Origin of the sequence: Marivita sp. S2033 (assembly GCF_046592965.1) — a bacterium.
In the GTDB taxonomy this organism is placed as follows: domain Bacteria; phylum Pseudomonadota; class Alphaproteobacteria; order Rhodobacterales; family Rhodobacteraceae; genus Marivita.
In genome coordinates, this window is sequence record NZ_JBISBV010000002.1 from 114546 (window position 1) to 335250 (window position 220705).

The window sequence follows — 220705 nt, forward strand, 5'->3', positions numbered from 1 at the left end:
TATGAATATTCGGATTGCTGGATCGAAGACGCTCGTCTTGTCGCGTTGAACGCACGCGATGCGCAGGATCGCGGGGCCACCATTCTGACCCGCACCAAAGTCGTCAGCGCGCATCAGTCGGATGGCGTTTGGCATGTCCTTCTGGAGGACGCGGTCAGGGGCAAAACGTCCACCATTCGCGCCCGCATGATCGTCAACGCCGGTGGGCCTTGGGTTGAGGATGTGCTGCACAACCGGGTGCACGCCGAGAGTGCCGACGGTGTTCGTCTGGTGCGCGGCAGTCATATCGTGACGCGGCGTCTGTTCGAGCATGACAAGTGCTACTTCTTTCAGGGCACCGATGGCCGGATCATGTTTGCTATCCCGTATGAAACGGATTTCACGCTGATCGGCACGACAGATCGCGAGCATGACGATCCGGACACTCCTCCGGTCTGCACCGATGCAGAGCGCGACTACATGATCTCATTTGTGAACGGATATCTGAAATCACCTATCGGGATCGACGATATCGTGTGGACCTATTCCGGCGTTCGCCCGCTATACGATGACGATGCGTCGTCAGCGACCGCAGCGACGCGGGACTACACGCTGAAAGTCAACCGCAGCGAGGGTGCTCCGGTTCTGAACATTTTTGGCGGAAAGATCACGACTTATCGGCGTCTTGCCGAGCATGCGATGGAAAAAATCGACGTCGAACTTGGCAACACCACTTCCCCCTGGACCGCCGAAGCTGCGTTGCCGGGTGGAGATTTCGCCGTAGACGGGGTTGACGGGCTGATCGAGGGCTTGACGCGGGATTATCCGTTTTTGGGGCAAAAATGGGCCCAGCGTCTGATCCGCGCCTATGGCACGGATGCGCGCCTGATCCTTGGGGATGCGCGAGACGCCTCTGATTTGGGGCGGGACTTTGGTGCAACCCTCAGCTCGGCCGAAGTCGATTGGCTTATGGAACGCGAATTTGCTCAGACCGCGGATGATGTGCTGTGGCGCCGCTCGAAACTCGGGCTGCGACTTTCGCAAGATGAGGCGGCAACTCTGGAGACCTACATGACACACCGCAGAGGCGCGACCGCGTCTGCCGCGCAATGACGCCGCGAAGGAGAGCTTGCAGTGACACTGACACTTGACGGCGTAACCCATATCGTGAATGGCCAGACGCATATCCATCCCACGGATTTGACGCTTGAGAACGGCACGATGAACGTGCTCCTGGGGCCGACATCCTCCGGCAAGACATCCCTGATGCGTTTGATGGCCGGTCTGGACCAGCCCACCAAGGGTCGCATTATCTGGGAGGGCAACGACGTCACTGGCCAGCGCGTGCAAGACCGGAAGGTGGCAATGGTGTACCAGCAATTCATCAACTACCCCTCGATGAGCGTTTACGACAATATCGCGTCACCGATGAAGCTGATGGGTCTGGACACATCTGAAATCGACAGGCGCGTGCGCGAAACCGCAGACCTGATGCAGTTGTCCCCCATGCTGGATCGCAAGCCGCTTGAACTTTCCGGCGGGCAGCAACAACGCTGCGCGCTGGCGCGTGCATTGGTGAAGAATGCCGGGCTGGTCCTGCTGGATGAACCGCTGGCCAACCTCGACTACAAGTTGCGCGAGGAGCTGCGCGCCGAAATCCCGCGGATATTCGAGGAATCCGGCTCCATATTTGTCTATGCAACCACCGAACCCGAGGAGGCGCTCTTGCTGGGCGGGAACTGCGCGACATTGTGGGAAGGGCGCGTGACCCAGTTTGGCCCGACCGCACAGGTTTACCGTCAGCCGCGCGACGCGACAACGGCGCGGGTGTTTTCCGATCCGCCGATGAACTTTCTGGCCTTTGAAAAGTCGGGCGACGTTTTGCGGCATCCCGGTGGTGATATTCCTGCCGGTGCTTTTGCCGCCGGTTTGCCGGACGGGCGGTATCTGGCCGGCTTTCGACCCAGCCATCTGACGCTGGAAGCGGGACCGGATGCGATCCGGTTCGACACCACGTTGAACGTGACAGAAATCACCGGTTCCGAGACGTTCATTCACCTCGATCACGGCAAGGAACGCTGGGTCGGCCTTATTCACGGCGTCCGCGATCTGAAATCCGGGCAAGCCTTGCCTGTCTATCTTGATGCCAGCCGGGTCTATATCTTCGCGGAAGATGGCGCGCTTGTTGCTGGCGCTCCTTACGCGGAGGCTGCGTAATGGCCAAAATCACGCTTGATAACCTTGCCCATTCCTATTCGCCGAACCCGAAGTCGGAGGATGATTTCGCGCTCAAGGAATTGAACCACGACTGGGCCGATGGTGAGGCTTACGCGCTCCTCGGCGCCTCGGGGTGCGGAAAATCCACATTGCTGAACATCATATCCGGGCTTTTGATCCCATCGCAGGGGCGTGTCTTGTTTGACGACAAGGATGTCACGACCGCCCCGACAGCAGACCGGAATATCGCGCAGGTTTTCCAGTTTCCAGTTGTTTACGACACGATGACAGTGCGCGAGAACCTCGCGTTTCCGCTCAAGAACCGGGGTATGGACAAAGCGGAAATCACCCGGCTTGTCCAAAAGGTCGGCGCGATGATCGGGATGGAGACGGAACTGGATCGCAAGGCGCGTGGCCTGACGGCGGATGCCAAACAGAAGATTTCACTCGGGCGTGGTATGGTGCGTGAAGACGTCAATGCCCTGCTGTTTGATGAACCGCTGACGGTGATCGACCCGCATATGAAATGGGAGCTGCGCACGCAGTTGAAGAAGCTGCATCAGGATTTTGGCCACACGATGATCTATGTGACCCATGACCAGACCGAGGCGCTGACCTTTGCCGACAAGGTGGTGGTCATGCATGACGGACGGGTCGTTCAGATCGGCACGCCGCAGGAATTGTTTGAACGCCCGGCGCACACGTTTGTCGGCTACTTCATCGGATCGCCGGGCATGAACCTGTTTGATGCGCAGATCGACGGTGCGAAAGCTCGGGTCGGGCAAACGCATGTTGACCTCGGGGCCGCTTATGCGGCGCATGGAAAGACGCAAATCGGCGTTCGTCCGGAATTCATTCGCATGAACGTCGGCGGCGACGGGCTTCCCGCGACGATCCGCAGGATCGAGGATGTCGGCCGCCACCGTATCGTGCGCCTTGATGTCGATGGTCGCGCTATAAGCGCCATTGCAAACGAGGATGACGCAATCTCCTCAGACACTGACCGCATCACGTTCGATCCCGCCGGGATCAACGTTTACGCCGACGACTGGCGGATTGAACCCAGCGAAAGGGTCGCGCAATGAACAAGACCGTCAATCAAAAAGCATGGTTCCTGATCCTGCCCGTCATGGTGCTGGTGGCATTCTCGGCTGTCATTCCGCTGATGACCGTGGTGAACTATTCGGTGCAGGACACATTTGGCCAAAACCAGTTCTTTTGGGCCGGGCTCGACTGGTTCAAGGACATGCTCCATTCAAGCCGGATGTGGGATGCGCTGGGGCGTCAGTTGATGTTCTCGGCCATCATTCTGGCAATCGAAGTTCCGCTTGGCATTTTTGTAGCGCTGAACATGCCCAAAAGCGGCTTTTGGTCGTCCTTCTGCCTCGTGCTGATGTCGTTGCCGCTCTTGATCCCATGGAACGTGGTCGGCACGATCTGGCAAATCTTCGGACGCGTGGATATCGGCTTGCTTGGCTACACGCTTGATGCGATCGGCATTGATTACAACTACACCCAGGATACGATCGACGCGTGGGTGACGGTCATTGTGATGGATGTCTGGCACTGGACGTCCCTCGTCGCGCTGCTGGCCTTTGCCGGTCTTCGCTCCATCCCCGACGCCTATTACCAGGCGGCCAAGATCGATCAGGCCAGCCGTTGGGCCGTGTTCCGCTATATCGAGCTTCCCAAGATGGCGGGCGTGCTGATGATCGCGATCCTGCTGCGGTTCATGGACAGCTTCATGATCTACACCGAACCCTTCGTTGTCACCGGCGGCGGGCCCGGCAATGCAACTACCTTCCTGTCCATCGACCTCGTCAAAATGGCCCTTGGCCAGTTCGATCTTGGCCCGGCTGCGGCGTTCAGCCTGATGTACTTCCTGGTGATCATGGCAATCTCGTGGGTCTTCTACACCGTGATGACGACGATCGACAAAAGAGAGGGCAAGTAAATGAGCGACGCAGCAATCCCCGAAGTTGTCATCGACAAACGCGAGATGGTCGTCGAGCGCCCCCGCAAGGCAACGCGCCGGTTCCGACCGTCCGGTTCGGCGGTGGTCATGGGACTGTATATCCTGTTCCTCATGCTGCCGATCTACTGGCTGCTGAACATGAGCCTGAAAACGAATAACGAGATCCTCGGCACGTTTTCACTGTGGCCGCGTTCGTTCACTCTGGCGAATTACGCCAAGATCCTGACCGATCCCAGTTGGTATATGGGCTACGTCAATTCGCTGATCTATGTCGTCTTGAACACAGCCATCAGCCTTGCGGTGGCGCTGCCTGCGGCCTACGCGTTCAGCCGCTACAGGTTCATGGGCGACAAGCACCTGTTCTTCTGGTTGCTGACCAACCGCATGGCCCCGCCGGCTGTGTTCGCCTTGCCGTTCTTTCAACTCTATTCCAGCATCGGTCTCTTTGACACCCATATCGCGGTTGCCTTGGCGCATTGTCTGTTCAACGTCCCACTGGCGGTCTGGATACTCGAAGGCTTCATGCGCGGCGTGCCCAAGGAGATCGACGAGACAGCCTATATCGACGGCTATTCGTTCCCGAAGTTCTTTATCAAGATCTTTACCCCGCTGATCGCGTCTGGGATCGGTGTGGCCGCGTTTTTCTGCTTCATGTTTTCGTGGGTCGAATTGCTGTTGTCACGTACGCTGACCTCGGTCGATGCAAAACCGATCGCCGCGACGATGACGCGGACTGTGGGCGCGGCAGGGGTCGATTGGGGTGTGCTTGCGGCTGCGGGCGTGCTGACGATCGTTCCGGGAGCGTTGGTGATTTACTTCGTGCGCAATTACATCGCCAAAGGCTTTGCCTTGGGACGGGTGTGATGAGCCGGTTGATTTCGAAAGGAACACATGATGCTTGACTGGATGGCATGGACATGGCCGACGGCGGCCTTTTTCGCAAGTATCGCGGCGCTGTTGATCGTCTTTACGGTCCTGGCCGTCAAATACCCCGAAACTCCGCGCACCGGTGTCTTGCGGATTGAAACGACGCGCGGCGACAGGTTGTTCATCACCCTGCTCGGATCGGCCTTTATCAATCTCGCATGGTTGGGTCTGGGCTTTGGCCCGCAACCTTATGCGCTTCTCATTTGTCTTGCTTACGCCGCTGCGGTGTTCCGCTGGGTGTAGGCAGGCCAGATCACGTCCGCAGCTTTGCGGAGAAACGAACCGTTCTATTCCAAGGGAGGAAATCTGATGAACGTTTTAATGAAATCCACAACGGCACTGGGGCTAAGTCTCGGACTGCTCGCGGGTCCGGCATTCGCAGATATGGATGCCGCGATGAAGTTCCTCGATGAGGAGATTGACGGGGTCACAACCCTGTCTCGCGAAGACCAGGAAGCCGAGATGCAATGGTTTATCGACGCGGCCGAGCCTTATGCCGGCATGTCGATCAACGTCGTCTCCGAAACGATCACGACGCATGAATACGAAAGCCAGGTGCTCGCTCCGGCGTTTACGGCGATCACGGGTATTCAGGTCACGCATGACCTGATCGGCGAAGGCGACGTTGTCGAGAAATTGCAGACGCAAATGCAATCGGGCGAGAACATCTATGACGCCTATGTCAACGACAGTGATCTGATCGGAACGCATTTCCGCTATCAGCAAGTTCGAAACCTGACCGACTGGATGTCTGGTGAAGGGGCAGATGTGACGTCTCCGACGCTTGATCTGGAAGATTTTATCGGCCTTCAGTTCACCACCGGACCCGACGGCAAACTCTATCAGCTGCCCGACCAGCAGTTCGCAAACCTCTACTGGTTCCGGTATGATTGGTTCACAGATCCGGAAATCATGGCCGATTTCAAGGAAGCCTACGGGTATGATCTGGGCGTTCCGGTCAACTGGTCCGCGTATCAGGATATCGCGGAATTTTTCACTGGCCGCGTAATCGATGGCGTCGAAGTCTACGGCAACATGGATTACGGCAAGAAAGACCCGTCGCTTGGCTGGCGCTACACCGACGCATGGATGTCCATGGCCGGTATGGGCGACGTGGGTGAGCCAAACGGCCTGCCGGTCGATGAATGGGGCATTCGTGTCAACGAAAACTCCCAGCCTGTCGGCGCATGTGTGAGCCGTGGCGGCGCCACGAACTCGCCCGCTGCGGTCTATGCTGTGGACAGTGCGATCAAGTGGTTGCAGGAATACTCGCCCCCCTCGGCGATGGGCATGACCTTCTCGGAGGCCGGGCCGGTTCCTGCACAGGGCAATATCGCGCAGCAAATGTTCATGTACACGACGTTCGTCGCACCGCTGGTTGCGTCCGATGCCGTGATGAACGAAGACGGCACGCCGAAATGGCGCCTCGCTCCCAGCCCGCATGGTGCGTATTGGGAGGAGGGGATGAAGGTTGGCTATCAGGACGTGGGATCGTGGACGTTGATGAAATCGACGCCCGAAGATCGTGCTCAGGCAGCGTGGCTTTATGCCCAGTTCGTGACGTCCAAGACAGTCGACGTGAAGAAATCGGATGTCGGTCTGACCTTCATTCGCGAGTCGACCGTCAACTCCGATCACTTCACGGAACGTGCGCCGAACCTTGGCGGATTGGTGGAATTCTACCGCTCGCCTGCACGGACACAGTGGTCACCCACCGGCACAAACGTTCCGGACTACCCCAAGCTGGCTCAGCTCTGGTGGCAGAACATTGGCGACGCCATGTCGGGCGCGAAATCCTCGCAAGAGGCTCTCGACCAGTTGTGCGCTGACATGGAAAGCGTGATGGAGCGACTCGAGCGCGCTGGCATCCAGGGTGATCTGGGTCCGGTCCTCAACGAAGAGCGTGAAGCGTCCTACTGGCTGGAGCAGCCCGGTGCGCCGAAGCCTGCTTTGGACACCACCGACGAAGAGCCACAGACGGTGAACTACGACGAGCTTGTTTCGTCCTGGACGAGATAAGACTTGCACGCGACTGGAGCGCGGAATGGTGCGCTCCAGTCTCCTCAATTCTGCGATCTCTCCGACGCGTCAAAGCAGGCGGCCAAAGTCACGCGGGCGTCCAGTTCAGATTGCGGGTTTGGGAGGAGGCAAAAAAACCCGCAATCTGAGGCTCCTGAAGTGCTGCCAAGCACAATCATGAGTTTAGGGATGCGGGAGCAATGGTGTGAGTGAGAAAAGCGTGAGAAATGAATTCACGCGGTCTGAACATTGCCTAACCCGGATGTTTCAAAGCGATGCCGCAAACCGGAGGGACACGGAATTTCCCCTCTCTGGCAATGGCTTGCGCCTCTTGCATGGGTTTTGGCTGCGTGTCGTCATGCAAGGGCAAGAATCCTGTTGTCGCGCCATTTCCTGACAGGAAATTAAGCGCAATCATCCTGGTTGCGGTCGCCGCGGCGGCACTTGTACCGATAACCCGCGCGCCTGAACCTGACAGAACGCCGATGGAGGGCAGGCCGGGTCGCATGGTGCCTTGATCGGAAACCGCGCACGCATTTGGAACCTCTGGGCCGAGGGTTGCAGTCTCGTCCGGTGCAATGGCGACGGACGCGCTGCCGCTATATGGGGCGGGTGTGTCGGTGGTCTGAACATAGCCCGCGACGCGAAAGACAGATGGGGCGGTGCCGATCCCGTTCAGGCAACCGTAGCCGCGCACCGGCGACAAGCCGCGCGTTTCCAAAGGACGCGGCGGTTTGGGGCGCTTCAGGTCAACAAGTACGCTCTGCTGCCCGCCGGTGCCGAGTTGCGTTGGATCGTCATCGCGTTGCACCCAGATGTCGAGGTGCTGGCCTTCGCGCAGCGGGTCCTGGGCGGTGTCAACGGATATCGTCCACAGCCCCGATGGTGCGCGCCGGTCCTGTTCGTTGTTGGCGGTCGTCGGAATCAGAGCCAACATGACGCGCCAGCGATTGCCTTGATGTCTGTCGACAGACAGTTGGCCGATGTTCTTTCCCATCATCTCAAGCTCGCCAAACCGCCTCGGGTCGCCCCCTGCAAGGTCGGCATCGGGCGATATATCCATCGTGCCGCCGGTCTCAAGCGTCAGGTTGTGCGGCGGGGTGACAGTGACGCTCCAGCCGCGCGGATCAAGATGAAGCGGCAGCCAGATCTCAAGATAGCTTGATGTGCGGTCGTCCGGTTTGATCTGCCAGCCAAAATTGTAAACGCCGTCAGTGGCATCGTCCGGAGACAAACGCGCGTGCATGTCATTGGCGAAGTTGTTGCCGGTTGGCATGACAATTTCCGTCAAAGGTTGCCTTTCGCGGCGCGATGTCAAAATCGCCTCTACCGCACGTTCAAAGCTGGATTGACCGTCATGCCGATTGGCACTCCATCCATAGCTGAAATTGAGGACCAGCGGAATTTCCTCTCCGTCATAGGCATCTGCGATCATCCGGGCGCGTTGGAAAATGTACTCGATGGCGCTGAGCATCATCATTTCCTTGCCAAAGCCGGACGTGTCCCAAGCGATTGTGTTGGGCAGTTGCACGGCGATGATCTGGGCGTCGTCTGGCAAATCGTGCGCGCTGACAGTGCGATCATTTCCGGCAGCCAGACCCATGATATGCGCGCCGTGGGTGGCGTGGTGCATCAGGACGGTGTCAAGTTCCGGCAGATGTCGGTCAATCGCGCCGGCTTCGAAATAGGCCCGGCGTTCCTGTGATCCGTGACGGGCGCGAAGATCGTCGATCTGCCCGTTGGTGATCTCACGCCCCATCGGAACGGCGGCGCGTGTGTCGGCGCGGGCGCCTTGCATCCAGCATACGTTGATCCGCGTTGCGCCTTGGCTGTCGCAAAACGCGCGGTGCATGAACGGAATGCCGTCATCGATCACGCCAATAATCGCGCGCGGTTTGGCACTCGGGCGCCGCCATCCGGCAGGCGGTTGATCGGGGGTGTACGTCGTCGCCCAGGTTGCGGGTTCTATCGGCATATTGAGCCGATAGCGCGGCGCATCGAGCGTATCGAGCAGCCGCGCAAGACGGGCATCCTCGTTTGCACTTTCGGTAGGACCAGACTTGTCCCACATGACGAATGGCGTCACGTCAGGGCTCGAACTCCAGAGCGGTGGAATGCGGATTTTGAGGTTGGCGGTATCGTGAAGGGTGCCGCGCCCTTCCATAAGCGCGGTGAAATGCGTCGACGGACCGTGCTTGATGGCGGGAAATGCGTAAGGACGGCCCAAGTCCTCAGAGAAAACCCAGCGCTCGTAGGGGCCGGTGTATTTCTCGATCCGTTCATTGCTGCTGCGCTGTGGAAACATGATCAAACCTTCTGTGCTTCGTCGCTGGCGTGCTCCCACAGCCATTTGAAGGTCGGGGTCGACGGAAGATGGTGGGTCTCGCCGGTGGGCGCCAGTCCGCGTGCGGTCGCGATTGTGGGGTCGCGGAAGTCTTCATCGAAGAAGTCGTGACTGGCCGGGGCGTAGTCCATCGCGGTGATGTCTTTGATGAGTCCGCAGCGGTTCAAGACGATTGTCCCCACGATCCGGCCCAGCGTCGCGCCGGCCCAGCTGTCGATCGGGTAGTGGACCCCGGCGACCGTGCGGTTGACCGCGATCCGCTCGGCCAATGCGCGCATCACGTCGATGCGCTCGTCACCGTCTGACAGGCAGTTCCAGTCCTTCAACAAGGCTTCGAGGACGGTCAGCACGGCGTAGCTTTCGGTCGCGTGGGCCGACGGAAAGCTGCCGTGACCGGGCGTCGGGATCATCGGCATGAGGCGGGCGTCGATCTGGTCCGGCCGACGCACCGCAAGATGACTTTTGACGATCATCGCCGCGTGTGCCGCCGCGACTTGGGTCGCGGTGATCAATTCGAACGTCTTGGCGTTCTGAGCGCTATGCAAACCCAGTATCATCGCGAAATACGCAGTCGGAAAGCCAAGCTGCGAGGTGATCTCTGCGGTGCGCTCTGCCCGCAAAGTGGCGTAATCGGCGACATAGCTGCATTGTTCCCGCAAAAGGCTTTGGTCGGGACGGTGCAGGATCAGACACGACTTGCCGTCAAATGACAGGCCGACCTTGGCCGCCTCGCTTTCGGTGGCGTCATGCGGCTGAGCCGACACTCCGGCCAGAAATTCGCTGACATAGAGCGATCCGCGCACCCATGTTGCCAATCCAGACAGATTGGCGGGATTGGAAAACGGCAATTCCTGATCAGTGGGGCTCGCCCCCGCTTCTGTCAGATGGCGCAGACCCTCCGCGACCGATTGCAGACCCAGCGTTGTTGCCGCATCATAACCACCGGGGTCCTGTCTCCCCAGAAATCCGCCCAGGCCGGTGAAGTTGGTGCCGCCGCCGAAACCGCCGAAGCCCCCAAACCCACCAAACCCTCCAAATCCGCCGAAGCCACCATATTGCGCCATGTTGAATCATCCTTTTGCAAAATACGTTATGGAACCCCTGCGGCTGCCAATGCGGTCATGACCAGCTTGCCGGTCTTGCTATCGGCAGAGGGATGCGTGTTGCGATAATCGTCGAGGCAGAAATCGGGAAACCGGCGTTGCAGATCGTCGGCGGTCTGGCGCGCTTCGGCGCCGCGATCCAGCGCGTGAAGCGCGGCAATCCGCGAGCGGAGCGTCGAGATATGCCGGTCATTCACCTCCAGAGAGCGATCGGCCAGTTCCAGCGCCTTTTCGTATTCGCCACCTGCCAGATAAGCCGAGCTTGCAAGGCTGTCGAAATAATACGCGAAGGGATCAATGGGAGACAGGTCGCGCGCCATTTTGGTGGCGCGAATGGCAGATTGGCCCTCGTCACGAAAAGCGAGCAGCGACCCCCGCAAAAGCCATGCGAGGCTTTCGCTGGGATTGATATCTTGCGCGGCAGCATAGCGTTTCTCGGCGAGATCCATGTTTTTCAGGATATTGCCGTTCACAAACCCGTCGATTGTCAGCCCGAAACTTGATTGCGGATCAAGATCCAGCGCACGTGCCGTGCAATCAAGCGCCCGCTGCGTGTCACCCGCGCGATCCGTGCTGTAATTCTTGAAGATGCTCAAAACATACCACTTGCCAAGCCATGACAGCACGTTCGGATTGTCGGGCGCACGCGACGCGGCCTCATCGAGCAATTGCCGTGCGCGCAGGAAGTCGCCAAGCCTCGGGTGGTGCATCGCGGTGGCACCGGCGATCAGCAGGCGGTGGTCGGGAAGGTCCGGCAATGGCGTCTGACGCCCCACATGCAACGCGGTTTCGGCAATCGAGCGGCCAACCGATTGCACGACGTTCACCAGCCAGTCCGCAGCGTCCTGTGCAAAATGTGCGGCGCCACAAGACAGATGGCGGTTCCACAGCAGCGTGCCGGTGTGAACGTCAATGAAATCGACATCGGCGACCAGCAGGTCACCATGCCGCCGCATCGCGCCGGTCATCAGAAAATCAACATCGAGCGTTTTGCGCACATTCACAAGATCGACAAATCGCTGCGACATGGCGCGGCCTGACAGGTGCGAAATCACGGATAACAGGCTGGAGCGCGACATCATCCGGCAGGTTTCCTCGGCAATCCAGTCACCGGCGATGGCAAGATCCCTGTCGCCCGCTGGGACAGCCAGAGGCAGAGCGCAAACGCGAGGCCGGATGCGGGCCGGCCCGGTCTTTTTCGAAATGGTACACAGAGCCTTCACCGTGTCAGGTCGCGCCCGCACCCCGTCGCGCCACGCGACAAACGCCGGTTCCCGGACATTCAGATCATCGAGAAATGGCCCGTCGGCAGGCCCGCCGATCACCTTGATCCGTGCCATGTCGATCTCGATTTCCTTGTTCGACACGGTCAGGATTTTGTCGAAATTGTCACCGATCCGCTTGCGCAGATCCGAAAGCGCGCGTCGCAGATTCTGATGCCCGCTTTCGTAATCTGCCAGGCCCCATAGGGTTTCCTGAAGAAAGCTTCGCGAACGGCGGTTCAGCGGCGCAGTCACGAGGAGCGCAAACAAGGCGCGGTGCTTTGCTCCGGTAATGTCGCCCGCGCGCGGGTCGGTGTGGCGCAGTACGCAAGAACCGAATAGCGAAATTTCGAGCTCTGCGGCCAAGATGTGGTTCTCCCTTTACGTTACGTTATGCTAAACGCCGCGGTCATGGGAACCAAGTCTTTCACACTGATTTCACGCTCTTGCGTTGCGAGGCTTTGCTAGGCTGGTCGCGCAATGATCCAGGACACCCCGTTTATGCCGGAAAAGCACGCGCCTTTTGAGATTGACGATGCGGTGGATTTTTACCGGCAGTGGCCGGTTTTACGAGACCGCGCAATCGGCCTGACCCAATCGCGCGATCCCGCCGACGCAGAGTTGCTGCGATGGATGATAAAGGTCATTGATATGATCGGACCCAGCGATCTTCGTCACGACAGCTAAAGGGGCAAGCGGTTCAGGTGACCGATTTGCGGACCATGTGCCAGTAAATGTTCTCGATCTCGTCCAGCGAAAGACGCCCTCCGCTGCGATACCACGTGTTGACGCCGGTCAGCATGGCGATGATGGCAAGCGCGGTGATTTTGATGTCGGCAATGTCGAAAGCGCCAGTGTTGCGACCGTTCTCCAAGATCGTTTCCAATTCGCGCTCGTATTGCCGGCGCAAGTCTTCGATGGCGGAAAAGTTGTCCGGTGTCAGATTGCGCAGCTCCATATACGAGATGAACACCGCCTCCGGACGTTCCAGATGAAAGCGGATATGAAACCGTGTGAACGCTTCAAGCTGCAATTGCGGCGTTGCACTTTGCGGCAAGGCGGCATGGGCGGTCAACAGATCGTCCATATGTCCCTTGAGCAGATCGAACAGCAGCGATTGCTTGTCGGTCGTATAGTTGTAAAGCGCGCCCGCCTGTACGCCGACCAGCCTGGCGATCTGGCGCATCGACACCGCGGCATAGCCATGACGGGCAAACAGCGTCAGCGCCGCGCTTTGAACGCGGGGGCCGGTGATGTCCGAGTGAGATCCCGTCGTGCGTGCCATGCCCGTCAGGTTAACTGAACGATTGTTCAGATCAAGCCCGTGGTTGCACGTGCGCTGTCGCTGCGGCATGACAGTGCCAAAGAAGGAGCGGGACGATGTGGCGTGCGTGGATCCTTTTAATGATGAGCCTGACGGCCTGCGCCGAGTTTCCGCAGGTCGATGCAGCGCTGAGCGCTGACGCCGCCAGGCTTGAAACGCCGAAACTGCTGCCATTCGAGCAACTTTTGACCGCCGAAGAACCGCGCCTGACGGAAACCGATGACGAAGAGCTTCGCGCGCGTGCCGAAGGCTTGCGAAACCGCGCTGACGGTTTGCGGCGACCGGTGATCGAGCCGGACACGCGCGACCGTATGGAGACCGGTGTCACGCCCCCCTGACACGCCCCGTTGCAGCATCCCCCACAAGGCGCTATTGCGGGCCAAAATTTGCCTGTTTCTGAAAGGATGCCCCATGACCGAACCCTTGCGCCTTGGAATTGCAGGATTGGGCACCGTGGGCGCCGGGGTCGTCAAGATCGTGCGCCAGAAGGCGGCGCTGCTTGAAGCCCGGAGCGGTCGGCCGATTGCGATTTCGGCGGTATGCGCGCGCAGCCGAGTCAAGGATCGCGGTGTGCCGCTTGACAGCTACGATTGGGAGGACGATCCCGTCACTCTGGCGCAGCGCGACGATGTGGATGTTTTTGTTGAACTTATGGGCGGCAGCGATGGTCCGGCGAAGGCCGCGACCGAAGCGGCGCTTCGGGCTGGGAAGGACGTCGTTTCTGCCAACAAAGCGCTGTTGGCGCATCACGGTCAGGCGCTGGCCGAAGCGGCAGAAGCATCTGGCGCAGTGTTGCGTTTCGAAGCTGCGGTTGCCGGCGGGATACCAGTGGTCAAGGCATTGACCGAAGCTCTTGCGGGCAATGACATCGAACGTGTCATGGGGGTGATGAACGGCACCTGCAACTACATCCTGACGCGCATGGAATCCGCCGGTCTGAGCTATGACGAGGCGTTCGCAGAGGCGGACGGGCTTGGGTTTCTCGAAGCCGATCCCGAACTGGATGTCGGTGGCATCGACGCGGGCCACAAGCTGGCGCTTTTGGCGTCGATTGCGTTTGGAACTCAGGTGGCGTTCGATGCGGTAGAGCTTGAAGGTATCGGCCGCGTCAGCATCGAGGACATTCGTCAGGCCGCTGACATGGGCTATAAGGTCAAGCTCTTGGGTGTGTGCCAGATGACGGGGCGCGGCCTTGAGCAACGCATGTCGCCCTGCCTCGTCCCGGCGACATCGCCACTGGGTCAGCTGGACGGTGGTACGAATATGGTCGTGATCGAAGGCGATCAGGTTGGCCAGATCGTCCTGCGCGGCGCCGGTGCCGGCGAGGGTCCGACGGCAAGCGCGGTCATGGGCGATGTTCTCGACATTGCGCGCGGCACGCGGGTCACGACCTTCGGACAACCTTCCAGCACTCTGGTCAAAGCCTCTCCTGCCCAAACTGCAACTTCAGCGCCCTATTATCTGCGGCTCTTGTTGCTCGACAAACCCGGCGCGCTCGCGAAGGTGGCGGCTGTGCTGGGTGAGGCGGGTGTGTCGATCAACCGGATGCGCCAGCGCAGCCATGATCTCGACACCGCGCCGGTGCTGATCGTGACCCACAAGACCACGCGCGCGGCGCTTGACACGGCGCTTGCATCGATGGTGGGCACCGGCGTTGTCGAGGGCGAGCCCGTGGCCCTTCGGATCGAGAAGGTCTGAGCGCGATAGCGCAATCACGCTTGTCAGCCAATACCGCCGCGCTTAACACGGATACAGTTCAACAAAATCCCGTCTGGAGAATTTTATGCCCACTCGCTCCGATTTCAATGACCGCATGCTGTCCCTCGGTCTGGCGCGCGTGGCCGAGCAAGCCGCGATTGCGACTGTCGATCTAATCGGGCGCGGTGACGAGAAAGCCGCCGATCAGGCGGCCGTCAACGCCATGCGAGAACAGCTCAACCTGCTTGATATCAAGGGTGTGGTGGTGATCGGTGAGGGCGAACGGGATGAAGCGCCGATGCTGTTCATCGGTGAGGAAGTGGGCAACGGCAACGGTCCCGGCGTCGATATCGCGCTTGATCCGCTCGAAGGCACGACGCTGACGGCCAAGGACATGCCCAACGCGCTGACCGTGATTGCGATGGGGCCGCGCGGCTCCATGCTGCACGCGCCGGACGTGTATATGGACAAGCTGGCGATCGGGCCGGGCTTTGCCGAGAACGTCGTGACGCTCGACATGACCCCGAAAGAGCGGGTCGAGGCGCTTGCGAAGGCCAAGGATTGCCGTCCGCGCGATATTACGGTCTGCGTGCTCGAACGCCCCCGCCATGAAGACATGATCGCCGAGATTCGCTCGACGGGCGCGTCGATCCGGTTGATCACGGATGGCGATGTGGCCGGCGTGATGCACTGCGCCGAACCGGCGCAAACCGGGATCGACATGTATATGGGAACGGGTGGCGCACCCGAAGGTGTGCTGGCGGCGGCCGCGTTGAAATGCATGGGCGGGCAGATTTTCGGCCGCCTGCTGTTTCGCGACGACGATGAGAAAGGCCGTGCGGCCAAGGCCGGGATCACCGATCTGGACAAGATTTACAACCGTGACGAAATGGTCACGCAGGATGTCATCTTCGCCGCTACCGGCGTCACGAGTGGATCGCTGCTGCCCGGTATCAAGCGCGAGGTCGGGTTTTACACCACCGAAACGCTGCTGATGCGGTCCAAAACCGGGTCTGTCCGGCGTATGACCTACCGCAATCCGCGCCACGCGTGAGGGTTTCGTGACGGGCTATCTGGGTGTTGACCGGTCCCTGACCGGACGCAAATGGATCGGGCCCACGGCAGAGGTGACGCGCCAGTCCGAAGCTCTGGCGCAAGACACCGGTTTGCCGCTCGCCCTCTGTCAGACATTGGCGCGCCTCGGCGTCTCGTCTGATGACGCGCCCAGCTATCTCGAACCCACGTTGCGCGCGTTGCTGCCTGATCCGCGCGGCTTGCGCGATATGCAGCGCGCCGCAGAGCGCTTGGTGCATGCCGTCAGAAACCGAGAGCGGATCGCGATTTTCGCGGATTATGACGTGGATGGCGGCGCGTCTGCCGCGTTGCTGATCGACTGGCTGCGCCAGCTTGACCGGCGCGCAACGCTCTACGTTCCCGACCGGATCGACGAAGGCTACGGCCCGAACGTCCCCGCGATGCAGGCGCTTGCCAAAGACCATGATCTTGTCATCTGCGTGGATTGCGGAACCCTGTCGCACGATCCGATCGCGGCGGCGCAAGGCGCGGATGTCGTTGTGCTTGATCATCACCTGGGCGGCGAAACCCTGCCGGATGCCTATGCGGTGGTGAACCCAAACCGGCAGGATGAAGACGGTGCGCTGGGCCATCTTTGCGCCGCCGGTGTGGTGTTTCTGGCACTTGTCGAAGCGGGACGGCAGATGCGCGAGGCCGGAAAAACCGGGCCAGACCTGATGCCGCTGCTCGATCTGGTGGCGCTTGCTACGGTGGCTGACGTTGCACCCTTGCGCGGCGTCAACCGGGCGCTGGTGCGGCAGGGCTTGAAAATCATGGCCGGGCGGGCGCGACCGGGCCTGGTTGCGCTTTGCGATGTCGGGCGGCTCGACACGGCTCCCAAATGCTACCATCTTGGTTTTGTTCTTGGCCCTCGTGTCAATGCGGGCGGGCGGATTGGCAAGGCCGATCTGGGCGCACGGCTTTTATCGACCACCGATGTGCATGAGGCAAAGGCGATGGCCGACCGGCTCGATGCTCTCAATTCGGAGCGGCGCGAGATCGAGGAATCCGTGCGCGCGCAGGCGTTGGAGCAGGCCGAGGCGCGTGGGCTGGATGCACCATTGGTCTGGGCCGCCGGAGAGGGGTGGCATCCGGGCGTTGTCGGCATCGTGGCGTCTCGGCTCAAGGAATTGTCGAACCGGCCCTCCATCGTCATCGGGTTTGACGGCGAGGACGGCAAGGGATCGGGCCGTTCGGTCACCGGCATCGACCTTGGTGCCGCAATCCAGCGGCTTGCGGCGGACGGTCTCTTGCTCAAAGGCGGCGGGCACAAGATGGCCGCAGGCCTGTCACTCTCGCGCGACCAATTGGAACCGGCGATGGCCCGGTTGGCGGAGCTGCTTGCCAAGCAGGGGGCCGATCGGTTGGGCGCGTCGGATCTGCGCCTCGACGGCCCCTTGATGCCCGGCGCCGCGACGCCGGAGCTGATCGAACAGCTTGAGGCAGCAGGTCCGTTCGGAGCAGGCGCCGCCGCGCCGAGATTTGTATTTCCCGACGTTCGGATCACGTTCGCCAAACGAGTCGGCAGTTCGCATCTCAAGATAAGTTTCGGCGATGGCATGGGTGCCCGGATCGACGCAATCTGCTTCGGCGCTTTCGACGGAGACCTTGGAGCCGCGCTCGAACACCACGGCGGCGCGCGATTCCATCTGGCGGGCCGATTGGAGATCAACGAGTGGGGCGGCCGGCGCTCCGTGCAATTGCGGCTCGAAGATGCGGCACCTGCCAGCGGGTAATCGCTTCTAAGGCTTTGATTGAGCGTAAATATTTTGGTAATTTAGCTCCTGTGGCGGCCAATTCAAAAAACCACGCATCAACATGAATTTCTGCTTGCAAGGCTGCGCGCCTTTGCCTAGATACACCGCACGCTACACCAGTGGCCCGTTCGTCTATCGGTTAGGACGCCAGGTTTTCAACCTGGAAAGAGGGGTTCGATTCCCCTACGGGCTGCCACTTTTCCCCAACATCACTTGCAAACCGGACTGCCGCCCGACATATCGCGCGGGTGAGTGATCTGTTTGATATGGGCGAAACGCCGGATACTGCGCCGCGTCCCTTGGCGGACAGGCTGAGGCCGCGCAAGTTGTCTGAGGTGATCGGACAGGCGCAGGTGATCGGGCCGGATGCGCCTTTGAGCGCAATGCTCGAATCGGGAAGCCTCGGGTCGGTGATCTTCTGGGGGCCGCCGGGTGTCGGCAAGACGACCATCGCGCGGCTGTTGGCCGATGAAACGAACCTTCATTTCATCCAGATCAGTGCGATCTTTTCCGGTGTACCCGAGTTGCGCAAGGTGTTCGAAGCGGCCAAGCACCGGCGCAAGAACGGGCAGGGCACGTTGCTGTTCGTCGATGAAATTCACCGGTTCAACAAGGCGCAACAGGACGGTTTCCTGCCGCACATGGAGGATGGCACGATCCTTCTCGTGGGGGCGACCACAGAGAACCCGTCATTCGAGTTGAACGCGGCGTTGCTGAGCCGGGCGCAGGTTCTCGTGCTGGAGCGATTGGGACTCGCCGACCTGGAACGCCTGGCGCAGCGGGCCGAGGTGGAACTCGGTCGGACGCTGCCGCTGGACGGCGCGGCGCGGGAAAACCTGTTGGAAATGGCTGATGGCGACGGGCGCGCATTGCTCAACCTGATCGAGCAGGTGATGGCGTGGAAGGTCGAGGGCAAGCTGGACAGCGCCGCGCTCGGCCAGCGGCTGATGAAGCGCGCGGCCCAGTATGACAAGTCGGGCGACGCGCATTTCAACCTGATCTCGGCGCTGCACAAATCGGTGCGCGGCTCCGATCCGGACGCCGCGCTTTACTGGTTTGCTCGGATGCTGGATGCCGGCGAAGACCCTCGGTATCTCGCCCGGCGGATCACCCGCATGGCGGTCGAGGATATCGGCTTGGCCGATCCGCAGGCGCAGGCGGTTTGCCTTCAGGGATGGGAGACCTTCGAGCGGCTGGGCAGCCCCGAGGGTGAACTGGCGATCGCGCAGGCGCTTGTTTACATCGCGCTCGCGCCGAAATCCAACGGCGTATACGCGGCTTACAAGGCAGCGCGGCGGGCAGCCAAAAAAACTGGTTCGCTGATGCCGCCGAAACACATACTCAACGCCCCAACCAAGCTGATGAAGGACGAAGGCTACGGCGCGGGTTATGCCTATGACCATGACGCCGAGGATGGGTTCTCGGGCCAGGATTATTTCCCTGAAGACATGGGCCGCACGGAATTCTACACGCCGGTGGAGCGTGGGTTCGAGCGCGATCTCAAGAAACGGCTGGAGTATTTCGCGCGGCTGCGGGCAAAGCGGCAAACTTGACTCTGCCGCCCGCGCGCGCGACAGACCGCGCATGATGACGTCCCTGTTTCTAGTGGCCCTTGGTGGCGCAATTGGCGCAAGCCTTCGGTTCGCAACCGGGGTCGGAGTTTTGCGCGCTTTCGCACAGGGCGATTTGCCTCTGGCGACCCTGACGGTGAATGTGGTCGGATCGTTCTTGATGGGTGTTTTCGTCGTAGCTGCGGCACAGCGCGGGTTCAACAACCTGTCGCCTTTCATAATGACCGGAGTGCTGGGCGGGTTCACCACGTTTTCGGCGTTTTCGCTGGAGACCATGACGTTGATCGAACGTGGCAATGTGGGATTGGCGATGGTGTATATCGGGCTGTCAGTGGGTCTGTCGGTCGGCGCATTGGCAATCGGCCTGATGGCCGCAAGGAGTGTATTTGCATGAGCCGAGTTCAGACCATCACCATCGGACCGGGGGACGCCGATCAGCGCATCGACCGCTGGCTCAAGCGGTTGTTTCCGCATCTTGCGCAAGGTCGGATCGAGAAGATGTGCCGCAAGGGTGAATTGCGCGTCGACGGAGGACGCGTCAAGGCCAATGCGCGGTTGGCGACAGGGCAGGAGGTGCGCATCCCGCCGCTGCCGGAGCCGGGAGAGGTCGCGTCCGCGCCCAAACCTGCGGTGTCGGACAAAGACGCCGAGATGATGAAATCGCTGGTGCTTTACCGGGATGAGCACATCATCGCGTTGAACAAACCGCCGGGTTTGCCGACCCAAGGCGGCAGCAAGCAGACGCGCCATGTCGACGGGCTGTCCGAGGCGCTGACATTCGGTTTTGACGAAAAGCCGCGACTGGTGCACCGGCTCGACAAGGATACATCCGGGGTGCTGTTGTTGGCGCGCACCCGCAAGATCGCCGGTGCTCTGACAGAGGCGTTTCGGGCACGCGAGACGCGCAAGATTTACTGGGGCGCCGTCGCCGGGGTGCCGTTTCCGCAGATGGGAACGATCAAGTTCGGGCTGGTCAAGGCGCCGGGTCATGGTGCTGGCGGTGAGAACGAGAAGATGCGCTGCCTGCATCCGGATAAGGTGGCCAAGACCGAAGGCGCGAAACACGCGACAACGGATTACGCGGTGCTGACATCGCTTGCCAAGCGCGCGGCCTGGGTCGCGATGGTGCCCGTCACCGGTCGCACGCACCAGTTGCGCGCACATATGGCCGAGTTGGGGCATCCGATCATCGGGGACGGCAAATACGGCGGGTCCGGCCAGGAGAACCTTGGCGATGGATGGGGCGCGATGCTGGGCGGAGCGATGAGCCGCAAGCTGCATTTACATGCACGCTCGATCTCGCTGACCCATCCGGTCACGGGCGCGCGACTCACCATCACGGCACCTTTGCCGGAACATATGCAGCGGACATGGGATTTTGTGCAATGGGATGTGCGCGACGTGCCGGCAGATCCCTTCGAGGACATGGAATGAGTGACTGGGCACCCAAGAGGTTCTGGAAGGAGACTGCGACCACCGCAACCGACAGCGGGTTCGGTATCTTGCTGGACGGTCGTCCCGTGCGCACGCCGGCGAAGGCGATGTTAGACGTTCCGAGCAAAGCGCTGGCAGACCGGATTGCGGCGGAGTTCGACGCGCAGGACGGCGCGATTAATCCGATGTCGATGCCCTTTACCCGCACTGCTAATTCGGCGATCGACAAGGTGATGGTGCAGCACGCGGACGTGGCCGATATGCTGGCCGAATATGGTGACAGCGATCTGTTGTGCTACCGCGCTGATGCGCCCGATGAACTGGTCGCGCGTCAGGCGGAGCATTGGGATCCGCTGCTTGACTGGGCGGCGCAAAACCTCAACGCGCCGCTGGAGCCTCGAATTGGGGTGATTCATCGTCCGCAGGATCCAAGATCGTTGGCAAACCTGCGGTCGCGTGTCCACGAGATGTCGGCCTTCGAGTTGGCGGCGTTTCACGATTTGGTGTCTTTGAGCGGGTCACTTGTTATCGGGTTTGCCGTAAAGCGTGGCGAGCGTCCGGTTCAAGACCTCTGGGCGATATCGCGCCTTGACGAGATTTGGCAGGAAGAACAGTGGGGCGCCGATGAAGAAGCGCGCGAAATGGCCGAAATCAAAAAAGCCGCGTTTTTTCACGCTGATGCGTTTATGCGCTTGATTAACGAGCAATCGACGCCTTGACGTATGGGAAGCCGGGCGAGTCTAAATAAAAAAAGGGCTATTCTGCTTGACCTCATCGTCTGAATGCTTCCAAAATCACGGTCATTGACAGCAGGGAACTTTGTGCTGTCTTAGAATGGGCATGAAATCGCTCATACCAAAACGCGCTCTAAGGCGCGGATAAACAGGAAGAGGTAAACATGAAAAAGATTGCAATTCTTGGCGCGATGGCTGTCGCTGGCGCTTCGGCTGGGGTCGCATCTGCGGCCACGCTGGACGATGTGAAGGCGCGCGGCAAGTTGAACTGTGGCGTCACCACGGGCTTGGTTGGTTTCGCTGCGCCGAACGCCAACGGCGAGTGGGAAGGCTTCGATGTGGATTACTGCCGCGCCGTCGCTGCCGCCGTGCTGGGCGATCCGACGGCGGTCGAGTTCGTTCCGCTTACCGGCAAGACGCGGTTTACCGCGCTGGCCTCGGGCGAGATTGATCTGCTGGCGCGCAACACAACCTGGACGTTCTCACGCGATGTCGACCTGAAGTTCGATTTTGTCGGTGTGAACTATTATGATGGTCAGGGCTTCATGGTCCCCAAGGAACTGGGCGTGTCTTCGGCCAAGGAACTGGACGGCGCGACCGTTTGCATCCAGACCGGCACGACGACCGAACTGAACCTTGCCGATTATTTCCGCAAGAACAACATCAGCTACGAGCCGGTGCCGATCGAAACCAATGGCGAAGCACAGCCGCTCTATCTTGAGGGTGCATGCGACGTTTATACGACGGACGCGTCGGGCCTTGCCGCCACACGCGCGGCGTTCGAAAATCCCGGTGATCACGTTGTTCTGCCCGAGATCATCTCGAAAGAGCCGCTTGGCCCGCTTGTGCGCCACGGCGACAACGACTGGGGCGACATCGCGCGCTGGACGCTCAACGCGCTGATCGCGGCGGAAGAGTACGGCGTGACGTCGGCGAATGTTGCGGAGCTTTCGGCAGCACCCGGCAATAGCCCGGAAATCAACCGTCTTCTTGGCACCGAAGGGTCGCTGGGCGAGATGCTTGGCCTTGATGCAGATTGGGCCAAGCGCGCAATCATGGTCAGCGGCAACTACGGTGAGGTGTTTGAGAAGAACATCGGTGAGAACACCCCGATCGGTCTGGCGCGTGGTCTCAACGCACAGTGGACCGACGGTGGCCTGATGTATTCGCCGCCCTTCCGTTAAGATCTGAAATCGAAAAAGGGCGCGGAGGACACCGCGCCCTTTTTTCCCGAAAGGAACTATAAACCGGGCACGACACCAGAGCGGGCAAACCGCCAGTCGGAATTTCCGGAAAAACAGGGATAAAAACATGTCCACGCTTTCAGACCCGCAATCGCGGTCTTTTACGTTGTCCATGCTGATCAACGACAAGCGATACCGGTCCTACACGTTCCAATTCGTCGCGCTTGTCTTGCTCATTCTGGCGATGGCCTATCTCGGTTCGAACCTTGTTGAAAACCTGAGAACAGCCGGATTGAACATCTCGTACGAGTTCCTGGGCGAACCGGCGGGATACGATATCAACCAAACATTAATTTCCTATACCAGCCAATCCTCACACTGGCGCGCGTCGATGGTCGGTGTTCTCAACACGCTTCTGGTCGCGTTCCTTGGCTGCATCATGGCGACGATCATCGGCGTCGCGGTCGGTGTTCTGCGCCTCAGCAACAACTGGCTCGTGCGGCAGTTGATGTCGGTCTATGTCGAAATCTTCCGCAACGTGCCCGTGCTGATCTGGATTCTCATCATCATGGCGATTTTCGTCGCCGTGTTGCCGCAACCCCGCGACTTCCGAGGCGACGATGCAGACGCGTCGATGGTTTGGGACATGTTCGCGTTTACCGGTCGCGGTTTCTACTCGCCCAAACCTATTTTCGGGGCCGGGTCCAGCGTTGTCATAGCGGTGTTCGTGGCGTCCCTCATAGGTATCTTCGCGTATCGGCGCTACACGACCAAGATGCTGTATGAACAGGGCAAACTGCTCCCGGTTCTGTGGCCGTCACTGGCACTGTTCTTTGTGCCTGTGACAATTGCATTCTTCATCATGGGTCAACCCATCGCTCTGGAATATCCCGCGCTGCGCGGGTTCAACTTTCAGGGCGGAATATTCATGCGCAACTCTCTGATCTCTTTGTGGTTTGCGCTGTCGATCTACACCGCCGCGTTCATTGCCGAGAACGTCCGTGCAGGTATTCTGGCCGTCAGCAAAGGGCAAACCGAAGCGGCGGCGTCATTGGGTTTGCGGCCCAGACGGATCATGAACCTCGTGGTTCTACCGCAAGCGCTCCGGGTCATCATTCCGCCGTTGATCTCGCAATATCTCAACCTCACCAAAAACAGCTCTCTCGCGATCGCGGTCGGCTATATGGACCTTACGGGAACGCTGGGAGGTATCACGCTCAATCAGACCGGTCGCGCGATTGAAAGCGTCTTGTTGCTGATGCTGTTCTACTTGCTCATCTCGCTGGGAATTTCGGCGATCATGAACGTGTACAACAACGCCGTGAAACTGAGGGAGCGCTGATATGGGCCGTCCAAAGGAGCGCACATCATGAGTGACACACATGCACAAACTGTCGCCTATGTCCGCGATACGATGTTGCCGGAACAGGCGCCACCGACCTCGGAAACCGGCGTCGTCAAGTGGATGCGAGAGAACCTGTTTTCGGGCTGGTTCAATACGGTCCTGACCCTTGTTTCACTTTTCTTCATCTACCAGATCGTCACCGGGGCGTGGCCCTGGTTTGCCAATGGCATCTGGAGCACCAGTTCGCTGGCCGAATGTCGCGACATGCTTCAGGGCGAGACGGGCGCGTGTTTTTCGGTGCTGACCGAGCGCTGGAACCAGTTGTTGTTCGGGTTCAAATATCCGCCCGATGGCTATTGGCGCCCGACATTGGCGTTTGTCCTCCTGGTCGTATCGCTCGCGCCGGTTCTTTATCCCAAAGCACCGCGCAAGCTTCTTGTCTTGACGCTTCTCTACCCGTTTGTGGCGTTCTGGCTGATCTGGGGTGGAACGATCCTGACGCCCATCATCGCCTTGATCGGATTCATCGCCGGTTACTTCGCGTTCAAGCGGTTCGAGTACCAAAGCTTCGCAATGGGGATGCTGGCAGGCGTTTTGGCAACTGTCGTGGTTTGGTGGATTGGCGGATTGCTCGCTTCGTCCATGCCGGGGTTTCTGGCGCTCGAGGCTGTGCCATCGCGCGATCTCGGCGGTTTCATGTTGAACCTGATCCTCGGAACAGTCTGCGTGTCGCTTTCGCTTCCGATCGGCATCTTGCTGGCGCTGGGTCGGCAATCGTCGATGCCGATCATCAAGTGGATCTGCATTCTCTTCATCGAGTTCATTCGTGGCGTGCCGCTCATTACGCTGCTGTTCGTGGCGAACGTGGTTCTGGCGTATTTTCTGCCTCCGGGCACCGCCTTTGATCTGATCCTGCGGGTCATCATCATGATCACCATGTTCGCATCTGCCTACATCGCCGAGGTGATCCGCGGTGGTCTTGCGGCCCTGCCGCGCGGTCAATACGAAGCGGCCGACAGCCTTGGCCTTGATTACGCGCAGGCGACCCGTTTGATCATCATGCCGCAAGCGTTGAAGATTTCGATTCCTGGAATCGTCAACGTGGCCGTGGGGCTGTTCAAGGACACCACTCTGGTGTCCGTGATCTCGATGTTCGATCTTGTCGGCATGATCCGCGGGCCGATCCTCGCCTCGACGGAATGGAACGGCGTCTATTGGGAACTGTGGGGCTTCGCCGTCCTGTTGTTCTTTGTCGTCTGCTTCAGCATCTCGAAATATTCGCAGTGGTTGGAGCGTCAGCTCGCCACCGATCACCGTTAAGGAGGCCTGATTATGGCTGAAACTGCACAACACGCCGTCTCGGACGAGGTGGCGATCCAAATCCAGAACATGAACAAGTGGTACGGGTCGTTTCACGTCTTGCGCGACATCGACCTGACGGTGTTTCGCGGCGAACGGATCGTCATCGCGGGGCCGTCCGGGTCGGGGAAATCGACGCTGATCCGGTGCATCAATGCGCTTGAGGAACACCAGCAAGGCTCGATCACCGTTGATGGCACTCTGCTGTCCTCGGACGTCAAGAACATCGACAAAATCCGTTCCGAAGTCGGCATGGTGTTCCAGCACTTCAACCTGTTCCCGCATCTGACCATTCTGGAGAACTGCACCCTCGCGCCAATTTGGGTCCGCAAGATCCCCAAGCGCGAGGCCGAAGAAACGGCGATGCACTTCCTGGAAAAGGTCAAGATTCCGGAACAGGCCGACAAATACCCCGGCCAGCTGTCGGGCGGCCAGCAGCAGCGCGTCGCAATCGCGCGGTCGCTGTGCATGAAGCCGCGCATCATGCTGTTTGACGAGCCGACCTCGGCGCTTGATCCCGAGATGATCAAGGAAGTTCTCGACACGATGGTCAGCCTTGCCGAGGACGGGATGACCATGCTTTGCGTCACGCATGAAATGGGATTTGCCCGTCAGGTCGCGCACCGCGTGATCTTTATGGATGCCGGCCAGATCGTCGAGCAGAACGAACCCGAGGCGTTCTTCAACAATCCGCAGAACGAGCGGACCAAGCTTTTCCTGAGCCAGATTCTCGGGCATTGACCCAAAGTGCCGGGTGTCACGCGCCCGGCACGCCCTCATCCATGATGTCGCGTGGCACCGCGAATCCTGCACAGGATCCGGTGCCAGAAACCAGTGCGGACCAGCACTCGATGTCAAACGTCATCAACGTGGTCGCGCATGTGGGGTATGCGGCAAAGCGCGGATGATCGGGCCGGCTCTTCACAAGACGATGCGCACACTCCGCAATGCCGTGATTGTGCCCGAGCACCAGCACGGTCTCCAGTTCGGCCGTTTTCAGAACCGCGATCATCTCTTCCGCCTCGGCCAGATACAGCGCGCGTTCAAAGCGGGCCGGGCAGTCGGGCAATGAGAGCAGATCGAGTGTCTGACGGGTTCGGGTTGCGGTCGAGCACAAGACCTCGTCCGGTCCCCAGCCTTGATCCTCCAGCCAGGCACCCATCACTCGGGCGCTCTTGATGCCGCGCGGATTGAGCGTCCTTGCGTGATCATCACCAGTGCCAGACCAGTCTGATTTGGCGTGACGCATGAGGATCAAACGTTTCACGGCAGGTCCACCCCGGATTGTGAGCGTCTTGCGTTAGCGAAAAGACACTTGGATGAAAATTTCGATCGCCGCGCGCATGTCACCGCGACGGGCGGATCAGCGATCCTGCGCCGTGTTCCGTAAACAGCTCAAGCAGGCATGCGTTCGACACCCGACCATCAAGGATAACGACCGCGCGCACCCCATCGGCGATTGCCTTGAGAGCGGTTTCGGTTTTGGGGATCATGCCACCGGCGATCGTGCCGTCAGCAATCATCGCGGTGACATCCGCCGGCGTCATGGCGGTTACAACTTTGCCGGAATTGTCCTTGACGCCGCTCACATCCGTAAGCAGCAACAGACGATCCGCCTTGAGCGCGCCTGCAATGGCACCCGCAGCGGTGTCTCCGTTGACATTGAATGTCTCGTTCGGTTGCGTCCCGGTCCCCACCGGGGCGACGACGGGAATGATCCCCGCGTCAAACAGATCGCGCAGCACCTGGGGATTCATCTCGACCGGATTGCCGACGAACCCCAATTCGGGATCATCGACCTCGCACACCATCAAATCATCGTCTTTGCCCGACAGGCCAACGGCCCGCCCGCCCTCATCCATAATCGCTTGCACGATGCGCTTGTTCACAAGCCCGGTCAGCACCATCTCGACGACCTGAACCGTTGCCTTGTCGGTCACACGTTTGCCCCGCACGAACTCGGACTGGATGCCAAGACGCGCCAGCATCTCGTTGATCATCGGGCCGCCGCCATGCACGACAACCGGGTTGATCCCGACCTGCCGCATCAACACGATATCGCGCGCGAATTCCGCCATCGCCACATCGTCGCCCATCGCGTTGCCGCCGAATTTGACCACCACAACCGCCCCTGCATACCGCTGCATATAGGGCAACGCTTCGGACAATGTGCGGGCGGTGGCGATCCAGTCTTGGTTCATATCTCGGGATTTCATCTGTGCTGCTTCCTCGCCAGAGCGCGGTCTGACCGTTGCCATGTGTGCGACACCAGGGTGAGCGAGGCAAGCCGTTTTGCAAAATTCCCGTCAGACGAGACCGGCGATGATGCTGCGCAAGGTGGCGATCCCGTCACCTTTTTCGCTGCTCGTCAGCACCAGTTCGGGATAGGCGGCCGGATGTTTGGAAAGCTTGTCGCGCACCTGCGCAAGCAGGCTGTCATATTGCGCTGGTTTGATCTTGTCCGCCTTGGTCAGGACGACCTGAAAGGTCACCGCACTTTTATCAAGCAGTGTCATGATGTCTTCATCAACCGCTTTTATGCCGTGCCGGCTGTCAACCAACACAAAGGCACGCCGCAGACTGGCCCGCCCTGACAGATATTGTTTGAGCAGCGCCTGCCATTTTTCAACCACGTCAACCGGCGCGTTGGCATATCCATAGCCGGGCAGGTCAACGAGGTAACGCTCGTCCCCGAGTGTGAAAAAGTTGATCTCTTGCGTCCGGCCCGGCGTATTGGACGCCCGCGCCAGTGCCTTGCGTCCGGTGATCGCGTTGATAAGCGACGATTTTCCAACGTTCGAGCGACCGGCAAAGCAAACTTCGATCCGATCATCAGCCGGCAGCCCGGACATCGCGACCACCCCTTTGAGGAAATCGACCTCTCCGGCGAATAGCTTGCGGCCCTGTTCGCGCATTGCATCGTCGGGCTCTTCGGCCAAGGGGAAGGGCAGGCGCATTTCAGACATGGGAGACCTCATCACCGATGGAAACCAGGCCACCTTCGATCACTTCGGCCCTGACCGAAAAGTCCCGGTGACCCAAACTTTCAAGCGCGCCAAGCACATCGGCGTCGCGCACCCCCGTTTCGGGATTGCTATGGGTCGATTTGCACCGCTCCGTGCGTTCGAGAACGCGCATTCGGGCATGGCCGAGTTGGACCTCGTGCCCTTCCCATGCAAATTCGTCCCATGCGTCAATGCCGTCGATCCAGATATTGCCGCGCCAGCGCTGTCTCGACAGCGGCTTGCCGATCACATGTTCCACAGCGCTATGAGAGCCATGATTACACAGCGTGACGCTGGGAAATTCGCTGTCGGTGAAAGCCGGGCCCTGCGCGCGAACGATCCGTGCCGGGGTCAACGCGTCGTCGGTAGAAAGGGTTTTGACCCACTCCAGAAAGCGTCCTTGATCCTTGTCTGGATCGAATGTCAGGTCAGGCTTGTTTGGATGGCACAACGTCACCTGGCCCGTTGCCACGTCATAAGACGCGGTGATGGCCATCAATGCCGGAATTTTGGCAACCCGGCAGAAATTTCCACAGCTTGCCCATTCCATGCCATCGACCGTCGACCGTTCGTGTGCGACGGCCCAAAGTCGGTCGAACGGCATGGCTTTGCCTGCCTCAAGCATCACCTCTTGCAGCGACTCCCGACCATGACTTTTGATCGGGTGCCGCCATATTTCGGTGATATGCGCGGTCATTTCTTACCGGTTTTCGCGCGCGGCTTGACGCTGGATTTGATGTTACCAAAGACATCCGGCTTATATCCTTGCGAGCGCATGATGAGGTACTGCTGGGTAAACGTGATCGTGTTGTTCGCGATCCAGTAGACCACCAGACCACTGGCAAACCCCCCCAGCATGAACATGAAGACCCACGGCATCCAGGCAAAGATCATCGCTTGCGTCGGATCGGTGGGGGCCGGGTTCAATTTCTGCTGCAGCCACATCGAAATGCCAAGAAGCAGCGGAAGAATACCGATGAAGATCAACGCCAAGATGGTTCCCGCCTCCGGCGCCGGCCAGGGGAACAGACCGAAAAAGTTGAAAATCGACGTCGGATCGGGCGATGACAGATCCTGAAACGGCCCCAGCCACGGCGCATGGCGCAATTCCAGAGTGACGAAAATAACCTTGTAGAGCGAAAAGAAGATCGGGATCTGCATCAGGATCGGCAAACAACCCGAGGCCGGGTTCACCTTTTCCTTTTTATACATCTCCATCATTTCCTGCTGCAGCTTTTGACGGTCGTCGCCAGCGCGCTCCTTGATTTTCTCCATCTCCGGCTGAAGCTCTTTCATCTTCGCCATGGAGACATAAGACTTGTACGCCAGCGGAAACAGCAAGGCCTTGATGATGAGTGTGAGGGCGATGATCGACCAGCCCATGTTTCCGATCAATTGGTTGAGGTGATGCAGCAACCAGAAAATCGGCTTGGTCAGGAAAAAGAACCATCCCCAGTCGATGCTGTCGATAAACCGGTCAACGCCGCTCTCCTGGTAGTCGCGGATGGTTTCCCATTCCTTGGCACCGGCAAACAACTGGGTTTGGACCTGTTGTGTCTGGCCCGGTGCGATGGTCAACGTCGATTGCACCACTTCGGTCTGATAGATATTGCTGGCCTGGTTGTACTTGGCAACCTGTCGGTATGGCGTGTTGGTTTGCGGGATGACGGTGGTCATCCAGTAGTGATCGGTAAACCCAATCCATCCGTTTTCGGAAACCTGCGTCACCTCGGCGCGTGCACCCTGTGACGGGACGACGGCGAAATCCGTCATGTCGTCGTAGTCGATTTCCGACAATGTGCCGTCCGCCATCGCGACGACACCTTCGTGAAGAATGAAAAAGTTTTTCAAGTCCTGTGGCTCACCATGCCGCGCGATCAGCCCGTAAGGTGCAGCAGAAAGCGTGTTTTCGGTCGTGTTTTCAATGGATTGCGTGATGTTGAACATGTACTCATCATCAACTTCAATCTGGCGCCGATACGTGATCCCCGACGGACTCTCCCAACGCAATGTGACGGGGCTGTCGGGCGACAGCGTTTCGCCGCTTTCCAGTGTCCACGGCGTCATCACACTCGGCACATCATCCACGCCGAGACCGCCGCCAGGAGCCCAGCCGAAAACGGCATAGTAGGGCGCTTCGGATCCAACAGGGTTGAGAAGATGAACGATGTCTGAATTTTTATCCGTGGTGAGCCGGTAATTTTTCAGTGACAGATCGTCGATCCGGCCCCCGGCGAGGGAAATGGAGCCGATCAGGCTTTCTGTCTCAATGGGAACGCGCGGTGCATCGGCAATTTCCGGCGGCGCGGATTGCGTTGTGGCGGCGGTGCCGTCTTGCGCAGCCTCAGGGGTGGCCGCGATCGTTGGTGATGCGGTGTCCGAAGCAGGCGGCAAAGCGTTTTCCGGATCGACGGCGGTTTCCGGCGGCGGGAACAATACAAACCACCCCAGAATGATCGCAAAGCTAAGCGCTGTTGCGATAAGTAGATTCTTGTTCTGATCGTCCATCGGAGACCGCCATCTGTGTTTTCGGATTATCGCAGCGTTCAACAGGCCTCGTGCATGAAGGTCAAGCAGATTCACCGCGCAGACTGTGCTGCAGGGCAATTGTCGCGTGTTGCCGGTTGCGTTGATGTCGGCGCAAAGACGAAACCTCAGGGTTTACTTGACCCGTCGGAGCGTTGTGCCCGCGTTCACGTCGGATGCGGTTTGTGTGTCCTGCAACCACTCATTGCAGGTCTTGAGCGACATAGGCTTCGCAAACAGAAATCCTTGCGCATATGTGCAACCCAGCTCGCGAAGTACTCCGTGTTCGCCCAACGTTTCCACACCTTCGGCAAGCGCATCAAGGCCCAAGCGCTCTGTCATCCCGAGAATGGCGCTCAACATGCGCTTGGTCTCTATCCGCTTGTCGACACCTGCTACCAGGCTTCGATCAATTTTCAAACGGTTCAGCGGTAGACGCTGCAATGTCGTGATTGAGGAATGGCCAGTCCCAAAGTCATCCAGATCAAGACGGCATCCAAAATCGGCGAGGGCTTTCAGATTGTGCCATGCGATATCGTCGTTCTGGTTGGTGAGCGTGGTCTCGGCGATGTCGAGGACGAGCCTGTTTGATGTCAGACCAAACTGATCAAGGCTTCGCGAGATCCGCTCGCACAGCTCTGGATTGCGCAATTCTTCCGTGGAAACGTTGATGCTGACGGTCGGCACGTCAAACCCGGCCCGGTCCCACGATTGCAGTGCGTTCAATCCTTGTGCCAGCATGATGTCACCCAGCCGGTCCATCTGGCCGATCTCTTTCAGAATTCCGAGAAACTCGCCTGGCTGGAGCACTCCGCGCGTCGTGTGTTCCCACCGTGCCAAAGCCTCCATACCCGTTACAGCGCCGGAACGCAGACTGATTTGAGGTTGGAAATGGGCTTGTAGCTCTCCATTTTCCAATGCAGCGGTCAATTCGTCGCGCAGCGCATGCCTCGATTGGAACTGGCGCGACAGTTTTTCGGACCAGATGCGTATTGTCGATGCGCCGTTCAACATCGCTTCGTCCAGAGCCGACGAACCGGAGTCCAGCCACGTTTCCGCGCTCACGCCGCGTCTGAAACTCAGCGAGGACGCGATACCAACCGCTGTCGAAACGTAGCGTGTCGTGCCCACCACCGACAACGGTTCCTCGACAGCCTCGCGCACGCGCTTGCCGATATCCAGAAGGTTGTCGAGTTTGAGGCGAAAGCCTGGCGCAATCAACAGAACAAGCCGATCATCCCCTGCCTGTAACACGAAATCTGACTCTCGAAGAACCGACTCCAGCCGACGTTTCAGGATCTGGCGCGCCTCGTCGGTGGCGCTGAATCCCAAGCTGTGGGAAATGTCGTCAAGCCCGGTGAGACCGAGATGAAAACAGGCGGTCGTCTGGCCGCTGCGTTGCGCCCTGTTCAAGAAATCCTGGGCAATTTCTTCGAGTTTAGGCAATTCTGCCGGGATCGCAGCGCCGTTGCCATACAGCTTCCCAAAGCCGCCGGTCAAAGCGTACACGAGCGGGGTCAGCAGGGCGCAGAATACCAAAAGCACTTCGCCTCCGCCCCAATAGGCGACGAGACAGAGCGCCGGCAGAAACGCCAGCATGTGCGCGCCGCGCAGCGAACGCTGGAGTGCCTGCTTAATTCCGGAAAAATTCAACGATACCCGTGCCATGACCCTGCCCTGAATAACTCTTCAGGAACATCGCATCGTCAGGGTGATCAAACGTTTAACGCAGTCTGGGAATATCTCTTGGATTTTCTTCAATCTCAACAGACTTGGTAAAAAGCGACTTGAAATCAAAGAGATCGCTGTCCAGAAGGTGAGAGGGGCGGGCGTTCGTCAGGGCGCGAAACATCACCTGCCGCCGACCCGGGCTGTTCTTTTCCCAACCATCGAGAATCGCCTTCACCTGCTGCCGTTGCAACCCGTCCTGACTGCCACAAAGGTCGCACGGAATAATCGGATACCTCATGGCCGTGGCGAATTTCTCGCAATCGGCCTCGGCGACATGCGCCAACGGGCGATAGACGAAGAGGTCGCCGTCTTCATTGACCAGTTTGGGCGGCATGGTCGCCAATCGGCCGCCATGGAACAGGTTCATGAAAAAGGTTTCCAGGATGTCGTCGCGATGATGGCCAAGAACGACCGCTGAGCAACCTTCCTCGCGCGCGATCCGGTAAAGGTTGCCGCGCCGCAAACGTGAGCACAGCGCACAAAACGTGCGCCCGGCTGGCACTTTATCAACAACGATCGAATACGTATTCTGGTATTCGATACGGTGGGGAACGCCCATCTTTTCAAGGAACTGCGGCAATACGGTTGCCGGAAAGCCGGGCTGACCCTGATCCAGATTGCAGGCGAGAAGCTCGACCGGCAACAACCCGCGCCACTTCAATTCATGCAACACCGCCAGCAGGGTATAGCTGTCTTTTCCACCCGATAAACACACCAACCATTTTGGCGTTTCGGCCGCGTCACGCTCGATCATCCCATAGTGCTCGATCGCCTCGCGCGCGTTTTGGACGATGCGCTTGCGCAGCTTCTTGAACTCGGTCGTCTTTGGCGCACCGTAGAACAGGGGGTGAATATCGTCAGCGTCATCCAGCATGAACGCGGATCTACGGCGGAATTTCGGGTGCGGCAAGCCCCTTCAGCGCGGTCGCGGCTTTGCCCGCAAGGTCGGATCTGCTTGCGTCGGATCTTCGGGCCAGGGATGTTTCGGATACGCCGCGCGCATGTCTTTTCGCACATCTGCATATGACCCGGCCCAGAAGCCGGGCAAATCCATCGTCGTCTGCACCGGGCGTCGTGCGGGCGACAAAAGCGTGACGCGAAGCGCTGTGTTGCCGACCTTTGGATGTGTGGTTTGGCCGAAAAGTTCCTGTAAGCGCAGCGTGATTTCGGGGTGCTCACCTGAATAATCAATCGCGATTTCGCGCCCCAGCGGTGTCGTGAAGCGGGCAGGGACCATCTGGTCAAGTCGTTGCATCGCAGACCAGTCAAGCATCGCGCGCAGTGGCGGCAAAAGGTCGAATTTCTTCCAGTCCGACTGGCTGCGCACACCGCCGAGATGCGGCAAAAGCCAGGTTTCGAGTGTCTGCATCAGCGCATCGTCGGACATATCCGGCAGATCCAGACCGGCATCGCGCGCAATTGCGATACGCGCCAGAAAGCGCCGCGCAGCGTCGGTTTTGGCAGGTTCAAGGCCAAGATCACGCACCCCGCCGAGCATCGCATGGGCAAGCGCGTCTGGTGGAGCATCCTTCCAAATCCGGTCATCGAGCGCAATCGCGCCCAGTTTTTCCTGCTGACGCGCAACCACACGCCGTTCCCGTCTGGACCACTCACACAGGCTGATCCAGTTGATTTGGTCTGCAAACAGGTCGCGCAATGCGCTTTCGGCGATCTGGACTGCCTGTCTGATGCGCGCCTCTCGCGGGTTGCCATCGAGATCGGTCGCCACGATCAATCGCGCACTGGCCAATGCATCCGCGTCGTCCATCAGCGCGCCTTTGCCACCCGATAGCTGGTAGCGCGGGGCATCGCCGGAACGCCGTAGCCCGATGCGATCCGGATAGGCGAGCGCGGCCATTTCCGCGGGTCCGAGGTCTTGTTTCTGCGGCTCTGGCGCAGCACGGCGCAGACGCTTGGCCTCTGTCGCGATGCGCTCCAGCGCAGCGCGGTTCAGCGTCTCTCGCCGCGTTTGGGCAAAGCGTTTCGGGTCGCGAAGCGCGTCAAGCCGCAGGTTGAGATCGACGCCCCCGCCCTGAACCGGATCTCTCTCGGCGATGAGGGCCGCGACAGGAGCGGCAGCCGCGCCCGCGACACTCACCATATGTGCGAGCCGGGGGTGCAGCGGTAAGCCTGCCAATACCCGCCCGTGCGGGGTAATGTGGTTCGCAGGATCAAGCGCGCCCAGCATGCGCAACAGTGCCTGAGCCTCTGCAAAGGCCCCCTCGGGAGGAGCCGTCAGAAGCGGCAGCGCGTCTGGCTGAGCGCCCCATAATGCCAATTCAAGCGCCAGACCGGAGAGGTCGGCCGCTTCTATTTCGGCTGGCGGGAATGCCTGCAGCGCGCCATCTTCGCCCTTGCTCCACAGTTTGTACGCCACGCCTCTGCCCACCCGTCCGGCGCGACCGGCACGTTGCGTGGCTTCGGCTTTCGTGACCTTTTCGGTCACCAACCGCGACATGCCCGAGCCGGGGTCAAACCGCGACCGCCGCGCGCGCCCGCCGTCGACGACGATGCGGATGTCCTCGATTGTCAGTGACGTTTCGGCTATGGATGTCGCAAGCACAACCTTTCGCCCCCGCGCCTCCGGAGCGATCGCATTTTGCTGTGCCTTGAACGGCATCGCACCGAACAATGGGCGAATGTGGCTGCCGGAGGGCAAACGCCCCTCCAATGCAGAATGAACGCGCCGGATTTCTCCCTCTCCGGGCAGAAACGCAAGGATGCCTCCACTGTTTTCATGCGCGGCTTTTGCGATCAGGTCCGCCATCGCCGCCTCGAAATGTGTGCCTTTGGGAAGCGGTTTGTCGAGCCAGCGCGGCTCGACCGGAAAGCTGCGCCCTTGCGAGGTCACGACGGGTGCATCCATCAAGTCGGCAACGGGTTCCGCATCCAGTGTTGCCGACATGACCAGCAGGATCAGATCGTCGCGCAGCGCGCCCGCCACCTCGAGGCAAAGAGCAAGGCCGAGATCGCCATTGAGGGAGCGCTCGTGGAACTCGTCGAAAATCACCGCGCCGATGCCCTTCAGTTCAGGGTCCGACTGGATCATCCGGGTCAGTATGCCTTCGGTCACCACTTCGATGCAGGTGGCGCCTGATGCCTTCGCCTCACCTCGCACCCGATAACCTATGGTCTGGCCGACGGGTTCGCCCAAGGTTCTAGCCATCCGTTCCGCCGCTGCGCGCGCAGCAAGGCGACGCGGTTCGAGCATCAGGATTTTGTGCGGTGTCAGCCCCGCTTCCCGCATGGCAAGGGGCACACGGGTTGTCTTGCCGGCTCCGGGCGGGGCTTGCAAAACGGCCCGACCCTGCGCGCGCAAATGAGCCACAAGGTCAGGCAGGACGTCATCAATGGGAAGGCGGATCATGGCGTGTTCTAATCCGGGTTGGTCCGGCCCGGCAAGGCGATCAGGTGTCTTCGGCCGGGAACGCCTTCAGGCACGCGGTCGCTCCGCGTTCCGCGGCGCGTGCGAGGCCGGGCAGATCCTTGGCAAGCTGGGCGTCGCGCAACATCAGAGTGGTGCGGTCGATCGCGACACGTCGCGTGACGGGATAGGTTTCGCGGTCCCAGCAGGGGACAAATCGGTCCTCGTCAATCCGGCAACTGGTGAAGACGCGGCGGGTGCGGAATTCGGTCACGTGATCGAACCCGCGCGAGAGTGTTTTGGCAATCTCGGCACGTTCCTTCAGCGCCGCGCGATACGGTGCTGCGGCATCGTTGATGCAGCGCTCCTGCGGAGTAGCGCAGGCGGCCAGAAGAAGCAGACAAAAGGGGATGATGCGCAGCATGGCCAGAGGGTAGCCCGGCGTAAGGGTTCGGGCAATGGCAGAGTGGGCGCTTTGATCCGCTGCGCGGGCACTGTCTGAATGCCGGAGATCGGAAAGTCTTTGTTCGGGGGATGAAAGATGTGTGAGCGAAATTATCTATAAGGCATCGCAAACCAGGGAGATGCTTTATGAGATGCCCGATTGATGGCTCCGAACTTGTGATCACTGACCGCTCGGGGGTTGAGATCGACTATTGTCCGCAATGTCGCGGTGTCTGGCTGGACCGCGGGGAACTGGACAAGATCATCGACCGCAGTGCCGCGCACATGCCGCCCCCACCGCCGCGCTCCACACATCCCGAGCCGGAGCGCGGATTTGACGAGAGCCGTTACCGCGACGATGAGCGCTACCGCAAAAAGAAAAAGCGGGGCGGGTTTCTTGAGGAACTGTTCGACTTTTAGACGCTCAAGCGATAGGACGACTGAATTCCTGCGAAAGATGGGGCGTCTGAAATGCGCATTGTCATGGCGATGATCGGTTTGCTCGCGCTTTCGGGCTGCGGTGTGCCGCTCGTACCGCTTATCTAACGCGGTTTCGTCGGGTGGGCAGATCAGCCTTCCCGACGACTGAACCGTCACCGCTTCTTGCGCCGCTTCACATTTCCACCATGTTGACCCGGACGCCCTGCGGTCGAGCGCCCGGATGACTTGACCGCCGCTTCCGACGCCTTGGCGACAGCCTGTTGGCGCGCCAGCGGATCGTCTGCAATCGCGAGATCGACCGCCTCCAGCCGTTTCACCTCGTCGCGCAGACGCGCGGCCTCTTCGAACTCGAGGTTCTCGGCAGCTTTGCGCATATCCGTGCGCAGCCCATCGAGAACCGCCTGCAAATTCGCTCCCGCCAATCGTTTGTCGACCTTGGCGGTGACGCGGCTCATGTCCACGTCGCCTTTGTAAAGACCTTGCAGGATGTCATCGACGTTCTTCTTGATCGTCGCAGGCGTGATGCCGTGTTCCTCGTTATAGGCGATCTGCTTGGCGCGACGGCGATCGGTTTCACCCAAAGCGCGCTCCATGGAGCCGGTGATGCGGTCGGCATACATGATCACGCGGCCCTCGGCGTTGCGTGCAGCGCGGCCGATGGTCTGGATCAGCGATGTTTCCGAGCGCAGGAAACCTTCCTTGTCAGCGTCCAGAATGGCCACCAGCCCGCATTCGGGAATGTCGAGACCCTCGCGGAGAAGGTTGATCCCGATCAGCACGTCAAACGCGCCGAGGCGCAGGTCGCGCAGGATCTCGATCCGTTCGATGGTGTCGATGTCAGAGTGCATGTAACGCACCTTGATCCCCTGTTCGTGCAGGTATTCGGTCAGATCCTCGGCCATGCGCTTGGTCAGGGTGGTGACAAGCGTGCGGAACCCGTCGGCGGTGACGCGGCGCACCTCGTCAAGCAGATCATCGACCTGCATTTCGACGGGTCGGATTTCGACCATGGGATCAATGAGGCCGGTGGGGCGGATCACCTGTTCGGTGAACACGCCTCCGGTCTGTTCGATCTCCCATTTGCCGGGCGTGGCTGAAACGAACACCGATTGCGGGCGCATGGCATCCCATTCCTCGAACTTGAGGGGGCGGTTGTCCATGCATGAGGGCAGGCGGAAGCCGTGTTCGGCGAGCGTGAACTTGCGTCGGTAGTCGCCTTTGTACATGCCGCCGATCTGCGGCACGCTGACGTGGGATTCATCGGCGAACACGATCGCGTTGTCGGGAATGAATTCGAACAGCGTGGGGGGCGGTTCGCCCGGCGCACGACCCGTCAGGTAACGGGAATAGTTCTCGATCCCGTTGCAGACGCCAGTGGCCTCCAGCATCTCCAGATCGAAATTGGTGCGCTGCTCGAGGCGCTGCGCCTCCAGCAGTTTGCCTTCTCCCACAAGCTGATCAAGCCGAACGCGCAGTTCCTTTTTAATCGCGATGATGGCTTGCTGCATCGTCGGTTTCGGCGTGACATAGTGCGAATTGGCGTAGAGGCGGATACGCTCGAACGTGTCGGTTTTTTCACCCGTCAGCGGGTCGAATTCGGTGATGCTCTCCAGTTCCTCGCCAAAGAAGGACAGCCGCCATGCGCGGTCCTCAAGGTGAGCGGGAAAGATCTCGAGGCTGTCGCCGCGCACGCGGAATGTTCCGCGCTGAAACGCCTGATCGTTGCGCTTGTATTGCTGCGCCACCAGATCGGCCATCACCTTGCGCTGGTTGTAGTCCTTGCCGACATGCAGATCCTGTGTCATCGCACCGTAGGTTTCGACCGAGCCAATACCGTAGATGCACGACACCGACGCCACGATGATCACATCGTCGCGTTCGAGCAGCGCGCGGGTGGCCGAGTGGCGCATCCGGTCGATCTGTTCGTTGATCTGGGATTCCTTTTCGATGTAGGTGTCCGATCGGGCAACATAGGCCTCTGGCTGGTAATAGTCGTAAAAGCTGACGAAATATTCCACCGCGTTGTCGGGGAAGAAGCTTTTGAATTCACCGTAAAGCTGCGCCGCCAGTGTCTTGTTCGGCGCCAGAATGATCGCAGGGCGCTGGGTTTCCTCGATCACCCTGGCCATTGTAAACGTCTTGCCGGTGCCGGTTGCGCCCAACAGAACCTGATCCCGTTCGCCCTCGTTCACACCGGTGGTCAATTCCTTGATGGCGGTGGGCTGATCACCGGCCGCGTCGAAATCCGTTTGCATGCGAAAGCGTATGCCGCCCTCGAGCTTTTCACGGGTACGCACGTCGGGCGCGGGCGAGTGGAGAAGTTGGATGTCGGCCATGGGTCACCAATTGATGTGGGCAAGCGCCGGGCTCGGGCAGGCAGACCGGCAAGACAGACAAAATGGTGTGCCCATGCGCAAATTGCAACTCGTGGGCAAACCCTGCGACAATTCAAAGCCCGGCAACGTCTTGCACTGGCCGCGCGGATTTCGCATATCTGGGTCGAAATTTGTTCAGGTGACCGTCATGCGCGCACGTCTTTATCAACCTTCCCGAACCGCCATGTCGTCGGGCACGGCGAAAACCAGACATTGGGTGCTGGAGTTTGCCCCTGACAGCGCCCGCGAGATTGATCCGCTGATGGGCTGGACCTCATCGAGCGACACGCAAAGCCAGGTGCGGCTCAGGTTCGATACGTTGGACGCGGCGAAAGCCTATGTCAAAGAGAACGGCATCGACGTCATTCACTTTGCGCCGAACAAGCGCAAGCCCAACATCCGTCCGCGCGGCTATGCCGAGAATTTCGCGAATGATCGGAAAGGGTCGTGGACCCACTGAGTGGCAGGCTACGTCTTCAAACGGATTGTCCACCTGAACGCCGACGCGGTTTCACTGATCGAACGACATGCCGAAATGATGCGTGCCGCAACGCCCGCCGAAAGTTGTCACGTGCTGGAAATTGACGAGATGATCGCGCCGGACATTCAAGTGTATGGCCTCGAAAGCCAGAGTGGAAATCTTTTGGCCATCGGCGCCCTCAAGACGTTGACCCCCGAGCATGGAGAAGTGAAGTCGATACACACAAGCTCCCACGCGCGACAACAAGGAGTGGGCGACGCACTCCTCGCCAATCTTTTGAAGCAGGCAAGGGTGGAGGGTTTTCGGCGTCTCAGCCTGGAGACAGGCTCTGATGCGCAGTTTTCAGCGGCGCGCAGATTGTTTGCGCGCCACGGATTTCAAAGCTGTCCGCCTTTCGGACCTTATGTCGAAGATCCGCAAAGCGTCTTTATGACAGTGGATATTTGAGCGGCCAAGCTCATTCAGCAGATTTGACGAAGGTTCCGCAGGCAATCCGGTCTCCGGCTGCACCCGATGGCTGACTGACATAGTCGTCACCCTCAGAATGCACGATAAATGCAGCGCCGTCGCCGTCAAAGATCATGCTTTCAAGGTCCACATGAGGATTGAAGAAAGCGGCATTCACCACACCATCGTCGCCAACCACCACATTCGGCAGATCACCCGGATGAGGCCCACCCTCGACACCGATCCCGTGCTGGGCGCCGCCGGCAATATGTCCACCGGCGGAAGAGAAGTCTTCGGCGGAGCAGTCACCTGTTTCGTGCAGGTGCACCCCATGATCGCCACTCGGCACACCATTCAGCGCAATGACGACAAGAGCCGTGCCAGACGGTTGGCTGGTGATCGAAACCGTACCAAGAGAGGCACCGTCGCGGTCCATCACATCAGCGGCAGCGATCTCCTGCGCGACAACCGGCATCGCCGGCAGAAGTGCGATTGCGGCAGCAAGAAAAGGGCGGGTCATGGCAGAACTCCTTCATATTGGGTTGCTGCTCAATCAACGCAGCGCCGACACACTCTGTTCCAATCACCCTTTGACGACGGCTTTCGCCTGTCGTAATCGAAACATCAGCGGTCCCTTAGCTCAACTGGATAGAGCAGCTGACTTCTAATCAGCAGGTTGAGGGTTCGAGTCCTTCAGGGATCGCCACTTCGGAAAACCAGTCATCGGTATCACAAGGTCGGCTGCAAGCTCACGTGGGGTTAATCTCGCCACTTTGCGCTGTGTCAAAGTGGGAGTGGGGAATCGTGGTAGATCGCGGGCATGAAGAACCTGTGCGCCGTTATTTCCCGATTGATGTTGGTGATCTGCCTGACCGTTTACGGCCCATCCACGATGGCTGGAACCGGCAGCGACGGCGTCTCATTTATGGAAATCTGCGCCGATGGCGTCTTGCAGACTATCGCGGTAGATGCCAGCGGTGCGCCTGTCGAGCCGTCAGCCTATTGCCAGGAATGCCTGAGTTGTTGCGAGGTTGCCGGTGTCGCGCTGGATGGCGCGCACGGGTCGGTTCTCGTGTCGGTGCTTCACGACATGCCACTTGGGGATGACACGCACCTGGCGCTTCACCTTCGAAACCCCGATCTCGGCCCCATGCCGCGCGGACCTCCGGTAGGTCATCTCTCCCAGCTGACCTTGCCGGACCCAGTCTTGACCATTTTTGCAATCACTGGTCATTGTCCGCACCGCGAGGGGCGCCCTGCTTCAAAGGACGTCACCGCATGACTGCCCTCCACAACATTCTGAAATACATGTCGATCGTGGCGGCGATGCTCCTGTTCGGGCTTCCGGCGGCGGCGCAGTCCGTTCTGTCAGAGCTTTTGCCGGACGTATCGGCGGGTGACCTGGTTGAAGGCGCCGACGCCTTCGGTGCGATCCACGACGACTTGCCGGCGGTGCAGGTGCTCCAGAACGGCGAGCGGATCGGATGGGCGTTCGTGACATCCGATTTCGTGTCGACCACCGGTTACTCGGGCAAACCCATCCACACGATGGTCGCGGTTGATGATGATGCCCAGGTGACGGGCGTCGAATTGGTCAAGCACTCGGAGCCGATCGTGCTGATCGGAATTCCCGATTCCAAGATCAAGGCGCTGGTGGCCAATTATCGCGGGCTTGATCTGGTGGCCGAGGCGGAATCGGGCGGCACATCGCATGACCTTGATATCATTTCGGGCGCGACCGTGACGATCATGGTGATTGACGATTCGATCATTCGCGCAGGGCTGAAGGTTGCGCGCCAGTTGGGCCTCGGCGGGCTTGCCGTGGAACAGGAAGGCACCGGCCCGCGCTACGAGATCGACCCGGATGCCGAAGCCGCGCAGGACTGGATGACGCTCGAAGGCGATGGCACGCTGCGCCGGTTGTCGCTTGATGTTGGACAGGTCAACGCCGCCTTTGCTGCGATGGATGATCCGCGTGCCACTAGACGCGCGCTGACCGAAGCGCCGGAAACCACATTCATTGAAATGCAGGCCGCATTGGTATCGCATCCGGCGATCGGCCAAGCGCTCTTGGGTGAAGCGGAAGCGGCGAACCTTCAAAGCTGGCTGGACGAGGGTGATCACGCGGTTGCCATCTTCGGTCGTGGCATTTACTCCTTCAAAGGCTCAGGCTATGTCCGCGGCGGGATCTTTGACCGGATCGTACTGATTCAAGACGATATTTCCGTGCGCTTCCGCGACCGGATGCACAAGCGCATCAACAGCATCGCCGCAGACGGAGCGCCCGAGTTCAACGAGGCGGATCTGTTCAAAATCCCGGCCGATAGCGGTTTCGATCCAAGCGAGCCGTTCAGAATTCAGCTTTTGGTGCAACGCGAAGTGGGCGCGATCGAGAAGATCTTCACGACCTTCGATCTGGGCTATGTCCTGCCGGAGAACTACCTGCAACTCGTCGCCGCTCCCGAGGGTTCGGATGTCTCGGCGGCCGTTCAAGAGGTGACAACGCAGTCCGAAAGCTCTGCCCATCAGGCGCTCTGGAAGCGGATCTGGAGGGACAAGGAGGTCGAAATCGCGGTTTTGGCCGTCATGCTGACCGTGTTGACGGGCGTATTCTTCTTCCAGAGCTTCGCGGTCCGCAACGAACGCTGGTTCTTCTGGTTCCGCATTTCCTTCCTGACCGTGACGCTGGTTTACCTTGGATGGTACGCCAATGCACAATTGTCGGTGGTCAATCTGATGGCGCTGTTCGGCTCTTTGGTGTCCGGCTTCAGCTGGCAGGCATTCCTGCTCGACCCGATGACGTTCATCCTGTGGTTCGCGGTTGCCGCTGCGCTGCTGTTCTGGGGGCGGGGCGCCTATTGTGGCTGGCTGTGCCCGTTCGGCGCGTTGCAAGAATTGCTGAACCGGATTGCCAAGGCGCTGCACATTCCCCAGTGGACACTTCCGTGGGGGCTGCATGAACGGTTGTGGCCGCTGAAGTACATGATCTTCCTGGGGCTTTTCGGCGTGTCTTTGGCGAGCATCGAACAGGCCGAGCGTCTGGCCGAGGTCGAGCCGTTCAAGACCGCGATCATCCTGAACTTCGTGCGGGCCTGGCCGTTCGTGGCCTATGCCGCCGCGCTGCTCATCGCCGGGCTGTTCGTGGAGCGGTTCTTCTGCCGCTACCTTTGCCCTCTCGGAGCGGCGCTGGCGATCCCGGCGCGGTTGCGGATGTTTGACTGGCTGAAGCGCTATCACGAGTGCGGCAATCCGTGCCAGACCTGCTCCAACCAATGCCCGGTTCAGGCGATCCATCCAACCGGTGAGATCAACCCGAACGAATGTATCGACTGTCTGCACTGTCAGGTGCTCTACCAGTCCGAAACCACCTGCCCGGTGGTGATCAAGAAGTTGCGGCGGCGCGCCAAGGTTGGCGCAGCTCCCGACCTGTCCCGGAATATCGCGGGGCATCCGAACCAACCGAAAACCCAAACAGCAACTTGAAAGGAAAAAAGATGTCTGAGGGTAAGAAACTGCCGATTTCACGGCGCGGCCTGCTGGGCGCAACCGCCGGAGGCGCGGCACTTGCAGGCGCATTCGGCACCCGCGCGATGCTCACCGGCACCGCAGCCGTCGGTGCGGCCACTCTGGCCAGCACCACAAGCGCGCGTGCCGCCACGGATGCCCAAGTGGGTCCCGGCCAGCTTGACGAATATTACGGCTTCTGGTCCTCGGGCCAGTGCGGCGAGATGCGCATTCTCGGCGTGCCGTCGATGCGCGAGCTGATGCGTATTCCGGTGTTCAACATCTGCTCGGCCACCGGCTGGGGCATCACCAACGAATCCAAGAAAATCCTGACCGAAGGCCTGCTGCCGGAGACCAAGGAATATCTGGCTGCCAACGGTCACGAGTTCCCGCCCAACGGCGACCTGCACCACCCGCACATGTCCTTCACCGAAGGCACATATGACGGCCGTTACCTGTTCATGAACGACAAGGCCAACACCCGCGTCGCCCGCGTGCGCTGCGATGTGATGAAGTGCGACAAGATTATCGAGATCCCCAACGCCAAGGCGATCCACGGTCTGCGTCCGCAGAAATGGCCGCGCACCAACTATGTGTTCGCCAATGGCGAGGACGAGGTGCCGATGGTCAATGACGGCCAGATCCTCGACGAGCCAGAGAAGTACGTGAACTTCTACACTGCCATAAATGCCGACGAAATGACCGTGGCGTGGCAGGTGATGGTGTCGGGCAACCTCGACAACACCGATTGCGATTACGATGGCAAATACGCGTTCTCGACCTCGTATAACTCGGAAATGGGCATGACCCTGCCCGAGATGACAGAGGCCGATATGGACCATGTCGTTGTCTTCAACATTGCCGAGATCGAAAAAGGCATCGAGGCCGGCGACTATCAGGAGCTGAACGGCGTCAAGGTTCTGGATGGGCGCAAAGGGCAGAACAAGAAGTACACCCGCTACATCCCGATCCCCAACAACCCGCACGGCTGCAACATGGCGCCTGACAAGATCCACCTGTGCATCGCGGGCAAGCTGTCGCCCACGGTTTCCGTGATCGACGTGCGCAAGCTCGACGCGGTGTTCAACGAAGATGCCGATCCGCGCAGCGTTGTCGTGGCCGAACCCGAACTGGGTCTTGGGCCGCTCCACACCGCATTCGACGGCAAGGGCAACGCCTATACCACGCTGTTCCTTGACAGTCAGGTGGTGAAGTGGAACCTCGAGAAAGCCATCCAGCTTTACAACGGCGAAGATGTCGATCCGATCATCACCAAGCAGGACGTGCATTACCAGCCGGGTCACAACTCCACCGTGATGGGCGAAACGCTCGAGGCGACGGACAAGTACTATCTGACGATGAACAAGTTCTCCAAGGACCGGTTCCTCAATGTCGGTCCGCTCAAGCCCGAGAACGAGCAGCTGTTCGCAATCGACGGTGACAACCTGACACTGATCCATGACGGCCCGACCTTCGCCGAGCCGCATGATTCCATCATCGTGGATCCGTCCAAGGTGAACCCGAAATCGGTTTGGGATCGCAACGATCCGATGTGGGCGGATGCGCGCGCGCAAGCCGAGGCAGATGGTGTCGATCTTGACGACTATCAGGACACGATCATCCGCGATGGCAACAAGGTGCGGGTCTACATGTCCTCGCAGGCGCCCAACTTCGCGATTGAAAAGTTCACCGTGACGCAAGGCGACGAAGTGACAGTCTATGTCACCAACCTCGATGACATCGACGATCTCACCCACGGCTTCACGATGGGCAACCACGGTGTCGCGATGGAGATCTCGCCGCAGCAGACCGCGTCTGTCACCTTCGTTGCGGCCAAGCCGGGCGTCTACTGGTACTATTGCCAGTGGTTCTGCCACGCGCTCCACATGGAGATGCGCGGTCGGATGTTCGTCGAGCCGAAAGCGAGCTAAGCCATGATGCGTTCCCTGATCCTGACGGTATCACTCCTGATCGCGCTGCCCCTCTGGGCGGACGAGATTGCTGTGCCGCCGGGGCAGGGAACGCTGGCCAAGGCCATCGCCGGGGCGACCTCCGGCGATGTGCTGACCCTTGATGCGGGGCGCTATGACGGTGCCATCACGATCGACCGACCCCTTACACTGAGCGGACAGGACGGGACCGTCATTGATGGGTTGGGCGACGGAACCGTCGTGACCATCGACGCGCCGGATGTGACCGTGAAGAACCTGACCGTGACCGGATCCGGGCTGAACAGCCAAAATCTGGACGCCGGCATCAAGATCCTCAAGAAAGCCGATCGCGCGGTGATCGAGAACAACCGTCTGCTGGGCAATCTGCACGGCGTTGATGTGCATGGCGGGCTCGATGCACAGGTGCGTGGCAATACCATTGAAGGCACCCGCAATCCGCGCATGAACGATCGGGGCAACGGCATTTATGTCTGGAATTCCCCCGGCACGCTGATCGAGGGAAACTCGGTGCGTTGGGGCCGCGACGGGATATTCTCCAACACGTCGCGGACCGGTACCTATCGCAACAACCTGTTCCGCGATCTGCGCTTTGCGGTGCACTATATGTACACCAATGATTCCGAGGTGTCGGGCAACGTGTCCATCGGCAATCACCTTGGCTATGCGATCATGTTTTCCAACAACGTGGTCGTGAAAGACAATCTCAGCCTCTCCGATCTGAGCCACGGCGTCATGCTGAACTACGCCAATAACGCCGATGTGTCCGGCAATCTGGTGCGCGGCGGGGCCAACCGGTGTACATTCATCTATAACGCACACAAGAACCTGATCTTCAACAACCGCTTTGAGGGCTGCGAAATCGGCATTCACTTTACCGCAGGGTCCGAACGCAACGTCCTGACCGGCAACGCGTTTCTCGGAAACCGGACGCAGGTGAAATATGTCGGCACCCGCGATGTGGAATGGAGCTTTGAGGGGCGCGGCAATTACTGGTCGGACCATCCGGGATTCGATCTGGGCGGCGATGGCATCGCCGACAGCGCCTTTCGCCCCAACGATTTGATGGACCACATCCTGTGGTCCCAACCGGCCGCTGCGCTGCTGACCGGCGCGCCTGTCGTGCAACTGATCCGCTGGGCGCAATCCAGCTTTCCGGCAACCCTGCCGGGAGGCGTGGTTGACAGCGCCCCCCTGATGGAAGCGCCGCAAATCGCGGTGCCAGACGAATACACCGAGATGGAGGCCGAGGCGGTCGCCAATCGGGACGAAAGTGAACTCGATGACTTCGACATTAACGATCTCTCATCTCACTAAGACCTATGACGGGGTGAACGCCCTGTCTGATGTCTCTTTGAGCGTCGAACCCGGCGAGCGCGTCGCGCTGCTTGGCCATAATGGCGCGGGCAAATCGACCTTGATGAAGGTGATCCTCGGTTTGATCCAGCCCAATGGCGGTGAGGTGACGGTTTGCGGCGCCAAGCCGGGGCAGGCGGCGGCGCGCGCGAAAGTGGCTTACCTGCCGGAAAACGCGACGTTTCATTCCGCCGTCACGGGCCTTGAGCAGATCACCTATTACATGCGCCTGCGCAATCTGGATGCATCGGGCGCGATGGAGCTCTTGGATCGTGTCGGCCTGTCGGCGGCGGCAAAGCGGCGGATCGGCACGTATTCAAAGGGCATGCGGCAGCGCGTCGGATTGGCGCAAGCGCTGATCGGCCATCCTAGCCTCTTGGTGCTCGATGAACCGACCAGCGGCCTTGATCCGGTATCGCGGCGCGATTTTTACGAACTTCTGGACGGGCTGGCAGCCGAAGGCGCCGCGATCCTGCTCTCAAGCCATGCCCTGACCGAAGTGGAGGCGCGAACCGACCGTTTGCTGATCCTGTCGGGCGGGCGCATGGTGGCCGAAGGCACGCTCTCCGATCTTCGTCGTGAAGCGGCGCTGCCTGTCTCTATGCACATCACCGCGCTCAACGGATACAGCGCGGATATCATGGATGCGCTGCCAAACGCGATCCGTGTGGGTGACGCGCTGCACATCTCGTGCAACCAGGATGACAAGCTCGCGACGTTGGCCGAGATCTCCGCGCTCAGAGGCAAGGTGGCCGATCTCGAGGTCATCCCGCCCAGCCTCGAAGACATCTACAGCCATTTCAGCCGGAGGGACGGCCAATGATCGGGCGCATTCTTGCCACGGCGGCAACCGAAATTCATATCGCGCGGCGGAACCGCTGGGTGCTGATCGCGGTGGTGCTGATGGTACTCTTCTCGCTGGTCCTGTCCGCCGCCGGATCGGCGCCGACAGGAGCGCTGGGCGCGGATCGCCTCTCGGTCATCGCGGCCTCGCTGACGTCGCTCTCGGTCTATCTGGTGCCGTTGGTTGCGCTCCTGATGTCGTTTGACGCGATCGCGGGCGAAGTGGAGCGGGGCACATTGCCCTTGCTTCTGACCTATCCAGTTGCCCGCTGGGAGGTCCTTGCCGGAAAGTTGCTGGCGCACACCTCCATCCTCGTAGTCGCGATTGTTGCCGGCTACGGTGCCGCGGCGGCCGTGGCGATAACATTTGATCCCGAAGCGGTCTCCGGGCTCGGCGCGCTCTGGCGGCTGACCTGGACGTCGACTCTTCTGGGCGCGACCTTCATCGGCATCGGCTATGCGCTGTCGTCGCGCGCCAAGCGCGTGTCGGGCGCGGCAGGTCTGGCCATCGGGCTTTGGCTGGGGCTGGTGGTGCTGTATGATCTGGGCCTGTTGGCGGCAGTCGTTGCCGATGACGGCGGCTACTTCACCCGCCGGGTGTTTCCGGCCGCGCTTCTGGTCAATCCGGCGGACGCGTTCCGCCTGTTCAACCTGACCGCCGCTCAGGCCACCGCAGCCGCCTCGGGCGTCGGCGGTGCCGCCAACGCCATCCCGCAATGGCAATCCTTGGCCTCGGTCGTGATCTGGCCGGTGCTTGCACTCGGGCTGGCAGCGCTCAGTTTTCGAAAGGTGGATCCATGAGAGTTTTACCGGTCTGTGTCGCCCTTCTGGCGCTGGTCGCCTGCAAGGAAGAGGTCGCGCAGGACACCTCTGCGGTGCCGCTCTCTGCCGATGCGGTGGGGCATTATTGCCAGATGGACCTGTTGGAGCATGACGGCCCCAAGGCGCAGGCGCATCTGGCCGGATTGCCCGGTGCTCCGCTGTTCTTCAGCCAGGTGCGCGATGTGGTCGCCTATATGCGGATGCCCGAGCAGAGCCACGAGATCCTGACCGTCTGGGTCAGCGACATGGGAGCGCCAGAGGCCAGCTGGGAAGCGCCGGGCAAGACCAACTGGATCGACGCGACCACTGCCTCTTATGTCGTCGGCGGGACTCTGGTCGGCGGTATGGGCGCACCGGAACTCGTGCCGTTTTCCGACCCGACCAAGGCCGAGACGTTTGCCAAGGAAAACGGCGGTGAGGTCATGCAACTGGCCGAGATCCCCGACAGCGCCGTACTCGCGCCTGTCGATCTGACAGGCGAGGCCCCCGATTCAGAGTTCGAACAACGTTTGCGCGCACTGTCGCGCACGTCCGGAGGATAACACCATGACCAATCGCCGCCGTTTCCTGGCCATCAGCGCTGCTGCCGTCGCCCTACCGGCCTTTGCGCGGGCCGAGCCTGTTTATACCTGGCAAGGCGTTGCACTTGGTGCGCGGGCCACGCTGCGCCTGGCCCATCCGGACGCTAAGGCCATCGCGCTGCGTGCCGCAGCCGAAATTTCGCGGTTGGAGGATATCTTCAGCCTCTACCGTGCCGACAGTGCCCTGTCGCGGCTGAACCGCGACGGCAACTTGCAGAGCCCGCCGTTCGAATTGCTCGAATGTCTGTCGCTCGCGGGCAGGGTTCACGGCGCAAGTACGGGACGGTTCGATGTGACCGTTCAACCCTTGTGGGCGCGCTATGCCGAGGCTTCGGCCAGTGGCACCGCGCCAGACGCAGCAGCTCTTGTTGAAGCGCGCAATTTGGTCGGTTGGGAGAAGGTCTCGCTTGACCCGGCGGCGATCACGCTGAAATCCGGTATGGCCCTCACGTTGAACGGGATCGCGCAAGGCTACATCGCGGATCGTATCGCTTTGATGCTAAGCGCCGAGGGGCTGAACGATATCCTAATCGACACAGGTGAATTCCGTGCCATCGGCGGGCACCCCGAGGGCAGACCGTGGCCGGTCAAGCTTGCCGGAGGCGGGCAGGTGCCGCTGACTGCGCGTGCCCTGGCCACCTCTGCACCGCTTGGCACCACGTTCGATCGCGGCGGGCAGATGGGACATATCCTCGATCCGCGCACCGGTGAGCCGAGCCACGCCAAATGGCGCGAAATCACCGTCTCGGCAGACTCTGCGGCGCTCGCCGATGCGCTCTCGACCGCGGCATGCCTGTTCACGTCGCGCGCAGAGATCGAAAGCTGTCTGGCGCAATTTCGGGATGTGAGGCTGGAGAGCCTGAAATCCGCCTGAAGTCGCTAAGCGCCCGTCTGTTGCGGGCGCGGGGCGTCGAATGTGGCCCGGCTGAGGATGCGGCTGTCTTGATCGACGGTCAGGCGAAACGCCCGACCGTCATAGAAAAACGTCAATCGCCAACGTCCGGCATCCTCATCGACACCGGTTTCACTGCGCGATGTCATCGCGCCGGATTGCATGAGCCCCTGAACGTCAGCAGCCTGGATACCGAATCCCTCCGCGATAATCTCGGCCTCGACGACAAAGCCGTCTTCTCCGATCTGAACCGCTGTCACGACTTGGACGTCCAGTAGCCATTGGCCGCAGCGACGGTCGCAAAATGCGTGGCGACGACCTGACTGACGGAAATCAGCGAATCCGCGTCTTCGGCATATTCCGGGCGCATCCGCTCGCGCGCTTCGGCGTCGGGCTGTGTTATTTTGATCGTCATGCGCGACAGTTTGACGGCAAGCTCATATCCCTCTTGGGGCGTTTGCGTGATGAGTGTGGGAAGCCAGGTTGTCATGATCTGTGTCCTTTCGGGGTTCAGAGTGAAAAGAGTGGTATCACGCAATCGCGGGGAGCGAGATATCGGCGAGCGTAGAGCCATCGAGGTGGTCCAGAAAAGCCATTTCGGCGCCGCGCAGGCGCGATTTCAAGCGGCAACGCCCGTCCAGCGAGCAGTCGTTCGCCCCGGATGCGAAACATTCGACAAGCGGCTGGTCCTGTTCCAACAGGCGCACAACGTCGCCCAGCCTTATGTCGTGTGGCGCACGGGCCAGAACCGCTCCGCCGCCACTGCCACGGCGGGTCTCGACGATTCCGCCCTTTGCCAGACGCTGCATGATCTTGCTAAGGTGGTTGCGCGACAGATCGAATTCCGTCGCCATTTCGGCGGTCGAGTGGGCGCGCTCAGGCGCACTGGCCATGCGCATCAACATGCGAAGCCCGTAATCGGTGAAAGAAGTCAGACGCACGCGGTGTTCCGTTTGGTAAGACTGGCAAGGCAGCCGAATAAGTATTTACAATACCAATTAACAGGTTTACCCAGTGTTGCAAAGAAAATGTTTCAGGACGTGAAAGATGGCCGAGACAGCAAATTCCACGCTTCGGATCTCTTCCGCCCGCCCGCAGATAACGCGCACCATCATGGAGCGCACCGGGCTGGATCAGGATGTCCTGACCGATCTGGTTCACAGCTTTTACGGCCGCATCCGATCTGACCCGGTGCTCGGCCCGATTTTCGACAGCCGCATCAGTGACTGGCCGCCCCATCTCGAACGCATGGTGTCGTTCTGGTCCTCGGTTGCTCTGATGACCGGGCAATATCACGGCGCGCCGGTGCCCAAGCACGCGAATCTGCCAATAACATGGGCGCATTTCGAGCGCTGGCTGGACCTGTTTCGCGACACCGCGCACGAGGTCTGCACGCCGCAAGGCGCCGCGCATGTGATAGAGCGTGCAGAGCGTATCGCCCGGTCTTTGAACATGGCAGTGGAAGACACGGCCCGGCGGGATGACAACGCCATTCCCAGTTTGAGGTAACGCGCAATGACCAATCAGGACGACACCGGGCGCTACGCTTCATCGCCCTGCATGGCAGGCGAGGTTGCGCCGGATTATTTCGATCCACTGGCGGTTGATCCGGCGCAGGCGCGCGATGTGGCGCGCTGGCGACGGTCCGAGCGGGCCCGCTTGCGCGACGCGCGCCAGTCCTTGAGCGTGTCGGAGCGTGCCGCAGTGGGCACGGCACTTTGCGCCCATCTGCGCGAGCTGTTGGCAGACCGGTTCGGCGGCGCAATTGGCAAGGTCTTCTCCGCCTACTGGCCGATCAAGGGAGAGCCGGACCTGCGGCCCCTGATGGCAGAGCTGCACGCCGCCGGTGTCACCGTTTGCCTGCCGATCGTCGAACAGAAATCCGCGCCACTGGTATTTCGCCGCTGGACGCCCGACACCAGGATGGTGCGCGGTGACTGGAACATTCCCGTTCCTCCACCCGAGGCCGAACGGCTGGTGCCCGACATCACGCTGGCGCCGTTGATGGGCTGGGATGCCAATGGCTACCGGCTTGGTTATGGCGGGGGCTATTTCGACCGCACGCTGGCAGCACTCGCGCCGCGCCCGTTCACAATCGGGATCGGCTTTCAATCGGCGCAGTTGGCAACCATCTATCCGCAACCCCATGACATTCCGCTCGACGTCATTCTGACCGAAGCGGGACAACAACAGATAAGTTTACAAAGATGAGCAGCACCGCAGAACTGATGCGCGCCTGGCGCGGCCCCGCAATCCTGACCTACGGCTTTCGGCCCTTCTTTTTCGGATCGGCCGTCTGGGCGACCATCTCGATGGCCCTTTGGATTCCCATGCTGTCGGGCGCTTTGACGTTGCCGACCGCCTTCGATGCGGTTTCATGGCATGCCCACGAATTCCTCTTTGGCTATCTCGCCGCCGTCATTGCAGGGTTTCTGCTCACAGCGGTGCCGAACTGGACGGGGCGATTGCCCATTGTCGGTTGGCCGTTGGGCGGCTTGTTCCTGTTATGGGTTGCCGGGCGCGTGGTGGTCGCGGGTTCGGCGGGTCTGCCACCGCTTCTTGTGGCATTGGTCGATATGGCCTTTGCACTGGTGCTGGGCGCGGTGCTCGCGCGCGAGATCATCGCGGGAAAGAACTGGCGCAACCTGATTGTGCTGGCGATGTTGGTCGTCTTTACCCTGGGCAATGCGGTTTTCCATTGGGAGGCGGCTCAGGGCGGATACGCCGCCCAAGGCGTTGGCTTGCGCATCGGCGTCGGGGCGGGCGTGATGATGATCGCCGTGATCGGCGGGCGGATCGTGCCGTCGTTCACGCGCAACTGGCTGGTCAAACGCAACTCGGCGCGGCTTCCCACGCCGCCGATGCAAAAATTCGACAAGGCGGCATTGCTGCTCCTGCTGGTCGCGCTATTGCTCTGGGTGGTGGTTCCGGCGCATCCGATCACCGGCGCGGCGCTTGTCGCAGCGGGTGTGGTGCACAGCGTGCGTCTGGGGCGCTGGGCCGGGCATCTGACGTTTGCCGAACCTCTCGTGACCGTTCTGCATGTCGGCTACGCCTTCGTGCCGCTGGGCGCGCTGATCATCGGGGTCGACATCCTCTGGGTCGGCACCACCGGCGCAGCGGCGGCGCAGCATCTCTGGATGGCCGGAGCGTTTGGTCTGATGACGCTGGCCGTGATGACGCGCGCGACGCTTGGGCATACGGGCCAGGCTCTGACTGCGAAACCCGGAACGATCCTGATTTACTCTGCAATGCTGGTGGCGGTGGCGGCGCGCGTGTTTGCCGGGGTCTGGCCCGCCCTCGCGTCGGAGTGGCACATCGTTGCCGGTCTCGCTTGGATGCTGGCCTTTGGCGGCTTCGCAGTCGTTTACGGCGCTTTGCTGCTTCGAGTGCCGCCGAACAAGCGAACCGCAGGTTAGGCGCGCGCCATGGGGTGGCTTGAATTCATCGCGGCGTGGGTCGTGTTCTTCCTGACGCATTCGCTTCCGATCCGTCCACCGATGCGGCCTTGGCTGCAACATCGGCTGGGGCGGCGCGGATTTACGCTGTTCTACTCGATCCTGTCGCTTGGCGTGCTTTGGTGGCTGATCGTGGCGGCCGGACGTGCTCCCTATGTCGGGCTTTGGGAGTGGGCGCGCTGGCAAACGCATGTGCCGTTGGCGATGATGCTGGTGGTGTGCCTGATCGCGGCACTGGCAATCGGGCGGCCGAACCCGTTTTCCTTTGGCGGTGCGCAGAATGACCGCTTCGATCCGGCCCACGCCGGGATCGTGCGGCTGACACGTCATCCGCTTCTGCTCGCTCTGGCGCTGTGGGCGGCGTCCCATATCGTGCCCAACGGCGACTTGGCGCATGTTCTGTTGTTTGGCACTTTCACCCTGTTCGCGTTATTCGGCGGGCGACTGATCGACCGGCGGCGCAAGCGCGAGATGGGGGCGGATTGGGCGCCCCTGAAAGCCGAGGTCACGTCGAGCTTTGCGAACGCGCGGCCGGCTTCGTGGTCGGGCGCTCTGGCACGTCTTGCCTTGGGCGTGGCGCTCTACGGTGTCTTGCTTTGGGCGCATCCCTGGCTGTTCGGGGTCAGCCCGCTTGGATGATACGCGCTGGCGTAAGGCCATGACGGCGGTTACACAGATGCCAGATCGGGAGTGCGGGATATGAATGACTTGAACGACAAATTTGCCAATCTTGGAGCCGAGAACGCTCCGGGCCAGGAGGTGCGGCAAGGAGCGGATGATCTCAAATCGCTGATGCGGGGCGACGTTCTGCCCGGCACGCCGGTCGATTTCTCCCACGGCGATGTCGATGCGTTCGCTCCAACCCCCGGAGCGCGCGAGGCGTGGGAAGATGGCTTTGGAAGAGGTGGGTCGCAAGCCTATACCGAGTATCGCGGCGACGCTGCGATCCGCGACGCACTGGCGCACAGACTGGCCGCCTTCACGGGTGCGCCGGTCGATCCGGTGGACGAGCTGATCATCACGCCGGGCACGCAAGGCGCCTTGTTTCTGGCGCTGGGCGCGGTTGTCGATCAGGGCACCAAGGTTGCGATCATGGAGCCGGACTACTTTGCCAACCGCAAGCTGGTGCGTTTTTTCGGCGGTGAGATCATGCCGGTCACATTGTCTTATCAAGACACAAGTGATGAGACCGGACCCGATATGGCCGAGCTTGAGGCCGCGTTCCGCGACGGCGCCAAAGTGCTGGTGTTCTCGACACCCAACAACCCCACGGGCGTTGTGTTTTCCAAAGAGACGATCACCCGCATTGCGGCGCTGGCGGCAGAGCATGGCGCCACCGTCATCGTCGATCAACTCTACTCCCGCCTGCTGTATGATGGCGAACCTTACACGCATTTGCGCGCCTGTGGCACGCGGCCCGACAACCTGATCACCATCATGGGTCCGTCAAAGACCGAGTCGTTAAGCGGCTTTCGCCTTGGCGTGGCGTTCGGTGCGGCGCATCTGATCGAGCGGATGGAGAAATTGCAGGCGATCGTGTCGCTGCGGGCGGCGGGGTATAGCCAGGCGGCGTTGACGACATGGTTCGCCGAACCCGATGGCTGGCTGGCCGACCGGATCGCGCAACACCAGGCGATCCGTGACGATCTTCTGGCGATCTTTCGCCAGGCCGGATTGCCCACGGCCACGCCGCAAGCGGGCAGCTACCTGTTCCCGCAACTGCCGGAGCTGGTGGTTGCGCCTGAAACCTTCGTGCGCCTGTTGCGCATTCAGTCGGGGGTGACTGTCACTCCGGGGTCGGAATTTGCGCCGCATACCGCATCGAGTGTCCGGCTGAATTTCTCGCAGGATCGCACGGCTGCCGTGGCGGCCGCGCACCGGATCGTCGAGATGGTTGAGAGGTACCGCGCCTGAGGCGAGCGGTACGGTTCAATCGTCCAGCCGTACGGATGTTGACGACGCCCCCCGGACCTCCGCGCTCCATCCCGCACGGTCGAGCACGAGGTCGGCAGCCACGGCAATGACCGCGATGGCGACAAATCCCAGGATCATGGCTTTCACTTCGAACTCTCCCTTGGTGCGGTCTGCTCGCGCAGATAGGCTATCAGATCGGCGCGGTCCTGTGGTTTGGCAATCCGTTGCACCGGCATTTTGGTTCCGGGCACATAATTGTCCGGGCCAATGTCGAACAGGGCATCAATGGTGTCCTCATCCCAGACAAGCGCCGATCCGTCGAGTGCTTTCGAATAACTGTAGTCTTCGACCGAACCGGCGCGACGACCAAAGACCCCGTGCAGGCTCGGCCCCGCGCGACGCGCGCTGCCCGGCGTCAGCGTGTGACAGATCGAACATTTGCGCATGAACTGACGTTCTCCATTGGTCATCGTTTCGGCACTGCGCAGATAGCCGGGTGTGGTGGCCTCCATTGGTGCCAGTTCCGACATGGCGTCGATCGGCCATGAATACATCCGCGGGTCAAGTCCGGCCGCATGAACGTTGCTGCCATCGCGGGAAAATGCGAGCGCCCAGATCGGGCCTTTTTCAGTTGCACGGAAGTCGCGGCTGATGCGCCATTCGGTCGTATCTATCACCATGATGTAGCCCTCGCCGTCACCCACGGAAAGCTGAGTGCCGCTGTGATCCTGGGCGATTGCCAGAATGGGGCGGCGTTCCAATGTGAGGTCGGCCAGAACGTCGCCGGTGTCCAGAACTATGGCACGGGTGCCGCCGTCCACCGCGCCATAGGCCAGCCAGCCTGCGTGTGAATTGATCTCGATCTCGTTGACACCAAAGCCGTGTTCGACAACCCGCCGTTTTTCCTGCGCCGTGGCGACATCCCAGAGCCGGATGCTGCCGTCGGTGGACGCGGTGTAAAGCCCCTGTCCGTCGTCGGTGAACGCCACGTCGTTGACAGGCCCGTCATGGCCTTGCAGGAACCATGCAGGCGATCCGTCCCGCGGCCAGAGTCCCACGCTCCCGTCCCAACTGGCCGACGCGAGGGTCTTTCCGTCAGGCGACAGTTCAAGAGCAACGATCTTTCCCTTGTGACCTCTCCAGACATCCCGCTCCTGGCCATCGGAGGACCACACGCGGATGGTGAAATCATCGCCGCCCGAAAAGATCGTCCCGTCCGCAGCGATCAGAACAGCGTTCACCGCCGCCTCATGGCCGTCCAGCCAGAGCGGTGTGTCTCCGTCCCACAATCCGACCGAATTGTCGAAACTGACAGTGGCAATCTGGTCGGAGTCGGACACGGCGATCCCCATGATCGGCCCGCCATGCCCCTTCAATGTGAAGAACTCACCTGCCCGGCAGGGGGCGGCAATGCTCAACGCGGCGCAGGTGAGAAGAACGGCGCGCATGTCATTCCGCGGGTGTTGCACGGTGCGGCGCTTTGGCCTCACGTGACTTTACATCGTCGACCCACAGGCTGTGATGCTCACGCGCCCATTGTTCTTCGACATCACCGCTGCCCATCGCATCGAAGGCACCCTCCATGCCGATGGAGCCGATATAGATATGCGCAAGGATGATCGCCATCAGAACGAAGCTCACGATCGCATGCCAGAGCTGGGCGAACTGCATCTCCTCCTGCGGCGTGAGCGCCTCGGGCAAGGTGCCATAGCCCACAAGTTCGGGCAGCCCCGAGCTGTTGAGCAAGCCAAATGTCTTGGCAAACAGCGGCATTTCAAACGGGAACAACATGGAAATCCCCGAGACCGCGATGGAGCCGCCAAGGATGATCGTGGACCAGAAGATCAGCTTTTGCCCGGCATTGAATTTCTTGGCAGGCGGGTGGCCATTGCCGAACAGGCCGCCACCTTTGGCGAGCCAATGAATGTCGGTCCGATCCGGCAGGTTGTGCACGACCCACATCACAAAGATCATCACGAGGCCGATGATAAACGCCCACGAGACGTTGTTGTGGATCCATTTCGAATAGCCGGCGATCCATGCATAGGGTTCATGCCCGAAAGTCGGGATCAGGAATTTGCGACCCATGAGCGAGATCAGGCCGGTGAGGCCCAGCAAGACGAACGATCCCGCCAGCAACCAATGTCCGAAGCGTTCGACCATCTTGAACCGCTCGATCGTGCGGCCGGTCTTGTCGCCTTCGATCCGCACCCGTCCGCGCAAAAGATAGAATATCGCCAGCAGGACGATGGTGCCGACAAGCAGCAGGCCGCCATAGGTGATCAGCGGACCTCTGCGGAAATCGAGCCACCACATGCCTCGGTCCTGAACCAGGACGCTCGCCGCCGGACCCCTGATCTGGGTCGAGATGTCGGCCTCGTTGAAGCGAACGCCGCGCCACATTTCCGGAGTGGATGTGCCCCCTCGCGTACCCAATTGTTCGCTTATGTCCTTGGCCCTCTCCGCGTCGCCTGTGTCGGTGGACCGGTACGCATTATCGACCTTCAAGCCTTCTTGCCGACGCAGGATGTCCTGAAGGGTTGTCGCTCCACCGGTGGCGGAGCGGTCAATCTCTGATGCTGTTCCCGGACCATCCTGTGCCGATACCGGAGAGGTGGACAGGAGGGCCAGCGCCGTGAGCAGGATAAAGGTGATCGTTGAAAAAGATCGAATTCCACGCATGTGTAGAGAGTCCTCTCGGATTTGAAGATCGACACGCCAAGCCTTGCGGGCGGTTAGAGGGTTGGTTCAGGTATATTAAAGCTTACCTGTGACTTGTCACCGGGCATAGAGCTGTGTGAGACGAGTTTGAGAGGAAATGCGGTATGGGCGGATTTTGCAGGGGAAAGTTCGGCTCCACGGTATTGGAGCGGGCCAGTCGATGACGGATGTCCTGACCGTCACCAACGCCGCAATCGTCCTCACGGTCGCCGCGTTTTCCCTTGCGGCGGCCTATCGGGCGGTTCTGACGTCGCGCACGCCGCAAGGGGCGACGGCGTGGATCCTGTTGATCCTGCTGCTGCCGGTGATCGGAACGCTGCTGTATCTGGTATTCGGCCATGCCGCCTATCAAAGGTTCGAACGCGATCGCAAGGAATCGGATCACCAGCTGTTCGACATGGAGCCCGGATATCAGGACAACCAAACCACGCCGCGGCTGAATTCATTCGCGCGCATTGCGCGTCTGCCGGTGACGCATGGCAATGACATGTCGCTCTTGATCGACGCGGAAGACACCTATGCGGCATTGTATGACGCCATCAAGGGGGCGAAATCGCATATCTTCGTGCAGTTTTACACCGTCGAAGCCGACGAGGTCGGCTTGGCGATGCGAGACCTGTTGATCGAGCGCGCCAAGGCCGGAATTCCGGTCTGGTTGTTGAACGACGAATTGCCCTTTATCGGCCTGTCGCAACGGTTCAAACGCCCTCTGTTAGAGGCGGGGGTGCGCATGGCGCGCACCAAGGGGCCAAGCCGGGTGTTGGGGCCATTCCAGTTGAACTATCGCAACCACCGCAAGCTTGTCGTCGTGGATAACGAGGTGGCGTTTACCGGCGGGATCAACGTGTCCGAGGATTACCTTGGCCGCAACAAGGCGATCGGCCCGTGGCGCGACACGTTTGCGGCGTTTCGCGGCCCGATCGTGGCGCAGTTGGCACGGCATTTTTCATCGGATTGGAAATGGGCCGATGGCGAGGACCTGCGGTCCATCGCGTCTCGCGTGCCTGAAGAAACCGGAACTTTGAAGGCTGTCGCCCTGGCGCCGTCGCCTGCCGAGGATATTGCGGCGGGGAATTTGTATTTCATCGCGCTGGCCCATGCTGCCAAACGTCGCTTGTGGATATCAACGCCCTATTTTGTCCCCGACAGAGACGTGCTGACCGCGTTGCGCTTTGCCGCATTGCGCGGCATTGATGTCAAGCTGTTGCTGCCCGAACGCACGGATTCATTCCTCACCCAATATGCGGCGATGGCGTATTTCGACGATGTGCGTTCGGTTGGTGGCGAAATCTGGACATACGGGGCAGGGTTCATGCATCAGAAAGTGGCTTTGGTCGATGATGACCTGACATCGGTCGGATCGATCAACCTTGATATTCGCTCCGGTCTGTTGAATTTTGAAATCACCGTCGTGACGGAAGGCAAAACGGCGGCCCAAGCAGTGGAAGACATGCTGAACGCGGATTTTGCCAAGGCCAAGCGGGTTGATTTTGACTTGTCCGAACGATCGTTCTGGAAACGGGCGGCTGCCCGGACCACCCGATTGCTTGCTCCGGTGCTGTGATGCGGATCGTCAGTTACAACATCCGCAAGGCGGTGGGTCTTGACTGGAAGCGCGATCCTTTTCGCATCATCCGCGTCCTGGCCGATCTGGACGCCGATGTCGTGGCGCTGCAAGAAGCCGACAAGCGGCTTGGCGTGCGGCCCGCGGTTTTGCCCGACGAATTGCTCTATGAACACACCGGACTGCGCATCCTGAACGTGATCGACGGGCCAAGCTCGGGCTGGCATGGCAATGCCCTTCTGGTGCGCGATGGCTGGACCATTCACGATGCCGAACGCCTGACCCTGCCCGGAATCGAGCCGCGCGGCGCGGTGGTGGCCGACCTGAGCGGACCGGAGGGCGAGGTGACCGTGGTCGGCACCCATCTGGGATTGCGGCGCGGCTGCCGTCAGTTGCAGCTTGCCCATCTGCGCGAAACCATCGCCGCACGGGCGCCCCGCACCATTATCGCCGGCGATATGAATGAATGGTCGCCGCGCATCGGATTCGATCTGATCAAGGACCAGTTCGACCTGATTGCACCGGGGCCAAGCTTTCATGCCAGCCGCCTGCTTGCGCCGCTCGACCGGTTCGCGCTGGGATCGAAACTGCGGCACCGGGGATCGGGCGTTGTGCTCAAAGGGGAGGCACGTCGCGCCTCGGATCATCTGCCGATCTGGCTTGATGTGGATATGCAGGACTAGGCGGCCCAAACGAACATCGCCCCCGCGAAGCTGCGAGGGCGATGTTCAATCATATCAGCGTCAGTGCGGTATCAGCCGCCTTTCTGGTCGTACGCCGTGCCCCAGCCCCAAGCGCCCGAGCCAAACCCGCGCGCGACCACGCGTTCGCGGTAGATCGAGGATACGACGTCGCCGTCACCCGCCAGCAGCGCCTTGGTCGCACACATCTCGGCGCAGAGCGGTAGCTTGCCCTCGGCAATCCGGTTGCGGCCGTATTTCTGGAACTCGGCCTGGCTGTGGTTTTCTTCCGGGCCACCGGCGCAGAAGGTGCATTTGTCCATCTTGCCACGGCTGCCGAAATTGCCCGCTTGCGGATATTGCGGCGCGCCGAACGGGCAGGCGTAAAAGCAATAGCCGCACCCGATGCACAGATCCTTGGAGTGCAGGACGATCCCTTCTTCGTTCTGGTAGAAGCAATCCACCGGACAGACCGCCATGCAGGGGGCGTCCGAGCAGTGCATGCACGCAACCGAGATCGACCGTTCACCCGGTTTGCCGTCATTGATCGTCACCACCTTGCGGCGGTTGATCCCCCAGGGAACCTCGTGTTCGTTCTTGCACGCGGTGACGCAGGCGTTGCATTCGATGCAGCGTTCGGCGTCGACGAGGAATTTAGCTCGTGCCATGTCTGTTTCTCCTCCTTACGCCGCTTCGATCTTGCAAAGCGTACATTTCGTTTCCTGCATCTGGGTCACGCTGTCGTAGCCATAGGTCTGTGCAGTGTTGCTGGATTCACCAAGGACATAGGGATCGGCGCCTGACGGATATTTGTGTCGCTGATCCTCGCCCTGGAAATGTCCGCCGAAGTGGAACGGCATGAAGGCAACGCCCGGTGCCACCCGTTCGGTCAGCATCGCCATCACCTTGACCTTGCCGCCCTCCGGCCCTTCGACCCAGACCTGTGCACCGTCGCGCACGCCCAGATCATTGGCATCGCGCGGGTTGATCTCCACGAACATGTCCTGCTGCAATTCGGCCAGCCACGGGTTCGACCGCGTTTCCTCGCCGCCGCCCTCGTATTCGACCAGGCGGCCGGAGGTCAGCACGATGGGATAATCGGTCGAGAAATCCTTGTCCTGGATCGATTTGTATAGCGTTGGAACACGCCAGAACTTCTTGTCTTCGTAGGTCGGATAATCCGCCACCAGATCGCGGCGCGGACTGTAGAGCGGTTCGCGATGGATCGGCACCGGGTCGGGGAACGTCCAGACGACGGCGCGGGCCTTGGCGTTGCCGAAAGGCGCACATTCATGCTTGATCGCGACGCGCTGGATGCCGCCCGACAGATCGGTCTTCCAGTTCACACCACCCACCTTGTCGGCATAGTCGGACGGGATTTCGCCCTGCTGGCTGGTTTCGCCAACCTCGTCGTGGCCGGGCGCGGCCCCCCTGAGGCCCGAGACAAATTCGATCATCGCCTTTTCGTACGTTGTCAGATCCGTGTCCCAGCCGAGATCAATCAGCATCTGCATGGTGAATTCCGGGTATCCGTCCTGGATCTCGGAATTGGCCGAGGCCACGCCTTCTGCCAGAAGATTGTCACCGTCCTTTTCCACGCCAAAGCGGGCGCGGAAGGTCAGCCCGCCCTTGGAGACCGGAAGCGACATGTCATAGAGGTTTGCCGTGCCGGGATGGTTCATCTCGGCAGTGCCCCAGCAGGGCCAGGGCATACCGTAATAGTCGCCATCCGCCGGGCCGCCATTGGCGCGCAGCGTGGTGCGATCAAAGGTGTGCTGATTGGCCATATGCATCTTCATGCGCTCTGGCGACTGACCGGTATAGCCGATGGTCCACATGCCGCGATTGAATTCGCGGGTGATGTCCTCGACATTCGGGGTGATGGAGTCGTCTTCCAGAGCGATGTTGCGGAACAGCCGGTCGTGGAAGCCGAATTTCTGTGCGAACAGGCCCATGATCTCGTGATCGGTCTTGGATTCGAACATCGGTGCCATGATCCGATCGCGCCACTGGAGCGAGCGGTTCGATGCGGTGACAGAGCCGCGGGTTTCGAATTGCGTGGCCGCAGGCAGCAGGTAAACGCCGTCCGTGCGGTCGTGCAGCACCGCTGACACTGTGGGGAACGGATCGACGACAACCAGCGTGTCGAGCTTTTCCATTGCCGTTTTCATTTCCGGCATCCGCGTCTGCGAGTTTGGCGCATGGCCCCAGAGCACCATCACGCGCGTGTTGTCGGGCTGATCGAGGTTTTCCTTGTCCTCAAGCACACCGTCGATCCAGCGCGACACCGGAATGCCGGTCAGGTTCATCATCTTGGTGTCGCCGACAGACGCATCCGAGAACTGCCCCTTGAGCCAGTCGAGATCCTCGCCCCAGACACGCGCCCAATGGGCCCAAGAGCCTTCGGACAGGCCATAATAGCCGGGCAGGGTATCGGCGAGAACGCCGAGGTCGGTCGCGCCCTGAACGTTGTCGTGCCCCCTGAAGATATTGGTGCCGCCGCCGGATGTGCCGACATTGCCCAAGGCAAGCTGGAGCACGCAATAGGCGCGGGTGTTGTTGTTGCCGTTGGTGTGCTGGGTGCCGCCCATGCACCAGATCACGGTGCCGGGGCGGTTGTTCGCCATCGTGCGGGCCACGCGTTCAAGCTGGCTTCCCGGCGTGCCGGTCACGCGCTCGACCTCCTCGGGCGTCCACTTGGCGACCTCTTCCTTGATCTGGTCCATGCCCCAGACACGGGTGCGGATGTATTCCTTGTCTTCCCATCCGTTCTGGAAAATGTGCCACAGGATGCCCCAGACCAGCGCCACGTCTGTTCCGGGCCGGAACCGGACGTATTCGTCGGCATGGGCCGCGGTGCGGGTAAAGCGCGGATCGCACACGATGAGCGGCGCGTTGTTCTGCTCTTTCGATTTGAGCAGGTGCAGCAGCGACACCGGATGCGCCTCGGCCGGGTTCGCGCCGATGATGAAGATCGCGCGGGAATTGTGAATGTCGTTATAACTGTTGGTCATGGCGCCGTAGCCCCATGTGTTCGCAACGCCGGCAACGGTGGTCGAGTGACAAATTCGCGCCTGGTGATCGACGTTGTTGGTGCCCCAATAGGCCGCGAACTTGCGGAACAGGTAGGCTTGTTCGTTGCTATGCTTGGCCGAGCCGAGCCAGTACACCGAATCCGGGCCGCTCTCGTCGCGGACCTGAAGCATCTTGTCGCCGATCTCGTTGATCGCCTGCTCCCACGATATGCGGACCCATTCTCCGCCCTCTTTCTTCATCGGATATTTCAGGCGGCGCTCGCCATGCGCGTGCTCGCGTACCGAGGCGCCCTTGGCGCAATGGGCGCCAAGGTTGAAGGGGCTGTCCCAGCCGGGTTCCTGGCCGATCCAGACGCCATTGCTGACCTCGGCGATGACGGTGCAGCCGACCGAACAATGGGTACAGACGGATTTGACGGTTTCGACCGCGCCGGTGATCGCTTGCTGGGCGCTCGCCTGGGTGACCGTGCCGCCGGTCGCGCTGATCGCGGCAAGGCCGCCTATCGCGAGCCCGGAGCCGCGCAGGAATGTGCGGCGATCGACGGATGTGGTCGAGACCTTCGAGATCAGGCCAGGGCGTGCGGCGCGATGTGCGGGCCTTCCGGTTTTCTTTCTAAGCATGGTGTCCCTCGTTGGCTACCTTGACGCGCCAGAGCGCATCGGCTGGGTTGCTTCCTGCGGCCATCCGATTGCGTGGCCTGCGGGAAAGGAGTGTCAGGTTCTTCAGAACCGCGCGCTGTCGAAATAGGCGCGGGTGTGCGCAGTGTCCTGCATCCGGCCATCGGCCTGCACGGCTTCGTCTGCCGCGGCGTCGCTGCCCGACACCGCAACGGCGACCACCGCCGCAGGCGCAGCAGTGCCCGCTAGCTTGAGAAAATCGCGTCGGCTTGACGGGGCTTCGGGTTTCTTTGTCATGGAAGGTTCCTCCCTTTCCTCGTGTCTTGAGCGGTGCCGGTTGCGGCTTGGTCCGCTGTCAGTCTGAACGCCTCGCGTTCGATCTCCATAAACGCTTTGCCGACAGACCCGAGGGCGCTGTAGAGCATCGCCGATTTCGCGCCTTCCAGATCGGCATAGAAATGCCCGGCCCACGGCGCGATGTGCCGGTTGAAAAACAGTTTCTGATCGTCAAGCGGTGCCGGACCATTGAAGCGCCCGACAATCAAACCGCCCATGACCTCCATCAAGGTGGCGATGTTGTCTTCGGGTTCGTAAACATTCGGTGCACGTTCGATACGACGCGCCGACAGGTCGGTGCGCAGAGTGGCAAGCGGCTTTTCGTTCAGAAAACCGGTGAGGTAAAAGCTCGCGTAGGGCAGCAATTCGCCACGACCCAGACCGATGAAAAGCGCGTTGAATTCGCGTTCCGCCTGCTTGGGTTTGGTCGATCGCGCACATTCCGCAAGGCGCGAAATCGCCTGTCCCAGATCGGTGTCGTCACCCGACAGCCCAGCGGTTTGCGCCAGCAGCAATTCGTCCGGCGCGGCCGCCAGCATGAGTCCCAGATAGTTATAAAGATCCGCGCGCAACCGGTCCTCGTCAGAGACGGCCGGCAATGAGTGAACGGCGCTGGAGGTCATCGGCTTTCGCTCTCGCGTCTGAAACGCATCCGTCGCGGAGGCGCAGGGTCTGTTGACAGTGTATCCAGTGGGGTGGTTTCGGGATATTCCAATGTATCTCCTACTTTGGTCGCAGATGCAGGTGCGGCATTTGCATAATCCTGCACGGATTCCGCGATTTCGACGGATTCCGCAGAATTTCCCGCCAGCAGAGGCGCGTCTGCAATGTCCGAGAGATTCTCTGCGGTATCAACGGCTTCGCCCGTCTCGATCATCGCAAGCCGGACTCCCTCTTCATGCGCCAAGGCCTCGATATGTTTCAGCAATCCCCGACCGACCCTGTAGGCGGTCGTTACGCCGGGCGCATCCGTGGCCGCGTTGGTGAAATCGTCGTCATAATCGCAAAGCCCGTCAAGGTTGGCGAGCTTCGGATTCAAGCGCCACAATTGGCGCAACGCGCGCTGGCGCAAGCGCTCGGGCACGAATTTCTGCATGAAGCCTGAAATGTCCTGTCCGGGTTGCAGCGTATCGGGATCGGGCAGCCCGAGCTGTTCAAGAATCTCGGCGTCCGTCTGCGCCTCCAACTCAGCCTGTTTCGCCCGCGTCTCGGCCTCCTCGGCGCGGGTCCGGTCTTCAATGGTCTCGGCCTCGACGGCTTGTTTGCGCCGCGACCAGAAATCGGGACGCTGTGTCATGACGAGCCCAGCTTGCGATCACGGGAGGGCGCGCGGTAGACGTCGCTGACCTGCGAAATACGCGCATCCCCCTTGCCGTCTTCAACCAGGTCTTCAAGGTGGCGTTTGCGCTTGCGTTTCTGGAACGGCTCATCGACAAAATGCCGGTCGGTCCAGTCTTGCACCCACGCAACGAGCGGCGGCGGCATCGCGACCTTCTCGACCAGTTCCTCGCCGCCCTCGGCATATTGCATCGCCTCGTTCGGATTGGCAGTCACCAGCTTGAGCCGGTACGGAAATGTGCCGCGTTCGGGTTGCAGAACGACATAGGCGCAGACCACCGGTTCCGCCAGATTGACGCGGTAGGCCTCGGCATCGGTGCGCCACAGCGTCATCGGGACGGTGCCGATGTGGTACTCGGCGACATCACCTTCCTCGCGCAGCAATTTCCAATCGGCAGGCCCGGCACCAAGCAACAGCGCACTGGCGCGCCACGCCCATGCCTGCCAGCGCGTCACACCCGGTTTGCGTTGCATGACAACACCCACCGGCAATGTTTCGAAACGGGGATCTGTTGCGGTCAAATCGGTCTCCCTGATGCTGCGGGGACAAAGCGCGTGGTTGACTTCTATCTAGCATATCCATTGGGTAGGACGAAACATTGAACCACAAACCACAGACAAACAAGACGACGCGCCAGAACACGTCGCGAAAGGCTCGTGATGGGAACCAGACTGCTTTTGTGTGACTGTCTTGGCAGTCAATCCGTTGACGCCGACAAGATCGGTGCCGCAACGGCGCTAGATCCGACGCGCGTGTTCACCAATCTGTGCGGAACCGAGGCCGACGCGGCCGCCGACCTGATGGCCGACGGGGACGTGGTGATTGCCTGCGCGCAAGAGCGCGCGTTTTTCGAGATGTTGGCCGAGGAGATCGGCGCACACACCCCCTCCTGCGTTGACATTCGCGACCGGGCCGGGTGGAGCGATGAGGCGTCACAGGCCGGAGCCAAACAGGCGGCGCTGCTCGCCGAGGCGGTGTTGCCCCTGCCAACGGCCAAGGTCGTCGATGTGGTCAGCGAAGGCACCTGCCTGATCGTCGGCGACGGATACACCGCCTTCGCCGCGGCGGCACAGCTTTGCGATGCGCTGGCCGTCACCGTGTTGCAGACCGATCAAAGCGACGTGCCGACAGACCGCCGGTTTGATGTCATTCGCGCAGAGGTGCGCAGCCTGACCGGCGCACTTGGGGGATTTTCCGTCAAGCTCAACCGCTTCTCGGACCTGCAACCGGGGGGGCGCGGCGTGTTTTCGTTCAGCCCGCCGCAGGATGGGGTCGTGTCTGAATGCGACATCGTTCTGGACCTGACCGGAGGCACACCGATGGTTCCGGCACCGCACAAGCGCGAGGGCTATTTGCGGGCCGACCCGCGCCGGCCCGGCGCGGTGGAACTGGCCGTGTCAGAGGCGGTGCAAATGGTCGGCGTGTTCGAAAAGCCGCTTTATATCGCGCTGGAACCCGCTCTCTGCGCTCATAGCCGCGCAAATCAGACAGGCTGTTCCAAGTGCCTTGATGTGTGTCCGACCGGCGCGTTTCGCGCCGACGGCGACCATGTCGCCATCGACCCGATGATCTGCGCCGGTTGCGGGGCCTGTGCCGCGCTGTGCCCGTCCGGCGCGATTGCCTATGACGCCCCGCCGGTGTCGGCGCTCTTCCGTCGGCTTGAGACACTGGCATCGACGTATCGCAAAGCGGGCGGAACCGCGCCGCGCCTGCTGGTGCATGACGCCGATCACGGCCTTGAGATGATCCAGCTTGCCGCGCGGTTTGGTCAGGGATTGCCGGCGGATGTGCTCCCGCTACAGACCGAGACGCTTGCCGGGTTCGGCCATGCCGAGATGCTGGCCGCTCTGGGATGCGGCTTTGCAGCCGTCGATGTGCTGATGGCACCGCGCACCGAGCGCGAGACACCCGAATTCGAGACCGCGCTGGCCAACGCGCTGGCTGGCAAGCTCGCTGTGACGCTGCTTGATCTTGATGATCCCGACGCGCTGAGTGCGACCTTGTTCGGGGCTGACGCGCACCGGCCGGTCGCCACGCCCAACCTGCCGATCGGCCAGCGGCGCCAGGTGGCGCGCGGTGCGGCGAAGGCGTTGAACCCGGATGCGGAGATCCTGCCGCTGCCCGGCCATGCGCCCTATGGTGCCGTGCTGGTGGACCGCGACGCCTGCACGCTCTGCCTGTCATGCGTATCGCTTTGCCCCTCGGGAGCATTGGGGGACAATCCGGATTTGCCGCAATTGTTGTTCCAGGAAGATGCGTGCCTGCAATGTGGACTCTGCGCCAATATCTGCCCCGAGGACGCGATCATGCTCGAGCCGCGAATGAACCTGACCGATACGGCCTTGTCGCAAGTGGTTCTGAACGAGGAAGAACCCTTCGCCTGTATCGAATGCGGCGCGTTGTTCGGGGTGAAATCGACGATCGAGAAAATCACGGAAAAGCTCGCCGGCAAGCACGCGATGCTCGCCACAGGCGACGCGGCGAAGATGATCCAGATGTGCGACAATTGCCGGATTCAGGCGCAATACCACGCCAAGGACAACCCGTTCGCGCTGGGCGCGCCACGCAAGCCGCGCACGACCGATGACTATCTGGCAGAACGCGAGACCAGCGCAGGTTCGAAACGGCGGGATCATTGATTGTTTTCGGGGGCTTTGCCCCCGGACCCCCAAGGTATTTTAAGCCCAAAGAAGCCGGATCGGTCGGATGAAAGGTCAGTCCTGCATGGTCTGGACCGGACGCCCCAGCTCGGCGGGCGGAATGGTTTGTACGAAAGCCAGGATGTTTTCGAGATCCGTCAAGGTGATTTCCATCGCGCGGATCGGAGACGGACGGGTCGGATCGAAGGGCGGGGTCAAATCCGCGATCTGGGTAAACGCCGGGTGCGGATTTTGCACATAGAAGGTCTCGAACCGCTCCTGCCAGTCGCGCAGGGTGCGCAGCACCGCGAAGGACGGTGTTGAGCCGATCGAGTTCATCCGGTTTTTCTCGCCGACCACATGGCAGCGCCCGCAGAATGAAAACGATGCGACCTCGCCGCGTGCGGCATCGCCGTCCAGCACCGCTCTTGCGGTCGTTTCGGCAACCGCTTTCGCCGCCGCAAAGAGCACGCGGCCGTTCGGTTGGAACGATTCAATCGTTTTGCGCCCGACATCCGACACAAGCCACTCTGCGAATCGCTCTGCATCGGGGTCCGGCCCCGCCTGAAAGTGCCAGAGCTGATCCAGCCCGTTGAAGACCGCCGTGCCTGTGCCGCCGAACCTGGCATGCGTCGGGCTGTCGGATTCAGCCAAGGCGATCCGGATGCGCGTTTTCAAGGAAAATCGTGGGATAAGATGTTTCAGCAGGCCGCTGTCGATCAGCGCGGGCGGGGCCGAAAGGCTGAAGTGCCTGTCGTCCGCAACCGATTGGGCCTGTGCGTGACCGGTACAGAACGCGCCCAAGGTCAGGATTTGCAGGGTTCGTCTCAGCATCGCGATCATTATGCGCGCCCTCCTGCTTGAAAGCCTAAGGGCGCTGGCTTACACCCGTCAACGCTCTAGCTCTTGAGCGCAAGATCGCCACATCAAGGAGAGACCCGATGAGCGAAGATTTCAACATGTCGATGCGCAAATTTCTCAAGCAGGTCGGGGTCACGTCCCAGCAAGCCATCGAAGACGCGATGCGTGATGCCGAAACCAGCGGCAAGACCTTCGACGCCAAGATGGTGCTGACCATTGACGGGCTCGATCTGGAGCATGTGGTGACCGGCAGCATCAAGGGTCAGGACTGAGGTGGCTTTGACGCGTGACGCGGTTCTTGCCGCGCTGAAAGCGGTGACCGATCCGGTATCCGCGCAGGATATCGTGTCCGCCGGGATCGTGCGGGCGTTGACGGTCGATGACGGTGCGGTGCGCTTTGTTCTGGAAGTGAGCCCCGAACACGCCGAAGCCTACGCGCCGGTGCGACAGGCGGCCGAAGACGCGGTCAGGGCGCTGGGTGCGGCAAGCGTGTCGGCGGTGATGACCGCACATAGCGCGCCCAAGCCTCCGCCCGATCTCAAGGCTGGCGCAAGGCCCAAACCGGCCGGACCGGAAAAGGTGCCAGGGGTCGAGCGGATCATCGCCATCGCCTCCGGCAAGGGTGGGGTGGGCAAGTCGACCCTGACGGCGAACCTCGCCTGCGCGCTGGCCGCCGAGGGACGTCGCGTCGGGCTGCTCGATGCCGATGTCTACGGGCCAAGCCAGCCGCGGATGCTCGGCGTGTCGGGCCGGCCCGCCAGCCCGGATGGCAAGACCATCCTTCCGATGCGCAATTTCGGCGTGACGATGATGTCGATGGGGCTGATGGTCAACGAGGGTCAGGCCGTCGTCTGGCGCGGTCCCATGCTGATGGGCGCGTTGCAGCAGATGCTGATGCAGGTGCAATGGGGCGCGCTGGATGTGCTGCTGGTCGATCTGCCGCCCGGCACCGGCGACGTGCAGATGACCCTGTCGCAGAAGGCGCATGTGGACGGCGCGATTGTCATTTCTACACCGCAGGACGTGGCGTTGATGGATGCGCGCAAGGGGATCGACATGTTCAACCAGATGAACGTGCCGATAATCGGTCTGGTCGAGAACATGTCGACGCATATCTGCTCCAATTGCGGCCATGAGGAACATATCTTCGGACATGGCGGCGTCGCGGCGGAGGCGGCCAAGCTTGGCGTTCCTCTTCTGGCCGAGATCCCGCTGCATCTCGATATCCGCAAGGCCGCTGATGGCGGCGCGCCGATTGTCGTGTCCAAACCGGACAGCCCGCAGGCCGAGGCGTTCCGCGATCTGGCGCGCACCTTGGTGGCTGCTGGCAAGGCATGAGCGGCAGCCCGAGTTTCCCGCCGCTGATGCAAGGTCTGAACGCGGCGGGCGCCGACCCGTTCGAGGCGGCCTGCACCGACGCCGCTGCGGGATGCGATGGCGGGACGATCGTCTTTGATCTTTCTCCCGAGTTGCTTCGCGCGGCCATTGTGCTGGCGCCGGAGGTCGCGCTTTCCAAGGCAGCCGTGATGCTGCCGCTGGTTGCGGTCGCTTTGCAGAACGCGCTGGGGGCGTTGGGGCCGTCCGAATTGCCGGTGCATCTGGAGTGGCAGGGTGGTCTTCTGGTCAATGGCGCAACCTGCGGCCATGTCCGCGCGGCAACCAATGTCGCCGATCCCGATGCGGTCGCGGATTGGCTTGTCGTCGGGTTCGAGTTGCAATTCATGCGTCCCGGTCTGGAGGGCGGCGATACGCCGGATGTCACCGATCTGGCCAGCGAAGGATGCGGCGACGTCGAGCCGGTCGCGCTTCTGGAAAGCTGGTCGCGGCATCTGATGAACTGGATCAACCGCTGGGAGGACGAAGGGATCGCGCCGCTTCATCGTGAATGGACTGGCCTTGCGCATGGCATCGGCAGCGAGGTGAGTGTCGCTGGCCGGAGCGGGCGCTTTCTTGGTCTGGACGAAACGCTCGGCCTCTTGCTTCGGACAGATGCGCGGACCATTCTTGTGCCGTTGACTGATTTGCTGGAGATACGCAGATGAACCTTGCGCGGGCGATCCATTTTGACGAAAGCGACCAGCGCGTCTTTCACTCTCCGGCGCGCACCGGGGAATGGTGCATATCGGGCGGCTTTGAATTTTCCAACTGGTCCGACGCCGATCTGACCGGCAAGGCCAGACAGGCATTTTCAAACGGCTGGCTGGGCGCGGAAAGCTTTGGCAGGGTCAGCTTCGTCGCCGTGACGCAAATCGAACCGACCGAGATGATGGCGCTCGAACTTGGTCTGGCGCGCCATTTCGTCGAGCTTTACGGCGCACCGTCGATCGACGCGGCGCGGATCGTCGCGGCCGAGGAAATCGCGCATATGGTCGACCTGTGTGACGACCACGCGCCCAACACGCTTTTGACAGTCACGCGCGAGTTGACCGAAGCAGGCGTGAAGGAAAGCTATCGCGTGATCGAGCCGCAGGACGCGGAGTTGACCATGCTCGCCGTACACGGGTCGTTGGACGACTGAGGGGTTCCCGGTCCGGTCTGCCGCAAGTTGATCCGTATCAACGCCAAGGTTCCGAAATTCGTACAGGATTTCCGAACCATCCTTAATGAAGGAGATTCCAGAATGCGCACAGGAACCGCCGGACTCATCGCCCTTGTCGCCTCAGCCGGTATCGCGGCGGCGCAAGACGTGGATGAGGGACAGGCTTTATATCAAACCCACTGTGCCACCTGCCACGGACGAGAGGCGCAGGGTCAGGGTCCGTTAGCGGGTGCGTTGCTTCTGCAACCCGTGGATCTGACGACTCTTTCGGCGGATAACGGCGGTGAGTTTCCGCTGGAGAGGGTGGTCAAACGTATTGACGGCACCGACCCCCTGGTCAGTCACGGATCGCCGATGCCGGTGTTCGGACCCTATTTCGAGGGCGTGTCGAACACCCCGTTGAAGCTTCAGAGCGGGCAACCGATCATGGTGCCCGATCCGATTGCCGATCTGGTCGGATATCTGTTGTCGATCCAGCAGGGCGTTTGAAACATAAAAAAAATCCCGCCGGAGCGGGATTTTTCTGGTCCTGGCCGATGCGGGCCATCACCGTGATCAGTTCGGAATGTCGCCGGTGATGCCTTCGACATAGAAGTCCATGCCGGCCAGCGTACCGTCATCCGCAACTTCGCCGTCACCCAGCCATGCGCTGCCGTCCTGCTTGTTGATCGGGCCGGTGAACGGGTGATACTCGCCTGACGTGATCGACTCGATCAGCTCTTCGGCCTCGGCCTTCACATCGGCCGGCACGGCTTCGGTGATCTCGCCGATCACAACCTCGCCTTCGGGCATGCCGCCCCAGCTGGCCTGCTGTTCCCAGGTGCCGTCCATCACCGCACCGACGCGGTCGATGTAGTAGGGTGCCCAGTTGTCGATAATCGAGGCCACGCGCGGACCCGGTGTGCCGTCATCGTTGGTCTTGAACGCGGCCATGTCAGATGCCTGACCGAAACCGATGACCTTGCCGCCTTCCTTGGCAGCTTCGCCCAGCGGCGCGGTGGAATCGGTATGGGCCGCGATCACGTCCACCCCCTGATCGATCATCGCGCGCGCGGCGTCTGCCTCTTTGGCAGGATCGAACCACGTGTAGGCCCATGTCACGACCAGTTCGACGTCGGGGTTGGCCTTCTTGGCGTGCAGGTAATAGCTGTTGATGCCCTGAATATTTTCGGGGATCGGGAAAGAGCCGATATAGCCGATCTTGTTCGTCTTCGTCATCTTGCCCGCGATATGCCCCAGCACGGCGCGGCCTTCGTAGAAACGCGCGTCATAGGTGGACACGTTCGGATGATCGCGCTTGTAGCCGGTGGCGTGCTCGAACTTGATGTCGGGGAACTTGGCCGCGACGTTGTTGGTCGCGTCCATGAACCCGAACGAGGTGGTGAAGATGATGTTGCAGCCCGACAATGCCATCTGCGTGATGACGCGCTCAGCATCCGCACCTTCCGGCACGCTTTCCTGATAGGCGATCTCGACCTTGTCGCCGAATTCCTCTTTTACCGCCAGCGCGCCCTGATGGTGCTGATAGGTCCATCCGCCATCCCCGATGGGGCCAACATAGATAAAGCACGCCTTGGTGGTGTCCTGCGCCATTGCGGGCGCGCCGAATGCCAGCGCCAGGCCGGCGGCGGCGGTAGCAAGTAAAGTTCTGCGGATCATAGAGAGTCTCCCGGTTGGTGGGGCGGTTCCTGCCCCGTTTGGTTGCGCGCCCGTTGTTTTTCTAGCGGGTCGCGTGAAAGGTTTTTCCAAGGGTCGCCGGCGCGTCATGCGAGGCGCGGCTGCGGTTGGACGAGATGAAAACAAGCACGATGATCGTTATCAGATATGGCGACATCGACAAGTACTGTACGCCCCATGTCAGCCCAGCGGCCTGCAGGTTCAACTGCAACACCGTGATGCCGCCGAACAGGTACGCACCAATCAGGACGCGGCCCGCCCGCCAACTGGCGAAAACCACGATCGCCAGCGCGATCCAGCCCGCGCCCGCTGTCATGCCCTCGGTCCATTGCGGCACGCGCACAAGGCTGAGATAGGCTCCGCCCAGACCGGCGCAGGCGCCCCCGAACATGATCGCGACAAGCCGGACGCGGACCACCTTGTAGCCAAGCGCATGGGCGCTGTCGTGGCTTTCTCCGACCGCGCGCAGGATCAGCCCGGCGCGGGTGTATTTGAGGAACGCCCACACGGCGAGAACCAGAAACAGGCTGAAATAGACCATGAAATCATGCGAGAACAACATCCGCCCGAGAATTGGAAGATCCCCGAGAAGCGGGATGTCAAGCTTGGGCAATGACGCCGCTTTCATGCCCTCGTAGGGTTTTCCGATCAATGACGACAGACCGAGCCCCACCAGCGTGAGGCCAAGGCCGGTCGCCACCTGGTTGGAGAGGAAGATTTGCGTCAACACGCCAAAGCTCAGGGACAGTACCGCTCCGGCAAGCGCGGCCATGGCAAAGCCCAGCATCAGCGAGCCACTGTTGATCGCCGCTACAAAGCCGACCACCGCGCCGGTGATCATCATGCCTTCGACACCTAGGTTCAGAACGCCGGATTTTTCCACCACCAATTCGCCTATCGCCGCCAACAGGATTGGCGTGGCCGACACCATGATCGACGCGACAAGAAGGACCGGGCTGATCGAGGACAGATCCATCACGCAACCTCCCGTCCGGCAAATCGAACGCGGTAATTCGTCAGAACATCCACCCCCAGCAGAAAGAACAGCAACATCCCCTGAAACAGCTGGATCGACGCGCCCGGAACACCCAGCATCAGCTGCGCCAGCTCACCGCCGATATAGGTCAGCGCCATCAGCAATCCGGCCAGCAGGATGCCGACCGGATGCAACCGGCCAAGGAAGGCCACGATGATGGCGGTAAAACCATAGCCCGAGCCGAAGTCGATGGTGATCTGCCCCGCCGGGCCGGTGACTTCGAACAACCCGGCCAGGCCCGCCAGACCACCTGCCAGACCAAGGCAGAACAATATGATCCGGGCGGGCGACACACCGGCAAACCTGGCCGCGCGCGGCGCTTCGCCGGACAAACGGATGTTGAAGCCCTGAATGTGGCGGGTCAGAAAGACGTAGGCGAGGATCACCGCAAGGAATGCGGTCAACACACCCAGATGCATTCCGGTGTTCGGGATCACTTCGAGGTTCTGCGATGACGCCCATTGCGACAGGTTGCGAGAGCCGGGAAAGCCCATGCCCTCGGGATTGCGCAGCAGGCCCGACGACACCGAGGCGAGGATGGTTTCAGCCACATAGACCAGCATCAGCGACACGAGGATTTCATTGGTTCCGAACCGCACCTTGAGCAGTGCCGGGATCATCGCCCAGCCCCATCCTCCCAGCGCGCCAGCCACGATCATCAGCGGCAGGATCAGCGCGGATTCCATCGGATAGAGCGCCAGACCGGCCGCCGCGCCGCAGATCGCGCCCATGATGTACTGGCCCTCGGCGCCGATGTTCCAGATGCCCGCCCGAAATCCGATGGACAGCCCGATGGCGATCAGGATCAGCGGCCCCGCCTTGACCAGCAATTGAGGGCGGGAGAACGCTGCAAATTGCGGGTGAAACAGCGGATCCCAGAAGATCGTGCGGATCGCCTCAAGCGGCGGTGTGCCGATCAATCCGAACATGATGCCGCCGAACAGCATGGTCAGCAAAACGGCGAGGATTGGCGTCGCAATGGTCCACACGGTCGAGGGTTGGGCGCGTTTTTCCAGCCGGATCATAGGAACCACAGCCCGGCGGCCCTTTGGCCGGAGTTGGATTTCGCATCTTCGGAAAGCGACGACCGGCGGGCTGCGCCCCCGTTCCGCCAATCATTCAGCCACATGGGCAACCTCCATATCATGCGCGCCACCCATCATCATTCCGATCTCTTCCATCGTCAGATCCGCCACCGGCTTGAGCGGTGACAACCGCCCTTCATTCAATGCGCCGAACCGTCCGGCGATCTCGATCAGTTCATCCAGATCCTGGCTGACGACCAGGATCGCCGCACCCTGCGCGGCAAGGTCCAGCAACGCCTGCCGGATGGCCGCAGCCGCTGCGGCATCGACTCCCCAGGTCGGTTGGTTGACGACAAGAACGTCCGGTTCCTGCGCCACTTCCCGTCCGATCACGAATTTCTGGAGATTGCCCCCCGACAAGGCGCGCGCCGCGACATGCGGGCCCGGCGTGCGGACGTCAAAGCGCGAGATCACGTCATTGGCAAACCCGTCCGCACGCGCCCAGCTGATAAAGCCGTTCGACACCAGCCGTTTGCGCCGCCCCGCCGTCAGCACGGCGTTCTCGGTGAGGCTCATGTTGGGGGCGGCGGCGTGGCCAAGCCGCTCCTCGGGGGCTGTCAGCAATCCGGCGGCGCGGCGCGCGACCGGGCCGTCGCGGCTGACATCGGCACCCTTGACCCAGATCGTGCCGGCTTGGGTCGGGCATTCTCCGGACAATGCCAGCAACAGTTCGTCCTGCCCGTTGCCGGCAACACCACCGAACCCCAACACCTCGCCGGCGCGCAGCTCAAAGCTGATGCCGCGCAACGGCGTGCCGAAGGCACCGGGGGCCGGCATGGTCAGGTTGTCGACCCGCAGCAGCACCTCGCCGGGCGTGATCCGCTTGGCATCGGGCGCGGCAAAGCTCGATCCGATCATCATCTCGGCCATCTCGCGCGCGGTGGTTTCGGACGGAGTGCAGGTGTCGACCTTCTTGCCCAGCCGCAGGATCGTCGCGTGATCGCACAACGCGCGGATCTCTTCGAGCTTGTGGCTGATATAGAGGATCGCCGTGCCCTCGGCCTTCAGCTTGCGCAGCGTCTGGAACAGGATTTCAACCTCTTGCGGCGTCAGGACCGAGGTCGGCTCGTCCATGATCAGCAGCTTCGGCTCCTGCAACAGGCAGCGGATGATCTCGACCCGCTGACGCTCGCCCGCCGACAGCGTGCCCACGGTGCGCGACGGATCAAGAGGCAGGCCATAGGTCTCGGACACGTCGCGGATGCGGCGCGCCAGATCGCGGCGTTTGGGCGGGTGCTCCATCCCGAGCGCGACGTTCTCGGCCACATCAAGGGCATCGAACAGCGAAAAATGCTGAAACACCATCGCCACCCCGGCGGCGCGGGCCGCGCGCGGCTCGGAGGGTGCGTAAGGCGCATCGCGGAACGTCATCGTGCCTTTGTCGGGCATGACCAGCCCGTAGATCATCTTGACCAGCGTCGATTTCCCGGCACCATTCTCGCCAAGCAAGGCATGGATCTCGCCTTCGCGAATGTCGAACGACACGTCGTCATTGGCGACGACACCGGGATAGGCTTTGGTCAGGCCTGAAAGGCGGAGGAGGCAGTCGGGCACATGGCACCTGTTTTGGTCTGTGTGAGGGTAAGTAGCTGTGCCGCGATCCCGATGGCAATTGCCTGCGGCTCTTTGCCAAAGGATTTTTCACCAACAGGACAGGTGATGCGCGCAATCTGTGCATCCTGATGCCCCATCTTTCGCAAGCGCGACGCAAACCGCGCCTTCTTGGTGTCCGAGCCGATCAGCCCGGCAAAGCCGAACCCGTGATGCAGCAATGCATCACACAGGTTCAGGTCAAGCGCGTGGGAATAGGTCACGATGATATGCGCAGCCTCACCGGGCGAGAGCGCGACCACGCGCAGCGGATCGCTTGCCGGCAAGGCATTCACGGCGTCGGGAATGGCTTCGGGAAACCGCGCCGGGGCGGTGTCGATCCACGTGATGTCCAACTCGGTGAGAGGTGCAAGCACATCGACAAGTGCGCGCCCGACATGCCCGGCACCCCAGATCCATACCGGACGCCGTGCGGCTGCCAGAGGCTCGATGAACCAGCCCTCAAGTATGCCCGGCGCAAGCGGCACGCCCTGATTGCGCGCCGACGCGCAGACACGTCTGACGGCAAGCGGCATGTCTCCGGGGCCGCGCGCATAAACCGCGTGACGCTCGATCTCACCCAGCTTGGCCGCATCGAAATGCTCTGTCAGCAACGTCACACGGCCCCCGCAGCATTGGCCCAGATCAGGCCCCAGCGAGTGTCGGCTGAATCCCTCGCGCTGCAACGCCTGTGCCGCCGCCTGATACTCCAGCGCGCCGCCGCCGATCGTGCCGGACTGGCCACCGGCCCAGACCAGCATCGCCGCCCCGACCTCGCGCGGAGAGGAGCCTTGCACATCGGCAATCACCACACGCGCCACCATGCCATGTTCAGCAAGAGCGTCTCGCAGGGAGGCCGGATCAAACGCCATCGCGCAGCTTTTCGATTGCCGCCAACACACGTTCCGGCGTCGCCGGCGCATTGAGCGCCGGGTAATCGTCTCCGCAGGACGCGATCGCATCCGAGAGCGCCAGAAACACCGACATGCCCAGCATCAGGGGCGGCTCGCCCACCGCCTTGGAGCGATAGATCGTGTTCTCGCTGTTCTCCCCGTCCCACAGGGCGACGTTGAAAATGCCGGGGCGGTCCGAGCAGGCGGGGATCTTGTAGGTCGACGGCGCATGGGTGCGCAGGCGGCCGTCGTCGTCCCAGACCAGTTCCTCGGTGGTGAGCCAGCCCGCACCTTGCACAAAGCCACCCTCGATCTGGCCGATGTCGATTGCCGGGTTCATGCTGGCCCCCACATCATGCAGAATGTCGGTGCGCAGGATGCGGTATTCGCCGCTCAGCGTGTTCACCGCCACCTCGCTGACCGCCGCGCCATAGGCGAAATAGTAAAACGGCCGGCCTGCGCCCTTGATCCGGTCCCAGTTCAGCTTGGGGGTGCGGTAGTATCCGGTCGCCGACAGGCTGATCCGCGCCTCATACGCCATCATGGCCACCTGCGCGAAGGTATAGCGTTCGCCGCCCGCTTCGACGTGGCCGTCCTCGAACCGCACATGGCGCGCGTCGCATTGGTGCAGACTGGCGAGATGATTGGCCATGCGGTCGCGAATGGTGTCGCAGGCCACCTTGACGGCCATGCCGTTCAGATCGGACCCACTCGAGGCCGCCGTGGCCGAGGTGTTGGGCACCTTGCCGGTGTCGGTGGCGGTGATCTTGACCATCCCGACCGGCACGTCAAACCGTGCCGCCGCCACCTGCGCCACCTTCTGGAACAACCCCTGTCCCATTTCCGTGCCGCCGTGATTCATGTGGATCGAGCCGTCCTGATACACATGCACCAGCGCACCCGCCTGGTTGAGATGGGTGAGCGTGAACGAGATCCCGAACTTCACCGGCGAAAAGGCGATGCCCTTCTTGATGACGGCGTTTTCGGTGTTCCACGCCGCGACCGCGTCGCGCCGGGCGGCGTAGTCGGCGCTCTCCAAAAGCCGGTCGGTCATGCCGCCAAGGATGAAATTCTCCACCGCCTGCCCGTAAGGCGTGGTCTGGCGTGCATCCGACGTGACGGGATCGCCGGGCGGGACCACATTCGCCGCGCCGCGCGAGGTCAGGTCTTCGTCAGGCTTCTTTGGGCCCGAAATACCTTGGGGGGAGGCCGGAGGCCGGGGGGCAACGCCCCCCTCCACATCCGCCGCGTAGTAGTTCGCCCGCCGCACCGTCACCGGGTCCAACCCGCGATCATGCGCGATATGATCCATCACCCGCTCGATCCCCAGCATCCCCTGCGGCCCGCCAAAGCCGCGAAACGCGGTGGCGCTTTGGGTGTTGGTTTTCAGCCGGTGGCTTTCGATGCGGATATTGGGCAGATGATAGGCGTTGTCGGCATGCAGCATGGCGCGATCCGCAACGGGAATCGACAGATCCTGCGCCCAGCCGCAGCGGGTGTATTGCTCGAACTCGATGCCCGAAATCACGCCGTCATCGTCAAACCCGACGCTGTAGGAAATGCGAAAATCGTGCCGTTTGCCGGTGATCATGAAATCATCGTCGCGATCATAGCGCATCTTTGCGGGTCGCCCGGTCGCTGCCGCCACCACCGCACAGGCAATGGCCAGCGCGTTGCCCTGGCTTTCCTTGCCGCCGAAACCGCCGCCCATCCGCCGGGTCTCGACCCGTACGGCGTGCATCGGAAGGTCCAGCGCATGAGCCACCTTGTGCTGGATCTCGGTGGGGTGCTGGGTCGAGCTGTGCACCACCATGTCGCCGCCCTCCTGCGGCAGCGCCAGCGCGGTCTGCCCCTCAAGGTAGAAATGTTCCTGCCCGCCCATCTCGATCACGCCGCTGATCCGGTGCGGCGCGGTGTCGATGGCCTCACCTGGGTCACCTTTTTCCCAGATGCGCGGCCCGTCCTCAAAGCGCGAGTCTGCGGCCAAGGCCTCGTCGATGGTCAGGATCGCGTCGCGTTCCGAATAGGTGATGTCAGCCAGACGCGCCGCCTTGCGCGCCGCAAGGTGGCTGGTGGCGGCAACAAGGAAGACCGGCTGCCCAAGGTACTGGATCGTCGCGCCCGACAGCAGCGGCTCGTCATGCGCCGAGGGCGAGCAATCGCAATCACCGGGCAAATCCTTGGCCTGCCAGACGCCGACCACGCCCGGCGCGTCGCGCACCCGCGTCAGATCAATCGCGGTGATCCTCCCGGCAGCGACAGAGCTTAGGCCAAAGGCCAGCGACAGCGTGCCTTTCGGCGTCGGGATGTCATCGACATACCGCGCTGTGCCCGTTACATGCAGGCGTGCGGCGTCGTGGGGCAGGGGCTTGGAAACACTCATGCGCGCACCTGCAAGACGTCAGAGGCGGCGCCCTGATCGTCCATCCAGACCCGCATCAGCATGTTTTCCGCCGCGCGCAGGCGATAGTCGGCGCTGGCGCGCATGTCCGACAGCGGGTTGAAATCCTCGGCCATGCGGTCGCTTGCGGCGCGAATTGCGGCCTCGCTCCAGGGCGCACCCACCAATGCGGCCTCAACCGCGCTGGCGCGTTTGGGAACCCCGGCCATACCACCGAAGGCAACCCGCGCCGCGCTGATCCTGCCATCCTCGATAGTGATGTTGAACGCGCCGCAGACGGCGGAAATGTCTTGGTCAAAGCGTTTTGACAGCTTGTAGATTTTCAGTGATTCACAGCGGCGTGGCAGCGACACCGCCTCGACGAATTCGCCCTTCGCGCGGTCTTGCTTGCCGTAATCCAGAAAGAAATCCTCGATCGGCATGTCCCGTCTGTCATCGCCCTTGCGCAGATGCAACGTGGCGCCCAGGGCGATGAGAGCGGGCGGATTGTCCCCGATCGGCGAGCCGTTGGAGATGTTGCCGCCAAGGGTTGCCGCCGCGCGCACCTGGGCCGAGCCGTACCGCCGGATCATTTCGGCGTAGGACGGGTGCAGATCGGACATCACGTCATAGAGGCGATCCATCGTGACACCCGCGCCGACCCGGATCGTGTCATCACCGATGTCTATTTCCTGCAAATCACGGCATTGGTTGAGAAAGATCACATCGCCCAGATCCCGCAGGTTCTTCGTCACCCAGAGCCCGACATCCGTCGCACCGGCAATCAGGGTCGCGTCGGGGTTTGCGGCATAAAGCGCCGCCAGCTCGTCCGCAGTTTTCGGCGCGGCAGCGCCTGTCGCACCTGCGGTCTCGGCTGGAGGCGCTACATCCGGCGCAGCGTCCGTCATCCATTCCGGCACCGGCTGATCCGCCGCCGCCTGCGCCGCCCGGATGATCGGAGCATAGCCCGTGCAGCGACACAGGTTGCCCGCAAGCGCGTCGTCGTGGTTCTGGTTGCCGTTGCTGTGGGCCACCGCCATGGAGACGATAAAGCCGGGCGTGCAGAACCCGCATTGCGAGCCGTGATGCGCGACCATCGCGTCCTGCACCGGGTGCAGCGCGCCATTTGGCCCCGCGATCCCTTCGACGGTGCGCACAGCGCAGCCCTGCAATTGCGGCAGGAACAGGATGCACGCATTGAACGACCGAGCGCCGCGCGCATCGGTGACCATCACGGTACAGGCGCCGCAATCGCCCTCGTTGCAGCCTTCCTTTGTGCCCGTCAGCCCACGCTCTTCACGCAGCCAGTCAAGCAGCGTCACCGTGGGGCGCACATCGCGCAACTCCACGCTCTCTCCGTTGAGAAGAAAGGTGACATCCATGTGAACAAACCCGCCGCCTTACCAATGACCCCTTATCTGCGCGCCATCGATGCGGCGTAGATAGCACGCGGGGGTTTCCCTGTTCCGATCCATACGCTAGGCGGGACCGGTCGGCATTGGCAAGAAAAAACGACGGTGACAGGCGCCCGAGCGCAATCTGCCACCGTGTTCAGGGCTCAGAAAGACAACACGCCATCGCTCAGCTCAAAGCTCTTGACGGCAAGCAGCGGCTGGTCGCCGTCGAGCGAGAACGCAAAGACATGCGCCATGTCGTCCTTGAGCGTCAGGCGACAGAACGCCGTGTCGGGATCAAACGGCGCGGGGCACTCGGCCAGATCGACATGCGATACGCTGGCCTCGAAAATTTCGTAGGTGAAGGTTCCGCCGGCCAGTTGGTGCAAACCGGCCGGCTGGCCGTCACCTGATCCGAACGCAACCGTCGTTGAGGCAACGAGCGCGGTCGCCGCGAGCGGTGCGAGTTTGTCAATCATAATCCTGATTCCTTTTGTCAGATATTCATGCGCGATGTCTTATTGATTTGGTCGGGATTATAAAGCGCCAACTTCCTGCATCTTCTGATGCCGCACATCTGGCCTTTCGCCAGACCCGGCCACCGCCTAGAGTGCCGACATGGCTGATCCCCGATTCATTCACCTTCGCGTCCACTCTGAATATTCGCTGCTCGAAGGGGCGGTGCGGTTGAAGAAATTGCCGAGCATGTGCGTCGACATGGCGATGCCCGCCGTGGCCCTGACCGACACCAACAATCTCTTCGCGGCGCTGGAGTTTTCCATTGCCGCTGCGGGCGCGGGCATCCAGCCGATCATCGGCTGTCAGGTCGACCTGCGCGTGAGCGAGCCGGCACCAGGCGAACGCGCGAAGCCGCCCGCGCCGGTGGTTCTGCTGGCGCAATCGGAAACCGGATACGAGCATCTGATGAAGCTCAACTCCTGCCTCTACCTGCGCCATGACGGGGAATTGCCGCATGTCACGCTGGACGAGTTGGAGCGGCACTCCGAGGGTGTGATCTGCCTCACCGGCGGCCCCGAAGGGGCAATCGGGCGTATTTTGCAACACGGCAATCGCGGCGCCGCAGAGGCGGTGATGCAACGCCTCGCCGGTATGTTCGGCGACCGGCTCTATGTCGAGTTGCAACGTCATCCGGGCAAGACTGGCCTGCCGGAGAACGAACGCCAGACCGAACGGCCCTTCATCGAAATGGCCTATGCGATGGGGCTGCCCCTTGTGGCGACCAACGACGTCTATTTCCCCAAATCCAAGATGTACGAGGCGCATGATGCGCTGATCTGTATCGCTGATGGCGCGTATGTCGATCAGCAGGAACCGCGCCGCCGGCTGACACCGCAACACTATTTCAAGTCGCCGCAGGAAATGATCACGCTGTTCGCCGATCTGCCCGAGGCGATCGAGAACACCGTCGAGATCGCGAAGCGCTGCGCTTTCATGGCGTACCGTCGCGACCCGATTCTGCCGAAATTCGCCGATGACGAGGTCGAGGAGCTCAAGCGGCAGGCGCGCGCCGGGTTGAAGGACCGTCTTGCGGTGATCCCGCACGCCGCCTCGGTCGAGGACTACGAGAAACGGCTCGAATTCGAGTTGGACATCATCGAAGGCATGGGCTTTCCCGGCTACTTCCTGATCGTCGCCGATTTCATCAAATGGGCCAAGGAGCAGGACATTCCGGTGGGGCCGGGGCGCGGCTCGGGGGCGGGCTCGCTGGTGGCCTATGCGCTCACCATCACCGACCTCGATCCGCTGCGCTACCAACTCCTGTTCGAGCGATTCCTCAATCCAGAACGTGTGTCGATGCCCGACTTCGACATCGACTTCTGCATGGACCGCCGCGAAGAGGTGATCCGCTACGTTCAGGACAAGTACGGCGCCGACAAGGTCGGCCAGATCATCACCTTCGGCGCGCTTTTGTCCAAGGCCGCCGTGCGCGATGTGGGGCGGGTGTTGCAAATGCCGTATGGGCAGGTGGACCGCCTCAGCAAGATGATCCCGGTCGAGGGCGTGAAACCCGTCAGCATCGAAAAGGCACTGATCGACGAGCCGCGCCTGCGCGAGATGGCGCGCGAGGAAGAGGTGGTGGACCGGCTTCTGACCTATGGCCAGCAGGTCGAAGGTCTGCTGCGCAACGCCTCGACCCACGCCGCCGGTGTGGTGATCGGCGACCGGCCGCTGGACGCGCTGGTGCCGCTCTACCAGGATCCGCGCTCTGACATGCCCGCGACCCAGTTCAACATGAAATGGGTCGAACAGGCGGGGCTGGTGAAGTTCGACTTCCTTGGCCTCAAGACCCTGACGGTGATCCAGTACGCGCTGGACATGATCTTCAAGACCGGGCGGCCCTTGCACATCGCCGCCGACGGCACCGAGCTTTACGCCCCCGCACCGGGGGCCGAGAACGACATCGGGCATATCCCGCTGGACGATGAAACGACGTATAAACTCTATGCGCGCGCCAAGACGGTGGCTGTGTTCCAGGTGGAAAGCTCGGGCATGATGGATGCCCTCAAGCGCATGAAGCCCACCTGCATCGAGGACATCGTGGCGCTCGTCGCGCTCTACCGTCCCGGCCCGATGGAAAACATCCCGACCTATTGCGAGGTGAAAAACGGGCTCAAGGAACGGGAGTCGGTGCACCCGCTGATCGACCACATCCTCGAGGAAACCCAGGGCATCATCGTCTATCAGGAACAGGTGATGCAGATCGCGCAGGTCATGGCAGGCTACAGCCTTGGCGGCGCGGATCTCCTGCGCCGCGCGATGGGCAAGAAGATCGCCGAGGAGATGGCCAAGGAGCGGCCCAAGTTCGAAAAGGGCGCGGTGGCCAACGGCGTCGATCCTGCCAAGGCCAAGGAGGTGTTCGACCTTCTGGAAAAGTTCGCCAATTACGGCTTCAACAAGTCCCACGCCGCCGCCTATGCGGTGGTCAGCTACCAGACCGCGTGGCTCAAGGCGAACCATCCCGTTGAATTCATGGCGGGTGTGATGAATTGCGACATCCACCTGACCGATAAGCTGGGTGTGTTCTTCGAAGAGGTTAAGAAAGGGTTAAGCCTGCCCTGGGTGCCGCCTTGCGTGAACCGCTCTCAGGCGATGTTCGACGTGCAGGACGGCGCGCTGGTCTATGCGCTGGGCGCGTTGAAGAATGTCGGTGTCGAGGCGATGAAGCTGGTGGTCGAGGGGAGGGCCGACAAATCTTTCGCTACCCTGTTCGACGTCGCCCGCCGTGTCGATCTCAAACGCGTCGGCAAGCGCCCGCTGGAAATGCTCGCGCGCTCCGGCGCCTTCGATCAGCTTGATCCGAACCGCCGCCGGGTCTTTGAAAGCCTCGACGCGTTGGTCGCCTATTCCGCCGCGATCCACGACCAGCGCGCCTCTGCACAGGTCTCGCTTTTCGGTGAGGCGGGCGACGACCTGCCCGAGCCGCGCCTGTCGCCGGTGAGCGACTGGCTGCCCGCCGAACGTCTGTCCGAAGAGTTCAAGGCGGTGGGCTTCTACCTCTCCGGTCACCCGCTTGACGATTACATGACCGCGCTCAAGCGCAAGAGCGTGATGACGCTGGACGATGTGCTGGCCAAGGCGCAGAACGGCCCCTGCGTCGTCAAGATGGCAGGTGTCGTCGCGGGCCGTCAGGAGCGCAAATCGGCGCGCGGCAACCGGTTTGCCTTTGCCCAGCTCTCCGATCCGACTGGCGCGTATGAGGTCACGCTGTTCTCCGACACGCTGGAGGCCGCACGCGATTTTCTCGAAACCGGATCGAAGGTCATGGTCACCTGCGAGGCGACGCTTGAATCCGACCAGTTGAAACTGCTCGGGCGCTCTGTCACGGCGGTTGATGTGGCGGTGGCCGACGCGGTCAGCATGGGCCTGCGCATCTTTGTCGATGACGCCGGTGCGGTGGCGCATGTGGCGTCCGTATTGGCGCGCGCCGCCGATCAGATGCCGCGCGCTGGCAAAGGCCCGATCCGCATCTGCTGCCTCGGCGCGCCGGGGTTGCCCGGCGAAGTCGATGTGGCGCTCGACCGCGAATTCCCGGTCACGCCGGAAATCAAGGGCGCGATCAAGTCGCTGGGCGGGGTTCTCGAGGTCGAAGAGCTATAAGTCGCCCACGGTCGCGATGTCGCGGCCCGCTGGCTGGACGCCGTACGTGACAGAGGTTAGCGTACGGCGATCCATATGACGGGGGAGTTATGGGACGTTTCGCTGCGATCATCTGTGTTGCCGGTCTGCTTGCAGGCTGCGCGAACGATCCGTTGCAGGATGTGCCGCGCCTCTCGGACGCCGATGTGAGCGAGAGCGAACTGCAAGCCGCCATGCGCGCCGATCCCGACGCCACCGCGGCGAACGTGTCAGTCGAGCCATCGCAAGCGCCCAAAAGCGGGCTTTTGGGGTTCCTGGGCCGCGCGGCACAGTCTGCACAATCCGAAGGCGGAACCAGTGATACAACCGCTGCTCCGAAATCGGGCGGTTTGTTCGGCGCAAAGGCAAGCGGGCCGAAACCCGGCGCGCCGGACTTCCAGATCGTCGATCTTGGCGCGAGATTGCCCTACGGGTCTTTGGCGCGCGTGTGCAACGTGCGCCCCGCCCAGCTCGGCACTCGGGTCGAGCGTTATCCCGAAAACCGCAACACATACGCGCTTTATGATTCCCAACCCGGCAACACCGCGCCGCATACGTTTTACGTCACCGGTTTTGACGACGGCTGCGCCCGCCAGTTCACCGCCGCGCTCAGCATGTTCGGATCGCCGGAAACGCACGAGCAATTGCGCTATGGTCTGCCATCGCAGGTACAGCCCTATTCGCAGACCGATGCCGCTTATGAAAAGCTGAAATCGCGGGTGTGCCGGGTCGGTCAGGGCAAGCCCTGTGGCTCGGCAATGTCTCGCATGGCGCGTGATACGGTGTTTGTCAGCGTCTATGAAAGGTTCGGGTCGAACCCGGCCTGGAAAACGATCCTGCTGCATGACGGCGAAGTCGTGGATACCGATATCCGCAGCAATTGACATAGTGAAGGTTCAGTAATGCGGCGGCCGTTCGTCGCCCAGAACCATTCCACCGGTGCCCTCGGATTCGCGCTGCGCCTCGCGCATCATCAGCATTTCGACCCGCGCGGTCAGGCGGTCGATCTCCCTGGCTTGCGCAGCCACCGTGTCGGACAGATCGTCGGTGATGCGCGACAGATGTGCAATCTGCTCTTCGAGTGATGTTATATCCATGCCCGACAGATGCGCATGGCGCGCCGCAAAGGCAAGAGGCAATAGGTCAGCGAGCGCACCCTATTGTTTCGCGTGCGAAACATTCGGTCCGGACCGGACCCATTAACCCTTTGTTCATCATGGTTCGCCGCCTTGCCCCGCGTGCCGCCAGAGTTTAGAGGATGCGCGGACACCACCCATAGCCGGGACCACATCATGGCCAAGCAGAAAAAAGCTCCTCGCCCCAAGGCACAGACGCCAAAGGGTTTCCGCGACTATTTCGGCACCGAGGTGACCGAGCGTGCCGAGATGCTGAACACGATCGGCGCAGTCTATCATCGCTATGGGTTCGAGGCGCTGGAAAGCGCGGCCGTCGAAACGGTCGAGGCGCTGGGAAAGTTTCTGCCCGACGTCGATCGTCCCAACGCGGGCGTGTTCGCCTGGCAAGAGGGCGACGACGCCGATGGCGACTGGCTGGCCCTGCGCTATGATCTGACCGCCCCCTTGGCGCGTGTTTACGCGCAGCACCGGAATGACTTGCCGCTGCCCTATCGCCGTTACGCGATGGGGCCGGTCTGGCGTAACGAAAAGCCGGGTCCGGGGCGGTTTCGCCAGTTTTATCAATGCGATGCGGATACGGTCGGATCGGCGAGCGTGGCCGCCGACGCCGAGATCTGCGCCATGCTGGCCGATTGTCTGGAAGAGGTCGGCATCCCGCGCGGCGACTATGTGGTGCGGGTCAACAATCGCAAGGTCTTGAACGGCGTTCTGGAAGCTACCGGCGTTGCCGACGAAAGCCAGCGCGACGCGGTTCTGCGCACCATCGACAAGTTCGACAAGGTGGGAGAGGCAGGCGTGCGCGAATTGCTGGGCAAGGGCCGGCTCGATGCGTCGGGTGCCTATATCGACGGGGTGGGGTTGAATGCCGAACAATCCGAACCTGTCATCTCTTTCTTAACTTCCAGGGGCGATAGTGCGACCGAGACCTTGAGCAATCTGAGGAATGCGGTTGGTGACAGTGCGGTCGGCATGGAAGGCGTGGACGAGCTTGAGCAGATTGCTGATCTGCTGGATGCGGGCGGCTATGGGGCCGACCGGATCATCATCGACCCGTCCGTCGTGCGCGGCCTTGGTTATTATACCGGCCCTGTTTTCGAGGCCGAGCTTACCTTTGAAATCCTGGACGAAAAGGGTCGCAAGCGGCAGTTCGGCTCGGTCGCCGGCGGCGGGCGGTATGACGATCTGGTCAAGCGGTTCACCGGTCAGGCCGTGCCGGCAACGGGCGTCAGCATCGGTGTCGATCGTCTTTTGGCCGCCTTGCGCGAAAAAGGTCGCGTTGGCGGTCAGGGCCATGGCCCTGTGGTGGTCACGGTCATGGATCGCGACCGGATGGGAGATTATCAGGCGATGGTGGCGGAACTGCGCAATGCGGGCATCCGCGCCGAAATGTATCTCGGCAACCCCAGAAATTTCGGCAATCAGTTGAAATACGCCGACAAGCGCCTGTCTCCGGTCGCGGTGATCGAAGGCGGGGATGAAAAGGCAAACGGCGTCGTGCAGATCAAGGATTTGATCCTCGGCGCAAAGATCGCCGAAAGCGCCAGCCTAGAGGAGTGGCAGGACCGTCCCAATCAATTCGAAGTGCCGCGCGCCGATCTGGTCGCCAAGGTACGCGAGATTCTGGACCAGTATTGATGCCCTCGATCGCCGATATTCGGGCCGAAGCCGCGCGGCTCTGCGCGGTGTTCGAAGCTGCTGGCGCAGTCCCGGTGGATTGCCCGGTGCTGCAACGCGCCGAAACGCTGCTTGATCTCTATGGCGAGGATATTCGCGCGCGCACCTATGTGACCCGCGACCCCGCACAGGGCGAAATGATGCTGCGCCCCGACTTCACCGTTCCGGTGGTCGAGCGTCACATGGCCGAAGGCGCCGATCCGGCGCGCTATACCTATGCCGGCGAAGTGTTCCGGCGCCAGGAAGACCATCTGGATCGTGCATCGGAATTCATTCAGGTGGGATACGAGGTGTTCGACCGCGCCAATCCGGCGGCCTCGGATGCCGAGGTGTTCGCGCTGATCGCCGACGTGCTGGCCCCGCTGGACCTGCGGGCGGTGACAGGCGATGTCGGTCTCTTGATCGCGATGGTGTCCGGGCTTGATCTGTCGGATGATCGCCGCGCGGCGCTGATGCGCCACATCTGGCGGCCCGCGCGCTTTACCGCGCTGCTCAAACGGTTCGCCGGCCTGACCCCAGTGCCCCCGACGCGCGCAGCGCTTCTGGCGGCGGATGATCCTTTGGCCAAGGCCGGACCGTTCATCGGACGGCGCAGCAAGCGCGAGATTGCATCGCGCATCGCAGCCTTGCGCGCCGACGCGCAGGATGCCCCGATGCAGGGCGAGGATGTCGAGCTGATCTCGGCAGTGCTTGCCGTATCCGAGACCTGCCCCAACGCGTTGGAGCATCTGCGCGACATCGGCGTGGACATGCCCGGCATCCTGCCCGCCCTTGATCGCTTCGAGGCGCGGTGCGAGGCGTTGGACAAGCGTGGTGTCGCCGTGGAGAAGCTGCGGTTTGAAGCGTCCTACGGCCGCGCGTCGATGGAATATTACGACGGGTTCGTGTTCGGCTTTTCCGCCAAAGCGCGCCCCGATCTGCCCCCCGTGGCCACCGGCGGCCGCTACGACGCGCTGACCCGCATCCTGGGGCAGGGGCGCGAGATTCCGGCAGTGGGTGGCGTGATCCGGCCCGACATCGTGTTGTCGCTGGGGGATCGGGCATGAGTATCAAGCTGGGAGTGCCGTCCAAGGGGCGGTTGATGGAAAAGACGTTCGACTGGTTCGGTGCGCGCGGCGTCAGGCTGGCGCGCACCGGTTCGGACCGGGAATATGCGGGCGCGGTTGACGGAGTGGACAACGTGGACCTGGTGCTTTTGTCCGCCGGAGAGATCCCGCGCGAACTGGCGGCGGGGCGCATTCACCTTGGCGTCACCGGCAACGATCTGGTCGAGGAAAAGCTGGTGCAGTGGGACCAGTCGGTCAAGCCGCTCGCCGGTCTTGGCTTTGGACAGGCGACACTGATCATCGCGGTGCCGCAATGCTGGGTCGATGTCGACACGCTGGACGATCTTGACGGCGCAGCAGCGGCGTTCCGGGCGCAGCACGGCTTCCGGATGCGCATTGCGACGAAATATCACCGGCTGGTGCGCGATCACCTGCGCCGGGGCGGAGTGGCGGATTACCAGCTGGTCGATAGCCAGGGCGCGACCGAAGGCACCGTGAAAAACCTGACCGCCGAGGCGATTGCCGATATCACCTCGACCGGCGAGACATTGCGCGCCAACCATCTCAAGATCCTGAGTGACCGGCCCGTTCTGGAAAGCCAGGCAACCCTGTTTCAAAGCCGCGCCGCGCAGAAAAGCGACGCCGACCGCGCAACCTTGCGCCAGTTGATCACGACGTTGGGCGTCTAGCGGCTCATCCGGCGTATTGCTCATGCGCCGCTGCCTGATCGCGCGCGCATGTCAGACACACCGCTCGCGCCGCCGTTGCCAGCGGCGCTGGTGCATCACTCGGGCGTCGAAATCTTGTCTTGCGTCTTTGTCTCGAAATCAGACGCGTCGTGGCGCTCGTGCAATTGCTCGCCGGGCTCGCCAAAGGTGCGGTTGACCATCCGCCCGCGTTGCACGGCCGTGCGCGCGTCGATGGCCTTGGCCCAGCGGACCAGGTTCTTGTACTCATGCACCGACAGAAATTCACCGGCATCGTACTGGCGGCCAAGCGCCATGTTGCCGTACCACGCCCAGATTGCGATATCGGCGATGGTGTAGTCGTCTCCTGTCATGAATTCCCGGTCGGCAAGGTTGCGGTCAAGCACATCAAGCTGGCGTTTGGCCTCCATCGCGAACCGGTTGATCGGGTATTCCATCGGCTCGGGCGCATAGGCATAGAAATGGCCGAACCCGCCGCCAAGATAGGGCGCGCTTCCCATCTGCCAGAACAGCCAGCTGAGCATCTCGGGGCGCAGATGGTCGGGGCCAAGAAACGCTCCGAACTTTTCAGCAAGGTGCAACAGGATCGCGCCGGATTCGAACACGCGGACCGGCTCGGCGCCGGACCGATCGACCAAGGCGGGAATCTTGGAGTTGGGGTTGACGTCGACAAACCCCGAACCGAACTGGTCGCCTTCACCGATCCTGATGAGCCAGGCGTCATATTCCGCGCCCGTGTGCCCTGCTTGCAGCAACTCCTCGAACATGATGTTGACCTTCACGCCATTGGGCGTGGCGAGGCTGTAAAGCTGGAACGGGTGCTTGCCGACCGGCAGGTCCTTGTCATGCGTCGGCCCCGCAATGGGACGGTTGGTGCTGGCGAACTGGCCGCCATTGTCCTGATCCCAGGTCCAGACATTGGGCGGCGTATAGGATGTGGTCATGTGATCGGTCCTGACTGATTTCATGTTGCGGGAGAGGAAGGAACGCGTGCAGTGACGCGCGATGGCTGTGCAAGCGGTTTAGAAGACGCCGATTTCGGCAAGTGCCCCCGCCAGCTCGGCGGGCAGGGCGTCGTCGTTCTGGCGGGCCTTGCCAAGATCGACCGGCGCGTCTTCGGGCTTGAGATAGCGCCAGCCCTGGAACGGCCGTTTCGGAGCAATCGAGGTGCGAATGATCTCGGAGTCAAGCACGATCGCACAACGCCTGATGCCGTCATCGCCGATCATTTCGTCAAGCCGGATGATCCGTTGACGGGCTTGCAGGAAGCCCTTGACGACCCAATAAATCGAGCCGCCGTTTACCAGCTCCGCCTCCCGTTTGGGCCACATCCGGGTCAGGTGGTAATACTGGCCATCACGCCGCTGTCTGGAGCGGTTTTTCTGCCAGTCTTCCATCTGTTCGACGCTGTCGGATCCGACGGAAAGCTTGATGAGGTTGATATGGTCTGACATCGCAATTCCTTTGCGATGAACATAAACGTGCGGACCGGCGCTGCAAGGGCTGCCGGCGCAAGACTTCGTGGCATCGCGTGATTTCAAGCCTGCACAGGAAGGGCAAGTGTGGTAGAGTAACTGTCCGAGCCTTCAACTGGTTGTGGCTTGGACAGCTTTCAGCTTATTTTAACCGCCTGCCGCTACAAAGGGAATCGCTGCCATGACCCGCTTTACCGCTCCGATCGCCGAACAGATCTGGGATATGAAATACCGGCTCAAGCGGGCCGATGGCACAGTCGTCGACGGCACGGTCGAAGACACGTGGCGCCGGATTGCGCGATCATTGGCGCAGGTGGAGGCAGAGCCGGACGTTTGGGAGGCGCGGTTTTATGAGGCGTTAGAGGATTTCAAATACCTGCCAGCGGGGCGGATCACAGCCGGGGCGGGCACCGCGCGCTCGGTGACATTGTTCAACTGCTTCGTGATGGGCACGATCCCCGACAGCATGGGCGGCATCTTCGAGATGCTGAAGGAAGCCGCGCTGACGATGCAGCAGGGCGGCGGCATCGGCTATGATTTCAGCACCATCCGACCCAAGGGCGCGGACGTGAAGGGCGTGGCCGCCGATGCAAGCGGACCGCTCTCTTTCATGGATGTATGGGATGCGATGTGCCGGACGATCATGTCCGCAGGTTCGCGCCGCGGGGCTATGATGGCGACGATGCGCTGCGATCATCCCGATATCGAGGATTTCATCGGCGCCAAGGCCGATGCGGCCCGGCTGCGCATGTTCAACCTGTCGGTGCTGGTCACGGACGATTTCATGGCGGCCGTAAAGGCGGACGGATCGTGGGATCTGGTGTTCGATGACAAGGTCTACCGCACCGTACAGGCGCGCGATCTGTGGAACCGGATCATGAAGGCAACCTATGATTACGCCGAACCGGGCGTGATTTTCATTGACCGGATCAATCAGGCCAACAACCTGAGCTATTGCGAAACCATCGCCGCAACCAACCCGTGCGGAGAACAGCCGTTGCCACCCTATGGTGCGTGTCTGCTGGGCTCGATCAATCTGGCCCGACTGGTGAGCAACCCGTTCGAGAGCGCTGCCGCTCTGGACGAAACGGCGCTGAACGAGCTGGTTTCCACCGCCGTGCGGATGATGGACAACGTGGTCGATGCGTCGAACTTCCCGCTGCCCCAGCAGGCCGAGGAGGCGCGCAACAAGCGGCGCATCGGGTTGGGCGTGACCGGACTGGCGGATGCATTGCTGATGCTGGGGCTGCGCTATGGGTCGGACGAGGCGGCGCTCCAGACCGAGCACTGGTTGCACGCGATTGCCCGCGCCGCCTATCTGGCGTCTGTCGATCTGGCGCGCGAAAAGGGCGCGTTCCCGTTGTTTGATGCCGAGAAATACCTCGCCAGCGGCGCGATGCAGCAGATGGACGACGATGTGCGTGAAGCGATCCGCGAACACGGCATCCGCAACGCCTTGCTCACCTCGATCGCGCCGACGGGAACGATATCGCTTTACGCGGGCAACGTGTCGTCGGGGATCGAACCGGTCTTTGCCTACGCCTACACGCGAAAGGTGCTGCAAAAAGACGGCACCCGGACCGAGGAGGAGGTTGTCGATTACGCCGTCCAGATGTGGCGCGAGACATTCGGGGATGTCGAACTGCCCGATTATTTCGTCAACGCCCAGACGCTGGAACCGCTGGAACATGTAAAGATGCAAGCCGCAGCGCAGAAATGGGTGGATTCCTCGATCTCCAAGACCATCAACTGCCCCGAGGACATCTCGTTCGAGGCGTTCAAGGACGTCTACATGGAGGCGTTCGAATCCGGCTGCAAGGGCTGCACGACCTACCGTCCGAACGATGTCACCGGGTCGGTCTTGAGTATTTCAGAAGAGAAGAAGGACAAAACCGCGCCTGAGGTCGTAACGTCCTCTGATGACGAGCCGCAGCAGCCGCATGGAGATGTGATTTACATGTCCGAGCCGCTGGACCGGCCCAAGGCGCTCGAGGGCGCGACCTACAAGCTCAAGTGGCCGGACAGCGAACATGCGATCTACCTCACGATCAACGACATCATCGTCGGCGGCCACCGTCGGCCCTTCGAGGTGTTCATCAACTCCAAGAACATGGAGCATTTTGCCTGGACGGTCGCGTTGACGCGAATGATCTCGGCGGTGTTCCGGCGCGGTGGCGATGTGTCCTTCGTGGTCGAAGAGTTGAAAGCGGTGTTCGACCCGCGCGGCGGCGCCTGGGTGCAGGGCAAGTATATCCCGTCCATCCTGGCGGCGATCGGCGGCGTGATCGAGCAACATCTGATCGCCATCGGGTTTCTGGAGGGTGAGGGCATGGGCCTGAAATCCGACCCACAGGCGCAAGTGGTCAATCTTGACGCGCCACGCGGCACAGCATGCCCGGCCTGCGGTCAGTTCGACATGCGGATGATCGAGGGATGTATGACCTGTGGATCATGTGGCCATAGCAAATGCGGGTGACGGGTTGTTAACCGGAACATCGTTCCCGAAGCCCCACGACCGGCGATGGCGTGTCATGTGCAAGCGATCTTAGCGCGCGACGCTGCGTGACTGTAGAATTTGCATTCCGATTGCCATTGCCGGTCCGATGCCCAAGGCAAAGAAAACCGTGCCCAGGCCAAGCGTGCCCCCCAGAGCCCAGCCAATCACCACGACTGTGAGTTCAAGAAGTGTCCGCACGACGGCGATCGGTTGATGTGTGACCGCCTGAAGCCCGGTCATGAGGCCATCTCTGGGCCCCGGACCCAGATTTGCGATCAGGTAGATCGCGCCACCAAAGCCGGTCACGACCACACCGGTCAGAGCCAGCACCGCATTTGCGGCGTAGGTCTCGAATGTCGGTAGGTAGGGCAGCAGGAATTCCAGCACCAACGCAATTATGATCGCGTTGAGGATGGTTCCGAGGCCGGGCGTTCGGCGGAGCGGGATCCACAGGCTCAGGATCGAAACGCTGATGACAAAGGTCGCAAATCCCAGACTCCAACCCGTCACGTTGGTCACGCCCTCTGCAAACACGGTCCAGGGGCTTACGCCAACGCCGGCGGTGACCAAAAGCGCTTCTCCCAGGCCGAAAATCACCAAACCTATGATGAGAAACACGACCGAGACCAAGGGCGGTTTCAGGGTGAAGGCCTTTGGCGAACTCCACGGGAGCTTTGGAACTGATGTGACCGAAAGAAAGCTCAAAGCGACACCTGCGCAAACCTTGTACGTAAAGCTTGTGCCGACTCCGAGAGGCTTCGGCAAGCCCGACAGTGGCCGCGCCAGCCTATTCCGAAATCACACGCGCCTTGGTGCGCTTGTGGTCGCGTAGCGCGAGCCAGACCGACAGGGCGAGGAACAGCACCGTCAAAATGTACAGCACGACAGAGATCGGGCTGGCGATGAGGATACCCCAGTCGCCGTCGGAAATCGACATCGCGCGGCGCAGGTTGCGCTCCATGTCGCCCCCCAGAAGCAGGCCAAGCACCATCGGCACAAGGCTGACGTCAAGCTTGCGCAGCACATAGCCCAGAATCCCGAAGGCGATCATCACTTCGAGGTCGAAGGTGGAATTCGAGATCGAGAACACTCCGACAAAACTGACCGCCGCCACGATCGGCATCAGCGCCCAGGTGGGCACCGCCATCAGCCGGGTGAACAGGCCAATCATCGGCAGGTTCAGGATCAAAAGTGTCACGTTCGCCATATAGAGCGAGGCGACAAGACCCCAGACAAGTTCGGGTTGGCGTTCGAACAGCAACGGGCCGGGCTGGACGTTGAGCGAGATCAGCATCGCCAGCATCACGGCGGTTGTGCCGGAACCGGGAACGCCAAGGCTCAGCATCGGAATCAGCGCGCCACCGGATGCGGCGTTGTTGCCCGCTTCGGGAGCCGCGACACCGCGCGGGTCGCCCTTGCCGAAGGTGCCGTCCTTGTCGCTCACCTGTTTTTCCATCGAATAGGACATGACCGCACCAAGCGACGCGCCCGCGCCGGGCAGGACACCGGCGATGAACCCGATCACCGACCCGCGTGCCATCGCCCATTTGGTTGCCGCGATGGCTTTGAAATCGGGCATCCAGCTGTCCATCTTGACGGCTTTCATGACATCCCCCTTGCGGGTGCCGAGCATCATCAGGATTTCCGAGATCGCAAACAGGCCAACAAGCGCCACGATTGCGTCAATGCCGTCGTAGAGGTGGTAATTGCCTTCGCTGAAGCGCGGCACGCCCGAAATCGGGTCAAGCCCGACAGTGGCGATCATCAGGCCAAGAAGCGCCGAGATCAGCGTCTTGCGCGGATCCACGCCAGCGACGCCACCGATGGTGGCAAACGCCATGATATAAAGCGCGAAATAATCCGCCGGCCCGAAATAGATCGCCGCGCGCGCCAGCATCGGCGCAAAGAGCGACAGGCCGATCACCGCGAAGGTCGCTCCGACAAAGGAGGCCACACCGGAAATCGCCAGAGCATCCGCCGCGCGCCCCTGTTGCGCCATCGGAAACCCGTCAAGCGTGGTCATCACCGCCGGTTCGTCGCCGGGAATGTTGAGCAGGATCGAGCTGATGCGACCGCCATACATGCAACCGAAATACACAGCCGACAGCAGGATCAGCGACGAGGTGGCATCAAGGCGAAAGGCAAAGGTCAGCGGGATCAGGATCGCCACGCCATTGACCGGACCAAGGCCGGGCAGGGCACCGATCAGGGTGCCGGAAAAACACCCCACCAGCAGCAGCAGGATGTTCAGCGGCGTCAGCGCGACGGCAAAACCGCCGGCCAGAAGGTTGAGCGTCTCCATGAGACTACCTCACTTGAATAGGGAGCCGAGAAAGGCCAGCGGAAGCCCGAGCACCTGATCAAACAGCACCCACAGGAACAGCGACATCGCAACCCCGAGGATCAGCGCCTTGACCGGATTGCCCCCCAGAACAATGCCCAGAAGCGCCAGCAATCCGAAGGTGGCGAGCGGAAACCCCAACGGGACGAGCAAGAACGCATAGCCGAACAACGTGGCAAGCGCCGCCGCCTGTCGCCCCCAGCCCGACCCGTCCGGCCAGTCAACCTCGCCCGAGGGGAACGCGACCAGCGATGCGGACAGGATCATGGCCGGAACGCCCACGATGATCGGGAAAATGCCGGGGCCAAGCACGTCGCCAAAGCTGGCGGTGTAGCCGCTGCCGTACCAGGTAAAAAGCGCCGCGATCACAAAGATCGCGACGCCAGCGAGCCTTACGCTCATTCGATCACGCCGATATCGCGCGACAGCTCTTCCATGATGTCACGCTGCTCGCGCACATAGGTTTCGAATTCCTCGCCACCACGCCAGATCGGAACAAGGCCAAACTCGACCGCTGCGGTCTGCCAGTTCTCGGAGTCATAAAGCGTTTTGAGGTTGTCGACCCAGGCAGTGTAGTCTTCGTCAGACACGTCGCCGCCGGTATACAGCCCGCGCCAGTTGTAGCCCGTGACGTCGATGCCCTGGCTTTTGGCGGTCGGAATATCGGGGAAGGCGGGAATCGGATCGTCCGACAGCGCCGCGAGCACGCGAATATCGCCGGATTCGATAAAGCCCGCGATTTCGCCGATATCGGTCGAGACGACGTCGATCTGGCCGCCCATCATCTGCGTCACCGCATCGGTGCCGCCGTCAAACTGGACCCAGCGCAGATCGCCAAGGTTCTCCAGCCCGGCCTCGCGTGCGACCATCAGCAGCCGCAAGTGATCCCAGCCACCCGCCGCCGAGGACCCGGCTGTCACGATAGACTTGGCGTCACTTGCCATGATCTCGTTGAGTTGCTCAAGCGATTCGATCGGGCTTTCGTCATCCACAGCGATCACGCCGACATCGGTGCCAAGCATCCCCAGCCAGCGCATCGCATCGACCGAGGCGGGATAGCGGCCTTGCGCGATCTGGGTGATTCCGACGGTCGAGGTCGCAACGATCAGATCGGCATCGGCGGGGCGTTCGGAGGCGACCATTGCATAGGTCACAGCCCCCACGCCGCCGGGCATGTTGGTGACTTGCACATTGCCGTCCACCAGATCGAGTTCGGTCAGGATGCGGCCTATGGTGCGGCAGGTGAAGTCCCAACCGCCGCCGGGTGCGGATGGCGCGATGCATTCCGTCGCGCTTGCCGGAGCGGCCGAAACAGAGATGAACGCCGCCGTCGCGATAGCGAGGTTCGCCGTTACGATTTTACCGAATTTCATTTTTTCCTCCCAGATTTTTCGTGTCGTGCCAGCATATTGCCAAGACGCGCACATGAGCGAGTCCTGTTTTGTAAAAGTTCGGACCCGTAGATACGACTTCACATTTCAGTTATGAGGTGTCAACAAACCGCCGCCCGGGGGGCGACGGGATCAACCACGTCAACGCGCGAAGGACCTGTCATGCAGATCGAAATCACCGAAGTCAGCCCGCGCGACGGGTTGCAGAACGAAAAACAGCCCGTGTCCACCGCACAGAAGATCGCGCTGATCGAGGGTCTGGTGGCCGCCGGCGTCAAACGGTTCGAGGCCACATCCTTCGTGTCGCCACGCGCCGTGCCGCAAATGGCCGATGCCGAACAGGTGCTGGCCGGGGTGAACGTGCCGGACGACGTGATCCTGCAAGCGCTGGTGCCAAACCTGCGCGGGGCAGAGCGGGCGGCACAGACCCGCGCGCAGGAATGGGTGTGCTTCATGTCGGCCACCGAGGGCCATTCGCAGGCCAACAGCAATTGTTCGACCGACACCGCGCTGGAGCGGTTGAAACCGGTCATGGCGCTGTCGCAACAGACCGGGAAGCGCGCGGTCGCGGCACTTGCCGCGTCGTTCGGCTGTCCGTTCGAGGGCGTGACCCCGACCGACCGCGTTGTGCAGATGGCGCGCGCCTTGCGCGACATCGGCTTTACCGAGATGAAACTGGGCGACACCATCGGCACCGCGATCCCGAGCCAGATCACCGAAGTCGTGCGCGCATTGCGCAAGGACGTGCCCGACATGGCGCTGGTGCTGCACCTGCATGACACGCGCGGCCTGTCTCTGGCCAATGTGATGGCGGGCATGGCCGAAGGTGTAACGCGCTACGAAAGCTCGCTTGGCGGGATTGGCGGTTGCCCGTTTGCTCCCGGCGCAACGGGCAATGTCGCGACCGAGGATCTGGTGCATTTTCTCCATGCCGAGGGCCATGAGACCGGCCTTGATCTCAACCACCTTATCGCGCAGGGGCGGTGGCTGTCTGACGTGTTGGGCCGCGACCTGCCAGCCAAGCTGTTTGCCGCGTCCCCCATCGGGGCAACAATCCCCAACGATCCCGCGACGCGCGCTGTCGGGTAAGGGGCGGACGAAATGAGCCTTCAGGGAATACGCGTCGTCGATCTGACCCGCATCATCGCGGGTCCGTTCTGCACACAGCTTTTGGCCGATCTTGGCGCCGATGTCGTCAAGGTCGAAGCGCCGGGCGGCGATCCGATGCGTGTACAAGGCACGATGGTGGGCGGGATCAGCACCTATTTCGCCTGTTTCAATCGCAACAAGCGCTCGATCGAGCTGAACATGCGCAGTGCGGAGGGCATGGCGGTGCTGCGCGATCTGATCGCGGATGCCGACGTGGTGGTGGAGAATTTCAAGGCCGGGACGATGGCCAAGATGGGCCTCTCGGATACCGAACTCGAAGCGCTGAACCCGCGCCTGACGGTCTGTCACATCTCGGGGTTCGGGGCGACGGGGCCGTATTCCGACCGGCCCGCCTTTGATTTCGTCGCGCAGGCGCTAAGCGGGTTCATGTCCACCAACGGTTTTGAGGGCGAAGAACCGCTGCGCACCGGTCTGCCGATCAGCGATCTGCTGGCCGGAATGTACGGCGCGCTGGCCGTTTCGGCCGCCTTGGCCACCCCGCGCGAGGCGCGGGAGTTCAAATCCATCGACGTGTCACTGACCGACAGCCTTGTCAGCATGCTCGCCTACATGGCGACCGAAACGCTGGCGACCGGTCAGCCGATGCAGCGCCGGGGCAACGATCATCCGATGGTGGCCCCTTACGGATTATACGACACGTCTGATGGCCAGATCGCCCTCGCGCCCAGCAATGACGTGATGTTTGGCCGACTGCTCGATGTGCTGGAGCGGCGCGATCTGATGGACGATCCGCGCTTTGCCACCAACGCCGCGCGGGTGCAGAACCGCGACGCCGTGCGCGCGGTGTTTCAGGCGCATTTCAGCACCCAGACAACCGATCACTGGATCGAGGTGTTGAACGGCAAGGGCATACCCGCCGGGCCAGTGCTGTCTGTCGCAGAGGCGCTGGACGATCCGCAAATCCGCCACCGCGAGATGGTGATCGACGTGCCGCATCCGGGGCATGGCGATGTGAAGATGCTGGGTTTTCCGATCAAGCAATCGGTTGATGGCCCAAAGTTACGACACCCCGCGCCCGATGTCGGCGCGCATGCGCAGGCGGTGCTCGAGGAACTGGGGTACGATGCCGAACGGATCGCTGCATTGACAGCGTCGGGCGCGGTGCCTCAGCGCGGCTGATCCCTTAGTTGATCGTTGTGTTGATGAGCCAGAACAGCACCGCCGAGAGCGTCGCGGCGGCAGGGACGGTGATGACCCATGCGGCAATGATCGTGGTGAAATGCGACCGGCGCACCAGCTTGCGCCGCTGGCGTTCTTCGGGCGTGTAAGTTGTGCGTTCGGGCATGGCCTGACGCGCCTTGCGGATGCGGCGCTCGGCGTCCCACTCGCGGAAAAACCCGACCCCGAACACCCCGCCGACGGCGATATGCGTGGAACTGACCGGCAGACCCAACCAGCTTGCCACGATCACCGTGATGGCCGCCGACAGCGCCACGCAATAGGCGCGCATCGGGTTCAGCTTGGTGATCTGGCCGCCGACCATTCGGATCAGCTTGGGGCCGAACAGGAACAGGCCGAAGGAAATCCCGAACGCGCCGATCACCATGACCCAGAACGGGATGCTGACCGCGTCGGTGAAATTATTGGTCTGCGAGGCTTGCACGATCGCTGCCAGAGGCGCCACGGCATTGGCCACGTCATTGGCCCCGTGCGCAAAACTGAGCAGCGCGGCAGAGACGACAAGCGGGATGCCGAACAGCACTTTGAGCGACTTGTTGCGGTTCTCCAGCCCGTGCGATTGTTTGCGGATGACCGGGATCATCACCAGCCACACCACAACCCCGATCACCGCCCCGATCAGCAGCGCCGTCGCCATGTCGACATCGATGATCTTCTTCAGCCCCTTGAGCGCCAGATAGGCCGAAAACGCGCCTGCCATGATACCCACAAGCACCGGCACCCAAGTGCGCGCGGCGGCGATCTTGTCGGGGGTGTAGATGATGCGCGACTTGATGAGCCACAGGAACGCAGCCGCGATCACGCCGCCCAGCACCGGCGAGATCACCCAGCTTGCGGCGATACCGCCCATCGTTTGCCAGTTGACCGCAGAGAACCCGGCGGCGGCGATTCCCGCGCCCATCACACCGCCGACGACGGAATGCGTGGTCGATACAGGCGCGCCGACCCATGTGGCGACGTTGACCCAAAGCGCGGCGGACAAAAGCGCCGCCATCATCGCCCAGATGAACACCGAGGCGGTTTCCATGCTATCTGGTGCAATGATTCCCTTGGCGATGGTCGACACGACGTCGCCCCCTGCAATCAACGCGCCGGCGCTTTCGAACACCACCGCGATCGCGATCGCGCCGCCCATCGACAGCGCGTTCGCACCCACTGCCGGCCCCATGTTGTTGGCAACATCGTTGGCCCCGATATTGAGCGCCATATAGGCTCCGAGGCACGCCGCGATCACCACGATCAGGGTGTTTGTCGCCTGACCGAAAAACACCATCGCGCTGATCCCGGCCAGCAGGATGAACACCAAGGAGATGCCCGGCCCGACCATCGGACGGGCGACATAGCTGGTGGCGAGTTCTAAGGTGGAAAACCGCGCCAGATCTCGATCCAGCGTCTCAAGATGGCGAGGATCGCCCTGCTCTTGTGTCATGATCGTCCGTTCATGAGGAAAGGTGCGCTATTCGCGGCGACGACTACCCGCGTCCGGCTGTCAAAATCAACCGTTGATTTCGTGACGGTGCGTATTCAATGCTGCAATGCGGCAAACGCGCTTGGCGATGGAAGCCGCGGCCAACCGGTGAAGCAGTGTCGTCAGCGAGGCGAAGTCCGCCGCGCGAATCGCCACTAGCGTGTATCGTGACAATCCGGCGCGACTCTGCCGACAGGCGCGGCATATTGCCGTCAAAATCCGCTTAAGCGCGTCAGATTGCGAAATTTTTTCGGTATCGAGGCGCGGCAATGGGTTCCGTATTGGTCCGTCCTGCGTATACTCTGTCACCGGAACGCCTGGGTTTTTTGGTGTTCGATCAAGGGGGGAGAGCGACATGATACGCTCGGAATTGATTCAAAAGATTGCCGACGATAACCCGCATTTGTACCAGCGCGACGTCGAGCGCATCGTGAACACGATATTTGAAGAGATCATCGACGCAATGGCGCGCGGCGACCGGGTCGAACTGCGCGGCTTTGGCGCGTTTTCGGTGAAAAAGCGCGATGCGCGCACAGGGCGGAACCCGAGGACGGGCGAAGCCGTTGAGGTGGAAGAGAAGCATGTGCCGTTTTTCAAGACCGGCAAGCTGCTTCGCGACAGATTGAACGGAAAGTAAGGGTCTGATGCGGTACATTCGCTATGCGTTTCTTGCGGTGCTCGCCATCGTGCTGGTGGCCGTCGCGCTGGCCAATCGAGAGATGGTCACGCTGACATTGTTGCCCGCCGGGCTGGCCGATCTGGTCGGGATGAACCGGTCCATCGGTTTGCCGCTGTTCGTGGTCATTCTGGGCGGCATCATCGCCGGTATCCTGATCGGCTTTGTCTGGGAGTGGTTGCGCGAGCACAAGCATCGCGCGGCGGCCGCCCGTCGTCAGGCCGAGGTCAAGAAACTCGAACGTGAGCTGCGCCGCACCCAGGCCGAACGCGATAAGGACAAGGACGAGGTTCTGGCCCTTCTGGATCAGGCAAGCTGACCCTGCCCATGACGCGCGACATCGGCACAAAGATATGCGGATTGACCCGGGCCGAGGACGTGCAGGCAGCGGCTGAGGCCGGTGCGCGCTATGTCGGTTTCGTGTTCTTCCCCAAAAGCCCGCGCAACGTGTCGATCGAGGTTGCGCGCGATCTGGCAGTCGACGTGCCGATGGGGATCGCCAAGGTGGCCCTTGTGGTGAACGCCGATGATGCGCTCCTTGATGCCATCACCGGGTCTGTCGCGATAGACATGTTGCAACTGCACGGATCGGAATCGCCCGAGCGCGTGAGCGAATTGCGAAAGCGCTATGGTTTGCCGGTGATGAAAGCGGTGGGCGTGGCCGACGCTGACGACGTGGCCGCGCTTGATCGGTACGCCGACGTTGCCGACCAGCTATTGGTGGACGCCAAGCCGCCGAAATCGGCAACGTTGCCGGGCGGCAATGGCGTGGCCTTCGATTGGCGTCTCATTGCCAATCGCCGGTGGTCGGTCCCGTGGATGCTGGCCGGAGGCCTGACGCCCGACAACGTGGCCGAGGCGATCGCGTTGACCGGCGCGCGCCAGGTCGATGTGTCCTCCGGCGTCGAGGCGGCACCGGGAATCAAGGATGCGGCGTTGATCCGGTCATTCGTGGCGGCAGCGCATAGCCAGTAGCGCGGGTCAGGGGGCGCTGCCCCCGGCGCGATGCGCCTCCCCCGAGGTATTTCGGCCCAAAGAAGCCGGCAGTCAGCGCCACTTGGCGGTGTCTGTTCCAACTGCATCAGAGACACGGGCAAAGCCGTCATTCTCAAGCAGTGCATCGAGCCCGTTGGCGATGACGGGAACCAGCCCGAGACCGTGATAGACCAGAGCGGAGTAAAGCTGCACCGCAGAGGCTCCGGCGCGGATCTTGGCGTAAGCATCCTCGGGCGAGGCAATGCCGCCAACGCCGATGATCGGGAGTCTGCCTTGGGTTTCGCCGTAGAGGCGGGCCAGAACACGGGTCGATTTTTCAAACAACGGCGCGCCGGAGAGGCCGCCTTTTTCCTGCGCATGGGGAGAGGTCAAGCCGTCGCGATCGAGTGTCGTGTTGGTGGCGATCAGCCCGTCAATGCCCGAGCTGAGAGCGATTTCCGCGACATCCGCGATCTCGGCATCGCTGAGATCGGGCGCGATCTTGAGGAACACGGGGATCGACCGCTCAAGCGCGTCGCGCGTCTGAACGACGTTGCCAAGCAGCGCGCCAAGCGCGGCCTTGCCTTGCAATTCACGCAGGCGTTCGGTGTTCGGAGAGCTGACATTCACGGTCGCGAAATCGAGGTCGCCGGCGCAGGTTTTCAGCACCAGGGCGAAATCCTCGGCCCGGTTGGCGCTGTCCTTGTTCGCGCCAAGGTTCAACCCGATGACCGCGTCGCGGGGGCGGTCTTTCAGCCGGCGGGCGATGGCGTCCATGCCGTCATTGTTGAACCCGAAACGGTTGATGACGGCGCGGTCCTCGCGCAGGCGAAACAGGCGCGGCTTGGGATTGCCGGGTTGAGCGCGCGGCGTCGCGGCGCCGACTTCGAGAAAGCCGAATCCGGCACGCGACAGTGGGCGCAGCGCGATGGCGTTCTTGTCGAACCCTGCGGCAAGGCCGAGCGGATTGGGCAGGTGCAATCCGGCCAGCGTGGTGCGCAGGCGGGGTGATGTGAGCGTTCCCGTCGTCGGCGCAAGCCCCAGTTGCAGGGCGCGCAGGGCAAGGCCGTGGGCGGTTTCGGGGTCGAACCTGTGCAGCAGAGACAGGCCGGTTTGCTCCAGCCAATTCATGCCAGATCGCCGGGGAAAACATGGCCATCCGGCCCGAGCGGCAGCGGTTTCGCCCAGACCAGATCGGCATGACGCAGCGGGCCATAAAGATGCGGGAACAGCGCACCGCCGCGCGACGGCTCCCAGCGCAGATCGCCGGTCATCGTCTCCTCGTCATAGGCCAGCAGCATCAGGCCTTCGACACCACTGAAATGCTTGGCGGCGGTTTCGGCGGCTTGCGACGCGGTGGAGAAATGAATGTAGCCGTCGGCCACATCGACCGGCGCGCCTTGGGTCATTCCATCGGCCTGAAGCGCAGCCCATTCTTCGGAGCGGAGGATTTTGTAGATCATGCCTGCGATGTGCCGTGCGGGGGCAGCAACGTCAAGCGCCGGAGTTTTGTGACGAACACGGCTTGGGCCGCGAGTAGCTTTTGACTCCGCCCGCGCCGCGTTGCACGATTGCGCCATAACAAGACAACAGAGAGGACTCACATGTCATATCGGTATCTTACCAGCGCCGCCATTCTGGCGCTGTCGGCGGGAATGGCGCAGGCGGATTATTCCCTGACCATCCTGCACACCAACGATTTTCACGCGCGCTTCGAGCCGATCAGCAAGTATGATTCCGGCTGTTCGGCCGAGGATAACGAGGCTGGCGAGTGCTTTGGCGGCTCCGCCCGTCTGGTGACGGCGATCAATGATGCCAAGGCGCGCACCAACAACCACATCCTTGTGGATGGCGGCGATCAGTTTCAGGGCACTCTTTTTTACAACCAGTACAAGGGCCAACTGGCAGCCGAGATGATGAACAAGATGGGCTATGACGCGATGACCGTGGGCAACCACGAATTCGACGACGGCCCCGAAGTGCTGCGCGCCTTTGTCGAGACGGTGGATTTTCCGGTCCTGATGTCCAACGCCGATCTGACCGGAGAGCCGCAGCTGAACGACGTGATCGAGAAATCGGTGGTGATCGAACGGGGCGGCGAAAAGCTGGGCCTGATCGGCCTGACGCCGCAGGACACCGACGAGCTCGCCAGCCCCGGCCCGAACGTGATCTTCACCGACCCGTCCGACGCGGTTCAGGGCGAGGTCGACAAGCTGACCGAGCAGGGCGTGAACAAGATCATCGTGCTGTCCCACTCGGGCTATGGCACCGACATGCAGGTGGCCGAGAACACAACCGGCGTTGACGTGATCGTCGGCGGCCATACCAACACGCTCTTGGGCGACATGGACGGCGCGCAAGGCCCGTACCCGACGATGGTGGGCGACACCGCAATTGTGCAGGCCTATGCCTACAGCAAGTTCCTCGGTGAACTGAACGTCACGTTCGATGATGAGGGAAATATCACCGAAGCCGTCGGCGCGCCGATCATCATGGATGGTGGCGTCACCGAGGATGCGGACACCAAGGCGCGCATCGCAGAGGCAGCCAAGCCTCTGGACGAGATTCGCAACAACGTCGTCGCCTCGACGGCCGAGGTGATCGATGGCAACCGCGACGTCTGCCGCGTGATGGAATGCACGATGGGCAATCTGGTGGCCGATGCGTCGCTCGAGCGGGTGCGCGATCAGGGCATCGACATTGCCATCGTCAACAGCGGCGGCTTGCGCGCCTCGATCGACGCGGGCGATGTGACGATGGGCGAGGTGCTGACGGTGCTGCCGTTCAACAACACGCTGTCCACCTTCCAGATCACCGGAGAGACGCTGAAGGCGGCGCTTGAGAACGGCGTCAGCCAGGTCGAAGAGGTGGCTGGCCGGTTCCCGCAAGTCGCCGGCATGACCTACACCGCCGATCTGACAAAGGAGCCCGGAAGCCGGATCACCGATGTCACAGTGGGGGGCGAGCCGCTTGAGATGGACAAGGTGTATGGCGCCGTGTCCAACAATTACGTGCGCAACGGCGGCGATGGCTACAGCATGTTCGTCGAGGCGCAGAACGCCTATGATTTCGGACCCGATCTGGCCGATGTGACGGCGGAATTCCTCGCGGAAAACGCGCCGTACCAGCCCTATACGGACGGCCGCATCACGATCGTCAAGTAAGCAGGGCCGGGCCGGGCACACGTGTCCGGCCCACTCCTATTCGATGTGTGGACGCTTTTCCCTGACCCTGCCGCATGACGCGATGGCGCAGCTTTTTGCGGCGGTGCCATCCAATGCGCTGCCAGAGGTTCCAAACTACAACATCTGCCCCACGAATCTGGTGCACGCGGTGCATCACGCCGATGGTCAGCGGCGGCTGGTGGCGATGCGATGGGGGTTTCTGCCGCATTGGTACAAGACCAAGAACGGCGGGCCGCTGCTGATCAACGCGCGTGCCGAAACGATTGCCGAAAAGCCCGCCTTCAAGGCCGCGTGCCGAGAGCGGCGCTGCCTGATCCCGGCGACCGGGTTTTACGAGTGGACCAAGGACGCGGCCGACAACCGCCTGCCGTGGTACATCCATCCCACCAACGCCGATCTCTTTGCCTTTGCGGGCATCTGGCAGGACTGGGAACGCGATGGCGTGGCGCATCGCAGTTGCGCGATCGTCACCACAAGCGCAAATGAGGCGATGTCGGCAATCCATCACCGCCAGCCCGTGACCGTGGCGCAGAAGGACTGGGCGCTGTGGCTGGGCGAAGACGGCCACGGCGCGGCGGCGCTGATGCGGGCGGCACCCGCGGACGCGATGGCGTTTCACCGCGTCGATCCGAAAGTGAATTCCAACCGGGCGTCGGGCGCGGACCTGATCGAACCTTTCGACGCCTGAGGCGCGGTGCTATTGCGGGCGCAACACCCATCCGTCGGAGGATTTCCCATGACCACCGCCAATATCGACGCAACCCTCACCGCCCTGCGTGCGCTTTTGGGCGACCGGCTGTCGACCGGTCCTTCGGTTCTTGACCAGCACAGCCATGACGAAGCCCATACCGCCCCGGCGCGCCCCGACGCGGTGGCGTTCCCCGATACGGCTGAGGAGGTTTCGCAAATTCTCAAGATCTGCTCGGACCATAAATGCCCCGTCATCCCCTATGGCATCGGCTCGTCGCTGGAGGGCCATATCGTGCCGGTGCATGGCGGCATCACGGTTGACACCAGCCGCATGAACAAGGTGCTCGACATCCACGAAAGCGATCTGGATGCGGTGGTCGAACCGGGCGTGACGCGCACGCAACTCAATGACGCGTTGCGCGCCACCGGCCTGATGTTCACCGTCGATCCCGGTGCGGATGCCACGCTGGGTGGCATGGCGGCAACGCGTGCGTCGGGCACCAACACGGTGCGCTACGGGACCATGGCCGACAATGTTCTGGCGCTTGAGGTGGTGCTGCCGGACGGGCAGATCATTCAGACCGGAAGCCGGGCACGCAAATCGTCCACCGGTTATGACCTGACGCGCCTGTTCGTCGGCTCGGAAGGAACGCTCGGGATCATCACCAGGCTGACGGTCAAGCTTTACGGCCAACCCGAACATATCGCGGCGGCGACCTGCGCCTTTCCCGATATCGCATCGGCGGTGGATACGGTCATTCTGGCGATCCAGACGGGGCTGCCGCTGGCGCGGATCGAATTGCTGGACGAGGTTCAGATGCAGGGCATGAATGTCTACAATCCCGATCTTGGCCTGCCCGAAGTGCCGCACCTGTTTCTGGAGTTTCACGGCACCGAGGCAGGGGTGGCCGAACAGGTCGCCAGCTTTGAAGAGATCGTGCACGACAACGGCGGGTCGGACTTTCAATGGGCCACCAAGACCGAGGATCGCAACCGCCTCTGGCAAGCGCGCCATACGGCATATTATGCCGGCAAGGCGCTGCGAAAAGGGTGCGAAGGGGTGGTGACGGATTGCTGCGTGCCGATCTCGGCATTGGCCGAGTGCATCGCCAAAACCAAAGACCTGATCGCCGAGTCCGGCCTGATCGCGCCGCTGGTGGGGCATGTCGGGGACGGCAATTTCCACCTGCTGATCCTGATTGATCCCAACGATCCGCAAGAGGCGGAGCGGGCGGCCAGGCTGGCCGAAGGCGTGAACGATCTTGCGCTCCGGTTCGGCGGCACCGTCAGCGGCGAACATGGCGTTGGCCTTGGCAAGCGCAAATATTTGCCCCGGGAACACGGCGCGGCCTATGGGCTGATGACCACTCTGAAACGCGCCATCGACCCCGACAACATCATGAATCCGGGCAAGCTGGTAACGCTGAACTGACGTGGTGCGCCATTATGAAACGCAGCGTCATAACGTCCTCCCGTCGCGTCGTGCTATGAATACGCGGATTTTTTTCGTCTAAACTTGACGGTGAGGGACAACACACGCAAGCAATGCGTGACTTTTGGGAGGGGACACCATGTCATTTGCGAATTTTGACGACCGCAATGCCATCGAAAATGAAATGCCGTGGAGCGAGCGCGACGTACCAAAGACGCTCTACGGCCAGTTGAGCAAGACCGCAGCCGCGTTTCCGGATCGCCCTGCGGTCAGCTATCAGCTCTTGTCGGGGCCCAAGGACAAGGCCGAAACCCTGTCATGGTCCGCGCTTCTGGCCAAGACCTCGCAGGCCGCCAACCTGTTTCGCAGCCTCGGGATCGGCGAGACGGACGTGGTCGCCTATATTCTGCCCAACGCCAATGAAACCATCCTCGCGCTGCTCGGCGGATCGATTGCGGGCATCGCCAACCCGATCAACCCGCTGCTCGAACCGGAACAGATCGCGGCGATCCTGCGCGAGACCGGCGCGAAAGTGGTGGTCACGCTGAAGCCGTTTCCCAAGACCGACGTGGCACAAAAGGTCGCCGAGGCCTGCCGCCACGCGCCCAAGGTGCACACCGTTCTCGAAGTCGATCTGAACCGCTACCTGACACCGCCGAAATCATGGATCGTGCCCTTCCTGCGGCGCAAGAACACCGGTCAGCACCACGCCGATGTGCTCGATTTCGCGACCGAACTGGCAAAGCAGAACAAGACGCTCGATTTTGCCGACAGCACCGGCAATCGCGTCGCGGCCTATTTCCACACCGGCGGCACCACCGGCATGCCGAAGGTGGCGCAGCACACCTATGAAGGGATGATCTATAACGGCTGGCTGGGCCACCGCTTGCTGTTCTCCGAGCAGGACAGCCTGATGTGCCCGCTGCCACTGTTTCACGTCTTTGCCTGCCATGTCATCCTGATGGCGTCTGTCGTGTCGGGGGCGCACACCGTCTTTCCGACGCCGCAAGGCTATCGCGGCGACGGCGTGTTCGACAATTTCTGGAAACTCTGCGAGCGCTGGAAGATCACCTTTGTCATCACCGTCCCGACCGCCATGTCGGCGCTGATGCAACGCCCCGTCGATGCCGATATCTCAAGCATCAAGACCGCCTTCTCCGGCTCCGCGCCACTGCCGCTCGAACTGTTCAACCGCTTTGAAAAAGCCTGCGGCGTTCGTGTGGTCGAGGGGTACGGGCTCACCGAGGCGACCTGTCTGGTGTCGTGCAATCCGCCCGAGGGCGAGAAGAAAGTCGGATCGGTGGGCATCCCGTTCCCCTATACGGATGTCAAGATCCTGTCGATGAAAGAGAACGGCGCGCAGGAATGCGCGGTCAACGAGATCGGCGAGATCTGCGTCTCCAACCCCGGCGTGTTTGCCGGATCGACCTATACCGAAGAGGACAAGAACCGCGATCTGTTCCACGAAGGCCTGTACCTGCGCACCGGCGATTTGGGCCGGATCGACGAGGACGGCTATCTCTGGATCACCGGACGCGCCAAGGATCTCATCATCCGGGGCGGCCACAATATCGACCCGGCCGACATCGAAGAGGCGTTGCAGGCCCATCCCGCCGTCGCCTTCGCCGGCGCGATCGGCCAGCCCGATGCCCACGCGGGCGAATTGCCCTGTGCCTATGTCGAACTGGTCGATGGCGCCAACGTGACAGAGCAGGAGCTTCTGGAGCACTGCAAGGTCCATGTCCATGAACGCGCGGCGATCCCCAAGCACATCACCATCCTGGACCAATTGCCGAAAACGGCTGTTGGAAAAGTGTTCAAGCCGGATCTGCGCAAACGCGCCATCACGCGGATTTTCAACGAGGCACTGGAAGAGGCGAAATCGCCCGCGCGTGTGGTGTCGGTGATCGACGACAAGACGCGCGGTCTGGTGGCGCAGGTCGAATTGAACGGCGCGTCGAGCGAGGATGTCGGAAGCGTCCTCGGCAATTTCGCCAATCGCTGGGAAGAGGCGGGCTGATCGCACACCTGCAAGGAGCCACCGCGGCACGGCGCTTGACGAAGACGTCGTGCCATGCGTCGATGGCGCATGAGCCCATGCCCCCCGATACCGGCGTCAGTCGCACCGGCGTTCGATGCGATGTCGCCCGAACATCGGCGCATCCTGGAAACGCTGCGCAGCCTGATCCACGACGTTGCCGACGCGACGCCGGGCGTCGGTGCGGTGACCGAGTCGCTCAAATGGGGCCAACCGTCCTATGCGGTCTCCACCGGCACGCCGTTGCGGCTCGGGCTCACGAAAGACGAAAGCGCGGCGCTGTTTGTGCATTGCCAGACGCGGGTGATCGCGGATGCGCGGGCCGTGTTCTCGCAGGACTTGTGCTTTGAAGGCAATCGGGCGGTGCTGATACCGACAGACAACCCCGTGCCGGTCGAGCCGCTGCGTCAGGTCATCTGCTCTGCGCTGACCTACCGGATGGCGCGCTGATCAGGTGTCGCAGAACATCTGGTAAAGCAGCGCGATCATCCGCTCGGTGTTGTCGTCGCTCAGGCTGTAATAGATCGTCTTGCCATCGCGCCGCGTCTTGACCAGCTTTTCATCCCTGAGCCGTGCCAGCATCTGGCTGACAGCAGCCTGACGGATATCGAGCAGCGATTCCAATTCGCCCACCGATTTCTCGCCAGAGCCGAGATGGCACAGGATCATCAACCGGCCCTCATGCGCCAGCGTCTTGAGATACGCCGCCGCGTTCTCTGCGTTTGTGGCCATATCCTGCGCCGTGGCAGGGGCAAGTGCAGCTTCGGACATTTCCGTCATCCCGATTTTTCTGCACTGCATATAAACCGATCCGGCGACAGGTTCAAAGGTTTATGACTGCGGGCCGCCGCCTTGGCGTCAATGTCCGATCGAGGTGATGAACTCGGACAGCACGGTTGCGTATTCGTCAGGCGCATCGACACAGGGCACATGGCCGGCGTTGCGGATCAGATGAAACCTGGACCCCGGTATCAAATTGATCGTCTCGCGCACCATATCGGGCGGAGTGGAGCCGTCCTCCGATCCGGCAATGCCCAGCGTGGGAAGGCGCAGATCGGATGTGGTGGACAGGAAATCGGTGCCCGAAATCGCGTGGCAATAGCCGATATATCCCCGCGCCGGCGTGTTCAGGAACATGTTGCGCCAACCCAGGAATTCGTCGGTGTCGCGGAACGCGGCCGGAAACCAGCGCTCCATCGTCCTGTCGACCAGCGCCTTGAGGCCGCCGTCCTGCACCGTGGCAATCCGCTCGGACCAGCTTTCGCGCGTGCCGAAGCGCACCGCCGTATTGGCCAGCACCAGCGCCCGGACCAGATCGTGCCGCTTGGCCGCCAGACCTTGCGCCACCAGCCCGCCAATCGACTGGCCGACAAAGACCGCGTCGCGCAAGCCCAGATGCTCCATCAGCAGCTCGGCCTCGCGCACCATCGCGCCCATCGGGTAAGCCTCTGACGGGCTGTCCGACAGCCCGTGCCCGCGCATGTCGTAGCGCACATATTTCCAACCGGTTTGCGGCATCCGTTCGATCACGTCGTCCCACAGACGCAAATCCGTGCCAAGGGCATTGGCAAACACCACCGGCGCACCGTCCGGGTCGCCGTCGATCCGGTAATGCAGCCTGACATCTCCGAGATTTGCAATCTTCATGGCCGTGTCTCCCTAAGCCTCACCGCCGAATGCCGATATATAGACCATATCGCGCAAGGACTTTCGCACAAACAGTTTTTCCGTCGTAGGACGGCGAACCCGCTCGACGGTGCGCCTGATCGGCTCATTCTTCCCAGCGCAAACATCGCAACCGTGCCTCGCAATCCGCGCGCGTGCATCTAGGGGCCACCGAATTTCTCCAGCGCCGCCATGAAGACGCCGCGATCCACGTTGCCGCCCGAAATCGTGACAATCACGGTGTCGCCTTGCAAGTCATCGCCATGATAAAGCGCAGCCGCGAGGGCCACCGCGCCACCCGGCTCGGCCACAAGTTTGAGCCGCGCGAAAGCCTGCACCATGGCGCGCTCTGCGTCGTCATCGCGGACCACCAGACCGGGGCCGCACAGGCGGTGCATGATCGGAAAGGTCAGATCTCCGGGTTGCGGCGTGACGATGGCATCGCACAATCCGCCGGATGTCTGCGAATTGCGCTCGATCCGTCCCGACGCCAGCGAGCGTGCGACATCGTCAAACCCCTCCGGCTCTGCGGGGCGCACGCGCATGTCAGGCGCCTTGGCCTCCAATGCCAGCGCGATGCCCGACGTGAAGCCGCCGCCGCCACAGCAGACAATGACATCGGCCTGCGTGATTCCCAACGCAGCGGCCTGCTCGGCAATCTCCAACCCGCAGGTGCCTTGCCCGGCGATCACCTCGGGGTCATCGAACGGCTTGACCAGTGTCAGCCCGCGATCCCGCGACAGGCGCGCGCCAATTGCGTCGCGGTCTTCCGAGCTTCGGTCGTAAAGCACAACCTCGGCACCCAGCGCGCGGGTGTTGTCGATCTTCATGCACGGCGCGTCCGCCGGCATGATGATCACCGCATCAACGCCGAACTGCCGCGCCGCCAGTGCCACGCCCTGCGCATGATTGCCCGATGAAAACGCGATGACGCCACGCGCGCGATCCCCGTCCGTCATCGCCGACAAGGCCGAGCGCGCGCCGCGATACTTGAAGCTGCCGGTGTGTTGCAGACATTCCGCCTTCACCAAGACCCGCCGCCCCGCGATGTCGTCGAGAAAGGGCGACGACAACAGCGGCGTCACGCGCGCATGGCCCTTCAGACGGCGCGCCGCCGCTTTGATTCTTTCAATGTCCATGGCTACCTCAACATATGCAGCCAGCGCTGCAATGCGCTCAGGCTTTCGGGTTCGTCAAGAAACGGAACATGCCCGCGATCGGGCACTTCGACGGCAATCATGTCGGGGCGTCGCGCCTTCATCTCCTGGAATGTCGCTTTCGACAGCAAATCGGAATTCGCGCCGCGAATGCACGCCAGCGGCAGGCCCGACAGCGCGTCGAAATACGGCCAGAGATCAGGCTCAGGCTGCGCGCCCCCCTCCAGAACCGCCTCGCGCAGACGAGGATCATAGGTCAGTTCAAGCCCGTCTTCGGTTTCATTGAACAGGATTTGCGCCTCGCGCAGCCAGCGCTCCGGCGGCACGCCGGGAAACCCGGTCATCGCCTTGGCCCGCGCGGCGGCGATGTCTTCGTAGGTCTTGGCCTGCGGTGCGCGGCCAAGATAGGTCTTGATGACCTCCAACCCCTCGGGCGCAAGTTCCGGCCCGATGTCATTGAGCGCGACACCGAGCAGGCGGTCCTTTGCGGTGGCGGCCAGAACCATCGCGATCAAGCCGCCGCGTGACGTGCCCAGCACTGCCGCCGCAGGCAGGTCGAGATGATCCAGCAATTCGATCGCGTCGCGCCCTTCGACGGGGATCTGATACGTGTTCGGATCGCCCCATTCCGATTGTCCACGGCCGCGATAATCCAGCCGGATCAGGCGCACATCCTCAAGATGCGGCGCGACGAATTCGAAATCGCGCCCGTTGCGTGTCAGACCCGACAGACACAACAGGGGCAAACCCTCGCCCTCGTCACGATAAAACAGCGACAGTCCGTCCGAGGTGGTGAAATGCGGCATTTACGTCAACTCCGGAAGGGTGCTCAGGTCGTCGAGCACATGATGCGGCGTGTGAGGCAGCCTGTCCACCGGATCGCCCCCGCGATTGACCCACGCGGTGCGAAACCCGTAGCCGGCAGCGCCCGCCACGTCCCAGCCGTTGGACGATACGAACAACACCTCGTCCTTGGCGCAACCCAGCCGCGCGCCGACCATATCGTAAACCTGCGAGGCGGGCTTGAAGATGCCAACATCCTCGACCGACAGTACCGCGTCGAGATAACCGCCGATCCCGGCGCTCTCGACAGCCCCCTCCAGCATGTCGGCACTGCCGTTCGACAGGATGGCACAGGTCTTGCCCGCCGCCTTGAGCTGCGCCAGCATCATCGGCACGTCGCGGAACGCGGCCAGCTCCCAATACAGGGCAAGAAGCCGCTCGCGCAGTTCCGGATCGTCAAATCCCTGCCGTTCCAGCGCCCAGTCGAGCGCGTCCTTGGTCACCTGCCAGAACGGGGTGTAATCGCCCGTAATCGTGCGCAGCCACGCATACTGCAACTGCTTGATCCGCCAGTGTTCGGCCAAGCTCGGCCACACGTCCTTGAGCGCGCCGCGTCCCGGCTCCTCTGCGGCGCGTCTTGCGGCCGCCGAAACGTCAAACAGCGTCCCGTAAGCATCAAACACATAGGTCGAAATCATCCGCGCATCCCCCTGCAAGCCTCTGCGCACCGTGTCAGAACGCTCTGCCCAAGAAAAGCCTGCGCAAAAGAAAACCCCCGAAAGGCAGATGCCCCGGGGGTTGTCAAAATCAAAGCGTGTTGGAAGCGGCTGCTTACATCATGCCTTCGCGCTGTGCCTTCTTGCGCGCCAGTTTGCGCGCACGGCGGATCGCTTCGGCTTTCTCGCGTGCTTTTTTCTCGGACGGCTTTTCGAAATGTTGCTTGAGCTTCATTTCACGAAAAACGCCTTCACGCTGCAGCTTTTTCTTCAGAGCGCGGAGCGCCTGATCGACGTTGTTGTCACGAACACTAACCTGCATGTGGTTTTCACCACCTTTCTAAGTTGGATTTGCAAGGATTTGCAGGAACGCCGCCTATACCAAGGCGCGCGTCATTTGTCCAGCCGTTCAGTGCGCCTCACGCGCGCCGTTGCGCAGCGGATTGGCCGGATGCACGAAGATCGCCAATGAGAGCAACGCAAAGATGCATTCATACACCTCCCAGCGGCGGCTTTCCTCAAGCAGCGGGATCGCCACGGTCACGAAAAGCGCAAAGCCAGCGTGATGCAGTTGCGGCACCGGGATCACCATCGCCCGCGTCAGACGGCGCACCCAATCGACGTTTATCCACAACACCGGCAAGATGATCAGATAGGTCAGGATGATGACCGACAGCAACGGCCCGAACAACAATTCATCAAGCTTCACATCTCCGATCGTCAGGTTGTGAAAGGTGAATTCCTGCTGATCGTTGTTTTCCTGAAAATACTCGGGGCTCTCGAACCCGAAGATGCGCTGACCCCAGGAAATCTCCTCGCCCCCGGCCCAGAGATAGGCCAGCCCGTACAACACGGCCAACGCCAGCGCGCCGGGTGTGAGCAGCGCCCGCGCGCGGAACGCGCGCATCAGAAGGACCGCACCTGCACAGGCCAAGCCGATCGCGGTGAAATTCTCGATCAGGGAATCTTCGGCGCCGAAATAGGTGAAGAACATGTCTTTCGACAGCGCAGATACGACGAAGGCGGCGACCAGCACAAACGCACCGAGGCCGAGGAAGAAAAGATCGAGGCTGCTGCGTTGCACGAAGGTGATGACTCCCGTCAGATTATGAAACGAACCCGCTCTTCGCCAACGAAGTTCCGAAAAGCAAACCCCTTTTTGCCGCGCCTTGCGGAAAATTCACGCGTGTTGCCCGGCAGGCGAAAGCGCAAAGGATCGCAGGTGGAAGAGCGTCGCCATCCGCACTAGATTGAGGGGCAGAGCGTATTCTCCCACCCCTGACCGGAGGCCAAGATGACGACGACACCGAAAGACACCGCCACGCAGCTCTTGGACGCGGCGTTGCTGCACGTGCCATTTGACGGCTGGTCCGAGACAACGTTCAAGGCCGCCATCGCGGACACCGAGACCAATCCGGCATTGGCGCGCGGCCTGTTTCCGCGCGGTGCCGTCGATCTGGCTGCGGCGTTCCACCGGCAAGGCGATGACCGCATGGTCGCCGCCCTGAAAGCGCGCAATGTCTCGGATCTGCGCTTTCGCGACCGGATCGCGCTGGCGGTCCGCCTGCGCCTCGAAGCGGTCGAGGACAAGGAAGTTGTGCGCCGCGGTGTCACGCTGTTCGCGCGACCGACCCACACCGCCGAAGGCGCAAAGCTGATCTGGGGCACCGCCGACCGCATCTGGACGGCGCTGGGCGACACGTCGGACGATGTCAACTGGTACACCAAGCGCGCCACGCTGTCGGGGGTCTATTCATCGACCGTTCTTTACTGGCTGGGTGACGATTCCCCCAACCATCATGCCACCTGGGAATTCCTCGATCGCCGCATCGACGACGTGATGCAGATCGAAAAGGTGAAGGCGCGCATCCGCAAGACGCCCGGTCTCGGACGCATGATGACAGGCGCGGAATCGTTCCTGTCCCGCGTCAGACCGCCAAAACCCAAGCGCGACGATCTTCCCGGCGGCGCGACGCTGCCGCGCTGACGGACTTCAGGGGATCGGCGCCAAAAGCGCGTCCGTGGCCGAACAATCGCGCACCACATCGGCGCCGCAAGGCACCGGTTCAAGGGTTTTGGACATGCAGATCCGCGCTTCCTGAATGCGCCCCGCCTTGCAGGTGATGGTAATCATGTCAGGCTCCAAATGCGGGTTTGCCGCGATAAACGCGTCCTCGACCACCGATGCAGGAAGCCTGACCGCGCGCTCCAGTTCGCGAAACACCCTTGGCCGTTCGATGCGCCCGTAAGCCTCGCGCGCCAGCGCATAGTAATCCTGCGCCGACAGCCCCGAACAGACGCCGTGCTTGTTCCATTGATACCACGCCAGACCCGACGTTCCCATGATATCCGCCATCTCCGCCGTCATCGCGCGCGACGGGTTGCGCGCCGTGGTCGGGCAGTAGGACGGCCAGCCGCGCGTGTATTGCGGCCAGAACCCGTGCATCACCCAGCCGAAATCGGCGTCTGCGTCACATTGCGGCGACTGGCGTGCGTCGCCTTCGATGGCGCACCATGTCGGAGACCAGCTGAGCGACAGCACATAGTAGTCAAACGCCCCCGACCGCTCGCCTCTGGCCGCCGCCGCGGTGGCCATCACCAGCGCCAAAAGACACATCACTCCAGCCTGCATTTTCTCTTTCCTCTTTGCCCGAGCGCGACTATAAGGCCGCCAAGTTCCCTGACAATGGAAACCGTCCCGGCCCGATCCGGGGCCTCTCGGACCCGCTCCGAGGGACCGAAGAAGATTTGCGTAAGGAGACGCGAGATGGGTAAACCGATCATGGCAAAAGCCACCGCCGTCTGGCTGGTGGACAACACGACATTGACGTTCAAGCAGATCGCCGATTTCACCGGCATGCACGAGCTGGAAGTGCAGGGCATCGCCGATGGCGACGTGGCCGCTGGCGTCAAGGGGTTCGATCCGATCGCCAACAATCAGCTGGACGCCGATGAGATCAAGTCGGCCGAAGAAAATCCCGCACAGGCGCTCAAGCTCAAGCATTACGCCGCCGCCGAGGGCGAGGAAAAGCGCCGTGGTCCGCGCTACACGCCGCTCTCCAAACGCCAGGACCGCCCGGCGTCGATCCTGTGGCTGGTGAAATTCCACCCCGAATTGAGCGATGGACAGATCTCCAAACTGGTCGGCACCACCAAGCCCACCATTCAGGCGATCCGCGAACGCACGCATTGGAACATCAACAACATCCAGCCCATCGACCCGGTCGCGCTTGGCCTGTGCAAGCAGACCGAACTTGATGCAGCAGTCGCCAAGGCGGCGAAAAAGCAGGAAGCGGTGATGAGCGACGACGAGCGCCGCAAGCTGGTCTCGACCGAGCAGAGCCTCGGCATGGACACCGAGCCGCGACTGCCTTCCGCCATCGAAGGTCTGGAAACGTTCAGCCTGTCCGAGAACACCGACGATCAAAAGCAAAAACCCGACGCCGACTATGCCGACGCCGACAGCTTCTTCAACCTGCCGGACGACGAGGACGAAGACGACGAGGACGACAAGTAAGACGACATGACGATCCGCGAAATTGCACGACCGGTGGCCGCTGTCGTCCGGTCGTGCGCCTTGCGGGCAGCGCGCGAATCATGCGGCAGCCCAGGACCGTGACGGCACATCGCGCATCATTTCCAGAACCAGTACCGCCTCGAACTTGCGCAACACGGGTCGCGCGGTCTGGGCGTGCTCTATCTGCCCGAGCCTGACACCAACCTGCATCCGCCATTCGCCCAGCCAGGTGTCGTGGCCTGACATCAGATCACCCATAAACAGGCTTTCCGTCCAAACGTCGTTGGCCTTCACGACATGATGCCTCTCCAGCAACAGGTGATGATACACAATCCGTGTCGCGCGGCCGGGCAATACCGTCGCACCGTGGTTCACCATGTACTTTGCCGCGATCAACACTTCGGACGCGCCGAACAGAAGGTCGGGCCAGCCACCTTCGATCAACACCCGATGGTTCTGCGACACGACCAGCGACTGCGTGTTGCCCAACACACCCGCCGGAATATAGACCGGCCGCACGTCCGGCCATCTGGCGTTGGTTCTCGCCGGGACCACGACGCTGCGCACGCCCAGGAGCGGTTGCAGGCCCGCATCGCGCGTCTTGACACGATCACCCGGCGCCAGAGTCTCGACCGGGCGTATCCCGTCTTCGGTCGCGATCAGCGTCCCTTCACCGAAGCACGGCACTCCCGGCGCACCCGGATCGGGCGTGCCTTCCTCGAAATCGCCATTGGCGTTGCGAACAAATGCAGCGCCGTTTGGTGAATTGCTGTTGATCTGCTCGCCCGCCCCAATCCGGTCGGTGCCGGGAAAGCCTGACGGCGGGGTCGGCGCGCGGGGTGGGTCGCCGTAGGACAGGACGATGTAATCGCCGGTTGCCGTATCGACAAGGAAGATCGAATCGAACTTCTCGGCCTCGCCATCGGGCAACCAGTTGACGCTGTTGCTTTCCCCGGCATCAAAGTATCCGGCGGGCGGCGTGCCGGAATATTCCGCAACCACGGTCGCAGTCCCACCCGGCCCGATCGTGGCCGAACTGCCAAAGCTGTAAAGCAGCCCCTTCTTTTCGGACCAAAGCTGAAACCCGTCCAGCGACACCGTGCTGCCGGTCGCATTTTGCAACTCGATATATTCGTCGGCCTTGTTGGCCTGACCGTCACCATCGGTGTCGAGCGCGCTGCCACCGGCGTTATCGGCAAGAATTTCGCTGATCAATATGCCGTGTAGCTTGTCCGCCATCCAACGCGCCCTCTGAATAAGCCAGAGCACGAATATCGCGCGAACACGTGAATTTTACGTCAACGCCGTGTTTGAAAACTGCAAACTGCGCAGAGCCGGGCGCTCACACCGGCTTGCGCGCATTCAGCGCCGCGCCGATGGTGCCTTCGTCAAGATAGTCCAACTCGCCGCCGATCGGCACGCCCTTGGCCAGCGACGTCAGCGTCACCCGCGCCTCCAGCTGATCCGCGATGTAATGCGCCGTCGTTTGCCCGTCGACGGTGGCGTTGAGCGCAAGGATCACCTCGGTGATTTCCTCGCTCTCGACCCGCGCCGACAGCTTTGGAATGCGCAGCTCCTCCGGCCCCACCGCATCGAGCGCCGACAGCGTGCCACCCAGCACATGATAGCGGCCCTTGAACACTCCGGCGCGCTCCAGCGCCCAAAGATCGGCGACCGTCTCGACCACGCAGATCACACCGATATTGCGGCGATTGTCGCGGCAGATGTCGCAGATATCCTGCGTTCCGACATTGCCGCAATTCAGGCACTCGCGGGCATCGCGGGCAACCCGCGTCATCACCTCGGACAATGGCCCGAGCAGGGCTCCGCGCTTGCGGATCATGTGCAACACGGCACGCCGCGCCGACCGCGGGCCAAGCCCCGGAAGGCGCGCCATCATCGCGATCAGCGCGTCAATGTCGCCGTCGTCACGCATGGTTCGCGTCAAATCGATCACACAAGATGGGCCGTGTGCGCATCAGAACGGCAGGTTCATTCCCGGCGGCAGACCCAGACCCTCGGTCAGCTTGCCCATCTCTTCCTGCGACCTGTCCTGCGCCTTTTGCTGGGCGTCCTTGATCGCGGCCAGGATCAGATCCTCGACCACTTCCTTGTCATCGCCGTTAAAGATCGACGGGTCGATATCGAGCGCGGTCAACTCGCCCTTGGCGGTCGCCGTGGCCTTGACCAGACCGGCACCGCTTTCGCCGGTCACGGTGATATTGGCCATGTCTTCCTGAAGCTGGGCCATCTTGCCCTGCATTTCCTGCGCCGCCTTCATCATCTTGGCCATGTCGCCCATCTGGCCCAAACCCTTGAACATCTGTCTCTCCGATTGTCAGCGCCCCTTGATCGGCGGCGCGGTGTAAAAGATCATCCCCACACATATTGCAGCGATGAGGGCGATGAACAAGGCGGGCGATCCGACGCAGCCCTCGGCAAGCGCGACTTTTCGCGAGGCCGGTGCCAGCATCGTCAGGGCGGTGACGAACAGCGTCCAAAGCACGACCACGAAAAGCGCGCCCCACTGGCTGCGGAACCGGATCGCCACGGCGCTTGCCAGAAACAAGGCCAGCGCCGCCGGAGACATGGCCAGATACATCGCTTCCTGCACCGCCGACACCGGCGCGCCGTCCCAATCCGGTCTTTGCACGGCACAATCCTGCGCCCATGCGACGCCCGGCGTCAGCGACAGGATCACTCCTCTTCGAACGGATCCCATTCGTCTTCCACTTCGGGCAGGGCATCCGCCTGCGCTTCGGCTGCCATCTGTTCGGGCGTGCGCACCTCTTCGATGGTCGCCCCCGGAAAGGCCGCCAGCACGGCCTGTACCAAAGGATGCGCGGCCGCTTCTTCCTTGATGGCGCGAATGGCGGCATCCTTGCGTTCGATGATCGTCTCGGTCTCAGCGCCATTCACCAGCGTCACCGCCCAGCGGTTCCCGGTCCAGCGCTGCAACGCGCCGCCAAGACGCTGCGCCAGATCGGCGGGCGCGGTGTCGGTCGGCGTGAACTCGATCCGCCCCGGCTGATAGGCCGCCAGCCGCACGCAGCCCTCGACCTCGACCAACAGTTTCACGTCCCGGTTGGCACGGATCAGCTCGACCACATGTTCAAAACTCGGATACCGCGCCAGCGCGTGATCGACCGCCACCGCCACCGCCGCGCCGCCATGCGAGGCGTGCGGGCCGGACGTGCTGCCATGCGTCGGGGCAGGGGTGCCCGTCGCTTGCGAGCGGCCCGCGCTAGTGCTCATCCCGCCGCCACCCGACGGCGGAGGCGGCGGCGTGTCCTGCAAGCGCTTCACCAGATCCTCGGGGCTGGGCAATTCGGACACATGGGTCATGCGAATGACCGCCATTTCCGCCGCCATCATCGCGTTCGGCGCCTGCGCCACCTCGTCCAGCGCCTTGAGCAGCATCTGCCAGAGACGCGTCAGGGGCCGCATCCCCAAAGCGTCGGCCAGTTGCTGACCACGCTGCCGTTCATCCGGGCTGATCGTCGGATCCTCTGCCGCTTCCGGCGTGATCTTCACAACCGAGATCCAGTGCGTGATCTCCGCCAGATCGCGCAGCACCGCCATCGGATCGGCGCCGTCGGCATATTGCGCCGACAACTCCGTCAGCGCGCCCGCCGCGTCGCCCTTCATCACCAGATCGAACAGGTCGAGCACGCGGCCCCGATCCGCCAGCCCCAGCATGGCGCGCACCTGTTCAGCACCCGTCTCGCCTGCACCATGACTGATCGCCTGATCCAGAAGCGACGTGGCATCCCGCGCCGAGCCTTCGGCGGCGCGGATGATCAGCGCCAGCGCGTCGTCGGTGATCTCGGCCCGTTCGGACACGGCGATCTTCTTCAGCATGTCGATCATCATCTCCGGCTCGATCCGGCGCAGATCGAACCGCTGGCAGCGCGACAGCACCGTCACCGGCACCTTGCGGATTTCCGTGGTGGCAAAGATGAACTTCACATGCGCCGGCGGTTCTTCGAGCGTCTTCAAAAGCGCGTTGAACGCGCTCGTCGAGAGCATGTGAACCTCGTCGATGATGTAGATCTTGTAGCGCGCCGAGGCCGCCCGGTAATGCACCGAATCGATGATCTCGCGAATGTCGCCAACGCCGGTGCGCGACGCCGCGTCCATCTCCATCACGTCGACATGACGGCCTTCCATGATCGCCACGCAATGCTCGCAAACGCCACAGGGTTCGGTCGTCGGGCCACCGGTCCCATCCGCCCCGATGCAGTTCAGCCCCTTGGCGATGATCCGCGCCGTCGTCGTTTTGCCGATGCCGCGAATCCCCGTCATGATGAACGCCTGCGCGATCCGGTCGGCGGCAAACGCGTTCTTCAGTGTGCGCACCATCGCCTCTTGGCCAACCAGATCGGCAAAGGTTTCGGGGCGGTACTTGCGGGCCAGTACCTGATAGGCGGTCGTGTCGGACATGGGGGTGCTCTTTTTTCGGTGTCGCGGCTCAGGCTATCTGATCCGGGGCGGGTTTCACAACAACCAAAGAATTATCCCGGTCGCGATCGTGCCAACGGCAAATATGATGGAAATCACCGTCATGTGGCGGGTCGGCTGGCTGTTGGCATCGTGATCGTCGATGGCGTCTCTGGTCCTGCTGGCTTGCCGCCACGCCGCCCAATAGATCATCAGCGCCGCGATGATGAACACCGTGGCCACCAGCTTTGGCACCCATGTCGGCTCGTAAGGCCCAAACAGCGCCCGCAAGCCAAGCGCCAGCGCGACCGAGGCCATGCCGGTGCGCATCCAGCCTGCAAAGGTGCGTTCATTTGCCAGAACCGTGCGGTCCTCGGCCCAATCGGTGCGCTCTTCCGCCCAATCGGTGCGGTCTTCGGCCAGTTCGTTCTTCTCGCTCATGTCGTCACGCTACACGCCCGCTGCGAAAAACCAAAGACGGCTCACGCGTTCAAGCGCACGCAGCCCGCCTCGGACACCGAGTATCCCGGCATCGCGGCGGCCTGAGCGGCAAAATCCCCGCAGCGCAAAAAGGCGGCAAAGCGCTGCATCGGAGGCTCGAAATAGGCGCGGCGGCTGACCAGAAGATCGAACCGTTCTTCGATCAACGGCACGAAGGCGAGCTTGTGGCGATGCGCCAGCGCTTGCAGCCCGAACGTCGCATCGGCATGGCCTTCGGCCACATCGAGCACGGCGTCGGCCTCGTTGCGCGCCACCGGGCGCAGGCGGATCGCGTCGTCGGCAACGCCCGCCTCTTGCAACAGATGTTCGAACAATGTCCGCGTGCCGGCCCCGTCCTGGCGTGGCGTGAAACGCCGGCCCGCCAGATCCGCCAGCGCCCTGATCTGTGCCGCCAGATTGGGCTGAACCACCAATCCCCGCTGCCGCGTCGCAAAGCCAAGCAACACCACCGGCTCGGCCGCAAAGCGGTCCTCCACGACCGGCACGTTCCAGTCCGACCGCGAGGCGTCGAAAACATGCAGGGCCGCGGCCACACCCTCGCGGGCGGCAAAGCGGTCCAGACCGTCCTGCGAACCATCGAAAAAGGTCGCGATCCCGCATTCCGACTGCCGCAATGCCCATTCGAGCAACGGATCATGACTGCCCAGAAACACCGCCGGGCGTGGCGCGTCCGGACCGGACCCGCCCGATTGTCCCTGCGCCAGCCACTTGTGAACGGCCGCTTCGGGGAACAGCAGCTTGCCCGTCACCTTGGAACACGGAACCGCGCCGCTGGAGGCAAGATCATACACCTTGCGCTCCTTGATCCGCAAAAGGGCGGCCAGTTCCGGGACGGTCAGATACCGGTCGAGCGGGGATGTGTCAGATGTCGCCATTTGAGCGCGACTATGTCTTATGGCTCCCCGCACGACAAGATGCCGCGCGGGGAAACCTGGCTGTCAGCTGGCGTTGGGGAAGAACAGCTGCTGGCCATCTCGCATGTATCCGCCGATCGCGCTTTGCCCCTCGTCCGACAGCACCCAGTCGATAAAGGTCTGGCCGTCCTCGGCATTGACCGACGGGCATGTCTCGGGATTGACGAGGATCACGCCATACTGGTTGAACATCGCCTCGTCGCCCTCGACCGCGATCTGGAAATCGCCCTTGTTGCCAAAGCTGATCCAGGTCGCGCGGTCGGTCATCACATAGGCATTCATGCCCACACCGGCATTGAGCGTCGCGCCCATGCCCGATCCGGTTTCGCGATACCAGTCACCCGATCCCGCACCGGGATCGACACCGGCATCTGCCCAAAGCGACTTTTCCTTCTTATGCGTCCCGCTGTCATCCCCGCGCGAGGCAAACAGCGACCCGCTCTCGGCGATGCTCTGCAAGGCGGCACTGGCATCGGACGATCCGGCCACGCCCGCCGGATCCGACTGCGGACCGACGATGATGAAATCGTTATACATCACGTCAAACCGCTCCACGCCAAAGCCGTCGCGGACGAACTTTTCCTCGGACGGCCTGGCATGAACGAACAAGACATCGCCGTCGCAGTTCTGCGCGTTCTTGATCGCCTGTCCGGTGCCGACAGCCACCACGTTCACCTCGATGCCGGTCTCGTCGGTAAAGATCGGCAGGATGTGGTCATAAAGCCCCGAATTGGCGGTCGAGGTGGTGGATTGCACCAGAATGCTGCCCTCGGCGATGGCCGATCCGGCCAGCGCGATCGTGGCGGCGGCTGTAGTCAGCAAGAATGTGGTTCGCATGAAACGAGGCTCCTTTGTCATAACACGAGTAGGTTGGACAGGTAATCGCGCGCCGCCTTCGAGGCCGGAGCGCGAAAAAACTGGTCAGCAGCAGTGTGCTCGGTGATCCGCCCGCCGGACATGAAGGACACGCTGTCGGCCAGCCGCCGTGCCTGACCGACATCATGCGTGACCAGAACGCACAATGTGCCGTTGCGCCGTTCCTGAGACAGGATGTCCTCGATCACCCGCCCCGAGTTGGGATCGAGGCTCGCGGTCGGCTCGTCCAGAAACAGCACGCGCGGCCGGATCGCGAGCGCCCGCGCAAGCGCAAGACGTTGCTGCTCGCCGCCCGAGAGAAGCCGCGCCGGTTGCGCATTGTGCCCCGCCAGCCCGACCCTGTGCAGCAGCGCGTCGCGAAACGCCGGATCATGTTGGCCGCGCGCCTTCAGAACAAAGTCGACATTCGCCGCAACCGACCGGCGCAACAGAACAGGCTTCTGAAACACCATCGCCTGCATCACCCGCTCCGCCAACGTCAGCGGCGCGCCGTGCCAGCGCACCTCGCCGCCGTCAGGCTGCAACAATCCGTGCAACAGCCGCAGCGTCAGGCTCTTGCCCGCCCCGTTCGGCCCCATGATCGCATGGATGCCGTGATCGGGCAGGTGCAGAGTCAGGTCGTGGATGATCGTCGCTTTTGCGGGGGCATAGCTCAGGCCGACAGCCGACAGCCCCTGCTGATCCTCTTGCAGCGCGTCCGCACACCGATCCACCACGCAATCACGCATAGGCCGCTCTCGTCGCCGTTGCGCGCACCGAGAACACCAGCGCGTTCACCACCAGCGCCAGTGTCATCAGAACGATGCCCAAAGCCAGCGCCAGCGCCAGTTCCCCTTTCGAGGTTTCCAGTGCAATCGCCGTCGTCATCACCCGCGTGAGATGGTCGATATTCCCGCCCACGATGATGACAGCGCCCACCTCGGCCACCGCACGGCCAAATCCGGCCAGCGCCACCGTGAGCAACGAATATCGCCCGTCCCAGACGAGCGCCTGAATGCGCTGGATGCGGCTGAGGGCAAAAGACCGGAACTGCTCGGCATATTCGGTGTGAAGGTCCTCCAGCACTTGTCGCGACAGCGCCGCCACGATCGGTGTGATCAACAAGGTCTGCGCGACGATCATCGCGGTCGGTGTATAAAGCAGTCCCAGAAACCCCAGCGGCCCGGATCGCGACAGGTAGAGGTAAACGAACAACCCCACGACCACCGGCGGCAACCCCATCAGCGCGTTCACCACAACCAACGCCACCCCGCGACCGGAAAACCGCGTCGTCGCCAACAACGCGCCAAGCGGCAGGCCACTGACGCAGGCAAGCGCGGTTGCGCTCAGGCTGACATACAAAGACAGCCGGACGATTTCGAAAAGGTCCGGGTCGGCCGAGAACACCAAAGAGAGGGCGAGGCCCAGTGCCTCCGAGATGCTTTGCATGGATTACGCCAATTGCAGGAATTACGGACAGACTATAAAGTCTGGTAAATTTTGCAAGGTATCCTGAAAAGTTGGGCCAAATTCGTATCACGCAGGGCGGAGAGCTTTCAAATGCGCTCGCCAATGCTTAGGTTTCAGTCTGATAACAATACGTTGCGAGGCTTCACATGACTTCCGATACACCTTCCGAACCGACAGGTCTCCGCGCCGGAGAGGTTTCGGTCGATGCGCCGTTGTCCGACGACGCAACCGTACAGTTCATCGGTACGATCCGTACGCCATTCACCACACGCGACCTTTGCCCACGGCAGGGAAGCCTCGATGGACCGGATTGCCGCATCGAAGTTCTGCCGCATTGGAAAGACGCCCTGACCGGTATCGAAAAGTTCGAGCATCTCGATATCCTCTACTGGCTGCATCAATCGCGCCGCGATCTCGTCCTGCAAAGCCCTGGCAACAACGGAGACACGCGCGGAACCTTTGCGCTGCGCTCTCCGGTAAGGCCCAACCCCATCGGCCTCTCGCGCGTGCGCCTGATCCGCAGAGAGGGCGCTGACCTGATCGTCAAGGGATTGGATTGTCTGGATAAAACGCCTCTGCTCGACATCAAGCCGTCGCGCTGCGCCTTTACACCCGAGGCGCCGGCGAAGGCGGCAGATGACGCCAAGCAGTGACAAACCGCTACAAAATCGCACAAGGCACAAATGCAGCGTAGGCGGGGCGCGTCTGATGGTCTAGAAGGTCGCTCGACACATAAAAAAGCAGGCATATGTCCGATATTTCCGAACCGACCGGGCAAGCGCCCGCGCCTCGATCCGCAAAAGACTGGGTCAAGGTTCTTTCCTCCTACCGCGAACCCAACGCCTTGCGAAGCTCGTTCGAACTGGCCGTCACGATCGGCCCCTTCGTCTTGCTCTGGGCCGCAGCGTGGTGGTCGATGGGCATCAGCTACTGGCTGACCCTCGCGTTATCCATTGTAAACGCTGGATTTTTGCTTCGGCTGTTCATCATCCAGCACGATTGCGGGCATGGATCGTTCTACAACAACCGCACGCTCAGCGATTGGCTCGGTCGCTTTCTGGGGGTGCTGACGCTGACACCTTACGACGTCTGGCGGCGCACCCATTCGATCCACCATTCCTCGCACGGCAACCTCGGGCGACGCGGAATCGGCGATATCCACACCATCACGGTAGCGGAATACAAGGCCATGAGCCGCTGGAATCGCCTTATGTACCGCATGTACCGGCATCCGGTCACGTTGTTCGGAATCGGGCCGGGATACCTGTTCTTGTTCCAAAACCGCATTCCGCTGGGCCTGATGGCAAGCCTGCGCTACTGGATCAGCGCGATGGGCACCAATATCGCCATTCTGGTCGGTCTCGGTCTGCTGTTCTACTTCGGCGGCGTGATGCCGATCCTGTTGATCTTCCTGCCATCAACGCTTCTGGCCGCGACCTTGGGGATGTGGCTGTTTTACGTTCAGCACCAGTTCGAGACGACCGTGTGGGAACATTCGGATGATTGGCAGTTGCACGATGCGGCTCTGCACGGAAGCTCGCACTATATATTGCCCAAGCCTTTGCAATGGCTTAGCGGCAATATCGGCATCCACCACGTGCACCATCTGCACAGCCGCATCCCGTTCTATCGCCTGCCGGACGTGCTGCGCGAGAACGCCGAACTGCCCGATGCCAACCGCATGACGGTCCGCGAAAGTCTGCGCAATGCGCGCCTGCATCTGTGGGACGAAAACAGCAAGCGCCTGCTGTCCTTCTCGCAGGCGCGCGCGCTGTAACAGTCCTTACCCTTATCGCTGCAAACACAAAAATGGCCGCTCCAATCGGAGCGGCCTTTATCGTTTGGTATCGGTCCCGGCTTAACGCTTGGAGAACTGGAAGCTCTTGCGGGCCTTGGCCTTACCGTATTTCTTGCGCTCCACAACGCGGCTGTCGCGGGTCAGGAAACCGGCCGCCTTCAGCGCGCCGCGCAGCGACGGATCATAAAGCTGCAACGCCTTGGAGACACCGTGCTTGACCGCGCCGGCCTGACCGGAGAGGCCACCGCCCTTGACGGTCGCGACCACGTCGAACTGGTCTTCGGTGCCCGAGATGGTGAAGGGCTGGCGCAGGATCATTTGCAGAACCGGACGCGCGAAATAGACCTTCATTTCCTTGCCGTTCACCGAGACCTTGCCGGAGCCCGGCTTGATCCAGACGCGGGCAACCGCATCCTTCCGCTTGCCGGTGGCATAGGCGCGACCAAGATCGTCACGCTGCGGCTCGCGCGGGGTTTCGACCACTTCCGGCGCGGCTTCGAGGCCAGCGGCGGTGTTCAGTTCTTCCAGAGAATTGAGTTGCTCAGCCATTATTTCGCCGTCCGCGTGTTTTTGGAGTTCATGGATTTCACATCCAGCACTTCGGGGCTTTGCGCCTCGTGCGGATGATCGGTTCCGGCATAGACGCGCAGGTTCGTCATCACCTTGCGCGACAGGCGGTTGCCCGGAAGCATACGCTGGACCGCTTTGGTCACGACCCGCTCGGGGTGCGCGCCTTCAAGGATCTGCTGCTTGGTCCGGCTCTTGATGCCGCCCGGATAGCCGGTGTGCCAGTAAAAGTTTTCCTGACGCTTGTTGCCAGTCATCTGGATCTTGTCCGCATTGATGATGATGACATTGTCACCCATGTCGAGATGCGGTGTGAAGGACGGCTTGTGCTTGCCGCGCAAGCGCGTGGCAACGATCGACGCGAGACGGCCCAGAACGACGCCTTCTGCGTCGATCAGGATCCATTTCTTGTCGATATCTGCCGGTTTTGCAGAAAAGGTTTTCATCGTGGGAAGCCCCTGACGTGTGATTGGTGGTTTTGGAGCGCACGCGCCCCGGTCATTCCGATGGGCGGGTTATAAGCCTTGCAAATGCGCAGTCAAGCGGTCGTGTCGCTAATTAATGTTGCAAAAACAAAGTGTTGAAATTAAGGTATCTGGATACCCCAGCAACTTGCCGTTATTCGCCGGGGCTGTCGAGCTCGAGCTTGCGAAACACGAGGTAGGGCGCAAGGGTCGGGGCGTTCCCGTCGCCGTCATAGATGGGCGTTTCGCTAAACCCCAAACGATCATACAGTGCCAGCATCGAACTGTTGCCGCGCACCGTGTCGGAGTAGACCGTCTTGGCGCCCATCTCCCTGGCCTTGTCGATGCGCATCTCGATCAGCTTGCGGCCAAGCCCCATGCCGCGTGCCAGATCGCGCACATAGAGGCGCTTGAGTTCGGCGCGATCGGCGTCGAGCATGCGCACGAAGGCACAGCCCAGCAAGAAGCCGGACCTGTCGCGCGCCAGCACGATGGCCCCGTTCGGCGGAAGAAACTGATCAATCTCTGCGATGCTGGCATCGACATGTTCGGAAACAGAAAAACGCGGGCCTCCGACGGCCATGAGCCGCTCCAGGATTTGCGCGTAATATTCGGTCAAGATCCCCGTCAGCTCAACCAGGTCCGGAGCCGTTTCAACAAAATCCAGGCGGATGTCCAAGTCCATGAATTGCCCACAATGGTTGAGTCGTTTGCAATAATCTAGCCGCCGTTCTCGTGGCAGGCGACCGTTAATTCGCTCATTCCGAGGAAAAATCAGACACTTATCTGCTCTGGCGGGTGCCCAAGCAGTTCGTGCAACTGGTGCATGGCCGCCTCGAAGCGATCAATCGGGATCTGCGCATTGACGGCAATGCGCACCGCATGAGGCGCGCGACCGTCGCGCAACGCGAACTCGTCTGCCGATCTGATCAGGATTCCATGCCCTTCGGCAGCCCGGCAAAACGACGCAGCGCGCCAGCCCTGCGGAAGTTGCAGCCACAGGAACGGCACATCCTCGTGCCAAGTCACATCATAACTTCCCAACGCGTTCACCGCGACGCGCACATATTCCGCCATATGGGCGCGGACGGCTTCTACGATTGTCTCGGTTTCCGGATCGGTCAGGATCAGTTCGGCCATCTCGGCAAGCGGTTGAGACAGGCCAAAAAACCCGTACTCTGCCACCTGCCGCAAATCCGGCCCGCGTCCACGCGGCGCTATGGCAAACCCGATGCGCAGGGCGGGGGTCAGCACCTTGGAAATCGAAGTCACATACCACGTCCGTTCAGGGGCAAGGATGCGGTAGCTCGGGGCGGTCATGTCGCGGCGTCGAAAACAGTCATCCTCGATGATTTGCAGGCTCATCGCCCTGCACACCTCGACAAGTGCCTTGCGGCGGTCAGGTGGCGTGCGCAGCAGCGTCGGGTTGTGCACATCGGGCGAGGTGCACAGAACCTGCGCGCCGGATTTGCGGGCGGCGGCCTCGAGGGCTTCGGGGATCAGCCCCTTGTCATCGCTGGCCACGCCGACAACGTCGGCGCGCAGGATTTCGGCCGCGCGGCGAAAACCCGGATAGGCCAGATCCTCGACCAGCACGGTGGGCGTCTGGCCGCGTAAGACCGTTTGCAGCACAATGCTCAACCCGTTCTGTGCGCCATTCACAAGAACAACATCGCCCTCGTCGATCACACCCAGGGGAATCTTGCGCAGCCAATGGACGCTGGCTTCGCGCAGAGGGCGATAGGCTTCGCGGGTTGGATAATGCAGCAGGCGCTCGGGTTTGGCCTGTCCGATCCGGGCAAATGCCTCGCGCAGCAGGGAGACCTGACCGAGATCGGGCAATTGCGGACTGATCAGCGACAGGTTCCCGTCCTCTGGCGGGATTGACACGAATTCGCGCGGTGCAGTCGCGACGCGCGCCTTGCGGTCTGCCACAAAGGTGCCGCGCCCGACCTGAGCCGTGGCGTGGCCCGCATCCGTCAAAACCGCATAGGCCCGCGCGACGGTGCCGGGGGTGATGCCAAGCGTGAAGGCAAGGTCGCGCACCGGCGGAAGTTTGTCACCGGGGTTCAGGTCGCCGCTTTGGATGGCCGATTGTATCGTTTCCGCGACCCTCTTGTACTTCGGGCCGGTGCCTCCGGGGGGCAGTGACACGATCTGGTTTGGGGGAATTGTATCCGACACAATCTTTCTCTGGATCAATTGATGACAAAATTGTATCGCTTATTGTATCGCGACACCTTTCGATCAGTATCGCGACTTGGATATATTGTGTCAATACATTTAAGGAGACACCCATGGCACACGCTACACAGGTTTCGCGTTCGGAGTTTGCTGGCACGCGCGCGCCGTTGATCGGCGCGGTGTCCCGAGTGAAAGAGACCGTCACACAGTGGGCGCAGCGGCGCCGCACGCGGTCTCATCTGGCGCTTCTCGATGATCGTTTGCTGAACGACATCGGTATGGATCGGTTGATCGCCTCCGAGGAGACCAACCGGACGTTCTGGCGGGCGTGATCCCTGCGCCGTCAGACTGACCTCAGGGGCGCAAAGATCGGCTTTGTGCCCCTTTTTTCATGCCCGGCATCAGCTTTCAGCCGTTATACAGAATGCCCCAGCGCGCCAGCAGACGTTGTTGTAGATTGCGCGACCGCGCGCTGTAGGTTCGCCCGCCCGGAGGGCGTTCGCGCTCATCGCGGCTCAACGCATCGCGGCGTGGCAGGTCGGCCGAGAAAAAGGCAAAGGCCAGTTCGGTGCCATCGGGCAGGTCGATATAGCCGCCCAAGCCGCTCACAAAATTCAACGTGCCGGTCTTGGCGGACACTTTGACCGGATGATCCTCGAGGATCGAGCGGTCCTCGCTGCGCAGCGGATGCTCCTTGAGGAGCGGTTTGATCGCCAAGGTTTCTCGCGCGGCGATCAGCGCCTTGACCATGTCGCGCGCCGATATGCGGCTGTCATCTCCAAGACCCGAATGATCCTCAAGCGAGGGCGAGGACATGCCCAACACCTCTTTGGCCCATGCGTTCATTTCAGCCGCCGATGCCTTGAGGGACGTAACCGCCCCGGTCCGCGCGGTTGTCGCGGTCATGCCGATGCATTCGGCCGTGATATTCGTCGAGTATTTCAGCATATCGCGCAAAACCACGCTGAGCGGTTCGCTTTGAAAGGTGACAAGGTCGCTGGTTCCGTCTGGCAAGACGTCGATCTTTTCAGGCGTTTTCAGGACAATGCCGTTGGACCGTGCGAGAGTCTGGAACACCTCGGCGGTATAAAGCGCGGGCTTGCGCACCGGCAGCCAGCGTGCACCGCTTTTGCCCAATGCGGCGCGGGCGACTGTCCAATTGTCGTATGTTCCGGCGTCGGCATAGGTGTAGATCGGATATTTCCGTGGCTCGATCCGCATCCTTGCAGAGCGCACGGCAGGCCGCAGCGTTGCGGACCGCGCGTCCATGCTCACGTCGTAATCGCTTCCGTTTCGAATCCACTCGAAATGAACACGATTGTAATTCAGGTTCAGCCCCGAAATCCCCGGATTGTACCCCACCTGATCGGGTTGTTCGGCGTCGATCCCGGACAGGGCGGGCAATGCGCCATCCCAGATCAAGAACTTTCCGGTCACTTCGCTGACACCGGCCTCTTCGCGAAACCTCTTGGCAATCGAGGTGAGCGCATCTGTGTCCAGCGTCGGATCGCCGCCGCCTGCCAGGATCACGTCGCCCTCCAGAATGCCGTCAGTGACCGGACCGGTGGCAAGAAGGCGCGTCGTGAACCGGTAATCTGGCCCCAACACATCAAGCGCGTAACAGGCGGTCAGCGCCTTGGCGACGCTTGCCGGGGGCAGGGCGCGCAAGGGGTTGTGGGACTCGAGCACCAGCCCGGTCTTGACGTCCGCCACCTGTACGCTGACCTTGCCGGGCAAGTTGGCCTGCGTGACAAGTTGCGACAATGGCGGTTGGTAGGTCTTGAGAAGATCACCCGCCCGCGTCGTCGGTCTGAGAGATGAGTCCGGCGCCAGCGCTGATTGCGCGAAACCGGCCTGTGCGAACCCGCTTGCAACAAGTCCACCGAGTACCGTGCGCCTTGAAATCCGTGTTGTCATGGCTTCGATCTATCCCGAGGACCAACCGGCATTCAAGGACACGGTTTGGTGAAGAGCGCGCAGAGAGCGTCTGGCGGCCGAGCTTGCATTAATCAGCCTCTGACGCGCCGATTTCGAGGGTGTAGGAGAAGGTTCCCGTTGCGAAGTCGCGGGTTCCTGTTCCATTCAGCTGGCTTGGGATGATCGTATCGAGCAGCATCGTGCCGTAGCCCTGTTTGCGTTTCTCATGCGACGGTGTTTCCTCCGGCACGCCGGATTCCTGCCAACGTAGCAGGCATCGGTCATTCGGCAGCGCGTCCCAAAGAATCGAGACATGTCCGTCGGGGTGGCTGATCGCGCCGTATTTCATCGAATTCGTGCTCAACTCGTGAAGCGCCATGGAAATCGCCTGCGACTGCATCACGGACAGTTTGTAGTCCGGACCTGACACCTTGATTCGCTCCCTGACGGCTTCGGGGTAGACCGCGAGGGAATGGTCGATCAGCCCCGCCATCGTCTCGTCACTATCGACATCGCCTGTCAGCCGTCTGTTCACCTTCACAAGCGACGCCAGCCGCGTCTCGAATTCGCTCAGGAACGACGGCACATCATTGGCCTGGCGCGCGGTCTGCCTCGCAATCGCCCCCACCAGAGTGAACAGGTTGCCGATGCGGTGCTGCATCTCGCCCATGAGCGCGTCGCGCATCTGGCGCATTTTCATCGCCTCGGTGACGTTCTCACCGTATTGCGTGATATATCTGCGGCTCTTGCTTTTGTCCTCGACGCGGGAATGGCGGAACGTCCACCATGCTTCTGTGACGACCCCGTTCTTGAGAATGCGATAAGGAACTTCCGAAAGCGTGATTTCCTCACCTTCAAGCGTCGCCATGAAGACAGCCTTCATCGATTCCACGCGCTCTTCACTCTCGGGGAAGGCATCGAATGCGTATTGGCCGATCACTTCGTCGCGTGTCCGGCCCGTCATTCTCAGATAGGCATCGTTCGCTTCGACAAATATCAGCTTGTCGTCCAGCACCATCTTTGGCGCGGGCGATTGATTGAATATCGCTTCGAAGTCGAGCTTCATCGAACGTTAACCTTATTGATATGTCGCCTCATTCAACAAGGCATCGGCTTGGCATGATTTTCTATATTCCATCATGATTGTCACGCGGATTCTGCCGATAAATTCTAGGATTTTTCGACGCTTAAGCCTCTGGCGCGCTTAAGCCGTCCAGCCGCCCGCATCGCGGATGCGAGTCGAACTTTCGACGCTCATCGGGATGTTGACGAAACACCAGGCTGGCACGCTGCGATAGGCCAGACGGTGCGACGCGGCTGCGGGCACCAGGGCCTGACGATACTGGCGCGCGACGCGCGAATGAAGCGCCGATTGCCGCCAGCCGGGGCGCGCAAGAACGCCAAGGGGAACCGCGTGCAGGATGTCCTGCCACCTGTCCCAATGGTGGAATTGCTGGAGGTTATCCGCGCCCATCAGCCAGACGAACCGCACGCCGGGATAAGCGGATTTCAGCGCATCAATCGTTTCCGCAGTATACCGCGTGCCGACCTGAGCTTCGAAATCGCTGATGATGATGCGTGGATCGTCCACAAGCTCGCGCGCATGGCACATGCGTGCTTCCAGTGGAGCGGGCCCACGGGCCTTGAGCGGATTTCCCGGTGACACCAACCAGATCACGCGATCGAGCGCGAACCGTCTCAGGGCAATTCGCGTCAGGTGCACATGCCCGTCATGGGCAGGATCGAACGAGCCCCCCAACAGGCCAACCGTCATGCCGGGGCGCAAGAGCAGGCGGTTCGACATGTGCGGTCACTGAGACCAGTCTGGAGTGCGCTTTTCCAGAAACGCGCCGATGCCCTCTTCGGTGTCGCGGTCGAGCATGTTGCCGACCATGACATCGCCCGTGTAGGCATAGGCATCCTGAACGCTCATCTGGGCCTGTTCGTAGAATGCCGACTTGCCGGTCCTGACGGCCGATCCAAGTTTGCTTGCGACCAGTTCGGCAAGCGCCTGGGTTTCAGCTTCCAGCGTCTCGGGCGCGACGACCTTGTTCACCAACCCCAATTCCTCGGCGCGGGCGGCGTCGATGAACTGGCCGGTGACCAGCATTTCAAATGCGTGCTTGCGCGGGATGTTGCGCGACAGGGCCACCATCGGGGTTGAACAGAACAGCCCGATATTCACTCCGTTGACCCCGAACCGCGTGCCTGTCGCGGCCACCGCCATGTCGCAGGACGCCACCAACTGACAGCCCGCCGCTGTCGCAATGCCATGCGCTTGCGCGATCACCGGCTGGGGCAGGCGCTGTAGGCCCATCATGACAGCGGCGCAGCGATCAAACAGGTCCTTGAAATAGGCCTTGCCGCCATCTTCGGCCTGCCGCCCGGCGGTCATCTGTTTGAGATCGTGCCCGGCGCAAAACGCCTTGCCCGCGCCGGAAATGACGACCACCCTCACAGACGTGTCGGATTGCAACGCATCAATCTGATCCTGCAAAGCAGCCAGCATTTCGTCCGACAGCGCATTCAATCGCTCCGGCGCGTTCAGGCGCAGATGACACACCGCGTTTGTGTCGTGACGTTCCAGGATTTTCATCTTGTCCTCACAGTAACTTGCCGCAAGTCTAGCCGCGGACGTTACAGGAGGAAAGCATGTCGCTCAAACTTGCAGGCGATGAGATGTCGGCGTTTCTGGATCAGGTGTTTCCGCAGGTGCGCGGCATGTTCGCCATTGACCGGCTGGACGATGACCTCTTGGTGATGCGGCTTCACGCGAACGAGCAGCATTTGCGCCCCGGCGGTACAGTGTCCGGCCCGGCGATGTTCAGCCTTGCCGATGTCGCTGCTTACGTCGCAACGATGGCGCGGATCGGCCCGCAGGCGCTGGCGGTGACGACAAACTGCTCCATCGACTTCATGCGCAAGCCAGTGGCCGGCGCGGATATTCTGGCGCATGCCAAAGTGCTCAAGCTTGGCCGCGCGCTGAGCGTGACGGACGTTCTGCTTTATTCGGACGGCCAACCCGAGCCGGTGGCGCGCGCGACGCTGACCTATTCGATCCCGCCCGACCGCTGATCAGATCCGCAGATGCCGCGCCCGCGATCCGCGCTCGATTGCGGCGGCGTGCAGGCGGTCGAGATTGAGTTCGTAGCGGATCTCTTCGAGCAGCCGCAACTCGGCCTCGCGCAACGTCCCGTCCGCCGCCGCCACGTCGCAGGCCAGCGCGTAGGCGGTTTCAAACAGGCGCTCTGGCAGGTTGTCGCGGATCAGGCCGAACAGCGCGTCGAGGCCGTCTTCCTGTTCAAAAAGGTCGAACACCAGCGCCGACATATCGGGAATCCGCCCTTCGTCATATTCCGCAAATACCGGAAGATTGTTCACCGCCGACTGAATCTTGACCAGCTCCACGGTTCGGATGCGCTCATCCGATGCGGAGACGGCGATCATCAGCGCAACAAGACAATCCTGGGGGCTGAGCGGGTGAGGGGCTGTATCAGGCACAAATCACGCTTTCTGTTCGAAGGAGCACTTGCGCCAACTTATTGACCCGCCCGCGCGCCCGCAATAGGAACTGGCCTTTGAGCGCCTGCACGACCCGTGAGGCCGTTTTCTGGAGAACAAGAGCAATGTCCGAACTGCGCGAAGCTGCAATGACCTCAAAGGCGTGGCCCTTTGAAGAGGCGCGCCGGCTGCTCAAACGCTATGAGAAGGCGCCGCCCGAGAAGGGGTATGTGCTGTTCGAGACGGGCTATGGCCCGTCAGGTCTGCCTCATATCGGCACGTTCGGCGAGGTTGCGCGCACCACGATGATCCGCCGCGCGTTCGAGGCGATTTCCGACATTCCGACCCGCCTGATCTGCTTTTCCGACGATCTGGACGGCATGCGCAAGGTGCCCGGCAACGTGCCCAACCCCGAGGCGCTGCGCGAACATCTGCAACGTCCTCTGACGGATGTGCCCGATCCGTTCGGCACCCACGAGAGCTTTGGCGCGCACAACAACGCGATGCTGAACCGCTTTCTCGACACGTTCGGCTTTGAATACGAATTCGTCTCCTCAACCGAATTTTACCGCTCCGGCCAGTTCGACGAGGTGCTGCTGCGCGCCTGCGAAAAATACGACGAAGTGATGGCGGTCATGCTGAAATCGCTGCGCGACGAACGGCGCGAGACCTATTCGATCTTCCTGCCGATCCATCCCGATACCGGCCGCGTGCTTTATGTGCCGATGAAAAACGTCGATGCTGCCAAGGGTGAGATCACCTTTGACGATGAAACCGGGCGCGAGATCACGCTGCCTGTCACCGGCGGCAACGTCAAACTTCAGTGGAAGCCCGATTTCGGCGCGCGCTGGGCGGCGCTTGATGTCGATTTCGAAATGTACGGCAAGGATCACTCCACCAATACGCCGATCTACGACCGGATTTGCGAAATCCTTGGCGGTCGCAAGCCCGAGCATTTCACCTACGAATTGTTCCTCGATGCCGATGGTCACAAGATTTCCAAGACGACCGGCAACGGCCTGTCGATCGACGAATGGCTGACCTATGCGAGCACCGAATCGCTATCGTATTTCATGTATCTCAAGCCCAAGACGGCCAAGCGGATGCATTTTGACGTGATCCCCAAGGCGATGGACGAGTACCACCAGCAGCTGCGCGCCTACCCGTCGCAGGATGTGGCGGCGCAGGTCAACAATCCGGTCTGGCACATCCATTCTGGCGATGTGCCCGAGTCCCGGATGGTGGTGAACTACTCGATGCTGCTCAACCTCGCCTCTGCCGCCGGGGCCGAGGACAAGGATGCGCTCTGGGGCTTCATCCAGCGCTATGCGCCAGATGCGACGCCGCAGACGCACGGCGATCTCGATCAGGCGGCAGGATTTGCGGTGCGCTATTACAACGATTTTGTGAAACCCGCCAAAACCTACCGCGTCGCCACCGAGACCGAACGCGCCGCGATGGAAGACCTTGCGAAGCGTTTGCGGGCGTATGACGGGCCTGTCGAGGACGAGGCGTTGCAAACCATCGTTTTCGCGGTCGGCAAGGACCACGGGTTCGATCCGTTGCGCGACTGGTTCAAGGCGCTTTACGAGGTGCTGTTGGGCCAGTCCCAAGGCCCCCGCTTTGGCGGCTTCATTGCGCTTTACGGGGTGGCGGAGACGGTCGCTCTGATCGAAGAGGGGCTTGCCCGCTAAGACGCGCGATTTGTCGGCGCGCCGATCCGTCCTACATCATCATCACCCGATGGAGGACGGATCATGCGCAAACTCATCACCGGCGCGACGCTCGCAATTGCCTTGGCCGGAGCGGTCTGGGCACAGGAACCGCTGACGCCCGAGAGCGGCATAAAGACCACCATTCAAAGCCAGATCGACGCGTTCCTCAGGGACGATTTTGCCAAGGCGTTTTCGTTTGCCGGTCCGAATATCCGATCCCTGTTCGGCACCCCGGAGAACTTTGGCGCGATGGTGCGGCGGGGCTATCCGATGGTCTGGCGGCCCGACACGGTCCGCTTTGGCCTGTTGCGTGACATCAATGGCGACCTGCATCAGACGGTCATCATCACGGATGCCGATGGGGCGTTGCATTATCTCGACTACCACATGGAGCAGGTCGACGGTGACTGGCGCATCGTTGCGGTGCAGGTTTTGCAAGCTCCGGACGTGGCGGCGTAAGCGGGGCTGATATGACGTTCGCGCCAGCGGGTGTGATGTTGGCAAGGCACAATCGTGCCATGTGGCAATTTTTATGCTGCACCTGCGAAATATCCTTGTACCCTCCGTACGAATCGCAAGGAGGCCAACATGGCCGGATACGTCATCACCGTCGCGCAGCAAAAGGGCGGCTCTGGCAAGACCACTGTTTCGGCCAACCTCGCCACCGGGTTTCTGCGGCAGGGCAAGAGCGTGGCTCTTGTCGATATTGATCCCCAGGGCAGTCTTGGCCGATGGTTCATGACGCGGATCGAAACCGAGAGTGGCCCCTGCGACCAGCTTGAATTTGCCACATCGTCGGCTTGGGGCATCACCTACGAGGTGCGCAAGCTGTCCGGGACGCACGACATTGTCATCATCGACACGCCGCCAAAGGCCGACAGCGATCTGCGCCCGGCCTTGCGCGTGGCCGATCTGGTTGTCGTGCCGGTCAGCGTCAGCCATGTCGATCTGTGGGCGACCGAAGGCGTGCTGGATCTGGCCCGGCGCGAAAGCAAGGATGCGCTCGTCGTCCTCAATCGCGCGCGTGCAAACACCCGGCTTGGTGCCGAAGTGGCTTTGGCCGCCGAAGACCTGAACGCCCGTATCGCGCAAGCGACTCTTGCCAACCGCGTGATCTATGCCGAGGCGTTGGGGCAGGGGCGCGGTGCCGCCGAAGGGCGCAAGACCGCGGCGCAGGCAGAGGTCGACGCGCTTACCGCAGAGGTGGCACAGGTTCTGGCAAACGGGTAAAGCCAACGCATCCCGACCGGAGCCCGCACCATGACCGACAAGACAGCGACCGACGGCACAGCCGCCAACCTCACCGCCCTGCAGGATCTGATCCGCGCCGATGGCAGTGCGCGGGGACAGCCGGTGTCAAAGCTTGGCTATTTCTGCGCGCCGTTCCGCCCTGCGAGCGGCCCGTTTTCCGACAAGGTGATCAAGGTCTATCGCGGCTTGAAAGATGATGCCGCTCTCGACCGACTTGCCAAATGCCATGACGATTATGTCGACGCCTTGACTACCGCCGGTGTTGCGCTTCCGGAAACCGAATTTCACCTCCTTGCCATTGATCAAACGCGCATTCCCGTCATCGTGCAGCAGGCCCTGCCGTCCGAGTCGATGATGCGCCCGCAGATGCTATCGGCCAGTCGTGACCAAAGCGTTAAGATGATGGAGGCCGCAGGCGATGTCATCGCGACGTTCTGGAACAATGCAGATCAATTCGGCACCCGCATCGGCTTTCACCCGTCGATCCGGAACTTTGCCTATCTCGACGGAAAAGCCCTGTTCTTCGATACGTTCCCGCCGCTCATCCACTACGACCGCGATGAAATGGGCAAGCTTCTCCTGCAATTTTCCGACAAGCCGCTGATGCGCTGGATCGGGCCACTGATGCAGACGCGTGTCACAGGCATTCAGGATGAATGGTATTCGCCGCCCGAAACGCTGATCGGGCTTGTGGGATCGGCATGCCGGCTGCGCCCTGACGATGCCGAAGCCTACCTGATCTGGGGGCGCGAATTCGCCAAGCGGCGCATGGCGCGCTGGGCCGGGGAGGCGCTGCCGCATCTGCACGAACCGCCGCGGCTGCCCGGCTATTGGACGGGGTTCCGCAAATTGCTTGGACTTCAAGGCGAACCGAACGTCCCATGATCCCGATCATGGTGGCGCGGCCGGATCCGCGATAGACTGAGATCATCAACGAAACGGAGATCTCTCATGTATAAGAACATTCTAGTGCCGGTTGCACTCGACAGCGAAGACAACCGCGTGGGCGACGCGATGGCCATTGCCAAGACACTCGCCTCGGAGGGCGCGAAAATCACTCTACTGCACGTCGTCGAAGCCGTGCCCAGCTATGCGATGAGCTATATTTCGGCCGATGTCATGGCCGAAACCCGCGAAGAGATCGAGGCGGAAATGCAGGGTTTGGCCACAGCGGCCGGGTCCGGCACCACCGCCAAGGTGATCAACGGCCATTCGGGGCGCTCTGTGCTGGATTTTGCCGAGGAAAACAACGTCGACCTGATCGTCATCGCATCGCATAGGCCGGGTATGCAAACCCTGCTCCTGGGCTCGACCGCGACGCATGTGGTCCGTCACGCAAAATGCGCGGTTCATGTGCTGCGTTGATCGGAAATCCCGTGTATCACGCGCCTTTCTGACGACCGGAGGGCGGTGATGCCGGATAACGACGCTTTGGACATCCGAACGGGCCTGCCCGACGCGCTGCGCGTGCTGTTGCAGGCGTATCCGCGCGACACATGGCCGGAGCATGACAACTTCGCGGGACTGGTCGCGTTCTGGCTTGAGCGTCATCTGCTCTTTCGCAGGTTGCTTGGCGCGATCATCACCGACACCGAGCGCGCTATCGACAGCGCGGTCGAGCGGAACGCATATGCTGCTCGCCTGTCGCGCAGCGGCGGGATGCTGTTGCAAGGGCTGCATGGTCATCACCAGATCGAGGATCACCATTATTTCCCGATGCTGGGCGCGCGCGAGCCGATGCTTGAACGCGGCTTTACCCTGCTTGATGCGGATCATCATGCGATGGATGGGTTGCTTGACGGATTCGCCAGGGGTGCCAATGCCGTCATCGAAGACAAATCCGAACCTGGCCTGTTCCACGGCGATCTGATGCGGTTTCACGCGCTGCTTGACCGTCATCTGGTGGACGAGGAAGAGCTGATCGTTCCCGTCATCCTCAAACACGGCCCCGGCGGATTGGGCTGACGGCTTTACTTGGCCGGTCCGGCCATGCCACATCTGCGCCAGACCAAGACGGAGCCCGCGCATGGATATCGACGATCTGGCCCGCCGCATACTTGCAGGCGAACGCCGCGCTCTGGCGCGTGCCATCACGCTGGTGGAAAGCAGCCATGCCGATCACCGCCGCGACGCGACCGCGCTTCTGGAAACCTTGCGTGGCCATGATCGCGAGGCATTGCGGATTGGCCTTTCGGGCACGCCCGGTGTGGGCAAGTCAACCTTTATCGAGGCGTTTGGCTGCATGTTGACGGGGCAGGGGCTCAAGGTTGCCGTTCTGGCGGTCGATCCCAGTTCCGCCCGCTCCGGTGGGTCGATTCTGGGCGACAAGACGCGGATGGAACATCTGGCCCGTGATCCCAAGGCCTTCATCCGTCCCTCGCCTGCGCAATCGCATCTCGGCGGCGTCGCGCGCCGCACCCGCGAGGCCATTGCGCTTTGCGAAGCGGCGGGCTTTGACGTCGTGCTGATCGAAACCGTCGGGGTGGGGCAGTCCGAAACCGTGGTTGCCGAGATGTCCGATCTGTTCCTGCTTCTGCTTGCGCCGGCAGGCGGTGACGAATTGCAGGGCGTCAAGCGCGGCATTATGGAGATGGCCGACATCATCCTTGTGAACAAGGCCGACGGCGATCTCAAGGCCGCCGCGACCCGCACCCGCGCCGATTATTCCGGAGCACTGCGCCTGTTGCGCAAACGGCCGCAGGATCCGCCGGGTTTCCCCAAGGCGATGACCGTCTCGGCGATGGAGAACACCGGCCTGCAAACCGCGTGGGAGGAGATGCAGACCCTTGCCGACTGGCGACGCGACAACGGCCACTTTGCCGCCCGACGTGCCGCGCAAGCCCGCTTCTGGTTCGAGGCCGAGGTGCGCCAGTCGCTGCTTGCCCGTCTGGAGCGCGAGCCGATGAAGGGCATCGTCCGCGCGCTCGGTCTACAGGTCGAGGATGGTCTTCAGACGCCGGGGCAGGCGGCACAAGAGGTACTGGCGCAGCTTGAGGGACGGTTGCCGGGAAGCTGACGCACCGGCGCGCGGGATTTTGTCATAAACTCCCCGTCCACCGCACCCCGACCACTTGACGCCGGCGCCGCATGCCTCTAAGGACAGCCAACGAGATTCCGGGCGCTGCCAGTCGGCGCCTTTTCATATTGGTGGACGGCCGATCGGCCACTTTTGACAAGACGAGGACGAACCCATGTCGCGTGTATGCGAATTGACCGGTAAAGGCCCGATGACTGGCAACAATGTCAGCCACGCCAACAACAAGACACGTCGCCGGTTCCTGCCGAACCTGAACGACGTAACGCTGCAATCCGAAACACTGGGCCGTGGCATCAAGATGCGTATCTCCGCGCACGCGCTGCGCAGTGTCGATCACCGCGGTGGTCTGGACAAGTTTCTGGCCAAGGCCAAAGACGTTGAACTTTCGGCCAATGCGCTGAAGGTCAAGAAAGAGATCGCCAAGGCGCAAACCGCCGAAGCTTAAGTCTTTTCTTCCGAAAGCGATTTGATCAGCCCCGTCCGGCAGTCCGGACGGGGCTGTTTCTATTTGTCGCGTTGCCGCGCTGGACTGTCGGGATACACCGCCTTCATGCGTCGCGTCGTACACACCATATCGAGTGTCTTTCTGGTCCTTGTGATCGCATTGACCAGTGTCGAGCTTGCTGCCGCGCGTGGTCAGGCTCCGGCTGTCGCCACGATGGAGATTTGCACCGGCACCGGTCCCGTTCATATTCTGGTCGATGAAAACGGCGCGCCAACGGGCGGCGTGATGATCTGCCCGGATTACGCGATGGCGTTCTTTGCCGAGCCTCCGCCGCCCACCCCCGCAGCGCTGCGCATCGACACATGGTGCGCCTTGTGGCTAAACGACAGCCCTGTGGTGTCTGCCGAGCAAGCTGCGCCGCGGTCTCAGGCACGGGGTCCGCCCGCCACGATCTGACGTTTACGCATCAATCACACCTCAGATCGAAAGTGACACGACATGTTCAAGACATCCATCTTTGCCGCAGCCACAGCGCTGCTTTTCGCCGCCCCCGCATTTGCGGAGATCAACGTCCACGATTCCTATGCCCGCGCCTCCTCGCCCGTCGCCAAATCCGGCGCTGCGTTCCTTGTGATCCAGAACACCGGAGAGGCCGACCGCCTGATCGGCGTCAGCAGCGATGCCGCCGCCAAGACCGAATTGCACACCCATCTTGAAGACGACAACGGCGTGATGCGTATGATTCACGTCGAAGAGGGGTTCGAGCTGCCTGCGGATGGCGAAATCGCGATGCAGCGCGGCGGCAAGCACGTCATGCTCATGGGGCTGACCGACCCGTTCGAGCAAGGCGACGTCATCTCCATCACCCTGACCTTTGAAAACGCCGGCGACATGGTGATCGAGGTTCCTGTCGATCTGGAGCGCCAGGACCAGGAAATGATGGAGCATGGCGACATGAACAAGGCGTCTGACAACTAGGAGTCCGACCGGGCGGGCCTTAGAGTCCGCCCCTCAGCCACGCGCATCCGCCAGCAGGCGGTCCACCCAGTCGGGAACGGTTGCGCTTGCGGGTCCGGTGATATGTTCGTCAAACGCGTGTGACATATCGCTGTCGTTCAGGTTCAACTCGACCGTCGCAGCACCGATCAACCGCGCTTCCTCAACAAAACCCGCCGCCGGGTAAACCTGACCCGACGTGCCGATGGCGGCGAACAGATCGCGGGTTTGAACCGCCTGCACGATTTGCTCCATGTGGTAGGGCATTTCTCCGAACCACACGACATCGGGACGCACCGCCCGTGTGCCGCAGGACGGGCAGGCATCCTTGAGCGACATCTCGGGTTGCGCGTCCCAACGATGATCGCAGGCAGCGCACAGCGCACGCGCCAGGGCGCCGTGCATGTGGATCACATCGGCACCCGCCGCTTCGTGCAGGCCGTCGACATTCTGCGTGACCAGCATCACCTGGCCGCGCCATTCGGCTTGCAGACGTGCCAACGCCGCATGCGCCGCGTTCGGCTTGGCTTCTGCCGCCTGCACGCGCCGAGTATTGTAAAACCGGTGGACGAGGTCTGGATCGCGGGCAAACGCTTGCGGCGTCGCCACATCTTCGAGCCTGTGCTGCGCCCACAATCCGTCTGCGTCGCGGAAGGTGGACAATCCGCTATCGGCTGAAATCCCCGCGCCGGTCAAAACGACGATGTGCTCGGTTCCCTTCATGCGTCGGCTCCTTTTTCGCGCGTTCGGCGCATTCCCGCCAGCCTGCTGCACCCTTGCGGAACAAAGCACCAGCGATGTGGTTTCACAACCAGCTTGAATGACAACATCACGAAAGGATGCATCATGAAAAACCTGTTTCTCGCCGCACTTGTTGCCGCGCAAACCGCCGCCCTGCCGGCTCTTGCCGACCCGACACCGGTCAGTGAAATCGACGTCGACATGGATCTGACCGCAATCGAGACGACCGAGGCCGCCAGCGTCTGGAAACGCCTGCCCGACGATCTTGAAGCGGCCATCGCCGCGCGCATTGCGGATCTGATCGACGAAAACGGTGCTGAAGTGAACATCGACATCGACGCGGTGTCATTGGCCAACGCGCTGGAAAACAGCCTTGGAATCGAGGGATCGACCTTGGAAGGCACGATCAACATCACCCGGTCGGGCATTCTGAATGACGACGACTACAAGCTGACGGTCGCCGCCGAAGACGCGATGGTCTTCATCCCCGAAGGCACCGAAGTCGGCGCGCTCACCATCCAGAGCGATGCGTTCTATGTCGCGATGATCGACGCGTTCGCCAAAAACGTCGAAGAACATCTGCGCTGAACCTGAGGAACCTGAAACCGGGGCCCGTCGCCGTTATTGCGGCGGGCCTTTGGCCATAAGCGTTCTGCGAGAATCGCTCAGGTTTTCAGGATTTCCCGCGCCACGTACCAGCTCACCGGGATCGCCACCAAAGCTCCGAGCGCCGCAGACACGACAATCGGGATCAGCGTGTCGTACCCGGCCGTCAGCACGGCAATCATCGCGATACCGGCGAGCGAGGTGCCGATCAAGGCATATAGAATTGAAGCTAGACGAAGCATCGGGGCCTCCTTGATGAAATACTGACCGCAATATTCCATTCCGACAATATACCTGCCTTGACCGGGATCAAATGGTTCGCGCGAAATGCGTGTTTGCGTTACTTTCCGGCACCGGCGCAAGTGCGGCACAGCGCGGTGGTTGGCACCGCCTCAAGCCGCTCGTCGGAAATGGTCTCACCGCATGTGGCGCACACGCCGTATGAGCCGTTGTCGATCCGGTCCAATGCGGCGTCGATGCCGCGCAACTCTTCCAGATCGGAGTTTCCAAGGGCTTGCAAAACCTCGTCGCCCTGTCGCTCGGACGCGCGATCCTCCCAGTCTTTCGGCATCGGATCATCCAGTTGATCCTCGATCTCGGCCAACTGTCCGGTGATTTCTGCGCGCCGCTTGATAAGGCGAGCCTTCTGTGCGGTCATATCCATCGTTCATCTCCGTTATTAAAGCCGATCTTGAGGCCCAATTGGCCGCGGCGCATTGATTTCTGTCAAACAGAACTCACACGCCCAAGTGTATGATTTCGCGCGTCAAATTTCAATCAGCTATGACGGGCCGGTCGCAGGTCTATTCTTCCTGCACCTCGACGACCTGCAACCCGACATTGCCGATCACCGTATTTCGCCCGGCATCGCGGTGCATGAGCACCCCGTCGCTGATGTAGAGGTTCTTGACGTCGAATATATATGGCCCGACCCCCGGCGCTGCGATCCGAACCTTGTCGGCGCTCGCGATGGCGCTCTTGCCCTTCAGCGTCACATAATCCGCCCCTTGCGGTATCAGCGCGAACATCGTCGGATCGGAATTGGCCGACAGGTTGGTGACGATATAAAGGATTTCGTCGTAATCGGTGATCCGCTCGGCACGCAGGTAACACGCGCCCTCATAGCCCCCGAGTGCCACCGCAGTCAGCCCCGCAACCGCGATGGTGACAGGGGCGGTGACAATGGCCGTGGCCGTCGTGAGCGCGCCACCCGCGCCCGCGGCAATGCTCGATCCGGCCGCCGTCGCGCTGCTGACGCCGGTGCTGATCATGCTGGCACCCGAAACCGGGTTCTCCAGCGTATAGGCACCCACCGCGCGCACACCCTCGCCGGCAACCCCCGCGACGGTTCCGGCGGTGCTCTTGGCGGCTTGCCCGGCCTTGCCCGCAAGGATGCTCGGTCGGAAATCGCAGACGTCCGCATGGGCGGCTTGGGCTGCGACGATAAAGGCGAAGGTAAGAATCGGGCGCATGTGTCTGGCTCCTGCTCGGGATTTTTGCGCCACACTAGCCGAAGGGCGCACGTCCGGGCAGCGGAGAGACGATCACGATACGGTGGCCAGCAAATCGCCGCGCAGCAACTGCTTGGCGTCAGCCATCCATCTTCAACGCCGAGATAAACGCTTCCTGCGGAATATCCACCTTGCCGAACTGGCGCATCTTCTTCTTGCCGGCCTTCTGCTTTTCCAGAAGCTTCTTCTTCCGGGTCGCATCGCCGCCGTAGCATTTGGCCGTCACGTCCTTGCGCAGCGCGGCCAGCGTTTCGCGGGCGATGACCTTGCCGCCGATGGCGGCCTGGATCGGGATCTTGAACATGTGGCGCGGGATCAGGTCTTTCAGTTTCTCGCACATGGCGCGTCCGCGCATTTCGGCGCGGTCGCGGTGGACCATGGTGGAGAGCGCATCGACCGGTTCGTCGTTCACCAGAATTTGCATCTTCACGAGGTTGTCTTCGCGATAGCCGATCATCTGGTAATCAAAGCTCGCATAGCCCTTGGTCACCGATTTCAGCCGGTCATAGAAATCGAACACGACCTCGTTCAATGGCAGATCATAGACCACCATCGCGCGGCTGCCGGCATAGGTCAGGTCCATCTGGATGCCGCGCCGGTCCTGACAGAGTTTCAGAACGTCGCCCAGATATTCATCCGGCACCAGGATCGTCGCCTTGATGCGCGGCTCTTCCAGGTGGTCGATGGTGGACGGGTCGGGCATGTCGGCGGGGTTGTGCAGTTCCTGCATCTCGCCGTCGCGCGTGTAGACATGATAAATCACCGATGGTGCGGTCGTGATCAGGTCAATGTCATATTCCCGCTCCAACCGGTCGCGCACCACTTCAAGGTGCAGCAGGCCAAGGAAGCCGCAGCGAAACCCAAAGCCGAGCGCGGCGGAGGTTTCCATCTCGGATGTGAAGGAGGCATCATTGAGCGCCAGCTTCTCGATGGCGTCGCGCATGTCCTCGAAATCATTGGCGTCCACCGGAAACAGCCCGCAGAACACCACAGGGATCGACGGTTTGAAGCCGGGCAGGGGTGTCTCGCAGCCTTTCTTCTCGGTCGTGATCGTGTCACCGACGCGGGTGTCGCGGACCTGCTTGATCTGCGCAGTGATATAGCCAATCTCGCCGGGGCCAAGCTCCTTGACCTCCTGCATCGCGGGGCGATAGACGCCGATCCGGTCGATGTCATAGGTGCCGCCGGTCTTCATCATCTTGATGCGCTGGCCTTTTTTCAGCACCCCGTCGATGACGCGCACAATCACCACAACGCCCAGATAGGGGTCGTACTTGCTGTCCACCAGCATCGCCTTGAGCGGCGCGTCCCGATCTCCGCCATGCGGCGGCGGCAGGCGGTTGACGATGGCTTCCAGAACCGCCGGAATGCCAAGTCCGGTCTTTGCGGAAATCTCGACCGCCTCTGACGCGTCGATGCCGATCACGTCCTCGATCTGTTCCTTGACCCGCTCGGGTTCCGAGGCGGGCAGGTCGATCTTGTTGAGCACCGGCACGATCTCGTGATCGGCGTCGATCGCGGTGTAGACGTTGGCCAGGGTCTGCGCCTCGACACCCTGCGTCGCATCCACCACCAGCAAAGAGCCTTCGACGGCGCGCATCGAGCGGGACACCTCGTAGGCAAAGTCCACATGTCCGGGCGTGTCGATCAGGTTGAGGATATAGACCTCTCCGTTATCGGCCTTGTATTCGATCCGGACGGTGTTGGCCTTGATCGTGATGCCGCGCTCGCGTTCGATATCCATCGAATCGAGAAGCTGTTCCTTCATCTCCCGTTCGGTGACGGTGTTGGTGGATTGGATCAGCCGGTCGGCCAGGGTGGATTTCCCGTGGTCGATATGGGCAACGATGGAGAAATTGCGGATGTGCGAGAGCTCTGTCATGGCCCGGATATGATGTGGTTTCAGGGTCTGGTCAAGATGGCGCGGGCGTTGTGCGCGGTTTGACAAAAGGTGATTTGAAAACCGCGTGCGTTTGAGGCAGTCTTGGAACAGGCACAGACCCGCGCACACGAGGCATCAGACCTCGAGCGGGCCAAAAAAGCGAGCAGGCGGCATGAGAGTAGTGGCAGCAATTCTGACCGTGACAATCGTCGCGGGATGCGGGGGCGGTCGGGTTGACCGGATCGATAGCGCGGCGGTGACGCGACTGGCCAGCGGGCCGATCAGCCGGGCGTGCAACGCGTCCGATCGCAAGGCGCGCAATCCGCGCTTGTGCGGATGCATCCAGTCGGTCGCGAACCAGTCGCTCAGCGGCGGCGACCAGCGCAAGGCGGCCAAGTTCTTCAAGGATCCGCAGCGCGCACATGATGTCTGGATGTCGAAAACCACATCCGATGACGCTTTTTGGGAACGCTACAAGGTCTTCTCGTCACGCTCCGAGCAATATTGTCGCGGCTATTGAGCCTGATCGAGAAAGGCGCGCACCGAGGCTTCGAATTCGCGCGGCTTTTCGGCGTGCAGCCAATGACCGGCGTTCGGAATTTTGACAAAGCGCGCCTTGGGAAACAATTCCCGGATCTTGGGCCGGTGATCCGGCGTGACATAGTCCGACTGCCCTCCGGACAGGAACAGCGTCGGCGCCTCGAACGTGTCAGACAGGTCCGGGAACCCCAGCACGTTCTCCATTTGCGCCGCGAGCGTATCAAGGTTGAGCTTCCAGCGCTTGTTGCGCAGATCGAGCGATTGGGTGAAGAACGCCTGTAGCGTCGGATCCTCGACGTGCGCGGCCAATTGCGCCGACGCGTCCGAGCGTTTCTCGATACGCGTCAGGTCGACCGCGCGCATCGCCTCGATGAATTGCAGTTGCGAATGGGTATAGGTCACCGGCGCGATGTCGGCCACGATCAGGCGGTGCACCAGATCGGGACGCGTGATCGCCAAGGTCATCGCCGCCTTGCCGCCCATCGAATGACCGACAACATCCATCGGCGCGTCGTGGGCCTCGATCACCTTGGCCAGATCGTCGGCCATGTCTTCGTAGCTGTGGCTGTCGGACCAGAAACTGTCCCCATGATTGCGCAGATCGACCGCGGCAACGGGGCCGCGATCCGAAAGCCTCTTGCCGATCACACCCCAGTTGCGACCCGACCCGTAAAGGCCGTGGACGATAAGGAGCGGGGCGGCAGGGCCGTCGGAAGGAATTGACAGAGTATTGAGCATATCGCCTGCATACTGCGCGCGCGCGGTCTTGAGCAAGCCTGTGTCGTGTCTTACGACGGTCAAATGGATCGCACCGAGACAGTTCAAGCGCAGGTCGATGGCCTTCGTGACCTGATGGCAAGCCGCCTTGGTCTGCGGCGTGGATCATTGGCGCGACGATTGGCAAAGGCGGGGCGGCGGTTGCCGGTCAGCGTGCGCAACGACATCGCGTCCGTGGCAGCGGCCGAGGAGATGGCGCAGAACCCAAAGCTGGCCGCCCGGCTCGATCCGAAAGACACCTACAGCGCATGTGCCCGGGCAACCGCGTTTTTGCAGGCGATCGACGTCAAGGACCGGCGCAAGGGCGTGGCGTTGTCGATTCTGGGCAGTGTCGCCTTCAACGTGTTGGTGGTCATGACGCTGCTCATCATCGTGTTGCGCTGGCGCGGGTTCGTCTGACGTCGTTGACGGGCGTCCTCTACACGCTATCTGGCGAAAAATGGAGACAGCACTTGTTATCGGATCAAGCGGCGGCATCGGTCATGCAGTGACCACAGCCCTGCGCGAGCGTGGCGTGAACGTCACCGGCCTGTCACGCCGCAAGGATGGCCTCGACGTCACCGACGAGACCAGTGTGAAGCAGGCTCTGAGCACACTGGACGGCCCATTCGATCTGATTTTCGTGGCGACGGGGGCCTTGGAAATCAACGGCGCAGAGCCTGAAAAGACGATCAAAACCGTTACCGCGCAGGCCATGATGGACCAGTTCCTGCTGAACACCGTCGGCCCGTCGCTGGTACTGAAGCACGCGGTTCGTCTCTTGCCGCGACGTGGGCGGTCTGTCTTTGCAGCGCTCTCGGCACGGGTCGGCTCGATCGGCGACAACCGTCTGGGTGGCTGGTACAGCTATCGCACATCCAAGGCGGCGTTGAACCAGATGGTACACGGCGCGGCGATCGAATTGGGGCGCACTCATAAAGAGCTGATCTGCGTGACGCTTCACCCCGGAACGGTCGAAACGGCCTTTACCGCGAAATACGCCGACTCTCACCCCACTGTCCCACCTCACGAAGCCGCCGACAACCTGCTGCGCGTGCTGGACGGGTTGAGCGTTCAGCAGACCGGCCAGTTCTTTGATTGGCAAGGCAAGACGATTCCGTGGTAAAGCGTCTTGTTCTCGTGCTCGGCGATCAGGTGTCCGACAGCCTCTCGGCCTTGCAGAAGGCAGATAAAGAGAGCGACGTGATCGTCATGGGGGAGGTGTCCGACGAGGCCACCTATGTGCAGCATCATCCCAAGAAGATCGCCTTCATCTTTGCCGCGATGCGCAAATTCGCGGCGCGTCTGCGCGATGATGGCTGGGACGTTCGCTATACCCGATTGGACGAGTCCGACAATGCCGGCTCCATTCCCGGTGAATTGCTGCGCCGCGCGGACGAGACCGGCACGTCGGAGGTGATTGCCACGCAACCCGGCGAATGGCGGCTGATCCAGGCGCTTGAGGACATGCCGCTGAAGCTAACAATGCTACCGGATACGCGGTTCATCAGCACGCAGGCCGAATTTGACTCCTGGGCCGATGGCCGCAAGACGCTGCGGATGGAGTATTTCTACCGCGAGATGCGCCGCAAGACGGGGCTTTTGATGGACGGCGATGAGCCGGAGGGGGGTCAGTGGAACTACGACGCCGAAAACCGCAAACCCGCGCCAGACGACATCGCGTTCAGCGGGCCGATGCAATTCACGCCCGATGACACCGTCAACGACGTGCTCGATCTCGTCGAGGCGCGGTTCGGCAATTCCTTCGGCACGCTGCGGCCCTTCTCGTTCGGCACCGACCAGACGCAAGCCCGCCGTGCGCTGACGCATTTCATCACCTACGCCCTGCCACGGTTCGGCGATTATCAGGACGCGATGCTGAACGACAATCGCTTCCTCTATCACGCGCTGGTGTCGCCGTATCTCAATGTCGGATTGCTGGACCCGATGGAAGTGTGCCGCGCTGCGGAGGCGGCGTATTACGAGGGCCACGCGCCACTGAACGCGGTCGAAGGCTTCATCCGCCAAATCCTCGGTTGGCGCGAATATGTGCGCGGCATCTATTTCCGCGAAGGCCCCGATTATCCACGCCGCAACGCGCTCAACCATCAGCGCGGCTTGCCCGATTTCTACTGGAGCGGCGATACGGATATGAATTGCCTGTCCAAGGCAATCACGCAGACCGCCGAGGAAGCCTATGCCCATCATATCCAGCGCTTGATGGTGACGGGCAATTTCGCGCTTCTGGCCGGTGTGAACCCGCATGAAGTGCATGAATGGTACTTGCGCGTCTATATCGACGCCTTCGAATGGGTCGAAGCACCCAACACCGTGGGCATGAGCCAGTTCGCCGACGGCGGCATCATCGCGTCAAAACCCTATGTATCCTCGGGTGCCTACATCAACCGGATGTCGGATTACTGCAAATCCTGCCGCTACAAGGTGCAGGACAAGACCGGCGAGGATGCCTGCCCGTTCAACGTGCTTTACTGGAAATTTCTGGATCGCCACGCGGACCGCTTCCGCGACAACAACCGGATGAACCGGATTTATGCCAACTGGTCCCGCATGGACGACGATCGCAAAGCTGCGATCCTCGCCGATGCCGATGCCTTTCTCGACAAGCTGGGCCGCGAACGGGTCTAGCCGTATTTCGCGACCGGCGTGCCCGCGATGGCGGCCATGTTCAGCAATCCCCGCGGTGTGATACCCGGTGTCACGACATGCGCGCGATTGCCCATGCCCATCAGGATCGGCCCGACCTCAAGACCCCCGGCCTTGGATTTCAGGATGTTGCGCGACGCGGATGCCGCATCGGCATGGCCGAAGATCAGCACATTTGCACTGCCTTGCATTCGATTGCCCGGAAACAGACGCTCGCGCAGTTCGGGATCAAAAGCGGCGTCCACGTTCATTTCGCCCTCATAGCAGAAATCGCGCGGTGCCTGATCGAGGATCGCCATCGCTTCGCGCAGGCGCTTGCCCGATCCCTCGGCCTGATTGCCGAATTGCGATTGCGAACAGAACGCGATGTTGGGCGCAAGTCCAAAGCGGCGCACGTGGCGCGCCGCGCCGATGGCCGATTGCGCCAACTCTTCCGGCGTCGGCAAGGAGCGGACGTGGGTGTCGGCCACGAAGATCGGCCCGTCTTCGAGGATGATCAGGCTCAGCGCGCCGTGCGGGCTGAAACTTTCCGAGCCGAGCACCTGATTGATATAGTTCAAATGCCAGCGATATTCCCCGAACGTGCCGCAGATCAGGCTGTCGGCTTCGTTGCGATGCACCATCACGGCGCCGATGGCGGTGTTGTTGGTGCGCATGATCGCGCGCGCCAGATCGGGTGTCACGCCGCGCCGCGCCATGATGCCGTGATAGGTTTCCCAGTAATCGCGATAGCGCGGATCGTTCTCGGGGTTCACGATGGTGAAATCACGCTCCGGGCGGATCTCGAGGCCAAGGCGTTCGCAGCGCGTGGCAATGACATCGGGACGGCCGATGAGGATCGGTGTCTCGGTGGTTTCCTCCAGGATCGCTTGCGCGGCGCGCAGCACGCGTTCGTCCTCGCCCTCGGCAAACACGATCCGCCGCGCGGCGGTGGCCGCAGCCTCGAATACCGGGCGCATGAGCAGCGCCGATTTGTAGACGCTGGCATCGAGCTTGTCGCGATAGGCCTTCAGATCCTCAAGCGGGCGCAGGGCAACGCCTGATTCCATCGCGGCTTTCGCAACGGCGGTGGATACCACACCCGACAGGCGCGGATCGAAAGGTTTTGGGATCAGGTATTCTGCCCCGAAGGTCAGCTGTTCACCGCGATAGGCGGCGGCAGCCTCCGCGCTGGTCGTCGCGCGCGCGAGTTTCGCGATGCCTTCGACGCAGGCGATCTTCATCTCGTCGTTGATCTCGGTCGCCCCGACATCGAGCGCTCCGCGAAAGATGAAGGGAAAGCACAGGACATTGTTGACCTGATTGGGGAAATCGCTGCGCCCCGTGGCCATGATCGCATCGGGTGCGACCTTGGCGACTTCGTCGGGAAGGATCTCGGGATTGGGATTGGCCAGCGCAAAGATGATCGGGCGCTTGGCCATCCGGGCGACCATCTCGGGCTTCAGAACCTTCGGGCCGCTCAGCCCAAGGAACAGGTCCGCGCCCTCGATCACATCGTCAAGCGTGCGCAGATCGCTGGCCTGTGCAAATGCCGCCTTTTGCGGGTTCATATCTTCGGCCCGGCCCTCGTAGACGAGCCCGTGAATATCGCAGAGCCAGATGTTGGAGCGCCGCACGCCCAGCTTGACCAGCATATTGAGGCACGCAATGCCCGCCGCACCGCCGCCTGTCGAGACGATCTTGATATCCTCGAACTTCTTCCCCGCCACATGCAACGCATTGGTCGCCGCAGCACCCACCACGATTGCGGTGCCGTGCTGGTCGTCGTGGAACACCGGAATGTTCATCCGCTCGCGGCAGATCTTCTCGACGATGAAACAATCGGGAGCCTTGATGTCCTCAAGGTTGATCGCGCCGAATGTCGGCTCCAGCGCACAGACGATCTCGGCCAGCTTTTCGGGGTCGCTCTGGTTCACCTCGATGTCAAAACAGTCGATTCCCGCGAATTTCTTGAACAGGACGGCCTTGCCCTCCATCACCGGCTTGGAGGCCAGCGCGCCGATATTGCCAAGGCCCAGAACGGCGGTGCCATTGGTGACGACGGCCACAAGGTTGCCCTTGGCGGTATAGCGCGCCGCATTGCTGTCGTCGGCCTGAATCTCAAGGCAGGCCTCAGCCACTCCGGGGCTGTAGGCGCGCGCCAGATCGCGGCCATTCGCCAGCGGCTTGGTGGCGCGAATCTCAAGTTTTCCGGGTTTCGGATGCTCGTGGTAAAACAGCGCCGCTTGCCGCAACGTCTCGTTGGTAGTGTCCGACATGGTATCCCCCCAAAGGTTTGGTTCAGAGGTAAACCACATTGTGACAGAGGGGAAGAGTCCCGCTTGGACGACAGTGACGCAAGGCGCTCAGCCGAGATATTCCTCAAGATGGGCAATGCGGCGTTCTGCCTGTCGTCGCGTCAGGCTCCCATCGAATGGCTCGTCGGCGCGCGATGTCAAGTCGCGCAGCTTAACCGCTTGTTCCTCGGTCATTTTCTCTTCGGGGTCGGGGCCCAATCCCAGATCCGGATCAAGGGCGACGCTGTTTTGCAGGGGCATTGCAAGTCTCCTTTTCTGGTTGTTTAACGCAAGCGTCTCGCCGGGGTTCCAGCCAGCCCTTGCAATCGGGCGCGCGGACTCGCAATCTTGCGGGCCAGATCACGAGAGGCCAGTTATGGATTTGAAAGCGGCAGCGCGGGCGGTCAGGGACAACGCACATGCGCCCTATTCCAACTTCAAGGTCGGCGCGGCCTTGCGCACGGCGTCGGGCAAGGTGTTCGTCGGCTGCAACGTCGAGAACGTCGCCTATCCCGAAGGCACCTGCGCCGAAGCCGGTGCTATCGCCGCGATGGTCGCCGCCGGAGAGCGCGAGATCGCCGAGGCTTACGTCATCGCAGACAGCCCCGATCCGGTGCCGCCCTGCGGTGGGTGCCGTCAGAAGCTGGCCGAATTTGCCGGTCGCGATGTGCCGGTTACACTTGCCACGACGAGCGGGTCGGAACGCCAGACAACCGTGGGCACCCTCTTGCCCGGCGCGTTCGGTGCGGGCCACATGGAGCGCCGCTGATGGATGCGCGCAGTGTGATTGCCAGCCTGCGCCGGGGTGACACGGTGGAGGCGGATGCGCTCGCGTGGTTCGCGCGCGGATTGGCGGATGGTGGCGTCAGCGACGCGCAGGCCGGAGCCTTCGCGATGGGGGTGTGCATCAACGGTCTGGGCGACGCGGGCCGCGCCGCACTCACCACGGCCATGCGCGACAGCGGCAAAGTCTTGCGCTGGGATCTGGACGCGCCGGTGCTCGACAAGCACTCAACCGGCGGCGTGGGAGATTGTGTCAGCCTTGTTCTGGCCCCGGCGCTTGCGGCCTGTGGCGTCTATGTGCCGATGATCTCGGGGCGCGGTCTGGGTCACACGGGTGGTACGCTCGACAAGCTCGAGTCGATTCCAGGGTATCGCACGGATCTCAGCGAAGACCAGTTCCGTCAGGTTGTCAGCGATGTCGGTTGCGCCATCGTCAGCGCCAGCGCCGATATCGCGCCAGCCGACAAACGGCTATACGCGATCCGCGATGTGACGGCGACGGTGGACAGCCTCGATCTGATCACCGCGTCGATCCTGTCGAAAAAGCTGGCCGCCGGGCTGGACGGGCTGGTGCTCGACGTGAAATGCGGCTCGGGTGCATTCATGAAATCGCGTGACGATGCCCGCGCGCTGGCCCGCGCCTTGGTGGATACCGCCAACGCGACCGGCTGCCCGACCTCGGCGCTCATCACCGACATGTCGCAACCCCTGGCGCCAAGCCTCGGCAACGCGCTTGAGGTCATCGAGGTGATGCGGGTTCTGACCGGCACCTCATCCGGGCGACTGGCGGATCTGGCGATCGAGCTTGGCGGCGCGGTGTTGCAAAGCGCTGGCATCGACAATGGAACAGACAAGCTGCGTCAGGCACTTGCATCGGGTGCTGCCGCGGAAACCTTCGCCAGAATGGTGGCGATGATGGGCGGACCTGTGCGGTTTGTCGAAGACTGGGCGCGTTTCCTGCCCGAAGCGCCGGTCATCCGCGAAGTGCCCGCCCCGGCGTCCGGAACAATCGCCAGTATCGACGGCGAGGCGCTGGGCCTCGCGGTGGTGGCGCTCGGCGGGGGGCGGCAGGTGGAAACCGACCGCGTCAATCCGGCTGTCGGTCTCAGCGATGTGGTCTCGCTTGGCGACACGGTCACCAAGGGTCAGCCGCTGGCCCGCGTCCACGCCTCGCGCGAAAGCCGGGCCGACGACGCTGTAAACGCCGTGGTGTCGGCAATTTCGATCGGGGCGGCCACTTCCCATCCCTCTTTGGTTCAGGAGCACATCACATGAGCCGTGCATTTCTTGTCGTCATGGATTCCGTCGGTATCGGAGGAGCGCCGGACGCGGGCGAATTCTTCAACGACACCACACCTGATACCGGCGCGAGCACCGTGTTGCACATCGCCCAGGCCTGCGCGCGCGGCGAGGCGGAGGAGGGGCGGAGCGGCCCGCTGACCCTGCCGCATCTCGATGCGCTGGGGCTTGGCCGTGCGCTGACGCTGGCCTGCGGCGAGGTTGCGCCGGGGCTGGACGCCGTGCCAACCGGGCGCTGGGCCGCCGCGACCGAAGTGTCGCGCGGCAAGGACACGCCCTCGGGCCATTGGGAACTGGCGGGCCTGCCCGTGCCGTGGGAATGGACCTATCTGCCCGACACGCAGCCGTCCTTCCCGCCCGACATCACCGCTCGCATCTGCGAATTGGCGGGCACCGACGGCATCCTTGGCAATTGTCACAGCAACGGCGTGAAGGTGATCGAGACGTTCGGCGAAGAGCACATGCGCACCGGCGAACCGATCTGCTACACCTCCGCCGACAGCGTGTTGCAAATCGCGGCACATGAAGAGACCTTCGGCCTCGACCGTCTGCTGACGCTTTGCAAAGACCTTGCCCCGATGATGCATGAACGCCGCATCGGGCGGGTGATCGCACGCCCCTTTGTCGGCGCGCCGGGCGATTTCGAACGCACGGCGAACCGGCGCGACTTTGCCATTGAACCGCCTGCGCCGGTGTTGACAAACTGGGTGCAGGACGCGGGCCAAGCCGTTATCGCGATTGGCAAAATTGGAGACATCTTTTCGATGTCGGGCATCGACGAGGTTCACAAGGGCCCGGATGACAAACTGATGCGCGATCTCGCGCAACAGATCGAGACCGCCCCCGACGGAGCACTGGTCTTCGCCAATTTCGTCGAGTTCGACAGCAAATACGGCCACCGCCGCGATGTGTCGGGCTATGCGCGGGCGCTTGAATGGTTTGATGGCGAGCTTGGCAAGCTGCTGGCGCAATTGCGCGACACGGACCTGTTGCTCATCACCGCCGATCATGGCAACGACCCGACCTGGATCGGATCGGACCACACCCGCGAGCGGGTGCCGGTTCTGATCGCCGGTGCGGGCACCGGCGAAATCGGACATATCGGATTCGTGGATGTGGCCGCGACAATCGCGACGCATCTCGGCGTCAAGGGGCAAGGGCAGGGACGGAATATCTTATGATGAACGAAGACGAGTTGCACAATATCACACGCCTTCCCAAGGTTGAATTGCACCTGCACCACGAAGGCGCAGCCCCGCCTGCCTTCATTCGCGGGCTGGCGCAGGAAAAGTCGGTCAACCTCGACGGCGTGTTCGCGCCTGACGGAAGTTACGCGTTTCGCGATTTCGTACATTTTCTGAGCGTCTATGAGGCGGCGACGCAAGTGCTGCGAACGCCCGACGATTACGCGCGTCTGACCACAGCGCTGCTGGAGGAATGCGCGGCCAACGACGTGATCTATCTGGAATCCTTCATCTCCCCCGATTTCTGCGGCGGCGGCGATGTGGGGGCGTGGCGCGAATACCTGCATGCCATTCAGGAAGCCGCAGACGCGGCGGAACGCGATCACGGCATCATCCTGCGTGGCATCGTCACCTGCATCCGCCATTTCGGACCGGAGATTGCCAAGGCCTCGGCGCGCTGCGCGGTGGAAACCGCTGGTGACTGGATCGTCGGCTTCGGCATGGGTGGCGACGAAAACAAGGGCGAGCAGAAGGATTTCGCCTACAGTTTCGACATGGCGCGCGAAGCCGGGCTGCACCTGACGACCCACGCAGGAGAATGGGGCGGCGCAAAATCGGTGCGCGACGCGGTGCAGGATCTTGGCGTCGAACGTGTGGGACACGGCGTTCAGGCCATCGACGACCCGGCACTGGTGGACCTGCTCGTCGAAAAGGGCATTACCCTTGAAGTTTGCCCCGGTTCCAACGTCGCCTTGAACGTCTACCCGAACCTTGGCGCGCATCCGATTGAAAAGCTGCGACAAAGCGGCGTCAAGGTGACCGTCTCCACCGACGATCCGCCGTTCTTTCACACCACGATGCGCGATGAGTATTTCAACCTCGCGCGCACCTTTGGCTGGGATGCGTCTGTTTTCAAAGAAATAAACGAAACCGCTGCCAACGCGGCGTTTTGCGACGACGGCACCCGCAAGCGGGTTCTCGAACAATTGGAGCGCACATGACCGATCACCTGACCATCGTTGACCATCCGCTGGTGCAGCACAAGCTGAGCCTGATGCGCGAAAAGGACACGTCGACCAAATCCTTCCGCCAATTGCTACGCGAAATCAGTCACCTGCTGGCTTACGAAGTCACGCGCGGCCTGCCGTTGACCACCAAGCGGATCGAAACGCCGATGTGCGAGATGGACGCTCCGGTGATCGACGGCAAAAAGCTGGCGCTGATCTCGATCCTGCGCGCGGGCAACGGGTTGCTCGATGGAATCCTCGAACTGATCCCGGCGGCGCGGGTCGGGTTCGTGGGGCTTTACCGCGATGAGGCGACACTCAAGCCGGTGCAATATTATTTCAAAGTGCCCACCCAGCTTGAAGAGCGCGTGACCATCGTGGTCGATCCGATGCTGGCCACCGGCAACAGCTCAGTCGCGGCCGTTGACCTGATGAAGCAGGCGGGCGCAAACAACATCATCTTCCTGTGCCTTCTGGCGGCCCCCGAAGGCGTGGCCCGCATGAAAGAGGCCCACCCCGACGTTCCCATCATCACCGCCTCCCTCGACGACAGCCTTGATGAGCGCGGCTATATCGTTCCCGGCCTCGGCGATGCGGGCGACCGGATGTTCGGCACCAAATAGCGCTTTACATACAAAGGGCTGGCAGGCAGTCTTGGCCCACATCTGTGGGGACAGACATATGACGGCATTCAAACTGACCGCCTTGGCCGTGTTGGCCTTGGCTGTGTTCAGCACATCCGAGGCGGGTGCGCAAAACCTGCGCGCGGTCGGGCCGCCCGCCGAATTTCCGCCATCGGGCTTCGAGGGTCGTCAGTATGTCGACAGCCGCGGCTGTGTGTATGTGCGCGCCGGGGTGGACGACGCGGTGAACTGGGTGCCGCGGGTGTCGCGCGACCGCAAGTTGATTTGCGGCCAGCAGCCGACACTTGCGTCACGCACCGCGCAGGCGCAGCCCGCGCCGGTCGTCATCACGCCGCAGCGCATCGTGCCGGGCGTGCCGGACCGCCGCGTCCAGGGCGCGAAGTTCGGCGGCACCAAACGCGTGGTCGAGCAGCGGATCGTTCCCAAACACGTCTATCAGTCGCAAGGCGACACCCTGCCGCCAGTGCCCAAAGGGTACAAACCGGCCTGGGAGGATGACCGGCTGAACCCGCATCGGGCGCATATGACCCGTAAGGGCTATGCCTCGACCCAGCAGGTCTGGAGCAACACCGTGCCGCGCCGCTCGATCAGTGGCGGGCAGGCGATCAAGACACCCAGGATCGTGGGGCGTGGCAAAGGGTTGGGTCACTGATCATTCGCCGCAAATCCCCTGAAGGCGCAACCAGTCCGCGTCGCTGAGCACAGGCCGCGCGTCCACCCCGTTCATCGGATCGCCTTCGATCAGGGGCAGGGTGCGTTCTCCGGTGATATCAAGCGCGTAGGCGTAGGGTTTCGTCCGCAGCTCGGCGGTCTTGAATGCGGCGATCAGGATGTCGTCCGACAACCGGACGGGCTCTTGTGCCAACAGATATTCGCTGTAACGCTCGAGATCGGCTTCGTTCAGCTCTCCGGTCGTCAACAGCCGCAGGCTTGACCACAGCCCGGTTTGAACAAGCATGTCCTCCAACGGATCGCCGCTCAGTGCGCGCAGACGTTCGGCCAGGATATATCCGGCCGTCACGTCCGGTTCTTCAGGGTCCTCCACGAGCGCCCGGTTCAGCAGGATACGCCCCCCCGGCAGATGCGCAGTGGTCTTGACGCCCCCCGGCAACACCACCAGCGCGCCACGTTGCCCCGGCCCGAGCACGCGCGACGCCATGCGGCGTAGCGGCTCGTAGGCATCGCGGCCGGTGCAGGCCTTGCCGGAAACCCGAGTGATCTGTGCCAGAAGCGCATCGCCGATCTCGTCGCGTTTGACCGCGGGAACCACCTGCACCGTATGGCGCAACAGCGCATCGGGCAGCCAGAAAACGATGCCCGCCAACACGCTCGCCGCGATCAGGCCGGTGATCCAGACGCGCAGTTTGCCGGGTTGCGGACGGCTCTTGTCGATTGCCGCGCGCAGCCGTTCGATCGCCTCGATCATTTCGGGGCTGTCTTCGCCCAGTTCCAGCGTTTCGCTCGGGTCTCCGTCGGGATGATAGATCGCCGGGCGCTGGCCCTTGTTGGCACGCGCGACAGCGGCAATGGACCAATGCGCCAGCACATTTTCACGCAGATCAAAGATCGTGACAGACGCGTCACCCAGCGACACGATCACGTCCTTGCGCTGATCCGCGGGGCTCGCACGCCAGACACCTGCGGCTTCGAGCCGTTGAAATTCCTTGAGCGCGGTCATGCGGGCTGCTCTGCCTCATTCATTGTCGTGAAGCGTACACCTGCCGGGTCAGTCACGCAATGCAACTGCGCTCATAACGCTCTCGCGCGGGCGCGAAGTTCGAATTTCTGGATCTTGCCGGTCGAGGTTTTGGGAAGGTCCTCAAACACCACCTGTTTGGGCGTTTTGAAACCCGCCAATCTGGAGCGCGCAAAGGCGATCAAATCGGCCTCTGCGATTGTGTGATTGTCCTTCAATTCGACAAAGGCGCACGGCACCTCGCCCCATGTCTCGTCGGGCTTGGCCACCACGGCGCACAACAGCACGGCGTCATGGGCCATCAGCACGCCCTCCACCTCGACCGAGCTGATATTCTCGCCGCCCGAAATGATGATGTCTTTCGCGCGATCGGAGATTTGCACATACCCATCCGCGTGCATGACCGCGATATCGCCAGACCGGAAATGCCCGCCAGCAAACGCGTCCCGCGTTGCCTTGGGGTTTTTCAGGTAGCCTTTCATCACCGCATTGCCGCGAATGACAATCTCGCCCTGCGTCTTGCCATCGCGCGGCACCGAAATGCCGCTATCGTCCACGACGTCGATCCGCTCCATCATCGGCATGCCGACACCTTGGCGCGCCTTGATCGCGGATTGCGCGTCTTGGTCGAGGTGGTCCCATTGCGCGCCCTGCCAGAGGCATTCGGTGATATGGCCATAGGTTTCGGTCAGGCCGTAGACCTGCATCACGTCAAAGCCAAGGTCGCCGATCTTGGCAAGCGTTGCCGGGGCAGGCGGCGCGCCGGCGGTGAAGACCTGCACCTTATGCTTAAACGCGCGCCGGTCGGACGGATCGGAATTGACGATTGCATTCAGCACAATCGGCGCCGCGCCGAAATGGGTCACGCCCTCGTCGGCAATCGCGTCATAGATCGCGCGGGCCGAAATATCGCGGCAGCACACCACCGTGCCGCCCAGCAGCGGCATCATCCAGACATGGTTCCAACCATTGCAATGAAACAGCGGCACAATCGTCAAATAGGTCGGCCGCAGCGTCAGTTGCCAGCTCACCACCGTTCCCATCGTCATCAGATAGGTGCCGCGATGGTGATAGACCACGCCCTTGGGCCGCCCCGTCGTGCCGGAGGTATAATTCAGAGCGAGACTTTCCCACTCGTCCTGCGGCATGACCCATGCGAAATCGGGGTCCGCCTTGGCAAGAACGTCTTCGTATTCGGGATAGGCCCCAGTTGCCGGAACACCTTCGTGCGGGTCGGCCACTTCGATCACCTGCGGGGCCGGCCCCTCCATCAGTTCCAGCGCTTCGGCCAATGCGGGCAGGAATTGCGGATCACACAGCACCAGCTTGGCCTCTCCGTGGTCGAGGATATAGGCGATCGTATCCACATCCAGCCGGGTGTTGATCGTGTTGAGCACCGCGCCGCAAGCCGGAACGCCGAAATGAGCCTCGCATTGCGCGGGAATGTTCGGCAGCATCGTCGCCACAACATCTCCGGGCGCGATCCCCATTGCTGCAAGTACCGACGCCAGCCGCGTCACCCGATCATGGTAATCACGATAGGTTTTGCGATGCGGACCATGCACAACCGCGATCGTCTCGGGAAACACCTCTGCCGCGCGCTGCAAATGCGACAGCGGGGTCAGCGGTACAAAATTGGCCGCGCATTTTTCGAGCCCTGTCTCATCCCGCATCCAACCCATCAGCAACGTCCCCCGGTGTGAAATTCCCTTCGGGCATAGCGCAGCATATGGTGTTTGCAAAAGCAATTCCTTGCCTTGGTGCGTCGGCGCTGGCAGGTCTGGCGCATGATCATTTCGCCCGGTCGACGGTTCATCTTTGTCCACATTCCAAAGACAGGCGGCACCTCCATGGCGCTGGCGCTGGAACGGCGCGCGCATCGCGATGACATTCTGATCGGCGACACGCCCAAAGCGCAGCGGCGAAAGGCGCGGCTCGACCGGCTGTCTGCACGCGGGCGACTGTGGAAACACAGCACGCTGACGGATATCGACGGCGTGCTGACGCCCGAGGACATGCGCCGCATGTACGTCTTCACAATGGTGCGAAACCCGTGGGACAGGATGGTCAGCTATTACCACTGGCTGCGCACCCAACAGTTCGCGCATCCTGCCGTCACCCTCGCGCAGACCGCGCCATTCAAGCAGTTTGTCCAACACGAACATACAGCCAAAACCCTGCGCGCCGCGCCTTTCAGCAGCTATGTGCAGGACGTTTTGGGGAAAAACCGCGCCAACCTCTTTATCCGGCTGGAGCATCTGGAAGATGACCTCGTGCCACTTGCGGAACACCTGGGCTTTACCGTCGGCCTGCCGCACGCGAACAGGTCCGACCGGCCACGCGACTACCGCTCCGCCTATTGCGACGCGTCGGCCGAGGCCGTGGCGCAGATATGCGCCAAGGATATCGACCAGTTCCAGTATCGGTTTTAAACGCTGCAACATAAAACGCCGCCCGAATTGCCCGGACGACGTTAGATCGCAGATAGCTGAAGAAAGCGTTTACGCCGCTTTCGCCTTTTCGCCAAATCGCCCGTAAAAGCTCTGACCTTTTGACGCCATCTCGCGCAGCAGGTCGGGGCAGGCAAAGCGGCTCCCATAGGCTTCGGTCAGCTCGTCGCATCGGGCGGCCGCATATTCCGCGCCCAACATATCGAGCCACGAAAACGGCCCGCCGGACCACGGCGCAAAGCCCCATCCCAAGATCGCGCCGACATCACCTTCGCGGATGTCCATCAACACGCCGTCCTCCAGCGCCCGCACCGCTTCAAGCGATTGTGCAAACAACAGGCGATGCTGCACATCCACGAGATCAGGGTGGTCGCCCGATTGCGGATACTGCGCCTTGAGCACATCGGACAGATCGCCCCGCTTGCCCTTGTCGTCGTAGTCATAGAACCCAGCCTTGGTCTTGCGGCCCAGACGTCCTTGCTTTTCCATCCAGAAGATCACCTCGTCCACTTCGCCGTCAGGATAGGCATCACCCATCGCCGCGCGGGTCGCGCGCGCGATCTTGGCACCCAGATCAATCGAGGTTTCATCGACCAGTTGCAACGGACCGAGCGGCATCCCCACCAGTTTGGCGGCATTCTCGATCATGGCAGGGGCGACACCCTCCTTCACCATGCGGATACCTTCGTTGATATAGGGAATGATGCAGCGGTTGGCATAGAAGAACCGCGCGTCGTTCACCACAATGGGCGTCTTGCGGATCTGGCGCACGAAATCGAGCGCCTTGGCCACCGCGCGGTCGCCGGTTGCCTTGCCCTTGATGATCTCGACTAACATCATCTTCTCGACCGGAGAGAAGAAATGAATGCCGATATATTGCTCGGGTCGTTTGCTGGCCTTGGCCAGTTCGGTGATCGGCAGGGTCGAGGTGTTGGTCGCGAAGATACACTCCTCACCAACAACTTTCTCGACCTCTGCCGTGACCTCGGCCTTGATCTTGGGGTCCTCGAACACCGCTTCCACGATCAGATCACAGCCCTTGAGATCGCCATAGTCGGTGGTTGCGGTGATCCGCGCCAGCATGGCATCGGCCTTGTCCTGCGTGATCTTCTTGCGGCTCACGCCCTTGGCCGCGTAATCCGCCGAATACGCCTTGCCCTTGTCCGCCGCCGCCTGTTCGCGATCCAGCAGCACAACTTCGATCCCGGCCTGCGCCGACACCAAGGCAATACCCGCACCCATCATGCCTGCACCTAAGACGCCAACCTTTTTGACCGACTGGTCCTGCACGCCCTCGGGCCGCACTGCACCCTTTTCCAACGCCTGTTTGTTGATGAACAGTGACCGGATCATCGCGCTGGAGGACGGGTTCAGCAGCACATGCGTGAACCACCGCGCCTCGATCTTGAGAGCGGTGTCAAACGGCACCAAAGCGCCCTCATAGACCGCCGACAGCAACGCCTTGGCCGCCGGAAAGACACCCTTGGTCTTGCCGTTGACCATCGCGCTTGCGCCCACAAACGTCATGAAGCCCGCCGGGTGATATGGCGCGCCGCCGGGCATCTTGTAGCCCTTGGCATCCCACGGCTTCACCAAATCGGCGTCCTTGGCGTTCAACACCCATTCCTTGGCGGCGGCAACCGGATCATCCACCACCTCGTCGATGATGCCCGCCGCCTTGGCCTTCTTCGGATCAGACAGCTTGCCTTCCAGCAGGAAGGGCGAGGCCGCCATCGCCCCCATCTTGCGCACCAGCCGCGTCGTGCCGCCGGCACCGGGGAAGATGCCCACCATGATCTCGGGCAGGCCGATCTTGGCCTTCGGATTGTCGGCGGCAAAGATGCGGTGCGTCGCCAGCGGCAACTCCAGCCCGATGCCGAGCGCCGTGCCGGGCAGGGCGGCTGCAATCGGCTTGCCGCCCTTGAGCGTCTTGGGGTCCATTCCCGCACGCTCGATCTTGCGCAGCATGTGGTGGCCGTTCATCGTGAAATCGAACAGCGCCTGCGCCGGATCATCCCCCGCTTCGGCGCGGATCGAGGCCAGAACGTTCAGGTCCATGCCACCGGCGAAATCCGCCTTGCCGGAGGTGATGACGATGCCTTTGACGGCATCATCCGCCAGCGCGTCGTCGATCAGGCCGTTCAGCACGACCATCGACTCCCGCGTCATCACGTTCATCGACTTGCCGGGCACGTCCCAGGTGATGATTGCAACGCCATCGGCATCAGTCTTCATTGTGAAATCGGTCATGTCGTCGTTCCTCACACCCGTTCGATGATAGTGGCGGCACCCATGCCGGATGCGATGCAGAGCGTCGCAAGGCCGGTGCCCTTGCCGGTGCGCTCCAACTCATCCAGAAGCGTGCCGATGATGATTGCGCCGGTGGCGCCCAGCGGGTGACCCATCGCAATGGCACCGCCGTTGACGTTCACCTTGTCTGCGTCCACGCTGAACGCCTGCATGAAGCGCAAGACGACCGCCGCAAACGCCTCGTTGACCTCGAAGAGATCAATGTCGGAAATGCTCATGCCGCTATCGGCCAGGATCTTCTCGGTCACCGGCACCGGGCCGGTCAGCATGATCGTCGGATCGGTCCCGATCTTCGCGGTCGCCCTGATCCGCGCGCGTGGGGTAATGCCCCACTTCTCGCCGAATTCCTTGTTGCCGATAAGAACACCGGCGGCACCGTCGACGATACCCGAGGAATTGCCCGCGTGGTGAATGTGGTTGATCCGCTCCAGATGCGGATACTTCATCAGCGCGATCGCATCGAAGCCGGGCATCACCTCGCCCATCTGCTGAAACGCGGGGTTGAGCGCGCCAAGGCTCTGCATGTCGGTGCCGGGGCGCATGTATTCGTCGTGATCGAGAATCGGCAAACCGTTCTGGTCGCGCACGGTCAGGATCGACTTGTCAAACCGCCCCTCATCCCACGCCACCTTGGCACGGCGCTGGCTTTCGACAGCCAGTTGGTCGGCCTCGTCGCGGCTGAACCCGTATTCGGTAGCGATGATATCTGCGGAAATGCCCTGCGGCACGAAATAGCTCTCCATCGCGACCGACGGATCAACGGCAATCGCCGCACCGTCGCTCCCCATCGCGACACGGCCCATCATCTCGACCCCACCGGCGATATACGCGCTTCCGGCGCCGCCCTGAATCTGGTTGGCAGCAAGGTTCACCGCTTCCATGCCGGAGGCGCAGAACCGGTTGATCGAGAGGCCGGGGATGCTCTCGTGCAGGTCCGATGCCAGAACGGCCGTGCGCGCAAGACAGCCGCCCTGTTCGCCCACCTGCGTGACGTTGCCCCAGATCACATCCTCGACCGCGTGGCCCTCAAGCCCGTTGCGCTCTTTGACCGCGTCCAGCACCTGCGCGGACAGGCGCACCGATGTCACCTCGTGCAAGCTGCCATCCTTGCGGCCCTTGCCGCGCGGTGTCCGCAAGGTATCGTAGATATAAGCGTCGGTCATGTCGCATCTCCGTCTTGGGCCCGGTCCGCAGGGGAGCCGGGCATCAGGTCATAGGGGTGTTTCCAGCCTGGCAGCCCTTGGATATTGGTCAGCCAGCGGTCGATATTGGGCCAGTCGGCCCGGTCGAACCCGAAAGGTTCGGGATAAAAAAGATACCCGCAACAGCTGAGATCGGCGTTGGTGACGCCATCGCCAACGATCCAGTCACGGGTCTGCAAATGTGCATCAAGCACGGTGTAGGCGGCCTTCAGGCGGCCTTTGGTAAAAGCGATCACCTCTTCGGGGCGTTTGTCGCTGGGCAGAAAATTCATCAAAAAGCGCGTCATGCCCGCCTGGGAGCTGAGCTTGTGATTGTCCCAGAACATCCAGCGCATCACCTCACGGGCCTCTGTCTTTGTCGCTCCGCCGAATTTGCCTGAAAGCTCGGTCACATACATCTGGATCACACCGGATTGCGACAGCCGCTGCGCGCCATCGACAAGAACAGGCACTTCCCCCATCGGGTTCAACTCGGCACGAAACTTGGGCGTGCGCCCCTCGCCGCCAAAGAAATCCACCTTGACCGGTTCCCAATCAAGCCCGCTCAACTCGAGCGCCAGCGCCGCCTTGTAGGCGTTGCCGCTTTCACCAAAGCAGTAAAGCTGCATCGTCATGGTGCATATGTCCTTTCGGTCGCGCCCCTGGGCTGCGGGCAGATCGGGGGCCAGCCCCCGAACCCCCGGAGTTTATTTTGCAAGATGAAGAATAATTCACGCCTTTCTTTACCTTGCATTAAGGTTAATCGGTTTACCCTTTGGATGCATCGCAGACTGGAGAGTTGAGCCATGTGCAAGGTGAAGCCCCGCCGACAGGTCTGCAAGGCGCGTGCCGAAAAGACCGACCGGCGGGGTGGACCGATCTCTTCATCTTGCCAGAAAAACTCCCGCCGGAGGCATCCCGCAGGTGCCGCTTGCGCCGGTGCCTGATGTAGTTCGCGCATAGTCTTGTGGCCCCCTCCCTCGTCATTCCGTCAGCGTTTGCGCGCATCGAGCTCGGCATTGAACAGCCTGAGCCGGTGCGACAGCGCGTTTTCATCAGTCACGCTGTCGAAATGTTCGAACAGGAACGACAGCGCCTCCCCGTCGTCCAGACCCGCCTCGGCCGCAAACCGTTTGAGGCGCCGGTAGCCATCCTCGGTCATCGCGACCGGAAAGCGGCGGGTCAGGCGAAAGCGTTTGGGCATCTCTCCTCCGGTCGCTCAGAACTGCGCCGCTTCGAGGGCCATTACCGTGTCGGCCCCGGTTTCGATCCGGGCGAGGTGCATTTTCGTCGCCGGAAGCTGACGCGCCATGTAATAGCGCCCGGTGGCCAGCTTGGTCTCGTAGAAATCGACGTCCGAGGCACCGTCCTTCAGCGCCTTCGACGCCGCGAGTCCCATCCGTGCCCACATGTAGCCAAGGCAAACATGGCCGAACATGTGCATGAAATCATACGACCCAGCCAGCGCATTGTTGGGGTTCTTCACGCCGTTCTGCATGAAATACATCGCCGCCGCCTGCAAATCCTTCGACGCCGCCTTGAGCGGGTCAAGGAAGTCCCGGTCAAACGCCTCGTCCTGCCCCTTGGTTTTGGAAGCAAACGATTTGACCATGTCGAAAAACGCCATGACATGCTTGCCGCCATCCTGCGCCAGCTTGCGTCCCACGAGATCGAGCGCCTGAATGCCATTGGCCCCTTCGTAGATCATCGCGATCCGAGCGTCGCGGGCAAATTGGGACATGCCCCATTCCTCGATATAGCCGTGCCCGCCATAAACCTGCTGCGCGCTGACGGCAGTCTCGAAGCCCTTGTCGGTCAGGAAGCCCTTGACCACCGGTGTCAGCAGCGAAATCAGGCCATCGGCCTTGGCATCGTTGCATTTATGCGCCCGGTCGATCAGGTGCGCGCCCCAATAGGTGAACGCACGTGCGCCTTCGACAAAGCTTTTCTGGTCCATCAGGTTGCGGCGGATATCGGGATGAACGATGATCGGATCGGCGGGTTTGTCGGGGGCTTCCGCCCCGGTCACGGCGCGGCCCTGTAGCCGGTCCTTGGCGTAGACCACGGCGTTTTGATAGGCGACTTCGGCCTGCGCATAGCCTTGCAAGCCCACACCCAGACGCGCTTCGTTCATCATGGTGAACATCGCGCGCATGCCCTTGTGCTCTTCGCCGACAAGATACCCGGTAGCGTCGTCGTAATTCATCACGCAGGTCGCGTTGCCGTGGATGCCCATCTTCTCTTCGAGCGCACCGACGCTGACGCCGTTGCGCGCGCCGAGCGATCCGTCATCATTGACCATGATCTTTGGCACGATGAACAGCGACACACCCTTGATACCCTCCGGCCCGCCCGGAATCTTCGCCAGAACGAGGTGGATGACGTTGTCGGCCAAATCGTGATCGCCAGCCGAGATGAAGATCTTTTGCCCGGTGATGGCAAAGCTGCCATCGTCCTGCTGCACGGCCTTGGTGCGCATGAGCCCCAGATCGGTGCCGCAATGGGGCTCGGTCAGGTTCATCGTGCCGGTCCATTCGCAGCTGGCCATTTTCGGCAGATAGGTCTGCTTCTGGTCCTCGGTGCCATGCGTATTGATCGCCGAATAGGCGCCATGCGTCAGGCCCTGATACATCTGGAACGCCATGTTGGCCGACACAAACGGCTCCTGAGAGCAGGTCTGCATGATGTAGGGCAAACCCTGGCCACCATATTCGGGCGCGCAGTCAAGCGCCGTCCAACCGCCGTCACGCATCTTGTCAAACGCGTCCTTGAACCCTGTGGGCGTGCGGACCACACCGTTTTCCAGCACACAGCCTTCCTGGTCGCCCACAGCGTTCAGTGGCATCAGAACGTCCGAGGCCAGTTTGCCGGCTTCCTCGATCACCGCAGCGGTGAAATCGCGGTCAAGCTCGTCGTAGCCAGGAATATCCTGGCTTGACGCTTCAAGAACGTCGTGCAGGACGAATTGCATGTCTTTCACGGGGGCGGTGTAGCTTGGCATGGTGGGTCTCCCTTGAACGTGGTGCGGCTTATTCTGCCGCGCGTTTGGTCTGATCCATCGAGGTGAGCATCTTCTCGCCCCAACGCATCTGTTCTTTCAATTCGTCAATCGCCTGGTCCAGCTCTTCGCGCTGGGCTTCCATATCGGACAGGCGCTGCTGTGCGATCTCGTAGGTGCGCGCGAGTTGGGTCTGCTGCTGATCGCCCATGTCATAGAGGTCCAGAAGCTGGCGTATTTCCTCGAGGCTGAAGCCAAAACGCTTGCCGCGCAGGATCAGCTTGAGCCGCGCCCGGTCGCGTTTGGTGAAAAGCCGCTTTTGCCGGTCGCGCAGCGGGAACAGCAATTCCTTCGCTTCGTAAAATCGCAGAGTGCGCGGTGTGACGTTATAGGCGTCGCACATCTCTCTGATCGTCATTGTACGTGTTTCGGTCATGTCCAATGTCCTTTTCGATGCCTTGATGACACCGAGATGCGCAGGCTTGCGTCTTCTTACAATGGGAAATGAAGTTGACGTAACTCATACGCCACGTCACTTTGGCGATGACGTAAGATCATTCAACGTCACCCGCTCCGCGCGGACATTTTGTTTCAAAGCGCTTTGGGCGCAATCCCCGCCGTGGCGCAGTGTCGCCTTGGAATTTTTACGTTTCCAGTGGCGGATTTCAGGCTTTCAGAGTGGCTTCGGTACCGTCGCGCAGCGACTTCAACTCGTCGATCGCTTCGTTCAACTGCTTGCGCTGCTGGTCAAGCTCTTCAAGCTGGCGGTCGGCCATCTTGATCCAGGCCTTCATCTGCGCCGTGGTGCCTTCGTTTTCGTAAATCAGCAGCCACTGGCGAATATCCTCAAGCTGGAATCCGAATTTGCGGCCCCGCAGGATCAGCGTCATGCGGGCGATCTCGCGGGGGCCGTACCAGCGTGCGCGGCCGTCGCGTTCGGGGTGGAGCAACTCGATATACTCGTAATATCGCAAGGTGCGCGGCGTCACGTCGAACCTGGCGCACATTTCTTTGAAACTCAGTCGCTGGTCAGCCATGATTGCCTCCTCGCCCCGCTCGACCATAAAAGCGTGCTGCCCCAAGGGCAACCAAAGTTACACGACTGGCCAGAGCGGCGGAACGCGCGTAAATGGAAGGCTCAGCCCGAGGAGCAGCCATGAGCGCCGACAAGTCCAAGATAGCCCGCCAGTTCATCCAGACCATTCCCCACGCCACCGCCCTGAGCATGGAAATCACCGCGCTTGGCGACGGTATGGCAGAGATCTCCATGCCCTATGACACCCGGCTGATCGGTGATCCAAAAACCGGCGTGATCCACGGCGGCGCAGTGTCGGCGCTAATGGACACCTGCGGCGGAGCGGCGGTGATGAGCCATCCCAAAGCGCCCGCTGGCACAGCAACGATTGATCTGCGCATCGACTACATGCGCGGCGCCACTCCCGGTCAGGCCATCACCGCACGGGCCGAGGTCTACCACATCACACGCTCTGTCGCCTTTGTGCGCGCGACCGCGAGCGATGACGACACCGACCGCCCCGTGGCCACGGCCACCGGAGCCTTCACTGTGGAGGGGCGCTGATATGGCCCGCAAGACCCCCGAACCTGTTCAGGTGGTGAAGCAGCGCCGCGATGGCGCGCTGAACGCCCTGGTGGACGGTGTGCCCTACATCCGCTTTCTAGGAATCACCTTTGATCGGCGTGGCGATGAACTGACCGGTCTGCTGTCGTTCGACGAAAAGCTGATCGGAAACCCGATGTTGCCCGCAATTCATGGCGGTGTGACCTCGGCCTTTCTTGAAGTGACGGCGATGATTTCGCTCAGTTGGGCGCATATCTGGGCCGATCTGGAAAGCGGCGCATTGGACGTCGATGCGCTGACCGCAGGCAACTTGCCGCGCCTGCCCAAGACCATCGACTTTACGGTCGATTACCTGCGCTCCGGCCTGCCGCGCGACGCGTATGCGCGTGCCACGATCACTCGCGCGGGGCGGCGCTATGCGTCGGTTCAGGCCGAAGCGTGGCAGGACAATCGCGACCGCCCGTTTGCGCAGGCGACAGCGCATTTCCTGATGCCAAGGCCCGATCCCGGCAATGACTGACATCCCCGTCGCGCCGCGCGAAGTGACGAACCGCCGCGTTCTGGCGATCGCGCTGCCGATCGTTCTGTCCAATGTCTCCATCCCGATCCTCGGCGCGGTCGACACGGGTGTGGTCGGCCAACTCGGAGAGGCGGCACCTATCGGGGCTGTGGGCCTCGGGGCCATCATCCTGTCGGCGATCTACTGGATCTTCGGCTTCTTGCGCATGGGCACCACCGGCCTTGCCGCGCAGGCATTGGGGCGGGGCGACCGCGCCGAGGTGGCGGCAATCCTGACGCGCGTTCTGATGATCGCGTTCAGCGCCGGGGCTGTCATCATCCTGTTGCAACTGCCAATCATCTGGGCGGCATTCAAGATCGCGCCCGCCAGCGACGAGGTTGAATCCCTCGCGCGAAGCTACATGTCGATCCGCATCTGGTCCGCCCCCGCGGCCATCGCCGTCTTCGGCATCACCGGCTGGCTGATCGCGCAGGAACGCACGCGGGCGGTGCTGGTGCTGCAACTCTGGATGAACGGCGTCAATGCGGTGCTCAACATCTGGTTCGTGCTGGGGCTCGATTGGGGCGTCAATGGCGTGGCGTTCGCCACGTTCCTCGCCGAATGGAGCGGCCTTGCGATGGGACTCTACCTCTGCCGCGCGGCGTTTCGCATCCCCGACTGGCGCAACTGGACGCGGGTCTTTGACCGCATCGCGCTGGTGCGCATGGCGCGGGTCAACTCCGACATCCTGATCCGCTCGATGCTGCTGGAAAGCGTCTTTCTGTCGTTCATGTTCCTCGGCGCCGATTTCGGCGACGTGACGCTGGCGGCCAATCAGGTGTTGCTGCAATTCCTGTTCATCACCGCCTACGCGCTTGACGGTTTCGCCTTTTCCGCCGAGGCCATCGTCGGGCAGGCGGTCGGTGCGCGGGCCATCCCGACGTTGCGGCGGGCGGCGATTGTGTCGGGCCTTTGGGGGCTCGGCGCGTCGCTGCTGCTGGCGCTGGGGTTCTGGATCTTCGGCCCCTGGATCATCGAGGTGATGGCAAAGAACGCCGATGTCCGCTCCGCCGCCGCCGCGTTTCTGCCGTGGATGGTGACAGCACCGGTGCTGGCGCTGGCGTCCTTCATGTTCGACGGCATCTTCATCGGCGCGACGCGGACTGGCGACATGCGCAACATGATGATCGTTTCGGTGGCAATCTATGCCGCCTGCGTCGCGGTTCTGGTGCCGGTGTATGGCAATCACGGCCTTTGGGCGGCATTGCTGGTGTCCTTCGTGGCACGCGGCCTGACGCTCGCTTGGCGCTATCCGGCGCTCGAACGCTCTGTCGCGGCCTGACGGAACCGTCAGTCAGACACCTTCGGCGGCGCTTGCCCTTGCCCAACGCGCCGCGCCCCGCTACCTGTGGCCTGTTCGAAAAAAGAGGCGCGCGATGAACGATCTTTTCAACAGCTTCATGACCGGTCCTGACGAGAAGGGCCGCTTTGGGATCCACGGCGGGCGCTTTGTGTCCGAAACATTGATGCCGCTCATCCTGGAGTTGGAGGAGCAATACGAGCGCGCCAAGACCGATGACAGCTTCTGGTCGGAAATGGACTTTCTCTGGAAGCACTATGTGGGCCGCCCCAGCCCGCTTTACCACGCCGAGCGTCTGACAGAGCATCTTGGCGGCGCCAAGGTCTACATGAAGCGCGACGAGTTGAACCACACCGGCGCGCACAAGATCAACAACGTGCTGGGCCAGATCATCCTTGCCCGACGCATGGGCAAGACCCGCATCATCGCCGAAACCGGCGCGGGCCAGCACGGTGTCGCGACGGCGACCGTCTGCGCCAAATTTGGCCTGAAATGCGTCGTCTACATGGGCGCGCATGACGTCGAACGTCAGCAGCCCAACGTGTTCCGCATGAAACTGCTCGGGGCCGAAGTGATCCCCGTCACCTCCGGGCGCGGCACGCTCAAGGACGCCATGAACGATGCACTGCGCGATTGGGTGACAAACGTGCGCGACACGTTCTACTGCATCGGTACCGTCGCCGGACCACACCCGTACCCGGCGATGGTGCGCGATTTCCAGGCGATCATCGGCAAGGAAGTGCGCGAACAGATGCAAGAGGCCGAAGGCCGTCTGCCCGACACGCTGATTGCCGCCATCGGTGGCGGCTCCAACGCGATGGGCCTGTTTTACCCGTTCCTCGATGACAAAGAGGTCAACATCATCGGCGTCGAAGCGGGTGGCAAGGGTGTCAACGACAAGATGGAGCATTGCGCGTCCCTGACCGGCGGCCGCCCCGGCGTGCTGCATGGCAACCGCACATATCTGTTGCAGGACGATGACGGCCAGATCCTCGAGGGGTTCAGCATCTCCGCCGGGTTGGATTATCCCGGCATCGGCCCCGAACATGCCTGGCTGCACGACATTGGCCGCGCGACATACGTGTCGATCACCGACAAGGAGGCGCTTGAGGCATTCCAACTGTCCTGCGCGATGGAAGGTATCATTCCGGCGCTCGAACCGTCCCACGCGCTGGCGCATGTGATGAAGATCGCGCCGGACCTTCCCAAGGATCACATCATCTGCATGAACATGTGCGGGCGTGGCGACAAGGACATCTACACTGTCGCCAAGCACCTCGGATTCGAGAGGGATTGAGATCGGGGCTCTAAACTTAAGGCCCAGTTCCAACGTAAAACGCCCCGTGCCCCTGCACGGGGCTTTTTTTGTTTCGCGCTGTTTTGCCCAAGGGTGGCGATAAACCAAAGTTTATACCTCTAGATCAGCCGTTTATCGCGCCGCCTGTAAACCTTCGGCAAATATCCCCTGAACCGCAGGGCCGTCATGGTCGCCGCAAGTTCGCTGACAAGACGCCTTTCAACACGCCCTTTTGCGAACGGGGCAGACCCAGGAGAGACACCATGACCGTCACACGTATGACACTTGCCGCCCTTGTCGCCACGCTGGCCACCGGCGCACAGGCAAACCAGGACCAGATCAACCAGATCCGCTCTGACCTTGCGTCCAAGGGCTTTACCGACATTGACGTCGAAGTCCGCGGCGACCGGATCATCGCCGATGCCGACAAGGGCCGCCGCGACTTCGAGGTGGTCTATGATCGCAACACCGGCTCGATCATCAGTCAGGGGTGGGACGATGACAGCAGTGACCGGATCGAGCGCACGCCGGCAGTTGACGCCGCCTATGCCGATCTTGCTGCGCGCGGCCTGCGCGACATCGACCTTGACGTCAAAGGCGACCGCATCTTTGCCGATGGCGAAAAGAACGGGCGCGACTATGAGGTGGTGTATGACCGCGCGACAGGTGCAGTGATCAGCGAAGGCTGGGAGCCGGACAGCGCGCCGCGTGCCGGAACCGCCGAGAGTCGTGACGCGGCCTTTGCCGATTTGGCAGACCGCGGCTTCGTCGATATTGACATTGACGAGCGCGGTGACCGATTTGTGGCAGAAGGCGAAAAGAACGGGCGCGATTACGAAGTCGTCTATGACAGCGCGTCCGGCAACGTCATCAGCGAAGGTTGGGAAGCCGCCGATGACAGCGACGACACTGACGGCGACGATGATCGGGATGATGACCGCGACAGCGACCGGGACGACACCAGCGATGATGATCGGGATGACACGAGCGACGACGATCGGGATGATGATCGCGACGACGATAACGGCGATGACGACGACAGCGATGATGACAATGACGATGACGACGATTGATCCAGTCCCCCAACGGTGCGCGCGATGAACCGCCGCCACTTTCTCACCAGCCTCGTTTGCGCGGGGCTGGTGACGCCCGTTCCGGCCGTCGCGCAGGACGTGCAGACGCGCGTGGTCGAAGCTCTGAAGAAAGACGGCTATCGCAACATCCGGATTTCGCGCACGTTTCTCGGCCGCATCCGCATCTATGCCAGCGGCACGATCGGCGAGCGCGAGATCATTCTGAACCCGTCCACAGGCGTGATTTTGCGCGACTACGTTCAACAGGCGCATGACGACGGGCGTTCCCGCCAGGGCGCGGGCGATCACGACGACGCGGGTTCGGGCACCGGTCAGGACGGTGACGACGATGACGACGATGACGATGATGACGACGATGGCGACGACGATGACGATGGCGACGATGATGATGACGATGACGATTGATCGCTGCGCCGCCTCTGCGCGAAGTCCGCGTTTGTGAGGGGGCAGGTCGGCTTTGCGCTGCTTCTCGCGGTTCAGCTCGTCTGTGCCGCGTTCTTTCTATGGGATATCTTCGCGCCGCTTCTGGGCATCCGCTATGCGCCCGTGTCCTGGGCGCTGTACGAGATGATGGAGATCGGCGCGGCGCTTGGCCTGACCATCGGTGTCGCCGCCACATCGACCTTGCTGGTGCGCTCCGTCACCCGTCAGCGCGAGGCGGAAGAAAAGCTGCGTCTGGCCTCCGGTGCTTTCATGGACGTGCTGTTTGAACGGTTTGCCGATTGGGAATTGACCCCGGCAGAGCGCGATGTGGCACTGTTTTCGATCAAGGGTCTCAGTACCGCCGAAATCGCCAACCTGCGCAAGACCTCCGAAGGCACCGTCAAGGCCCAGACCAACGCGATCTATCGAAAGGCGGGCGTGTCCGGGCGGCCGCAATTGCTCAGCCTGTTCATAGACGATCTGATGGGCGACCCGCTGCAAACTCCGGCGGCGGATCAACCCGTGATCTAGAACAACCGCCTCACTCCTCTGCGTCGCCGGCCTGCGCCAGCGACAGCGGTTCGTTGAATGTCAGTGTCCGATAGGGGAACGGGATTTCGATGCCCGCATCGTCCAGCGCGCGTTTGATCGCCGCGACAACCTCGTCGCGCGATCTGTGTTCGCCCAGCGGCGTGCTGGTTGTCCACCAGCGCACGTCAAAGTCGATGGACGAGGAATTGAACGTCGTGGCGAACACCTGAACCGGCTTTTCATCCGAAACCGTCTCCAAAGCCGTCACCGCGTCCGTGATCACCTCGCGCGCGGCGTCCACGTCTTCACCATAGGCCACGCCCACCACAACCTTGATCCGCCGCAACGGCGTGTCGGTGAGCACGCAGACGGGGTTCTTGTAGATAAACGAATTGGGCACCAGCAAAAGCTCGCCCGAGCGCTTGCGCAGAAACGTGTCGCGGATGGTGATCTGTTCGACCCGCCCGCTCAGATCGTTGCACTCGATGTCATCACCGATGCGCATCGGCTTGCGCAACAGGATCAGAAAGCCGGCCAGGAAGTTCTCGAACACGTCCTTGAACGCCAGGCCGACTGCAATCGACCCGATCCCAAGACCGGCCAGCAGTTTCGTCGGCGTCAGATTGGGAAACAACACCGTCAGCGCGATCATCACACCGAACGCCCAGACCAACAGGCGCACCAGCGTGCCAACCGCGCTCACCAGCGAGGGGCGGCGTTTTGAGCGTTTGAGGATGCCCCGCACCAGACGCGTCAGGCCATATGCAACCAACGCGGTGATCAGCAGGATGAACAGCGCAGCAATCAGATTGGGCAACAGCGCGATCGCATCGCGTGCAAGCGTCTCGATCTGGTCATAGAGAATTCGGACAGGGCTGATGTTTTCCAAGGCTGAGTCCATGCAGTTCCGTCCGTTCTGATCGGTTGAAGTCTGTCAACGCACGCGACGCAATGTTGTTCCACCGCCGTGCCGCTCGATGCGCTTGTGTCTAGCTCTGTGCTCCGACGTCATGCTGTTCCAGCACCGCCAGCGGAACGATGTCCAGAGCACGCTGGTGCGTGGCGCGTAGATTGACCTTGGGCGCGCACCCCTCGTCATGCGCTTGCAGGAAACGACCGGCGCAGAGACACCAGTGATCCCCCGCTTTCAACCCGTCAAAGCGGAATTGCGGCATCGGAGTGCTCAGATCATTGCCGACATATTTCGAATAGGCCAGAAACTCGGCCGTCATTACCGCGCAGACTGTATGGCTGCCCTGATCGGCGGCGCAGGTGTTGCAATGCCCGTCGCGGAAAAACCCGGTCAGCGGTTTGGTCGAGCACGGCTCCAACGGGCTGCCCAGTACGTTGATCGGGTCGTCTTTTTCCATTTTGGCCTCCGCGCGTGGTTGGTTGCACTTTTTCGGAGTCTAGGGCTGATCCGGGTTCCAATCCACCCAGCGGCCATGAAAATCCGCGCGCCCAAGCGAAATGCGGTGGTCTCCGGGCCAAAGCCGCGCGGTGATCGCGGCGCCGGGTGTGGTGCCGTCGGATTCAAGGGCAAGCCACGCCAAGGGGCGCTCCGGTGTGGCATCAGCACCCGCGGCTTCGATCAAGGCGGTGCCTCTGGCCTGTTTGTCAGGCGGAAAGTACTGCCATGCGATCGTGTGATAAATCAGGTGCATGTGGTCTTGTGACGGGCTTTCCAAACGTGTCTCCAACCAGTCCACCGCATCGCCCCGCTCCACATGCGCGGCATTCGCCGCAATCGCCGCATCGGTCAGCGCAAGGCGATGTGGCTGATCCGGCCACAAATACGCCCGCAGCCTGAGCGCATTGGCCGGATCGCGGGGATCAAGTGGGTTGAGGTCGACTCCGCGCCGCTCGCTCACGCTAAAGCGTGCGGCGACCAGCGGCGCGCCAAACCAGTCGGGCGCAAGCGTAAGAGCGGCATCATCTGGCCCCACGCGCACGCCGCCCGCGTCCAGCGCGAACCGGTCGAACATCAGGTTCAATCCCGCACTCGCGCCCAGTTCCGAAAGGTGCAGCCGGGAAACGCCGGTCCGCCGGACCAGATCATGCGCACCGGCGATCAGCACCGCACTGCGACGCACCTCATTGGTCTGCGGCGGCGACGCGATCCAGTCGATCAGGAACGCCTCATGCGTCACAAGCGCATCTGTCAAAACATCTTTCAGGCGCGCATCCGACACCGTGTTGGGCGGATATGCGGAAACCAGACCGGGCTGCTGTCCGGTCAGAACCAGCGCATGCAACCCCGATGCCAGCCGCAGGGGAAGCGAATGGCCATTGGGCCCGATATCTCCGTCGAACCGCGCAATCGCCCGATCAAGCTGCGATGCGGTGCGCCAGACCTGCCCGAGCAGCGGCAACATCCGCGCCATGAAAGGCGAGCCAAGCGCGGCGCAATGTCCGGCCTGTTCCTCCAGCACCGCGTTCAGGGTCATCGGAACCTGTCGACCAGCTTTTGTAGCGGATTTCGGGTGTCGGGCGCCGGATCGGGCTTGGCGTCGGGGCGCGGCACATCCGCTTTGGGGGTCGGTTTGACGGGCGTCGTCGAAGAGCGCGGCGGCGCCACCCGCAAGGCAACCGCGTTCATGAACCGTCCGGTGTCGCCATCGGCCAGATACGCCGCCCCGTCCGAGATGCCGCGCAGCAGATCGTCAAGCCACTCAGCGTCTGCTTTGGGAAAGTCGTGCAAGACATATCCCGCGACCGCGTCCTTGTGACCGGGATGCCCGATGCCAAGGCGCACCCGATTGTAAGCCTCTCCGATATGGCCGTGGATCGAGCGCAACCCGTTATGGCCCGCATGGCCGCCACCGGTTTTGACGCGCGCCTTGCCGGGAGCCAGATCAAGCTCGTCGTGAAACACCGTCACGTCCTCGGGGGCGAGTTTGTAAAACTGCATCGCCGCCTGAACCGATTGGCCCGAGCGGTTCATGAACGTTCCGGGCTTGAGCAGCAGAACCTTGTCGGCCCCCAGACGGCCTTCGGTCACGTCACCCTGAAACCGCGCTTTCCACGGGCCGAACCCGTGATCCGCAGCAATCCGGTCCACCGCCATGAAGCCGATATTGTGCCGGTTCGCGGCATATTTCGCGCCCGGATTTCCCAAGCCTACAAATAGTTTCATCGCCGCTGCCAACTCCATGCGTCCCGCGTCGCCTCATCTCTAGGGCAAACGCCGCTCAAGCGCAAAACGCCTTTGCACGTGCGCGGGTCGCAAACGCAAACGGCCCCGCCGCAGGGCGAGGCCGTCATCGTGTCAAGGCGCGAGCCGATTACTCTTCGGTCTGCTCGATTGCGGGCACTTCGTCTGCATCGGGCGTCTCGTCCTCGTCCTCTGCATCGTCCGCCGAACGCAGACCCGACGGGGCCGAGATGTTGGCGATCACGAAATCGCGGTCGATGGTCGGCTTGGACCCTTCGGGCAACGTGATGTCGGAAATCGTCACCGTGTCGCCGATGTCCAGACCCGTCAGATCGACCGTCAGCTTCTCGGGAATGTCACCCGCTGTCACCACCAGTTCGACCTCGGGGCGCACGGCCGTCAGAACGCCGCCGCGCTTGATGCCGGGGGCTTCTTCCTCGTTGAGGAATTCGACCGGAATGAACAGCGCGATCTTGGTCGAGCGGCGCAGGCGCATGAAATCGACATGCGTCGGCAGGTCTTTGACCACATCGCGCTGCACGTCGCGGCAGACCACGCGCACATCGTCATGACCGTCGATTTTCATGTTGAACAGGGTCGACTTGAAGCGCCCCTGCTTCAGGCGCTTGATCAGCACGTTATAGGGAATGTTGATCGCGAGCGGATCTTTGTCGCCGCCAAAAACAACGCCCGGAACCATGCCGTCGCGGCGTGCCTGACGAGCGGCGCCCTTGCCTGTCCCCGTCCGTTCCAGAGCTTCGAGATCAGGAATCTCACCAGCCATGATATGTCTCCAATTTGTAAGGGCAGGGTGCCTCCAAGGCTGTCACCCCGCGTGAAGCCCGCGCGATAGACCGGTTTCATCGGCAGGGCAAGGCAAAACACTGCCGAATTTGGCCGAACGGGTCGGTTTGTGGGCTGGACGCACTTGTCCGCTCGTGGCACTCGCGATCCCATGAGCATGATCCACGATCTCCACGTCAGCCGCGGCCCCGCCGCCGCTTTTGCGGCTGTCGGTGTGTTCTGGGGGTCGTTCGCAGCCCTGGTTCCGGTCATCAAACCGCAGGTCGGTCTGTCGGACGGCGCATTCGGCCTCGCTCTGCTGGTTGCCTCGATCGGCGCAGTGCTGGCGATGTGGCTGGCCCCCTTGGCCGAACGCACGCTGGGCATGCGCGGGCTTCCGGTGTTGACCGGATGTCTGGCGCTTGCGGTCCTGTTGCCCGCTCATGCCACAGGCGGCGTCACCTTCGCATTGGCGATGCTGGCGGTCTCGGCGGCGTCGGGCACGCTCGACGTGGCGATGAACGGACGGGTCAGCGTGCTGGAGTCACAGGTCGGGCGCAGCCTGATGAACCTCAACCATGCCGTGTTTTCAGTGGCTTACGCCGGTTCGGCCATCGCGACAGGGCTGGCGCGCGAAGCCGGGTTCGGCCCAACGCTGGTGCTCGGGATCGTCGCGTTCGTGATCGCCCTCTTGATCGTGCAAGTCGCCCGCGCGCTGGTGCCTGACCCCGACCTGAGCGACACCGATGTGCAAACCGCGCCCCTGCCGTGGGCGTTGCTGCTGCCCGGCGGTCTGATCATCCTGATCGCGTTTGTCTCCGAACAGGCGACCGAAGGCTGGTCGGCGCTCTATCTCGAGCGCAATCTCGGGGCCGGTGCGGCGCAAGGTGCCCTTGGCCCCGCGATCCTCGGCCTGACGATGGCGGCGGGGCGGCTCGCCGGTCAGGTGGTGGCCAACCGTCTGTCGGAACGCCATGTCATCCGCTGGGCCGCCACCACTGCCGGAGCGGGCGCAATCATCGCCGCCACCGCGCCGTCGCTCTGGGTGGCCTATGCGGGCTTTGCCATTCTTGGCCTCGGCGTGTCGGTCGTGGCGCCGATGGCCTATGCGTGGATCGGGCGAATCGTGCCGAACCGGCACCGCAGCCATGCCATTTCGCGCATCTCGGTCGTCGGATACACCGGCTTCTTCATCGGACCGCCGATGATGGGCTTCCTCTCCGAAGCCTTCGGGCTTTGGGTGTCGTTCCTCGCCATTGGCGGCATCCTGTTCATCGTGCCGCTGGTGCTGGTGCCGATCCTGATTCGCCGCCCACGCGAAGTTTGACGCTGGAGTCCTTGATAGGCTCTTGCAAAGGCGCAACGCCCGCCCTGTTTGCCAAGCCTTAACCGCTGACGCGGATGCTTCCCCCACGGTGCGCACCGAGCGGGCAGGGTCACTCCCAAGCCGCGACAGAGGAACTGACATCTCTCTCACATGCCGGAAGGCTGACCATGAGAGACCGGTCTGAACAGGCCCTGAAACCCAGGGTACAGGTCACGGGTTGAATCCCGGACGTGGAGAGAACCGTCAGGCCCATCGGGGGCGGCGCCGCTTCTTCTCTGGAACATGTGACTGCCGGGCAGATGCCGGGCCGACACCATGATCCCCGGCGGGCGACTTGGCCCGCCGGGCGTTTGGCGTGGATCACTCTTCCCAATCGCCGGAAAACCCCTTGGGAACCAGCAGGATTCCCTTGTCGAGCGTATTCACATCGGTGCGCCCGCACAGGCCCATCGAGGTTTCAAGCTCCTTGTGGATCACCGTCAGCGCGTCGGTCACACCTTGCTGACCCTTCGCGCCAAGCCCGTAGACCCAGGCCCGCCCGATATGCGCGCCCTTGGCTCCCAGCGCCAGCGCCTTGAGCACGTCCTGACCCGAGCGGATGCCGCTGTCGATATGGACCTCGATCTTGTCGCCAACCGCGTCCAGAACCGGCTCAAGTGCGCGGATCGAACTCAACGCGCCGTCAAGCTGCCGCCCGCCGTGGTTCGACACGATGATCGCATCGGCGCCGACGTTCAGCGCCTCGAGCGCGTCGCGCGGATCCATGATGCCCTTGATGATGAGCGGCCCGTCCCACATCTTGCGGAACTCGCGGATGCGATCCCAGTCGAGAGCCTGATCGAAGGCCTCCGCGGTCCAGGACGACAGCGACGAGGGGTCTTTCACGCCTTTTGCATGACCGACAATATTGCCGAAAAACCGCCGCTTGGTCTGCAACATGCCAAGACCCCAGTGCACCTTTGTCATCATGTTGGCGACCGAGGCGGGCGTCAGCTTGGGCGGGGCCGACAGGCCGTTCTTGATGTCTTTGTGCCGCTGGCCCTGCAATTGCAGATCGACGGTGATTACCGCCGCCGAGCAATTCGCCGCCTTGGCGCGATCGAACAGGCGGCGCATGTAATCGTCGTCCTTGAGCGTGTAGACCTGCATCCAGAAGGGCTTGGACGTGTGTTCGGCCACATCCTCGATCGAACAGATCGACATGGTGGACAGGCAGAACGGCACGCCGAATTTCTCGGCGGCGCGGGCGGCTTTGATCTCGCCGTCGAAATGCTGCATCCCCGTGAGACCCACGGGTGCCAGCGCAACGGGCATCGTCACATCCTGCCCGATCATCGTCGAGGCGGTGCTGCGCCCCTCCATGTTGATGGCAACGCGCTGGCGCAGATAGATCCGGTCGAAATCCGAGGAGTTCTCGCGGAAGGTCTGTTCGGTCCAGCTACCCGATTCCGTGTAGTCGAAAAACATCTTCGGCACGCGGCGCTTGTAGAGGCGGCGCAGATCTTCGATTTCGGTGATGACAGCCATGATACGGGTCCGTTGGGTGGGATTGGTTAGGTTTGCTTACCAATCCCGCCCTGCGCGCGCAATGCCGCTCGCGTCCACTCAGGCGCGGTGCGCGCCGTCCGACAGCGATTTGACAAACGCCAGCACGTCCGCCACCGGCTTGCCCTTCGCCATTTCGGCCACGATGGCCGATCCCACAACGCAGCCATCCGCGACTCCGGCGATGGATTGCGCGGCCTCCGGTGTCTTGATGCCGAAACCCACGATCACTGGCAGATCCGTCTTGGCCTTGATCCGGGCCACCTCCGGGGCGACATCACCGGCCTGCGCCTCGGCAGCGCCGGTGATCCCGGTGATCGAGACGTAATAGACAAATCCAGAAGTGTTTTGCAGCACCTTTGGCAAGCGCTTGTCATCGGTAGTCGGTGTCGCGAGACGGATGAAGTTCAACCCCGCCGCCTGCGCCGGGATGCACAGTTCATCATCTTCCTCGGGCGGCAGATCAACAATGATCAGACCGTCGATCCCCGCCGCCTTGGCTTGCTCCAGAAACCTGTCCACGCCGCGGGAATAGATCGGGTTGTAATATCCCATCATCACGATCGGTGTCGTGTCATCGTCCTCGCGAAACCGTCTGGTCAGTTCCAGGGTACGGTCCAGCGTCATGCCCGCGTCAAGCGCGCGTTGACCGGCCAGCTGGATCGTCGCGCCATCGGCCATCGGGTCGGTAAAGGGCAAACCCAGTTCAATGATGTCGACACCCGCGCCCGGCAGACCCTTGACCAGTTCCAGCGACGTGTCGAAATCCGGATCGCCCGCCATCACGTAAGAGACAAACGCTTTTTGTCCGCGCGCGCGCAGATCTTGGAATTTGGCGTCGATACGGGTCATGGCGGTCTCCTTGGATGCTTGGCTCCGAGTGCCGGAACTGTGGGGGAAAATCAATGGCCAAGGCGGATGCATCCGGTTTTTTGCCCGCGGGCCGATAACAGCTCACCCCGTCGCGACAGGACAGGCCATGTGCGCGCAACATTGCCGGTGGCGGACACTTGCACTTGCCTTGGCGATCCCTGCGCCGTACCTGATCACGCGATGAACCGACTTGCCCTTGCCTTCACCGCCGGACTGTTCGCCTCACCGCTTGGCGCGCATCCGCATATCTTTGTCGACACCGCCCTGCGCTTTGAAGTCAACGACGCGGACGAGGTCACGGGCGTGACCGTGACCTGGATCTATGATGACTTCTTCACGCTGCTGATCTTCGAGGACATGGGGCTTGACCCCGATGGCGACGCGGTTCTGACACCGGCCGAGCTGGAGCAGTTGCATGGGTTCGATCTGATCGAATGGCCCGAAGGGTTCGAGGGTGATCTCTACGTCACTTCGGGCGGTGATCCGGTCGCCCTGCCGCGACCACGCCCCATCGGCATCGCGGTCGAGGAAGGGCGGATCGTCGCCACCCATTACCGCGACATCCCCTCTGTGCCGACTGATGACATCGAGATATTGCAATACGATCCGACCTATTACGTCGCCTATGATGTGTCCCAGGGCGTCAGCTTTTCGCGCCCCGACTGTCGCGCCGCCGTGGCCGAGGCCGACGCGGCGGCGGCGCAGGCGATGGTCGAGAAGGAACTGGGCAATATGGATGAGATCTACAACGAAATGCGCATCGGCATCCATTTCTCCGACCGCATCGCGATCACATGCGAACCGCGCTCCAACTAGCCGCCGTTCTGGTACTTGCACTGGCGCTGTGGCTGTGGGGGTTTGACGGTGCCTCGGTGCTGGAACGCTGGGCCGCAGACGGACAACGCGTGGCGCAAACCGGCATGGCGCGGGGCCTGCGGGCGCTGCGCGCCGGGCAACCGGGCGCGCTCGCCACGCTTGTTGCGGTGTGTTTCGGCTACGGGTTCTTTCACGCCGTCGGCCCCGGTCATGGCAAGCTGTTGATCGGTGGATATGGCGTCGCGAACCGCGTGAACCTGATGCGCCTGTCGGCGTTGGCGGTGCTGTCGAGCCTTGCGCAGGCAGGCACGGCAATTGCCCTTGTCTATGGCGGCGTCTGGCTGTTTGGCCTTGGCCGGACGGCCCTGGTCGGTGCGGCGGAACACTGGTTCGCCCCCATCAGCTATGCGGCGATCGGCGCCATCGGCCTCTGGCTGGCGCTGCGCGGCGGGACGCGGCTTTGGCGCAATCGCAACGCGCAGGGACACGCGCCACCGGATATCTGCCAGTCCTGCGGCCATGCCCACGGTCCGACGCCAGAGCAGGCACAGGAGGTTCATACGATCCGCGACGCCGCGCTGCTGATCGGAGCGATTGCGATCCGTCCCTGCACGGGCGCGCTGTTCCTGCTGATCCTCTCGGTGCGGATGGACATCCACCTGGCCGGTATCCTGGGCGCTCTGGCGATGGGGCTGGGCACCGCGACCGTGACATTGGCGGCGGCGGTGGCGTCGGTCACCTTGCGCGAGGGCGCGTTGGCACGATTGGCAAACGGCCCGCAAAGCCTGCGCATGATGGGGCTGATCGAAGCGGCTACCGGTCTGATCATTGCCGTGCTCGCCGCGCAATTCCTGATACGCGCGCTTTAGAAGGCGAAAGCCCTTGCCGGACGCGACACCCGGCGCTAATCCCGTTGGATGCAACCGCCCTTGATGTCATATCCGGCCCATGTCAGGGCCGTTCTCGTGCTTGGCCTGCCGCTTGTGGGCGGGCACATGGCGCAGATGGGCATCGGACTGACCGACACGATCATGGTCGGCTGGTACGGCGCCGAGGCGCTGGCGACGGTCACTTTGGCCAGCACCCTGTTTATGACGCTGTTCCTCGCCGGATCGGGTTTCGCCTGGGCGGTGATGCCGATGGTCGCCAAGTATCAGGCCGAGGATGACGAGCAAAGCGTGCGCCGCTCCACCCGCATGGGATTGTGGCTGTCGGCGTTGTTCTGCGCGGCGGTGTTTCCGCTGCTCTGGTGGTCGGACGCGGTGCTGCGGGCGCTCGGTCAGGCACCGGAGCTTGCCGCCGATGCACAGATCTACCTGCGGGTGCTGATCTTCGGGCTGTTGCCCGCGCTGGTGACGATGACGCTCAAGAGCTATCTGGCGGCGCTGGAAAAGACGCAAGTCGTGTTCTGGGTGACGGTTGTTGCCGTCCCCTTCAACGCCATCGCCAACTATGCGCTGATTTTCGGCAATTTCGGTTTTCCCGAACTGGGCATCCGCGGCGCTGCCATTGCCTCGCTCAGCACACATGTGTTCTCGGCGATGGTGACGATTGGCTATATCCTGCTCTGGGTGCCGCAGCATTCACTGTTCCAGCGGATCTGGAAATCCGACTGGGATATGTTCGCCACGGTGTTCCGTCTGGGCTGGCCCATCGGCCTCACGACCTTGTCCGAGGTTGGCCTGTTCGCAGCGTCCGCCGTGATGATGGGCTGGATCGGGACGATCCCGCTGGCCGCGCATGGCATCGCGCTGCAACTGGCGTCGATGATGTTCATGCTGCATCTCGGTCTGTCCAATGCCGGAACGGTGCGCGCGGGCAACGCCTTCGGGCGGCGCGACTGGGTGCACATGGCGCGCGGCGGAGCGGTGGCACTCGGGCTGTCGGGGCTGGTGTCGGTGGCGACGATCATCCTGTTCATCGCGATCCCCGAACCGCTGATCACGATCTTCCTCGATCCGGGCGATCCGGCCCGCGCCGAGATCATCGAGGTGGGCACCGTCCTGCTGATCATGGCGGCGCTCTTTCAGTTCGTCGACGGCGCGCAAGTCGTGGCGCTGGGCCTGTTGCGCGGCGTTCAGGACACCCGCGTGCCGATGTGGTTTGCGGCCGTCTCGTACTGGGGGCTCGGCTTGCCCGCGGCGTATGTTCTGGGCTTCGTGTTCGACTTTGACGGGGCGGGCGTCTGGGGTGGCCTTGTCGTCGGTCTTGCAGTCGCGGCGGTGCTGCTCAACCACCGGTTCTGGCTTCGCATCCTTCCCGGCTTCAGCCGCCTTGCAGGACAGGGCACGACCGCATAGAAGCGGCCCGAATTTGCCAGCGCAGGAGAGACGGGCATGGGTTTCAAGGTAGGTATCGTGGGCTTGCCCAATGTGGGCAAGTCAACGCTCTTCAACGCGCTGACCAAGACAGCGGCGGCACAGGCGGCGAACTTTCCCTTCTGCACCATCGAACCCAACGTGGGCGACGTGGCGGTGCCCGACGCGCGGCTTGATAAGCTGGCGGGAATCGCCGGCTCCAAACAGATCATCCCGACGCGGATCACCTTTGTCGATATCGCGGGCCTCGTGAAGGGCGCGTCAAAGGGCGAAGGTCTGGGCAACCAGTTCCTCGCCAATATCCGCGAGGTCGATGCCATCGCCCATGTGCTGCGCTGCTTTGAAGACGGCGACGTGGTGCATGTGGATGGCCGTGTTGACCCGGTGGCAGATGCGGAAACCATCGAGACCGAGTTGATGCTGGCCGACATCGAAAGCATCGAAAAGCGCTTGCAGAACATCACCCGCAAGGTGCGCGGCGGCGACAAGGAAGCGGTGCAGCAGGAACGCCTGATGCGCGCCGCGCTGGCCGCCCTGGAAGAGGGCAACCCCGCCCGCACCGTGCGGGTCGATGCCGAAGACGCCCGCGCCTGGGAGATGCTGCAATTGCTGACCACCAAACCGGTGCTTTACGTCTGCAACGTCTCCGAGGCCGATGCGGCAGAGGGCAACGCGATGTCGAAGGCTGTTGGTGAGATGGCCGCGGCACAGGGCAATTCCCATGTCGTGATCTCGGCCCAGATCGAGGAAGACATCAGCCAGCTCGACACCGATGAAGCACAGGAATTCCTGAGCGAAATGGGGCTGGAAGAACCAGGCCTCGACCGTGTCATTCGTGCCGGCTACGAATTGCTGCATCTTGAAACCTATTTCACCGTCGGCCCCAAAGAGGCCCGCGCCTGGACGATTCCCAAAGGCACCACCGCGCCGCGCGCCGCCGGGGTGATCCACGGCGATTTCGAAAAGGGCTTCATCCGCGCCGAGACGATTGCCTATGACGACTACGTCGCTCTGGGCGGAGAGACCCCGGCCAAAGACGCCGGCAAGATGCGCGCCGAAGGCAAGGCCTATGTTGTCAAGGACGGCGACGTGCTGCATTTCCTGTTCAACACCTGACCGGCGCGCAGGGGCAGCGCTCCCTGCCACGCAAGTGCTCAGTCGTGCGGATGCGGCCCCAAACGGTCATGCAGGCGTGCATCGTGGGTCTTGAAGTGATCCGCAAACCACGCCTCCAGAGTTGTCGCCAGCCGCTCGGCGGTCTTGTCGGGTGATCTTTCGGCGTCATCCATGATGTCGCGCAAATCGTCGAGCAGGCGTTCGTGATGCCCCTTGTGCTGGGCGCGCTGGTCATAGCCATAGGCTTTCATCTGCTGCTCTTCGAGCGCGAAATGCGCGGTGATGGCGCGGAGCAGATCGCCAAAGCTGTCCTGGATATCGGTCTCGGGTTCGTTGTCGAGGATCGCCGATGCGGTCTGATTGACCAGGTCGATCAGTTCCTGATGCTCATGATCCACGGACGGATTGCCGACGCTGTATTCCGGTTTCCACTCAATCGGTGCCATGTCGCCCCCTTTCCCATCATTCAAAGATAAAGCCGCTGTCCTTGCGGAAATCGATCACGAAGCTTTGGCCGGGGCGCAGATCGACCTTGCGCGTCGCCTCGTAATCGAACGCGCTCGACGCCGGGTTGTCGCGCATCCGGACTGTCAGATCATGCACACCCGCAGGCAGCAGCAAGCGCTCATAGAGGCGTGACGGACCGCTCCCGGCGATGCCCGATGGCGCGCTTTCGGCAGAATAGATCAACGCGCCATCAACCTCCAGTTCGACATAGATCGGCGGGCGTCTGCGGTCGCAAATCTGGGTCTGGCGCATGTTGCGCGGCAGCTTGGCCAGTTCCTCGGGTGTCCTGTCGCGGCAGCTGGCGCTGCGGTCGCCGCTATGCGTGAAGCTGAGCCGCAGCAGCGCCGTATCGCCGGGTGCATTTTGCCACGCAGGTGAAGCCGACAGCCATGCAACACCGAGGCCGAGCGCGAGTGTCGCGATACCGCCCATTGCGAGGTGGTGCAGACGGTCTTTCATTCTGCGTCCTCCACCGCATCTGGCTCAAGGGTACGTTTGCCCGGCATCGGCGTCAGCGTTGTCAGCCGTTCGGAAAAGGCGTGGATGTCCCTCTCAAGTCGCGCCTGCTCGCTCGGACCGGCCCACACGGTCAGCAGCCGTTCGCGCGGGACGCGCTCGCGCAGCATGGGATCGCGGGTTCGCGCAATGCGCTCCTCGGTCCACCTGGCCCCCAAGCGGTTGTAGCATTCACGTTCGGCGCACCCGGCGATGCAAACGCCGTCGGCGAGATCGCGGCTGAGGATGAAGTCAAACAGCGAGGGCGGTGCCATCGCCACGCAGGGCAGGATCACGCGGCCCTGCTTCGGCACGTTGGCCGCGCCATGTTCGCAGGCGATGGTCATCACCCGGCCGTCGCCCGGGCCATCGGAGGCGGCAATGACCTCATCGCGGAGCTGCTTCAACGGACGGTCGGGCAGGTCGATCCCCGTGATCAGAGGGCCGGAGCGGCGGAACGGCGTCGATGAGGGGCACGATCCCATGCAGATTCCGCAGGCCACGCAACGCTCGGGGTCAACCAAGGCCTCCTGCGGGAAAGGCGCGCCATCGGTGCGCGGCACCATGGTGATGGCGGTGTAGGGACAATCGGCCTCGCAACGGGTGCAGCCGTTGCAGAAGTCAAGAAACACCTCCGCCGCCCCGGAGTCCTTGCGGGGCGGCAGCCAGGGCAGGCCGAACATCAGAACCGTGAACAGAAGCGCGCCGGTCCAGATCACCGAGGGCGGCACCATGTCGATCACCGGATAGAGCCCAAGGATAAACCAGTCGAGCCGGACGGTGACCGGAAACGTGGCAAGATCCGCAGGCCCCTGCAACACCGCCGGCATGGCGTAGGACACGATGACGAGCGCCGCCAAGGTCAACACACTCAAGCCGCGCGGCGGCATGGTGCGTGCCGCGGTGATGCGCTGGACATGGATCCACATCATCAGCAAAAGCAGCAGCGGAATGGCGATGTGCAGGAACACCATCAAGGTGAAGAACCGCCCGGACAGGCTTGCGGGTGTGAGGAAATTTCGCGCGATCGGTTCGGCAAAGAATGGCAGCGCGTCAAGCAGTTCGGTGGTGGTCAGCGCCACGTATTGCGCCAGTTCGTCCCAGACCAGCCAGTATCCGGTGATGCCGGACATGTAGACGAACCAGATCACCGGCACCCCGGTGATCCACGAGAACCAGCGCCGCCCGCGATAGCGGTCAAAGGCCCATTCGCGCACCAGATGGATAAGCATGAGAAGCACGAGAAAATCCGAGGCGTACCGGTGCAGGCTGCGCGCCAGCCCGGCATGAATCCAATGCGTCTCGCTCAACCATTTGACCGACTGATAGGCATTGATGACGCCGGTGTCGAAGAAGATGAAGAGGTAGATTCCGGTGGCGGTGACGATCCAGAACATCAGCCAGCCCAGCGGACCCAGATTTGCAAGCGGGTTCCAATCGGGGCCGAACAGCCTGTCCAAAGGACGCTCGACCCTATCGAAACCACGCTTCAGCGTAGCCCGCAGTCCCATCATCTTGCCACTTCATTCGGGGTCGTCGGTCGCAGATCGCCCCGCAGCCTGGCACGCCGCCGTTCGAGCCAGAGCCGCAGGATGACGAGGCCGGTCAGCAGCAGCGAGACGGCACCGAAAAAGATGCCGAACAGGATGCCGTAATCGAACCGGTAGGCGCGGGTCAGCGGGTTATAGACGGTGCACAGGAAGGTGAGCCGGGACCACAGGTCTGCGGGCGCGACCGAAAGCGTCGTGCGGCCCAGCACAAGCTCCTTGAGCGGCGCCATGAACACCGGCAGCGGGAAGTCCTCGCCATAGAGCTGGCGATAGACACGGCCCTGTGCGTCGAGGATCGTGGTCTGGCTGGGATGATCAAAGCCGCCAGCGGCGTCGCGCCAGCTGAAGCCTACATCACGCAAGAGCGCCTCGGTCGTTTCGGGATCGGCGCTGGCCACATGCCAGTCGTCGAGCCGGTTAAGGTGGTGCGATATCGCAAAGGCGCGCAGCCGCGCCGGTTTGTCGCCGCTGGCGTCAAAGCCGAAGGTCAGGACCGCGAAACTGTCCTCTCCCAGAACATTGCGCGCGTCGGTCACGGCGTCGTGCAGGTGATCCGTCATCACCGGGCAGATCGAACTGCAACTGGTATAGACCAGCGAGATGACCAAAGGACGTCCGCGCAGGTCGGCCAGTGCCAGCGGAGCGCCGTTCCTGTCATGGAGAACATGCGCCCCCACCTGACGCCCGATCGCGTCCTGGCTGATCTCGTAGACCTGCCTTGCGTCCAGAACCTCTGGAGGCTGGCCTTGCGCCTGCGCCGGGCCATGCAGCGCCAATAGCCATAACAGGCACAGATAACGGGTCAGAATGCCCATCGCGCAGCCTCGTCGAGCACAACGCCCGCCGACAGGAGGGCGAATTGCGCCAGCGATGCCCGGAACGTGCGCATGGCTGGCCCGCGTGTCGGATCATAGAGCAACCGCCACGCCGCCAGAAGGAACGGCGCGCCGCCCGCGATTGCGAAGACGCCATAGACCCAGCCCATGCCGAGCCACAGCGGCACCAGCGACAGCGCAAACAGCGCCGCGACATGGCTGAAGATCACCGGTGCCCAGACATCGGGTTCCGATACCGCCGGCAGCATCGGGATGTTGGCGCGGCGATAATCCTCTTTGCGGGCGACAGCGAGGCTCCAGAAATGCGGTGGCGTCCAGAGGAAGAGAACCGCCGCCAGAACTGCCGGAACCGGGCCGATGACGGGGCCGAATTGCGGTGCCGCGGCGGCTGCGCCCGCCAGCACCGCGAAACTGCCCGCCGCGCCGCCGATCACGACGTTCCACACCGTTCGGGTTTTCAGCCAGACGGTGTAGATCACGCCATAGGTGAGCGCGCCAAGGAACACGAGCAGGGTGGCCAGCGTGCCGCCGACCGACCACGCCATCAGCAGCGCCCCGATCAGCAGCGCAAGCAGCGTCACCGGCCAGATCGGCCCGGCCTTCAGGACACCGCTGGCAAAGGGCCGGGTGCGGGTGCGCGCCATGTTGCGGTCGCTCTCACGCTCGTAATACTGGTTGAACCCGCCCGCCGCACCGGACGCGCCCAGCACCGCAAGGGCGAAGACCAGCGCCTCGATCACGCCCAACTCGCCGCCCCCGGTCATCACCCCGACAAGTGCGGCCAGGGCAATGAAGAAGCCGATCCGCAGCTTGAGTATCGAGACGGTCATGTTCAGGGCGGCAAGCATGGCGCTTTCCTTTTCGTCCTTAGTTGAACAGCCAGAGGTCAGACAGATACTTCCAGTTCACGAAGTAGTAGAGAATGAAGGTGAGGAAGAAGATCGTGACCAGCATGACCGTGCCGGGAATCTTGAGCGAGCCTTCGCTGCCATATTCCGACACCGCCTGAGCGCCCGCATCATGCAGCGGGAACACCAGCTTTGCACCGGGCTGATCAAGGCGCGGACCGCGCAGGATCGAGGCGACGACAAGCACGATGAACAGCAGCCCGCCGGTGGCCGCGAGGATCGCGGACATGCCGTTGAGACCCATCATCAGATAGGCGGCCGGTGCGAATTCATAGGGATGCGCCGCATCCACCAGCGAGATGTCCCAGTGACGGCGCGGCACTCCCAGCGTGCCCGCCCCCATCATGAAGAGCGAGATGCCGCCCGCGCCGATACCGAAGAGGTAGGGCTGCCATTTCGCTAGAGTCGGCCAGATGATGTCGCGCTGGAAGACGATCGGCACGACGAGATAGGTCATCGCCATGAAGGCCAGCGTGGTGCCTGCAACCACCGTGGCGTGGAAATGGCCCGGCACATAAATTGTATTGTGCATCAGCACATTGAGCTGCTCGGTGCCCAGAATGACACCGGTGATGCCGCCAAGAAAGCCGAACATCACGAGGCTCATGAACATCCCCGAAAACGCCGGATTGCCCCACGGCGCCTTGGTCAGCCATTCGAACATGCCGCGGGTATAGCCGTTGCGGCGCTGTGCTGCCTCGATCGCGCCCGGCACCGTCAACCCGTGGATCATCGACGCCATCACGGCAAGATACATCATGTAGCTGGTGTTGATGATCTTCCAGGACGAACTCATCCCCGGTTCCGCCAGAAGGTGGTGCGCCGAGGCCAGTTGCAAAAACAGGATATACATCAGGAAGGCAAAGCGGCTGACCTTCTCGGACAGCGGCTTGGCGCCGACGACCATCGCCGCGATCGCGTACCAGATCGCGATATGCGCGGCGACGTTGATCTGCTGGCTGGAATGGCCCATGCCCCACCAGACCAGCTTGTACATCAGCGTGTCGATGCCCGAGATCAGCCCCATCGACCACAGCCATGTCGGCACCAGGATGATCGCGCCGCAGGCCAGCGTGAACACCGCGATGATCGCGGCAGTGATCGCACCGAATGTCACCAGCGGCACCGAGCCGTCATAGGTCTTTTCGTCCTTGGCCACGACGAGCGTTCCAAAGAACACGAAAACCCCGATCAGCGCGCCGACCGCAAAGACGATCAGCGACAGATAGAACCAATGCTCGGCCATCATCGGCGGATAGGAGGTGAACATCACCGTGGAATCGCCGTTCAGCACGGCGTAATTCGCCATCACCGCGCCGATGATCATCAGCCCGAACCCGAGCCAGGCCCAACGCGGCGTCGCCAGCCGCGAGCCGAGCAGCACCGTCGCGGCAAAGTAGAGCACCGCGATCTCGAAGAAGACGATCCAGAACAACAGCACGTTGGCGCCGTGCCCGGTCAGCACGAGATAAAACCACTCGGCGGGCAGAAGCTGAACCGCCGGCCAGCGCGTCAGCGCCACCAACAGGCCGAAAAACCCGCCAACCGCCAGAAAGACGACAGCCGCAACCGCGTTGGCGCGGATCAGCAGCTCGGCGCTGCGTTCGATGCGGCGTCCGGTGAACGGGCAGGTGCGATACCTGACATCCGGCCCCGCGTATCCGATGGCTCCGTGATCAATGGTTGTCATGGCTTGGGTCCCCCGCTTAATCGACGACGCGGATTATGCCGGTCATCATGTGATGGCCGATGCCGCAATATTCGTTGCAGACGACGCCGTATTCTCCCGTTTCGGTCGGGGTCAGCGTCAGGATGTGTTCATAGCCCGGATGCACCGAGATATTGATGTTGACAGGCTGCAGCGAAAAGCCGTGCTGCCAGTCCGCCGATGACAGGTGAAACCGGTAGCTCTGGTCCTTCTTCAGCTCCAGCGCCGGCCACCATTCCCAAAGCCGCCCCAGCATGTAGACATCGCCGCCCGCCGGTGGGCTGACCACCGGGATGCCGCCGATATCGACCGGTTCACCCGAGGCGTCCAGCAGCTGAAATTCATCCGCGAAGGCCTCGACCTTCTCGACGAATTGATCGGGATTGATGCGATAGGTTTCCGTGGACAGGTTCTGATTTCCGATGAAATGCCAGGCGATCATGAAGAAGAACATGAACAGCCCCCACAAGAAGGCGACGATGATCCATGTCAGCTCGATGCCGTGGATCGGCTCTTTCCACCAGAGGCGGTTGCTCGGAGGGTTGATGGACATGGCACACCCTTTCAGACAGGTTTGCGATCAGTTGGCGATCGGAACGGAGGCAACTTCCATCACCCCCCAGATGATGTAGAGAACCGTCGGCATCGTGACGCCGATGAACAAAAGCAGAAACGGATTGTCGAGGATGCGCTGCATGGCCGGGATCGGCTCGTCCCGCTCCGGTGCAGCGGCGGGATGTGTGGTGTCATTCTTGTCCATATGTATCCCTCCTGAGTGACAAGGCTGTCATGCCGCGTCCCGCTCGGTGAGATTGCACATTCCAAGTGCGAACAGACCGGCGGTCTGTGATCGGGTAAAGAGGAAAACCGGCGAGTGTATTACCAGATGGGCAAGGCGTCCTGCGCCTAACCCGTTGCCAGTAAATCCAGACTACAGGGCCACCCCGCAAACGGTAAATCAAAACCGCCCGGACGATATGATCTGCATCATTGACAATTATCCGAAAACCCAAATCGACGGACGAGCGTCGAGATTCGCGGCAGAGGACAAAGTGTTCGCACGCGGGTTGATCCACATCAGCGCGCTTTCCGTGCCATGCCATGACGATGCTGGCGACGCGCTCATGACATTGATGGTTTTTGCGATGCCAACCCGATCAGCTTCTTCTCTCCAGACAGACGTACCAGCTTCGGCTCTGGGTCTCTTTCTCGTTGCAACTTTCGGGCTCACCTGGGGGATCATCGGAGCCTATATCGTCGTCCCGGACGTGATGGCCGGGATTTTCGGCGACCTCAGCGGCGCGCATCCGCTCTTCTTTCTCGCCACCTGGTCACCGGCCCTCGCGGGATTTCTCGTTGTGTATCTCAACGGAGGCTTGCCGGGCTGGCGCGCCTTTCTCTTGCGGCTAGTGATGTGGCGCGGGTCGTGGGGCTGGGTGACGTTCATCCTGATTGTGCTGCCGCTCGTCTTTGTCGCAGGGTCGCTTCTCAAAGGCGGGCCGGTACTTGCACCCGTACCACCCGAAGGCGTGAGCGCGGTCCTGGCGGTCATGGTCATGATGCTCTTTCTCGGCCCGGTGGAGGAATTCGGCTGGCGCGGCGTCATGCAACCTTTGCTGCAACGCCACATGGCGCCGCTCTGGGCGGGCCTCATCATCGGCGCCACATGGGGCATCTGGCACCTGCCGGCCTTCTTCCTCGCGGGCGTGGTCTTTGCCGACTGGAACTTCCTGCCCTTTTTCGTCGGCAACGTCACTCTCGCGGTTCTGGTCACTCCGATCTTCAACAGCGCGCGCGGCAGCCTGCTGTGGCCGATGCTGTTCCACTGGCAACTGATCAATCCGTTCTGGGCCGATGCACAGCCGTGGGACACCTGGATTCTGGTGGCGATAACCCTGGTCGTGGTCTGGTGGAACCGCGACGCGATGTTCACGCGCGACAGCGGCGTCACCGATGTTATCCCGGCACCAGAACCCTGTGCATCCCATATGGCGCAGTAGAGAGTAGCGTCGCACTCCAATCGCTCCTTGGCGCAGGAGAAAGCCGCTCGTCCGGTTCGCCGCCGGTTCCAACCCTCGCGGGCGCAGCGCCACGCCTGCTGCCATCACACACTCTGCACATCGCGTCCAAGAGTGCGGTGGCGGTGGCGGAAATGGCCCGAATCCTGCCCGAAACCGGTGCACTCCGACCGATTTACTGAGATTTGAGCCACTTTTCGACCAAGACAAGGTTTTTCCGCAAAAGGCCAGAATAGCCTTGTAATCCCCATGTTTGCTTGGCTATACGCGTCGGCGGAGACGTGGCCGAGTGGTCGAAGGCGCTCCCCTGCTAAGGGAGTAGGCCCGGAAGGGTCTCGAGGGTTCGAATCCCTTCGTCTCCGCCATCATCGCTTCTGATGTGCCGATTTCGTTTACGGTTGTGGCGTGTGGCGGCTGCATCGGGCGAACGTCTGACCGCTGCCATAAGGTCTCGCCCCAAACGCCATCTGCTTCAGCACCGTCGCATGTCGAATTGGCGATGTGGAGCACGCGGATGGTTGCACGGCTCGAAAGCTCCCCCATATTTCAGAGGTTCAACTAAATGACTTTGCGGAGGCAAAGATGGGCTATGTGAAGACGGCGATGCTGATGGCGGCGATGACCGCGCTCTTCATGGGCGTGGGGTATCTTCTGGGTGGATCGGGAGGTGCGTTGATTGCTCTGGTCGTTGCGGCCGGCATGAACGCGTTTACCTGGTGGAACTCGGATCGCATGGTCTTGCGGATGCACAACGCCCAGCCGGTGGTGCGGGGAGACCGCATGGGGCTGCACGCGTTGACCGTGGAGCTTGCGCGCAATGCGGGTCTGCCCGAGCCAATGGTCTATCTGATCGATACGGCGCAGCCCAATGCGTTTGCCACGGGGCGGAACCCGGCCAATGCCGCGGTGGCCGTGACCTCTGGCCTGATGCGCAGCCTGACCCGCGAGGAGCTGGCAGGCGTCATCGCGCACGAACTGGCCCATATCCGCAATCACGACACCGCCATCATGACCGTCACCGCGACCTTTGCCGGTGCGATTTCGATGCTGGCCAATTTCGCGCTGTTCTTTGGCGGTTCACGCGAAAGGCTGGGGCTGATCGGTACGCTCCTGATGATGATCCTCGCGCCGCTTGCGGCGGCACTGGTGCAGATGGCGATCAGCCGGACGCGGGAATATGCCGCCGATAAGGCCGGGGCCGAGATCTGCGGCCAGCCGCTCTGGCTCGCGTCGGCGCTTGAAAAGATTGCCGTGGGCGCGGCGCGGATCGACAATCACGCCGCCGAGCGCAATCCGGCGACCGCGCATATGTTCATCATCAACCCGCTGCACGCTCACAAGCACGACAGTCTTTTCGCAACCCACCCGGCGACGGAGAACCGGGTTGCGGCCTTGCGGGGCATGGCACGCGATTCCGGCCATGAGCGGCGCGCGGCTGCGCAGCCCATTACTTCCAGCCGTATCCCCAATACGCGGAATGGTGGACGTTCGGGGCCGTGGTCCTGAGCAAGCCCATGGTTTGATCTGCCAGACCCGTGGCTGGCCGCGACAAGATTGCACCGCGTCGGTGTGGCGTCGCCTGGGGTGCCTTATCCGGTCAGCGAAGCCATGCCGGCAGGCGACCCCCCGGACGCTTTCAATTCGGGAACCGCCTTCCAATAAAGGCCTGGATGTCACGGGTAATGGACCCCGCCCTCGGCGCGCATGACCTTGCTCTTTCCTTTGGGCAGGGGGATGAAATCCTCCTCGTCGCCGGGCACGGTTTCGAACCTTCCGCGGGCCCATTCTTCCTTGGCCTGTTCGATACGCTCGGGGCGCGAGGAGACGAAGTTCCACCAGATGTAGCGCGGCCCGTCCATCGGCGCGCCGCCAAACAGCATGAAGCGCGCATGATCGCCGGTGCCGTCTGCCAGCGCGGTGACGGTGATCTCGTCGCCGGGGCGCAGTACCAACAGTTCGCCGGGCTTGAACGTGTCGCCCGCCACCTCAATCTGCCCGTGGATCGTGTAGAGTGCGCGTTCTTCGGTATTCGCGGCAATCGGCGCGCGGGCGCCGGGGGCCAGTGTCACGTCACCGTAAAGCGTGTCCGACGCGGTCTTGAGCGGCGAGGTGGCGCCAAAGGCCGAACCGGCGATGAGCCGGACCTTGAGCCCGTCGGCGTCCACCACCGGCAGGTCGGTCTTGCCGTGATGCATGAAAGCCGGATCCGTTTCCTCCTCATCCTCGGGCAGCGCCATCCAGGTCTGAATTCCAAACAGCCGCTGTCCGGTGGCGCGCCGCTCTGGTGCGGTGCGTTCGGAATGCACGATGCCGCGACCGGCCTTCATCCAGTTCACCGCGCCCGGCTCGATCGCCAGATCGGTGCCGAGACTGTCGCGGTGGTGGATCTGCCCCTCAAAGAGATAGGTGAGCGTTGCCAGGTTGATATGCGGATGCGGGCGCACATCGATGCCTTCGTCGGTGAGAAATTCGGCCGGGCCCATCTGGTCGAAGAAGATGAACGGGCCGACCATCTGGCGTTTCTTCGATGGCAGCGCGCGGCGTACCTCCATCTCGCCAAGATCGACGGCGCGCGGCACGATCAGGGTTTCGATGGCGTCGGTTGTCGCGCGGTCGCCGGGAATGGGGTCTGGGCAGGGGCTCCAGCTCATGGGGATGATCCTTTCAGGTTGGGCAGGGGATGAGGGGTCAGCCGTTCAGCACGTCCTGCCATTCGGGATGTCTTGCGATTTGCGCCTTGGCGAACGGGCAGAGGGGAACGATCTTGCGCCCCTCTGCGCGGGCATCCTCGACGCCGCGGCGCACCAGCGCCTGTCCGGCACCGCGTCCGCGCAGGGCATCGGGCACGCCGGTGTGATCGATGATGATGGTCGTGGCGCCGGCGCGTGAATATGTCATCTCGGCCGTGTGCCCGTCCACCACGAGTTCGTACCGCCCCTTGCTGTCGGTCTCCTCGCGGGTGATTTCGAATGTGTCGTCCATCGGTTGCTCCTCTACAAAGTTTCGCTCGATCGCGCGCGGCAATGCGGTTTCGCATGAGCCGATTCCGACGGGCGGTGCCGTGATGGTGCGGAACGGCAACCGCCAATCGCGTTCGGGCGTTCGCCGTCGCAACGATGATCGTGGCGCGTCACGCCAGTTTTTCCGCCATCTCGACAAGTCGCCGTGCCTGATGGGCGATGGCGGCTTTTGTATCCTCGTTGAATTCGGCGCCCTGCGTGTGGCTGTAGCCGTAGGGATTGCCGCCGGTCTTGAAGATCACCTCGTCGGTATATCCTGGCGCGACGACGATGCCGCCCCAGTGCATCACCGTGGTGTAGAGCGACAACAGCGTGGATTCCTGCCCGCCATGCGTGTTCTGCGCCGAGGTCATGGCCGTGACCGGCTTGTTGGCCAGCCCGCCCTTGGCCCAGACCCCGCCGAGCGTGTCGATGAAGGCGCGCATCTGGCTTGCCATGACGCCGAAGCGGGTGCCGCACGAGATCAGGTAGGCATTGGCCCATTCCATGTCCTCGGCGGTGGCGTTGGGGATGTCGGCTGTCGACTCTGCATGGGCTTTCCAGGCGTCCTGGCTGTTGACCGCCGCATCTGGCGCGGTCTCGGGTGCCTTGAGCAGCCGCACCTCGGCACCGGCGGCCTCTGCCGCCTCTGCGGCGATGGATGCCATCTGGTGGTTGGTGCCGTAGCTGGAATAATAGACGATCGCGAGTTTGACGGTCATTGTCGGTCTCCCTTCAGGTTGGTTGGGTCGAGGGCGGGTTTCATGTCAAACGTTGCTGCGTGCCCGCGTGTTCCGCAACGCATCAAGGCTCCACGGTCCGGGACCGGCAAAGACGATGTAGAAAAACACGAAACAGTAGAGGATCGCCGCATCGCCCTGGTTGATCACCGGAAAGAAGTTCGCCGGTGCGTGACCGATGAAGTAGGCCGCCGCTGCCAGGCCCGACGCCAAGAACGCGGCGGGTCGTGTGAACAGGCCCAGGGTCAGAAGCGCGCCAGTGAAAAGCTCGATCACACCGGCTGTCCAGCCCAGTGTAAAGGCATCCGGCGTCCGGCCGGTATCGGGAAAGCCGAGGATCTTGTCCGTTCCGTGCGCAAGAAAGAGCAACGCGGTCATGATCCGCAGCACGCTCAGAATGCGCGGGGCCCAGGTGGTTTCAAGGGTGTCGGTGTTCATCGCAGTGTCCTTTTGGAATCGGGTGCGCGTCCGGCATTGCCTCGCCCCGGCCATCGGCAGGGACGAGGATCGCTGGATCAGTCGGCAAGGGCGGGCAGGGTCTGCTCAAGATGCGGGCGCAGATGCGCGTGCTGGTCTGGCAGTTTGAGCGCTTCGCCCAGATGTGCCGGATCCTCATCGCGGTCAAAGCCCGGCTCGTTGGTGGCGATCTCGAACAGGATGCCGCCCGGAGTGCGGAAGTAGATGGCCCAGAAATAGTCGCGGTCGATGACCGGCGTGACATGGGCGCCGGCCTCGATCAGCGCCTTGCGCACCTCGGCCTGCGCCGCACGGTTCTCCACCGCGAAGGCAACGTGATGGACCGATCCAGCACCTTCGCGGGCTTGCGCGGCCTCGGGAAGCACTTCGAGATCAACGATATCGGCGCCATTGCCGTTCTCAAGGCCCATGCGGATCAGCGCGCCCTCGCGAGCGATCTCGTGATAGCCCATGAAGCTCAGCAGGCGGGCCGTCGCATCGCCATCACGCAGCCGCATGGTCACGCCGCGAAAGCCGCGAATGCCCTTGTCGGCCGGCACCGGACCATCCGAGTAGGGCACGCGCGTGTCGTGCGCCACCTCGACCAGGGCAAAGCCGTCGCCGTCCGGCCCCTCAAAGCGCAAGCGCTTTTCTCCGAAGTGTTGCACGTCCTCGATACCGCCGACGCCAGCGAGGGAGAGGCGTTCGCGCCAGTAATCAAGCGTGTTTTCCGGAACCGAAAACGCGGTCTCGGACACCTCGCCCGCTCCGCGCCGGCCTTTTACGATATGGGGGAAGGGAAAGTAGGTCATCGCCGAGCCGGGTGTGCCGGACCCGTCGCCGTAGTAGAGGTGATAGACGTCCGGCGCGTCGAAATTGACGGTCTTCTTGACGCGGCGCATTCCGAGCAGCTTGGTGAAGAAATCGTTGTTCTCCTGCGCATCCGCCGCCATCGACGTGACATGGTGCAGGCCCTTGATCTGGGTGAGCATGGTAAGCTCCTTCATGACTGGTTGCTTGAATGCGAAGATAGGGGGCGGCGCTGTTAAGCGGAACAGGCATAATCTCGCATTCACTATTGCGTTCAGTGCAATGATAAAGCTCGAAGCGACCCAGAGTGAGAAGGCTCCACCGCAGCCGTGACGTCGGCACAGGGCTCAGCACCAATGATGTCGACCTGAGCCCTGATAGGTGGTTGGTGAAAGCGCGCGCGCGATGAAATGCGCGGTGTTCGGCGCGTCAGATCGGGCGCGGAACGCCGGGTTTGCCCAATGCGCACTCCAGTGCAGAGCGGTCCCAGTCACCGGTTTTCGCCGCAGCGGCGTAGGTTGATTGCAGGAATGACATCAACGTGGCGGCTGGGTCGTCGCTCTTGCTGACATCCGCATAGGGCAGCAGAAATTCACCGAGGTCTTGATCGAACCTTGCCGTGTCCGGGGTCACGGATTGATCCGCAAACCCGTCCGGCGCGGGATAGGCGTAGGAATAGAACATCGCCTCGTCCACGCCGCCTCCACCGGGCCAGAAACCGGCTGACGACACCTCGTGGCTATAGGCCTCCTGTGCGACATCGTCTGGCAGGTTCGGGATGCCGGCCGGATGCAGCGGAGCCTCTCGACCGGAGAAGCGCGTCACGGCCAGATCGAACGAGCCCCAGAACAGGTGCACGGGCGACACCTTGCCGATGAAGCCTGTGCGAAAATGCTCGAACACGGGGACGATGCGCAGCAATGCGCCGTGAAAACGTTCGACCGCCGCGGCGTCATAGGGCCGCTGCGCCGTGTCCTGCACGAATGGCACCGGGTCGGGCAACTCATTCGGTGCGCCGTGAATGTCAAATCGTCCGCCCACGGCTTCGATGGCCTTGCGCGTGAGGTCGTGAAACTCCGAAACGCTCATCGCTTGCAGCGCAAATGCCTCGCGCGCACCGCTATCCGCCTCGGCAACAAGGCGGTGATCGACGAGATCAAGGGTGACGGTGATGCAGCCGCCAGCGTCGTGAACCGGGCCACTGGTCAGTCCGCGTGGCGTGACGTAGAGCGTCGCGTGCCACGAGTGATTGACCCACGGCGTATGCGCTAGCCGGTATTTGCCGATGATCTGCACCCACAGGTGCAGCGCGGCGCAGGTCTCTGTCCAGTCGGACCAGGACAGAGACGGCCAGGCGGTTCGTGCGCGCGGCTTGCTCATCCGATCGGGTCCATGTTCTGACGCTTCAGCGCCTTTTGCACACCTGCATCCGCTTCCATGCGGGCGCGGTGATCCTTCAGTGCGGGATAGTCGTCAATCGTCATCGGCGTCTGCTCGATCCAGCGCGAGAGCACATAAAGGAAGGTATCCGCAAAGGACCGCCTGCCAAGATACCATTCACCGCCATTGTCGCGGAGCACATCGTTCAGTCGCGTGTAGTGACCGGCCAGCGTTTCGTAGGTCTTGCGCTTGACCTCGGCCTGACCGTCCTCTGTTTCGGCGAGGTTTTGCGGTCCGAAATGGCCGCCATAGGCCGCGTGGACCTCGGATGTCATGTAAGACAGCGCCTCGGCCTCCTTGCGCCCCAATTCGGTGTCGCGGGCATAGCCATCCTTGCCATGCGTCGCGCCCAGCCAGGCCAGGATCGCCGACGCTTCGGTCAGCACGTCGCCGTCATCGAACTTGACCGCAGGCACCTTGCCCTTGGGATTGATCGCGAGATAGTCGTCCTTCTTGTGATCTCCGTAAGCCATCGCCTCGATTTCCACCGGGGCGTCGAGCCAGGCGACGGCGATGTTGGGCGACAGCGAACAGGTTCCGGGCATCGTGTAAAGCGTTGTCATGAAGTGGTCTCCTTGGGTCATGTGTCAGTACGCAAGAGAGCGGGGTGTGATCCGCGCTGCGTGTCATGCGGAACCGCCAGAACCCGTTGCGGGATAAAATGCGTCTGCGCGTGCGCGGCAGACGGTCTCAAATCTCAACGATCCGTGCCACGGAAGGTTCCGGTCTGTCGCGCTTTGCAAAGATGCGGACGGCTGCGTCAGTCACCCGGACCGGGGTTTGTCATTCCGAATGTCAGCGCACGGACGATGCGGCGACTGCAAGGGATCGCTGAGGGACACCGCGCTGCCGCCTGACCGCCTATGCTTCTGACAGTCTATCTACTTGAAGTAGTTGGGCAGCCCGGTCGCGATTCCGGGGAACAGGAAGATGAGCGTCAATCCTAGAAGTTGCAGCGCCACGAATGGTCCGACAGAGGAATAGACATCTCCGAAACTGACATTACGCGGCAGGACACCTTTGAGCCAGAACAGGACAAAACCGAAGGGCGGCGTGAGATATGCGATCTGAATGTTCACGACAAACAATGCGCCGAACCACAATTTGTCGACGCCCAGACTGTCCACGATGGGAATGAACAGCGGCGTGCACAGCATGATGATTGCCCAGTCGTCCATGACCATTCCGAGGATCAGGATGATCAGCATCATCATCGCCATGATCCCGGTGGTGCCGCCCGGCATGGACAGGACCAGTTCGGTCAGGAGATCCTGGCTTCCCAATGTGTTGAAGACATTGAGATAGATGTTGGCGCCGATCAGGATCCAGAGGCCCATTCCGGTCAGTTTGAGTGTCGTGGAAATCGAGTTGCGAAAGACGTTCCAGCTGAGGCGACCGTAGACGAGGTTGATGATGACCGCGCCGGTGGCGCCGAACGCCGCGGCCTCGGCCGGGGTGGCGATGCCGCCCCAGATCACACCGAGGACAATGAAGATCAGCAGGGCGAAGGGCCAGATATTGACCACTGCCTGCGCCTTTTCCTTGCGGCTGAAATGCTCGTCCGGCGGCAGGGCCGGGCCCAGTTCGGGCTGGAGGCGGCAGCGGACACCGATATAGATGATGTAAAAGCTGGCCAGCATCAGCCCCGGTACGATGCCGGCAAGAAACAGATCCCCGATCGAGACCTTTGCCAGCAGCCCGTAAAAGATGAAGGGAACGCTTGGCGGGATCAACGCACCCAACGCACCACCCGAGGCGATCGCGCCGATGGCGATCTTGCGGTGGTAATTGTAGCGCATCATGGACGGGTAGGCGATCTGGCCCATCGTGATCGTTGCCGGCGGCGTGATTCCGGTGACTGCGGCGAAGATGGTGCACACCACCACGGTGCCCATCGCCAGACCGCCATAGACATGGCCGATCAGCTTGTAGACGGCGTCATAGGCCATTTCGGCTATGCCGGAATATCGGATCAGGCTGCCCATGAACAGGAACAGCGGAACGGTGACGAGGATCGAATTCCACGGCGTGTAATAGAAGGCGCTGGGCACCGCGAACAGGGCGCGGGGTTCGAAGATCATCGCGAATAGAACGGCCGTTCCGCCCAATCCGAAAGCCACCGGCAGTCCCATGAAAAGCACGAGAAACAGGACGAGGAAATAAAGTGCGGTGATGGTTTCCAAGTTCATGGAATGCCCTGCCAGTGAAGAAATGTTTCGGAATGTCTTTGTCGGGATAGTGACCTGCCCCCGGTGTTCGGGGACAGGCAAGTCAGCGATAGGGCGCTATGCGATTATTCGATGTAGCCCTTGTCCTTCAGGAACTGGGTCCAGATCTCGACACCCTTGGCGTTGCCTGATGACAGCTCTGCGATTTGCGGCCAGATCTCGTTGATGGATTTCTCCCGCATCCGCGCCACTTCCTCGTCCGACATCTCGATCACCTCGCCACCGGAATCCCTCAGCACCTGCAAGGCATGATCGACGCCGTCGAGATGCATCTTGCTGGTCTCGAAATAGGTGGATTCGAAGATGCCTTCGATTTGCTCGCGCTGCCAGTCGGTCAGCTCATTCCACTTTTCAAGATTGACGAAGATTTCCTGGTGCTGCGCAGGGGTCCAGCCCGGCAAGCTCGCGTACTGGATCACTTCCTGGAAGGACATGTCGTCGATGCCGCCTGTATCCCAATAGGTGCCCTCGATCGTGCCCAGCTTGATCCCAGTATAGATTTCACCGGCATTCATCGAAACCGGCGCTCCACCCATCGTGGAGTGGAAGATCGCCTGCGGCCCGCCAGCGCGCATCTTCTTGCCGGCGAGGTCTTCCAGCCGGTTGATCGGGAAGGTGGTGAACATGGCGTTCGGGCCCTGATCGGACCAACCGACCCAATGCAGGTTGCGCGCATTCGCGGCCTCCTGAACGATGTCGCCGATGCGGTAGTCGTCGCTGCCCCACATCGCTTCCCACGCCTCTTCCGGAGTGGTTGCGCCCATCGCCATGCCGAACGCCAACATGCCTTCCGGCATCTCGCCGCCATAGACGGTCGCCCAGCCGGCATAGCCATCGGTCTGGCCTGCAACCGCCGCGCTGAACGCCTCGGAGCCGCTGGTCAGTGCGCCCGCAGGCTCGACACGGATTTTGACAGTGCCTTGAGTGGCTTCCTCGACGGCCTCGACCCAGGGCATCAAGCCATTGTCCCATCCCGCATCGGTCTGGTCGAATGCCGGCTGGAATACCCATTCCGTGACCTCTTCGGGTGGTCCGTCAGATTGCGCCAGAGCGATTGACCCCGAGAGCGCCAGCGCGCTCACCGAAACAAAGCTCGTCCGGAAAATGTTGGTTAGTTTACTCACGATATTTTTCCTCCCACAGGTTTTCATCGTTCCAATATCTTGCCTGACTGTTCGTCAGTGCGTGTCGTCGTCGAATGCCTCTCTCGCGGGTTGTCCCGTGACCAGAGTGCGGATGTCGATGGCCAATTGCTTGAGCACGACCAGCAGGACCGCGATGGCCGCCAGCGGAATCATGCTTTTGATCGGGTAAATCGGAATCGGAACGCCGGTTGGCGTGACCTGATTGAGCTTGATCGAAAGAAGCGCCGCGTCGATGCCCTTCCAGATCAGCACTCCCAGAAACAGGAGAGTGAAGGGAACGGTCAGAATGTCGAGAATCGCCTGCGTCCGTGCGCTCGCATTGGCGTAGAACAGATCGAGCTTTACGAACGAGCCGTGATTGAGAGCGTAAGCCCCGCCGACGCAGGCGATCAACACCATCGCGGCCTGAATCGATGTTCCGATCCACATTGACGGCACGTTCAGCACGTAGCGCAGAAAGACATCCGTGATCCCGAAACACATGCAATAGAGGATGAGAATCCAGCCAAGCCAGCCAAGAAATTCCGACATTGCGTCGATACCACGACCGGTCCAATGCAGCATTGCGTGTTGTCCTCCCCGCGCTTCCGACGCGCCTCCCCGCGCGACATCTGCCTGTTATGGGTAGTCCTCTTCTTGTTTTTCATCAATAGGCGATTGCGCCGCCAACCCACTGACGCGCGTGTCTTGTCGGGTGTGGCGCAACCCTTGGGTGTAGGCGATATCGGTCGCCACACTGCGGTCACAAAGTCGGCGGAAAGCGGTACGACCTTGGTATGAAACACGTCGTCCCAACGTGTGTCTTATGGGCTTTGCGACCATCGGACGATTTCGAAATCATGCGACGTCCATCAAGTCTTGTCTCATCCCGGGTCGCTTGCGGCCCTCAACCACGGAAAGAGACACAGACATGACCATGACACGCACAGCACTCAAAACCTTCGCCAAGACCTTTGCAAAAGACGAGGACGGCGCAACCGCAATCGAATACGGCCTCTTTGCAGCGCTGGTTGGTGCGGTGATCGTCGGCACGGTTGCGACATTGGGCAAGCAAACGAATACCGGCTTCGAGACGATGAGCGATGCGCTCAAAGCCGAAGAGACGAGCGGCACTTGATGTCACGCGACTGCCGGGTGCCTGACGTGTTCAGTCATCCGGCATGACTTCTCTATGCTCACAGGAGATGGATTATGCCATTTGACTCCTCCGCCTCGCAAAAACTTGCGCCATACCTTGCTTACGTCTGCACCGACCAAGGTGCGGCCGTCGCTTGCGCCGTGGTCGAGCAAAGCGGCGGGTCCACGTCGGCACTGCATGGCGGCGGTCTGAGCGGTGCCGCGCGACTTGGCTCCGGTGCGCCGCAGGCGGCCACTGTGCTGGCCGAGATCGGCAACATCCCCGTCGAAATGGCGTGCGAATGCGTGACCGAGATTTGCCGGACCGGCGTCAATGTCATCGTGGTCGGCGAGCAGACCGACCTTGCGACCTACCGCGCCCTGCGCCGCGCCGGAGCGCTCGAGTATTTCGGCTTTCCGGTGAGCGCGGCCGAGATCCTGGCGGCCAGACCGGAGGAACCGATGAGAGACAATATCGTCCAGATGCCGCTCGAGCGCCGCAAATCTCCCTCGATTGCGGTGATGGGCAGCAACGGCGGGGTCGGTGCCAGCCTCCTGGCGCAGAACCTTGCGTTTCATCTCGCCGGTGCCAAAGGTGCGAACTTGCGCACGGCACTGCTTGATGCGGATCTGCACTTCGGCTCGCAAGCCATTGATCTGGATCGCGAAGAAACCGATGGCCTGTTCGAAGCGCTTTTGGCGCCCGACCGTCTTGATGACACGTTCATCGCCGCGACGATGGATCATCTCACCGAGCGGTTGTCGCTTTATTCCAATCAGATCAGCATCGGTCAGGATGCGGCGCCTTATGAACGCGGATTGCGTGGTCTGGTGTCACAATTGCGCAAGGAGTTCGGCGCACTTGTCGCGGATGTTCCGCGCGCAACGATGATCCAGAATGACGATCTCGTGCAACAGTTCGATGCCTTGGTGCTGGTGATTCCGGCCGGGTTTTCGGGAGTGAATGCGGCGAGCCGGATCATCAAGCGGTTGGCCGCGCAGAATCCCGATCTCAGGATCGTTCCGGTCTTGTCCGACATTCGCCGCGACGCGGGCCTGTCGCTGAAAGACGTGCAAAAGACCATCGGCCTGCCGGTCGTGGCGACGCTTCCACGCTGTGACGCGCAGCTTGCCCGCGCCCATCGCGCCGCGCGCCCGTTGATCGAACTTTACCCTCGCAGCCCATATGCGCAGGCCGTTCGCGTGATTTGGTCGGCGCTTCAATCCAGCCCGAAACCGTCAGCCAAGCCTGCGGCGCGCCCATTGCTGAAACGGTTTTTCGCATGACCCTGCAATTTTCACAAAGCGCGATCGAGGACGCCTTGCCGCTGGTGTTGTCGATTGCCAGGAAGATCGACGCTGACGGTCTGAGCGCGTCGGAACGCGCCAATGTGGCCGTCACCTATGCCATTGAAAACTCGGGCTTGCCCTGGCCGCTCGCGATGCAGCGAGAAATTCTCGCGCAGGCAACACGGGCGCTTTCGTCGGAGGCTCCGGCTCGGGATGAGGCGGCGCCAGCACGATCGAAGACTTCGGACGGTTCACTGGAGACCACATCCTTTGCGGAGGCGACAACGGCGGAACTGTCGCGCGAAATGATGACGCTTGCCAATGAGGTTGTGCGGGATCTCTCCAAAATCCTCGATTTCTCCGATCTCGCACAGCAAGCCAGACCCGAGCAGGAAAAGCTGATCCACGAGGCGATCCGCACCCTGTCCGAAGACCGCAAACTCCGCCTGAACGGGCGCGAGGTTGCCGATCTGGTCACTGCGGTGCTGGCCGATATGCTGGGGTTGGGGCCGCTCGAAGCGTTGCTGAAAGACGAGCGTGTGACCGACATCATGGTCAACGGTCCACATCAGATCTATGTTGAACGGTCCGGAAAGCTTGAACTGACGGGCATCCGGTTTCGCGACGACGCTCATGTGTTTGCCGTGGCCAGCCGGATCGTGTCGGCAGTCGGGCGGCGGATTGATGAATCCCAGCCAATGGTGGATGCGCGCCTGAAGGACGGCAGCCGCGTCAACGTGGCGGTTCCGCCCCTGGCGATCGACGGGCCGACGATCACGATCCGCAAGTTTCCCAGCGCGCCGATCAGCCTTGATCAGTTGGTCGAAGGTGGCACGATGACGTCGCAGATGGCGGCCTTTCTCGGATTGGCGGCGTTTCTGCGGCTCAACATCCTTGTGTCGGGCGGGACGGGGTCGGGCAAGACCACGCTGATGAACGCGATGTCGCAGTTCATCCCGGCGGGCGAACGGCTGGTGACGATCGAGGACGCGGCGGAGTTGCGGTTTCAGCAGCCGCATGTCGTGCGGTTTGAAACGCGGCCCCCCAATGTCGAAGGGACGGGCGAGGTGACCATGCGGACCCTCGTGCGCAATGCGCTGCGCATGCGTCCCGACCGGATCATCATCGGCGAAATTCGCGGCGACGAGGTGCTGGACCTGATGCAGGCGATGAACACCGGCCATGACGGCTCGATGAGCACGTTGCACGCCAACTCGGCGCGCGAAGCCCTGACACGCGTCGAGAGCATGGCCGCGCTGGCGGGCTTTGCGCCCGGTGCGGATGTTGTGCGTCGTCAGTTGGTGGATGCGGTGCATCTGGTGATCCAGGTGACACGGATGCGCGATGGACGCCGCCGGATCACCTCAATTTCCGAGATTGCGGGCCTTGCCGGTGACGCGATCACGCTTCAGGACCTGTTCACCTACGAGACCGATCCGTCGAGCACCCGCACCCGTGTGATCGGTGATTTCCGCGCCTCGGGGTTCCGCCCGAAATTTGCGACGCGGGCGGCCGAATACGGTGTATCGGATGAGCTTGACGCCGTGTTGGAGATCCGGCGATGACGCTCACGCTTGCCCTCTTTGCCGCGCTCAGTGCGGTTTTCATCGGTCTGGTTCTGGCCCTGCTGGTGCTCGCGGATCGCCAACGCCGCAGACATGTTGCCCGTTTGATGCGCTTGCGCCCGGACAAGCCCGAAGCTGCTGTGGCGACAAAACGCAAGGCGCGGCCAACTTACGGCCAAGCCGGCATCATTCGCTTTATCGAGCGCCAGTTGGTGCAGACAAATCTGCGGGTCAACGTCGTGGAGTTGCTGGTTCAGGTCTCGCTTGGAATCCTGGCGCTGTATTCGATCCTGGTCCTCTTGGCGGGAATGACGCCGCTTCTGGCCATTGCGCTGGCGGTCATCGTTCCGCTTGGCGCGGCGGCGCTGTTTATCCGTGTCGCAAAGACCCGCTATCGCGCAGCGTTTACAGAGCAATTGCCCGAGGCGCTGGATGTCTTTGCGCGCGGATTGCGCGCCGGGCGACCGATTTCGGATTCGCTTGGCATCGTCGTGGACACCTCAAAGGGGCCGGTCCAGCGCGAGTTTTCGCGGTGTCGGGACGAGATGTGCATGGGCACGACATTGCCCGACACGCTCGCCGGACTCGAGGCACGCATACCGACCGCAGAGATCAGTTTCTTTTCCGTGGCAACGTCGCTGCAAGCCGAAACCGGCGGCAATCTGATCGAAACGATGGAGGCTTTGGCCAATCAACTGCGCGAGCGGCGCAAGCTGCGCAAGAAGGCGCGTGCGCTGTCATCCGAGGCGCGCGCAAGCGCGGCCATTCTCGCGGCACTTCCATTCGCGGTGGGACTGTCCGTTGCGTTTCTCAACGGCGCATATCTGGCACCGCTCTACACCGATCCGCGAGGGCAGATCATGTCGGGGATCGCGGTTTCCAGCATTGCGCTCGGGATGTTCATGATGACGCGGATGGGAAAGCTCGATGTCTGACCAGGTGCTCCAATCCGTGTTCTGGCTTGCCTTTGGCGGCCTCGTTCTGACCATCTCGGGCATCGCGGCGCTGCTGCGAACGGACCGCAATCGGGCCCGTCTGGCGGCGCGTCTGATACGGGCAAGCGGCAAGGGCCATGCGCAACGCGCGTTCAAGGAACCGTCGCAGAGCGGCGCTATCGTGCACGTCGTAAAACAGCTTCGCACCATCGCCTTGCAGATCGGAGAGCGTCTGTCGGTCCTTTTGGGGGGCGAGGCGCGCGAGACGGCGGCGTTGCTCTCCTCGGCCGGATATCGCAGCCGCGACGCGCTGCTCATCTATGCATTTGTGAAAACCGTCCTGCCGGTGGCTGCCCTCGTCCTCGGTCTGGTCTGGGTGGCCGCAACCCAGCCCATCGGCATCGACATGATCTTGCCTGTGGCCAAGGTCATTGGCCTCGCATTGATAATTTCCAAGGGCGTTGACTGGTTCGTCGGCAAGAAGCGCAAGAACCGGCTGGCGCGGATCCGGCGGGGGTTTCCCGACATGCTCGAACTGCTGGTCATCTCGTCCGAGGCCGGGCTTGGCCCGCAGCCGGCATTGCACCGTGTGGCGAATGAACTGGCGCTGACGAATGCCGAATTGGCGCAGGAGATCCTTCAAATGGTCTCCGAAATGGGTATGACGAATGACCGGCGCGGCGCTTACGAAAAGCTCAACACCCGTGTCCCTCTGCCCGAGATCGGGATCTTCACCCAAACCCTCGATCAGTCCGACACCTACGGCACGCCGTTTTCCCGCGCGATGCGGACCCTGATCGAAGAACAACGGATCAACCGTCTGGTCGCGGTGGAGGAAAAGGCGGCCCGTCTGCCGGTCATCATGACGCTGCCGTTGATCTTTTGCATCATGCCTGCGGTCTTTGTCGTTTTGATCGGGCCTGCCGTGCTGAGCGTTTTTGACAACATCATGTCCGGAGGGTGATCGACATGAAGGATTTGCCGAACAATTTCTGGCGGTTCTACAAGGACCAATCAGGTGCTGTCGCGATCGAGTTCGTTCTGATCGGACCTCTGCTGTTCACCCTTCTGCTTGGCATCATCACGGTTGGGTACTTCATGGGGGTCAGTCATTCGGTGCTTCAACTGGCGTCGGGTGCGGCCCGTGCGTCGGTTGCGGGGCTGGATCAGGCAGAGCGCGCAACGCTCGTCAATACCTATCTGTCCGAAGCGCATACGCGCTATCCCCTGTTGACGACTGACGGGTTGGTTCCGACGGTGACATTCGAGGGTTCTGACCCTGCGGGCATCACCGTCGAAGTGTCCTATTCGGTCGACGGCACGTTGCTGGACGTCACCAACAGCTTTCTCAAGCTCGGCATCGAGACCATTCACGGGCGGGCATATCTTGCGTATTGAAGACATGTCAAATTTCAGGGCAGACGACGACGGGGCCGTCGCGGTCATCGTGTCGTTGCTGCTGGTCGTGCTGCTGGGGTTCACCGCTCTTGGCGTGGATGTCGCGGCGCTCTATCGCGAGCGTGCTCAATTGCAGTCAAGGAGCGATCTGACAGCCGTCAGCGCGATGGCGGTCCCGCCCGTCGCAACCGAGCGCGCGCGGTTTGTCTTGTCACGCAACAACCTCGACGCAAGCGCGCTGGAGAATTTGCAAACCGGACGCTTCCTGCGCAACCCGGCGATCCCGCCCAGCGAGCGATTCTCGGCGCTTTTGGTTGACGACCCTGGGGTGAACGCGGTGCGTGTTGTGTTGCAAGACGATGCCGCGCTGCATTTCGCCCGTGTTTTTTCGGAAAAAACCCATGTGAGTCTGTCCAGATCGGCCCTGGCGAGCCGGACAGGGGGCGCGAGTTTTTCACTCGACAGTCATATTGCACAGATCGACGGAGCGGCGTTGAACAATGTGCTGACAGACACGTTCGGCGTGTCGGCTGCGATCGGGATCGGTGATCTGAACATCCTGGCGAACACGTCTGTCAATCTCGGCGATGTGCTCGATATCCTTGCCGACGAAATCGGCGGTGTGGGTGACAACCCGGCCGAGATCCTCAACGCCACGGTATCAGCCGGTGAACTGATCCAAAGCCTGCAATCGGCCTTGCCGGAAGGTGTGGCGGCCACGCTGACCGGGCTGCAAAGCGCAGCAGGCAGCGCCTCGTTCGATGTCAGCTCGCTCATTGGCGGAATCGATACCGATCTTGGTCTCACCGCAACCGACTTTCTGGCCGGGGTCGAGATCTCGGCGCTGGATGTCATCAAGGCGCTGGTCAGTGCGCAAACCGCGGGTGGCGCCCTTGAGCTGGACGCCAGCATCAGTGCGCCGAACCTCTTGTCGCTGCGCACCAGCGTCACGGCCGGGGAACCTGCGGCACGGTCGGGCTGGATCGGTTTGGGCGAGGAGGGTGCGGAGTTGCACCGCGCGGCTGTTCGACTGCAAACGGAACTTGCGATCGCTCCGAACCTTCTTGGACATCTCGGGATCGGGCTGGACGTCGCAAGCGTCAATCTTCCGATCTACACGGAAATTGCCGGCTCAACCGCAACGCTCGAGAGCATCACCTGCGATGCGTCCGACCCTGAAAATCCGGCGGCGTCGTTCTCCACCAGCGCCACGCCGCTGCACCCGGCAAACGGAACATCCGTGGCCGCGCTTTACCTCGGTTCCTTGCCCGATCATGCGGGGCCGGTTGATCCGTCGGAACTTCAGTTTGCCGATCTCCTGACGCTCGATATCGTTGTCGCCACAGGGCTGCTCTTGCCGGACATCAGAATTCCCGGCGTCATCATTCAGGTGCGCTCGCGCGTGACCGTCGGTTCATCGCAAACCGAGACGATCCGCTTCACGCACGAAGACGTGCAGATCGGTCGTACCACCAAGACCTTCGGCTCCGGCGAGGTACTGACCTCTGCTGTGAACGGGCTGTTTTCCAAGGACAATACAGAACTGCGGGTGAAGCCGGGGCAGGGTGGGCTGGTGTCCGGGCTGGCGGCGCCGATTGTTGCGGGTGTGCTGCGGACATTGCCGGATCTCTTGGTGTCACGCCTTGCCGCTCCGGTCGATAGCGTGCTTGACGCCACCTTGCAGACGATCGGATTGAATCTGGGTGTCGGGGAGTTGACACTGACGGGGCACCATTGCGAGCCCATCAGGCTGGTCAGATGATCGAGCGCGCCTGCGCGAATGCCGTCAGGCAGCAGACTGCGAGCGGCCGGCAAGCGGCAAGATGTTCTGCGTGTCCTTCCGGGTTGGTGCCGTCGGTTCCTCGGTCGCCATCGTGCACACTTCATCGGTGACAAAGGCGATCAGTTGGTAGCGGCTTTTCAATCCGGACTTGTGATAGATTTTGCCAAGCTGCGATTTGACCGTTGCGATGGCACAATTGCGCATTTCCGCGATTTCGGCGTTCGAGAACCCCTTGACCACAAAGATGGCGACATCGGCTTCTGCCTTGGACAATCCCCAAAGGTTCGCATTTTGAACGATCACGGTTTCCTTGGCGATTTGTTCGCCCGCGTGCGGCGTCACTTTCTGCTTGCGCTGCCGGTCCATGTGCTTTCGCAACTGGATGAAGCTGACATAGGCAACGATTGCGGTCAGACCGAAAAAGGAGGCGAAGATCGCAGAGATCATTGCCCAGTCGAGCGTGTTCGCCAGCGCGATATGAACGACCAGAAATGTTTTCAACGCGGCAACCAGTGTCACCAGCGCCGTTCCCCATACCCAAAGACGTGCCATGGATAGCTCCTTTTTTGTGTTTTACCCTCGCTCTGTATGTTCCGGGATTTTATGGCAGCAATAAGTCGCAAATTTCACTTATCTTTATCTTTTGGCGGTCACGCCAGAAAGTGAAGCCCGATCAGGATAAAGGCGGCGAGAAAGACGGTTTCAGCCACGATCAGCACGATCGCCTGTCCACCAACGTCCAGAATGGAGCGCAAGGATGTCTTCATGCCGACCGCGGCGATGGCGACAAGAAGCGCCCAGCGGGACACGTCGCCGAGGAACTCCGAAACGATTGCAGGCACCAGCCCGATGGAGTTGATCGTCGCCAGCGCGAGAAATGCCAGTACGAAGCTCGGGATCAGCGGCGGGCGCTCGTCGCCCGTCGCATCCGCTTCGCCCTTGGCGCGGATCACCAGCGAAAAGCACAAAACCACGGGGGCAAGCATGGTCACGCGGATCAGCTTCACCAGAGTTGCCGTCTCGCCGGTTTCCTCGGACACCGAGAAGCCCGCGCCGACCACTTGCGCGACGTCGTGGATGGTGCCGCCGAGGAACACACCCGTTGCCAGCGGATCAAGGCCAAGGAGGGACGTGATGACAGGATAGGCGATCATCGCCAGCGTCGACAGCACGGTGACCGCGAGCACGGTGAAAATCAGGTTCTTTTCGGAATGTTCGTTCTTGGGAAGCACGGCGGCAATCGCCATCGCCGCCGAGGCGCCGCAAATCGCGACAGAGCCGCCGGTGAGCAGCGCGAAGCGCCAACCCCGGCCCAAGAGCTGTGCGCCCAGAATGCCGAACAGGATCGTCAGGACGACACCGGCGATCGTCAGCGCAATCAATGGCGCGCCGAGGCCGATCAGCAGATCGACGCTGATCCGTGCGCCCAGCAGCGCCACACCGAACCGCAGGACGGTGCGCGAGGTCACGTTGATGCCTGCGACGCAGCGGCCTTCTTCGGCCAGAAAGTGGAACGCGATGCCCAACAGCAGCGCCATCAGCATCGCCGGTGCGCCGTAATGTTCGGACAGGAATTGCGCCGTGATGGCGATCACCACCGATACGGCAAAGCCCGGCAGCAGCGATTTGAGATTGTTCGGCAGGCGCAGGCGCGCGGCGAGAGCGGAGGCGTTTGGCGGTGTCATATGCCCTCTTGGCAGTCCAGGTCGTCAGAGATCGCGGCCCGAGCGTGGGATCGGGCCGCGCCACATCGTCAGGCGGGGTTGGTCCAGCGGTCGGAAAAGTCGAACGCCTTGGTATAGCCGAAGAGCGCGGCCGATCCGCCTGTGTGCAGGAAGATGACACGCTCGCCTTTCTTGAAATGACCCTTGCGGATCAGATCAATGAAACCGGCAGCGCCCTTGGCAGAATAGACCGGATCAAGCAGGATGCTTTCCAGTTCGGCAAACATCTTGATCGCGTCCATGCCGCTTTCGGTCGGGATGCCATAGCCTTCGCCGACATAATCGGTGTTCGCCACCACGTCTTCCCGCGCGACCACGCCGGGGCAGCCGAGCTTTTCGGCGGTCTTGACGGCAAGGTTGTAGACGTTTTCTTCCTGCTTGGCCTTGGGGGCGCGCACGCCGATGCCGAGGAGCGGGATTTGCGCATTCATCGCCTTGAGGCCGACGATCAGGCCCGCCTGTGTGCCGGCGCTGCCGGTGGCGTGCACGATGTGGTCGATCTTGGTGCCGCTGTTGTTGACCTGTGCCAGCATCTCGAAGGCGCAGTTCACATAGCCCAAGGCACCCGTCGGGTTCGAGCCGCCGCCGGGAATGGTGTAAACCTTGCGGCCATCGGCGCGCAGCTTGTCGGCGACCTTTTCCATTTCGGCGTTCATGTCACCGCCGCCGGGGCGCTTTTCGGTCGTCGCGCCGTGCAGGTGATCGAGCAGCACGTTGCCGTTGTTGTTGTAGTTGGCATCGTCCGACCCGGTGCGATCTTCGAGCAGGATGTGGCAATCCATGCCCAGCTTGGCGGCGAAGGCCGCGGTCTGGCGGGCGTGGTTGGACTGGGTCGCGCCCTGGGTCATCACCATGTCGGCGCCTTCAAGCTCGGCTTCGGCCATCAGGAATTCCAGCTTGCGGGTCTTGTTGCCGCCAGAGCTGAGGCCGGTGCAATCGTCACGCTTGATCCAGATCTCGGGTCCGCCGAGTTCCTTGGTCAGGCGGTCGAGGCGCTCAAGCGGTGTGGGCAGGTGAGCGATGAAGCGGCGGGGAAAGCGGGCAAGGTGCATGGGAATCTCCTCAAATTGACATGAGGGACAGTTACACCGGGTTACTCTGGATTGATATTGCGTAATAAGCGCCCCATAATGCAAAACGTGCAAGTTGGGGGCGTTATGCGGCTTGAATGGATCAACGACATATTGGCGGTCATGGACACCGGATCGCTGGCGCGCGCCGCCGACCGGCGGTTTTTGACCCAATCGGCCTTCACCCGGCGCATCCGCATGATCGAGGACAGCATCGGTGCGGAGTTGTTTGACCGCAGTCGCAAGCCGATCGAGGTCTTGCCCGCCATCCGCGCGCTTGAGCCGCAATTGCGCGATACCGCCGCACGGCTTGAGAGCCTGCGCGCGGGTTTGCGCAATTCCGCAAGCGGAACCGGCAGCACCGTGGCCTTTGCCTGTCAGCACGCGATCACCGACACCGTGTCACCGCGCATCGTGGCGGCGTTGACCGCGCAGCAGGACGTGTCGGTGCGGGTGCGGTCGGGCAACCGGGACGAGTGCCTGATGATGCTGCTGTCGGGTGCGGTCGATTTCGCGCTGATGTATGAATCCGCCGACATGCCGACCGCCGCGATCCCGCGCGCGTTCGAAAGCGTGACGCTGGACAGCGAATGGCTTGTGCCGGTTTGCATCCCGGCGTTGCGCGATGCGGCAAGAGGCGCGGTAATCCCGATTGTCAGCTATCCGGCCGAGGTGTTTCTGGGGCGGTTTTTTTCGCAAACCCTCGCGCCGCGATTGCCGGCGGGAAGTGTGACCGAAGCCAAGGCGGAAACGGCCCTGACGCTTGCGGCCTATCGCTATGCGCTGAGTGGGATCGGTGTTGCGTGGCTGCCGAAGTCGCTGGTGAAAGAGGCGCTGGAGCGGGGCGAACTGTGCCTGCTGGACGATGTCCTGCCGTCTGGCGCGCTGGAGCTGGTGATGATCTGGCTGCCAGAGCCGCGCCGCCCGCATATCCAGCAGATCCGGCAGGACGTGCTGCACCGACTTTACCCGGATGCGGCGTCAGAGAGCGTCCCAGACCGCCTTGCCGACGCGGTCGAGCCGGTCGACCGAGCAAAAGAGGGATAGCGTCAGCGTGGCTTGCCATTCTTTGCCGCCGACCGGAACCAGCAATCCCTGCGCGATTTCCCCGGCGACCGATCCTTCGGGAAGCCAGGCGACTCCGCTGCCATAGAGGGCACGCCGCTTGAGGGCTTCGACCAGCGCATCCATGTAACACAGCGCCAGCCTGGGTTTGCGCGTGCCGATGGTCTGGTCGACGACGGTGCCGAGAAGGCTCGCCGGATCATATCCGAGATAGGGAATGTCGTCTCCGTTCTGCGCGGACAGATCCCACCCCTGTGCCTGCGCCACGTCGGTTGCGGCGACCGGTATCAGTTGTTCGGTCCCGATATCCTTGCGTTCGAACTGGCGTTCATCGAATACCGGCATGACATCCTTGTGGCGGTAATAAAGCAGGAAATCGCAGGTACCTTCCTGCAAAAACTGGCAACAGACGCGCAGGTTGTCGGAATAGACGCGCACCCGAAGTCCGGGAATGTCATCCTCAAGCTCTGCGATGCGCGCCGAGAGATAATGCACCGAAATCGTGTGCAGCACGGCAAAGCGCTGAAACGCGGTGGTGCCGCGTTCCTCGGCGCGGATGGATTGGCGCTGCTGAATTCCAACTATTCCTACGATCAGGAATGGTGGTTCGACGGCGAGATCGAGGATCTGGGCAATCTTGACGGCAAGCTTGTGCGCTCCATCGGTCCGCTGGTCAGCATGATGATCGAGACTTGGGGCGGTCAGCCCGTGTTCGTTGCACCCAAAGAGGTGTTTCAATC

The 220705-nt window shown here is 61.8% G+C and carries 230 protein-coding genes and 3 tRNA genes (2 of these 233 only partly in view); 114 read left to right on the forward strand and 119 right to left on the reverse strand.

Going from position 1 to position 220705, the window contains the following annotated elements:
* From glpD to ACGKZZ_RS04670, 7 genes are all read left to right on the forward strand, one after another.
* Positions 1 to 1092, forward strand: the 3' portion of a protein-coding gene (glpD, locus tag ACGKZZ_RS04640; protein ID WP_411222307.1) for a glycerol-3-phosphate dehydrogenase. Its footprint begins 501 nt before the window's first position; the window shows 1092 of its 1593 coding nt (coding positions 502-1593); the start codon falls outside the window, past its left edge; it ends in the stop codon at positions 1090 to 1092.
* 21 nt (positions 1093 to 1113) lie between these two features.
* Positions 1114 to 2196: an ABC transporter ATP-binding protein gene (locus tag ACGKZZ_RS04645; protein WP_411222308.1), complete on the forward strand. Its 1083-nt coding sequence runs from the start codon at positions 1114 to 1116 to the stop codon at positions 2194 to 2196.
* Positions 2196 to 3281 (forward strand): ABC transporter ATP-binding protein, encoded by a 1086-nt coding sequence (locus ACGKZZ_RS04650; RefSeq protein ID WP_411222309.1) that lies wholly within the window; start codon positions 2196 to 2198, stop codon positions 3279 to 3281. Before ACGKZZ_RS04645 ends, ACGKZZ_RS04650 begins: the two co-directional genes overlap by 1 nt.
* Positions 3278 to 4150: a carbohydrate ABC transporter permease gene (locus tag ACGKZZ_RS04655; RefSeq protein WP_411222310.1), complete on the forward strand. Its 873-nt coding sequence runs from the start codon at positions 3278 to 3280 to the stop codon at positions 4148 to 4150. The genes ACGKZZ_RS04650 and ACGKZZ_RS04655 overlap by 4 nt, the downstream gene beginning before the upstream one ends.
* 45 nt (positions 4151 to 4195) lie before the next feature.
* On the forward strand, positions 4196 to 5035 hold the full coding sequence (locus ACGKZZ_RS04660; RefSeq protein ID WP_411222719.1) for a carbohydrate ABC transporter permease: 840 nt from the start codon (positions 4196 to 4198) through the stop codon (positions 5033 to 5035).
* A gap of 30 nt (positions 5036 to 5065) precedes the next feature.
* Complete coding sequence (locus ACGKZZ_RS04665) at positions 5066 to 5341, forward strand: DUF2160 domain-containing protein (RefSeq protein ID WP_411222720.1); 276 nt, start codon at positions 5066 to 5068, stop codon at positions 5339 to 5341.
* 66 nt (positions 5342 to 5407) lie between these two features.
* Positions 5408 to 7117, forward strand: coding sequence for an ABC transporter substrate-binding protein (locus ACGKZZ_RS04670; protein WP_411222311.1), 1710 nt, complete (start codon positions 5408 to 5410; stop codon positions 7115 to 7117).
* Positions 7118 to 7370: 253 nt separating this feature from the next.
* On the opposite strand, the gene ACGKZZ_RS04675 is transcribed toward ACGKZZ_RS04670, so the two are convergent.
* Genes ACGKZZ_RS04675 through ACGKZZ_RS04685 form a run of 3 tightly spaced genes read right to left on the reverse strand, consistent with a single transcriptional unit; the run spans position 7371 to position 12192 of the window.
* Positions 7371 to 9422 carry a hypothetical protein gene (locus ACGKZZ_RS04675; RefSeq protein WP_411222312.1) on the reverse strand — a complete coding sequence of 684 codons (2052 nt, stop codon included), beginning with the start codon at positions 9420 to 9422 and terminating at the stop codon, positions 7371 to 7373.
* A 2-nt stretch (positions 9423 to 9424) separates the two neighbouring features.
* Positions 9425 to 10525: a phosphatase PAP2 family protein gene (locus ACGKZZ_RS04680; protein WP_411222313.1), complete on the reverse strand. Its 1101-nt coding sequence runs from the start codon at positions 10523 to 10525 to the stop codon at positions 9425 to 9427.
* Between the two features lie 26 nt (positions 10526 to 10551).
* On the reverse strand, positions 10552 to 12192 hold the full coding sequence (locus ACGKZZ_RS04685; protein WP_411222314.1) for a hypothetical protein: 1641 nt from the start codon (positions 12190 to 12192) through the stop codon (positions 10552 to 10554).
* A gap of 114 nt (positions 12193 to 12306) precedes the next feature.
* Between ACGKZZ_RS04685 and ACGKZZ_RS04690 the strand changes: the two genes are divergently transcribed.
* On the forward strand, positions 12307 to 12513 hold the full coding sequence (locus tag ACGKZZ_RS04690) for a hypothetical protein (RefSeq protein ID WP_411222315.1): 207 nt from the start codon (positions 12307 to 12309) through the stop codon (positions 12511 to 12513).
* Positions 12514 to 12526: 13 nt separating this feature from the next.
* Here ACGKZZ_RS04690 and ACGKZZ_RS04695 read toward each other — a convergent pair whose 3' ends face one another.
* On the reverse strand, positions 12527 to 13111 hold the full coding sequence (locus tag ACGKZZ_RS04695; RefSeq protein ID WP_411222316.1) for a TetR/AcrR family transcriptional regulator: 585 nt from the start codon (positions 13109 to 13111) through the stop codon (positions 12527 to 12529).
* 95 nt (positions 13112 to 13206) lie between these two features.
* Between ACGKZZ_RS04695 and ACGKZZ_RS04700 the strand changes: the two genes are divergently transcribed.
* From ACGKZZ_RS04700 to ACGKZZ_RS04760, 13 genes are all read left to right on the forward strand, one after another.
* The gene (locus tag ACGKZZ_RS04700; protein ID WP_411222317.1) at positions 13207 to 13488 is read left to right on the forward strand and encodes a hypothetical protein; all 282 of its coding nucleotides are present in this window, start codon (positions 13207 to 13209) and stop codon (positions 13486 to 13488) included.
* 73 nt (positions 13489 to 13561) lie between these two features.
* On the forward strand, positions 13562 to 14848 hold the full coding sequence (locus ACGKZZ_RS04705) for a homoserine dehydrogenase (RefSeq protein WP_411222318.1): 1287 nt from the start codon (positions 13562 to 13564) through the stop codon (positions 14846 to 14848).
* A gap of 85 nt (positions 14849 to 14933) precedes the next feature.
* The gene (glpX, locus tag ACGKZZ_RS04710) at positions 14934 to 15902 is read left to right on the forward strand and encodes a class II fructose-bisphosphatase (RefSeq protein ID WP_411222319.1); all 969 of its coding nucleotides are present in this window, start codon (positions 14934 to 14936) and stop codon (positions 15900 to 15902) included.
* 7 nt (positions 15903 to 15909) lie between these two features.
* Positions 15910 to 17658 carry a single-stranded-DNA-specific exonuclease RecJ gene (recJ, locus tag ACGKZZ_RS04715; RefSeq protein WP_411222320.1) on the forward strand — a complete coding sequence of 583 codons (1749 nt, stop codon included), beginning with the start codon at positions 15910 to 15912 and terminating at the stop codon, positions 17656 to 17658.
* 142 nt (positions 17659 to 17800) lie between these two features.
* Positions 17801 to 17875, forward strand: a tRNA-Glu gene (locus tag ACGKZZ_RS04720).
* Positions 17876 to 17927: 52 nt separating this feature from the next.
* The gene (locus ACGKZZ_RS04725; protein WP_411222321.1) at positions 17928 to 19232 is read left to right on the forward strand and encodes a replication-associated recombination protein A; all 1305 of its coding nucleotides are present in this window, start codon (positions 17928 to 17930) and stop codon (positions 19230 to 19232) included.
* 31 nt (positions 19233 to 19263) lie between these two features.
* Complete coding sequence (crcB, locus tag ACGKZZ_RS04730) at positions 19264 to 19644, forward strand: fluoride efflux transporter CrcB (RefSeq protein WP_411222323.1); 381 nt, start codon at positions 19264 to 19266, stop codon at positions 19642 to 19644.
* A complete protein-coding gene (locus ACGKZZ_RS04735) occupies positions 19641 to 20684 on the forward strand; it encodes an RluA family pseudouridine synthase (RefSeq protein ID WP_411222324.1) in 1044 nt (347 codons plus the stop codon). Before crcB ends, ACGKZZ_RS04735 begins: the two co-directional genes overlap by 4 nt.
* The gene (locus ACGKZZ_RS04740; RefSeq protein ID WP_411222326.1) at positions 20681 to 21403 is read left to right on the forward strand and encodes an ATP12 family chaperone protein; all 723 of its coding nucleotides are present in this window, start codon (positions 20681 to 20683) and stop codon (positions 21401 to 21403) included. Before ACGKZZ_RS04735 ends, ACGKZZ_RS04740 begins: the two co-directional genes overlap by 4 nt.
* Before the next feature lie 179 nt (positions 21404 to 21582).
* On the forward strand, positions 21583 to 22602 hold the full coding sequence (locus ACGKZZ_RS04745; protein ID WP_411222327.1) for an amino acid ABC transporter substrate-binding protein: 1020 nt from the start codon (positions 21583 to 21585) through the stop codon (positions 22600 to 22602).
* A 127-nt stretch (positions 22603 to 22729) separates the two neighbouring features.
* The gene (locus tag ACGKZZ_RS04750; RefSeq protein WP_411222328.1) at positions 22730 to 23944 is read left to right on the forward strand and encodes an amino acid ABC transporter permease; all 1215 of its coding nucleotides are present in this window, start codon (positions 22730 to 22732) and stop codon (positions 23942 to 23944) included.
* A 27-nt stretch (positions 23945 to 23971) separates the two neighbouring features.
* Complete coding sequence (locus ACGKZZ_RS04755) at positions 23972 to 25267, forward strand: amino acid ABC transporter permease (protein ID WP_411222329.1); 1296 nt, start codon at positions 23972 to 23974, stop codon at positions 25265 to 25267.
* A gap of 12 nt (positions 25268 to 25279) precedes the next feature.
* The gene (locus tag ACGKZZ_RS04760; protein WP_411222330.1) at positions 25280 to 26047 is read left to right on the forward strand and encodes an amino acid ABC transporter ATP-binding protein; all 768 of its coding nucleotides are present in this window, start codon (positions 25280 to 25282) and stop codon (positions 26045 to 26047) included.
* Positions 26048 to 26063: 16 nt separating this feature from the next.
* Here ACGKZZ_RS04760 and ACGKZZ_RS04765 read toward each other — a convergent pair whose 3' ends face one another.
* The 9 genes from ACGKZZ_RS04765 to ACGKZZ_RS04805 form a co-directional block, all read right to left on the reverse strand.
* Positions 26064 to 26573 carry a SixA phosphatase family protein gene (locus ACGKZZ_RS04765; RefSeq protein WP_411222331.1) on the reverse strand — a complete coding sequence of 170 codons (510 nt, stop codon included), beginning with the start codon at positions 26571 to 26573 and terminating at the stop codon, positions 26064 to 26066.
* 79 nt (positions 26574 to 26652) lie between these two features.
* Positions 26653 to 27522, reverse strand: coding sequence for an acetylglutamate kinase (argB, locus tag ACGKZZ_RS04770; RefSeq protein ID WP_411222721.1), 870 nt, complete (start codon positions 27520 to 27522; stop codon positions 26653 to 26655).
* A gap of 90 nt (positions 27523 to 27612) precedes the next feature.
* Complete coding sequence (yihA, locus tag ACGKZZ_RS04775; RefSeq protein ID WP_411222722.1) at positions 27613 to 28263, reverse strand: ribosome biogenesis GTP-binding protein YihA/YsxC; 651 nt, start codon at positions 28261 to 28263, stop codon at positions 27613 to 27615.
* Position 28264: 1 nt separating this feature from the next.
* Positions 28265 to 29008 carry an MOSC domain-containing protein gene (locus ACGKZZ_RS04780; protein ID WP_411222332.1) on the reverse strand — a complete coding sequence of 248 codons (744 nt, stop codon included), beginning with the start codon at positions 29006 to 29008 and terminating at the stop codon, positions 28265 to 28267.
* The gene (yidC, locus tag ACGKZZ_RS04785; RefSeq protein ID WP_411222333.1) at positions 29005 to 30819 is read right to left on the reverse strand and encodes a membrane protein insertase YidC; all 1815 of its coding nucleotides are present in this window, start codon (positions 30817 to 30819) and stop codon (positions 29005 to 29007) included. Before yidC ends, ACGKZZ_RS04780 begins: the two co-directional genes overlap by 4 nt.
* Positions 30820 to 30972: 153 nt before the next feature.
* Entirely contained in the window at positions 30973 to 32505 is a 1533-nt protein-coding gene (locus ACGKZZ_RS04790) for a putative bifunctional diguanylate cyclase/phosphodiesterase (protein ID WP_411222334.1), read from the reverse strand.
* Positions 32506 to 32560: 55 nt separating this feature from the next.
* Complete coding sequence (ttcA, locus tag ACGKZZ_RS04795) at positions 32561 to 33442, reverse strand: tRNA 2-thiocytidine(32) synthetase TtcA (RefSeq protein ID WP_411222335.1); 882 nt, start codon at positions 33440 to 33442, stop codon at positions 32561 to 32563.
* Between the two features lie 42 nt (positions 33443 to 33484).
* Positions 33485 to 35935, reverse strand: a complete 2451-nt coding sequence (hrpB, locus tag ACGKZZ_RS04800; RefSeq protein ID WP_411222336.1) for an ATP-dependent helicase HrpB — start codon at positions 35933 to 35935, stop codon at positions 33485 to 33487.
* 40 nt (positions 35936 to 35975) lie between these two features.
* Positions 35976 to 36356, reverse strand: coding sequence for an excinuclease ABC subunit B (locus ACGKZZ_RS04805; protein ID WP_411222337.1), 381 nt, complete (start codon positions 36354 to 36356; stop codon positions 35976 to 35978).
* Positions 36357 to 36523: 167 nt separating this feature from the next.
* On the opposite strand from ACGKZZ_RS04805, the gene ACGKZZ_RS04810 reads away from it, so the two are divergent.
* Positions 36524 to 36796, forward strand: coding sequence for a zf-TFIIB domain-containing protein (locus tag ACGKZZ_RS04810; protein WP_411222338.1), 273 nt, complete (start codon positions 36524 to 36526; stop codon positions 36794 to 36796).
* A 173-nt stretch (positions 36797 to 36969) separates the two neighbouring features.
* Here the strand turns inward: ACGKZZ_RS04810 and uvrB are convergent, their stop codons facing one another.
* Positions 36970 to 39153 (reverse strand): excinuclease ABC subunit UvrB, encoded by a 2184-nt coding sequence (gene uvrB, locus ACGKZZ_RS04815; protein WP_411222339.1) that lies wholly within the window; start codon positions 39151 to 39153, stop codon positions 36970 to 36972.
* A 187-nt stretch (positions 39154 to 39340) separates the two neighbouring features.
* Between uvrB and ACGKZZ_RS04820 the strand changes: the two genes are divergently transcribed.
* Complete coding sequence (locus ACGKZZ_RS04820) at positions 39341 to 39652, forward strand: ETC complex I subunit (RefSeq protein WP_411222724.1); 312 nt, start codon at positions 39341 to 39343, stop codon at positions 39650 to 39652.
* Complete coding sequence (locus ACGKZZ_RS04825; RefSeq protein ID WP_411222340.1) at positions 39653 to 40120, forward strand: GNAT family N-acetyltransferase; 468 nt, start codon at positions 39653 to 39655, stop codon at positions 40118 to 40120. It begins immediately after the preceding gene.
* Between the two features lie 10 nt (positions 40121 to 40130).
* Here ACGKZZ_RS04825 and ACGKZZ_RS04830 read toward each other — a convergent pair whose 3' ends face one another.
* Entirely contained in the window at positions 40131 to 40640 is a 510-nt protein-coding gene (locus ACGKZZ_RS04830; RefSeq protein ID WP_411222341.1) for a superoxide dismutase family protein, read from the reverse strand.
* Positions 40641 to 40749: 109 nt separating this feature from the next.
* On the opposite strand from ACGKZZ_RS04830, the gene ACGKZZ_RS04835 reads away from it, so the two are divergent.
* The 9 genes from ACGKZZ_RS04835 to ACGKZZ_RS04875 all read left to right on the forward strand — a co-directional run bounded on the left by ACGKZZ_RS04835 (position 40750) and on the right by ACGKZZ_RS04875 (position 50049).
* Positions 40750 to 40826 (forward strand) — tRNA-Arg (locus ACGKZZ_RS04835).
* A gap of 114 nt (positions 40827 to 40940) precedes the next feature.
* Complete coding sequence (locus tag ACGKZZ_RS04840) at positions 40941 to 41402, forward strand: hypothetical protein (protein ID WP_411222342.1); 462 nt, start codon at positions 40941 to 40943, stop codon at positions 41400 to 41402.
* Entirely contained in the window at positions 41399 to 43603 is a 2205-nt protein-coding gene (locus ACGKZZ_RS04845) for a 4Fe-4S binding protein (protein WP_411222343.1), read from the forward strand. The genes ACGKZZ_RS04840 and ACGKZZ_RS04845 overlap by 4 nt, the downstream gene beginning before the upstream one ends.
* A gap of 11 nt (positions 43604 to 43614) precedes the next feature.
* The gene (gene nosZ / locus ACGKZZ_RS04850; RefSeq protein ID WP_411222344.1) at positions 43615 to 45555 is read left to right on the forward strand and encodes a TAT-dependent nitrous-oxide reductase; all 1941 of its coding nucleotides are present in this window, start codon (positions 43615 to 43617) and stop codon (positions 45553 to 45555) included.
* Positions 45556 to 45558: 3 nt separating this feature from the next.
* Entirely contained in the window at positions 45559 to 46890 is a 1332-nt protein-coding gene (locus ACGKZZ_RS04855; protein WP_411222345.1) for a nitrous oxide reductase family maturation protein NosD, read from the forward strand.
* Positions 46856 to 47752 carry an ABC transporter ATP-binding protein gene (locus tag ACGKZZ_RS04860; RefSeq protein ID WP_411222346.1) on the forward strand — a complete coding sequence of 299 codons (897 nt, stop codon included), beginning with the start codon at positions 46856 to 46858 and terminating at the stop codon, positions 47750 to 47752. Before ACGKZZ_RS04855 ends, ACGKZZ_RS04860 begins: the two co-directional genes overlap by 35 nt.
* On the forward strand, positions 47749 to 48573 hold the full coding sequence (locus tag ACGKZZ_RS04865; RefSeq protein WP_411222347.1) for an ABC transporter permease: 825 nt from the start codon (positions 47749 to 47751) through the stop codon (positions 48571 to 48573). Before ACGKZZ_RS04860 ends, ACGKZZ_RS04865 begins: the two co-directional genes overlap by 4 nt.
* Positions 48570 to 49136 carry a nitrous oxide reductase accessory protein NosL gene (locus tag ACGKZZ_RS04870; protein WP_411222348.1) on the forward strand — a complete coding sequence of 189 codons (567 nt, stop codon included), beginning with the start codon at positions 48570 to 48572 and terminating at the stop codon, positions 49134 to 49136. Before ACGKZZ_RS04865 ends, ACGKZZ_RS04870 begins: the two co-directional genes overlap by 4 nt.
* 4 nt (positions 49137 to 49140) lie before the next feature.
* Positions 49141 to 50049, forward strand: a complete 909-nt coding sequence (locus ACGKZZ_RS04875; RefSeq protein WP_411222349.1) for an FAD:protein FMN transferase — start codon at positions 49141 to 49143, stop codon at positions 50047 to 50049.
* 5 nt (positions 50050 to 50054) lie between these two features.
* Here the strand turns inward: ACGKZZ_RS04875 and ACGKZZ_RS04880 are convergent, their stop codons facing one another.
* From ACGKZZ_RS04880 to ACGKZZ_RS04890, 3 genes are read right to left on the reverse strand one after another with little or no spacing between them, the layout of a single operon-like run.
* Positions 50055 to 50327, reverse strand: coding sequence for a DUF6522 family protein (locus ACGKZZ_RS04880; RefSeq protein WP_411222350.1), 273 nt, complete (start codon positions 50325 to 50327; stop codon positions 50055 to 50057).
* Positions 50324 to 50557 carry a hexameric tyrosine-coordinated heme protein gene (locus tag ACGKZZ_RS04885; RefSeq protein ID WP_411222351.1) on the reverse strand — a complete coding sequence of 78 codons (234 nt, stop codon included), beginning with the start codon at positions 50555 to 50557 and terminating at the stop codon, positions 50324 to 50326. The genes ACGKZZ_RS04880 and ACGKZZ_RS04885 overlap by 4 nt, the downstream gene beginning before the upstream one ends.
* A 40-nt stretch (positions 50558 to 50597) precedes the next feature.
* Entirely contained in the window at positions 50598 to 51008 is a 411-nt protein-coding gene (locus tag ACGKZZ_RS04890) for an RrF2 family transcriptional regulator (RefSeq protein ID WP_411222352.1), read from the reverse strand.
* A gap of 106 nt (positions 51009 to 51114) precedes the next feature.
* Here ACGKZZ_RS04890 and ACGKZZ_RS04895 point away from each other — a divergent pair, with 106 nt between their 5' ends.
* The 5 genes from ACGKZZ_RS04895 to ACGKZZ_RS04915 are packed head-to-tail and all read left to right on the forward strand — an operon-like array spanning position 51115 to position 55439.
* Positions 51115 to 51576, forward strand: coding sequence for a group III truncated hemoglobin (locus ACGKZZ_RS04895; RefSeq protein WP_411222353.1), 462 nt, complete (start codon positions 51115 to 51117; stop codon positions 51574 to 51576).
* Between the two features lie 6 nt (positions 51577 to 51582).
* On the forward strand, positions 51583 to 52278 hold the full coding sequence (locus ACGKZZ_RS04900; RefSeq protein WP_411222355.1) for a 5-formyltetrahydrofolate cyclo-ligase: 696 nt from the start codon (positions 51583 to 51585) through the stop codon (positions 52276 to 52278).
* Positions 52275 to 53486: an NnrS family protein gene (locus ACGKZZ_RS04905; RefSeq protein ID WP_411222356.1), complete on the forward strand. Its 1212-nt coding sequence runs from the start codon at positions 52275 to 52277 to the stop codon at positions 53484 to 53486. Before ACGKZZ_RS04900 ends, ACGKZZ_RS04905 begins: the two co-directional genes overlap by 4 nt.
* Before the next feature lie 9 nt (positions 53487 to 53495).
* On the forward strand, positions 53496 to 54164 hold the full coding sequence (locus ACGKZZ_RS04910) for an NnrU family protein (RefSeq protein WP_411222357.1): 669 nt from the start codon (positions 53496 to 53498) through the stop codon (positions 54162 to 54164).
* Between the two features lie 60 nt (positions 54165 to 54224).
* Complete coding sequence (locus ACGKZZ_RS04915) at positions 54225 to 55439, forward strand: pyridoxal phosphate-dependent aminotransferase (protein ID WP_411222358.1); 1215 nt, start codon at positions 54225 to 54227, stop codon at positions 55437 to 55439.
* A gap of 15 nt (positions 55440 to 55454) precedes the next feature.
* Here ACGKZZ_RS04915 and ACGKZZ_RS04920 read toward each other — a convergent pair whose 3' ends face one another.
* The 3 genes from ACGKZZ_RS04920 to ACGKZZ_RS04930 are packed head-to-tail and all read right to left on the reverse strand — an operon-like array spanning position 55455 to position 58121.
* Positions 55455 to 55586: a hypothetical protein gene (locus tag ACGKZZ_RS04920; protein WP_411222359.1), complete on the reverse strand. Its 132-nt coding sequence runs from the start codon at positions 55584 to 55586 to the stop codon at positions 55455 to 55457.
* Positions 55583 to 56887 carry a c-type cytochrome gene (locus ACGKZZ_RS04925; protein WP_411222360.1) on the reverse strand — a complete coding sequence of 435 codons (1305 nt, stop codon included), beginning with the start codon at positions 56885 to 56887 and terminating at the stop codon, positions 55583 to 55585. The genes ACGKZZ_RS04920 and ACGKZZ_RS04925 overlap by 4 nt, the downstream gene beginning before the upstream one ends.
* A 1-nt stretch (position 56888) precedes the next feature.
* Positions 56889 to 58121 carry a formate dehydrogenase subunit gamma gene (locus ACGKZZ_RS04930; RefSeq protein WP_411222361.1) on the reverse strand — a complete coding sequence of 411 codons (1233 nt, stop codon included), beginning with the start codon at positions 58119 to 58121 and terminating at the stop codon, positions 56889 to 56891.
* Positions 58122 to 58320: 199 nt separating this feature from the next.
* Here ACGKZZ_RS04930 and cls point away from each other — a divergent pair, with 199 nt between their 5' ends.
* Positions 58321 to 59724 carry a cardiolipin synthase gene (gene cls, locus ACGKZZ_RS04935; RefSeq protein WP_411222362.1) on the forward strand — a complete coding sequence of 468 codons (1404 nt, stop codon included), beginning with the start codon at positions 58321 to 58323 and terminating at the stop codon, positions 59722 to 59724.
* Entirely contained in the window at positions 59724 to 60407 is a 684-nt protein-coding gene (locus tag ACGKZZ_RS04940) for an endonuclease/exonuclease/phosphatase family protein (RefSeq protein WP_411222363.1), read from the forward strand. The genes cls and ACGKZZ_RS04940 overlap by 1 nt, the downstream gene beginning before the upstream one ends.
* A gap of 71 nt (positions 60408 to 60478) precedes the next feature.
* Here the strand turns inward: ACGKZZ_RS04940 and fdh3B are convergent, their stop codons facing one another.
* The 6 genes from fdh3B to ACGKZZ_RS04970 form a co-directional block, all read right to left on the reverse strand.
* Positions 60479 to 61072: a formate dehydrogenase FDH3 subunit beta gene (fdh3B, locus tag ACGKZZ_RS04945; RefSeq protein ID WP_411222364.1), complete on the reverse strand. Its 594-nt coding sequence runs from the start codon at positions 61070 to 61072 to the stop codon at positions 60479 to 60481.
* 15 nt (positions 61073 to 61087) lie between these two features.
* Positions 61088 to 64060 (reverse strand): formate dehydrogenase subunit alpha, encoded by a 2973-nt coding sequence (locus ACGKZZ_RS04950; RefSeq protein ID WP_411222365.1) that lies wholly within the window; start codon positions 64058 to 64060, stop codon positions 61088 to 61090.
* 102 nt (positions 64061 to 64162) lie between these two features.
* A complete protein-coding gene (locus ACGKZZ_RS04955) occupies positions 64163 to 64354 on the reverse strand; it encodes a twin-arginine translocation signal domain-containing protein (RefSeq protein WP_411222366.1) in 192 nt (63 codons plus the stop codon).
* Positions 64351 to 65016: a molecular chaperone gene (locus ACGKZZ_RS04960; RefSeq protein ID WP_411222367.1), complete on the reverse strand. Its 666-nt coding sequence runs from the start codon at positions 65014 to 65016 to the stop codon at positions 64351 to 64353. Before ACGKZZ_RS04960 ends, ACGKZZ_RS04955 begins: the two co-directional genes overlap by 4 nt.
* A complete protein-coding gene (locus ACGKZZ_RS04965) occupies positions 65013 to 65690 on the reverse strand; it encodes a DUF3306 domain-containing protein (RefSeq protein WP_411222368.1) in 678 nt (225 codons plus the stop codon). The genes ACGKZZ_RS04960 and ACGKZZ_RS04965 overlap by 4 nt, the downstream gene beginning before the upstream one ends.
* Positions 65687 to 66253 carry a DUF3305 domain-containing protein gene (locus tag ACGKZZ_RS04970; protein WP_411222369.1) on the reverse strand — a complete coding sequence of 189 codons (567 nt, stop codon included), beginning with the start codon at positions 66251 to 66253 and terminating at the stop codon, positions 65687 to 65689. Before ACGKZZ_RS04970 ends, ACGKZZ_RS04965 begins: the two co-directional genes overlap by 4 nt.
* 138 nt (positions 66254 to 66391) lie before the next feature.
* Here ACGKZZ_RS04970 and ACGKZZ_RS04975 point away from each other — a divergent pair, with 138 nt between their 5' ends.
* A complete protein-coding gene (locus tag ACGKZZ_RS04975; protein ID WP_411222370.1) occupies positions 66392 to 68371 on the forward strand; it encodes a 4Fe-4S binding protein in 1980 nt (659 codons plus the stop codon).
* A 75-nt stretch (positions 68372 to 68446) separates the two neighbouring features.
* Here ACGKZZ_RS04975 and ACGKZZ_RS04980 read toward each other — a convergent pair whose 3' ends face one another.
* On the reverse strand, positions 68447 to 69214 hold the full coding sequence (locus tag ACGKZZ_RS04980) for a hypothetical protein (RefSeq protein WP_411222371.1): 768 nt from the start codon (positions 69212 to 69214) through the stop codon (positions 68447 to 68449).
* A gap of 98 nt (positions 69215 to 69312) precedes the next feature.
* On the opposite strand from ACGKZZ_RS04980, the gene ACGKZZ_RS04985 reads away from it, so the two are divergent.
* The 5 genes from ACGKZZ_RS04985 to ACGKZZ_RS05005 all read left to right on the forward strand — a co-directional run bounded on the left by ACGKZZ_RS04985 (position 69313) and on the right by ACGKZZ_RS05005 (position 72260).
* Positions 69313 to 69504: a DUF6494 family protein gene (locus ACGKZZ_RS04985; RefSeq protein WP_411222372.1), complete on the forward strand. Its 192-nt coding sequence runs from the start codon at positions 69313 to 69315 to the stop codon at positions 69502 to 69504.
* A 1-nt stretch (position 69505) separates the two neighbouring features.
* Positions 69506 to 70570: an Mrp/NBP35 family ATP-binding protein gene (locus ACGKZZ_RS04990; RefSeq protein ID WP_411222373.1), complete on the forward strand. Its 1065-nt coding sequence runs from the start codon at positions 69506 to 69508 to the stop codon at positions 70568 to 70570.
* Positions 70567 to 71274, forward strand: a complete 708-nt coding sequence (locus ACGKZZ_RS04995; protein ID WP_411222374.1) for a DUF4444 domain-containing protein — start codon at positions 70567 to 70569, stop codon at positions 71272 to 71274. The genes ACGKZZ_RS04990 and ACGKZZ_RS04995 overlap by 4 nt, the downstream gene beginning before the upstream one ends.
* Positions 71271 to 71750 carry a DUF6505 family protein gene (locus tag ACGKZZ_RS05000; RefSeq protein WP_411222375.1) on the forward strand — a complete coding sequence of 160 codons (480 nt, stop codon included), beginning with the start codon at positions 71271 to 71273 and terminating at the stop codon, positions 71748 to 71750. The genes ACGKZZ_RS04995 and ACGKZZ_RS05000 overlap by 4 nt, the downstream gene beginning before the upstream one ends.
* A gap of 102 nt (positions 71751 to 71852) precedes the next feature.
* Positions 71853 to 72260: a c-type cytochrome gene (locus ACGKZZ_RS05005; protein WP_411222376.1), complete on the forward strand. Its 408-nt coding sequence runs from the start codon at positions 71853 to 71855 to the stop codon at positions 72258 to 72260.
* Between the two features lie 66 nt (positions 72261 to 72326).
* On the opposite strand, the gene ACGKZZ_RS05010 is transcribed toward ACGKZZ_RS05005, so the two are convergent.
* The 8 genes from ACGKZZ_RS05010 to ACGKZZ_RS05045 form a co-directional block, all read right to left on the reverse strand.
* Positions 72327 to 73430: a BMP family ABC transporter substrate-binding protein gene (locus ACGKZZ_RS05010; RefSeq protein WP_411222377.1), complete on the reverse strand. Its 1104-nt coding sequence runs from the start codon at positions 73428 to 73430 to the stop codon at positions 72327 to 72329.
* Between the two features lie 61 nt (positions 73431 to 73491).
* Positions 73492 to 74424: an ABC transporter permease gene (locus ACGKZZ_RS05015; protein WP_411222378.1), complete on the reverse strand. Its 933-nt coding sequence runs from the start codon at positions 74422 to 74424 to the stop codon at positions 73492 to 73494.
* Positions 74424 to 75509, reverse strand: a complete 1086-nt coding sequence (locus ACGKZZ_RS05020; protein WP_411222380.1) for an ABC transporter permease — start codon at positions 75507 to 75509, stop codon at positions 74424 to 74426. The genes ACGKZZ_RS05015 and ACGKZZ_RS05020 overlap by 1 nt, the downstream gene beginning before the upstream one ends.
* A gap of 90 nt (positions 75510 to 75599) precedes the next feature.
* Entirely contained in the window at positions 75600 to 77123 is a 1524-nt protein-coding gene (locus ACGKZZ_RS05025) for an ABC transporter ATP-binding protein (protein ID WP_411222381.1), read from the reverse strand.
* Positions 77090 to 78031, reverse strand: a complete 942-nt coding sequence (gene xdhC, locus ACGKZZ_RS05030) for a xanthine dehydrogenase accessory protein XdhC (protein ID WP_411222382.1) — start codon at positions 78029 to 78031, stop codon at positions 77090 to 77092. Before xdhC ends, ACGKZZ_RS05025 begins: the two co-directional genes overlap by 34 nt.
* Positions 78021 to 80435, reverse strand: a complete 2415-nt coding sequence (xdhB, locus tag ACGKZZ_RS05035) for a xanthine dehydrogenase molybdopterin binding subunit (protein ID WP_411222383.1) — start codon at positions 80433 to 80435, stop codon at positions 78021 to 78023. The genes xdhC and xdhB overlap by 11 nt, the downstream gene beginning before the upstream one ends.
* Entirely contained in the window at positions 80432 to 81814 is a 1383-nt protein-coding gene (xdhA, locus tag ACGKZZ_RS05040) for a xanthine dehydrogenase small subunit (RefSeq protein ID WP_411222384.1), read from the reverse strand. Before xdhA ends, xdhB begins: the two co-directional genes overlap by 4 nt.
* 176 nt (positions 81815 to 81990) lie before the next feature.
* Positions 81991 to 82305 carry a hypothetical protein gene (locus ACGKZZ_RS05045; protein WP_411222385.1) on the reverse strand — a complete coding sequence of 105 codons (315 nt, stop codon included), beginning with the start codon at positions 82303 to 82305 and terminating at the stop codon, positions 81991 to 81993.
* A 139-nt stretch (positions 82306 to 82444) separates the two neighbouring features.
* On the opposite strand from ACGKZZ_RS05045, the gene dnaE reads away from it, so the two are divergent.
* Both dnaE and ACGKZZ_RS05055 read left to right on the forward strand, forming a co-directional pair.
* Positions 82445 to 85945 (forward strand): DNA polymerase III subunit alpha, encoded by a 3501-nt coding sequence (dnaE, locus tag ACGKZZ_RS05050; protein ID WP_411222386.1) that lies wholly within the window; start codon positions 82445 to 82447, stop codon positions 85943 to 85945.
* Positions 85946 to 86034: 89 nt separating this feature from the next.
* Entirely contained in the window at positions 86035 to 86847 is an 813-nt protein-coding gene (locus ACGKZZ_RS05055) for a hypothetical protein (protein WP_411222387.1), read from the forward strand.
* A gap of 12 nt (positions 86848 to 86859) precedes the next feature.
* Here ACGKZZ_RS05055 and ACGKZZ_RS05060 read toward each other — a convergent pair whose 3' ends face one another.
* A complete protein-coding gene (locus tag ACGKZZ_RS05060) occupies positions 86860 to 87060 on the reverse strand; it encodes a SlyX family protein (protein WP_411222388.1) in 201 nt (66 codons plus the stop codon).
* A gap of 195 nt (positions 87061 to 87255) precedes the next feature.
* Between ACGKZZ_RS05060 and hisS the strand changes: the two genes are divergently transcribed.
* The 3 genes from hisS to hisG are packed head-to-tail and all read left to right on the forward strand — an operon-like array spanning position 87256 to position 90508.
* Complete coding sequence (gene hisS / locus ACGKZZ_RS05065) at positions 87256 to 88734, forward strand: histidine--tRNA ligase (RefSeq protein ID WP_411222389.1); 1479 nt, start codon at positions 87256 to 87258, stop codon at positions 88732 to 88734.
* Positions 88734 to 89819, forward strand: a complete 1086-nt coding sequence (locus ACGKZZ_RS05070) for an ATP phosphoribosyltransferase regulatory subunit (protein ID WP_411222390.1) — start codon at positions 88734 to 88736, stop codon at positions 89817 to 89819. Before hisS ends, ACGKZZ_RS05070 begins: the two co-directional genes overlap by 1 nt.
* Entirely contained in the window at positions 89816 to 90508 is a 693-nt protein-coding gene (gene hisG / locus ACGKZZ_RS05075) for an ATP phosphoribosyltransferase (RefSeq protein ID WP_411222391.1), read from the forward strand. The genes ACGKZZ_RS05070 and hisG overlap by 4 nt, the downstream gene beginning before the upstream one ends.
* 95 nt (positions 90509 to 90603) lie before the next feature.
* On the opposite strand, the gene yghU is transcribed toward hisG, so the two are convergent.
* Together yghU and ACGKZZ_RS05085 are read right to left on the reverse strand one after the other, a co-directional pair.
* Positions 90604 to 91470 carry a glutathione-dependent disulfide-bond oxidoreductase gene (gene yghU, locus ACGKZZ_RS05080; protein WP_411222392.1) on the reverse strand — a complete coding sequence of 289 codons (867 nt, stop codon included), beginning with the start codon at positions 91468 to 91470 and terminating at the stop codon, positions 90604 to 90606.
* 78 nt (positions 91471 to 91548) lie between these two features.
* Positions 91549 to 91980 (reverse strand): DUF1489 family protein, encoded by a 432-nt coding sequence (locus tag ACGKZZ_RS05085; protein WP_411222393.1) that lies wholly within the window; start codon positions 91978 to 91980, stop codon positions 91549 to 91551.
* 202 nt (positions 91981 to 92182) lie between these two features.
* Here ACGKZZ_RS05085 and ACGKZZ_RS05090 point away from each other — a divergent pair, with 202 nt between their 5' ends.
* Positions 92183 to 94477, forward strand: a complete 2295-nt coding sequence (locus ACGKZZ_RS05090) for an adenosylcobalamin-dependent ribonucleoside-diphosphate reductase (protein ID WP_411222394.1) — start codon at positions 92183 to 92185, stop codon at positions 94475 to 94477.
* 69 nt (positions 94478 to 94546) lie between these two features.
* On the opposite strand, the gene ACGKZZ_RS05095 is transcribed toward ACGKZZ_RS05090, so the two are convergent.
* The 4 genes from ACGKZZ_RS05095 to ACGKZZ_RS05110 all read right to left on the reverse strand — a co-directional run bounded on the left by ACGKZZ_RS05095 (position 94547) and on the right by ACGKZZ_RS05110 (position 98212).
* The gene (locus ACGKZZ_RS05095; protein WP_411222395.1) at positions 94547 to 95203 is read right to left on the reverse strand and encodes a YczE/YyaS/YitT family protein; all 657 of its coding nucleotides are present in this window, start codon (positions 95201 to 95203) and stop codon (positions 94547 to 94549) included.
* 82 nt (positions 95204 to 95285) lie between these two features.
* The gene (locus tag ACGKZZ_RS05100; protein WP_411222396.1) at positions 95286 to 96800 is read right to left on the reverse strand and encodes a tripartite tricarboxylate transporter permease; all 1515 of its coding nucleotides are present in this window, start codon (positions 96798 to 96800) and stop codon (positions 95286 to 95288) included.
* Positions 96801 to 96809: 9 nt separating this feature from the next.
* Positions 96810 to 97241: a tripartite tricarboxylate transporter TctB family protein gene (locus tag ACGKZZ_RS05105; protein WP_411222397.1), complete on the reverse strand. Its 432-nt coding sequence runs from the start codon at positions 97239 to 97241 to the stop codon at positions 96810 to 96812.
* On the reverse strand, positions 97238 to 98212 hold the full coding sequence (locus ACGKZZ_RS05110) for a Bug family tripartite tricarboxylate transporter substrate binding protein (protein ID WP_411222398.1): 975 nt from the start codon (positions 98210 to 98212) through the stop codon (positions 97238 to 97240). The genes ACGKZZ_RS05105 and ACGKZZ_RS05110 overlap by 4 nt, the downstream gene beginning before the upstream one ends.
* Before the next feature lie 180 nt (positions 98213 to 98392).
* Here ACGKZZ_RS05110 and ACGKZZ_RS05115 point away from each other — a divergent pair, with 180 nt between their 5' ends.
* Positions 98393 to 99319, forward strand: a complete 927-nt coding sequence (locus ACGKZZ_RS05115) for a hydroxymethylglutaryl-CoA lyase (protein WP_411222399.1) — start codon at positions 98393 to 98395, stop codon at positions 99317 to 99319.
* A 12-nt stretch (positions 99320 to 99331) separates the two neighbouring features.
* Positions 99332 to 100519: a CaiB/BaiF CoA transferase family protein gene (locus tag ACGKZZ_RS05120; protein ID WP_411222400.1), complete on the forward strand. Its 1188-nt coding sequence runs from the start codon at positions 99332 to 99334 to the stop codon at positions 100517 to 100519.
* 4 nt (positions 100520 to 100523) lie between these two features.
* Here ACGKZZ_RS05120 and ACGKZZ_RS05125 read toward each other — a convergent pair whose 3' ends face one another.
* A complete protein-coding gene (locus ACGKZZ_RS05125) occupies positions 100524 to 102008 on the reverse strand; it encodes an inorganic phosphate transporter (protein ID WP_411222401.1) in 1485 nt (494 codons plus the stop codon).
* 394 nt (positions 102009 to 102402) lie between these two features.
* Between ACGKZZ_RS05125 and ihfB the strand changes: the two genes are divergently transcribed.
* Genes ihfB through ACGKZZ_RS05140 form a run of 3 tightly spaced genes read left to right on the forward strand, consistent with a single transcriptional unit; the run spans position 102403 to position 103698 of the window.
* Positions 102403 to 102684 carry an integration host factor subunit beta gene (gene ihfB / locus ACGKZZ_RS05130; protein WP_085631630.1) on the forward strand — a complete coding sequence of 94 codons (282 nt, stop codon included), beginning with the start codon at positions 102403 to 102405 and terminating at the stop codon, positions 102682 to 102684.
* Between the two features lie 7 nt (positions 102685 to 102691).
* A complete protein-coding gene (locus tag ACGKZZ_RS05135) occupies positions 102692 to 103042 on the forward strand; it encodes a lipopolysaccharide assembly protein LapA domain-containing protein (protein ID WP_411222403.1) in 351 nt (116 codons plus the stop codon).
* Positions 103043 to 103050: 8 nt separating this feature from the next.
* Positions 103051 to 103698, forward strand: a complete 648-nt coding sequence (locus ACGKZZ_RS05140; protein ID WP_411222404.1) for a phosphoribosylanthranilate isomerase — start codon at positions 103051 to 103053, stop codon at positions 103696 to 103698.
* A gap of 72 nt (positions 103699 to 103770) precedes the next feature.
* Here ACGKZZ_RS05140 and ACGKZZ_RS05145 read toward each other — a convergent pair whose 3' ends face one another.
* Both ACGKZZ_RS05145 and ACGKZZ_RS05150 read right to left on the reverse strand, forming a co-directional pair.
* Positions 103771 to 104829, reverse strand: a complete 1059-nt coding sequence (locus ACGKZZ_RS05145) for a quinone-dependent dihydroorotate dehydrogenase (protein WP_411222405.1) — start codon at positions 104827 to 104829, stop codon at positions 103771 to 103773.
* Complete coding sequence (locus tag ACGKZZ_RS05150) at positions 104826 to 105161, reverse strand: DUF952 domain-containing protein (RefSeq protein ID WP_411222406.1); 336 nt, start codon at positions 105159 to 105161, stop codon at positions 104826 to 104828. Before ACGKZZ_RS05150 ends, ACGKZZ_RS05145 begins: the two co-directional genes overlap by 4 nt.
* 141 nt (positions 105162 to 105302) lie before the next feature.
* Between ACGKZZ_RS05150 and ACGKZZ_RS05155 the strand changes: the two genes are divergently transcribed.
* The 5 genes from ACGKZZ_RS05155 (at position 105303) to ACGKZZ_RS05175 (ending at position 111493) form a co-directional block, all read left to right on the forward strand.
* Complete coding sequence (locus ACGKZZ_RS05155) at positions 105303 to 106862, forward strand: bifunctional metallophosphatase/5'-nucleotidase (RefSeq protein WP_411222407.1); 1560 nt, start codon at positions 105303 to 105305, stop codon at positions 106860 to 106862.
* 43 nt (positions 106863 to 106905) lie between these two features.
* Positions 106906 to 107571, forward strand: coding sequence for an SOS response-associated peptidase (locus ACGKZZ_RS05160; protein ID WP_411222408.1), 666 nt, complete (start codon positions 106906 to 106908; stop codon positions 107569 to 107571).
* Between the two features lie 48 nt (positions 107572 to 107619).
* Positions 107620 to 109005, forward strand: a complete 1386-nt coding sequence (locus ACGKZZ_RS05165; protein WP_411222410.1) for an FAD-binding oxidoreductase — start codon at positions 107620 to 107622, stop codon at positions 109003 to 109005.
* A 139-nt stretch (positions 109006 to 109144) separates the two neighbouring features.
* A complete protein-coding gene (locus ACGKZZ_RS05170; protein WP_411222411.1) occupies positions 109145 to 111025 on the forward strand; it encodes an acyl-CoA synthetase in 1881 nt (626 codons plus the stop codon).
* Positions 111026 to 111094: 69 nt separating this feature from the next.
* Positions 111095 to 111493, forward strand: coding sequence for a DUF1801 domain-containing protein (locus tag ACGKZZ_RS05175; protein WP_411222412.1), 399 nt, complete (start codon positions 111095 to 111097; stop codon positions 111491 to 111493).
* On the opposite strand, the gene ACGKZZ_RS05180 is transcribed toward ACGKZZ_RS05175, so the two are convergent.
* From ACGKZZ_RS05180 to ACGKZZ_RS05210, 7 genes are all read right to left on the reverse strand, one after another.
* Positions 111494 to 111775, reverse strand: a complete 282-nt coding sequence (locus ACGKZZ_RS05180) for an ArsR/SmtB family transcription factor (protein ID WP_411222725.1) — start codon at positions 111773 to 111775, stop codon at positions 111494 to 111496. It abuts the gene before it with no gap.
* A 126-nt stretch (positions 111776 to 111901) separates the two neighbouring features.
* A complete protein-coding gene (gene pcaD / locus ACGKZZ_RS05185) occupies positions 111902 to 112690 on the reverse strand; it encodes a 3-oxoadipate enol-lactonase (RefSeq protein ID WP_411222413.1) in 789 nt (262 codons plus the stop codon).
* 179 nt (positions 112691 to 112869) lie between these two features.
* Complete coding sequence (locus ACGKZZ_RS05190) at positions 112870 to 113847, reverse strand: threonine/serine dehydratase (RefSeq protein WP_411222414.1); 978 nt, start codon at positions 113845 to 113847, stop codon at positions 112870 to 112872.
* A 2-nt stretch (positions 113848 to 113849) separates the two neighbouring features.
* Complete coding sequence (locus ACGKZZ_RS05195) at positions 113850 to 114671, reverse strand: alpha/beta fold hydrolase (protein WP_411222415.1); 822 nt, start codon at positions 114669 to 114671, stop codon at positions 113850 to 113852.
* On the reverse strand, positions 114672 to 115346 hold the full coding sequence (locus ACGKZZ_RS05200; protein WP_411222416.1) for a haloacid dehalogenase type II: 675 nt from the start codon (positions 115344 to 115346) through the stop codon (positions 114672 to 114674).
* A gap of 133 nt (positions 115347 to 115479) precedes the next feature.
* Positions 115480 to 115686, reverse strand: coding sequence for a 30S ribosomal protein S21 (gene rpsU / locus ACGKZZ_RS05205; protein WP_007118112.1), 207 nt, complete (start codon positions 115684 to 115686; stop codon positions 115480 to 115482).
* 87 nt (positions 115687 to 115773) lie between these two features.
* Positions 115774 to 116448 carry a hypothetical protein gene (locus ACGKZZ_RS05210; RefSeq protein ID WP_411222417.1) on the reverse strand — a complete coding sequence of 225 codons (675 nt, stop codon included), beginning with the start codon at positions 116446 to 116448 and terminating at the stop codon, positions 115774 to 115776.
* A gap of 210 nt (positions 116449 to 116658) precedes the next feature.
* On the opposite strand from ACGKZZ_RS05210, the gene ACGKZZ_RS05215 reads away from it, so the two are divergent.
* Positions 116659 to 117351, forward strand: coding sequence for a COQ9 family protein (locus tag ACGKZZ_RS05215; protein ID WP_411222418.1), 693 nt, complete (start codon positions 116659 to 116661; stop codon positions 117349 to 117351).
* A 6-nt stretch (positions 117352 to 117357) separates the two neighbouring features.
* On the opposite strand, the gene ACGKZZ_RS05220 is transcribed toward ACGKZZ_RS05215, so the two are convergent.
* The gene (locus tag ACGKZZ_RS05220; protein ID WP_411222419.1) at positions 117358 to 117996 is read right to left on the reverse strand and encodes a ribonuclease T2 family protein; all 639 of its coding nucleotides are present in this window, start codon (positions 117994 to 117996) and stop codon (positions 117358 to 117360) included.
* A 135-nt stretch (positions 117997 to 118131) separates the two neighbouring features.
* On the opposite strand from ACGKZZ_RS05220, the gene ACGKZZ_RS05225 reads away from it, so the two are divergent.
* Positions 118132 to 118881, forward strand: coding sequence for a DUF1013 domain-containing protein (locus ACGKZZ_RS05225; RefSeq protein WP_411222420.1), 750 nt, complete (start codon positions 118132 to 118134; stop codon positions 118879 to 118881).
* A 78-nt stretch (positions 118882 to 118959) separates the two neighbouring features.
* Here ACGKZZ_RS05225 and ACGKZZ_RS05230 read toward each other — a convergent pair whose 3' ends face one another.
* The 10 genes from ACGKZZ_RS05230 to ACGKZZ_RS05275 all read right to left on the reverse strand — a co-directional run bounded on the left by ACGKZZ_RS05230 (position 118960) and on the right by ACGKZZ_RS05275 (position 127040).
* Positions 118960 to 120120 (reverse strand): Hint domain-containing protein, encoded by a 1161-nt coding sequence (locus tag ACGKZZ_RS05230; RefSeq protein ID WP_411222421.1) that lies wholly within the window; start codon positions 120118 to 120120, stop codon positions 118960 to 118962.
* 103 nt (positions 120121 to 120223) lie between these two features.
* Entirely contained in the window at positions 120224 to 120817 is a 594-nt protein-coding gene (recR, locus tag ACGKZZ_RS05235; RefSeq protein ID WP_411222422.1) for a recombination mediator RecR, read from the reverse strand.
* Positions 120818 to 120859: 42 nt separating this feature from the next.
* On the reverse strand, positions 120860 to 121204 hold the full coding sequence (locus ACGKZZ_RS05240) for a YbaB/EbfC family nucleoid-associated protein (protein WP_411222423.1): 345 nt from the start codon (positions 121202 to 121204) through the stop codon (positions 120860 to 120862).
* Between the two features lie 15 nt (positions 121205 to 121219).
* Positions 121220 to 121603 carry a hypothetical protein gene (locus ACGKZZ_RS05245; protein ID WP_411222424.1) on the reverse strand — a complete coding sequence of 128 codons (384 nt, stop codon included), beginning with the start codon at positions 121601 to 121603 and terminating at the stop codon, positions 121220 to 121222.
* Positions 121579 to 123324, reverse strand: a complete 1746-nt coding sequence (locus tag ACGKZZ_RS05250) for a DNA polymerase III subunit gamma/tau (protein WP_411222425.1) — start codon at positions 123322 to 123324, stop codon at positions 121579 to 121581. Before ACGKZZ_RS05250 ends, ACGKZZ_RS05245 begins: the two co-directional genes overlap by 25 nt.
* 54 nt (positions 123325 to 123378) lie before the next feature.
* Positions 123379 to 123762: a YidH family protein gene (locus ACGKZZ_RS05255; protein ID WP_411222426.1), complete on the reverse strand. Its 384-nt coding sequence runs from the start codon at positions 123760 to 123762 to the stop codon at positions 123379 to 123381.
* A 41-nt stretch (positions 123763 to 123803) separates the two neighbouring features.
* Positions 123804 to 124697, reverse strand: coding sequence for a substrate-binding domain-containing protein (locus ACGKZZ_RS05260; RefSeq protein ID WP_411222427.1), 894 nt, complete (start codon positions 124695 to 124697; stop codon positions 123804 to 123806).
* Positions 124698 to 124760: 63 nt separating this feature from the next.
* Positions 124761 to 125573 (reverse strand): substrate-binding domain-containing protein, encoded by an 813-nt coding sequence (locus ACGKZZ_RS05265; RefSeq protein WP_411222428.1) that lies wholly within the window; start codon positions 125571 to 125573, stop codon positions 124761 to 124763.
* A gap of 17 nt (positions 125574 to 125590) precedes the next feature.
* Positions 125591 to 126340 (reverse strand): ATP-binding cassette domain-containing protein, encoded by a 750-nt coding sequence (locus ACGKZZ_RS05270; protein WP_411222429.1) that lies wholly within the window; start codon positions 126338 to 126340, stop codon positions 125591 to 125593.
* Positions 126333 to 127040, reverse strand: a complete 708-nt coding sequence (locus ACGKZZ_RS05275; protein ID WP_411222430.1) for an ABC transporter permease — start codon at positions 127038 to 127040, stop codon at positions 126333 to 126335. The genes ACGKZZ_RS05270 and ACGKZZ_RS05275 overlap by 8 nt, the downstream gene beginning before the upstream one ends.
* Before the next feature lie 167 nt (positions 127041 to 127207).
* On the opposite strand from ACGKZZ_RS05275, the gene tsaA reads away from it, so the two are divergent.
* Together tsaA and ACGKZZ_RS05285 are read left to right on the forward strand one after the other, a co-directional pair.
* Complete coding sequence (gene tsaA / locus ACGKZZ_RS05280; RefSeq protein ID WP_411222431.1) at positions 127208 to 127714, forward strand: tRNA (N6-threonylcarbamoyladenosine(37)-N6)-methyltransferase TrmO; 507 nt, start codon at positions 127208 to 127210, stop codon at positions 127712 to 127714.
* A 95-nt stretch (positions 127715 to 127809) separates the two neighbouring features.
* Positions 127810 to 128838, forward strand: coding sequence for a fatty acid desaturase (locus ACGKZZ_RS05285; protein WP_411222432.1), 1029 nt, complete (start codon positions 127810 to 127812; stop codon positions 128836 to 128838).
* An 81-nt stretch (positions 128839 to 128919) separates the two neighbouring features.
* Here ACGKZZ_RS05285 and rpsI read toward each other — a convergent pair whose 3' ends face one another.
* The 4 genes from rpsI to ACGKZZ_RS05305 all read right to left on the reverse strand — a co-directional run bounded on the left by rpsI (position 128920) and on the right by ACGKZZ_RS05305 (position 132044).
* Positions 128920 to 129408: a 30S ribosomal protein S9 gene (gene rpsI / locus ACGKZZ_RS05290; RefSeq protein WP_411222433.1), complete on the reverse strand. Its 489-nt coding sequence runs from the start codon at positions 129406 to 129408 to the stop codon at positions 128920 to 128922.
* Positions 129408 to 129872, reverse strand: coding sequence for a 50S ribosomal protein L13 (rplM, locus tag ACGKZZ_RS05295; protein ID WP_411222434.1), 465 nt, complete (start codon positions 129870 to 129872; stop codon positions 129408 to 129410). Before rplM ends, rpsI begins: the two co-directional genes overlap by 1 nt.
* 172 nt (positions 129873 to 130044) lie before the next feature.
* Complete coding sequence (locus ACGKZZ_RS05300; protein ID WP_411222435.1) at positions 130045 to 130575, reverse strand: GNAT family N-acetyltransferase; 531 nt, start codon at positions 130573 to 130575, stop codon at positions 130045 to 130047.
* Between the two features lie 89 nt (positions 130576 to 130664).
* Entirely contained in the window at positions 130665 to 132044 is a 1380-nt protein-coding gene (locus ACGKZZ_RS05305; protein ID WP_411222437.1) for a PLP-dependent aminotransferase family protein, read from the reverse strand.
* A 143-nt stretch (positions 132045 to 132187) separates the two neighbouring features.
* Between ACGKZZ_RS05305 and ACGKZZ_RS05310 the strand changes: the two genes are divergently transcribed.
* Entirely contained in the window at positions 132188 to 132406 is a 219-nt protein-coding gene (locus ACGKZZ_RS05310) for a DUF1127 domain-containing protein (protein ID WP_411222438.1), read from the forward strand.
* Positions 132407 to 132482: 76 nt separating this feature from the next.
* Here the strand turns inward: ACGKZZ_RS05310 and dacB are convergent, their stop codons facing one another.
* The 4 genes from dacB to ACGKZZ_RS05330 form a co-directional block, all read right to left on the reverse strand.
* A complete protein-coding gene (dacB, locus tag ACGKZZ_RS05315; protein ID WP_411222440.1) occupies positions 132483 to 133991 on the reverse strand; it encodes a D-alanyl-D-alanine carboxypeptidase/D-alanyl-D-alanine-endopeptidase in 1509 nt (502 codons plus the stop codon).
* An 88-nt stretch (positions 133992 to 134079) separates the two neighbouring features.
* Positions 134080 to 135057 carry a sensor histidine kinase gene (locus ACGKZZ_RS05320; RefSeq protein ID WP_411222441.1) on the reverse strand — a complete coding sequence of 326 codons (978 nt, stop codon included), beginning with the start codon at positions 135055 to 135057 and terminating at the stop codon, positions 134080 to 134082.
* Between the two features lie 138 nt (positions 135058 to 135195).
* Positions 135196 to 135795, reverse strand: coding sequence for a nicotinate-nucleotide adenylyltransferase (locus ACGKZZ_RS05325; RefSeq protein ID WP_411222442.1), 600 nt, complete (start codon positions 135793 to 135795; stop codon positions 135196 to 135198).
* A 6-nt stretch (positions 135796 to 135801) separates the two neighbouring features.
* On the reverse strand, positions 135802 to 136587 hold the full coding sequence (locus ACGKZZ_RS05330) for an enoyl-CoA hydratase (protein WP_411222443.1): 786 nt from the start codon (positions 136585 to 136587) through the stop codon (positions 135802 to 135804).
* Positions 136588 to 136643: 56 nt separating this feature from the next.
* Here ACGKZZ_RS05330 and ACGKZZ_RS05335 point away from each other — a divergent pair, with 56 nt between their 5' ends.
* Positions 136644 to 137066, forward strand: a complete 423-nt coding sequence (locus ACGKZZ_RS05335) for a PaaI family thioesterase (RefSeq protein WP_411222444.1) — start codon at positions 136644 to 136646, stop codon at positions 137064 to 137066.
* Here the strand turns inward: ACGKZZ_RS05335 and ACGKZZ_RS05340 are convergent, their stop codons facing one another.
* Entirely contained in the window at positions 137067 to 137438 is a 372-nt protein-coding gene (locus ACGKZZ_RS05340) for a tellurite resistance TerB family protein (RefSeq protein ID WP_411222726.1), read from the reverse strand. It lies immediately after the preceding gene.
* A 179-nt stretch (positions 137439 to 137617) separates the two neighbouring features.
* Between ACGKZZ_RS05340 and ACGKZZ_RS05345 the strand changes: the two genes are divergently transcribed.
* The 10 genes from ACGKZZ_RS05345 (at position 137618) to ACGKZZ_RS05390 (ending at position 144918) form a co-directional block, all read left to right on the forward strand.
* Positions 137618 to 139186 carry a lysine--tRNA ligase gene (locus ACGKZZ_RS05345; protein WP_411222445.1) on the forward strand — a complete coding sequence of 523 codons (1569 nt, stop codon included), beginning with the start codon at positions 137618 to 137620 and terminating at the stop codon, positions 139184 to 139186.
* A gap of 63 nt (positions 139187 to 139249) precedes the next feature.
* Positions 139250 to 139666 (forward strand): DUF4864 domain-containing protein, encoded by a 417-nt coding sequence (locus ACGKZZ_RS05350; protein WP_411222446.1) that lies wholly within the window; start codon positions 139250 to 139252, stop codon positions 139664 to 139666.
* Positions 139667 to 139795: 129 nt separating this feature from the next.
* On the forward strand, positions 139796 to 140437 hold the full coding sequence (gene parA, locus ACGKZZ_RS05355; RefSeq protein ID WP_411222447.1) for a ParA family partition ATPase: 642 nt from the start codon (positions 139796 to 139798) through the stop codon (positions 140435 to 140437).
* Positions 140438 to 140467: 30 nt separating this feature from the next.
* Positions 140468 to 141343, forward strand: a complete 876-nt coding sequence (locus ACGKZZ_RS05360) for a DUF6206 family protein (protein ID WP_411222448.1) — start codon at positions 140468 to 140470, stop codon at positions 141341 to 141343.
* A 66-nt stretch (positions 141344 to 141409) separates the two neighbouring features.
* Positions 141410 to 141823: a universal stress protein gene (locus tag ACGKZZ_RS05365; protein WP_411222449.1), complete on the forward strand. Its 414-nt coding sequence runs from the start codon at positions 141410 to 141412 to the stop codon at positions 141821 to 141823.
* A 48-nt stretch (positions 141824 to 141871) separates the two neighbouring features.
* Positions 141872 to 142423 (forward strand): hemerythrin domain-containing protein, encoded by a 552-nt coding sequence (locus ACGKZZ_RS05370; RefSeq protein WP_411222450.1) that lies wholly within the window; start codon positions 141872 to 141874, stop codon positions 142421 to 142423.
* Between the two features lie 61 nt (positions 142424 to 142484).
* Positions 142485 to 143474, forward strand: a complete 990-nt coding sequence (gene meaB, locus ACGKZZ_RS05375) for a methylmalonyl Co-A mutase-associated GTPase MeaB (protein WP_411222451.1) — start codon at positions 142485 to 142487, stop codon at positions 143472 to 143474.
* A gap of 175 nt (positions 143475 to 143649) precedes the next feature.
* Positions 143650 to 143940 (forward strand): 50S ribosomal protein L28, encoded by a 291-nt coding sequence (rpmB, locus tag ACGKZZ_RS05380; RefSeq protein ID WP_411222452.1) that lies wholly within the window; start codon positions 143650 to 143652, stop codon positions 143938 to 143940.
* 105 nt (positions 143941 to 144045) lie between these two features.
* Positions 144046 to 144396, forward strand: a complete 351-nt coding sequence (locus ACGKZZ_RS05385) for a hypothetical protein (RefSeq protein ID WP_411222453.1) — start codon at positions 144046 to 144048, stop codon at positions 144394 to 144396.
* A 42-nt stretch (positions 144397 to 144438) separates the two neighbouring features.
* On the forward strand, positions 144439 to 144918 hold the full coding sequence (locus ACGKZZ_RS05390; RefSeq protein WP_411222454.1) for a copper chaperone PCu(A)C: 480 nt from the start codon (positions 144439 to 144441) through the stop codon (positions 144916 to 144918).
* 33 nt (positions 144919 to 144951) lie between these two features.
* Here the strand turns inward: ACGKZZ_RS05390 and ACGKZZ_RS05395 are convergent, their stop codons facing one another.
* Positions 144952 to 145659: an NAD-dependent deacylase gene (locus tag ACGKZZ_RS05395; protein WP_411222455.1), complete on the reverse strand. Its 708-nt coding sequence runs from the start codon at positions 145657 to 145659 to the stop codon at positions 144952 to 144954.
* 123 nt (positions 145660 to 145782) lie between these two features.
* Here ACGKZZ_RS05395 and ACGKZZ_RS05400 point away from each other — a divergent pair, with 123 nt between their 5' ends.
* A complete protein-coding gene (locus ACGKZZ_RS05400) occupies positions 145783 to 146265 on the forward strand; it encodes a hypothetical protein (protein ID WP_411222456.1) in 483 nt (160 codons plus the stop codon).
* Between the two features lie 77 nt (positions 146266 to 146342).
* On the opposite strand, the gene ACGKZZ_RS05405 is transcribed toward ACGKZZ_RS05400, so the two are convergent.
* The 4 genes from ACGKZZ_RS05405 to lepA all read right to left on the reverse strand — a co-directional run bounded on the left by ACGKZZ_RS05405 (position 146343) and on the right by lepA (position 149676).
* The gene (locus ACGKZZ_RS05405) at positions 146343 to 146525 is read right to left on the reverse strand and encodes a CTP synthetase (RefSeq protein ID WP_411222457.1); all 183 of its coding nucleotides are present in this window, start codon (positions 146523 to 146525) and stop codon (positions 146343 to 146345) included.
* Between the two features lie 98 nt (positions 146526 to 146623).
* On the reverse strand, positions 146624 to 146947 hold the full coding sequence (locus ACGKZZ_RS05410) for a TraR/DksA family transcriptional regulator (RefSeq protein ID WP_411222458.1): 324 nt from the start codon (positions 146945 to 146947) through the stop codon (positions 146624 to 146626).
* A gap of 139 nt (positions 146948 to 147086) precedes the next feature.
* Positions 147087 to 147755, reverse strand: a complete 669-nt coding sequence (locus tag ACGKZZ_RS05415) for a hypothetical protein (RefSeq protein WP_411222459.1) — start codon at positions 147753 to 147755, stop codon at positions 147087 to 147089.
* 118 nt (positions 147756 to 147873) lie between these two features.
* On the reverse strand, positions 147874 to 149676 hold the full coding sequence (gene lepA / locus ACGKZZ_RS05420; RefSeq protein ID WP_411222460.1) for a translation elongation factor 4: 1803 nt from the start codon (positions 149674 to 149676) through the stop codon (positions 147874 to 147876).
* A gap of 172 nt (positions 149677 to 149848) precedes the next feature.
* Between lepA and ACGKZZ_RS05425 the strand changes: the two genes are divergently transcribed.
* Positions 149849 to 150196: a hypothetical protein gene (locus ACGKZZ_RS05425; protein WP_411222461.1), complete on the forward strand. Its 348-nt coding sequence runs from the start codon at positions 149849 to 149851 to the stop codon at positions 150194 to 150196.
* On the opposite strand, the gene ACGKZZ_RS05430 is transcribed toward ACGKZZ_RS05425, so the two are convergent.
* Complete coding sequence (locus tag ACGKZZ_RS05430) at positions 150190 to 150954, reverse strand: alpha/beta fold hydrolase (protein WP_411222728.1); 765 nt, start codon at positions 150952 to 150954, stop codon at positions 150190 to 150192. The two genes, ACGKZZ_RS05425 and ACGKZZ_RS05430, sit on opposite strands and share 7 nt — an antisense overlap.
* A 63-nt stretch (positions 150955 to 151017) precedes the next feature.
* Between ACGKZZ_RS05430 and ACGKZZ_RS05435 the strand changes: the two genes are divergently transcribed.
* Genes ACGKZZ_RS05435 through ACGKZZ_RS05445 form a run of 3 tightly spaced genes read left to right on the forward strand, consistent with a single transcriptional unit; the run spans position 151018 to position 153618 of the window.
* Positions 151018 to 151392 (forward strand): hypothetical protein, encoded by a 375-nt coding sequence (locus ACGKZZ_RS05435; protein WP_411222462.1) that lies wholly within the window; start codon positions 151018 to 151020, stop codon positions 151390 to 151392.
* 40 nt (positions 151393 to 151432) lie between these two features.
* Entirely contained in the window at positions 151433 to 152098 is a 666-nt protein-coding gene (locus tag ACGKZZ_RS05440) for an SDR family NAD(P)-dependent oxidoreductase (RefSeq protein ID WP_411222463.1), read from the forward strand.
* Positions 152092 to 153618: a cryptochrome/photolyase family protein gene (locus ACGKZZ_RS05445; RefSeq protein WP_411222464.1), complete on the forward strand. Its 1527-nt coding sequence runs from the start codon at positions 152092 to 152094 to the stop codon at positions 153616 to 153618. Before ACGKZZ_RS05440 ends, ACGKZZ_RS05445 begins: the two co-directional genes overlap by 7 nt.
* Here ACGKZZ_RS05445 and ACGKZZ_RS05450 read toward each other — a convergent pair.
* Both ACGKZZ_RS05450 and ACGKZZ_RS05455 read right to left on the reverse strand, forming a co-directional pair.
* Positions 153615 to 155894 carry an NADP-dependent malic enzyme gene (locus ACGKZZ_RS05450; protein ID WP_411222466.1) on the reverse strand — a complete coding sequence of 760 codons (2280 nt, stop codon included), beginning with the start codon at positions 155892 to 155894 and terminating at the stop codon, positions 153615 to 153617. The genes ACGKZZ_RS05445 and ACGKZZ_RS05450 overlap by 4 nt on opposite strands.
* Before the next feature lie 87 nt (positions 155895 to 155981).
* Positions 155982 to 156173 carry a DUF3072 domain-containing protein gene (locus ACGKZZ_RS05455; protein WP_411222467.1) on the reverse strand — a complete coding sequence of 64 codons (192 nt, stop codon included), beginning with the start codon at positions 156171 to 156173 and terminating at the stop codon, positions 155982 to 155984.
* Positions 156174 to 156288: 115 nt separating this feature from the next.
* On the opposite strand from ACGKZZ_RS05455, the gene ACGKZZ_RS05460 reads away from it, so the two are divergent.
* Genes ACGKZZ_RS05460 through ACGKZZ_RS05485 form a run of 6 tightly spaced genes read left to right on the forward strand, consistent with a single transcriptional unit; the run spans position 156289 to position 161481 of the window.
* Entirely contained in the window at positions 156289 to 156681 is a 393-nt protein-coding gene (locus ACGKZZ_RS05460; protein WP_411222468.1) for a cytidine deaminase, read from the forward strand.
* Positions 156681 to 157970, forward strand: a complete 1290-nt coding sequence (locus tag ACGKZZ_RS05465; protein WP_411222469.1) for a thymidine phosphorylase — start codon at positions 156681 to 156683, stop codon at positions 157968 to 157970. The genes ACGKZZ_RS05460 and ACGKZZ_RS05465 overlap by 1 nt, the downstream gene beginning before the upstream one ends.
* Positions 157967 to 159175, forward strand: a complete 1209-nt coding sequence (locus ACGKZZ_RS05470) for a phosphopentomutase (protein ID WP_411222470.1) — start codon at positions 157967 to 157969, stop codon at positions 159173 to 159175. The genes ACGKZZ_RS05465 and ACGKZZ_RS05470 overlap by 4 nt, the downstream gene beginning before the upstream one ends.
* On the forward strand, positions 159172 to 160179 hold the full coding sequence (locus ACGKZZ_RS05475) for an adenosine deaminase (protein ID WP_411222471.1): 1008 nt from the start codon (positions 159172 to 159174) through the stop codon (positions 160177 to 160179). Before ACGKZZ_RS05470 ends, ACGKZZ_RS05475 begins: the two co-directional genes overlap by 4 nt.
* Positions 160176 to 160808 carry a uracil phosphoribosyltransferase gene (upp, locus tag ACGKZZ_RS05480; protein WP_411222472.1) on the forward strand — a complete coding sequence of 211 codons (633 nt, stop codon included), beginning with the start codon at positions 160176 to 160178 and terminating at the stop codon, positions 160806 to 160808. Before ACGKZZ_RS05475 ends, upp begins: the two co-directional genes overlap by 4 nt.
* Positions 160809 to 160866: 58 nt before the next feature.
* Positions 160867 to 161481, forward strand: coding sequence for a hypothetical protein (locus ACGKZZ_RS05485; RefSeq protein WP_411222473.1), 615 nt, complete (start codon positions 160867 to 160869; stop codon positions 161479 to 161481).
* Here ACGKZZ_RS05485 and ACGKZZ_RS05490 read toward each other — a convergent pair whose 3' ends face one another.
* Positions 161482 to 162507, reverse strand: coding sequence for a hypothetical protein (locus ACGKZZ_RS05490; protein WP_411222474.1), 1026 nt, complete (start codon positions 162505 to 162507; stop codon positions 161482 to 161484).
* Between the two features lie 71 nt (positions 162508 to 162578).
* Positions 162579 to 164207: an AMP-binding protein gene (locus ACGKZZ_RS05495; RefSeq protein ID WP_411222475.1), complete on the reverse strand. Its 1629-nt coding sequence runs from the start codon at positions 164205 to 164207 to the stop codon at positions 162579 to 162581.
* A 105-nt stretch (positions 164208 to 164312) separates the two neighbouring features.
* On the opposite strand from ACGKZZ_RS05495, the gene ACGKZZ_RS05500 reads away from it, so the two are divergent.
* Positions 164313 to 164957, forward strand: coding sequence for a sulfotransferase family 2 domain-containing protein (locus ACGKZZ_RS05500; protein WP_411222729.1), 645 nt, complete (start codon positions 164313 to 164315; stop codon positions 164955 to 164957).
* Positions 164958 to 165026: 69 nt separating this feature from the next.
* Here the strand turns inward: ACGKZZ_RS05500 and ACGKZZ_RS05505 are convergent, their stop codons facing one another.
* The 7 genes from ACGKZZ_RS05505 to ACGKZZ_RS05535 all read right to left on the reverse strand — a co-directional run bounded on the left by ACGKZZ_RS05505 (position 165027) and on the right by ACGKZZ_RS05535 (position 172501).
* Entirely contained in the window at positions 165027 to 167225 is a 2199-nt protein-coding gene (locus tag ACGKZZ_RS05505; RefSeq protein WP_411222476.1) for a 3-hydroxyacyl-CoA dehydrogenase NAD-binding domain-containing protein, read from the reverse strand.
* Between the two features lie 11 nt (positions 167226 to 167236).
* Complete coding sequence (locus ACGKZZ_RS05510) at positions 167237 to 168448, reverse strand: acetyl-CoA C-acetyltransferase (RefSeq protein WP_411222477.1); 1212 nt, start codon at positions 168446 to 168448, stop codon at positions 167237 to 167239.
* A complete protein-coding gene (locus tag ACGKZZ_RS05515; RefSeq protein WP_411222478.1) occupies positions 168445 to 169101 on the reverse strand; it encodes a glutathione S-transferase family protein in 657 nt (218 codons plus the stop codon). Before ACGKZZ_RS05515 ends, ACGKZZ_RS05510 begins: the two co-directional genes overlap by 4 nt.
* Before the next feature lie 356 nt (positions 169102 to 169457).
* The gene (locus tag ACGKZZ_RS05520; RefSeq protein ID WP_411222479.1) at positions 169458 to 169670 is read right to left on the reverse strand and encodes a hypothetical protein; all 213 of its coding nucleotides are present in this window, start codon (positions 169668 to 169670) and stop codon (positions 169458 to 169460) included.
* A 15-nt stretch (positions 169671 to 169685) separates the two neighbouring features.
* Positions 169686 to 171467 (reverse strand): acyl-CoA dehydrogenase C-terminal domain-containing protein, encoded by a 1782-nt coding sequence (locus ACGKZZ_RS05525; RefSeq protein ID WP_411222480.1) that lies wholly within the window; start codon positions 171465 to 171467, stop codon positions 169686 to 169688.
* Between the two features lie 28 nt (positions 171468 to 171495).
* The gene (locus tag ACGKZZ_RS05530; RefSeq protein WP_411222481.1) at positions 171496 to 171900 is read right to left on the reverse strand and encodes a MerR family transcriptional regulator; all 405 of its coding nucleotides are present in this window, start codon (positions 171898 to 171900) and stop codon (positions 171496 to 171498) included.
* Between the two features lie 229 nt (positions 171901 to 172129).
* A complete protein-coding gene (locus ACGKZZ_RS05535) occupies positions 172130 to 172501 on the reverse strand; it encodes a MerR family transcriptional regulator (protein WP_411222482.1) in 372 nt (123 codons plus the stop codon).
* Between the two features lie 119 nt (positions 172502 to 172620).
* Here ACGKZZ_RS05535 and ACGKZZ_RS05540 point away from each other — a divergent pair, with 119 nt between their 5' ends.
* From ACGKZZ_RS05540 to ACGKZZ_RS05570, 7 genes are all read left to right on the forward strand, one after another.
* Positions 172621 to 173043 (forward strand): PaaI family thioesterase, encoded by a 423-nt coding sequence (locus tag ACGKZZ_RS05540; RefSeq protein WP_411222483.1) that lies wholly within the window; start codon positions 172621 to 172623, stop codon positions 173041 to 173043.
* 1 nt (position 173044) lies between these two features.
* Complete coding sequence (locus tag ACGKZZ_RS05545; protein WP_411222484.1) at positions 173045 to 173563, forward strand: PaaI family thioesterase; 519 nt, start codon at positions 173045 to 173047, stop codon at positions 173561 to 173563.
* A complete protein-coding gene (locus ACGKZZ_RS05550; RefSeq protein ID WP_411222485.1) occupies positions 173556 to 174884 on the forward strand; it encodes an MATE family efflux transporter in 1329 nt (442 codons plus the stop codon). Before ACGKZZ_RS05545 ends, ACGKZZ_RS05550 begins: the two co-directional genes overlap by 8 nt.
* Positions 174885 to 174978: 94 nt before the next feature.
* Positions 174979 to 176199 carry a tryptophan synthase subunit beta gene (gene trpB / locus ACGKZZ_RS05555; RefSeq protein ID WP_411222486.1) on the forward strand — a complete coding sequence of 407 codons (1221 nt, stop codon included), beginning with the start codon at positions 174979 to 174981 and terminating at the stop codon, positions 176197 to 176199.
* 263 nt (positions 176200 to 176462) lie between these two features.
* The gene (locus tag ACGKZZ_RS05560) at positions 176463 to 177272 is read left to right on the forward strand and encodes a hypothetical protein (protein WP_411222487.1); all 810 of its coding nucleotides are present in this window, start codon (positions 176463 to 176465) and stop codon (positions 177270 to 177272) included.
* A gap of 24 nt (positions 177273 to 177296) precedes the next feature.
* Positions 177297 to 177698 (forward strand): hypothetical protein, encoded by a 402-nt coding sequence (locus ACGKZZ_RS05565; protein ID WP_411222488.1) that lies wholly within the window; start codon positions 177297 to 177299, stop codon positions 177696 to 177698.
* A gap of 33 nt (positions 177699 to 177731) precedes the next feature.
* Complete coding sequence (locus tag ACGKZZ_RS05570; protein ID WP_411222489.1) at positions 177732 to 178247, forward strand: helix-turn-helix transcriptional regulator; 516 nt, start codon at positions 177732 to 177734, stop codon at positions 178245 to 178247.
* Positions 178248 to 178257: 10 nt separating this feature from the next.
* Here the strand turns inward: ACGKZZ_RS05570 and ACGKZZ_RS05575 are convergent, their stop codons facing one another.
* The 5 genes from ACGKZZ_RS05575 to ACGKZZ_RS05595 form a co-directional block, all read right to left on the reverse strand.
* Positions 178258 to 179148 carry a mechanosensitive ion channel family protein gene (locus ACGKZZ_RS05575; RefSeq protein WP_411222490.1) on the reverse strand — a complete coding sequence of 297 codons (891 nt, stop codon included), beginning with the start codon at positions 179146 to 179148 and terminating at the stop codon, positions 178258 to 178260.
* An 88-nt stretch (positions 179149 to 179236) separates the two neighbouring features.
* Positions 179237 to 179617, reverse strand: a complete 381-nt coding sequence (locus tag ACGKZZ_RS05580; RefSeq protein WP_411222491.1) for a DUF2237 family protein — start codon at positions 179615 to 179617, stop codon at positions 179237 to 179239.
* Positions 179618 to 179656: 39 nt separating this feature from the next.
* Entirely contained in the window at positions 179657 to 180694 is a 1038-nt protein-coding gene (locus tag ACGKZZ_RS05585; RefSeq protein ID WP_411222492.1) for a DUF2332 domain-containing protein, read from the reverse strand.
* Positions 180691 to 181383 carry an aminoacyl-tRNA hydrolase gene (pth, locus tag ACGKZZ_RS05590; RefSeq protein ID WP_411222493.1) on the reverse strand — a complete coding sequence of 231 codons (693 nt, stop codon included), beginning with the start codon at positions 181381 to 181383 and terminating at the stop codon, positions 180691 to 180693. The genes ACGKZZ_RS05585 and pth overlap by 4 nt, the downstream gene beginning before the upstream one ends.
* Before the next feature lie 148 nt (positions 181384 to 181531).
* Entirely contained in the window at positions 181532 to 182185 is a 654-nt protein-coding gene (locus ACGKZZ_RS05595) for a 50S ribosomal protein L25/general stress protein Ctc (RefSeq protein ID WP_411222494.1), read from the reverse strand.
* A gap of 177 nt (positions 182186 to 182362) precedes the next feature.
* On the opposite strand from ACGKZZ_RS05595, the gene ACGKZZ_RS05600 reads away from it, so the two are divergent.
* Positions 182363 to 183511, forward strand: coding sequence for an MFS transporter (locus ACGKZZ_RS05600; protein ID WP_411222495.1), 1149 nt, complete (start codon positions 182363 to 182365; stop codon positions 183509 to 183511).
* A gap of 360 nt (positions 183512 to 183871) precedes the next feature.
* On the opposite strand, the gene ACGKZZ_RS05605 is transcribed toward ACGKZZ_RS05600, so the two are convergent.
* Positions 183872 to 185038, reverse strand: coding sequence for an L-lactate dehydrogenase (locus tag ACGKZZ_RS05605; RefSeq protein ID WP_411222496.1), 1167 nt, complete (start codon positions 185036 to 185038; stop codon positions 183872 to 183874).
* 78 nt (positions 185039 to 185116) lie between these two features.
* The gene (trpA, locus tag ACGKZZ_RS05610) at positions 185117 to 185908 is read right to left on the reverse strand and encodes a tryptophan synthase subunit alpha (RefSeq protein ID WP_411222497.1); all 792 of its coding nucleotides are present in this window, start codon (positions 185906 to 185908) and stop codon (positions 185117 to 185119) included.
* 201 nt (positions 185909 to 186109) lie between these two features.
* Between trpA and ACGKZZ_RS05615 the strand changes: the two genes are divergently transcribed.
* From ACGKZZ_RS05615 to ychF, 4 genes are read left to right on the forward strand one after another with little or no spacing between them, the layout of a single operon-like run.
* A complete protein-coding gene (locus ACGKZZ_RS05615; protein WP_411222498.1) occupies positions 186110 to 186745 on the forward strand; it encodes a DUF1007 family protein in 636 nt (211 codons plus the stop codon).
* Positions 186724 to 187614 carry a nickel/cobalt transporter gene (locus ACGKZZ_RS05620; RefSeq protein ID WP_411222499.1) on the forward strand — a complete coding sequence of 297 codons (891 nt, stop codon included), beginning with the start codon at positions 186724 to 186726 and terminating at the stop codon, positions 187612 to 187614. Before ACGKZZ_RS05615 ends, ACGKZZ_RS05620 begins: the two co-directional genes overlap by 22 nt.
* A gap of 48 nt (positions 187615 to 187662) precedes the next feature.
* Entirely contained in the window at positions 187663 to 189045 is a 1383-nt protein-coding gene (locus ACGKZZ_RS05625) for an MATE family efflux transporter (RefSeq protein WP_411222500.1), read from the forward strand.
* A 36-nt stretch (positions 189046 to 189081) separates the two neighbouring features.
* Complete coding sequence (ychF, locus tag ACGKZZ_RS05630; protein ID WP_411222501.1) at positions 189082 to 190179, forward strand: redox-regulated ATPase YchF; 1098 nt, start codon at positions 189082 to 189084, stop codon at positions 190177 to 190179.
* A gap of 38 nt (positions 190180 to 190217) precedes the next feature.
* Here the strand turns inward: ychF and ACGKZZ_RS05635 are convergent, their stop codons facing one another.
* The 8 genes from ACGKZZ_RS05635 to ACGKZZ_RS05670 are packed head-to-tail and all read right to left on the reverse strand — an operon-like array spanning position 190218 to position 196943.
* A complete protein-coding gene (locus ACGKZZ_RS05635; RefSeq protein ID WP_411222502.1) occupies positions 190218 to 190625 on the reverse strand; it encodes a bacteriohemerythrin in 408 nt (135 codons plus the stop codon).
* A 16-nt stretch (positions 190626 to 190641) separates the two neighbouring features.
* Positions 190642 to 191145 (reverse strand): hypothetical protein, encoded by a 504-nt coding sequence (locus ACGKZZ_RS05640; RefSeq protein ID WP_411222503.1) that lies wholly within the window; start codon positions 191143 to 191145, stop codon positions 190642 to 190644.
* Positions 191142 to 192695: a cytochrome b N-terminal domain-containing protein gene (locus ACGKZZ_RS05645; RefSeq protein ID WP_411222504.1), complete on the reverse strand. Its 1554-nt coding sequence runs from the start codon at positions 192693 to 192695 to the stop codon at positions 191142 to 191144. Before ACGKZZ_RS05645 ends, ACGKZZ_RS05640 begins: the two co-directional genes overlap by 4 nt.
* Complete coding sequence (locus ACGKZZ_RS05650) at positions 192692 to 193546, reverse strand: SCO family protein (RefSeq protein WP_411222505.1); 855 nt, start codon at positions 193544 to 193546, stop codon at positions 192692 to 192694. Before ACGKZZ_RS05650 ends, ACGKZZ_RS05645 begins: the two co-directional genes overlap by 4 nt.
* Positions 193534 to 194415 carry a heme o synthase gene (cyoE, locus tag ACGKZZ_RS05655; RefSeq protein ID WP_411222506.1) on the reverse strand — a complete coding sequence of 294 codons (882 nt, stop codon included), beginning with the start codon at positions 194413 to 194415 and terminating at the stop codon, positions 193534 to 193536. Before cyoE ends, ACGKZZ_RS05650 begins: the two co-directional genes overlap by 13 nt.
* A gap of 19 nt (positions 194416 to 194434) precedes the next feature.
* On the reverse strand, positions 194435 to 196165 hold the full coding sequence (locus tag ACGKZZ_RS05660; protein ID WP_411222507.1) for a cbb3-type cytochrome c oxidase subunit I: 1731 nt from the start codon (positions 196163 to 196165) through the stop codon (positions 194435 to 194437).
* A 16-nt stretch (positions 196166 to 196181) separates the two neighbouring features.
* The gene (locus ACGKZZ_RS05665; RefSeq protein WP_411222508.1) at positions 196182 to 196736 is read right to left on the reverse strand and encodes a hypothetical protein; all 555 of its coding nucleotides are present in this window, start codon (positions 196734 to 196736) and stop codon (positions 196182 to 196184) included.
* Positions 196737 to 196763: 27 nt separating this feature from the next.
* On the reverse strand, positions 196764 to 196943 hold the full coding sequence (locus tag ACGKZZ_RS05670) for a hypothetical protein (RefSeq protein ID WP_411222509.1): 180 nt from the start codon (positions 196941 to 196943) through the stop codon (positions 196764 to 196766).
* A gap of 217 nt (positions 196944 to 197160) precedes the next feature.
* Here ACGKZZ_RS05670 and ACGKZZ_RS05675 point away from each other — a divergent pair, with 217 nt between their 5' ends.
* The 3 genes from ACGKZZ_RS05675 (at position 197161) to htpX (ending at position 199707) form a co-directional block, all read left to right on the forward strand.
* Positions 197161 to 198183, forward strand: a complete 1023-nt coding sequence (locus tag ACGKZZ_RS05675; protein WP_411222510.1) for a CPBP family intramembrane glutamic endopeptidase — start codon at positions 197161 to 197163, stop codon at positions 198181 to 198183.
* Positions 198184 to 198476: 293 nt separating this feature from the next.
* A tRNA-Ser gene (locus ACGKZZ_RS05680) sits at positions 198477 to 198566 on the forward strand.
* A 217-nt stretch (positions 198567 to 198783) separates the two neighbouring features.
* On the forward strand, positions 198784 to 199707 hold the full coding sequence (gene htpX, locus ACGKZZ_RS05685) for a zinc metalloprotease HtpX (protein ID WP_411222511.1): 924 nt from the start codon (positions 198784 to 198786) through the stop codon (positions 199705 to 199707).
* 167 nt (positions 199708 to 199874) lie between these two features.
* Here htpX and ACGKZZ_RS05690 read toward each other — a convergent pair whose 3' ends face one another.
* From ACGKZZ_RS05690 to ACGKZZ_RS05735, 10 genes are all read right to left on the reverse strand, one after another.
* Positions 199875 to 200852, reverse strand: coding sequence for a pirin family protein (locus ACGKZZ_RS05690; protein ID WP_411222512.1), 978 nt, complete (start codon positions 200850 to 200852; stop codon positions 199875 to 199877).
* Between the two features lie 37 nt (positions 200853 to 200889).
* Complete coding sequence (locus ACGKZZ_RS05695) at positions 200890 to 201183, reverse strand: GNAT family N-acetyltransferase (protein ID WP_411222513.1); 294 nt, start codon at positions 201181 to 201183, stop codon at positions 200890 to 200892.
* A 148-nt stretch (positions 201184 to 201331) separates the two neighbouring features.
* The gene (gene wrbA / locus ACGKZZ_RS05700; protein WP_411222514.1) at positions 201332 to 201922 is read right to left on the reverse strand and encodes an NAD(P)H:quinone oxidoreductase; all 591 of its coding nucleotides are present in this window, start codon (positions 201920 to 201922) and stop codon (positions 201332 to 201334) included.
* Between the two features lie 45 nt (positions 201923 to 201967).
* On the reverse strand, positions 201968 to 202378 hold the full coding sequence (locus tag ACGKZZ_RS05705) for a DoxX family protein (protein ID WP_411222515.1): 411 nt from the start codon (positions 202376 to 202378) through the stop codon (positions 201968 to 201970).
* A gap of 77 nt (positions 202379 to 202455) precedes the next feature.
* A complete protein-coding gene (locus ACGKZZ_RS05710) occupies positions 202456 to 203388 on the reverse strand; it encodes a VOC family protein (RefSeq protein ID WP_411222730.1) in 933 nt (310 codons plus the stop codon).
* 247 nt (positions 203389 to 203635) lie between these two features.
* On the reverse strand, positions 203636 to 204586 hold the full coding sequence (locus tag ACGKZZ_RS05715; protein WP_411222516.1) for a DUF5996 family protein: 951 nt from the start codon (positions 204584 to 204586) through the stop codon (positions 203636 to 203638).
* On the reverse strand, positions 204583 to 205209 hold the full coding sequence (locus ACGKZZ_RS05720) for a glutathione S-transferase family protein (protein WP_411222518.1): 627 nt from the start codon (positions 205207 to 205209) through the stop codon (positions 204583 to 204585). The genes ACGKZZ_RS05715 and ACGKZZ_RS05720 overlap by 4 nt, the downstream gene beginning before the upstream one ends.
* Before the next feature lie 318 nt (positions 205210 to 205527).
* The gene (locus ACGKZZ_RS05725) at positions 205528 to 206835 is read right to left on the reverse strand and encodes a TRAP transporter large permease (RefSeq protein ID WP_411222519.1); all 1308 of its coding nucleotides are present in this window, start codon (positions 206833 to 206835) and stop codon (positions 205528 to 205530) included.
* 104 nt (positions 206836 to 206939) lie between these two features.
* A complete protein-coding gene (locus ACGKZZ_RS05730) occupies positions 206940 to 207998 on the reverse strand; it encodes a TRAP transporter substrate-binding protein (RefSeq protein ID WP_411222520.1) in 1059 nt (352 codons plus the stop codon).
* 54 nt (positions 207999 to 208052) lie between these two features.
* Entirely contained in the window at positions 208053 to 208583 is a 531-nt protein-coding gene (locus ACGKZZ_RS05735) for a TRAP transporter small permease subunit (protein ID WP_411222521.1), read from the reverse strand.
* 346 nt (positions 208584 to 208929) lie between these two features.
* Here ACGKZZ_RS05735 and ACGKZZ_RS05740 point away from each other — a divergent pair, with 346 nt between their 5' ends.
* From ACGKZZ_RS05740 to ACGKZZ_RS05770, 7 genes are all read left to right on the forward strand, one after another.
* A complete protein-coding gene (locus ACGKZZ_RS05740; protein WP_411222522.1) occupies positions 208930 to 209136 on the forward strand; it encodes a Flp family type IVb pilin in 207 nt (68 codons plus the stop codon).
* A 74-nt stretch (positions 209137 to 209210) separates the two neighbouring features.
* Complete coding sequence (locus ACGKZZ_RS05745) at positions 209211 to 210422, forward strand: CpaE family protein (RefSeq protein WP_411222523.1); 1212 nt, start codon at positions 209211 to 209213, stop codon at positions 210420 to 210422.
* A complete protein-coding gene (locus ACGKZZ_RS05750; RefSeq protein ID WP_411222524.1) occupies positions 210419 to 211990 on the forward strand; it encodes a CpaF family protein in 1572 nt (523 codons plus the stop codon). The genes ACGKZZ_RS05745 and ACGKZZ_RS05750 overlap by 4 nt, the downstream gene beginning before the upstream one ends.
* Entirely contained in the window at positions 211987 to 212925 is a 939-nt protein-coding gene (locus ACGKZZ_RS05755; protein WP_411222525.1) for a type II secretion system F family protein, read from the forward strand. Before ACGKZZ_RS05750 ends, ACGKZZ_RS05755 begins: the two co-directional genes overlap by 4 nt.
* Entirely contained in the window at positions 212918 to 213889 is a 972-nt protein-coding gene (locus tag ACGKZZ_RS05760) for a type II secretion system F family protein (protein ID WP_411222526.1), read from the forward strand. Before ACGKZZ_RS05755 ends, ACGKZZ_RS05760 begins: the two co-directional genes overlap by 8 nt.
* Before the next feature lie 5 nt (positions 213890 to 213894).
* Positions 213895 to 214323, forward strand: a complete 429-nt coding sequence (locus tag ACGKZZ_RS05765) for a TadE/TadG family type IV pilus assembly protein (protein ID WP_411222527.1) — start codon at positions 213895 to 213897, stop codon at positions 214321 to 214323.
* Positions 214324 to 214327: 4 nt separating this feature from the next.
* A complete protein-coding gene (locus ACGKZZ_RS05770) occupies positions 214328 to 216085 on the forward strand; it encodes a pilus assembly protein TadG-related protein (protein ID WP_411222528.1) in 1758 nt (585 codons plus the stop codon).
* Positions 216086 to 216109: 24 nt separating this feature from the next.
* Here the strand turns inward: ACGKZZ_RS05770 and ACGKZZ_RS05775 are convergent, their stop codons facing one another.
* The 3 genes from ACGKZZ_RS05775 to ACGKZZ_RS05785 form a co-directional block, all read right to left on the reverse strand.
* Positions 216110 to 216658, reverse strand: a complete 549-nt coding sequence (locus ACGKZZ_RS05775; RefSeq protein ID WP_411222529.1) for a helix-turn-helix transcriptional regulator — start codon at positions 216656 to 216658, stop codon at positions 216110 to 216112.
* A 98-nt stretch (positions 216659 to 216756) separates the two neighbouring features.
* Complete coding sequence (locus tag ACGKZZ_RS05780) at positions 216757 to 217791, reverse strand: YeiH family protein (protein ID WP_411222530.1); 1035 nt, start codon at positions 217789 to 217791, stop codon at positions 216757 to 216759.
* A gap of 68 nt (positions 217792 to 217859) precedes the next feature.
* Positions 217860 to 218882 carry a D-cysteine desulfhydrase gene (locus ACGKZZ_RS05785; protein ID WP_411222531.1) on the reverse strand — a complete coding sequence of 341 codons (1023 nt, stop codon included), beginning with the start codon at positions 218880 to 218882 and terminating at the stop codon, positions 217860 to 217862.
* Between the two features lie 105 nt (positions 218883 to 218987).
* Here ACGKZZ_RS05785 and ACGKZZ_RS05790 point away from each other — a divergent pair, with 105 nt between their 5' ends.
* Positions 218988 to 219947 carry a LysR family transcriptional regulator gene (locus tag ACGKZZ_RS05790; RefSeq protein ID WP_411222532.1) on the forward strand — a complete coding sequence of 320 codons (960 nt, stop codon included), beginning with the start codon at positions 218988 to 218990 and terminating at the stop codon, positions 219945 to 219947.
* Here ACGKZZ_RS05790 and ACGKZZ_RS05795 read toward each other — a convergent pair.
* Positions 219882 to 220478: a substrate-binding domain-containing protein gene (locus ACGKZZ_RS05795; protein ID WP_411222533.1), complete on the reverse strand. Its 597-nt coding sequence runs from the start codon at positions 220476 to 220478 to the stop codon at positions 219882 to 219884. The genes ACGKZZ_RS05790 and ACGKZZ_RS05795 overlap by 66 nt on opposite strands.
* Here ACGKZZ_RS05795 and dctP point away from each other — a divergent pair.
* Positions 220455 to 220705: the beginning of a TRAP transporter substrate-binding protein DctP gene (gene dctP, locus ACGKZZ_RS05800; RefSeq protein ID WP_411222535.1), read on the forward strand. 409 nt of this gene lie beyond the right edge of the window; 251 of the gene's 660 nt are visible here — the first part of the coding sequence; its start codon is at positions 220455 to 220457; its stop codon lies beyond the right edge, outside the window. The genes ACGKZZ_RS05795 and dctP overlap by 24 nt on opposite strands.

What these genes read in the sequence shown, in the direction of transcription:
- ACGKZZ_RS04650 (WP_411222309.1), top strand. Translation starts at nt 2,196, where the DNA reads ATGGCCAAAATCACGCTTGATAACCTTGCCCATTCCTATTCGCCGAAC.
- ACGKZZ_RS04655 (WP_411222310.1), top strand. Translation starts at nt 3,278, where the DNA reads ATGAACAAGACCGTCAATCAAAAAGCATGGTTCCTGATCCTGCCCGTC.
- ACGKZZ_RS04660 (WP_411222719.1), top strand. Translation starts at nt 4,196, where the DNA reads ATGGTCGTCGAGCGCCCCCGCAAGGCAACGCGCCGGTTCCGACCGTCC.
- ACGKZZ_RS04665 (WP_411222720.1), top strand. Translation starts at nt 5,066, where the DNA reads ATGCTTGACTGGATGGCATGGACATGGCCGACGGCGGCCTTTTTCGCA.
- ACGKZZ_RS04670 (WP_411222311.1), top strand. Translation starts at nt 5,408, where the DNA reads ATGAACGTTTTAATGAAATCCACAACGGCACTGGGGCTAAGTCTCGGA.
- ACGKZZ_RS04675 (WP_411222312.1), bottom strand. Translation starts at nt 9,422, where the DNA reads ATGTTTCCACAGCGCAGCAGCAATGAACGGATCGAGAAATACACCGGC.
- ACGKZZ_RS04680 (WP_411222313.1), bottom strand. Translation starts at nt 10,525, where the DNA reads ATGGCGCAATATGGTGGCTTCGGCGGATTTGGAGGGTTTGGTGGGTTT.
- ACGKZZ_RS04690 (WP_411222315.1), top strand. Translation starts at nt 12,307, where the DNA reads ATGATCCAGGACACCCCGTTTATGCCGGAAAAGCACGCGCCTTTTGAG.
- ACGKZZ_RS04695 (WP_411222316.1), bottom strand. Translation starts at nt 13,111, where the DNA reads ATGGCACGCACGACGGGATCTCACTCGGACATCACCGGCCCCCGCGTT.
- ACGKZZ_RS04700 (WP_411222317.1), top strand. Translation starts at nt 13,207, where the DNA reads ATGTGGCGTGCGTGGATCCTTTTAATGATGAGCCTGACGGCCTGCGCC.
- ACGKZZ_RS04705 (WP_411222318.1), top strand. Translation starts at nt 13,562, where the DNA reads ATGACCGAACCCTTGCGCCTTGGAATTGCAGGATTGGGCACCGTGGGC.
- glpX (WP_411222319.1), top strand. Translation starts at nt 14,934, where the DNA reads ATGCCCACTCGCTCCGATTTCAATGACCGCATGCTGTCCCTCGGTCTG.
- crcB (WP_411222323.1), top strand. Translation starts at nt 19,264, where the DNA reads ATGATGACGTCCCTGTTTCTAGTGGCCCTTGGTGGCGCAATTGGCGCA.
- ACGKZZ_RS04735 (WP_411222324.1), top strand. Translation starts at nt 19,641, where the DNA reads ATGAGCCGAGTTCAGACCATCACCATCGGACCGGGGGACGCCGATCAG.
- ACGKZZ_RS04740 (WP_411222326.1), top strand. Translation starts at nt 20,681, where the DNA reads ATGAGTGACTGGGCACCCAAGAGGTTCTGGAAGGAGACTGCGACCACC.
- ACGKZZ_RS04745 (WP_411222327.1), top strand. Translation starts at nt 21,583, where the DNA reads ATGAAAAAGATTGCAATTCTTGGCGCGATGGCTGTCGCTGGCGCTTCG.
- ACGKZZ_RS04750 (WP_411222328.1), top strand. Translation starts at nt 22,730, where the DNA reads ATGTCCACGCTTTCAGACCCGCAATCGCGGTCTTTTACGTTGTCCATG.
- ACGKZZ_RS04755 (WP_411222329.1), top strand. Translation starts at nt 23,972, where the DNA reads ATGAGTGACACACATGCACAAACTGTCGCCTATGTCCGCGATACGATG.
- ACGKZZ_RS04760 (WP_411222330.1), top strand. Translation starts at nt 25,280, where the DNA reads ATGGCTGAAACTGCACAACACGCCGTCTCGGACGAGGTGGCGATCCAA.
- argB (WP_411222721.1), bottom strand. Translation starts at nt 27,522, where the DNA reads ATGAAATCCCGAGATATGAACCAAGACTGGATCGCCACCGCCCGCACA.
- yihA (WP_411222722.1), bottom strand. Translation starts at nt 28,263, where the DNA reads ATGCGCCTGCCCTTCCCCTTGGCCGAAGAGCCCGACGATGCAATGCGC.
- ACGKZZ_RS04780 (WP_411222332.1), bottom strand. Translation starts at nt 29,008, where the DNA reads ATGACCGCGCATATCACCGAAATATGGCGGCACCCGATCAAAAGTCAT.
- yidC (WP_411222333.1), bottom strand. Translation starts at nt 30,819, where the DNA reads ATGGACGATCAGAACAAGAATCTACTTATCGCAACAGCGCTTAGCTTT.
- ACGKZZ_RS04790 (WP_411222334.1), bottom strand. Translation starts at nt 32,505, where the DNA reads ATGGCACGGGTATCGTTGAATTTTTCCGGAATTAAGCAGGCACTCCAG.
- ttcA (WP_411222335.1), bottom strand. Translation starts at nt 33,442, where the DNA reads ATGCTGGATGACGCTGACGATATTCACCCCCTGTTCTACGGTGCGCCA.
- hrpB (WP_411222336.1), bottom strand. Translation starts at nt 35,935, where the DNA reads ATGATCCGCCTTCCCATTGATGACGTCCTGCCTGACCTTGTGGCTCAT.
- ACGKZZ_RS04805 (WP_411222337.1), bottom strand. Translation starts at nt 36,356, where the DNA reads ATGCTGCGCATCATCCCCTTTTGTCTGCTTCTTCTGGCCGCCTGCGCT.
- ACGKZZ_RS04810 (WP_411222338.1), top strand. Translation starts at nt 36,524, where the DNA reads ATGAGATGCCCGATTGATGGCTCCGAACTTGTGATCACTGACCGCTCG.
- uvrB (WP_411222339.1), bottom strand. Translation starts at nt 39,153, where the DNA reads ATGGCCGACATCCAACTTCTCCACTCGCCCGCGCCCGACGTGCGTACC.
- ACGKZZ_RS04820 (WP_411222724.1), top strand. Translation starts at nt 39,341, where the DNA reads ATGCGCGCACGTCTTTATCAACCTTCCCGAACCGCCATGTCGTCGGGC.
- ACGKZZ_RS04830 (WP_411222341.1), bottom strand. Translation starts at nt 40,640, where the DNA reads ATGACCCGCCCTTTTCTTGCTGCCGCAATCGCACTTCTGCCGGCGATG.
- ACGKZZ_RS04840 (WP_411222342.1), top strand. Translation starts at nt 40,941, where the DNA reads ATGAAGAACCTGTGCGCCGTTATTTCCCGATTGATGTTGGTGATCTGC.
- ACGKZZ_RS04845 (WP_411222343.1), top strand. Translation starts at nt 41,399, where the DNA reads ATGACTGCCCTCCACAACATTCTGAAATACATGTCGATCGTGGCGGCG.
- nosZ (WP_411222344.1), top strand. Translation starts at nt 43,615, where the DNA reads ATGTCTGAGGGTAAGAAACTGCCGATTTCACGGCGCGGCCTGCTGGGC.
- ACGKZZ_RS04855 (WP_411222345.1), top strand. Translation starts at nt 45,559, where the DNA reads ATGATGCGTTCCCTGATCCTGACGGTATCACTCCTGATCGCGCTGCCC.
- ACGKZZ_RS04860 (WP_411222346.1), top strand. Translation starts at nt 46,856, where the DNA reads ATGACTTCGACATTAACGATCTCTCATCTCACTAAGACCTATGACGGG.
- ACGKZZ_RS04865 (WP_411222347.1), top strand. Translation starts at nt 47,749, where the DNA reads ATGATCGGGCGCATTCTTGCCACGGCGGCAACCGAAATTCATATCGCG.
- ACGKZZ_RS04870 (WP_411222348.1), top strand. Translation starts at nt 48,570, where the DNA reads ATGAGAGTTTTACCGGTCTGTGTCGCCCTTCTGGCGCTGGTCGCCTGC.
- ACGKZZ_RS04875 (WP_411222349.1), top strand. Translation starts at nt 49,141, where the DNA reads ATGACCAATCGCCGCCGTTTCCTGGCCATCAGCGCTGCTGCCGTCGCC.
- ACGKZZ_RS04885 (WP_411222351.1), bottom strand. Translation starts at nt 50,557, where the DNA reads ATGACAACCTGGCTTCCCACACTCATCACGCAAACGCCCCAAGAGGGA.
- ACGKZZ_RS04895 (WP_411222353.1), top strand. Translation starts at nt 51,115, where the DNA reads ATGGCCGAGACAGCAAATTCCACGCTTCGGATCTCTTCCGCCCGCCCG.
- ACGKZZ_RS04900 (WP_411222355.1), top strand. Translation starts at nt 51,583, where the DNA reads ATGACCAATCAGGACGACACCGGGCGCTACGCTTCATCGCCCTGCATG.
- ACGKZZ_RS04905 (WP_411222356.1), top strand. Translation starts at nt 52,275, where the DNA reads ATGAGCAGCACCGCAGAACTGATGCGCGCCTGGCGCGGCCCCGCAATC.
- ACGKZZ_RS04910 (WP_411222357.1), top strand. Translation starts at nt 53,496, where the DNA reads ATGGGGTGGCTTGAATTCATCGCGGCGTGGGTCGTGTTCTTCCTGACG.
- ACGKZZ_RS04915 (WP_411222358.1), top strand. Translation starts at nt 54,225, where the DNA reads ATGAATGACTTGAACGACAAATTTGCCAATCTTGGAGCCGAGAACGCT.
- ACGKZZ_RS04925 (WP_411222360.1), bottom strand. Translation starts at nt 56,887, where the DNA reads ATGCGCGCCGTTCTTCTCACCTGCGCCGCGTTGAGCATTGCCGCCCCC.
- ACGKZZ_RS04930 (WP_411222361.1), bottom strand. Translation starts at nt 58,121, where the DNA reads ATGCGTGGAATTCGATCTTTTTCAACGATCACCTTTATCCTGCTCACG.
- cls (WP_411222362.1), top strand. Translation starts at nt 58,321, where the DNA reads ATGACGGATGTCCTGACCGTCACCAACGCCGCAATCGTCCTCACGGTC.
- ACGKZZ_RS04940 (WP_411222363.1), top strand. Translation starts at nt 59,724, where the DNA reads ATGCGGATCGTCAGTTACAACATCCGCAAGGCGGTGGGTCTTGACTGG.
- fdh3B (WP_411222364.1), bottom strand. Translation starts at nt 61,072, where the DNA reads ATGGCACGAGCTAAATTCCTCGTCGACGCCGAACGCTGCATCGAATGC.
- ACGKZZ_RS04950 (WP_411222365.1), bottom strand. Translation starts at nt 64,060, where the DNA reads ATGCTTAGAAAGAAAACCGGAAGGCCCGCACATCGCGCCGCACGCCCT.
- ACGKZZ_RS04955 (WP_411222366.1), bottom strand. Translation starts at nt 64,354, where the DNA reads ATGACAAAGAAACCCGAAGCCCCGTCAAGCCGACGCGATTTTCTCAAG.
- ACGKZZ_RS04960 (WP_411222367.1), bottom strand. Translation starts at nt 65,016, where the DNA reads ATGACCTCCAGCGCCGTTCACTCATTGCCGGCCGTCTCTGACGAGGAC.
- ACGKZZ_RS04965 (WP_411222368.1), bottom strand. Translation starts at nt 65,690, where the DNA reads ATGACACAGCGTCCCGATTTCTGGTCGCGGCGCAAACAAGCCGTCGAG.
- ACGKZZ_RS04975 (WP_411222370.1), top strand. Translation starts at nt 66,392, where the DNA reads ATGGGAACCAGACTGCTTTTGTGTGACTGTCTTGGCAGTCAATCCGTT.
- ACGKZZ_RS04980 (WP_411222371.1), bottom strand. Translation starts at nt 69,214, where the DNA reads ATGATCGCGATGCTGAGACGAACCCTGCAAATCCTGACCTTGGGCGCG.
- ACGKZZ_RS04985 (WP_411222372.1), top strand. Translation starts at nt 69,313, where the DNA reads ATGAGCGAAGATTTCAACATGTCGATGCGCAAATTTCTCAAGCAGGTC.
- ACGKZZ_RS04995 (WP_411222374.1), top strand. Translation starts at nt 70,567, where the DNA reads ATGAGCGGCAGCCCGAGTTTCCCGCCGCTGATGCAAGGTCTGAACGCG.
- ACGKZZ_RS05000 (WP_411222375.1), top strand. Translation starts at nt 71,271, where the DNA reads ATGAACCTTGCGCGGGCGATCCATTTTGACGAAAGCGACCAGCGCGTC.
- ACGKZZ_RS05005 (WP_411222376.1), top strand. Translation starts at nt 71,853, where the DNA reads ATGCGCACAGGAACCGCCGGACTCATCGCCCTTGTCGCCTCAGCCGGT.
- ACGKZZ_RS05010 (WP_411222377.1), bottom strand. Translation starts at nt 73,430, where the DNA reads ATGATCCGCAGAACTTTACTTGCTACCGCCGCCGCCGGCCTGGCGCTG.
- ACGKZZ_RS05015 (WP_411222378.1), bottom strand. Translation starts at nt 74,424, where the DNA reads ATGGATCTGTCCTCGATCAGCCCGGTCCTTCTTGTCGCGTCGATCATG.
- ACGKZZ_RS05020 (WP_411222380.1), bottom strand. Translation starts at nt 75,509, where the DNA reads ATGATCCGGCTGGAAAAACGCGCCCAACCCTCGACCGTGTGGACCATT.
- xdhC (WP_411222382.1), bottom strand. Translation starts at nt 78,031, where the DNA reads ATGGCGTTTGATCCGGCCTCCCTGCGAGACGCTCTTGCTGAACATGGC.
- xdhB (WP_411222383.1), bottom strand. Translation starts at nt 80,435, where the DNA reads ATGAGTGTTTCCAAGCCCCTGCCCCACGACGCCGCACGCCTGCATGTA.
- xdhA (WP_411222384.1), bottom strand. Translation starts at nt 81,814, where the DNA reads ATGGATGTCACCTTTCTTCTCAACGGAGAGAGCGTGGAGTTGCGCGAT.
- ACGKZZ_RS05045 (WP_411222385.1), bottom strand. Translation starts at nt 82,305, where the DNA reads ATGATTGACAAACTCGCACCGCTCGCGGCGACCGCGCTCGTTGCCTCA.
- dnaE (WP_411222386.1), top strand. Translation starts at nt 82,445, where the DNA reads ATGGCTGATCCCCGATTCATTCACCTTCGCGTCCACTCTGAATATTCG.
- ACGKZZ_RS05055 (WP_411222387.1), top strand. Translation starts at nt 86,035, where the DNA reads ATGGGACGTTTCGCTGCGATCATCTGTGTTGCCGGTCTGCTTGCAGGC.
- ACGKZZ_RS05060 (WP_411222388.1), bottom strand. Translation starts at nt 87,060, where the DNA reads ATGGATATAACATCACTCGAAGAGCAGATTGCACATCTGTCGCGCATC.
- hisS (WP_411222389.1), top strand. Translation starts at nt 87,256, where the DNA reads ATGGCCAAGCAGAAAAAAGCTCCTCGCCCCAAGGCACAGACGCCAAAG.
- ACGKZZ_RS05070 (WP_411222390.1), top strand. Translation starts at nt 88,734, where the DNA reads ATGCCCTCGATCGCCGATATTCGGGCCGAAGCCGCGCGGCTCTGCGCG.
- hisG (WP_411222391.1), top strand. Translation starts at nt 89,816, where the DNA reads ATGAGTATCAAGCTGGGAGTGCCGTCCAAGGGGCGGTTGATGGAAAAG.
- yghU (WP_411222392.1), bottom strand. Translation starts at nt 91,470, where the DNA reads ATGACCACATCCTATACGCCGCCCAATGTCTGGACCTGGGATCAGGAC.
- ACGKZZ_RS05085 (WP_411222393.1), bottom strand. Translation starts at nt 91,980, where the DNA reads ATGTCAGACCATATCAACCTCATCAAGCTTTCCGTCGGATCCGACAGC.
- ACGKZZ_RS05090 (WP_411222394.1), top strand. Translation starts at nt 92,183, where the DNA reads ATGACCCGCTTTACCGCTCCGATCGCCGAACAGATCTGGGATATGAAA.
- ACGKZZ_RS05100 (WP_411222396.1), bottom strand. Translation starts at nt 96,800, where the DNA reads ATGGAGACGCTCAACCTTCTGGCCGGCGGTTTTGCCGTCGCGCTGACG.
- ACGKZZ_RS05105 (WP_411222397.1), bottom strand. Translation starts at nt 97,241, where the DNA reads ATGAGCGTAAGGCTCGCTGGCGTCGCGATCTTTGTGATCGCGGCGCTT.
- ACGKZZ_RS05110 (WP_411222398.1), bottom strand. Translation starts at nt 98,212, where the DNA reads ATGAAATTCGGTAAAATCGTAACGGCGAACCTCGCTATCGCGACGGCG.
- ACGKZZ_RS05115 (WP_411222399.1), top strand. Translation starts at nt 98,393, where the DNA reads ATGCAGATCGAAATCACCGAAGTCAGCCCGCGCGACGGGTTGCAGAAC.
- ACGKZZ_RS05120 (WP_411222400.1), top strand. Translation starts at nt 99,332, where the DNA reads ATGAGCCTTCAGGGAATACGCGTCGTCGATCTGACCCGCATCATCGCG.
- ACGKZZ_RS05125 (WP_411222401.1), bottom strand. Translation starts at nt 102,008, where the DNA reads ATGACACAAGAGCAGGGCGATCCTCGCCATCTTGAGACGCTGGATCGA.
- ihfB (WP_085631630.1), top strand. Translation starts at nt 102,403, where the DNA reads ATGATACGCTCGGAATTGATTCAAAAGATTGCCGACGATAACCCGCAT.
- ACGKZZ_RS05135 (WP_411222403.1), top strand. Translation starts at nt 102,692, where the DNA reads ATGCGGTACATTCGCTATGCGTTTCTTGCGGTGCTCGCCATCGTGCTG.
- ACGKZZ_RS05140 (WP_411222404.1), top strand. Translation starts at nt 103,051, where the DNA reads ATGACGCGCGACATCGGCACAAAGATATGCGGATTGACCCGGGCCGAG.
- ACGKZZ_RS05145 (WP_411222405.1), bottom strand. Translation starts at nt 104,829, where the DNA reads ATGAATTGGCTGGAGCAAACCGGCCTGTCTCTGCTGCACAGGTTCGAC.
- ACGKZZ_RS05150 (WP_411222406.1), bottom strand. Translation starts at nt 105,161, where the DNA reads ATGATCTACAAAATCCTCCGCTCCGAAGAATGGGCTGCGCTTCAGGCC.
- ACGKZZ_RS05155 (WP_411222407.1), top strand. Translation starts at nt 105,303, where the DNA reads ATGTCATATCGGTATCTTACCAGCGCCGCCATTCTGGCGCTGTCGGCG.
- ACGKZZ_RS05160 (WP_411222408.1), top strand. Translation starts at nt 106,906, where the DNA reads ATGTGTGGACGCTTTTCCCTGACCCTGCCGCATGACGCGATGGCGCAG.
- ACGKZZ_RS05165 (WP_411222410.1), top strand. Translation starts at nt 107,620, where the DNA reads ATGACCACCGCCAATATCGACGCAACCCTCACCGCCCTGCGTGCGCTT.
- ACGKZZ_RS05170 (WP_411222411.1), top strand. Translation starts at nt 109,145, where the DNA reads ATGTCATTTGCGAATTTTGACGACCGCAATGCCATCGAAAATGAAATG.
- ACGKZZ_RS05175 (WP_411222412.1), top strand. Translation starts at nt 111,095, where the DNA reads ATGAGCCCATGCCCCCCGATACCGGCGTCAGTCGCACCGGCGTTCGAT.
- ACGKZZ_RS05180 (WP_411222725.1), bottom strand. Translation starts at nt 111,775, where the DNA reads ATGGCCACAAACGCAGAGAACGCGGCGGCGTATCTCAAGACGCTGGCG.
- pcaD (WP_411222413.1), bottom strand. Translation starts at nt 112,690, where the DNA reads ATGAAGATTGCAAATCTCGGAGATGTCAGGCTGCATTACCGGATCGAC.
- ACGKZZ_RS05190 (WP_411222414.1), bottom strand. Translation starts at nt 113,847, where the DNA reads ATGGACATTGAAAGAATCAAAGCGGCGGCGCGCCGTCTGAAGGGCCAT.
- ACGKZZ_RS05195 (WP_411222415.1), bottom strand. Translation starts at nt 114,671, where the DNA reads ATGCCGCATTTCACCACCTCGGACGGACTGTCGCTGTTTTATCGTGAC.
- ACGKZZ_RS05200 (WP_411222416.1), bottom strand. Translation starts at nt 115,346, where the DNA reads ATGATTTCGACCTATGTGTTTGATGCTTACGGGACGCTGTTTGACGTT.
- rpsU (WP_007118112.1), bottom strand. Translation starts at nt 115,686, where the DNA reads ATGCAGGTTAGTGTTCGTGACAACAACGTCGATCAGGCGCTCCGCGCT.
- ACGKZZ_RS05215 (WP_411222418.1), top strand. Translation starts at nt 116,659, where the DNA reads ATGACGACGACACCGAAAGACACCGCCACGCAGCTCTTGGACGCGGCG.
- ACGKZZ_RS05220 (WP_411222419.1), bottom strand. Translation starts at nt 117,996, where the DNA reads ATGCAGGCTGGAGTGATGTGTCTTTTGGCGCTGGTGATGGCCACCGCG.
- ACGKZZ_RS05225 (WP_411222420.1), top strand. Translation starts at nt 118,132, where the DNA reads ATGGGTAAACCGATCATGGCAAAAGCCACCGCCGTCTGGCTGGTGGAC.
- ACGKZZ_RS05230 (WP_411222421.1), bottom strand. Translation starts at nt 120,120, where the DNA reads ATGGCGGACAAGCTACACGGCATATTGATCAGCGAAATTCTTGCCGAT.
- recR (WP_411222422.1), bottom strand. Translation starts at nt 120,817, where the DNA reads ATGCGTGACGACGGCGACATTGACGCGCTGATCGCGATGATGGCGCGC.
- ACGKZZ_RS05240 (WP_411222423.1), bottom strand. Translation starts at nt 121,204, where the DNA reads ATGTTCAAGGGTTTGGGCCAGATGGGCGACATGGCCAAGATGATGAAG.
- ACGKZZ_RS05245 (WP_411222424.1), bottom strand. Translation starts at nt 121,603, where the DNA reads ATGGGATCCGTTCGAAGAGGAGTGATCCTGTCGCTGACGCCGGGCGTC.
- ACGKZZ_RS05250 (WP_411222425.1), bottom strand. Translation starts at nt 123,324, where the DNA reads ATGTCCGACACGACCGCCTATCAGGTACTGGCCCGCAAGTACCGCCCC.
- ACGKZZ_RS05255 (WP_411222426.1), bottom strand. Translation starts at nt 123,762, where the DNA reads ATGAGCGAGAAGAACGAACTGGCCGAAGACCGCACCGATTGGGCGGAA.
- ACGKZZ_RS05260 (WP_411222427.1), bottom strand. Translation starts at nt 124,697, where the DNA reads ATGGCGACATCTGACACATCCCCGCTCGACCGGTATCTGACCGTCCCG.
- ACGKZZ_RS05265 (WP_411222428.1), bottom strand. Translation starts at nt 125,573, where the DNA reads ATGCGAACCACATTCTTGCTGACTACAGCCGCCGCCACGATCGCGCTG.
- ACGKZZ_RS05270 (WP_411222429.1), bottom strand. Translation starts at nt 126,340, where the DNA reads ATGCGTGATTGCGTGGTGGATCGGTGTGCGGACGCGCTGCAAGAGGAT.
- ACGKZZ_RS05275 (WP_411222430.1), bottom strand. Translation starts at nt 127,040, where the DNA reads ATGCAAAGCATCTCGGAGGCACTGGGCCTCGCCCTCTCTTTGGTGTTC.
- tsaA (WP_411222431.1), top strand. Translation starts at nt 127,208, where the DNA reads ATGACTTCCGATACACCTTCCGAACCGACAGGTCTCCGCGCCGGAGAG.
- ACGKZZ_RS05285 (WP_411222432.1), top strand. Translation starts at nt 127,810, where the DNA reads ATGTCCGATATTTCCGAACCGACCGGGCAAGCGCCCGCGCCTCGATCC.
- rpsI (WP_411222433.1), bottom strand. Translation starts at nt 129,408, where the DNA reads ATGGCTGAGCAACTCAATTCTCTGGAAGAACTGAACACCGCCGCTGGC.
- rplM (WP_411222434.1), bottom strand. Translation starts at nt 129,872, where the DNA reads ATGAAAACCTTTTCTGCAAAACCGGCAGATATCGACAAGAAATGGATC.
- ACGKZZ_RS05300 (WP_411222435.1), bottom strand. Translation starts at nt 130,575, where the DNA reads ATGGACTTGGACATCCGCCTGGATTTTGTTGAAACGGCTCCGGACCTG.
- ACGKZZ_RS05310 (WP_411222438.1), top strand. Translation starts at nt 132,188, where the DNA reads ATGGCACACGCTACACAGGTTTCGCGTTCGGAGTTTGCTGGCACGCGC.
- dacB (WP_411222440.1), bottom strand. Translation starts at nt 133,991, where the DNA reads ATGACAACACGGATTTCAAGGCGCACGGTACTCGGTGGACTTGTTGCA.
- ACGKZZ_RS05320 (WP_411222441.1), bottom strand. Translation starts at nt 135,057, where the DNA reads ATGAAGCTCGACTTCGAAGCGATATTCAATCAATCGCCCGCGCCAAAG.
- ACGKZZ_RS05325 (WP_411222442.1), bottom strand. Translation starts at nt 135,795, where the DNA reads ATGTCGAACCGCCTGCTCTTGCGCCCCGGCATGACGGTTGGCCTGTTG.
- ACGKZZ_RS05330 (WP_411222443.1), bottom strand. Translation starts at nt 136,587, where the DNA reads ATGAAAATCCTGGAACGTCACGACACAAACGCGGTGTGTCATCTGCGC.
- ACGKZZ_RS05335 (WP_411222444.1), top strand. Translation starts at nt 136,644, where the DNA reads ATGTCGCTCAAACTTGCAGGCGATGAGATGTCGGCGTTTCTGGATCAG.
- ACGKZZ_RS05340 (WP_411222726.1), bottom strand. Translation starts at nt 137,438, where the DNA reads ATGATCGCCGTCTCCGCATCGGATGAGCGCATCCGAACCGTGGAGCTG.
- ACGKZZ_RS05345 (WP_411222445.1), top strand. Translation starts at nt 137,618, where the DNA reads ATGTCCGAACTGCGCGAAGCTGCAATGACCTCAAAGGCGTGGCCCTTT.
- ACGKZZ_RS05350 (WP_411222446.1), top strand. Translation starts at nt 139,250, where the DNA reads ATGCGCAAACTCATCACCGGCGCGACGCTCGCAATTGCCTTGGCCGGA.
- parA (WP_411222447.1), top strand. Translation starts at nt 139,796, where the DNA reads ATGGCCGGATACGTCATCACCGTCGCGCAGCAAAAGGGCGGCTCTGGC.
- ACGKZZ_RS05360 (WP_411222448.1), top strand. Translation starts at nt 140,468, where the DNA reads ATGACCGACAAGACAGCGACCGACGGCACAGCCGCCAACCTCACCGCC.
- ACGKZZ_RS05365 (WP_411222449.1), top strand. Translation starts at nt 141,410, where the DNA reads ATGTATAAGAACATTCTAGTGCCGGTTGCACTCGACAGCGAAGACAAC.
- ACGKZZ_RS05370 (WP_411222450.1), top strand. Translation starts at nt 141,872, where the DNA reads ATGCCGGATAACGACGCTTTGGACATCCGAACGGGCCTGCCCGACGCG.
- meaB (WP_411222451.1), top strand. Translation starts at nt 142,485, where the DNA reads ATGGATATCGACGATCTGGCCCGCCGCATACTTGCAGGCGAACGCCGC.
- rpmB (WP_411222452.1), top strand. Translation starts at nt 143,650, where the DNA reads ATGTCGCGTGTATGCGAATTGACCGGTAAAGGCCCGATGACTGGCAAC.
- ACGKZZ_RS05385 (WP_411222453.1), top strand. Translation starts at nt 144,046, where the DNA reads ATGCGTCGCGTCGTACACACCATATCGAGTGTCTTTCTGGTCCTTGTG.
- ACGKZZ_RS05390 (WP_411222454.1), top strand. Translation starts at nt 144,439, where the DNA reads ATGTTCAAGACATCCATCTTTGCCGCAGCCACAGCGCTGCTTTTCGCC.
- ACGKZZ_RS05395 (WP_411222455.1), bottom strand. Translation starts at nt 145,659, where the DNA reads ATGAAGGGAACCGAGCACATCGTCGTTTTGACCGGCGCGGGGATTTCA.
- ACGKZZ_RS05400 (WP_411222456.1), top strand. Translation starts at nt 145,783, where the DNA reads ATGAAAAACCTGTTTCTCGCCGCACTTGTTGCCGCGCAAACCGCCGCC.
- ACGKZZ_RS05405 (WP_411222457.1), bottom strand. Translation starts at nt 146,525, where the DNA reads ATGCTTCGTCTAGCTTCAATTCTATATGCCTTGATCGGCACCTCGCTC.
- ACGKZZ_RS05410 (WP_411222458.1), bottom strand. Translation starts at nt 146,947, where the DNA reads ATGGATATGACCGCACAGAAGGCTCGCCTTATCAAGCGGCGCGCAGAA.
- ACGKZZ_RS05415 (WP_411222459.1), bottom strand. Translation starts at nt 147,755, where the DNA reads ATGCGCCCGATTCTTACCTTCGCCTTTATCGTCGCAGCCCAAGCCGCC.
- lepA (WP_411222460.1), bottom strand. Translation starts at nt 149,676, where the DNA reads ATGACAGAGCTCTCGCACATCCGCAATTTCTCCATCGTTGCCCATATC.
- ACGKZZ_RS05425 (WP_411222461.1), top strand. Translation starts at nt 149,849, where the DNA reads ATGAGAGTAGTGGCAGCAATTCTGACCGTGACAATCGTCGCGGGATGC.
- ACGKZZ_RS05430 (WP_411222728.1), bottom strand. Translation starts at nt 150,954, where the DNA reads ATGCTCAATACTCTGTCAATTCCTTCCGACGGCCCTGCCGCCCCGCTC.
- ACGKZZ_RS05435 (WP_411222462.1), top strand. Translation starts at nt 151,018, where the DNA reads ATGGATCGCACCGAGACAGTTCAAGCGCAGGTCGATGGCCTTCGTGAC.
- ACGKZZ_RS05440 (WP_411222463.1), top strand. Translation starts at nt 151,433, where the DNA reads ATGGAGACAGCACTTGTTATCGGATCAAGCGGCGGCATCGGTCATGCA.
- ACGKZZ_RS05450 (WP_411222466.1), bottom strand. Translation starts at nt 155,894, where the DNA reads ATGTCGGACACTACCAACGAGACGTTGCGGCAAGCGGCGCTGTTTTAC.
- ACGKZZ_RS05455 (WP_411222467.1), bottom strand. Translation starts at nt 156,173, where the DNA reads ATGCCCCTGCAAAACAGCGTCGCCCTTGATCCGGATCTGGGATTGGGC.
- ACGKZZ_RS05460 (WP_411222468.1), top strand. Translation starts at nt 156,289, where the DNA reads ATGGATTTGAAAGCGGCAGCGCGGGCGGTCAGGGACAACGCACATGCG.
- ACGKZZ_RS05465 (WP_411222469.1), top strand. Translation starts at nt 156,681, where the DNA reads ATGGATGCGCGCAGTGTGATTGCCAGCCTGCGCCGGGGTGACACGGTG.
- ACGKZZ_RS05470 (WP_411222470.1), top strand. Translation starts at nt 157,967, where the DNA reads ATGAGCCGTGCATTTCTTGTCGTCATGGATTCCGTCGGTATCGGAGGA.
- ACGKZZ_RS05475 (WP_411222471.1), top strand. Translation starts at nt 159,172, where the DNA reads ATGATGAACGAAGACGAGTTGCACAATATCACACGCCTTCCCAAGGTT.
- upp (WP_411222472.1), top strand. Translation starts at nt 160,176, where the DNA reads ATGACCGATCACCTGACCATCGTTGACCATCCGCTGGTGCAGCACAAG.
- ACGKZZ_RS05485 (WP_411222473.1), top strand. Translation starts at nt 160,867, where the DNA reads ATGACGGCATTCAAACTGACCGCCTTGGCCGTGTTGGCCTTGGCTGTG.
- ACGKZZ_RS05490 (WP_411222474.1), bottom strand. Translation starts at nt 162,507, where the DNA reads ATGACCGCGCTCAAGGAATTTCAACGGCTCGAAGCCGCAGGTGTCTGG.
- ACGKZZ_RS05495 (WP_411222475.1), bottom strand. Translation starts at nt 164,207, where the DNA reads ATGGGTTGGATGCGGGATGAGACAGGGCTCGAAAAATGCGCGGCCAAT.
- ACGKZZ_RS05500 (WP_411222729.1), top strand. Translation starts at nt 164,313, where the DNA reads ATGATCATTTCGCCCGGTCGACGGTTCATCTTTGTCCACATTCCAAAG.
- ACGKZZ_RS05505 (WP_411222476.1), bottom strand. Translation starts at nt 167,225, where the DNA reads ATGACCGATTTCACAATGAAGACTGATGCCGATGGCGTTGCAATCATC.
- ACGKZZ_RS05510 (WP_411222477.1), bottom strand. Translation starts at nt 168,448, where the DNA reads ATGACCGACGCTTATATCTACGATACCTTGCGGACACCGCGCGGCAAG.
- ACGKZZ_RS05515 (WP_411222478.1), bottom strand. Translation starts at nt 169,101, where the DNA reads ATGACGATGCAGCTTTACTGCTTTGGTGAAAGCGGCAACGCCTACAAG.
- ACGKZZ_RS05520 (WP_411222479.1), bottom strand. Translation starts at nt 169,670, where the DNA reads ATGCCCAAACGCTTTCGCCTGACCCGCCGCTTTCCGGTCGCGATGACC.
- ACGKZZ_RS05525 (WP_411222480.1), bottom strand. Translation starts at nt 171,467, where the DNA reads ATGCCAAGCTACACCGCCCCCGTGAAAGACATGCAATTCGTCCTGCAC.
- ACGKZZ_RS05530 (WP_411222481.1), bottom strand. Translation starts at nt 171,900, where the DNA reads ATGACCGAAACACGTACAATGACGATCAGAGAGATGTGCGACGCCTAT.
- ACGKZZ_RS05535 (WP_411222482.1), bottom strand. Translation starts at nt 172,501, where the DNA reads ATGGCTGACCAGCGACTGAGTTTCAAAGAAATGTGCGCCAGGTTCGAC.
- ACGKZZ_RS05540 (WP_411222483.1), top strand. Translation starts at nt 172,621, where the DNA reads ATGAGCGCCGACAAGTCCAAGATAGCCCGCCAGTTCATCCAGACCATT.
- ACGKZZ_RS05545 (WP_411222484.1), top strand. Translation starts at nt 173,045, where the DNA reads ATGGCCCGCAAGACCCCCGAACCTGTTCAGGTGGTGAAGCAGCGCCGC.
- ACGKZZ_RS05550 (WP_411222485.1), top strand. Translation starts at nt 173,556, where the DNA reads ATGACTGACATCCCCGTCGCGCCGCGCGAAGTGACGAACCGCCGCGTT.
- trpB (WP_411222486.1), top strand. Translation starts at nt 174,979, where the DNA reads ATGAACGATCTTTTCAACAGCTTCATGACCGGTCCTGACGAGAAGGGC.
- ACGKZZ_RS05560 (WP_411222487.1), top strand. Translation starts at nt 176,463, where the DNA reads ATGACCGTCACACGTATGACACTTGCCGCCCTTGTCGCCACGCTGGCC.
- ACGKZZ_RS05565 (WP_411222488.1), top strand. Translation starts at nt 177,297, where the DNA reads ATGAACCGCCGCCACTTTCTCACCAGCCTCGTTTGCGCGGGGCTGGTG.
- ACGKZZ_RS05575 (WP_411222490.1), bottom strand. Translation starts at nt 179,148, where the DNA reads ATGGACTCAGCCTTGGAAAACATCAGCCCTGTCCGAATTCTCTATGAC.
- ACGKZZ_RS05580 (WP_411222491.1), bottom strand. Translation starts at nt 179,617, where the DNA reads ATGGAAAAAGACGACCCGATCAACGTACTGGGCAGCCCGTTGGAGCCG.
- ACGKZZ_RS05585 (WP_411222492.1), bottom strand. Translation starts at nt 180,694, where the DNA reads ATGACCCTGAACGCGGTGCTGGAGGAACAGGCCGGACATTGCGCCGCG.
- pth (WP_411222493.1), bottom strand. Translation starts at nt 181,383, where the DNA reads ATGAAACTATTTGTAGGCTTGGGAAATCCGGGCGCGAAATATGCCGCG.
- ACGKZZ_RS05595 (WP_411222494.1), bottom strand. Translation starts at nt 182,185, where the DNA reads ATGGCTGGTGAGATTCCTGATCTCGAAGCTCTGGAACGGACGGGGACA.
- ACGKZZ_RS05600 (WP_411222495.1), top strand. Translation starts at nt 182,363, where the DNA reads ATGATCCACGATCTCCACGTCAGCCGCGGCCCCGCCGCCGCTTTTGCG.
- ACGKZZ_RS05605 (WP_411222496.1), bottom strand. Translation starts at nt 185,038, where the DNA reads ATGGCTGTCATCACCGAAATCGAAGATCTGCGCCGCCTCTACAAGCGC.
- trpA (WP_411222497.1), bottom strand. Translation starts at nt 185,908, where the DNA reads ATGACCCGTATCGACGCCAAATTCCAAGATCTGCGCGCGCGCGGACAA.
- ACGKZZ_RS05615 (WP_411222498.1), top strand. Translation starts at nt 186,110, where the DNA reads ATGAACCGACTTGCCCTTGCCTTCACCGCCGGACTGTTCGCCTCACCG.
- ACGKZZ_RS05620 (WP_411222499.1), top strand. Translation starts at nt 186,724, where the DNA reads ATGCGAACCGCGCTCCAACTAGCCGCCGTTCTGGTACTTGCACTGGCG.
- ACGKZZ_RS05625 (WP_411222500.1), top strand. Translation starts at nt 187,663, where the DNA reads ATGCAACCGCCCTTGATGTCATATCCGGCCCATGTCAGGGCCGTTCTC.
- ychF (WP_411222501.1), top strand. Translation starts at nt 189,082, where the DNA reads ATGGGTTTCAAGGTAGGTATCGTGGGCTTGCCCAATGTGGGCAAGTCA.
- ACGKZZ_RS05635 (WP_411222502.1), bottom strand. Translation starts at nt 190,625, where the DNA reads ATGGCACCGATTGAGTGGAAACCGGAATACAGCGTCGGCAATCCGTCC.
- ACGKZZ_RS05640 (WP_411222503.1), bottom strand. Translation starts at nt 191,145, where the DNA reads ATGAAAGACCGTCTGCACCACCTCGCAATGGGCGGTATCGCGACACTC.
- ACGKZZ_RS05645 (WP_411222504.1), bottom strand. Translation starts at nt 192,695, where the DNA reads ATGATGGGACTGCGGGCTACGCTGAAGCGTGGTTTCGATAGGGTCGAG.
- ACGKZZ_RS05650 (WP_411222505.1), bottom strand. Translation starts at nt 193,546, where the DNA reads ATGGGCATTCTGACCCGTTATCTGTGCCTGTTATGGCTATTGGCGCTG.
- cyoE (WP_411222506.1), bottom strand. Translation starts at nt 194,415, where the DNA reads ATGCTTGCCGCCCTGAACATGACCGTCTCGATACTCAAGCTGCGGATC.
- ACGKZZ_RS05660 (WP_411222507.1), bottom strand. Translation starts at nt 196,165, where the DNA reads ATGACAACCATTGATCACGGAGCCATCGGATACGCGGGGCCGGATGTC.
- ACGKZZ_RS05665 (WP_411222508.1), bottom strand. Translation starts at nt 196,736, where the DNA reads ATGTCCATCAACCCTCCGAGCAACCGCCTCTGGTGGAAAGAGCCGATC.
- ACGKZZ_RS05670 (WP_411222509.1), bottom strand. Translation starts at nt 196,943, where the DNA reads ATGGACAAGAATGACACCACACATCCCGCCGCTGCACCGGAGCGGGAC.
- ACGKZZ_RS05675 (WP_411222510.1), top strand. Translation starts at nt 197,161, where the DNA reads ATGATCTGCATCATTGACAATTATCCGAAAACCCAAATCGACGGACGA.
- htpX (WP_411222511.1), top strand. Translation starts at nt 198,784, where the DNA reads ATGGGCTATGTGAAGACGGCGATGCTGATGGCGGCGATGACCGCGCTC.
- ACGKZZ_RS05690 (WP_411222512.1), bottom strand. Translation starts at nt 200,852, where the DNA reads ATGAGCTGGAGCCCCTGCCCAGACCCCATTCCCGGCGACCGCGCGACA.
- ACGKZZ_RS05695 (WP_411222513.1), bottom strand. Translation starts at nt 201,183, where the DNA reads ATGGACGACACATTCGAAATCACCCGCGAGGAGACCGACAGCAAGGGG.
- wrbA (WP_411222514.1), bottom strand. Translation starts at nt 201,922, where the DNA reads ATGACCGTCAAACTCGCGATCGTCTATTATTCCAGCTACGGCACCAAC.
- ACGKZZ_RS05705 (WP_411222515.1), bottom strand. Translation starts at nt 202,378, where the DNA reads ATGAACACCGACACCCTTGAAACCACCTGGGCCCCGCGCATTCTGAGC.
- ACGKZZ_RS05710 (WP_411222730.1), bottom strand. Translation starts at nt 203,388, where the DNA reads ATGCTCACCCAGATCAAGGGCCTGCACCATGTCACGTCGATGGCGGCG.
- ACGKZZ_RS05715 (WP_411222516.1), bottom strand. Translation starts at nt 204,586, where the DNA reads ATGAGCAAGCCGCGCGCACGAACCGCCTGGCCGTCTCTGTCCTGGTCC.
- ACGKZZ_RS05720 (WP_411222518.1), bottom strand. Translation starts at nt 205,209, where the DNA reads ATGACAACGCTTTACACGATGCCCGGAACCTGTTCGCTGTCGCCCAAC.
- ACGKZZ_RS05725 (WP_411222519.1), bottom strand. Translation starts at nt 206,835, where the DNA reads ATGAACTTGGAAACCATCACCGCACTTTATTTCCTCGTCCTGTTTCTC.
- ACGKZZ_RS05735 (WP_411222521.1), bottom strand. Translation starts at nt 208,583, where the DNA reads ATGCTGCATTGGACCGGTCGTGGTATCGACGCAATGTCGGAATTTCTT.
- ACGKZZ_RS05740 (WP_411222522.1), top strand. Translation starts at nt 208,930, where the DNA reads ATGACCATGACACGCACAGCACTCAAAACCTTCGCCAAGACCTTTGCA.
- ACGKZZ_RS05745 (WP_411222523.1), top strand. Translation starts at nt 209,211, where the DNA reads ATGCCATTTGACTCCTCCGCCTCGCAAAAACTTGCGCCATACCTTGCT.
- ACGKZZ_RS05750 (WP_411222524.1), top strand. Translation starts at nt 210,419, where the DNA reads ATGACCCTGCAATTTTCACAAAGCGCGATCGAGGACGCCTTGCCGCTG.
- ACGKZZ_RS05755 (WP_411222525.1), top strand. Translation starts at nt 211,987, where the DNA reads ATGACGCTCACGCTTGCCCTCTTTGCCGCGCTCAGTGCGGTTTTCATC.
- ACGKZZ_RS05760 (WP_411222526.1), top strand. Translation starts at nt 212,918, where the DNA reads ATGTCTGACCAGGTGCTCCAATCCGTGTTCTGGCTTGCCTTTGGCGGC.
- ACGKZZ_RS05765 (WP_411222527.1), top strand. Translation starts at nt 213,895, where the DNA reads ATGAAGGATTTGCCGAACAATTTCTGGCGGTTCTACAAGGACCAATCA.
- ACGKZZ_RS05770 (WP_411222528.1), top strand. Translation starts at nt 214,328, where the DNA reads ATGTCAAATTTCAGGGCAGACGACGACGGGGCCGTCGCGGTCATCGTG.
- ACGKZZ_RS05775 (WP_411222529.1), bottom strand. Translation starts at nt 216,658, where the DNA reads ATGGCACGTCTTTGGGTATGGGGAACGGCGCTGGTGACACTGGTTGCC.
- ACGKZZ_RS05780 (WP_411222530.1), bottom strand. Translation starts at nt 217,791, where the DNA reads ATGACACCGCCAAACGCCTCCGCTCTCGCCGCGCGCCTGCGCCTGCCG.
- ACGKZZ_RS05785 (WP_411222531.1), bottom strand. Translation starts at nt 218,882, where the DNA reads ATGCACCTTGCCCGCTTTCCCCGCCGCTTCATCGCTCACCTGCCCACA.
- ACGKZZ_RS05790 (WP_411222532.1), top strand. Translation starts at nt 218,988, where the DNA reads ATGCGGCTTGAATGGATCAACGACATATTGGCGGTCATGGACACCGGA.